The organism is Janthinobacterium sp. 35, assembly GCF_002754575.1.
Lineage (GTDB): Bacteria > Pseudomonadota > Gammaproteobacteria > Burkholderiales > Burkholderiaceae_D > Janthinobacterium > Janthinobacterium tructae.
The window spans coordinates 628,352-859,037 of record NZ_PEFN01000001.1; the positions used below are offsets into that span (position 1 = coordinate 628,352).

Consider the following 230,686-nt stretch of genomic DNA (forward strand, 5'->3'; position numbering starts at 1 on the left):
CCTTGACGTCACGCGATTCCTGCAGGATTTCACGCGACACGTTCAGCGGCAGGTCGGCCGAGTCGATCACCCCGCGCACGAAGCGCAGGTAGGTCGGCATCAGCTGCTCGGCATCGTCCATGATGAAGACGCGCTTGACGTACAGCTTAATGCCGCCGCGCTTGTTGCGGTCCCACATGTCGAACGGCGCCTTGGCCGGGATGTACAGCAGTTGCGTGTATTCGCTGCGCCCTTCCACGCGGTTGTGCGTGTGCGTCAGCGGCGACTGGAAGTCGTGCGAGACGTGCTTGTAGAATTCGTCGTACTGTTCCGGCGTGATGTCGGCCTTGTTGCGGGCCCACAGGGCGCTGGCCTGGTTGACGGTTTCGAATTCGTCTTTCAGGACGGTTTCTTTTTTCTCTTCGTCCCACTCTTCCTTCTGCATCACGATCGGCAGCGAGATATGGTCCGAGTACTTGCGGATGATGGACTTGATCTTCCAGCTCGACAGCAATTCGTCCTCGCCTTCGCGCAGGTGCAGGATGATGTCCGTGCCACGGCCCGTTTTTTCGATGGTTTCGATGCTGTAATCGCCTTCGCCGGCCGATTCCCAGCGCACGCCCTCGGACGCGTCCGCGCCGGCGCGGCGCGTTTCGACGGTGATCTTGTCGGCGACGATGAAGCCTGAATAGAAGCCCACGCCGAACTGGCCGATCAGGGCCGCGTCCTGCTGCTGGTCGCCCGACAGCTTGCCGAAGAATTCCTTGGTGCCCGACTTGGCGATGGTGCCCAGGTGCGAGATCGCCTCGTCACGGGTCATGCCGATGCCGTTGTCGGAAATGGTGATGGTGCGCGCATCCTTGTCGAAGCCGACCTTGATCTTCAATTCGTGATCGTTGCCGTACAGGGCGTCGTTATCGATCGCTTCGAAGCGCAATTTATCGGCCGCGTCGGACGCGTTCGAGATCAGTTCGCGCAGGAAGATTTCCTTGTTCGAGTACAGGGAATGGATCATCAGGTGCAGCATTTGCTTCACTTCGGTCTGAAAACCCAGGGTTTGCTTTTCGGAGACAGCCATTTTTACCTCATAGTCTTGTGGATGGGACGGATGCTACGGAGTTGGGGATTATATAAGCGATTTCAAGGCCCCCGTTTCACTCGGTGCCTTATCCCAGTGCGCGGCCCAAAAAATCCCAGACGCGCGGGTCCTGCACCGTGGCCAGATTCAGGCGCATGCGGGTCGACGGCAGCTGGCGCGGCGAAAACAGGCTGCCCGGCGCCAGCACCAGCCCCTCGGCCAGCGCCTTTTCGGCCAGCAGATTCGTGTCGCGGCCCGCATCGGCCCACACGAACATGCCGGCCGGCGCAGGATCGAAGCGCAAACCCGCCTGTTCGACCTTGCGGTACGTTCCCTCGCGCACCTTGTCGAGCCGCGCGCGCAGGCGCTCCGCATGCTTGCGGTACAGGCCCTGCGAAAGGATTTTATACACGACGCGCTCGCCGATGTCGCTGGTGGTCAAGGTGGCCAGCATCTTGCGGTCGGCCAGGCGCTGCGCCCGCTCCTTTGACGTGGCGATGAAGCCCACGCGCAGGTTCGCCGCCAGGCTCTTGGAAAAGCCGCCCAGATAGATCACGCGGCGCAGCTGGTCCAGCGCGGCCAGGCGCGTGGCCGGCTGCACCGCGCCCCCCGGGTGCATGTCGCAATAGATATCATCTTCGACGATGAGGAAATCGTGCTGTTCGGCCAGGCGCAGCACCTGGAATGCCTTGGCCGCCGACAGCGACGTCGAGCTGGGGTTGTGCAGCACCGAGTTGATCACATACAGCTTGGGACGGTGCAGCGCCGCCAGCTCGGCCAGCACGGCGATATCGGGGCCATCCCCCAGGCGCGGGATGCCGATGACATGCATGCCCATAGCGGCAAAGGCGCCAAACATCAGCCAATACGCGGGATCGTCGACAAAAATGGTCTCGCCAGGGCGGACAAACTCGCGCGCCACCAGGTCCAGCGCCTGCATCACGCCCACCGTGGTGACGATCTGCTCGGGCGGACAGGCGATTTCCAGCCCCGCCAGTTTCAGCTGCAACTGCTGGCGCAGCGGCAGAAATCCCTGCGGCGCGCCATAGCCCAGCAGCAAACTGCCGGGCTGGCGGCTGACGTCGCGCAGGGCGCGCGCCACCAGGTCGCCATCGAGCCACTCGGCGGGCAGCGTGCCGGAGCCGGGCGCGGGGATGACCGGCGTCTGGCGGAACATGTTACGGATCAGCCAAACCACGTCCATCGGCTGCGCCGCCGCATCCTGCGCACCAGCGGGCGGCGCCGGCGCGTTCAGCGGCGAGCGCTCGCGCACGAAAAAGCCCGCGCCGCGCCGCGATTCGAGGTAGCCGCGCGCCACCAGCTTGTCGTAGCTGGCCACCACCGTGGCGCACGACACTTCCAGGCTGGCGGCGCACTGGCGGATCGAAGGCATGCGCGCGCCGCCGCGTAGCAGCTTGTCGTCGATGCGCGCCGCCAGCGAGCGCACGATCTGGTCGATCAGCGTTTCGCCCGAGGCGCGCGACAGCAAGGGTAGGGACGGAGAGGCGAGTGTATTGCTCATATGACCATGACAGTATGTGAAATTATGCGTAGAAGTGTACTTGTACTGTATTGCTATTGAGCCCTAGGATAGCAGTACCGGGCGGATTCATCCACATCTGCCCGTCTTTCTTCCACACCACCCGTACCAGGACAGCCATGCCATCGCCCGCCACCACCTCCCCCAGCTCCCTCCCGCGCCTCGGCGCCGACCGCGCAGGCCTGTTGCTGGGCCTGATCGCCGTCGCCCTCTTCAGCCTGACCCTGCCCTTCACGCGCCTGGCGGTGGCCGAACTCGACCCCACCTTTGTCGCCCTGGGCCGCGCCCTGGTAGCCGCCTGCCTGGCCGGACTGTGGCTATGGCAGCAGCGCGCGCCGTTGCCGCGGCGCGAACAATGGCTGCCGCTGGCACTCGTCTCGCTGGGCTGCGTGCTGGGCTTCCCCTGGCTGACGTCGATCGCCATGCGCAGCCTGCCTGCCTCGCACGGCGCCGTGCTGGTGGGGATTTTGCCGCTGGCCACGGCCGTATTTGCCGTGCTGCGCGGCAAGGAACGTCCATCGGCGGGGTTCTGGCTGATAGCCCTGCTCGGCACGGCGCTGGTGGTGGCGTTCGCGCTGCGCCAGGGCGGCGGCAGCTTCCATCTGGCCGACTGGCTGATCTTTGCCGCCGTGCTGCTGGCGGCACTCGGCTATGCCGAAGGGGGACGCCTGGCGCAAGCCATGCCGGGCCAGCATGTGATTTCCTGGGCGCTGCTGCTGGCCGTGCCTTTTGTCTTGCCCGTGGTGCTGTGGAACGCCTGGCCGCAGCGCGCGCTGATGGCGCAGGCCAGCAGTGCGGCCTGGCTGGGCTTTGCCTATATTTCCGTGTTTTCCATGTTTATCGGCTTCTTTTTCTGGTACCGGGGCATGGCGCTGGGCGGCGTGGCGCGCGTGGGGCAGACGCAGTTGCTGCAGCCTTTCCTCACCTTGCTGGGCGCGGCCGTGCTGCTGCACGAACCCCTGACGGGCGAAAGCCTGCTGTTTGCCGGCGCCGTGATCGCCGTGGTGGCCATCGGACGCAAGCTGAAGTAAGGCTCCCTGACGCCCATTTGCAACGTCCTTGCGCGCGCGGATGGGCAGAGCGGCGTGCAGGCCGTACAATACCGCAGCACCATGGCGACGCCTATCCGGCGCCGCTTGCGCATGCACCGCCACAAGCGGGCCAACAAATCCAGCCGGCGCAGCTCGGCATCTTCTGTGAGACTCGTATGAAAATTGAAAATCCGAATCCGATCCAATGGCGCTTTGCCGAACGCGCGGAACAGCTGCAAAGCTCGTTCATCCGCGAAATCCTGAAGATCACGCAGCGTCCCGAGATCATCTCGTTTGCCGGCGGCCTGCCCTCGCCCGCCACCTTCCCCGTGGAAGAAATGAAAATCGCCTTCGACAAGGTCCTGTCGAACAATGGCAAGGTGGCCCTGCAATATGGCCCCACCGACGGCTACCTGCCGCTGCGCCAGTGGATCGCCGACTCGCTCTCGATCAATGGCAGCACCATCCTGCCCGAGCAAGTGCTGATGACGTCCGGCTCGCAGCAAGCGCTCGACTTGCTGGGCAAGGTCCTGATCGACGAAGGCAGCCGCGTACTGGTGGAGACCCCCAGCTACCTGGGCGCGCTGCAGGCGTTTTCCGTCTACCGTCCCGAATTCGTTTCCGTCGACACCGATGACGAAGGCCTGGTGCCGTCGTCGATCGACCCCGTCGCCGATGGCGCGCGCCTGTTGTACGCGCTGCCAAACTTCCAGAACCCGACGGGCCGCAGCCTGTCCGTGGCGCGCCGCGTGGAACTGGTGGAAACCTGCGCCCGCCACGGCCTGCCGCTGATCGAGGATGATCCGTACGGCGCCCTGAGCTACAGCGGCGAGCCGTATCCGAAGATGATCAACATGAATCCCGATGGCGTGATCTACATGGGTTCGTTCTCGAAAGTGCTCACGCCCGGCATCCGCCTCGGCTACGTGGTGGCGCCGACGCCACTGGTGCGCCGCCTGGAACTGGCCAAGCAGGCGGCCGACCTGCATACCTCGCAGCTGACGCAGATGGTGGTGCATGAAGTGATCAAGGATGGCTTCCTGGAGCGCCATATCCCCAGCATCCGCAGCCTGTACGGCAACCAGTGCCAGGCCATGCTGTCGGCGCTGGAAGTGCACTTCCCGGCCGGCGTCACGTGGACGAAGCCGGAAGGCGGCATGTTCATCTGGGTCACCCTGCCGAAGCACATCGATGCGATGAAACTGCTCGATGAAGCCATCGCCAACAAGGTGGCCTTCGTGCCGGGCGCGCCGTTCTACGCGAACACGCCGGACACGCACACGCTGCGCCTGTCGTTCGTGACGGTGCCGCCGGAACGCATCCGCGAGGGCATCGCCATCCTGGGCAAACTGATCGCCGCAAAAATGTAATGGCACTCTCCACGCCCCGCCTGCCGCGGGGCGTGTCACTGCTGCCCCAGCGCCAACGGGCACGCCTCTCTCCGCCCAAATGCCGCCTTCACGGCAGCAACTGCGTGTATTTATTCTTAAAAATACCATAAGAATAATATTCACCACCTGCCACAGCATCGATTTTTCCACCCAAGAAATTGGCAAGGCGGTATGATTTGACCGCTGTATCCAAATGAACCCGGTCAGCATCACGGAAAATGCAGCAAACGCTGGCAGCGCAGAGTACATCGAGAAGGCCGGAAGCAATGAGTTCAGGCAGTGTGGAGCATTCCCAGCGGCGCAACGCCGCCATTTTGATTGTCGACGATGCGCCGGCCAACCTTGAGCTGCTGCGCAAGCTGATGAGCGAACAGGGTTATCAAACCTATGTCGCCACGTCCGGCGAACGGGCGCTGGCGATCGCCCAGCGCGCCCGCCCCGACCTGATCCTGCTCGATGTGCTGATGCCGGACATGGACGGCATCGAAACGTGCCGCCGCCTCAAGCAGCACCCGCTGACGCATGGCATCCCCGTCATCTTCATGAGCGCCAGGACGGAAACGGAAGACGTGGTGGCCGGCTTCGACTGCGGCGCCGTCGATTACATCAACAAGCCGCTGCGCATGGCCGAAGTGTGCGCGCGCGTGCGCGCCCAGCTGCACATCCGCAGCAGCAATGAAACCCAGCAGGAGCAGGCCGAGCGCCTGCACACCATCGTCAACAACATGGCCGAGGGCTTGCTGATCATCGAAGCCGATGGCCGCATCCAGTACACCAACCCGGCCTGTGACCAGTACCTGGGCTACCGCGAAAACGAGCTGGCCGGACGCTCGATCGCTGAACTGCTCAGTCCCCTGGTGACGCAGGAATACCTCGATTACTTCAGCATGTACGCAGCCAATCCGGAGACGGCGCACAACCACGGCACGCGCGAAGTGGTGATCCGCCACCGCAATGGCGCGGCGCTGAGCATGGACCTGACGCTGACGCCCATGTATCTGCGCCAGCCCCTGTATATCGGCCTGCTGCACGACATCACGCACCACAAGCAGTCGGAAGACGCGCTGCAGCGCGCCGCCTATCTCGATCCGCTGACAAAGATCGCGAACCGCCGGCATTTCGACAGCTTCCTGGAAAAAGAGTGGCAGCGCGCCGTGCGCAGCGGCGGCGCCCTGTCGCTGGTGGTGCTCGACGTCGACCACTTCAAGCTGTACAACGACAGCCTGGGCCATCCGGCCGGCGACAGCTGCCTGCAGCAGGTGGCGCAAGCCATCGCCTCGCACGCCGCCCGCCCGGGCGACCTGGCGGCCCGCTACGGCGGCGAGGAATTCGTCATGCTGTGCGCCGACACGGATGCCGACGGCGCCCTGCATCTGGCCGAAACCATCCGCCTGCACATCGAAGCACTGCATCTGCCGCACCCGCGCTCCGCCACCTCGCCGTGGATCACGGTCAGCATCGGCGTGGCGACCATCATCCCGCACCAGCCGGACGACCGCGAAGCGCTGTTCGTCGCCGCCGACCGCGCCCTGTACGTGGCCAAAGAAGGGGGCCGCAACCAGGTTCGCGTCACGCACTCGAACAGCACGGCCTGGAAAACGGTCAAGGCATTAGTGTTACGTTAAGGTTTGAAATTCAGCGCAACACGCAGCAAACATAGAGTAGGCCCACGCCCCACGCAAAGGCACCCCGGGCCAAGCGGGCCTGAAAAATGTCGAGGGCAAGGCGCAGCGACGCAGACAGTACGCCAGTACGGCAAGGAAGCTGCAACGCCGCCATCGGCATTTTCTCAGGCCCGCGTCTCCGGCCCGCCATTCTCAACGCGAATCAAAATTTTCTCGACACGCTCAGCTTCGCAGCATGTAGTAAGGCTGGAAGTAGCCGTAGTTGTAGCTAGGATCCTTCAGCGCCGTCGACGACGGGTAGTACATCAGGGTATCGCGCACGTTCTTGTGCCACTGCAGGCCCGTTTGCAGCACGTGCGACACGGCGCCAGTCGCAAACACGCTCTCATTGCGCACCTCAAAAATGCGGTCCACGTACGACGCCCAGCTCTCGTTGCCCAGCGAACCCAGATAGGAACCCAGCGAAGCCGATGGCAGGCGCTTGTCATGCTGGTCCGTGTGCGAATAGCCGGCGCTGGCCGTCAGCTTGATCCATGGATTGTTCTGCGGCGCGTACTGCCACTTCACGGAATACGTGTCGTCGTCCTGGTCGCGGTACACGGCCTTGCGCTGCCACGCTTCTTCCAGCCCGTACTTCCTGATTTCCGCCTCGGTCGGCGTGGGCACGTCCTCGCCCATGGCGGCGAACGGACCCCAGCCCGTGCTGCCGCTCTTCATCGCCGTCAGGGTCAAGAGCTGCTCCGGCGTCAGGCGGATATTCAGCTTGGCCAGGCTCGATGGCGCGTCGATGGCAGAAAAACGGAATGGCTTGCCATCGGGTTTGCGCAAATCATCGGACTTGCGCTGCGTGGTAAAGGCCATCGCATCGAAGCGGCCATCTTGCGTGCGGCCGTAAACGGCCACGGTGGCGTCGTTTTCAGCATTGTTCGAATGGCGCGAATACTTCAGCATGGCGCCCACTTTCTCGCCGCCTTCCAGCAAGTCTTGCGCATCCTTGGTCTCGACCGTGATGACGCCGCCGAAACCGCCATTGCCATACAAGCTCGTATGCGCGCCCTTGTTCACCTCGATCTGCTTGATCAGTTCCGGCTCGATGAAGATGGAGCCCTGACGGTATTTTTCAAAGCCCTTGGGCACGCCATCGAGGATGACTTTCACATCCTGGACTTTATTGAAGCCCCAGATATTGAGGCTCTGGCCGCTGGGACGGGCCGTGCCGGCCAGGTCCACGCCTGGCAGGGTGCCGAGCAAGGAGGCGACATTGTCGGCCTGCTGGCGTTCGATGTCGGCGCTGTTGATGTACGAGCGCCCGGCCGTGCCGGCGCTGATGGCGTCGCCAAACACGCTGATGGCGGGCATCTGCACGGCATCAGCCTTGTCAGCCTTGTCAGCCATCGCTGCCGCCCACGCAGGGCGCTGCGCGCCGCAGTCACCGGGATAAATTGCCTTAGTGAAATGCGGAACACATCATATATCGAATGCGAATGATTCGCAATACGATTTAATGGCTAGTTATTCCGGATAGCCTGTGATGTCGGCGATCTCGCGGTACAAGGGCTGCAGCCGCGCATACATTTTCTGGTACACGCGCCGGTACAGCTGTTCGTAGATTTTGCGGTGCTCGGGATGCGGCTGGAATACCTTGCCCTTGCGCGTCATCGCCTGCACGGCGGCGGGAAAATCCGCATGCCAGCCCAGGCCCACGGCTGCGGCGATGGCCGCGCCCAGGCCCGAACTCTCATACACGTGGGCGCGCGCGGCGGGCAAGCCGAAGATGTCTGCCGTCAGCTGCATGGCCGCGTCGCTTTGCGAGCCGCCGCCCGCGACGCGCAGCTCCGTAATCGCCATGCCGCTGCGCCGCTCGATGCGCTCCTTGCCTTCGCGCAGTGCATACGCGAGGCCTTCGAGGATGGCGCGGTACATGTGCGCGCGCGTGTGCACGTCGCCAAAGCCGATCATGGCGCCTTTCGCTTCCGGGCCAGGCACCTTGATGCCGGGACTCCAGTACGGCTGCAGCATCAAGCCCATGGAGCCGGGCGGCACGGCGTCGACCAAACGGTCGAACAGCGCTTCGGCAGACAAGCCCGTGCCATCTTCGGCGGCAGCCGCCCGTTCGCGGTCGCCGAACTGCTCCTTGAACCAGTTGACCATCCAGTAGCCGCGGAAGATCTGCACCTCCGTGCTGTAGGCGCCCGGCATGGCGGCCGGATACGGCGGGATGAAGCGCGTCACTTCCACGTACTTGCGGTTGGTCGTGTTGATGGTGGCCGTGGTGCCGTAGCTCAGGCAAGCCACATGCGGTTCGACGCAGCCCGCGCCCAGCACTTCGCACGCCTTGTCGGCGGCGGCCGCCAGCAGCGGCGTGCCTTCCAGGATGCCCGTCGCTGCGGCGGCCGCCCTGGTGATGGCGCCCATGCGCGTGCCCGGCGTCACCAGCTCGGGCAGCATCGATGGTTTAACAGCAAGAGCCTGCCACTTCCAGTCGAAGCGCCCGGCCCAGGCGTGGCGCTTGTAGTCGAACGGGATATACGCCACTTGCGAGCCGGTCGAATCGATATACTTTCCACAGAGGCGGTGGTTCAGGAAACCCGACAGCAGCAGGAATTTATGCGTGCGGCGCCAGATGTCGGGCTGGTGCGCTCTGATCCAGTTGATTTCGGCCTCGCGGCGGAAGTAGGCGATCGTGCCATCGAGGCGCGTGGCGCGAAACAGCGCGCGCCACCATGGCGCCAACTGCGGAATATCGCGCGTGCTGCGCTGGTCCAGCCAGGTGATGGCGGGGCGCAGGGGGACACCATGTTCATCCACATTGACCACCGTGCCGCGCTGCGTGGTCACGGCCACGCCGGCCACCGAGGACTTGGCTATGTCCGTGCTGCGCCACAGCTGCTGGCAGGCTTCGCACACGGCTTGCCAGTAACCATCGGCGTCATGCTCGGCCCAGCCGGGGTGCTCGGAGTAATACGCTTCGAGGAACACTTGCGCCTTCGCCGCCAGGTTGCCGTCCCGGTCGAACAGCAGCGCGCGCACGCTTTGCGTGCCATTGTCGATGGAGAGGATATACGGGCCATTGCCCGCTACGCTGGCCATCGCTTATGCCACGCTGGCCAGCGCAGCGCGCAGCGCGGCCAGCAGCGCCTGCGGATCTTTTTCCGGCTGCGCGCTGAAGACGGGCGCTTCCCAGTCCTGCCCGCGCACGGCCACCACGCGCAAGCGGCCCTGTTCGTTCCAGGCCGGATACCAGCCCACGTCGACGATGTCGCCATTCGCGCACGTGATTTGCAGCAGGTCTTCGCCCAGATCGTCGACGAGAAGCTCTACGCTCTGGCGCAAGTCCAGCGGCGACAGGCTGTCATAGGTGATGCGGGCGTCGCCCAGCGCCAGAGGCTGGCCAAACAGGGTGGTGTCGATGATGCTCTCCTCTTTGATATTTTTATCGTTGTTTTTATCGTTGCTTCACTCGCCTTGCGGCACGCTGTAGTGGCTGCGCCACAGGGCCAGGTAGCGCGCCTGTTCCGCATCCCAGCGCGCATCGTCCCAGCCCAGTTCATGCTGGCAGATGGCGCGCAGGCGCGGCATGATAGCAAGCGCGCCGCCGGCCAGCTGCAAACCGAGGCGCGTGCGCCGCAGCAGCAGGTCGTCCAGGTGCTGCACGTCCTCGTTGCGCGCGCCCCAGCGCAGCTGGGCCCACAGGGTCTGCGTGCCGGGAACCGGCGCCAGTTCGCCCTCGTGCGCCGCATCGCACAGGGCCTGCGCGGCCGCGCCATGACGGCCCAGCAGGCGCGCGCGCTGCTCGCCATCGAGCAGCAAGGCCTTGCCCGACAGGGGCGGCGTTGCGTCAAAGATCGGCAAGGGGCGCAAATCCGCCTGCCAGCCCGGCAGCAGTGGCGCGGCGCGGCGCAATGCATCGAGGGCGATCACGCGGAACGTCGTCAGCTTGCCGCCCGCCACCGTTAGCAAGCCATGTTCCAGCCATAACGCATGTTCGCGCGCTTCCTTCGACGGGTCAAGCTGGCCGCTGTCGATGACGGGGCGCACGCCGGCAAATGTGGCCAGCACGTCGTCTTCGCCCAGCGCCAGCTGCGGGAACTGCCAGCGCAGCGCCGTCATCAGATAGGCGAGTTCGCCGCGCGTGATGGCCGGCTCCAGGTCCAGGCTGGCGCCGTGGTCGACATCGGTGGTGCCCACCAGGGTCACGCCCTCCCACGGATACGCAAACACGGGACGGCCATCGTGCGGGTGCATCAGGCTGACGGCTTGCGCCAGCGGCAGGCGCCAGGCCGGCAGCAGCAGATGGCTGCCACGCAGCGGCCGCAGTTTCGGCTGTTCTCCCACCTGGCCGCGCAAGCCATCGGCCCAGGCGCCCGTGGCGCTGATCACCAGGCGCGCGCGCACGGTGCATGCCATGCCATTGACCACATCGTTCAACGTGGCGCCGACGACCTTGCCATCTTCACGCAGCAGCGCTTCCACGCCCAGGTAATTGACGGCCACGCCGCCATGGCGGCGCGCTTCCTGCAGCACGCGCAGCACCAGGCGCGCGTCGTCCGTCTTGGCGTCCTGGTACAGCATGCCGCCCTGCAGGCCGTCGCGCCGGATGTGCGGCGCCAGCATGGCAAAGTCCGCCGCGTCGACATAGCGGCGCGCGCGCCGGCCCGCCATCACGTCATAGATGGCCAGACCCAGCATGAACTGGCGCCGCCCCGGTTTCCTGCCCGTGTAGTCGCCAAAGGCAAAGCCTTGCGGCTCGACCAGCCCCGCCGCATCCGTCAGCAAGGCTTGCCGCTCATGCACCGATTCGCGCGTCAGCGCGAACTGGGCCTGCTTGAGGTAGCGCAAGCCGCCGTGCACCAGCTTCGAGGAGCGGCTCGACGTGCCCCAGGCGAAATCGCGCTGTTCCACCAGCAGCGCCTTCAAGCCGCGCCGCGCCGCTTCCAGCAGGATGCCGGCGCCCGTGATGCCGCCGCCGACAATCAAGATGTCCCAGTCGCGCGCCAGCACGCCAGGCAACTGCGCCCGGTTCACAACGGGCCTTCGACGTCAGGCAGCAGTTTGCCGGGGTTCATCATGCCCTGCGGGTCGACCTGGCGGAACAGTGCGCGCATGGCGGCGATGCCCAGCTCTCCCTTTTCGGCGGCCAGCCACGGCGCATGATCCGTGCCCACGCCATGCTGGTGGCTGATGGTGCCACCGTTGGCCACGATGGCAGCGCAGGCCGCGTCTTTCAGGCTGCGCCAGCGCGCCATATTGTCTTCATACGTGGGCGCCAGCCGGTACACATACGTGGTGTAGACGCTGGCGCCCTGCGCATACACGTGCGACAGGTGCGTATACACGTGCACCCGCTCGCCGTGCGCGGCCAGCGCATTCGTGCCCGCCTGCTCCAGCGCCGCCATCATGGGCGTGACGCGGGGCCAGTCGACGGCCGTTTCCACCGTGTCGATGACATAGCCGTGCTCCCAGGCGCCATTGCGCAGGTAGACGTTGCGAAATCTCCCCTGCTTCCACTTGTCGCCCATGTGGCGTCCCACGTGCACGCCCTTGTGCCGCCGCGCCAGCGCCAGCGCGCCGCGCAGGGCCGCGCGCGCCGGTTTCGCTTCTCCGCTGACGCCCAGCATCAGCATGCACTTGCCTTGCGCGCAGCCGCGCAGGGACAGGTAGCGCTCCAGCAGTCCCACCAGTTTCTTGTGGCCGGCCAGGGTCAGCATGGTTTGCGTTTCGAGCGCGTTCGACAGGCGCAGCATGCACAGGGGCAGGCGCGACTGGGCCAGCGCCCGCACGGCCGCCTGTGCCTGGCCCCAATCGGCGAAAAACACGGCATGGAACGCTTCGTAGGGCGGCAACGGCGAGATGCGCACCGTGGCCTGCGTCAGGATGCCCAGCCGCCCCTCGGAACCGAGCACCATTTCGCGCAGGTCGATGCCGGCCGCCGAAGCGGGAAACGTGGGAATCGTCAGGGTGCCGGACGGCGTTTCCACCTCGCCGCCCGCGAACAGCTGCTCGATGCGGCCATAGCGCAGCGATTGCTGGCCCGACGAACGCGTGGCGATCCAGCCGCCCAGGGTGGAATATTCGAACGACTGCGGATAGTGGCCCAGGGTATAGCCATGCGCGCGCAGCTGCGCTTCCAGGTCGGGGCCGTAGACGCCCGCGCCAAACGTGGCCAGCTGCGCTTCGCGGTCCAGGTGGCCCAGCGCAGACAAACGCCGCAGGCTCAGCGCCAGCACGGGGCGCGCCCCCGCCGCCACCGTCAGGTGCCCGGCCACGCTGGTGCCGCCACCGTGCGGTATCACGGCCACGCAGGCCTGGCGCGCGTAGTCGAGCAGCTGGCGTACCTGCAGTGGGCTGTCGGGAAAGGCCACGCCATCGGGCACCGCGCCGATGCGGCCGTGGCGCAATTTGAACCAGTCGGGCAGGCTTTGACCGAGCGCATGGCGCACGCGCGTGGCAGGCACGGTATCGATCAGCGGATGCGGTGCCAGGCGCGACGCGGGCACCTGCGCGCAGGCCTCGTCCAATGTGGCATCGAGCATGCCGCTGCCCGGCCCCAGGCGTTCGCCCAGGAATGCCAGCGCCTCCTCGCTCAGCGCGTACGTGACGCTCTCGTCCCCCCAGCCATTCCAGCGTTGCATTGACATCCCCTGTATTTGGCCAGTTGCGCGCCACGGCGGCTTGCTATACTGTCCTTGCCTTCTCAACAGCATATGCCGCCGCAGGCCAAGGGTATTGGTTTTTCATGACAATCGCATTGTTCCATCATGACAAGTACTGACGGCCGTGTCGCCGGCGCCTATCTGCTGCCGCTGCTCGAAGCGGCCGGCGCGCACGGCATCGCGGCAGCCACCCTGGCGCAAGCGGCCGGCGTGCCGCCGCACAGCCTGGAAGCATCCGCGGCCAGCCTGGCCGCGCGCGACTACGTGCGCCTGCTCGATGCGGCAGCAAAGCTGGCGGGCGACGCGCATTTCGGCCTGCACGTGGGCCAGCGCGTGCGCATGGGCACGTACAGCGCCTACGGCTTGATTTTGCTCAGTTGCAAGAACGTGGGCCAGGCGCTGGAACAGACGGCCCGCTACGAGCGGCTGGCGCACGACCTGGGCCGCTCGACGCTGCAGCGCGACGGCGCCGTCGCGCATTACCGCTGGGCCAGCAATTACCCGGGCGCCAGCCGGCACCTGGTCGACAGCGTCTTTGCCGGTGTCAAGGTGTGCGGCGACTGGCTGGCCGGCATGCCGCTGCCGCCGGCCAGGCTGGCGTTTACCCATGATGGCGGCGGCGAGCTGCTGCGCCACGCCACGCACCGCGACGAATACGTGCGCGTGCTGGGCAGCCTGCCCGCATTCAACGCCCCCGCCAACACAGCCACCTTCGACGCGCAATTGCTGGACTGGCCCGTGCCAAACGCGGACGTCAGCCTGTACCCCGTGCTGTGCCAGCATGCGGAACAGTTGCTGGCGCAGCGCCAGGCCGAAACGGGAGGCGGCGCCGGCATCGAGGCGCAAGTGCACGCGGCCATCGTCGCGGGCTTGCGCCAGGGTTCGGCGCGGCTGGCCAGCGTTGCCGCCACCCTGGCCGTCACGCCGCGCACCTTGCAGCGCAAGCTGGCCGACGCGGGCACCAGCTTCCAGGCCCTGCTGGACCAGACCCGCTACGGCCTGGCGCGCGATTATTTGCGCGAGCCGAATTTGTCGCTGGTCGACATCGCCTTTCTGCTCGGTTACCAGGAACAAAGCGCGTTCAACCACGCGTTCCGCGTCTGGGCGGGCACCAATCCCGGCGCCTGGCGCCTGCAGCAATTACAGGAGAAGCAAGCCGGCTGACAGGCGTGCGCGGGTCATCCTTGACGCGTTTTCTGGCTATACTGGCATAGTCTGACTTCCCACGATCACTCCAACCCGCAATGCAAAGGATTAATATGCAGCTCAAAGACAAAGTCGCACTGATTACCGGCGCCGCCAGTGGTATCGGCAAGGAAATGGCCATTGAATACGCGAAACAAGGCGCCAAGGTGGTCATCGCCGACCTGGCCCTGGAAGCGGCCAGCAAGACGGCCGAGGAAATCAAGCAATCGGGCGGCCAGGCGTTTGCCGTCGCCATGGATGTCTCCAGCGAAGCGCAAGTCGACCAGGGCGTGGCCGATGCCGCAGCCCACTTCGGCGGCATCGATATCCTGATCAGCAACGCGGGCATCCAGATCATCAGTCCCGTCGTCGACTACCCGTTCGAGCAGTGGAAAAAGATGCTGGCCATCCACCTGGACGGCGCCTTCCTCACCACGCGCGCCTGCATGCGCGAAATGATCACGGCCGGCCGCGGCGGCGCCATCATCTACATGGGTTCCGTGCACTCGCACGAAGGCTCGCCGTTCAAGAGCGCCTACGTGGCCGCCAAGCACGGTTTGCTGGGCCTGGCCAAGGTGGTGGCCAAGGAAGGCGCCAAGGACGGCATCCGCGCCAACGTCATCTGCCCCGGCTTCGTGCGCACGCCGCTGGTCGACAAGCAAATCCCCGAACAGGCAGCCCAGCTGAACATCAGCGAAGAAGACGTGATCAAGAAAGTCATGCTGAAAGACACGATTGACGGCGAATTCACCACCACGCAAGACGTGGCGCAAACGGCCGTCTTCCTGGCGGCGTTCCCGTCGACGGCACTGAGCGGCCAATCGATCGTCGTCAGCCACGGCTGGCACATGCAGTAAACACGTAGCGTTCCCGGCAGGCGGCGCCGTCCGCCTGCATCACCGCAAGCGAAAGACTTCCCAATTGCAAGACAACACTTACCGTCACCCGCGCGCGGGCTGGCCGGGGCGCCTGTTTGCCGCGCTCGCCAATTGCACGCGGTTCGCCAATGTGCGCCAGGCCGTCATGTCGCGCCTGCCCTTCCTGACTCTGCACAGCGACGTGCGCGACGTCGTGTACGTGAGCTGGCTGGTCGACGCCGCTGCCGCGCAAAAATTAGTGCCCGCAGGTGTGGCCTTGTGGCAGCGCGACGGCAAGACGCCGTTTACCGTGCTGACCTACCGCCACGGGCATTTCGGCCCTGCCCTGCCCGGTCCCTTGCGCCGGCTGCTGCCCTCGCCCCTGCAAAGCAACTGGCGTTTATATCTGGACCACACGCCACCGGGCGCGCCCGCCGTACCCTGCGTGTATTTTTTGAAAAACATCATGGCCAGCTTGCCCCATGCGCTGGGCACGCGGCTGTTCAGCGATATCTTGCCGACGCACCTGGCCGCCGGCATGACGCTGGAAGTTGGCGCCACGCAGGCGCACTGCAGCATTGCATCCGGCACCGGCAGCGCCCCGGCGCTCGATGTGCAGGCGGCCATCACAGCGGAGCATGCTCTTGATGCCGACTGGCAAACGCTGTTCGGCAGCTGGCACGCTGCCGTCGCCTTCCTCGCTTGCCAGGATGCAGCCATCGCGCACGTGCCGCGCAACGGCAAGCTGGTCTTCGGTGAAATCGACTTGCCCGTTGATGTGGATCAAGTGCAAGCGCTGACGGCCTGGCGCGCCGACTGCGGCATGCTGAGGCAACTGCCGCCCGTGTCCAGGCCGTTTGCCTTTCTCGTACCGCAAGTGGACTTCAAGGCGCTGTCAGAGCGCCTGCTGTAGCGCGGCGCTCCGCTGCACGCGTGGGCGTGGCCGGGCCGCCACGCCGCCGTTCCAGCTTGAACAAGGCCATGGCTTGCTCCAGCTGCAAGGCCTGGTCTTGCAGCGACGCGGAGGCGGCCGCCGATTCCTCCACCAGCGCCGCGTTCTGTTGCGTCACTTCATCCATCTGCGTGACGGCCATGTTGACCTGGCCGATGCCATGGCTCTGTTCGCGCGAGGCCGAGGCGATCTCCGCCATGATGCCGTGCACACCCTGCACGGCGCCCAGCATTTCGGCGCTGCTGGCGCCTGCCTGTTGCGCCAGCTTGGCGCCCGCCTGCACCTGCGCCAGCGATGCCGTGATCAATTGCTTGATTTCCGTGGCGGCCGAGGCGCTGCGCTGGGCCAGGTTGCGCACCTCACCCGCCACGACGGCAAAGCCACGTCCCTGGTCGCCAGCGCGCGCCGCTTCCACTGCCGCGTTCAGGGCGAGGATATTGGTCTGGAAGGCAATGCCTTCGATGATGCCCGTAATGTCGCCGATCTTCTTTGACGAGGCGTTAATGTCCGCCATCATCGTCACCATCTGGCCGACGATCTCGCCGCCGCGCCCCGCCAGGCCATGCACCTTGCCCGCCATGTCGCTCGCTTGCACGGCGTTGCCGCTATTTTGCTGCACCGTGGCCGCCAGTTGCTCCATGCTCGATGCCGTCTGCTCCAGGGCCGATGCCTGCGCTTCCGTGCGGCCCGACAAATCCATATTGCCGGCGGCGATTTCCTGGCTGGCCATGCTGATGCGCAGGAAATTGCCGCGCACATCGCCAACGATGGAGTGCAAGTTCACGCGCAGCTGGCGCAAGGAACGCAGCAGCTGCCCCATCTCGTCGCGCCGCGTGGTATCGAGCTCGCCCGTCAGGTCGCCGCCCGCCATCACGTCGCAGGCCTGGCGCGCCCGCTGCAGCGGTTGCAGCACGGCGCGGTGCAAGCTGTGCCAGAAATACAGGGTCGCGCACAAGGCCAGCGCGGACAGGCCCGTCAGCCAGCCGCCCGCGCTGGCCGGCAGCACGCCCGCATTCCACGCCAGTTGCAGCAGCAATATCAGGCTCAGCAAGCCCAAATTCCAGCCGATGCGTTTGCCCAGCGGCAGGTCGCGCAAGCTCGCCAGCCTGGCCAGCCAGCCCGTGCGCACGGCCGCGCCCTGGCTGAGGGCGATGCCATCGGCCTGCCCCGCCTTGATGCGCGCGTACAGGGCCGACGCCTGCGCCACCTGCTGACGCGTCGGTTTGGTGCGCACGGACATGTAGCCGACAGCGACGCCGTCTTCCACCACCGGCGTCACGTTTGCCAGCACCCAATAGTAATCACCATCCTTGCAGCGGTTTTTCACCATGCCGCTCCACGAACGCCCGGAGCGGATGGTGGCCCAGAAATCGGCGAAGGCTTCGACCGGCATGTCCGGATGCCGGAGGATGTTTTGCGGCGCACCGATCAATTCTTCCGCACTGTAACCGCTGACGGCGATGAAATACGGGTTTGCATACGTGATATTGCCTTGCAAGTCGGTAGTCGAGACGATGGTCTCGGTATCGCTCAGATTGATCTCGGTATCGCTGACGGGAAGATTGATTCGCATGGTCACATCCTCAGTGGTAGCCCGTATGGTGGCGGGTGTGCGGACAAGGAACGGTCGCCAGACAGGAAAACGGACGCGGCACTGGCACCATTATTTTAATATTTTATTATTAATAAAATATACTTTATTCCCGCCGTGGCTAACGCTATGCCACGGCAGGTTCGCCGGCCCAGTAACGGTCGACGTCCAGCAAACCCCACTGAGCCGCGCTTTCCGTGGAAACAATGCGCTCTTGGCAACCCGGCGCCGCCAGGTCGATGAGGCAAGGGGCGATACAAGTGCCGGCGCGGATGGAAAAAAATGCGCGGACCGTGGGCGAGGTCAGCGTCTTGCCCGCCGCCTGCCCCACCACCACGGCCAGGCGCTCCGATTGCAGCCGCACCAGGGTGCCCAGCGGATAAATGCCCAGGCATTTGACGAAGGCGGCAAACAGTGTCGCGTCCAGATGCCCGCCGCGCCAGGCCGCCATGCGGCGCAGCGACTCGGCCGGGCACCAGCCCTGCTTGTATGGCCGGTTCGAGGTGATCGCGTCGTACACGTCGCAGATGGCGCCCATGCGCGCATACAGGCTGATTTCCTCGCCGCACAAGCCTTTGGGATAACCGCTGCCATCGAGTTTTTCATGGTGGTGCAGACACACGTCCAGCGCCACTGGATCGATCTCGTCCACCTCGAGCAGCATGCGATGGCCGGCCGCCGGATGGGCACGCACGGAGCAAAACTCCGCGTCGCTCAGGCTGCCAGGCTTGTTCAGGATGGCCGACGGCACGGCCATCTTGCCGATATCGTGCAGCAATCCCGCCAGGCCGGCCGAGCGCACTTGCTCCGGCGGCAGTTCCAGCTCCCTGGCCAGCGCCGTCATCAGCGCACACACGGCCACCGAGTGCATATACGTATAGTTGTCGGCCGTTTTCAGGCGTGCCAGGCCCAGCAGCACGCCGCCGCCGCGCAGCACCGAAGAGGCGATGTCGTCGACCAGCTCGTTGGCCTGCCCCACGGCCAAAGCCTTGCCCATGCGCGCTTCGTCAAACATCGTCTGCACGGCCTGGCGCGTGCGCTCGAGCAGGCGCCGGGCGTGCGCCATTTCCGCCTCGCGCGACAGGGCAGGCGCCACATGCGCAACGGCGACGGGGACGGCCGGCACGTCAGCTTCGGTGCCGGCTGCTGCGGCTGCAGGAACGGAAACGGGCGGTGCGGCAACGGCAACAGGTTCAGGCGGCGCCAGCCCGCGCGCCGTGTCGATCCACACTTCATTCAGGCGGGCCGCCCGGATACGCTCCAGGTCAGCCGGCGATTCGAGCAAAAAGGAACGCTTCCAGAACGGGTTCTCCAGCCAGGAGCGGCCGAGGCGTTCGACGTACATTCCCAGCATGAGTTCGCTACTCGATATTTTTTTCAGCACGACGGTTCTCCACCCATTCAGATCGCGGCATTTACTTGCCCATTATCAATATCATACGTCAAAAATAATGATTAAACCAAATAAATTAGTTTATATGGAAAAATCGCAACATATGAAGAAATAATCACCAATTCTATCACTTCCATTGGTAATAAATGATTAATCAATAAATATATCAATTAATCCATATTGGTTTTGTGGAATTGCAGGCATCCTGCCGAGGAGGGAGGCGCATGCCTGCCGGCGGCCTCATGGGCCACCACACGGGCATGCAGTGCAGGAAAGGATAGGAAAGCGGCGCCAGCGCCAGACGTCGCGAAAAGACGCTGGCGCCATGCAGGAAGAAGTATCAGGCGGATGTGCGAGCGGCAGGGCCGCCGGCGGCCGGAGGTCTAGCGCGGCACGTAGCGCCAGTTGCCGCTGTCCAGCATGAAGGTCAGTTCGGTCTTGATGCCTTCCGGACGGCTCGGCACGCTCAATTCCGTGTCACACACGAGGTAGCCCGTCTTGCGCTTGACGTCGCACGCGTTGACGGCCTTGACCTGCATGGTGCTCTGCGCTTCCTGCATCTGCACGTCCTTGGCCGCGTCCGGATCGCGCGCCACTTCGTCCTTGGCCCAGGCGCGTATCATCGCTTGCGCCTCGGCCGGCAACGGTCCCGCGAACTTGGCGTTTTTGCGTTCGACGCCGACCCAGGTGCCGCCCTCGTTCCGCAGCGGCAGTACGTTAAAAGCATCGCGCATGCCGGCGCTCATGCCCACCAGGCACACCACTTCGCCCGGCACTTCCTGCGACTCCTGGCAGCCGGCCAGGCTGGTCACCTTGATGACGAACGGCATGCGCGACTGCGTCTTCGCTTGTGTCCTGGCCACGCCCGCCTGCACGGCGGCATGGATTTGTTCGAGTGTCGGCATGCTGGCCGCATGGGCTGGCAAGGCGGCGAACAGGGCGGCGGCGGTCAGGGCGAGGGAAGTCAGGCGCATGGGTATCGAGAGTAGTGAGCTAAGGCCGGCAGTCTAGCACTTTGCATAAAAACAGCTGTTTCTCTAGAGACATTTATCCAGCGTCGGACACAAGAAAGGCGCCGCCCGCATCCGCCTGCCCGCGCAGGCGCAAGCCAATGGCGCGCAGCATCTCGACCAGCTCGCGCAAGCGCAAGCCCTCGTCCGTCAGCCGATATTCCACCTTGACGGGCACTTCCGCGTAAATCGTGCGCGTCAGCAAACCGGCCTCTTCCAGCGCGCGCAAGTCCAGGGTCAGCATGCGCTGCGAGATATTCGGCACGGCGCGGCGGATTTCGCTGAAACGCTTCGGCCCCGCCATCAGATAGCTGAGCAGCACGATGCGCCAGCGGCCGCCCAGCAGTCGCATGGCTTCTTCCACGGCGCAGCCGGAGACATTGTCTTTCATGGTTCGCTTCCCACCTGGTATAAAAAATGTACCTATACCACATTATTCTACCTTCTTCCAAATAGTAACCATTACCCTTAGACTGCCCTTCCCTCATCCAATTGGAGCTCCAGCATGGAAACCACCCTGATCTATAGCGTGCCGTTCGGCTGCTCGTTTGCCGCCATCGCCGCCCTCGAATGGAGCGGCTTGCCGTATCGCCTGGCTCGCGTGGAAGCACGCGACCCGGCCAGCAAGCAGCATCCCGCCTTTCTCGCCATCAATCCGCTGAGCCAGACGCCGGCCCTGCTCACGCACGCGGGCGCGCCGTTGCTGGAAAGCATGGCGATCCTGCTGCACCTGGCCGCCCGCGCACCAGGCAGCGGCCTGGGTTTTGCGCAAGGCACGCCAGACTACGACCGCCTGAACAGTGTGCTGTCCTTTCTGCACACGACGTTTCACGCCGCCTTCATGCCCGCCTTCCAGGCGTCGCGTGCAGCGCCGGACGATGCGCGCGCGGCTATCTGGCGCGAGATGGCCACCGAGAAGGTCAACAAAAGCCTGGCGCACCTGGAGCGCCTGCTCGCTGGCCGCGCCTGGCTCGCTTCGGAGACGGCACCGAGCATCGCCGACGCCTACCTGGCCGCCACGGCGCGCTGGGCCGAACCGCTGCAACTGGCCAGCCTGGCCGATTATCCGCACGTGGCGCGGGTGCTGGCCGCGCTGGAACAAGACTCCGGCATCCGCTTTGCCCACGCCATCGAAGACAGCTTGCCGGCCACCAGCCAGGGCGGCTTCCTGGGCCACGTGGCACTCGACCAACTGGCACTTCCGGCCGGCTAACCGGCGGTCAACTCCCGCAGCAAGCGCATCTTTATTGCTATGATGTCGGGCTGCCGGCGGTACAGCCGGCCACGTCAATACCATATCAATAACGTCGTCATCAGAATCGGGAGTTTGAATGAGTTTACGTCTGCTGCTCTTGGGAGCATTCAGTGCCGCCATGGCCACCACTGCCGCCGCCGTTGCTGCAGAACCGGCATTGGCCGCACCGCGCGGTTTCACCGTGGAAGACATGGTCGCCATGGAAAGAGTCGGCAGCCCCGTGCTGTCGCCGGACGCCACGCGCGTCGTCTACACGGTGCGCACGACCAACCTGGACAAAAACCGCGGCAACACGCAGCTGTGGATGATCGACCTGCGCGCACCAAACGCGGCGCCACGCCAGCTCACGCGTGGCGATGCCAGCGCCAGCGACCCGCAATGGTCGCCGAACGGCGACGCCATCTACTTCCTCTCCGCCCGCTCCGGCTCCTCGCAAGTGTGGCAGCTGCCCCTGAACGGCGGCGAAGCGGCCAAGGTCACCGACCTGGCGCTGGACGTGGACACTTATCGATTGTCGCCGCAGGGCGACCGCCTGGCCTTCAGCATGGGCGTCTTCCTCGATTGCGCGGACATCGCCTGCACGAAAAAACGCCTCGATGAAAAAGCCAAGAACAAGGCCAGCGGCATGGTCTACGAGCAGATGTTCGTGCGCCACTGGGATACCTGGGCCGATGGCCGCCGCAACGCGCTGTACTCGGCGCCGATCGACGCGACCGGCAAGGTCAGCGCCGCACCCGTCAGCCTGAGCGGCACCCTCGATGGCGACGCGCCATCGAAACCGTTCGGCGACAATGGCGAATACCACTTCAGCCCGGACGGCAAGACGGTGGCCTTCTCGGTGCGCGTGGCCGGACGCACGGAAGCGTGGTCGACCAACTTCGACGTCTACACGATCCCTGCCGCCGGCGGCCAGGCGCCGCGCAACCTAACTGCCGACAATCCGGCCTGGGACGCGAAAGCCACGTATTCGCCCGATGGCCGCACGCTGGCCTATGTCGCCATGACCAAGCCGGGCTTCGAAGCGGACCGTTTTCATCTGGTGCTGATGGATGTCGCCACAGGCAAGAAGCGCACCCTGGCTGACGACTGGGACCGTTCCGTGGCCGACTTCCGCTGGACGCCGGATGGCAAGGCCTTCCTGGTCGCCGCCGATGACGTGGGCCAGCACCGCTTGTTCCACATCGACGCGGCCAGCGGCAAGGTCGCGGCATTGACGGGCAAGGGCGCCGTGGGCGACTTCGACGTGCGCGGCAACACCATCGTGCTGGCGCAAGCCAGCCTGGCCTCGGGCGCGCAGCTGTACACGCGCAAACTCGACGCCAAGTCGGAAAGCGCACCGATGACCCAGCTGACGAAACAGAACGCGCAAGCGCTGGCCGACGTGCGTTTCGGCGAATATGAACAGTTCTCGTTCGCCGGCGCGAATGGCGAAACCGTCTACGGTCACGTGATGAAGCCATGGAACGCCAAGGCCGGTGAAAAGTATCCGGTCGCCTTTTTGGTCCACGGCGGCCCGCAAGGCAGCTTTGGCAACAGCTGGAGCTACCGCTGGAATCCGCAAGTGTATGCGGGCGCCGGCTACGCCACCGTCTTCATCGACTTCCACGGCTCCACCGGCTATGGCCAGAAGTTCACGGATTCCATCAGCGGCGACTGGGGCGGCAAGCCGCTGGTCGACTTGCAAAAGGGCCTGGAAGCGGCCACCAAGAAGTTCCCATGGCTGGACCGCGAGCGCAGCTGCGCGCTGGGCGCGTCGTACGGCGGCTACATGATGAACTGGATCGCCGGTAACTGGCCGGACGGCTTCAAGTGCCTGGTCAACCACGACGGCGTGTTCGACAACCGCGGCATGGCTTACGCGACGGAAGAACTGTGGTTCACCGAGTGGGAAAACGGCGGCCCGTACTACGACGCGCCGGCCAAGCACGAGCAGTTCAATCCCGTCAACTTCGTGAAGAACTGGAAGACGCCGATGCTGGTGGTACAGGGCGACCTGGATTTCCGCATCCCTACCGCGCAAGGCCTGGGCACCTTCACGGCGCTGCAGCGCCGTGGCATCCCGAGCAAGCTGCTGGTCTTCCCGGACGAGAACCACTGGGTACTGAAACCGGCCAATTCGCTGCTGTGGCATCACACGGTGCTGGACTGGTTGAATACCTATACCAAGAAGTAACGGGAGAGTGTCGGATTACGGCCTTCGGCCTAATCCGACCTACCCTCGATTTCCACAATAAAAAGCCGCGCGGTGCATCTCTGCACCGCGCGGCTTTTTGTTTTGTAGGTCGGATTAGCGGCGCGCAGCGCCGCGTAATCCGACACAGCAGCACATCAATACGTATTAAGCGCCTTGGCAAACTTCACGATCCACAAACGGCTTGGACGCTCGCGGTCGTCGCCGCGCGCCACGCGGATGGTGTTGGCGGCATTGCAGCCGGCCGCGCTGCTGGTGACGATTGTGCCGTTCGCATCGACCGTGCACTTGGTCACGTCGGCATCCGCCACTTCCACGCCATTCGCGTCGAAGATCTTGGTTTTCAGGCCGAAGTCATTGTCGTTGGCCAGCGCAATGGTGGAGTCGTCGATCAGGGTCAGGCCTTCGGCCTTTTCCGCCGCCCAGCCGATGGCGTTCAAGTCCAGCAGCACGGTTTTCTTCAGCGGCGTGACAGCCGCCCAGTCGGCGCCATTGACGGCCGCGCCGCCCATGCTGCTTTTTTCCAGGTCCGAGCTCGTCGCGTTGAAGGCGGCGGCCGCAATGTCCGTGGCGCCCTTCAGTTCGACCAGCATCAGTTTATTGAAGACCTTGCCCGACGGCGCCGCGCCCTGTTCGATGACGAGGAACTTGCCGCCGCCCAGCGCCACCATGTCACCCAGCTTGGCGTTGCCCGTGCGGCCATCCTGGTAGTCGGCCGCATTCAAGGGGTAGGCGAACATCTTGCCGCTGCTGCCCGTCGTCGGGTCGAATTCGATCCAGCGCGTGAAGCGGGCGAAGCGCTCGACCTGTTCATTCTTCTTCGTCACCGTATATGGTGCCGTGCCGTCGGACAGAGGGCTTTGCAGGAAGGCGTACAGCTTGTCATTGCTCGTGTCTAAGGTCATGCCTTCCATGCCGCGGTTCGCGCGGCGCTTGGCGAACAGCGCCGGCAAGCCCTTGCCCGGCTCGTACTTGGCCTGGATGATGCCTGTGGCCGCATCGATCTTGATGATGAAGGGGCCGTATTCGTCCGAGACCCACAGCGCATTGCGCTTCGCGTCGACGACGATGGCTTCCGAATCGAGGCCGCCCGCATTGAAGACTGCCTTGCCGGCAGCATCGAACTTCATCGCATCCATGACGGGAATCTCGGCCGAATTGCCCACCGCGCCCACGGGCACGGGCAAGCCCGAACTGTTGACGGCGGTCGACACCTTGATCGGCGTGCTCGAACCCAGCACGGCGCCATTCTTGCCCACCGTGATCACGCCGAACGAAGGCGTAAAGCTCGGCGACGGGAAGATCTTGCTGCCGATCGTGCCCTTGCCCGATGGGTTGGGCACCAGCGGGCCGTCGCCGTTCGGGCCACGGTCCGTCAAGCCATAGAATTCCAGGTCGCCGGCTGCATTCTTGCCCTTGTAGGCCAGGCCCGAGCCATACGATGGCAAAAAGCCGTTCGGGAATTCGCCCTTGATCTTGGCATTCGCGCCTTCGTACGGCACATAGTATTTGTCCGCCGCCTGGATCTGGTAGCGCGTCACGGTGACTTTCACTTCGCCCACCGGATTGGCTTGCGTCAGCGCTTCATTGACGGGCACGCCCGCTTTCGAAGCCAGCGTGTCTTCGAAATGCTCGCGCACGAGCGCGCGGCGCTCGGCATCGACCGTGCGGCTGGCGAATTTCCCGCCCACCGCCGCCAATTGCCCGGCCAGCGCCGTGTTGAAGACGGCCGGCACGGTGGCAAAGTCCAGCGTCTTGCCGGTCAGCGCGGCCTTCACTTCGGCCGTCAGCTTGATGCCGTTCGACGGATCGCTGTCGTCGTCAAGCAATTGCAGCGCCAGCAGGCGGTTGACGACCTTGTCGTCCGCCACATTCGTGCTGGCGGCCAGCGCCAGCGGCGTGACGACGGCGCCGCATGGCGCCGAACCCAGGGCCAGGCCACCCACGCTGAAGGCCACCGTGTCGCCCGGGTTGCAAATGAATTCGCCCTTGGCATTGGTGCTGGCCTTGGCCGCGCTGCCGGCCACGTAATCGAGACCTTCCACCGCGCCGTCGAGGAACACGCCCGTCTGTGCCACGGGCTTGGCCGGTTCCGCCGGCGTACTATCGCTGCCGCCGCAGGCGGACAGGCACAGGCTGGCGGCGATGGCCAGCAGGGTCAGTTTCGGGGTCGACGTTACGGCAGCGTTCATGCATTCCCCGGCTAAAGTGGGATTGAAGCCGTGGAGAGTAACTGGGCAAAGTGACAAGCCCGTGACAGCCCTCAAGCCCGTGGCGTATCCGCAACAGGCCCGCCGATGCCGCCAAAGCGGCCATCGGCCTGACGCCGGAATTCCTTCGGCGTCACGCCCTTCACCTGCAGGAAGCGGCGGTTGAAGTTGGCCACGTTCTGGAAACCCACGTCGTAGCAGACGTTCGACACGTATTGATCCGTGTCCATCAACAGCTGGCAAGCCTTGTTGATGCGCAAACGGCTGATGAAATCGGTAAAACTGTTGCCCGTCGCCTTGCGGAAGAAGCGCGAGAATTTACTCAGCGACATGCCCACCTGCTCGGCCAGCATTTCCGCCGAAATCGGCTCGCGGTAATTGTCCGTGATGTAATTGAGGACGGCATTCACCTTGGCCAGGGTGGCGTCATCATCGTACGAACGCAGCGAAGCGCTCGACAGCAAGCGATAGTTGGCCGTGCGCGCCAGCTTGCTCATCAGTTGCACGAATGCGGCGAAGCGCTCGGCGCCATGCGTGGCGCGGATGCGCGCCAGGTGCTGCTCGGCCTCGTGACCCATGTCGAAAAACTCCACGCCATAGCTGGAGCGCTCGAGCAGCGGCAGCAGCTCGCGCAGTTCGGGGATGACGCGCGCGGCGCCGGCCAGCGGCGCGTGGGCGAACTGCACGATCATGTCGCGCAAGGCCACGCCCCCTTCCGGCACGACGTTGGAAATCCAGTTGTGCGGCAGGCGCGGACCCGTCAGCACCAGGTGGCCGGGCGAGAATTCGCCGATATAGTCGCCCACGAACAAGCGCCCGCTGGTGGCGACGATCAGGTGCAGCTCGTATTCTTCGTGGCAGTGCCAGCGCACGCGCGAGCTGGGATAGCCGTGTTCCAGGTAATTGATGATGCCATCGTAGCTTTCGCGCTCCAGTTCGGGCGCCTTGCGCTCGCTGTCCTTCTGCCACAGGTATTCCATGCTTGTCTCTCCCAGGCGGTCCCCGCCCGTGCCATCGAATGTACCTTAAAAAACCTCAGGCGCCAAAACGGCCCTGCGCCTGCTGGCGAAACTCCTTCGGCGTCATGCCCTTCAATTCCAGGAAGCGCCGGTTGAAATTGGCCACATTATTGAATCCTGCTTCGTAGCAGATGTTGCTGACGTAGCGCTCCGTCTCCATCAGCAGCTGGCACGCCTTGTTGATGCGCAGGCGGTTGACGAAGTCCGTGAAGCTGTTGCCCGTGGCGCTGCGAAAGAAGCGCGAAAACGTCCGCTCGGGCATGTCCACCTGCTCGGCCAGCTGTTTCAGCGAGAACTGGCTGCTGTAATTGTGCACGATGAAGTTGATGGCCGAACTGATGCGCGCCAAAGCCACGTCGTCATCGCTCGACTGCATCGGCACCGTCGACAGCAATTGGTAATCGCTGGTCTGCGCCAGTTCGCCCAGCAGGGTCAGAAACTCGATGAAGCGCGGCAGGCCGCTGCTGTCGCGGATACGCTGGAAGCGCCGCAGCGACTGCTCGCTGACGCCGAAAAATTCCACGCCATGCAGGGCGCGCTGCAGCAGCGGGAACATCCCTTTCAGTTCCGGGATGGCGGCGGCCATCGACGCCAGCGGCGCATGCGAAAACTGAAGCACCATGTCGCGCAGGGCCACGCCTTCAGGCGGCGTGTCGAGCGAGACCCAGTTGTGCGGCACGCGCGGCCCCGTCAGCACCAAATGACCGGGCGCAAACTGGCCGATATAGTCGCCCACGAAAACCTTGCCGCTCGTCTCGACGATCAGGTGCAGCTCGTACTCGTCGTGGTAATGCCAGCGCACCAGCGCGTTCGGAAAGCCGTGCTCCAGGTAGCGGATGAAACCGAAACTGCCTTTCGGCTCGAAGCCGGGCGTGGCATCGCGCTGCTGTTCCAGCTCCATCTGCGGCAAGACAGCATCGGCTTTGCGTGGCATGGCGCGCCCTCCCCTCAAGCCACGCTCTGTTCCAGCGCCGCGCGCGCGCCCAGCCCATACAGGCTGGCCAGCGCTTCCCCCACCGCCAGCGTGAACGCCGGTGTGTCGCAGAGGTCGCCGAACAGCTCGCGCAGGGACAGCAACGGCGCGGCGTCCGAGCCGCCCTGCAGTGCCAGCGCGCGCAGGCGCGCCGCATACGGGTCGTTCAGGGGCATCTCGCGCCCCTGCTCGTCGTGGCCCTCCAGGTAGCGGAACCAGCACGCCACCGTGAAGGCCAACAGCTTGATGGCGCCGCCCCGGGCCAGCGCTTCGCGCACGGAGGGCAGCACGAATTTCGGGATGCGCGCCGAGCCTTCCGTGCCGATGCGCGCCAGCTGGTCGCGCACGGCCGGATTCGAAAAGCGCTCGATCAGGGTGGCCTTGTACCGTTCCAGATCGATGCCTTCCACGCTATCGAGCAGCGGCGTGACTTCGTCATCCATCATGCGCCGCACGAGCAGGCGGATGCCAGGGTCACCCATCGCTTCATGCGCAAACGTGTAACCGAGCTGCATGCCGATGTAGCACAGGGCCTGGTGGCTGGCATTCAAGAGGCGCAGCTTCATCTTTTCATACGGCAGCACGTCGTGCGTCATCTGCGCCCCCACCTTTTCCCAGGCCGGCCGGCCCTGCGGGAATTCGTCTTCGATGACCCACTGGCGGAATGGCTCGCACACGACGGGCCAGGCGTCGATGATGCCGAAGCTGTCGCGCACGAGCGCCCGGTGTTCATCGGTGGTGGCCGGCGTGATGCGGTCGACCATGCTGTTGGGGAAGCTGCCATGCGTGGCCAGCCAGCGCGCCAGTTCTGCGTCGCGCAGGGCGACAAAGGCCAGCAGCATCTTGCGCGTCACGTCGCCATTGTTTTGCAGGTTATCGCAGGACATGATGGTAAACGGCGCCAGTCCCCGCCGGTGGCGCAGGGCCAGCGCGGCGGCCAGGTAGCCGAACGAGCAGCGCGGCGCATCGGGATGCGCCAGTTCATGCACGATATCGGCATGATCCGCGTCAAATTCGCCCGTGCCCTGGTTGACGTAGTAGCCGCCCTCGGTGATGGTCAGCGCGACGATGCGCGTGCCGGGGTCGGCCAGCTTTTCCAGCACGGCTTGCGGCTCGTCGGGCGCATACAGATACTCGCCGACGCTGCCGATGATGCGCGCCGAGTCGCCGGCCGCGCTGCGCTCGACCACCGTGTACAGCCCATCCTGCGCCTGCATGGCGTCGCGCATGGCCGCGTCATGCGCCAGCAAGCCCACGCCGCAATAGCCCCATTGCGCGTGTTCCTGGCCGGGCAAGGCCAGCAAGTCGTCGAGGTACACGGCCTGGTGGGCGCGGAAGAAGCCACCCACGCCGATATGCACGATGCTGGCCACGAGCGTCTCGCGCGCATACGCGGGCACGGCCACGTTGGCGGGCAGCTGCGCCAGGTTCGCCTGGTTCAATGCGATGGCGTCCATTACAGCGCTCCTTTCGCCGCCGCGTAAGTCTTGCCGGCGCGGTCAAAATAGTGGACGAAGCCCGGTTCGAACGTCAGATGCGTCTGCTGGCCCGGCTGCAGGCTGCTGCGCTCCGCGCCGCGCGACACCACCTGCACATTGTTCGGCAGGCGCACATAGGTCAGGGTTTCCACGCCCAGGGACTCCACCAGGTCGACGGTGACGGGCACGCTGCCCGGCTGCGCCGCGCCCAGGTGCACGTGCTCGGGGCGGATGCCGACGAAGCCGTCCGCCTGCGCCGCGCTGCCCGCCTGCGCCAGCAACTGAGGCGCCGCGTCGGCCGGTACCACGTTCATGCTGGGCGTGCCGATGAATTGCGCGACAAAGCGGTTGGCGGGACGGTCATACAGTTCCAGGGGCGAGCCATGCTGCTCGATCTGGCCGTCGCGCAGTACCACCACCCTGTCGGCCAAAGTCATCGCCTCGACCTGGTCATGCGTAACATAGATGGTGGTGGCGCCCAGCTCGCGGTGCAGCTTGGCGATCTCGATGCGCGTCTGCACGCGCAGGGCCGCATCGAGGTTCGACAGCGGTTCATCGAACAAGAACACTTTCGGGTCGCGCACGATGGCGCGGCCGATGGCCACCCTCTGGCGCTGCCCGCCCGACAGCTCTTTTGGCGTGCGTTCCAGGTAACGCCCAAGGTCGAGGATGGCGGCCGCCTTGTCGACTTTCTCGCGGATGATGGCCGGATCGACGCCGGCCAGTTTCAAGGCGAACGACATGTTCTGGAACACCGTCATGTGCGGGTACAGCGCGTACGACTGGAACACCATCGCCAGGTCGCGCTTGGACGATGGCACGCTGGTGATGTCGCGCCCGTCGAGCGACAGCTTGCCGCCGTCGATCGGTTCCAGGCCCGCGATCAGGCGCAGCAAGGTGGATTTTCCGCAACCTGACGGCCCCACGAAGACGACGAACTCGCCCTGTTTGATGTCCAGGTCAATGCCCTTGATGGCGCGGTGCTCGCCAAAGAATTTTTCGATATTGCTCAGTTGAAGGTAAGCCATGATAAGTGTCTCTATTCTTTCGTTTATTTGACTGCGCCGAAGGTCATGCCTTGCACGAGTTGCTTCTGGCAGAACCAGCCCAGCGCCATGATGGGCGCGATGGCCATCAGCGAAGCGGCCGACAATTTGGCCCAGAACAAGCCTTCCGGGCTGGAATACGAGGCGATGAGCCAGGCCAGCGTGCCCGCGTTGGAAGCGCCCAGGTTCAGCGACCAGAACGATTCATTCCACGACCACACCATGCACACGAGGGCCGTGGAGGCGATGCCGCCCACGGACAGGGGCAGCACGACGTGGCGGAATTCATCCCACACGGTGGCGCCATCCATGCGCGACGCTTCCAGGATTTCGCGCGGCAACTCCTTCATGCTGGTGTACAGCAGCCAGATCATGATGGGCAAATTCATCAGCATGAACATGATGGTCAGGCCGATGCGCGTATCGAGCAGACCGAAGTACTGATAGCAGATATAAATCGGCATCAGGGCGCCCACGCCGGGCATGTAGCGCGAGCTGAGCATGAATTTCAGCAAACCGATGGTGCCGCCCGTGGGAAAGAAGGCCATCGAATACGCGGCCGGGATGGCGATCAACAGGCCGATGGCCGTCGAGACGACGCTGGTAAACAGCGAGTTCCACGCGTAGCCGAAGTAATTGTCGCGCGCCAGCACTTCGCGGAAGCTGTCGAGGGTCGGCGTGAAGAACAGCAAGGGCGGCGTGGAAATGGCTTGCCCTTCCGTCTTGAAAGCCATCAGGCCCAGCCAGAAGATGGGAAAGAACAGCAGCAGTGCGCACAGCCAGGCGGCGGCCGTGCGGCCATACAGATTGAATTTGCTATGCATCAAGGTCTCCTTATTTCGACAGATTCTTGCCGATGACGCGCATCAGGAAGAAGGCGGCGATGTTGGCGATGAGCACGGCGAACAGGGCGCCGGCCGAAGCCGCTCCCACGTCGTACGACAGCAGCGCCTGCTGATAAATCATGAAGGTGATGGTGGTCGTGTCGAAACCGGGACCGCCGCCCGTGGTGGTGAAGATTTCCGCAAAGATCGACAACAAAAAGATCATCTCGATCATCAGCACCACCGAAACGGCGCGGCCCAGGTGGGGAATGTAGAGATAGCGCAACTGCTGCAAATAGGTGGCGCCATCCATGCGCGCCGCTTCCAGCTGCTCCCGGTCCATCGATTGCAGGGCCGTCATGAAGATCAGGCAGGCGAATGGCAGCCATTGCCACGAGACCATCATGATGATGGAAAACAGCGGGTGCTCCGACAGCCAGTCGACGGGCGTGGCGCCAAAGAAGATGCTGATTTGCGCGAACAGGCCGTAGATGGGATTGAGCAGCATGTTCTTCCACATCAGGGCATTGACGGCCGGCATGACGAGAAACGGCGAGATCAGCAGCACGCGCACGATGGCGCGCCCGGGGAATGCTTCATTGATCAGCAAGCCCAGCGCCGTGCCCAGCACCACCGTGATCAGCATGACGGAAAACAGCAAAGTAAACGTGTTCTGCAAGGCCGGCAGGAACGAGGCATCGGTAAAGAAAAAGTGGAAATTGGCCAGGCCATGGAAAGGATGGCCGCTCGGATCGAGCATGGAGTAGCGCACGAACGCGTAAAACAGGGTAATCAGCAGCGGAACGACGGAAATGACGGAGACGGCGACCACGGCCGGCGTCAGCAAAGTCCGGGGGATAATGCGTTTCATAATGTTCTCTTGGGGCGTGAGGTATCTTTTAAACCCGCAAGGCTGAAGTACCGGGGTCGGACCCTGAGGGTCCGACCCCAGCTTTCGCCATTCGGGTTACAACAGCGTCACCTGTTTGCAAACTACAAACCGCGCAGTAGGTTTGTCAGGCTATCTTCCTACTTGTAGTACCCACCCTTGCGCATCTCCCGCTCCGCCGTCTGCTGCGACAATTCCAGCGCCTGCTCCACCGTCACCTTGCCCAGCAACGCCGCCGCCATCTGCTGGCCGGCCGCCACGCCGATCACCTGGAATTCGGGGATCGATGCGAATTGCACGCCCACGTACGGCGACGGCAGCATGGTGCTTTGCACGGCGCGCGTGGTGGCCAGGGCCTTGCCTTCGGCGGCGGCAAATTTCGCCACTTTCTGAAACTCGGGGCTCGCATAAGTCGACTTGCGCGTGCCCGTCGGCACGTTGGCCCAGCTGGTTTCCCTGGCCACCAGCTTCACGTAATCGGGCGAGGTGGCCCAGTTGATGAAGCGTTGCGCTTCATTCGGGTGCTTGGAACTGGCGGGAATGGCCAGCGACCAGATCCACAGCCAGTTGGCGCCCCGCTCCGTCACGCCGATGGGCGACTGGGCAAACGCCACCTTGTCGGCCACCTTGCTTTGCTTGGGGTCCGTGATGAAGGAAGCGGCGATCGTTGCGTCGATCCAGATGCCGCACTTGCCCTGGTTGAACAGCGCCAGGTTTTCATTGAAGCTGTTGGCAGCCGCGCCCGGCGGGCCGTATTTCTTCATCAGGTCGACATACATGGTGACCGCGTCCTTCCACGGCTTGCTGGTAAATTGCGGTTTCCATTGCATGTCGAACAACTGGCCGCCGTAGGAATTGGCCATGGTGGTGATCAGCGCCATATTGTCGCCCCAGCCCGGCTTGCCGCGCAGGCAGATGCCATACACGCCGTTGGCCGGATCGTGCAGCTTGGCGGCCACGTCGCGCAACTGATTCCAGGTGGGACGGTCTTCGATCGTCACGCCCGCTTTTTTGACCAGGTCGCTGCGGTACATGATCATCGAGCTTTCGCCATAGAACGGCGACGCGTACAGCTTGCCGTCGCCGGAGAGGCCTTCGCGTATGGCCGGCAGCAAGTCGTCGATATCGTACTTGGCGTCCGGCTTGATGGGGATCAGCCAGTTTTTCTTGCCCCAGATGGGCGTTTCATACAGGCCGATGGTCATCACGTCGAACTGGCCGCCCTTGGTGGCGATATCGGTGGTCATGCGCTGGCGCAAGACGCCCTCTTCCAGGGTCACCCATTTGAGCTTGATGTCGGGATTGGCTTGCTCGAAGAACTTGCTGAGCTTTTGCATTTCGATCATGTGGCCGTTGTTGACGGTGGCGATGACCAGGTCGGTGGCGGCAATCGCGGACGAAGCGAAGCAGAAGGCGCCGGCGCACAGCGCGGCAATGGCGGAACGTTTCATTGTGTGTCTCCAGTGTTTTTTGTCGTTGGCAATGCTCAGGTACTTAGCACCACGACCACAATGTAGCACCGGACTTTGATACTTTCTGATACTCCAAAACCGCAATTCGATACTCTTTTGCAGACCCGCTATGCACCAGAGTATCGATATTGAGTAAAAACAACACTTTGAAAGAAAGTATCGTCACTTGTACGTTTTGTATCGGTCTGGTTAAAAAAGCGCTGCTAGACTTGGTTTTCGGCATTAGACCGTATGCGCTGCCCGTCCTCCGGGCGCCAGCGCTACCACTTACATTTTTCTGGAGACCGCATGAATCGCACTGCATTGAAAACTTTACCTGCCCTGCTCCTGGCCATCGCCAGCGCTTCCGCCCTTGCCGACCCGATGTACCCAAGTGATGCCGAAGGCTTCCACGGCTACCTGCGCGCCGGCGCCGGCAGCAATACGTCGGGCGACGGCGGTTCGCAAGGCTGCTTCGGCCTGGGTGGCAATACCATGAAATACCGTCTGGGCAATGAGTGCGACGCCTACACGGAATTCGGCTACACCAAGTCCGTCGCCAAGTCCGGCGGCGTGAACTACCTGGCCACCATCTGGGTCAACGCCTACGCGCCAAACTCCGATTTCGGCGACAACAAACTGGGCATCGTCAAGGCCTACGTCGAAGCGCAGGGACTCGATTTCCTGAACGGCGGCACGGCCTGGGTCGGTAAACGCTTCTACTACCGTCCTGACATCCACATGCTGGATCTGCAGTACATCAACATGAACGGCACGGGCGCCGGCCTGGACCGCATTCCTGCTGGCCCCGGTAAATTCTCGTATGCCTTCTTCAAGGACAACGATATCAACGCCCGCGACAAGAACACAGGCGCCATCACAGGCACCCGTTCCGCCGTGCGCCAGAACTTCATCTACGGTGAAATTCCTGTCAACGCCAACGGTACGCTGGACCTGGCCGCGACCATCATCACGGCTGAAGGCAAGGACAACGACATCTACGGCCCGAAACATAACGGTTGGCAACTGTCGGCATTCCACCGTCAAGGTAAAGTGTTCGGCGGCGGCAACACCTTTGGCGTGCAATACGGCGTCGGTCCTGGCACCGGCAATGGCGCGCAATTCGGCGCTTCGGGCGACACCAGTTTCGGTTCGGACGTGAAACGCACGCGCATCTTCAATGACATGGCGATCCAGCCGATGGCCAATTTCGGCATGGAATTCGTCGCCCTGTGGCAAAAAGACGAGTCGAACGCCAAAGGTTCCTCGACCTGGACCTCGGTCGGCGTGCGTCCTGTGTATGCATTCACCGACAACTTCAAGCTGGTGGGCGAACTGGGCACGGATCGCGTGACGCAAGCGGGCGGCCTGCCGGCCAAGCGCCTGACCAAGCTGACCATCGCGCCGACGATCTCGGCCGGTCCTGGCTTGTGGTCGCGTCCTGAACTGCGCGCTTTTGTGACCTACGGCAAATGGAACGATGCGGCCACCGCGTCGGTCAATACGTCGAACAACGGCGGCCCGATCTACAACAACAATACCAGCGGCACGTCGTATGGTTTCCAGGTAGAGACGTGGTTCTAAGCTGAACCCAAAAGCACGCCGGGGTCGAACCCTGAGGGTCCGACCCCAGTACTTGCATTCGGGTCAAAAAAAGGGCGGAACCACGGTTCCGCCCTTCTCTGTTTACCCTACCGTATCACTGCTTACGGCAAGGCCACCGGCAATTCCGGATACTCTTGCGTCAACGCATATTTGGTGCCGCCCACGGTCACCGTGTAATTGGCCGGCCCCGAGATCGGCAAGCGGTAATTCAAGGTCAGCGCCACGGAGCCGCCCGGCGCCAGCGATTGCCAGGCGGGAATCGCAAAGCGGGCGCGGTTGTAGTTCTTCGTGAAGCCGCCGATATTGTTCGGTCCCGTGTAGCCGGCATTGATCACCGTCAAGCCGAAACCGGACTGGTCGCTCATGTCCGATGGCGCCGACACGGGATAATCGAACTCCACCACGGTGCCGCCCGGCAAGGTCGAGGTGGTGTTGTTCTTCACCGTCATCACGGGGTTGATGGGAAAGTTGTTGTCGCCCAGCTTCCAGTCGCCCAACGTGATGCTGACGTTGGCCGCCGTGGCCGGCATGGCGATTTCGGCGCGCTTGTTGCCGTACACGCCAGCCGTGCGGAAGGCCTGGTACAGCACGTCCGTCAGGGTGGTGCCCATGAAGTACTCACCCTTGCCGCCATTGCGCGTGGCATCCCAGGCATAGTCGCCCGCCATTTCCCAGATCATCACGCCACCGATATTGTTGTTGACGATGTACTGGGCCTTGGCCGCGATCGATTGCGTGGTTTCCGTGGAAAGGAACACTTTCTTGGTCGCATTCCACAGCCACGGCGCCACCATGGTGCTGCTGTAGTACGGCACATACGTGCCCACCAGCGCCTTGTCCGTGACTTTATAGGCGTCCAGGTAGCTTGGCACTATGCCGTTTTGCAAGTTCAGCGCATGCCAGATGGGGTTGCCGCCACCGGGCGTGGGTTTGCCTTGCGAGTCGAGGTCGTACCACACGTTGTCGATGCCGGTGGCGCCCATGCCGCAGGTTTTCACGCCCGCGCAGGTGACGGTGGAATTGGTCAGCGCCGTCGTGCCCCACAAACCGTTGGTGCCGCCCGTCACGTCCTTCCAGCCCCGCGTGTAGAACGGCACGCCGATATTGATGCGTCCCGCCTGCATGGCGCCCCGGTAGTAGCGGTAGGCCCAGTCCGTGTTCAGGTAGCCGATGTTCTGGTACTGGTAAGCATTGCCGGCACGCAATTCGCCATCGTTGCCATCGTCAAACAGCGCCGCGTTCGGTCCCACATACTGGTTCCACGCGCCGTGCAAGTCGTAACTCATCAGGCTGGCGTAATCGAGATATTTCAATCCCGACATGTTTTCTTCGCCACGCAAGACCCAGCCCGAGGCGGAGCCGGCGATGGTGAGCAGATAGTATTTATTGTCCTGCACGGCCGCTTCGTCGAGCTTCTGGCGCAGCACTCTCAGCAGCACGTTATAGCTCGTCATCAAGCCCGCCAGGCGCGGTTTCGAGACGGCGAAATCGTTCGGATTGCCCGCTTCATTGTTGGTGGTCGGGTGTTCGTAATCGACATCAACGCCATCGAAGAAGTTGTACTGGCGCACGAACGCCACCATGGAATCGGCCAGGGTGTTGATGCCGGCCGTGTTGATGCTGCCATCCGCATTCGTCGTCGCCGTGTAAAAGCCGCCGCTGCCGGCCCAGCCGCCCACGGAAATCATCAGTTTCACGCCTGGATACTTCTTCTTGTATTGCGACAGCAAGTTGAAGTGGCCCTGGTACGGCAACGACGGGTCCATGGCGGCGGCCGGCACATTCGGCCAGGTGAGGCCCGTATCGGGATTGGCCGCGCCGCTGCCGATGGCGATTTTCGAGGTGGCCGGATCGACGGAAGCGAATGCATAGTTCAAGTGGGTGATCTTGTCCCACGGCAAGTTATTCACCAGATACGTCGGGCTGCCATCGACGCCCGTGCGCCAGCTGGCGAAATAGCCGACGATGCGCCGGTTCAAGCCATTGGTCAGCACTTCGCGGCCATTCGCGTCGTACACCTTGCAATACGGCACATTCGGCACGGCCGAGATCAAGCCGTCGGGACGGCAAGCCGTGGGTGTCGGCGTTGGAGTCGGGGTCGGCGTTGGGGTCGGCGTTGGGGTCGGCGTTGGGGTCGGCGTCGGCGTATCCGTCACGGCCCATGGTCCCCACTGGTCGGTGGCGCTGGGGACATTGCCCTGCGTCCACCACTTGGCCTTGTAGCTGACGCCCTGGTACAGCACGCACTGGCCGCCCGTATAGATGGTGGCGGCATCCCAGACGACGCACGCTTCCACGGTGGCGAGCAAGGTGTTTGGCGTGGCCGTCGTGCCTTCCTGGCCGCCGCCGCAAGCGACGAGCACGCCGCTGAGCAGGGCCATCAATAATGCATTCGATTTCATGAGGTGTCTGTCTCCGTTATGGTTATACATCGAGCGCTTGTTGCAGGCCCCTGAAGGGGCTCTTGTCAACTGTGATCCCTGGCCGGCTATCCTGCGCTTGCTGTTACTGCAACTTCACATTCCAGTTGGCTTCCACGCATTTCACGTAGTTCCCGGCCAGCAAGGCGCTGTACGGGGTTTGATAGCTGACCAGCTGGCATTGGTTGTCGCCACCCGAGCTCCAGTTCTTTTCCCAATAGATGTTGTAGGAAGCGGAACTGGCCGGGGTGAAACGTTGCATGTTGGCGCAAGACAATTGTTCGCCGGAATAATCCCAGCCCATGTCGGCGGCAAATTGCTTGTAGTAATCGATGCGGTTTTGTGCGGCCTGCTTTTCCGTGCCCTGCCCGCACTCGGCATTGATGATCATGATGGTGGTGGCAAAGTTATTGCCCGCCCCGGCTGTCGTATCGGCCGCGTTCGGCACCCAGGTACCGTCCAGCACATGCAGCATCGACGGTTTCGGCGGTTGCGGATAGACAAAGAAGAACGTGGCCGAGGCCAGGTTCAGCCAGGTCGAGGCGACGAGGTCCGGGTTTTTCAGCAGCACCGTTTGATCGCCGTCATGCATGGCTTGCGAAAACGGACCGTAGTTGTAGTTGTACGACAACTGCTTGGCGCCGCGGCCAAAGTATTTCTTGAAGCTGCCGTCGGCATTGGTGCCGCAGGTCCAGACCTTGTTGAAGACGGGGTCGGCGCACTCGATGTTGTAGCCGCAGCCTGCGCCCGTCTCGTCGCAGCCCAGTTCGCGCAGATACTTCAAGCCCTGGCGCCATTGCGGCAAGGGGCTGCTGGCGTTATGGTCGCCCGTTTCCTGGCCGAAGTGGGCAAACATGGTGGCCAGGCTGTGGCGGCAGATGGCGTCCGCATTGCGCCCGTCGCCGTAGTCGTCGCACACGGCGGGGAACTTGGCCACGGCTTGCAGGAAGCGCTGATAGGTATAGCTGGCGTCGCGCGCGGCAAAATAGTAATCCCACTTCGCCGCCGGCAGCAGGCGTTCGACGCGCTTGACGTTGAGCGGATTGCCGGCCAGGCCAGGCTGCACGGCTTCGACGGCCGCATTGCCCAAAGTGCGGATCGAGGCCTTGACCTTGCGGAAGAAATCATTGTTCGTCAGCGCCGCCTCGTTGGCCTCGGCCTGGGCTTTGGTGGGCACGCCTGGCGTGGGTGTCGGTGTCGGGGTGGGCGTCGGTGTCGGTGTCGGCGTTGGAGTCGGGGTGGTGGTATCGAGGCTCCACGGCCCCCACTGGTCGTTGCCCGGCACCGTGCCCTGCACCCACCATTTGGCCCGGTACACCTTGCCGTCGTACACGGCGCACTGCCCTGCCGTGTAGACGGCGCTGGCGCTCCAGGCCGCGCAACTGTCGCTGGCGGTGGTCGCGGCCAGCAGGGTCGATGGGGGTTCGGTGGTGGAATTGCCGCCGCAAGCGAGCAGCGCGCTGCCCAGCAGGCCAGCCATGAATGGCGTAGCCAGCCGGCTTGATTGCCGTGTTTTCACATTGTCTCCTGAACGTTATACGAAAACTATCGAAGTAGCTTTTTATGTTGTACGTAAAGAAAGCACAGCGCAGCATCGGCTTTCTGCACAGAGAATGCGACGCCGAAAATTGGTAGTCAAGTGGTTTTATATAACGGTGTTTTTTACAATACCAGTGACTTCAGTCGGTACGGCTACAGCGCGCCAGGCAAAGAGTAAGGGAAGAGAAAAAAGGAGGATTTGCGCCAGCTGCCGGCAATACCGCGCCGGCAGCGGTGCGGCAAGTGGTATTAGCACTGCCGCAGGTGTTTTCAGGCCGATGGCGTTGCCGCGCGCTGGTGTTGCGGATAATACAGTTCATAAAACCAGCCGTACGCCTCCTCGATTTGCGCCTGGATGCGCGGCGGTATCGCATGCGGCCTGGGCGCGCTGATGGTCGCCTGCTGGCGGTGCGTGTATTTCATGCGGTAATGGCTGTCGCTTTCCTGTATCCCCACGGCCAGATGATGCGGATCGATCTGCCATGGCGCCAGGCCCAGCCACGCATACAGGTGCGACATGCATTCCACCGGCCGCGCCATCAAGTCTTCGAAACGCACGAAATACAGCTTTTTCTGCACCTCGAGCGGCAGGTCCAGCACGGCGTGCAGCGAGCTCAAGGGCGCGCCTATGGTGCGATCCTTGGCAAACAGCATGTCGGCACGGCCCAGACGGTCAAAATCGGCCAGGTGGTCGATAAAATCGAGCAGGATGGTGCGCTGGTGCTGCGCTTCGATGGAGCCGTAGACCTGGCCCAGTTCGCGCACGCAGACGATGACTTTCGCTTCCGGCGCCAGCTGCAGCAGCATCTCCACGCAATGCAGCCAGGCGCGGTTCTTGTCCACCACGCCCTGCTTGCCGCAATCCTGGTACCAGCCGCGCAGGAAGCCCTGCATGGCCGTTTTCAGATGGCCATAGCTGGCGTCGAAGGTGCTGTCGAGCTGCGACAGGAAAAAAGAATCGTCGCTGACCATGCGCCGCATGCCCAGCAAGGTATTGCACAGGGGGGAGCTATTGCCTTCGCAATGCAGGTCGGGATGCTGCGCCAGCAACTGGCACAGCAAGGTGGAGCCAGCGCGTGGCAAGCCGGCTACGCCGATGAAATGGGATGTCATGCGATGGTACTTTCTGTTCAACGCTGCTCTTCAGACGGAGGATGGTGCAGCCATTATAAGAGTGATGCGATGACGCGACCGCATAAAAAATGCCGCTTCGAAACACGAAGCGGCACTCCGACGCCACCATCGGGTGACGCAGCGGGCTTTACTGGCTTTCCTGGCGCGTGTTGCCGCCAGCTTCGGTCGGCAGGCGCAGGCCGCTGTCGACCACGCTCAAGCGCAGGCCTGGCAGGACATTGCTGACGACGTTGCTGGCCAGTTGCACCACCGGCGCGCCGCCTGCGTTACCCGTATCTCCCTCGCGCGGCGCCTCCTGCGTGGCGGCGGGCTTGCCTGGTGCTGATTCGCCACTGACGATCATGTCGGTCTGCACCATATTGCCCTGCGACGGCGCCACGGCAACGGCCGCGATCACGCTGGCGACCGCGCTTTGCAGCGCTTCCGTCGGCTTGACCTTCAGCACGCCTTCCACATAGTTCAAGGCGTAATTGTTCGACGCCTGGCCCGATGCCGAGACCAGATAATTGCCGGCCACGGATGCCGTCGTCGCCGGCGTGCTGAACGCCAGGTTGCCGCTCACTTCGGCGGCCACCGTGTCGCCACCGAGCAGGCCGCTGTAGCCGGCGCTGAAGTCGGGGTTGACGCGTCCCTGGTCTTTTTCAGTGTTATCGACTTTGACCGTCAGCGCTGCCTGCGAGATCGTGGCCGTGGTGCTGGCGCTGGTGTTGACCACGTAATTGCCCGCATCCGTGCCGCTCAGGCTTATGCCTGCCACCGTCACCGTCTTGCCCACGCCCGCATTCTTGTCGCTGAAACTGGCGCCATTGCTGGCAATACTCAGCTGATCATTGCCGATGCGGTTGTCGCGCAAGGAGACGGCGGCATTCGTGGTGGCGTCATACACTTTGTTGACGCCGCTGGCGCTGACCGTCAGGGTGGCTGGCGTGATATCGGCCGTGGTGCTGGCCTGGCTGCTGGCCAGCACATAGTTACCCGCATCGGCACCGGCCAGGCCCAGACCGCTGATGGCCACGGTCTTGCCCAGCGCCGCATTCTTGTCGCTGAATGTGCCAAGGACGGGGCCGCTGGCCAGGCTCAAGGCGTCGCCGGCCACCATGCCATTGAAACTGGCGCCCGCCAGGTTCAGGCTGGCCGCCGTGCCACCGTCATACACCTTGTTCGCTGCCACGATACCGGCAATGGCACTGATGGACGCCTTGCCGATATCGGCCCTCACCCCGCTGGCATTGCTGAAGGCATAGTTGCTGACCAGGCCAGTGCCGTCCGTGACCGTCGCGCCCGTGACATTGACCACCTTGTTGCTGCCCGCGTTCTTGTCGCTGAAGGCGCCTGTCTGGTTCGCCAGATTCAAGCTCAGCGTTTCCATGCCGACCAAGCCGCTCAGGACGCCGCCCGACAGCGCAGCCTGCTGCGTGCCGTCATAGTCCCGGCTCGCCGCCGTCACGCCCGTCACCGTCAACGCCTTCGGCGTGATAGTGGCCGTCACTCCGCTGGCATTGCTGAAGGCATAGTTGCTGGCCAGGCCAGTGCCGTCCGAAACCGTTGCGCCCGTGACATTGACCACTTTGTTGCTGCCCGCGTTCTTGTCGCTGAAGGCGCCTGTCTGGTTCGCCAGATTCAAGCTCAGCGTTTCCATGCCGACCAAACCGCTCAAGACGCCGCCCGACAGTGCAGCCTGCTGCGTGCCGTCATAGTCCCGGCTCGCCGCCGTCACGCCCGTCACCGTCAACGCTTTCGGCGTGATAGTGGCCGTCACGCCGCTGGCATTGCTGAAGGCATAGTTGCTGGCCAGGCCAGTGCCGTCCGTGACCGTTGCGCCCGTGACATTGACCACCTTGTTGCTGCCCGCGTTCTTGTCGCTGAAGGCGCCGGTCTGGTTCGCCAGATTCAAGCTCAGCGTTTCCATGCCGACCAAGCCGCTCAAGGCGCCGCCCGACAAGACCACATCGAGCGTGCCGTCATACACGCGGTTGCTCGCGCTCACGCCGCTGACGGTCAACGCCTTTTGCGCAATAGTGGCCGTCACGCCGGTGGCGTTGCTGACCGAATAATTGCTGGCCAGCCCAGTGCCATCGACCAGGGTCGCGCCCGTCACCGCGACGGCCTTGCCCGTGCCCGCGTTCTGGTCACTGAAACTGCCCACCTGCCCCGTCAATCCCAATGTTTCACCGCCCACCAGGCCATCCAAGGTACCGCCCGACAGGCTGGCCTTGGTATTGCCATCGTAGGTCTTGTCGCTGGCCAGCACGCCGCTCACCGTCAAGGCTTTTTGCGTGATGCCGGCCTTCACGGTGGTCGGGTTGCTGACCGTGTAATTGCTGGCCAGCCCCGTGCCGTCGGCCAGGCTGCTGCCGCTGACGACGATGGTTTTGTTGCTGCCTGCGTTTTTGTCGCTGAACACGCCCGTTGCGCCGGACAGCAGCAGCGTTTCACCGCTGACCAGACCCGACAGACTTCCGCCGGACAAGGTCGCGTCGAGCAGGCCGTCATAGACTTTGTTGCTGGCCGTCATACCCGTCACCGTCAGCGCCTTGGGCGTGATGTTTGCGCTCAGTCCGCTTGGGTTGCTGATCGTATAGTTGCTGGCGAGGCCGCCATTGCCGCCATTGACCAGGGTCGAGCCGCTGGCGATGACGGTTTTGCCGGTGCCGGCATTCTTGTCGGAAAAACTTGCTGAAAGTCCCGTCACGCCCAGCGTTTCCGAACCGACCAGGCCGCTGATCGAACCGCCCGACAAGGTCGCCTTGGTGTTGCCATCGTAGACTTTATTGACGGCCGACATGCCGGTGATCGTCAGCGCCTTCGGCGTGATATCGCCGCTGCCGCTGCCGGTGCTGAGCGTCAGATTGTAATTGCCCGCATCCGTGCCGGCCAGGGCGATGCCGCTCACGGCCACCGTCTTGCCGTTGCCGACGTTCTTGTCGGCAAACGTGGCCGTCGTCGCGCTGAACGACAGGCTATCGCCGCTGAACATGCCGTTGAACGTGGCGCCGCCCGCATTGATGCTGGCCTTGGTGTTCGCGTCATACACTTTGCTGTTTGCCGTGATGTTCGTCACGCTGCTGATGGTTGCCTTGCTGATATCGGCCGTCAGGGCGCCCGGATTGCTGACCGTATAGTTGCTGGCCAGCCCAGTGCCATCGGCCAGCGTGGCGCCGCTCACGGTCACGCTCTTGCCCGTGCCCACGTTCTTGTCGTCAAACACCCCCGACAAGCCGGACAGGCCCAAGGTTTCCCCGCCTACCAGGCCGCTCAAGGTACCGCCCGACAGGGTTGCATCGAGCGTGCCGTCATACACGCGGCTGCTCGCGCTCACGCCGCTGACGGTCAACGCCTTTTGCGCAATAGTGGCCGTCACGCCGGTGGCGTTGCTGACCGAATAATTGCTGGCCAGCCCAGTGCCATCGATCAGGGTCGCGCCCGTCACCGCGACGGCCTTGCCCGTGCCCGCGTTCTGGTCACTGAAACTGCCCACCTGCCCCGTCAATCCCAGTGTTTCACCGCCCACCAGGCCATCCAGGGTACCGCCCGACAGGCTGGCCTTGGTATTGCCGTCGTAGGTCTTGTCGCTGGCCAGCACGCCGCTCACCGTCAAGGCTTTTTGCGTGATGCCGGCCTTCACGGTGGTCGGATTGCTGACCGTGTAATTGCTGGCCAGCCCCGTGCCGTCGGCCAGGCTGCTGCCGCTGACGACGATGGTTTTGTTGCTGCCTGCGTTTTTGTCGCTGAACACGCCCGTTGCGCCGGACAGCAGCAGCGTTTCACCGCTGACCAGACCCGACAGACTTCCGCCGGACAAGGTCGCGTCGAGCAGGCCGTCATAGACTTTGTTGCTGGCCGTCATACCCGTCACCGTCAGCGCCTTGGGCGTGATGTTTGCGCTCAGTCCGCTTGGGTTGCTGATCGTATAGTTGCTGGCGAGGCCGCCATTGCCGCCATTGACCAGGGTCGAACCGCTGGCGATGACGGTTTTGCCGGTGCCGGCATTCTTGTCGGAAAAACTTGCTGAAAGTCCCGTCACGCCCAGCGTTTCCGAACCGACCAGGCCGCTGATCGAACCGCCCGACAAGGTCGCCTTGGTGTTGCCATCGTAGACTTTATTGACGGCCGACATGCCGGTGATCGTCAGCGCCTTCGGCGTGATATCGCCGCTGCCGCTGCCGGTGCTGAGCGTCAGATTGTAATTGCCCGCATCCGTGCCGGCCAGGGCGATGCCGCTCACGGCCACCGTCTTGCCGCTACCGACGTTCTTGTCGGCAAACGTGGCCGTCGTCGCGCTGAACGACAGGCTGTCGCCGCTGAACATGCCGTTGAACGTGGCGCCGCCCGCATTGATGCTGGCCTTGGTGTTCGCGTCATACACTTTGCTGTTTGCCGTGATGTTCGTCACGCTGCTGATGGTTGCCTTGCTGATATCGGCCGTCAGGGCGCCCGGATTGCTGACCGTATAGTTGCTGGCCAGCCCAGTGCCATCGACCAGCGTGGCGCCGCTCAAGCTCACGCTCTTGCCCGTGCCCACATTCTTGTCGGCGAACACGCCGCTCAAACTGGACAGGCCCAGGGTTTCCCCGCCTACCAGGCCACTCAGGGTACCGCCGGACAGGGCCGCATTGCGCGTGCCGTCATACACGCGGTTGCTGGTGGTGACACCCGTGATGGTCAGGGCCTTGGCCGTGATATCGGCCAGGGCGCTACCCGTCGTGCCGGCAAGGATATAGTTGCCTGCATCGGCGCCGCCCAGGAACAAACCGCTGATGCTGACTGTTTTTCCGCTGCCGGCATTCTTGTTGTCGAAAGTGCCCGTGCCGCTCAACGTCAGCGCATCACTGCCGATCTTGCCGGCTAATACAGCCGCGCTGGTGTCGAGCGCAGCGCCAGTCAAGCCGTCGTAGACCTTGCTGCCGGCCAGGATGCCGCTGATGCTGCTAATCGTCGCCGGCGTGATGTTGCCACTCACGCCAGTCAGCGGCGCCAAGATATAGTTGCCGGCTGCGCTGCCGCCGAGGGTGGCAGTCGCATTCACGGCGATGCCATTGCCGACATTCTTGCTGGCATAGGTCCCCAACAACGAGAGCAGGTTGACATTGCCAAGATCCCCAGCCAACAGGCCCGCCAACGTGCCGCCGCTGATGATGGCGGTGGTGTTGCCGTCATAGACCTTGTTGCCGGCGCCGGCGCCGTTCAGGCTGAGCTGGCGCTGCGTGATCACCAGGCCGCCATCGATATAGCTGATCGCATAGCCGGACTGCCCGCCCGTGGCATACAAGCCGCTGGCCGACACGCCATACGTGCCCGCATTCACGGCACCTGTGGCATTGCCTACATACACGAGCGTACCGAGCAGATCGGCGCCTGCCACCGTGTTCGAATATGTGACGCTATTGCTGCCGCCAGCGTAGGCCACTCCGTCATACACCTTGCTGTCGTAAGAAACGCGCACGGCGATCTGCTGCATGAACGAACGCAGGAAAGGCGCACTCTGGCCATCGTAGGCGACCCACATCTGGCCCAGATCCCAGCCTGCGCCCGTATAGTTCGACAGCGTCTTGAGCCCGCTCGTGGTCAGGTCCGTGCCGCCCGCGCTCGTTGCCTTGCCACTGGCAGTGCTATCCCAGTAACTGCCCGTGACGCTGCCTGTGCCCGTGCCGACCAGGCCGCCGCCGGCGCCGCTCACGCTGCCATTCGCATAGCTGGTGGCGACGGTGCCGCTGTTGCTGCCCACCAAGCCGCCCGCGCCGCTGCTGCCAGTCACCACGCCGCTGGCATAGCTATCCTTGATGGTGCCCGTGCCAGTGTTGCTGCCCACCAGGCCGCCGACATTGTTGGCGCCCGTGACGGCGCTGGTGGCAAAGCTGCCGCTGACGCTGCCGCCATTCGTGCCGACCAGGGCGCCCGTATTGTCGCCGCCGCTGATCGTGCCACCAGACAAGCCCACATTGGCGATCACGCCGCCGCTGCCGACGACGCCAAACAAGCCCACGCCCGCCACGCCCGACTTGATAATATTGAGGTTGGAAACAATATGCCCGGTGCCGTCGAGGCTACCCGTGAAGGCCGACCCGGCCGTGCCGACCGGGATGAAGCCCGTACTGCCCCACACGTCATTGCCGTTCGCGGCCGTGCTGGCTGCGCTGAAGCTGCTGCCCAGCGTGTAGCTGGCGGCCTTGCTCATCGCCATCAATTGCAACTGGTGCGTGGAATTGATGGTGTTCGACCATTCCGACGCCAGCATGGGGCGCGTGCCGGCGCTGGCGCCATTGATGGAACCGTCGCCGCTGACGATCACCCAGTTGTTGCCTGCCGCGCCGGCCGTGGTGGTGAAATTGAAACCTGCGAAATTACTACCTTGCAACATCTGCGCGCTGGTCAGGCCTTGGGCAACGGTAGTTGCACCATTGCCTACATGGCCAACGGCAGTTGCCGCCGGATTCAGCGTGCTGTTGAAGTAGGCATTGACAATGGAACCACCATTGTGATCGCCAACAATAGCGCCGTTATTAATGCCGGTCGTCGTGAGCTTGCCCGAATAATATGCATTGGTGAGGGCAACACCAATGTTGTAGCCCACCACGCCGCCCACGGTGGAGTTGCCCGTCACATTGCCGGTGGCATAGCTGTTGCTTATCGGACCGGCGGACACGCCAACCAGGCCGCCGAGATTATTCGTCCCGGTCACATTGCCGGTGGCATAGCTGTTCGTTACCGCGCCGCTTTCTATCCGGCCCAGCAAGCCACCCAGGCCGGAAAGTCCCGTGACATTGCCCGTCGCATAGCTGTTCGTGACCGTGCCTCCGGCCGTGTTAATGGCCGCCAGGCCGCCGCCATAGCTGCCGCCCGTGCCGCCGACGCTGACGGCGCCCGTGGCATAGCTGTCGCTGATCGTGCCGCGGTTGTAGACGGCCAGGCCGCCAGCGAAATAATTGGTGGATGTAGCAGCCACGGCGCTGGAACTGTTCTTGATGAAGCCGCCCGCCGCATTCTCGCCCACCAAGCCGCCTGCCGCGCCAAAAGCACCGGCAACGACCGTGCCTGCCGCGCGGCTGTTGCTGATCGTGCCCGCATTGGTGCCCACCAGCGCGCCCATGTTGATATAGCCAGAACCATGCACGGCGCCGCTGCTATAAACGTTATCGATCTTGCCATTATTAACGGCGGCCAGCGCACCGATGCCGGCGTAGCTACTACTGGCATAGGCAGCTACCGACCCTGCAACGCTGACGTTGCCCAAGCCCATGTTGCGCACCGCCCCGCCCGTGCCGATATTGCCGAACATACCGATGGCCATTTCCGGACGGTTGATCGTCAACCCGATGATTTCATGGCCCAGACCATCGAGCGTGCCCGTGAATGGTGTCGTATCATTGCCGATAGGCATAAATCCCTTGCCACTCTCCCAGCTGCCCGTGGCGCGCGCGTCGATATTGCTGCCCAGCACATAGTTGCCGGACAAATTGCCCTGCAGGCCCTGCACGTCGTTGCCGGTAGTGCTGTTGAAGGCGCCCAAACTGTTAATGACCTGATACACGGTCACGCCGCCATCGCTGCCCAGCTTGGTACTGAAATTATTGCCCGATGGCAAATCCACTTCCGCCTTGACGTTGTAGGTGGCCAGATTGCCGGCGGCGACGCCACTCTGGCCGTATTCCAGCGCCAGGCTTGCCGTGCCCGAGCCCCGCATGGCCTTGTTGATATTGACATTATTTTGCGCCGTCAGGGTCAGCTTGTTGGCCGACCAATTGACGTTATCGTTGACGTTGATGTTGCCTTGCGTACCGCCGGCACCCGAGACGCTCTGGATCTGCACGTTGCCGGACTTCAAGGAATTGCTGAGGAAGGTACCCGTCATGTCGCCGCCGGAGACGGCGATATTGAAGTCCGTGGGATCGATCAGCCAGGTGCCTGACAGGCCCTTGTTCGACGCCGTCGTCACCTTCAGCGCATCATCGATCTTGACGTGCGCGGCCGAGGTGTCGACAAAGCCGCCATTGCCGGTCAGGGGCGCGCTGGCGTCCAGCGTGCCGCCCGCGTTGACCGTGCCGCTCTGCATGTCGCCCAGCAACTTGATGGTGCCGCTGCGCGTATCGATGGTGTGCGCCTCGATCACGCCCGTGTTGTTGACGACGGTTTTCAGCAAGTCGCCGGCCGCCTGCGCGCTCAAGAGTACGCTGCCGCCGTCAGCCTTGATCAAGCCGCCATTGCTGACCAAAGCACCCACGGCGCCCGCGTTGACAGCGACATTGAGCAAGCCGTCGCCCGCCACGTCGAGGGTGATGGCGCGGCCCGCCGCCAGGGCCACCGAGCCCAGGCGTGCCTGGATCGTGCCCTCGTTCGACACGTTGGCGCCCAGCAAGGCCACATAGCCGCCCGGCGCGCTGATCGAACCCTGGTTCAGGACTTTACCTGTGCCATTGCCGCTAAATTGGTACTTGCCCGACATGAAATCGCTATTCGAAATGTCCAGGGTCGAGGCCACCAGGCCCGCCGTGTTGACCGAGGCTCCCTGGCCGAACAGCACGCCGTTCGGGTTGACGATAAAGACCTTGCCGTTGGCCGACAAGTTGCCGAGGATGGTCGTGCCATCGCTGCCCAGTACGCGGTTCAACGCCACCGCATTGCTGTTCGGCTGCACGAATTGCACGGACTCGCCCTTGCCGACATTGAAACTGGCCCAGTTGATGACGGCATTCTGGCTGCCCTGGTTGATCACCGTCGAACCTGGCGCACCGGTGATGCTAGCCTGGCCCGCCACCACCGTGCCGCCCGCCGGCCCCGCCAGCGCCAGACTGCCGTAGCCCAGCATCAGCGCCGCTGCCATGCTGGTCAAGGCGAAATGCGCCCCGCCGCCGCTGCATCCTGGCATCGAGCGCTTGCCGGCGGATTTGACGTTTTCGGAAACGGCGGCATAAGCGCCGGTGGCCTGGTTCCAGATGGAGCGGTAGATGCGGTTCATGGCGGTGTCCTGATTTTTTAGCTTGTATTAATTAGAAGTACTTGACGGCTTGCAGCCAGAAGCGGCCGGCGGAGTCCGGTGCCGAGGTCGCCTTGGCATTGCCCAGCTTGTGTGCGTAATACGCTTTCAGGACGAGCGCATTGGCGCCCGTCCACGTCACACCCACGCCGGCGCCGCTCAGGGTGCGGCGGTTCTCGCCGGCGCTCCAGGCGTCGCGGTTCAGCTTGACGCTGCCCGTGTCGGCAAACGCCAGCACCTGCAACTGACCGGGAAACGCAGTAAACGCCGTCACGTTCTGGCGCAGTTCCAGATTCAGCACGTAACCCTGGTCGCCATACGCCTCGCCGCCCGGATAGGCGCGCACGCCGCCCATGCCGCCGATGCCCATCTTTTCCGAGACATCGAGATTTTTCGACGCCGCCTGGCCGCTGAAGCTGCCGAACAAGCTGGTCTCGCCGCCCAGGCTTTGCAGGCGCGCCGCATTGAAAGCGAGCTTGTTGAAGTGGCCGTTGCTCTTCACCGTCAGCTGGTCGATCAGGCGCGCCACCGGCGTTTCGATGTCGATCTTGCCGGTGGTGTAGGTCAGCGAATAATTGCTGATGCCACCGCCACCCACGCCATCTTTGCTATCACCGTTGAGATTGAACAGCCAGACCCTGGCTTTCTTGTCGTTGACGCTGCCCGTCGATTCCGTGCGGTCCTGGAAGGTCTTGTCGTCGTAGCTGACTTGCGCATACAGGTTGCTGCTGCGTGAGCGGATCAGCGGATAACTGCCATACGCGCTGGCGATCTTCGCCGTGCCCTTGGCCTCGAGCACGGCAAATTCCTTGCCCAGCTTGTAATCCATATACGTGTAGGCGCCGCCCAGGCGCAGCAAACCGGCCTGCCCCTGATACGCCAGGCGGCCGTAGTTCAAGCCGTCAGCCGAGGTAAACGCGCGCACGCTGGCCACGTCGCCGATGCCGGCCAGTTCATTGATGTTCAAGGTCGCACCGATGCGGTTGCGGCCCGTGTAGCGGTTGCCCTGGTTATCGACGTCGATGCTGCCGTTGAAACGCGATCCCGGCTGCACCTCGACGATCAGGTCGGACGCGCCCAGGGACGCCCCCGGCGCCAGCGTCGAGCTGACTTGCACGCCCGGCAAGTCCGACAGCAGCAGCAAGCGCCGCTCCAGCGGCGGCGTGGAAATCACTTGCCCGTCGAGACCGGCCAATATCGTGCCGGCCAGGCCGTCCGACAGATTGCTCTGGTTGCGCAACTGCACTTGCCCATACTGGCCCGGCAGCACGCTGATTTGCACCACGCCATCCTCGATATCCTGCGCCGGCAGATACGCTTGCGCCAGGAAATAGCCACGCTTCTGGTAATAGCTGGCAATTTTTGACGCCATGGCGCGCAGCTCGCCCAGAGTCAGCTCGCTGCCCGGCACGAAACCCGTGCTGGCGATCAGTTCGCTCTCGGTAAAGACGGGCGGCGCCGTCACCTGCAGGCGCTGTACCGTGATGCGCGTGGTATCGCCCACCGTGGTGGCCGGCACATTGCCCTGTTGCACGCGGATAGCCGGCGGCGCTTTCGGCAACTGGGGCGCGACGGGAATCTGCTGCAGCTGGCTGCCTGCGCTGGGGGGATCGACAGCGTACGCGTTCTGGATCAACAGCAGCAAGGTCAGCGGAAGTAATTTGGTGTTCAAGGTCATCCTTTCTGGCGACACGCCCGCGCCAGGCACACCGCTTCCGGCTGCATCAACGGGGGAATACAAAAGCTGAAACGGGAGTATTTTTTGACATCAATGTTAAATTTGATGGCAACTGAAAAATTAAGTTCCGTTCAGCAACATTGATCCATTCTAGCCCCTTGCCAGACGAGAAAATACCTATCTGATGACCTCGTTCACCACATTGGTGCGACCTCAATGGCGACAGCCCTAAAATCAGGAAACTTCCATGAAAATGCGCGTTTCAACTGAAAAATTCGTTGTCTCACCGCAACGATATTGCAATACCATCCCTATCGACATGCTAGTCCTCGCACGCACCACATTTGGCAATTTGGCAAGGCATTAGCATTACTGCAATACAAAACAATGTTATTTTTTCCATACGAGGATACGACTTCCACGACACACTTTCTTTTGGCGCCTTGGTATGTCACACACTTGCGAAAATTGATTTCCAATACATGAATATTGATATATAAATTATTTTTGACGATGCGGTACGGGGATGGGCGGCTGCTTAAATTTACGCGAGGAACACCGGCGTAGCAGGCCTGCAACACCTCAGCCAGGGGTTGAGGTGTTGCAGGCCTGTGGAGAGAAAGAAGAGCGGAAGTGCGCTACTGCACTGCTCTGGCCAGGCGCTACCTGGACAGCACGTATTTCGCCAGGGTCGCCGCATCGGCGACACTGAGCTGGCTGAATGGCGGCATGGGCACGGGCCCCCATTTGCCGGAACCGCCGTTGCGGATGTTGGCCGCCACGGCCGCGACGCCGTCCTTGCCCTTGTATCTGGCTGCCACTTCCGCAAAGCCGGGGCCGACCACTTTCTGGTCGAGGGCGTGGCATGCCATGCAGCCATTCGCAGCCAGCAAGGTCTTGGCATCCTTGCCGCCGGCGGCCGGGACAGCCGCTGCGGCCGGCCTGGCCACGGCTGCGGCAGGCGCGGCGGCGCCCCGCTCCGCGCCATAGGTTTTCACCAGGTAATCGACCATGGCCGGCATGTCCGCATCGTCAAACTGGGCGCCGAACGGCTTTTTCATCTTCTTGACGGTCGCTTCCCAGTAGGCGCGCGGCGAGGCAGGCGGCTGGCTCGACGCATACTGGGCCGCGTGGCAAGTCATGCAGTTGCGCTGCACCAACTGGTAGCCGGGCAATTCGCTGGGTGCATAGGTTGCCGTTTCCGGCGGCAAGTGGATGTCCAGCGCGCACGCGCCGCCCGCCGCCGACAGTGCCAGCGCGGCAAGTAATATCTTCATATGGTTCTCCTCAGACTGCCTGAATGCGCGTGGTTTCCACCACATTGCGCATATAACCCATGGGATTCCACAGGGCTTTCATCGGCTGGCTCTGGCCGATGCGGTTGACGGCGCGCACCATCAGCACGTGCTTGCCCTTGCGCGGCGCCTTCAGGACCATCGTCCACGCGCGGAACGAGAAACGGCCCAGGTCCTGGCCCAGCTTCGCTTCCTGCCAGCTGTGGCCACCATCAAGCGACACCGCCACTTCGCTGATGCCCTGGCCGCCATCGAAAGCGATGCCGCGCAAGGCCAGGTCGCGCCCCGCCTTCACTTGCGCGCCATCTTGCACGCTGGTAATGAAGGAGCGCACGTTGAGGCGGCTGATCGGCGTCGTCTTGCCCACCGGCGTACCCGGTTCGATGAAGCCGGAACCGTTGTCGGGGATGCGGTAGCCCGTGCTCATCCAGAAGCCGTCGAACGGTTTGTCGAGCACGGTGATGTCGCTCAAGTGCTTGACCCAGTAAGTGCCATAGAATCCTGGCACGATCAGGCGCAGCGGGTAGCCGTTGAGGAAGGGGATGTCTTCGCCATTCATGGCCCAGGCCAGCAGCACGTCGCCGGCCATGATGTGCTCGACGGACAAGGCTTTCTGGAAATCGGGGCCGTCGCCCACGGGCGGCGTTTCCAGGCCATTGAAGGCCACTTGCACGGCGCTGGCAGCGATGCCGGCCTTTTCCAGCACGGTTTTCAGGGGGATGCCCGTCCAGCGGGCATTGCCCATGGCGCCATTGCCCAGCTGCCCGCCATTCGCGCGCGGCGCGAAGAAGCCGCGGCTGTTGCCCGAGCATTGCGTCACGGCCACCACATCGACGGGTTCGGCCAGTTTTTTCAGCTCGGCCAGCGACAGTTCCAGGGTTTCTTTGACAAGGCCCTTGATGCGCAGGCGGTAGCTGGCGCCATCGATGCTGGTCGGCAAGCCGCTCCAGTGATAGCGCACGAAAAACGCATCGTTGGGGGTAATCGCGCCTTCATTGAAGACGCTGAACGGCGTTTCCAGCTGGGGCGGACGGCTGGTCAGCAGGATCAGCGGGCGCTTTTGCGGGAAAGCCACCAGTTCGCGCTCGCCATTTTCAAACGGCAAAGTGACGGCAGCGGCCAAGGCTGCCCCAGGCCCCGCCACGGCGGCGGAGCCCAGGGTGGCCGTGGTGCGCAGGAAGCGGCGCCGGCTTGCAGGCAACAAAGTCGTGTCAGACATGTTTGAGCTCCACTTTGGTGTCGGCTGCTTCGCCGCCGTTGCGGTCATCGTTGACCAGCTTCTTGATGTAATACATGACGCTCATGATGACCACGCTCAACAGGCCGAACCAGAACGACACGCGCTGCTCCGTATCGGACGACACGCTCATGGCGCCCAGGATCACCAGCATGGCGATGATGGTGAAATACGTCAGGTAGGGGAACAGCCACATGCGCACTTTGATGCGTTCGGGACATTCGCGTTCCAGACGGCGGCGCAGGCGCAATTGCGATATCGCAATGAGCAGGTAGACAAACAGGATCAGGATGCCGTAGGAATTGACGATGAAGGGGAAGACCAGGTCAGCCGACACATACGATACGGCAATGGCGAAATAGGCGAACAGGGTGCTGAACAGGATGGCGCGAATCGGCACGCCATTCTTGCTCAGCTTGACCAGGCCGGTCGGCGCGTCGCCGCGGCGCGTCAGCGCGAAGATCATGCGCGAGGAGGCGTACAGGCTGGAATTGAGGGCCGACAGCACGGCCGTCAAAATGATGGCGTTCATGATGTGGGCCGCGTAGGGAATGTTCATGACCGTCAGGGCGCTGACGAACGGCGTGGCGATGGCCGGCGAATCCCAGGGCACGATGCAGACGACGACAAACATGGACCCCACATAAAACATCAGCACGCGCGTGATGACGGAATTGGTGGCGCGGGCAATGGCCTTGGCCGGGTCCGACGTTTCGGCGGCGGCGATGGTGACGATCTCGGCGCCCGAATAAAAGGCCGTGGCGGCGACGGCCCCGCTCAATACTGGCCCCCAGCCGTGCGGCATGAAGCCGCCATTGCTGGTCAAAAAGCCCAGGCTTGGGATGCTGTTGGGCAAACTACCCGTGATGAACAGGGCGCCGACGAACAGGAAGACGACGATGGCGACCACCTTGATCGAGGCGAACCAGAATTCGAATTCGCCAAACGCTTTCACCGAAAACAGATTGAGCACCGTCATGGAAACGAGCAAGACCAGGCTGATAGCCCACGACGGCATGTCGGGCAGCCAGAAGTTGACCAGCTTGGCGCCGGCGATGGCTTCCAGGGCGACCACGACGACCCAGAAATACCAGTACATCCAGCCGCTCATGAAGCCGAGGAATTTCGATACTTTCGGCTTGTCATCGAAGGCCAGGCGCGCGTATTCGTAAAAGGAGCCGACCACGGGCAGGGACGAGGCCAGCTCGCCCAGCATGCGCATGATCAGGACGACCAGGCCGCCCGTGAGCAGGAAGGAAAGGATGGCGGCCGGGCCGGCGGCCTTGGCGATGACGCCGCTGCCGACAAAGAGGCCGGCGCCGATCACGCCGCCGATGGCGATCATGCTCATGTGGCGTTGCTTGAGCGAGTGCTGCAAGCCGGTATTATTGTGGTTGTCGCTAATCATTTTTGTCTCCTAGTAATATCTGAAGCTCGGTGCGCCCTCGCCTGCTGCGGCTCTGTTTCTGCCGCGCGGCTTTGTTTTATTTGGGCAACACCGTCAAGCAGCATCGATACATCATCAAATCAGTCTGGTTGGCTGCATGCCATAAGTCAATCTGGAAATGCAGCGGCCCGGCGCGCCAGCCGTAGGGCAAGCGCGCTGGAGAATACGTACGGGGTATTGCTGAGTTATTGCAGCTTGAAAAAAAGGGAGCGGCGGCAACACTTGTGGCGTGCGCGCCACTCCCGGGAACGTCTTACACCTTGCCCTTCCATGGCACGAGGGTACGTTCGAGGTAGCGCATCATCAAATCAAACAGGAAAGCAAAGAAACCGATCACGATAATTCCCATGATCACCACGTCGCTGGCGAGGAACTCGGAAGCGCTCAGCACCATGTAGCCGAGGCCGCGCGTGGCTGCCACCATTTCGCCCGCCACCAAGGTGGTCCAGCCCACGCCGATGCCGATGCGCATGCCGGTGAGAATCTCCGGGATGGCGGCACGCAGAATCACATGCACGATGACCTGGAAACGCGTGGCGCCCATCGAGTAGGCCGCGTGGATTTGCTCCAGCGACACCGAGCTGACGCCGGCGCGCGCGGCGATCGCCATCGGCGCGAAGATGGCCAGGAAGATCAGGTAAACCTTCGAAAATTCGCCGATGCCGAACCAGATGATGACCAGTGGCAAGTAAGCGAGCGGCGGCAGCGGACGGTAGAACTCGATCAAGGGATCGAAGATGCCGCGTGCCACGCGATTGACGCCCATCATCACGCCGATGGGAATGGCCAGCAAGCAAGCCAGGCCGAAGGCACCGAAGACGCGCACCAGGCTGGCGACCGTGTGTTCCCACAGGGTAGCGCCGCCGAAGCCGGTGGTGGCCGCCATGATGAATTTCTCGTACACGGCTTGCGGCGAAGGTAAAAACAAGGGTTTCACCATGCCGCTGGCCGTCACGCCAAACCACAGCAACAGCACGGCGATGACGGTAACGCTGGCGATGCGGCTGGAATTGCCCTGCCCCGGCGCGCCGAACGCTTCGCCAGGCATGGCGCAGCGGGGAGCGAACAGACGGCCAAAGAAACCGGCGCGCTTGGCGGTGGTGGGAGGAAATCCCACGACGGATGGGCTATGCATGGGACACCTCCAGCTCTTTATTGACTGCGCGCTCGTCGCCATAAATGATGTTGAGCACTGTTTCGCGCATCTTGATGAAGTCCGGGCTCGATTTCACGGCGCGCGCATCGCGGCATTCGAGGAAGCGCTTGTTGAAATCGAGTTCGTAGGTATGCGTGATGCGGCCCGGACGGGGCGACATGACGATCAGCCGGTTCGCCAGGAACAGCGCCTCGTCGACGCTGTGGGTAATGAAGAAGAACATGGTGCTGGACTTGGCCCAGATATCGAGCAGCAATTCCTGGATGGTTTCGCGCGTCAGCGCGTCGAGCGCCGCCATCGGCTCATCCATCAGCAGCATGGCGGGATTGCTGGTCAGGGCGCGGGCGATGCCCACCCTTTGCTGCATGCCGCCCGACAATTGATAAATCATATTGTCGTGAAAGTCCTTCAAGCCGACCAGCGCCAGGTTTTTCGCCGCCTGTTCGCGCCGCACGGCTTTCGCCACACCTTGCAGTTTCAAGCCGAATTCCACGTTTTCCATCACGTTCAGCCATGGCAGCAAGGCATGTTTCTGGAACACCACGCCACGGTCGGCGCCCGGCCCTTCGACTTTATTATCCCCGAGCATGATTTCGCCCTTGGACGGGGCAATAAAACCCGCCATCAGGCTCAGCAAGGTTGTCTTGCCGCAACCGGAAGCACCGAGCGCGACGACGAAGTCGCCGCTATTGATGGTGAGATTGATATTATTTAAGGCATGTACGCGTTCACCGGCCGTCTTGCCCGGATAAATTACGCTGACATCCTTGACGTACAGGTTTTCCATCGTATCCCCGCATAGGTGTAGTAACTTCAGTTCAACGCATTGTGTTCGAGTCGGCGCGCCCGCAAGCGCGCCGACACGCCACCGTTTACTTCAGCAGGCCGGCGGCCTGTGCATACCTGGGTGTCACATACTTGGCGTAATCTGTTGCCAGGGTGTCGATCTTGCCTTCGCCCTTCAAAAATTGCGCCGTGGCCAGCAAGGCTTGCGCCACGCCGCCCTTCGCGCCGCCACCGAGCCAGGCCGGCGAGGCCTGCTCCTGCAACGATGGGTAGGCGTACAGGGCCACGGAAGCGGCCACGTCCTTGGCAGCCGCGCCCGAATGCTTGACGTTGGCTTTGACTTGCGGGGAATCGATGGTCCACGCTTTCGGATTGGCGCGGTAGTCGGCATCGGCCGCGGCCATCACCTTGACGAACTTGGCCATGAAGTCGGCGTTCGCTTCGCCCCAGGCGCGCTCGACGGCCATGCCGTCAAACGTGGCCTTGCCCTTCTTGCTCAGTTCGCCGGACGTGACGAGGACCTTGCCGTTTTGCTTGAGCTTGCTCAAGGCCGGGTCCCACACGAAGGCGGCATCGATGTCGCCACGCTCCCAGGCGGCGGCGATCTGGTTCGGCTGCATATTGAGCAGCTTGACTTCGGATGGCTTGATGCCCCACGTTTCCAGCGCGAACATGGTGTGGAAGTGCGTGGTGGAAACAAACGGCACGGCGATCTTCTTGCCGCGCAAGTCGGTGGGCTTGCTGATGCCGGCGCCATTGCGGGCCACCATCGCTTCGGCTTCGTTGATGTCGTCGATGATCCAGAACAGCTGCAGATCGACGCCGCGGCTGACGGCCGCCGTCAGGGGGCTCGAACCGATGACGCCGATCTGCACGTCGCCCGACGCCATGCCGGTGGCCACCTTGGCGCCCGAATCGAACTTGCGCCAGTTGATTTTATAGCCGGTGGTTTTTTCCACTTCGCCGCTGGCAATCGCCACCAGGAAGGGACCGTTGATTTCCTGGTAGGCAATCGTCACTTCCTTGCCTTGCGCAAAGACCGTACCGCTGGACGCAAGGACCACGCCCAGCACCAGGGTGCCGAGGACGGCGCGGCGCATCGTTGAAAAAACCGTTTTGCTCGGGGTTTTGCTCGTGTATGTGTTCATGTCTCACTCCAAGTTATTGTTATGTGTGAACGTGCGGGCAGCGCCGCTGGCCGGTCTATGCCAGCTCATGCGACGACTTGAACTGCAGTGCTGCTTTTAGAAAACTTCATCCTTCAAGTGATACCAGCGGTACAAGAAGCGCTGGCCCAGGCGGCGGAACGGGGCGAAGGCTTGCGACTCGACCAGTTCCATCATGTTGGGATACGGCAGTTTCGAATTGAAGATCGGCAAGCCCGTGTCGCTGGCCTTGCCCGCGATGCGCTCGGCCATGCGCCGGCCCGCCTGCGCCGAGTACATGACGCCGTTGCCGCCGTAACCGAGCGAATAGAAGATCGATTGCTTCGGATCCGGTTGCACGATGCGCGGCATCATGTCGTGGCTGACGTCGACCCAGCCCCACCACGAATAATCGATGCCGATCCCGGTCAACGCGGGGAACTTGCGGTGCAGATCGTTGATCAAAAACTGTTTGTATTTCTCGTCCGGCGCGTCGGCGCCAGTGATGGCGCTGCGGCTGCCGATCTGCACGCGGTTGTCCGGCATCAAGCGGTAGTAGTGACGCAGAATGCGCGTATCCGTGATCACCTGGTGGGTGCGGAAGTTGCACGCCGCGATTTCCGCCGGGGTCAGCGGACGCGTGACGAGCGAGTTCGACAAAATCGGCAGCAAGCGGTTCTTCACTTGCGGATGCAGATGCGGCGAGGTGTAGCCGCCCGTGGCCACGGCCACGGCACGGGCGCGCACCACGCCGCCTGGCGTTTGCAGATAATGCACGCCGTTGCGCGTTTCCCAGCCCATCACGGGACTGGATGGATGCACCTTGGCGCCCAGCGCGCGCGCCTTGCGCAGGTAGCCAAACGCCAGCTTGCCCGCGTGGATGCCGATGCCTTCCGGCTCGTGCAGCGCGCCGGCCGCTTCCTTGTCGTCGACGAATTCGCGCTTGACGGTGTCGGCGTCGAGGATGCGGGCGTCGTACTTGAAGACCTCACGCATGAGCTTTGCTTCCTTGATCAGGGCGGGCATGGCTTTCGCCTTGTGGGCGATGTACAGGTGGCCGCCCGGCTGTGGCTCGCAATCGATGTCGGCCGTGATCTTCTTGAACGTTTGCATCGCGTCGCACACTTCCGTGTGCAGTTTCAGGGCCGTGTCCAGGCCGTAGCGGTCTATCCACTGCGAGCGTTTCAGACGGCCCGTCGTGCATTGCGCCTGGCCGCCGTTGCGCGTGCTGCAGCCCCAGCTGACCCGGTTCGCTTCCAGCACGGTGGCCTTGATGCCGTGTTCCTGGGCCAGGAAGATGGCGCAGGAGAGACCGGTAAAACCCGAGCCGATGATGGCCACGTCGACGTCGATGTCATGCGTGATGGGGCCGTCGTCGGCCGGCGGCTCGCCGGCCGTGCCGATCCAGTAGGTGGGCGCGTAGGCATTGCCGTGGCCGGGACGCTGGGCCACCAGCGGATCGAAGGCGGGATCGTAAGGCGTGCGGGCGGCGGTGCTGTTGCCCAGTACGTCAGATGGAGTGTCGACAGGTTTGTTCATGATCATTCCCGGTGAACGTGCTGGCTCAGGCTTTGTTGCCGGTAGCGACCGGTGGGCGATCCTTGCGGAAGGCGTTCTTCACGGCGATCTTGCCATCGCGGAAAGTGAAGATGTCGACCATGCGCGCTTCGATGCGCGTGCCGTCCGCCTTGGTGCCGGCAAACGTCGATTCCGTCACGCCGCGCTCGCCGCTGACAAAGTGTTCGGGATTGAGCCAGGCGGCATCGGGGAAGGTTTGCCAGGCCAGCTCAAAGCCGGCGCGTACGGCGTCGCGGCCAATGAAACTCTTGCCCAGCAAGTCAGGGCCGGCCACGGCGTGAAATTCGCAGTCATCGGCCATGGCGGCCATCAGGGCCTCGATATCGTGGCGGTTCCAGGCATCGCCGAACGCTTGCAGGAAGTCGGTGGTGACAGCGGTGGTGACGGCGCCGGTGTGCGGTACAGGGTGGTTCATGGTGGTCTCCGTAAATCGTTTTTGATACGCTACGTTCCGTTTTTTGTCTTTTATTGAATTTAAGCCTTAAGCATGGCCTTGTCAAATCAAATAATCCAAAAAACGGGACGGTTTGTATTCTTTAATGAAATTATGATGTTTTGGTGACAATCTGTGAGAATTTGGTCACAGCGCTTTGTCGGATTACGCCGGGCTCGCGCCCGGCTAATCCGACCTACACAGTCACGTAGGTTGGGTAGGTTGGATTAGCCTGAAAGGCGTAATCCAACACTCCAGCAGCAAATCAGACGTAATCTTTATATTTATCCAGATGCCGCACAGGTTTGCTCAGCGCATCGCGGCGGAACGGGTCGCCCAGCTCGCGCGTGCACATGATTTCGATGATGGTGGTCTTGCCTTCATTCATCTGCATGGCTATGGCCTTCTTCAAGGCTGGCCCCACGTCTTCCAGCTTGTCGACCGTGATGCCTTCGGCGCCCATGGCGCGTGCAATCTCGGCGAAGCTCTGGTTGTCGAGTTCACCGGCGACGAAGCGGCGGTTGTAGAAATCGACCTGGTTTTTCTTTTCCGCGCCCCACTGGCGGTTGTGGAACACCACCGCCGTCACCGGAATGTTGTGGCGCACGCAAGTCATGGTTTCCATCAGGCTCATGCCCCAGGCGCCGTCACCCGCATACGACACGGCTGGACGGTGCGGTGCGGCCACTTTCGCGCCGATGATGGTCGGAAATGCATAGCCGCAGTTGCCAAAGCTCATCGCCGCAAAGAAGCTGCGCGGCTTGTCAAAGCGCAGATAGCTGTTCGCCACCGAGTTGATGTTGCCGATATCGGTCGACACCATCACGTCTTCCGGCATGGCTTTTTCCAGCTCGCGCAAGACCTGGCGCGGGTGCAAATAATTGCCCGGCTCTTTCTTTTGCTCTTCGATCATGTCCAGGCTGTACGCATCTTTCTCGTGCGTCCAGTTGTCCAGTTCGTTTTCCCACGCGGCTTTTTCTGCTTGCACGGTGGCAAAGCGCTCCTCGCGCGTCGCATCGCAATCGAGCGTCTTGCCATCCAGGCGCGAAAGAATCGCTTTGGCGGCCGCCTTGGCGTCGCCGCAGATGCCCACCGAAATCTTTTTCACCAGGCCCAGCATCTTGTTGTCCGCGTCGATCTGGATGATCTTGGCGTTTTTCGGCCAGTAATCCATGCCGTGCTGCGGCAAGGTGCCGAACGGTCCCAGACGCGAACCGAGGGCCACGACGACGTCGGCCTGGGCGATCAGTTTCATGGCCGCCTTCGAACCTTGATAGCCCAATGGTCCGCACCACAGCGGATGGCTGGCGGGGAACGAGTCATTGTGCAAATAGCTGTTGACGACTGGCGCGCCGAGGCGTTCGGCCAGGGCCTTGCACTCTTCGATCGCTTCGCCCATGACGACGCCGCCGCCCGAGATGATGACGGGGAACTTGGCTTTGGCCAGCAGTTCGGCCGCCTCATTGAGGCTGTGTTCGCCGCCGGCGCCACGGTCCAGGCGGTTCGGCTTGGGGATTTCCGCCTTGATTTCGCCATAGAAATAGTCGCGCGGGATGTTCAGCTGGGTCGGGCCCATTTCCGACATGGCACGGTCAAAGCAGCGGCCCGTAAATTCCGCCATGCGGGCCGGATTGGTCACATGACCCTGGTATTTCGTGAATTCCTCGAACATCGGCAACTGGTTCGCTTCCTGGAAGCCGCCCAGGCCCATGCTCATCGTGCCCGTTTCCGGCGTGATGATGACGACGGGGGTGTGCGCCCAGTAGGCGGCGGCAATCGCCGTGACGCAATTGCTGATGCCGGGGCCGTTCTGGCCGATGACCACGCCGTGGCGGCCCGAGACGCGGGCATAGCCGTCGGCCATGTGGCCGGCGCCCTGTTCATGCACAACAGGGATCAGGCGGATGCCGGCCGGGGCAAAGATGTCCATCGGATCCATGAAGGCCGAGCCCATGATGCCGAACATGTCGGTCACGCCATTGGCGGCCAGGGTTTCCACGAACGCTTCGGAAGGCGTCATCTTTTGCGGGCCAACAGGTATCGCGGCTGCGGCGGCTTTTTGCTCGGTCATGTCATTCATGGGTGTCTCCTGGTCTGTTGTAATGAACTGCAGTGTAGTGATCAACTTATTTATCAAAAATCGGTATATTTTGTTCCGAATTTTGATATACAATTCAATTTAAGCGTTCGGCAATCAAAAGTCAAACAGATTTTCAAGGAAACGGTACAATTTGAGTTCGAAAATGAAATAACACGACAGACACCACACCGAGGCCACCATGGACATGATTTCATCCCCAAAACTTGAGCCGGAAAAACTGGAAGGCGACACGCCCACGATGCGTTTGTTTGCCTTGCTGGAAGTGATTGCCGAGAAAGACCAGTTGCTGTCGCTACAAGCGCTGGTGGAAGAAACGGGCTTGCCGAAACCCACCCTGCACCGCATGTTGCAGCAACTGGAAAGCGTGGGCGTGCTGCAGCGCGAAAGCGATGGCCGCCACTACAGCACCGGCGTGCGCCTGCGCCGCCTGGCGTCGAACCTCTTGATTAACAACACGTTCCATGGCGCCCGCCGCATGGTCTTGCGCCAGCTGGTCGAGGAAGTGGGCGAAAGCTGCAACCTGACGGCCTTCAGCGGCAGCGAAGTGGTGTACCTGGACCGGGTAGAAACGGCGGCGCCGCTGCGCTTCTATCTGCACCCAGGTTCGCGCGTGCCGGCCCACTGCTCGTCGAGCGGCAAGCTGTTCCTGGCGCAAATGACGCCCGTGCAACGGCGCCGCCTGCTGGGCCACATGGAATTGACGCGCTTTACGGACAAGACGGAAACGGACCCCGTCAAGCTGGAACGCGAACTGGAACTGGTGCGCCGCAACGGCTACGCGCTGGACGACGAGGAATTCCTGCCCGGCCTGCTGTGCGTGGCCGTGCTGGTGCCGAACCCGAACGGCCGCTCGAACCTGGCCGTGGCGATCCAGGCGCCCATCATCCGTTTGACGCACGACAAGGCTTTACATTTTTTGCCAGCATTGCAACGCGCCGCGCAAGCCCTGGCCGCCATCGAATCGGAAACCATGCCGACGACGGGCGGGGACGACGACGCCGCATTACAAACCGGTCATTCATAACCGCCGCAGCGCCCATGCTGCGGTTTCACAGGAGAACAAGGTGCCAGATTCACGCCAACATCCCCACGCAGCAGCAGCAGCAGCAGCAGCGCAAACCATGCAGTCCGTGCGCAGCCTGTTCGCTATCGACAGCGACCTGCTCGTGCCCGTCTTCACGGAGCGCGACGCGCACGTGCCCGACATCGATCCCGCCTACCGCTTCAACCAGGATGTGACCCTGGCGATTTTGGCCGGCTTCACGCATAACCGCCGCGTGATGGTGCAAGGCTTGCACGGCACGGGCAAGTCCACGCATATCGAGCAAGTGGCGGCGCGCCTGAACTGGCCTTGCGTGCGCGTCAACCTGGACGGCCACATCAGCCGCCTGGACCTGGTCGGCAAGGACGCCATCGTGCTGCGCGAGCAGCAGCAAGTCACCGAATTCCAGGAAGGCATCGTGCCCTGGTCGCTGCAGCGGCCCGTGGCCCTGATCTTCGACGAGTACGACGCGGGCCGCCCCGACGTGATGTTCGTCATCCAGCGCATCCTCGAACGCGACGGCAAGTTCACTTTGCTCGACCAGAACCGGGTCATCACGCCGCACCCCCACTTCCGTTTGTTCGCCACCTCGAACACGGTGGGCCTGGGCAACCTGAACGGCATGTACCACGGCACGCAAGTGCTCAATCACGCGCAGATCGACCGCTGGAACATCGTTGCCACCTTGAACTATCTGCCGCAAGACGAGGAAACGGCAATCGTGCTGGCCAGAGTCCCGGCCATGAACGACGCAGCGGGCCGCCAGCTGGCTGCCGCCATGGTGGCCGTGGCCAGCCTCACGCGCCAAGGCTATGCGGCGGGCGACCTGGCCTGCCTGATGTCGCCGCGCACGGTGATTACCTGGGCGGAAAATTGCCAGATCTTCCGCGACCCGGCCCTGGCCTTCCGCCTGTCCTTCCTCAACAAATGCGACGAGGCCGAGCGGCCCATGGTGGCCGAGTATTACCAGCGCTGTTTTAACGAGGAATTGCTGGCGAGCCAGGCATGAGCGCCGAAGCAACTGTTCCTGCCGCCTACACGCGCGAGCAGCAGGAAACGGATGAACTGTGCGCGGGCGCCATCCGTGCGCTGAGCGGCGTTGCCGCCATCCGCTACCGGGGCCGGCGCCTGCACGACGGCCACCGCCCCCTGCCCATCCACGCCGCCCATCTGCAGCCCGATGCGGCGCTGCAGGATTTGCCCTCGCTGCGCGGCGCGGCCGACAGCGTGGCCCTGCGCCTGCTGCATACGGATGCGGCCCTGCACAAGTCGCTGTGCCCGCTTGACCCCGTGGCGCGCCTCGTCTTCGAGTTGCTGGAGCAGTTAAGAGTGGAAACGCTTGCGCCGGATCAACACGCTGGCGTCATCGCCAACCTGCGCCACCGTTTTACGGCGTGGTCGCACGCGTTTTACGATTCCGGCCTGGCCGAAGGCGCTTCGGGCTTGCTCTTGTATACAGTGTTCCAGATGTGCTGGTCGCGCCTGACGGCCAGGCCCGTGCTGGAAAAAACGGAAGATTTTATTGAAGCCACGCGCTGGTCGGTGTCCTCAACACTGAGCGGCGACCTGGCGGGCTTGCGCCGCCACCGCCTGGATCAAGCCGCCTTTGCGCGCCACGCGCTGGCCATCGCCCACGCCGTCGATGCCATGCTGAAAGAGGCGCAGGCGGCGCGCGATGGTAGCCAGGACGAGGCCGGGGACGCGAAAGCACAGGCAGCGTTCAAGCTGCTGCTCGATTTCGACAGCGACAACGACCACCTTCCCGATGCCGCCCCGCTGGGCGACAGCCGCGCCTTCAGCGATGGCGATGGCGCCTACAAGGCATACTCCACGGCCTACGACCGCGAGGAAAACGCGGGCGAACTGGTGCGCCGCGCCCTGTTGCTCGACTACCGCGAACGCATGGATGGTCGCATCGCCAGCCTGGGCATCAACACGGCGCGCCTGGCGCGGCGCTTGACGCAATTGCTGGCCGTGCCCCAACGCGACGGCTGGTCATTCGGCGAGGAAGAGGGATACATCGATGGCCGGCGCCTGGCGCAGCTGATCAGCTCGCCGTCCGAGCGCAGGCTATTTCGCAAGGAACAATTCCTGCCGCAGGCCGATTGTCTGGTCACCTTTCTCGTCGATTGCTCCGGCTCCATGAAGACGCATGCGGAGTCGGTCGCCGTGCTGCTCGACATTCTGCTGCGCGCGCTGGACCAGGCTGGCATCAAGACGGAGTTGCTGGGATTTACGACGGGTGCGTGGAATGGGGGCAGAGTCAGGCGAGACTGGATGCGCGCCCGCTCGCCGGCGAATCCGGGGCGTTTAAATGAACTCGTGCACATGGTGTTCAAGGATGGCGACACGCGCTGGCGCCGGGCGCGGCCCGATATCGCGGCCCTGCTGAAAGCGGACTTGTACCGCGAAGGCGTCGATGGCGAAGCGGTGGACTGGGCCTGCACGCGCATGCTGGCACGGCCGGAACGGCGGCGCATCCTGCTCGTCGTCTCCGACGGTTGCCCGATGGATACGGCCACGAATCTGGCCAATGACGAGTTTTACCTGGCCCAGCATTTGAAACAAGTGGTGGCGCGCCGCGAAGCGCAGGGCGCCGTGGAAATCTGCGGGCTGGGCCTGGGCCTGGACCTGGGCGCCTACTACAGCCGCAGCCTGGCCACCACCCTGCCCGCCTCGCTGAACAATGAGCTGTTCAGCGAGATCGCGCAATTGCTGGGCGGCATGAGGCGATAAAGCCTCAAGCCACCTCGTAGCGCACCGTGTGCGCCTCCATCGGCAGCGGGATTTCCCAGTTCCACAGCATTCCCTGCAGCTTCTTGTTGCTGAGCGAGGTGTCGCGCTGGCCGTTGCGCCGCAGTAATTCCTTGCGCGGCTGCTCCAGGTACACCAGCTCCACCTGCGCATGGTATTTATACAGCAGGTTGAGCGTCTTTTCGCGCATCAGCTTGGACAGATGCGTGGCGTTCCACACGAACGGCTCGCCCTTGCGCAACAGCTCGCGCGCCCGCTCTTCCGCATAGTCGCCCACCTGCCCCTCGTTCTTGCCATGCGTCAAGCCCAGGGCCGTGCGCGCATCGTCAAACGACACGACGGGCAGGCGCGGATGGTGCTTGTCCACCCACGTGTTTTTACCGGAGGCGGGCAAACCCGACATGACGATCACGTGCGAACCCGGCTCCTGGAACAGGGAATAATCGGGATGCGCCTCGGCGCCGCGAAAATATTTCACGCGCGTATGATCGTCGACGAAGGCCCTGCGCTGGCCGTAGCAGCCCTCCTCGCGCGCCAGTTCGCGGAACAGCTCGATGGCATCGAGAATGCGCTGCGGATCGGGACAGATGCGGCCGCGGATATCGGCTTCGGCCAGCATGGCCAGCAGGCGAATATCGACCTGCCACGACAGTTCGCGCACGGTGAACTCGGGCGTGACACCGCGCCGCGATGTTTCCAGCGCAAAAAACGGCACCTGGTGCACATTGATCAGGCGACAGATTTCCTCGCGCACGGCAAACGGCACGTCGCAATCCCACAGGGCAATGCGCGCATCGAGGGCGCCCTTGCGCGAGTGGCCGGGCTGGCCGATGGCACCCGTCACCGGGTCGATCACCGTGGTGCTGCACTTGGCCACGTCGTGCAGCAAGGCGGCCAGGAAGACGATTTCCTGTTGCGCGCGCGTGGCCTGCTGGTAGGCGGGCATGGCCAGCAGCGATTCCACCACCATCATCGTATGCGTCCACACATCGCCTTCCGCGTGGTACACGGGGTTTTGCGGCGTCGTCTTGGCCAGTTCCAGCTGCGGGAAGGCGGCCAGGCAGGCGCTGAAATCGGGCGACTGGCCCGCCGGCGGCACCAGTTGTTGCAGGGTTTTCCAGTGCATCATGTTGTACTCCTTGAGAATACCGCCAATTCGTCGAGCGAGCGGCAGGTATGTAAGCCCAGGCTTTCCCACGTGACCAGCGGCTGCGGCGCGTACAGGTCCACGCCGTCGGCCAGCTGGTTCGGGATCAGGGGCCGCGTGCTGTGGTGCGAGCCGCTGTCGAGGATGGTTTGCGTAAAATCATGGCGCACCAGCTTGTAGCGGGCCAGCACTTGCTCGTCGTCTTCCACCTTCAGGTACAGGCCTTCCGCGTGGTCGGACTTGTCCGTCTGCTTCCAGCACAGGTCCAGCGGCAGGCGTTCGCGCGCCACCACGTGTTCAAAAGCGTCGCGCCACAGCTGGGACTTGGCCAGCGAATGGCGCAGCAGCTGCCACAGCTGTTTCGGCGTCGTGGGCATCAGGCCCGCATACAGCACGGGCACGGAGAGCACGGGCGAGCCGGCCAGCATGGCGTGGCGGCGCGCCGTCGACAAAAACATCTGGCTGCGCCGGCAATACACGTCGAACTCGTTGAAGTAATGAGGCAGCCGGTCGTAAAACACGGAATGCTTGCTGTACGACCATTCGCCAAACAGCACATACTGATCTTCCAGCAGATGCAGCAAGGCGTGTTCATGCGCATGCGCCCACGGTTTCAACAGGTTGAACTGGCGTTCGCTGCCGCCGCCCGCCAGGTAATGGCCGCGCGACTGCAGCAGCACCTCGCCCGCATCGCTGAACGACACGGCGGAGTTGGCGCCATCGATTTTTTCCTCGATGACGACGTACTGGCCGGCCAGCTTTTTCAGGGGCATCTGATCCGAGCCGTCGTCGCCGTCCTGCAGGCGCGAGCCTTCCAGGTGCGGCGTGCGCGGGTATTTGAATAAAGGTAAAGATTGTAAAAACATAGCGTCCCACGCCGCGTTCACCGGGGCGTGTCCATACAGGGTCAGGGGTGCTGACGACGTGTTCGGGCGTGGACGATCAGGACGGTGGTCCTGGATACGTGTGCGGATAGAGCAGTGCCGCAGCAATCGGGGGCGTCAACGCGCCGAACGATGCTGCAAGAGCATTTCGTCAGCGTTAGCAGGTGATGGCGAAGAAGCGAGGCACTTTTGGCTCCAATAAGGAAGAGGTTCGAGAAAGAACGGGGAATATAACGGGTGTCAGATTATTTTGCAAGGCGCACGCGTCAACCGTGCGCCTTGCCATCCGACGAACTAAAAACTAAAAGCGGTATTCCACATTCAGCCAGACGCGCGGCTTGGGATCGTTGTTCGTTTCCGACAGTGAACGGCCGCCTATGCTGCGCCAGGCCAGGGCCACGTCCGCACTCCATGCCTGCCGCTGGTAGCGCAAGCCCAGGCCGCCGCCGCTCAGGCTGCGCCGGTTGTCACCGGCCGCCACCGGCTTGGCGTTGACCGTGATGCGGCCCGCATCCATGAAGGCATATGGCGTATAGGCGCCGGCGTCATAGCGCAGTTCCAGCTGTGCCAGCCCGCCCTCGTCGCCGGTGGCTTCACCCGATGGATACGCGCGCACGCCACTGGCGCCGCCCAGACTCAGCTTCTCGGACGAATCGAGGTTCTTGTTGGCTTGCTGCCAGCTCAGGTGAGCCATCAGGTTGAAACCGGCGGGCAAGGATTGCAGGCGCACCACGTCGAGGTTGACCTTGTGAAAACGACCGTTGCTCTTGTAATCATCAACGGCCGTCAAGCCCGCATCGAGTTTCAGCTTGCCTGGAGTCCAGCTCGCGCTGCCGTAGGTGATGCCATCGAAGGCGTCGCGGTAATCGAATTGCAGGGCCAGTGGCATGGACTGGCTGGACTTGCTTTCGTAGGTCCGGGTGCTATCGCGGTTATCGTGCAAATCCTTCGATTGATAGGTGGCAATCAAGGTCAGATTGGCCTTTTGCGAGCGCAGGATGGGATAGCTGAGGCCAGCGCTGGCAACCTTCGCCGTTCCGTTCGCATGCAGACTGGCGAATTCCTTCGCCAGCTCATAGCTGGTATGTGAGTAGCCGACATTGCCGCGCAAGCCGGACGTGCCCAGCGGCAGGCTGTAGCCAAGCGAGCCGAGCCACAATTTCTCCTCGCTCAGCAGCGCACGCACGGTGAGCTGGTCGCCCAGCAGGAAGGGACTATTGATGTCGACATTCGCACGCACGCGGTTTTTCCCCGTGTAGCGGCTGCCAGCATTGTCCAGGCCGATGTCGCCGCGCACGCGCTGGTCGCGGGCGATCTGGACGATCAAATCGCCCGTCCCCGCCTGGGTGCCAGGACGCATCGTGGCGCTGGTCTGGATGCCAGGCAAATCATCGAGCAACAGGGCGGCGCGTTCCAGCGGTGCACTGGCGATCACGCTGCCAGGAAGCAAGCCGTCGAGGAAGGCTGTCGCCTGCTGCGCCAGGACGCTATCGTCGCCCTGTGCCTGCACCACGCCATAACGTCCCTCGATCACCTCGATGCGCAAGTCACCGTTCGCCAGGTCTTGCGGCGGCAGGATGGCGCGGGCGAACGGGTAGCCGCCCGCCTGGTAAACGTCCGTGATGCGCTGGGCCAGGCCGCGCAAACCGGCCAGGTCGAACGTCTTGCCCGTGACGTCGCCCAGCGCCGCGCGCAGCGTTTCTTCGCTGAACACGGAATTGCCGCTCAGCTTGACCGTATTCAAGATGACGGCCGCCCCTCCCGGCGCAATGGGCGCGGAATCGAGCGGCGCCTGTATCTTCAAAGGCTGGCTTTCGCGCGGCGCGGCGATCGGCGGCTGAAGTTGCTGCAAGGTCTGGCCCGCGTCAGGCGGAACCTGCGCCTGTGCGGCGGGCGAAAAATGTAATAAGGCGACGCTCAGCGCCAGGGCAACAGTGTTGCGCCGAGGTAGTTGTTGTTTTTTCATCGATTTTTTTGTTTGTTGAATCAGTACAATCATTGCGCCACTCCTCCGTCTACCGGCGCGGCAGCCAGCACATTAATGCCGCCGTTGACGACAAAGATGCGCGTAAAGCCAGGCGTGCCGCTACCTCCCTGCGCTGGCGTGGCGTGCACCGCATCAGTTACCGGCACCAGCGCCAGTCCGCCGATCAGGTTGACGCCGTTATCAGGCATACTGCCGGCGCCTGGCACGGCATTTGCCGCGACACCCGGTATGGCCAGTGCCCCGGCGTTTGCCACCGTGCCCGCCGCCACATCATTGGTGCCAGTGGTGACTTGGCGCCGCGCCAGGCGAATCGCATTTTCCAGTGCTGGATCGGCGGCAATGCTCAAGGCGCCGTTGCGCGCCGTCACCACATAATTGCCGTTGGCCAGGGCCGAGGCGTCGATCGTGTAGCTGCCCACGTTTTCACCGGCCGCGCGGCGCAAGGCGCCGGACAGGCTGTCGCCAGCGACCAGGCTGCCCTGCGTCACCTGGTACGTCAGGCCAGGATCGACGTTGCCGTAGACCTTGCTCTTCGCATCGGCCGTTACCGTGATCGGGCGCGCAGCGATGCTCAAGGCGCCGTCGTGCGCCGTCACCACATAGTTGCCATTGGCCAGGGCCGAGGCGTCGATCCTGTAGCTGCCCACGTTTTCACCGGCCACACGGCGCAGCACACCGCCCAGGCTGTCGCCAGCGACCAGGCTGCCTTGCGTGACCTGATAGGTCAAGCTTGGGTCGACATTGCCGTACACCTTGCTTTTCGCATCAGCCGTTACCGTGATCGGGCGCGCGGCGATGCTCAAGGCGCCGTCGTGCGCCGTCACCACATAGTTGCCATTGGCCAGGGCCGAGGCGTCGATCCTGTAGCTGCCCACGTTTTCACCGGCCACACGGCGCAGCACACCGCCCAGGCTGTCGCCAGCGACCAGGCTGCCTTGCGTGACCTGATAGGTCAAGCTTGGGTCGACATTGCCGTACACCTTGCTTTTCGCATCAGCCGTTACCGTGATCGGGCGCGCGGCGATGCTCAAGGCGCCGTCGTGCGCCGTCACCACATAGTTGCCATTGGCCAGGGCCGAGGCGTCGATCGTGTAGCTGCCCACGTTTTCACCGGCAGCACGGCGCAGCACGCCACCCAGGCTGTCGCCAGCGACCAGGCTGCCCTGCGTCACCTGGTACGTCAGGCCAGGATCGACATTGCCGTAGACCTTGCTTTTCGCATCGGCCGTTACCGTGATCGGGCGCGCGGCGATGCTCAAGGCGCCGTCGTGCGCCGTCACCACATAATTGCCGTTGGCCAGGGCCGAGGCGTCGATCGTGTAGCTGCCCACATTTTCACCGGCCACACGGCGCAGCACACCGCCCAGGCTGTCGCCAGCGACCAGGCTGCCTTGCGTGACCTGATAGGTCAAGCTTGGGTCGACATTGCCGTACACCTTGCTCTTCGCATCGGCCGTCACCGTGATCGGGCGCGCAGCGATGCTCAAGGCGCCGTCGTGCGCCGTCACCACATAATTGCCGTTGGCCAGGGCCGAGGCGTCGATCGTGTAGCTGCCCACGTTCTCGCCAACTGCACGGCGCAGCACGCCACCCAGGCTGTCGCCCGCGACCAGGCTGCCCTGCGTGACCTGGTACGTCAGGCCAGGATCGACGTTGCCGTAGACCTTGCTTTTCGGATCGGCCGTCACCGTGATCGGGCGCGCGGCGATGCTCAAGGCGCCGTCGTGCGCCGTCACCACATAGTTGCCGTTGGCCAGGGCCGAGGCGTCGATCGTGTAGCTGCCCACGTTCTCGCCAGCAGCGCGGCGCAGCACGCCGGACAGGCTGTCGCCAGCGACCAGGCTGCCTTGCGTGACCTGATAGGTCAAGCTTGGGTCGACATTGCCGTACACCTTGCTTTTCGCATCAGCCGTTACCGTGATCGGGCGCGCGGCGATGCTCAAGGCGCCGTCGTGCGCCGTCACCACATAGTTGCCATTGGCCAGGGCCGAGGCGTCGATCGTGTAGCTGCCCACATTTTCACCGGCCGCGCGGCGCAGGATGCCGCCCAAGCTGTCGCCTGCCATCAGGCTGCCCTGCGTGACCTGGTACGTCAGGCCAGGATCCACGTTGCCGTAGACCTTGCTTTTCGCATCGGCCGTTACCGTGATCGGGCGCGCGGCGATGCTCAAGGCGCCGTCGTGCGCCGTCACCACATAATTGCCGTTGGCCAGGGCCGAGGCGTCGATCGTGTAGCTGCCCACGTTTTCACCGGCCACACGGCGCAGCACACCGCCCAGGCTGTCGCCAGCGACCAGGCTGCCTTGCGTGACCTGATAGGTCAAGCTTGGGTCGACATTGCCGTACACCTTGCTTTTCGCATCAGCCGTTACCGTGATCGGGCGCGCGGCGATGCTCAAGGCGCCGTCGTGCGCCGTCACCACATAGTTGCCATTGGCCAGGGCCGAGGCGTCGATCGTGTAGCTGCCCACGTTTTCACCGGCAGCGCGGCGCAGCACGCCGGACAGGCTGTCGCCTGCCACCAGAGTGCCCTGCGTGACCTGGTACGTCAGGCCAGGATCGACGTTGCCGTAGACCTTGCTCTTCGCATCGGCCGTCACCGTGATCGGGCGCGCGGCGATGCTCAAGGCGCCGTTATGCGCCGTCACCACATAGTTGCCGTTGGCCAGGGCCGAGGCGTCGATCGTGTAGCTGCCCACGTTCTCGCCAACTGCACGGCGCAGCACGCCACCCAGGCTGTCGCCTGCCATCAGGCTGCCCTGCGTGACCTGGTACGTCAGGCCAGGATCCACGTTGCCGTAGACCTTGCTTTTCGCATCGGCCGTTACCGTGATCGGGCGCGCATCGATGCTCAAGGCGCCGTTGTGCGCCGTCACCACATAGTTGCCATTGGCCAGGGCCGAGGCGTCGATCGTGTAGCTGCCCACGTTTTCACCGGCAGCACGGCGCAGCACGCCACCCAGGCTGTCGCCAGCGACCAGGCTGCCCTGCGTCACCTGGTACGTCAGGCCAGGATCGACGTTGCCGTAGACCTTGCTTTTCGCATCGGCCGTTACCGTGATGGCACGCGCGGCGATGCTCAAGGCGCCGTTGTGCGCCGTCACCACATAATTGCCGTTGGCCAGGGCCGAGGCGTCGATCGTGTAGCTGCCCACGTTTTCACCGGCAGCACGGCGCAGCACGCCACCCAGGCTGTCGCCAGCGACCAGGCTGCCCTGCGTCACCTGGTACGTCAGGCCAGGATCGACGTTGCCGTAGACCTTGCTTTTCGCATCAGCCGTTACCGTGATCGGGCGCGCGGCGATGCTCAAGGCGCCGTTGTGCGCCGTCACCACATAGTTGCCGTTGGCGAGAGCCGAGGCGTCGATCGTGTAGCTGCCCACGTTTTCACCGGCAGCACGGCGCAGCACGCCACCCAGGCTGTCGCCAGCGACCAGGCTGCCCTGCGTGACCTGGTACGTCAGGCCAGGATCGACGTTGCCGTAGACCTTGCTTTTCGCATCAGCCGTTACCGTGATCGGGCGCGCATCGATGTTCAAGGCACCGTCGTGCGCCGTCACCACATAGTTGCCATTGGCCAGGGCCGAGGCGTCGATCGTGTAGCTGCCCACGTTTTCACCGGCAGCACGGCGCAGCACGCCACCCAGGCTGTCGCCAGCGACCAGGCTGCCCTGCGTCACCTGGTACGTCAGGCCAGGATCGACATTGCCGTAGACCTTGCTCTTCGCATCGGCCGTTACCGTGATCGGGCGCGCATCGATGCTCAAGGCGCCGTTGTGCGCCGTCACCACATAGTTGCCATTGGCCAGGGCCGAGGCGTCGATCGTGTAGCTGCCCACGTTTTCACCGGCAGCACGGCGCAGCACGCCACCCAGGCTGTCGCCAGCGACCAGGCTGCCCTGCGTCACCTGGTACGTCAGGCCAGGATCGACATTGCCGTAGACCTTGCTTTTCGCATCGGCCGTTACCGTGATCGGGCGCGCGGCGATGCTCAAGGCGCCGTCGTGCGCCGTCACCACATAATTGCCGTTGACCAGAGCCGAGGCGTCGATCGTGTAGCTGCCCACGTTCTCGCCAGCAGCGCGGCGCAGCACGCCGGACAGGCTGTCGCCTGCCACCAGCGTGCCCTGCGTGACCTGGTACGTCAGGCCAGGATCGACGTTGCCGTAGACCTTGCTCTTCGCATCGGCCGTCACCGTGATCGGGCGCGCGGCGATGCTCAAGGCGCCGTTATGCGCCGTCACCACATAGTTGCCGTTGGCCAGGGCCGAGGCGTCGATCGTGTAGCTGCCCACATTTTCACCGGCCACACGGCGCAGTATGCCGTTCAGGCTGTCGCCAGCGACCAGGCTGCCCTGCGTGACCTGGTACGTCAGGCCAGGATCGACGTTGCCGTAGACCTTGCTTTTCGCATCAGCCGTTACCGTGATCGGGCGCGCGGCGATGCTCAAGGCGCCGTTGTGCGCCGTCACCACATAGTTGCCGTTGGCGAGAGCCGAGGCGTCGATCGTGTAGCTGCCCACGTTTTCACCGGCCACGCGGCGCAAGGCGCCGGACAGGCTGTCGCCTTCCACCAGCGCACCTTTCGTCACCTGGTAAGTCAGGTTCGGATCGACATTGCCGTACACCTTGCTCTTCGCGTCGGCGGCCACCATGATGGGACGAGGGTCGATGCTGGCGCTGACGCCGCTGGCGTTCAGCACATAATTGCTGTTGGACAGGCTCAAGGTGCTGGAATCGAAACTGCTGTAGCGGCCGGCATTGCGGCTGCCGACAGTGGCCGAACCGGCGACCGTGGGCGCGCTGTCGCCATTGACCAAGCCAGACAGGACGAAGCCCGAATTGAAGGTGCTGCTGCCATCGTAGGTTTTCGTCACGGCCACGTTCAGCGGGCGGGGCGTCACCGTCCAGTAGACAGGGCCGCCCGGCGTCAGGGTATAGCCCGTCTTGCCCAGCACCAAGCCAGTGTTGTAGCTGATCGTGTAGACGCCAGCCGAAGACGTAGCCGTCGGCGCGCCCAGCCAGGAAACCGTGCCGCTCGCGCCGGCATCGCTAATCAGCGTGCCGCCGCTCAGCGCATCGTACAGCGCATAGTTAAAGACGGGCAAGTCGCCATACACGCTGCTGCCTGGCGTCAAGCGGACATACACAGGTTTGGAAGCGTTGCCGGCGGCATTGTCGACGGAAACGATGGCGTCCTTCAATTGCGCCACAGGCGCCGCCGCATAGTAAACGGACAGACCGCCGGACTGGCCCGGCGCCAGGTCGGCTGCGCGCAGGAACATGGCGTAGCTGCCGTCCGTCGGGCCGGAAGCGACGGATGCGCCACGCGGGTTCTGGTTGACGGCATTGGAAAAGAAGCAGCAATTGCTGTGCACGGTATCCACGCCAGCCGTCGTGGAATAGAACAGCACGGCCGAGCCGCTGGTAATGCTATTGGTTTCCGTCACCATGATGGCATTCGACGCGGTATTGCTATCGGTCAACTGGGCAAACGCACCCGAAACGATGTTGCCCTTGATCTTGAAATTGCGATCCGAATTGCCGATAAAATCATCGCCCGTGCCCAGCCACATGCGGACATTCGTCAGCGGCGCATTGCTCAAATTGGTCAGCCGGCTGTCCATGTTGACGAAGGCATCACCCGCCTTCAAGATATAGGTGTGCGCGATGCTGGCTGACTGATTCAGGCTGCTGAAATTGAGCGTCCCCGTCGTCACGATCGTCCCCAGGCCTTCCCGGTAGCCGGCGATGTTCAGCGTACGGTTGCTCAGCGCCGAGGAATAACTGCCGCCCGTAGGCATGCCGGGGAAATCGTCGTCCATGCCAGGGAAGCCACCGTTAAAACGGTCGGTGGTCAGGACCTGTCCATTGTTGTTCCAGGCGCTGCCGCCATTGCCGCCAGCGGCCACGGCAAAGTCGAAGGGCCGGCCAAGGGTCAGCTGGAACCAGCCGTTGCGGCCCGGGCTAGTGTTATCGAAATAAAATGGCGTCTTTAGCAGGCCGTCGCTGGTAAAGGAGTCTTCCTGGCCAGAGCCAAAGCGTACCTTGCCGTTATCCAGCACCAGATTCTTCACTGCGCCAGCACTGCCCTTTTGCCAGGTAAAGGCACTGGCGGCAGGAATGTTGACGGCCACGCCGGCCGCCACCTGATAGCCGCTGCCCGCGCCATCGGCCGTCGCCTGGCCATACTGGTAAGCCAGCGACGCAGTGCCCGTGGCGTTCAGGTTCGCATTGATATTGATGTTGCGCTCGGCAGTCAGCGTGAGTTTGTTGGCCGACCAGTTGACGGCGTCATTCACATAGATATCGCCTCGGCCGCCCGTCGTGCCCATGCTGGTCGTCATGATGGAGAAATTATTGCTGGCCAGGGCATTGGACACATCGGCCCCCGTCATGTTGCCGCCACTGGCAGCGACCGTGAAGTCGTTCGGATCGATCAGCCAGGTGCCCGTCTTGCCGCGCGGTGCAGCTGTAGTGACACGCGCGGCGCCGATGTCCACCCGATTTGCGCTGGTTTCAATGAAGCCGCCGTCGCCGCCTTGCGGCGCACTGGCGTCGAGCACGCCTGCGACATGGAGGTTGCCCTTCTTCATATCGCCCAGCAACACGATCTGGCCTTTTTCACCGCTGGCCAGGGTATGCGCTTCGATCACGCCCGTATTATTGATGACACTCGCCGCCAGTTCGCCCGCCGCCTTGGCCGTCAGGTAGACCTGGCCGCCATCGGCCCGGATGGCGCCGCCGTTGTCGATCAGGGTATCGAGCGCGCCTTGCGTCACCTGCAGCTTGACGGGACCACCGAGGTCCAGCGTGACCGCGCTGCCAGCACCCATCAGCACGCTGCCGGCATGGGCAGCGATGCTGCCGCTGTTGCTGATCTTCGCGGACACCAGCGCGACATAGCCACCATCGGCAGCACGGATGGTGCCCTCATTGACGATGCGTCCGCCTCCCTTGCCGCTGAAGACATGCTTGTTGCCAGCCAGGCTGGCAGTGTCGATATCAAGGGTCGAGGCAACGAGAGCACCCACATTGACCTGGGCCGTACGGCCGAACAGGATGCCGTTCGGGTTGATCAGGTAGACCTGGCCGTTGGCATTCAGGCGCCCGAGTATCTGCGAACCATTGCTGTCGAGAATGCGGTTGACGGCGAGCGCGCTGGCCGACGGTTGCACGAAGTTGACGGTTTCCTTGCTGCCCACATTAAAGCTGGCCCAGTTCAGCGAAGCTTGCTGGCTCGTCTGCTGAATCGTCGTTGTCGCGCCGGACTGGGTGATGGTCGCAGAGCCGGCCACTACCTGGCCTCCCGTGGGCCCGGCACAGGCGGGGCCTCCCAGCGTCAACGCCGCCATGGCGGCCGCGACCGCGGCCAACTTGCGGCGCCCGCCCTTGCCGCGCCCGCGCGACGTCTCGGCAACGGCAACCCAGGCGTTCAGAACATGACTCCAGACGAGTCGATAAATGTGATTCAATGATCCGTGACGATGCATGCAGTCCATCCTTGTTGGTATTTTGTATACGGAGCACCCACGCACCACCTCACCCGCGCCCCTGGCGGCGGGTGAAGTGGCGGAAATGGCGATATCGGCCATGCATGCGCCATGCGCACAGACAGCCTCTCCCTCGCTTCCATCCCTATTGCTTTTCACCACATAAATGTGGCCAAAAGCTACAGAAATTTCTTTAGGGAAAATATAACAAAGATTCCAGATTTATAAGTGAGCAAACCTGAGCGATTCCCGACTGATTCACTCGGGAATCGAGATGTATCCAGGCGGGTATATGCACGGGTATATGCAGCGAAAAACTGACGATGCCATCCATGCCGGCACTGTTCCGTAGCACCGCCACGCTGCGCAGAAAACTGATCAGGACAGCCGCGTAAAAGATGCCGAAAATCAGCAGGAAGGCGCGTGCCGGACGGTGTCCGCGCAGTGTGAGCCATGTGGCCAGCACGATGAACAGGACGATCAGCGGCAGCGGTGACACCGACAACGCCACGGGTAAAGCGGGGAAACAGCGCGGGCAATTCCAGTCAGACCTTCACGCCGTGAAAACGATCGGGTATCCTTGCCCCATGTTGAACCTTATTCTGCTTGAAGATGAAGACGTCCTGCGGCAAGAACTGACCGAATTTCTTGGCGATTGCGGCTATCGCGTCAGTGCAGTCGCCAATCTGGCCGACTTTCAAGCCTGTTACGCTCCCACGCAGCACCATATTGCCGTCATCGACCTGGGCTTGCCCGATGGCGACGGCATGGAACTGGTGCGCGCGCTGCGGGCGCAGGGCCGGCAACTAGGCATTGTCGTCTTTACTGCGCGCAGCGCGATGCAACACAAGGTAAGCGGCTTGATCGACGGCGCCGATTACTATCTGCCGAAAAATACCGACCTCGATGAACTGGCTGCCACCCTGAGCAGCCTGCGCCGCCGCCTGGGCGAACCGGTGACCGCGCCCACATGGATACTCGAACTGGGGCCGCGCCGCCTGTTGCCGCCCGGTTGCTGCGCCATCGCGCTGTCGCAGCAAGACTTGATCGTGCTGCAAGTACTGATGGCAGAGCCCGAGCGCATCGTCAGCCGCCAGCAAATCGTCGAGTCGCTGGGCGAGGATTTCCTCGACTACGATCAGCGCCGCCTCGACACGCAGATCCGCCGCCTGCGCCGCAAGACCGAGCAAGCCACCGGGCTGTCCCTGCCCATCAATACGGCGCGCAACGCCGGCTACCGCTTCTTCGCCAACGCGGCAGTACGGCCCTGAGCCCGCGCTCGCTAAGTGAACAATTGCGGCACGGCCGCCGCCATCAGCGACAGGCCGATCAAGGTCAGCACGGCAAACGCGATACGGCGCATGCCGCGCTGGGCGATCGGTGGCGGATAGCGCTTGCCGGCCATGGTGGCCAGCACGCCGACGGGCAACGCCAGCATGCACAAAAGTAACACTTTCGCATCGAGCTGGCCCTGGCTGCCCGCCATCAGGGAGCGCCCGCCCGCGCTGATGGCGAACAGGAAGATCAGGCTGTAGCGGATGGTCTTTAAACTCATTTCCTGACGGTAAAACTGATACACGAGCGGCGGGCCGGCCAGCGAAAACAGGCCCGAGAACAGGCCGCCGCACACGCCGCTGATGAAGAAGCTGCGTTGATCCGCCGCGCCCGGTCCCGGCGGCGCCTGCAGCAAAATGCTGACGCCGCCATACACGATGGCCGCGCCCAATAACAGTTTCAGGACGGGCGCATACGCCTGGTCCAGGTATCCCAATAGCAAGACGCCGGCCGCCATGGCCGGCAGCAAGCCGATGCTGGCCGCGCGGATGGCGCGCCAGTCCAGGTGGTGCAAGGCGCCCGGCAAGGCTACCAGGCAATTGGCCAGCGACAACAAACTGACGAGAGCCGCCAGCGCGGGCACGGGCGCCAGGCCCAGTCCGCTGGCCACGCCCATGACGATCATGCCCAGGCCAAAGCCCGTGACGGTCTGGAAATACGTGCCTGCCGCCACCACGCCCAGCAGCGCCAGCACAGGCAGGCTGAACAACTCAGCGCCCACCCTGGGCCTGCACGGACGTGACCGCAATCACGTTATACACATCGTCGGCGCAGCAACCGCGCGACAAATCATTGGCCGGCTTGTTCAAGCCTTGCAGCAAGGGGCCGATGGCGACGGCGCCGCCCATGCGCTCGGCCAGCTTGTAGCCGATATTGCCCGCATCCAAGTTCGGGAACACCAGCACGTTCGCGCGGCCGTTGACGACGGAATCCTTGACTTTTCTCTGCGAAATCTCGGCCACGATGGCCGCATCGAGCTGCACGTCGCCATCGATGGCCAGCAGCGGACGCTGGGCCTTGACCCGGTCCGTGGCCGCATGCACCTTGTCGACGGCCGCGTGGTGGGCGCTGCCGCTGGTGGAAAACGACAGCATGGCCACGCGCGGTTCTTCCATCAGCAACGCTTGCGCGCTGTCGGCGGCGGCCATGGCGATGTCGGCCAGCTCTTCCGCCTTCGGGTCGACCACCAGGGCGCAGTCGGAAAAGATGAAACCGCCCTTCAGGCTGTGGAACGGTTCGCACAGCATCATCAGGAAAAAGCTCGACACGAGCTTGAAGGCGGGATCGACGCCGATGATCTGGATGGCGCTGCGCACCACGTCGGCCGTCGTGTGCACGGCCCCCGCGACGCAGCCGTCCGCGTCGCCCAGGCGCACCATCAGGTTGGCGTAGCACAGCGGGTCTTGCACGGCGATACGCGCCTGCTCCACCGTCATGCCCTTGGCTTGGCGCAGCACAAACAATTGCTGGGCATAGTGCTCCGACTCCTCGGAAGTGGCCGGGTCGACCAGGCGCACGGCATCGAGGTCCAGCGCATGTTCGCGCGCCAGGGCCAGGATGGCGGCCGGCTTGCCGACGAGGGTGATATGCGCCAGGCCTTCGCTTGCCGCCCGCGCGGCCGCCTGCAATACGCGCACATCGTCGCCCTCGCACAGGACGATGTTTTTCGGCACGGTGCGGGCTTGGGCTATGATGCGGTGCAGGGCTTTCATGGGTACTCCAATTCGGTAAAAAAAGTGCCGGAACCATGGAAGCACAAAGATGGCTCCGGCACATAAAACCCGGCGCGGTGCCGGGGTCATACAAGGATCGGTCAGGGTGGTGTCGGATTACGCCAGCACCACGCGTAGGTTGGGTAGGTTGGATTAGCCCGGCAGGGCGTAATCCAACACTCCAGCAGCAAATCAGACGTAGTCTTTATATTTATCCAAGTGACGCACCGGCTTGCTCAGCGCATCGCGGCGGAACGGGTCGCCCAGCTCGCGCGTGCACATGATTTCGATGATGGTCGTCTTGCCTTCATTCATCTGCATGTCGATGGCTTTCTTCAAGGCTGGGCCCACGTCTTCCAGCTTGTCGACCGTGATGCCTTCGGCGCCCATGGCGCGTGCAATCTCGGCGAAGCTCTGGTTGTCGAGTTCACCGGCGACGAAGCGGCGGTTGTAGAAATCGACCTGGTTTTTCTTTTCCGCGCCCCACTGGCGGTTGTGGAACACCACCGCCGTCACCGGAATGTTGTGGCGCACGCAAGTCATGGTTTCCATCAGGCTCATGCCCCAGGCGCCGTCACCCGCATACGATACGGCCGGACGGTGTGGTGCGGCCACCTTGGCGCCGATGATGGTCGGAAACGCGTAGCCGCAGTTGCCAAAACTCATCGCCGCAAAGAAGCTGCGCGGTTTTTCAAAGCGCAAATAGCTGTTGGCCACCGAGTTGATGTTGCCGATGTCGGTCGACACCATCACGTCTTCCGGCATGGCTTTTTCCAGCTCGCGCAAGACCTGGCGCGGGTGCAAGTAATTGCCCGGCTCTTTCTTTTGCTCTTCGATCATGTCCAGGCTGTAGGCATCTTTTTCGTGCGTCCAGTTGTCTAGTTCGTTTTCCCACGCGGCTTTTTCTGCTTGCACGGTGGCAAAGCGCGCCTCGCGCGTGGCGTCGCAATCGAGCGTCTTGCCATCCAGGCGCGAAAGAATCGCTTTGGCGGCCGCCTTGGCGTCGCCGCAGATGCCCACCGAAATCTTTTTGACCAGACCCAGCATCTTGTTGTCCGCGTCGATCTGGATGATCTTGGCGTTTTTCGGCCAGTAATCCATGCCGTGCTGCGGCAAGGTGCCGAACGGGCCCAGACGCGAGCCGAGGGCGACGACGACGTCAGCCTGGGCGATCAGTTTCATCGCCGCTTTCGAACCTTGATAGCCCAATGGTCCGCACCACAGCGGATGGCTGGCGGGGAACGAATCGTTGTGCAAATAGCTGTTCACCACTGGCGCGCCGAGGCGCTCGGCCAGGGCCTTGCATTCCTCGATCGCTTCGCCCATGACCACGCCACCGCCCGAGATGATGACGGGGAACTTGGCCTTGGCCAGCAGTTCGGCCGCCTCATTGAGGCTGTGTTCGCCGCCGGCGCCACGGTCCAGGCGGTTCGGCTTGGGGATCTCGGCCTTGATTTCGCCATAGAAATAGTCGCGCGGGATGTTCAGTTGCGTCGGGCCCATTTCCGACATGGCGCGGTCAAAGCAGCGGCCCGTAAATTCGGCCATGCGGGCAGGATTGGTCACATGACCCTGGTATTTCGTGAATTCCTCGAACATCGGCAACTGGTTCGCTTCCTGGAAGCCGCCCAGGCCCATGCTCATCGTGCCCGTTTCCGGCGTGATGATGACGACGGGGGTATGCGCCCAGTAGGCGGCGGCGATCGCCGTGACGCAATTGCTGATGCCGGGGCCGTTCTGGCCGATGACGACACCGTGGCGGCCCGATACGCGGGCATAGCCGTCGGCCATGTGGCCGGCGCCCTGTTCGTGCACGACGGGAATCAGGCGGATGCCGGCCGGGGCAAAGATGTCCATCGGGTCCATGAAGGCCGAGCCCATGATGCCGAACATGTCGGTCACGCCATTGGCGGCCAGGGTTTCCACAAACGCTTCGGAAGGCGTCATCTTTTGCGGGCCGGTGGGGGTGGCCGCTGCGGCGGCGGCTTTTTGGTCGGACAAATCGGTCATGGCTCAGTCTCCTTACAGTTTTATGAAAAATCGGTATATTTTGTTCCGATATTTGAAATACGTGTTCAATTTAACGCTTGCGAAATGCGCTGTCAATGAAAATTCATGAAAAATCGGACTGTTTCATTCCTGAATCCGGAATCCGTGCATGTACACCTCTGCTGAAACAACAATGGCGGACTATCCGCAGCAGACAGCCCGCCATCGGTTCGTCCCGCGCTGCGGCTTAGAACTTCAGGCGCATGCCGGCCGTGAAGGCGCTGGAGTCATGCCCAGGCAAGGGCACGCTGCCGCCGCTGGAAGCGTCGCCAACGAAGTTGCTGCCCGCGCCATCGTTGTTGATGCGCCCGTACGAGGTGTACAGATTGGTGCGCTTGGACAAGGCATACGTGTAGCCAATGGCCAGCTGGCGCCCGCCGCGGCGCGCATTCGTGCGGTCATCCTTCTTGATGTACGACGCCATCACGCTGCCCGCCGCGCTGACCGGCGCGGACACGCCCAGCATGACGTTGCGGAAATCCGTGCCAGCATCGTCCTTGTCCGTCTCATACGCGGCGTGCAGCTTGGCGGGGCCGAAGTCGTAGGTGCCGCCCAGCAAAGTCACCTTGGCTGTGTTCAGCTCGCTATCCTTGCGCTTGTCGTGCGCCAGGGTCAGCACGAGCGGGCCGTTGGCGTAGTCGATGGAAAAGTCGATGGTGCGGCCCAGGGTGTTGCTGTCCGGCTTTTCCCCGAGGCCAACCATGATGGCAGCCGACAAACCGTTCACCTTCGGCGTCTCGTACATGATGGAATTTTTCGTGCGCAGGCTGGCCACGCTCATCAGGTTGAGCGAGGCGCCCGTCAGGCCCGTCTCGAACGGGTCGATATTGTCCAGCGCGGTAAACAGCGGGTTGTGTTGCAAGCCCAGGTTGACGGCGCCGAAGTCGCCGGACACGCCCACATAGGCCTTGCGGCCAAACAGCGCGCCCTGGCGGTTGGCGCCCGTATCGAGGTCGAGGCCATTTTCCAGCAAGAAGTTGACCTTCAGATTGTTGCCCAGGTCTTCCGTGCCCTTGAAGCCGATGCGGCTGCCCGACTGCACGCCGGTGGCCAGCTTGGTGACGGAACCGTCCGCGCCGCCGTGTTCGGACGTCAGGCCCGCGTCGAGCAAGCCGTACACGGTGACGGACGATTGGGCGCTGGCGCTGCCGGCGAAGAAGGAAGCCAGGACGGCCGCCGCTACGAGTGTGTGTTTCATGTCATCTCCAGGTATTGTGGTTTTTATAAACGCTTGAAACGAGAATCAACTACGGTGCTACAAATCTGGCTCAGGCGATCAGCCCGGCCATCGGCGACGAGGGCGAGGCGCGGATAAGCGCTGCTCTCTGGGGCATGCGGCCGGCCAGATAGGCCTCGCGTCCGCCCTGCACTGCCAGTTTCATGGCGCGCGCCATGCGGATCGGCTCGCGCGCCGCCGCGATGGCGGTATTCATCAGGATGCCGTCACAGCCGAGTTCCATGGCGATGGCCGCGTCCGACGCCGTGCCCACGCCGGCATCGACCAGCACGGGGACCTTGGCTTGCTCGATGATCAGCGACAGATTCCACGGATTCAAAATGCCCATGCCCGAGCCGATCAGGGACGCCAGCGGCATGACGGCGATGCAGCCGAGGTCTTCCAGCATGCGCGCCTGGATGGGGTCGTCACTGCAATACACCATTACCTGGAAACCATCGCGCACCAGCTCCCCGGCCGCTTTTAACGTTTCCGGCATGTTCGGAAACAGCGTCTTTTCATCGCCGAGAACTTCCAGCTTGCACAGCGGGTGCCCGCCCAGCAGCTCGCGCGCCAGTTGCAGGGTGTAGATGGCGTCGCGCGCGTTGTAGCAGCCGCCCGTGTTGGGCAAAATCGTGTATTTCGACGGCGGAATGAAGTCGAGCAGGTTCGGCTCGCCCTTCTCCTGGCCGATGTTGACCCTGCGAATTGTGACGGTGACGATCTCGGCGCCGCTCTCTTCAATGGCGAGGCGCGTTTCCTCGAAATCCTTGTATTTCCCTGTACCCACCAGCAGGCGCGACTGGTAGGTGGTGCCGGCAAGGGTCAGGCCGGCCGGTGGTTGGCTGGGGGTGGCGTCGTCTCTCATCGTGATCTCCAAAGTTAAAGCTGGGGTCAGTCCTTCCGGGATTGGAATGTGCCCCATTGGGGCATATTCCCCCGGCGGGTCTGACCCCGGAACTCCTCTGCTGCAGACTGCGGCGCCAGGCGTTCGCCGCAAAACGCAAAATCGACGTCGGGCCGCCGTCCCGACACGAGGTCGGCAATCGCCCTGCCCGCGCCGCAGCCCATGGTCCAGCCCAGGGTGCCGTGGCCCGTGTTGAGGAACAACTGGCGGTAGCGCGTGGCGCCGATATACGGCACATTCGACGGCGTCAGGGGGCGCAAGCCGGCCCAGTAGACGGGATCGCTGTAATCGCAGGCGTGAGGGAACAGCGCCTGCACGCGGCGCGTGATGGCGGCGCAGCGCACGGGATTGAGTTCGCGCGTGTAGCCGTTCAGCTCGCACGTACCCGCCACGCGCAGGCGCTCGCCCAGGCGCGAAAAGACCAGTTTATGGCCATCGTCCGTCAGCGATACGCTCGGTGCGCTGACGGGGTCGATGATCGGATAGGTGGCGGAATAACCTTTGCCTGGATACAGCATCAACCGTATGCCCAGCGGCTGCAGCAGCGGTGCGGAAAAACTGCCCATGGCTACCACCACGGCATCCGCGTGCTCGATGCGGTGGCGGCCCTGCGCGTCGATGCATTCCACGCCCGTGATGCGCTCGCCGTCCGCCAGCAGCCGCGTCACCGTGGTGCCGTACTGGAAATCCACGCCGGTGACCGCCGCGCGCGCGGCCAGGGCCGTGGTAAACAGATGCACGTCGCCCGATTCATCGCTGGCCGTAAAGTCGCCCCCGACGATGCGGCTGCGCGCGTGGCGCAAGGCCGGTTCCAGCCGGATCACTTCATCGGCGCTGACGGTATTGCGCGGACAGCCCAGTTCGCGCAACAGCGCGGCGCCCGCTTGCGATTTGTCAAACTCCTGCTGGTCCGTATAGAAATGCAAAATCCCCCGTTGCAGGTGGTCGTAGGCTATGCCCGTCTCGCGCCGCAGCGCCTGCAAACTCTGGCGGCTGTACTCGGCCAGGGCGACGATCTGGCGCATATTGCGCGACACCCGCGACGGCAGGCATTCGCGCAGGTAGTGCAAGGCCCACTGCCATTGCAGCGGGTCCAGGCGGGGGCGGAACAGCAGCGGCGCGTCGTCCTTGCCCAACCACGTGAGCACCTTGCGCAGGGTGGCGGGATTGGCCCACGGTTCCGCATGCGAGACGGAAATCTGCCCGCCGTTGGCAAAACTGGTTTCCTGCGCGGCGCCCGCCTGGCGTTCCAGCACGCGCACATCGTGGCCCGCCTGGTGCAAATACCAGGCCGATGCCGTGCCGACCACGCCGGCGCCGAGGACAAGGATCTTCATGGCGGGCCCGGCTCGCTTAGCGCGTCAGCAGGACGGCGATGGCGACGAAGGCGGCGATCCACACCGTTTCCATCACCAGCATGATGACGGGACGCCAGCCCAGCGAGGCCAGCGACTGGAACGAGGTTTTCACGCCCAGCGCGGCAATCGCAATGACCAGACAGGCGCGCGAAGCATTGTTGATCCAGCCATTCACTTCCTGCGGGATCAGGCCCAGGCTGTTGGTAATCACCAGCCACACAAAACCGATCAGGAAAAACGGCACCAGTGGCGGCGCATCGACTTCGCTCTTGCCATCCTTGCGCTTGAACATGATCGACAGGCCCAGCACGACGGGCACGAGGCAAGCGACACGCGTCAGTTTGACGAAGGTGGCCACGTCGCCCGTATGGTTGCTCACCAGATAGCCGGCGCCCACCACTTGCGCCACGTCATGGATGGTGCCGCCGATGAAGACGCCCGCTTCCGTCGGGTCAAAGCCCAGCAGGTTGACCAGCAGCGGGTAGACGATCATGGCCAGGGTCGACAGCGACGTCACGCCCACCACCGTCAGCAGCGTGAACTTTTCGTTTTCCTTGGTTTGCGGCAGCACGGCCGAGATGGCCAGCGCGGCCGAGGCGCCGCAGATGGCGACCGAGCCGCCTGACAGAATGCCTTCCGTGATGGGGCGTTTCAGCCACTTGGCCAGCAGGTAGCCGAAGCCTAAAGTCGCCACCAGGCCGCCGACGACGATCAAGAGTGGCGTCACGCCGACCGAGGCGATCTGGTTGAAGGTGATGCGCGCGCCCAGCAGGGCCACGCCCGTGCGCAGCAGGATCTTGCTGCAAAATTCGATGCCGGGCTTGCAGGTGGGGTCGGAGGCGAGGAAGTGGAAAGCCAGGCCGAAAAACAAGGCATACAGCAGTTGCGGGCCGCCGTAATTGCTGGAAATAAAGGTGGCCGACAGGGCGATCACCAGCGCGATGGCCACGCCGGGCCAGCTGCGCAGCACGGCGCGGGGACGCCAGATGGCGACGGCGGAAGACAGGTAGGGAATGTTCTTGTCGACAACGCGTGTTATCGCTGAGGAGTTGGTTTTCATGCGGGTCCGCTCATAATGTTTTAAAAATTGGGACATTTCATCTCGTTTTTTAATAATACACGATGAGCTAGCGAAGTCCATGCTTTTCCATGAAAATCGAAACCGGATGTTCCGGAAACTGACGTTTTTTTATTTTCACCCGCCGTAAACGACAAGCGGCGCGGCCCTTTGCAGGGACGCGCCGCCGTTGCAGGTGCTTGAAAGATTACTTTTTGTTCAAACGGGTGATCAGGCTGGACGTGTCGTAACGGTTGCCGCCCGCCTGCTGCACTTCGGCATAGAACTGGTCCGTCAAGGTCGTCACGGGCAAGTCGCTGCCGTTGCGCTTGGCTTCGGCGAGGCAGATGCCCAAGTCCTTGCGCATCAGGTCGACGGCGAAACCGAAGTCGAACTTGCGTTCGATCATGGTCTTGCCGCGGTTTTCCAGCTGCCACGACTGCGCCGCGCCCTTGGAAATCACGTCGACCACCAGGGCCGCATCGAGGCCCGCGTTTTCCGCAAAGGCGATGCCTTCGCTCAAGGCTTGCACCAGGCCCGCGATGCAGATCTGGTTGACCATTTTGGTGAGCTGGCCGGAACCGGAAGCGCCCATGTAGGTGACGGCACGCGAGAACAGGGCGATGACGGGCTCTGCCCGCGCGTACGCCTCTGCATCACCGCCCACCATCACCGTCAGCTTGCCGTTTTCCGCGCCCGCCTGGCCGCCGGACACGGGCGCGTCGAGGAAGAACACGCCCTGCTCTTGCGCCGCCGCATGGATGGTGCGCGCCGCTTCGGCGGAAGCCGTCGTATGGTCGATCAGGATGCTGCCCGGCGCCATGGCGGCCAGCAAGCCGCCCTCTTCCAGGATCACCTGGTACAGGTCGTTATCGTTGCCGATGCAGGTAAACACGAACTCGGCGCCAGCGGCAGCGGCGGCCGGCGTGGCGGCGCTGCTACCCTTGTGCTGCTCCAGCCAGGCGGCCGCGCGGGCCGGATTGCGGTTGTACACGGTGACGTCATGCCCGCCCGCCGCCAGGTGACCTGCCATGGGGAAACCCATGACGCCCAAACCGATGAATGCCACTTTTGCCATATTGTCCGTCCTGTCGAGGTATGAATCCGATTATTGTTACATTACCTTGCGCAAGATCAAAGCACTTCGCGCAATGCGGCCATCAAGGCTGCACACTCGGCCGGGTTGCCGATGCTGATGCGCAGATACTGGCTGATGCGCGGTGCATTGAAATGGCGCACGATGACGCAGCGGGCGCGCAAGCCGGCCGCCAGTTGCGCCGCGTCATGCTGCGGGTGGCGGGCAAAGATGAAGTTGGCCACCGAAGGCAGCACCTCGAAGCCCAGCGCCACCAAGTCCGCCGCCAGCTGTTCGCGGCTAGCGATGACGGCCTGGCGCGTCTGCTGGAAATACGCTTCGTCGTGCAGCGAGGCGACGGCGCCTGCCAGCGCCAGCCGGTCCAGCGGATACGAGTTGAAACTGTTCTTGACTCTTTCCAGCGCCTCGATCAAGTCCGCATGCCCGAAGGCACAGCCCACGCGCAAGCCGGCCAAGGAGCGCGATTTCGAGAACGTCTGTACCACCAGCAAGTTCGGATAACGCTCGACCAGGGCCACGGCGCTTTCCCCGCCGAAATCCACATACGCTTCATCGACCACCACCACGGCGTCGGGATGGGCGCGCAACATCGCTTCCACGCCAGCCAGCGGCAAGTCCACGCCCGTGGGCGCGTTGGGATTGGGGAAGATGATGGCGCCGCACGGCCCCTGATAGTCTTCCGGGCGGATGCGCATGGCGTCGTCGAGCGCTACCGTGCGGTAATCGATGCCATACAGTTTGCAATACACGGGATAGAAGCTGTAGCTGATGTCGGGGAACAGCAGTGGCGCATCGTGCTTGAGCAAGGCCATGAAGGCCAGTGCCAGCACTTCGTCGGAACCATTGCCGACAAACACTTGCGCGCTGGTCAAGCCGTGGTAGTCGGCCAGGGTTTGCTTCAATTCGCTGGCGGACGGGTCCGGGTACAGGCGCAGGCTGTCGTTGGCTGCTTCGTGCAGCGCGGCCAGCACCTTCGGCGACGGGCCGTAGGGATTTTCGTTGGTGTTGAGTTTCACCAGGTCGGGCAGTTTCGGCTGCTCGCCCGGGATGTAGGGGGTCAGCTCGCTGACGATGTTGCTCCAGAATCGGCTCATTGCTTTGCTTTGGTATGGGGGCAGGATGGGGATACGGTAGATTACCATGGCAGAGGTAGATCAAGGTGGCGGGGGCGCTGGGAGTTACTGCCTGAATGGAGGAAAAATCGCCTTGCGCTGCGCGCTTTGGGCGGTTTTTCTACCTGCCTTGTTGCGCTGGTGGCTTGCATATGTGGTGGGCATAAAAAAAGCTCCCTTGCGGGAGCTTCTTCTATGTATTCTGGCGGAGAGGGTGGGATTCGAACCCACGGTACGATTTAACGTACGCTTGATTTCGAGTCAAGTACATTCGACCACTCTGCCACCTCTCCGTTTACTGCGGTCTATTCATTCAAACTGGCGTGCCGGTTTGAACGAGGCGCTATTTTAGCATGGGGATTGTTGGGTTGGGTAGGGGTTTATTGGCGATTTGCAACTTGGGGCTGGCAATTAAAACCAAAACCTATATGGACGATTCGGGGAGCCCCGCGCAAATATGCGCGGAGCTTCGAATCCCACGCGCAAGGCGCGCAGGCGCCTTGCTCCTCTTCGCCGGCACAAATAAAAAAAGCTCCCTTGCGGGAGCTTTTTCTATTTGTTCTGGCGGAGAGGGTGGGATTCGAACCCACGGTACGATTTAACGTACGCTTGATTTCGAGTCAAGTACATTCGACCACTCTGCCACCTCTCCATTTACTGCGGTCTTTCCTCGCATTGCTGCGAGAAGGCAAGATTATAGCAGCCCGCAACAAAAAGAAAAGGACTATTTTTAAGCCTTCAAATGCGTCAGGCCACCCATATACGGACGCAGCACGGCCGGGATCTCGACGCTGCCGTCTGCTTGCTGGTAGTTTTCCAGCACGGCGACCAGGGTGCGGCCCACTGCCAGGCCGGAGCCGTTCAGGGTGTGCACCAGTTCCGGCTTGCCGGCGGCGTTGCGGAAACGCGCCTGCATGCGGCGGGCCTGGAAGGCTTCGCAATTCGACAGGGACGAGATTTCGCGATAGGTGTTTTGCGCCGGCAACCACACTTCCAGGTCGAAGGTCTTGGTGGCGCCGAAACCCATGTCGCCCGTGCACAGCGACATCACGCGGTATGGCAGGCCCAGGCGTTGCAAGATCGCTTCCGCATGGCCGACCATGTCATCGAGCACCTGGTACGACGTGTCCGGATGCACCACTTGCACCATTTCCACCTTGTCGAACTGGTGCTGGCGGATCATGCCGCGCGTGTCGCGGCCGTAGCTGCCCGCTTCCGAGCGGAAGCATGGCGTGTGGGCCGTCATTTTCAGGGGCAATTGATCGAGCGCCAGGATTTCATCGCGCGCGATATTGGTCAGCGTCACTTCCGACGTCGGGATCAGGTAGAAGGTCTCGCCCTCGCCTTCCGCGCCGCCTTTTTTCACCGAGAACAGATCGGCTTCGAATTTCGGCAACTGGCCCGTGCCGCGCAGCGAGTCGGCGTTGACCATGTACGGCGTATAGCATTCCGTGTAGCCATGCTCGTCCACGTGCGTGTTGAGCATGAACTGCGCCAGCGCGCGGTGCAGACGGGCGATGCCGCCCTTCATGACGGAGAAGCGCGAACCGGTCAGTTTGGTGGCCACTTCGAAGTCGAGGCCCAGCGGGCCGCCCACGTCGACGTGATCCTTGACTTCAAAGTCAAAAGTGCGTGGCGTGCCGACCTTGCGCACTTCCACGTTGCCCGCTTCGTTTTCGCCCGCTGGCGTCGATTCGTGCGGCAAATTCGGCACGGCCATGATGAAGTCGCTCAGCTTGGCTTGCACCAGGGTCAGCGCTGCTTCATCAGCTTTCAGCTCATCGCCCAGGCCGGCCACTTGCGCCATCACGGCCGAGGTGTCTTCCCCCTTGCCTTTCAACATGCCGATTTGCTTGGACAGCGCATTGCGCTTGCCCTGCAGTTCCTCGGTGCGCGTCTGGATCGCCTTGCGTTCGGCTTCGAGGGCGGTAAAACCGGCCACGTCGAGCGGGAAGTTGCGCGTCGCCAGGCGTTCTGCGACGGTGGCGATGTCTTTACGGAGAAGTTGGATATCTATCATGGGTGGATGGCGGTGCCGATGTATCGAAAGCACTCATTGTACCAAGACCCTGTTCACTTCGATGAGTTTTGCGCACGGTCCACCATCGTCATGGCAGTGTGGCTGGGCACTCGCGCCCGCTTTACATTTTTCGCTCAGCTTATTGCTTAAATGAACGCGGCTTTTTCGGCAGCGGTCAGGCGGCGGGCGCTGACGGTGACGACAGGCATCGTGCTGTCGGCAGCCTGGGCGATCAAGGTGCTGCTGGCGCTCACTTCCACGGTGTTCGCGCCGGCAGTGGCGAAGCTGGCGCCGATGGCGATGATGGCGGCGGCGACAAAGGTGATTTCCATGTTTTTCAGTGCGTGCATGATGTTACTCCTGGTTGGTTTGCGTCGTTGACTGCTGCTGGTATGATGGTACTTTAGCCAACGGCGACAAACAACGCCACCGGCTTGCGACCAGCGGCGAAAAACAGGGAGCGAACGGTGAAAAACAGGCACTGAAACGCAAACAATAGTTACAAGGCCTCATGCACCAGGCGGCCCAGGCGGCCAATCGCCTGCTCGATGCGCGGCGTCCACGCATTGCCGCAATTGAGGCGCAGATAATTGCTGAACTTGCCCGAGGCCGAGAACAGCTGGCCCGGCATATACGCCACGCCGTCGGCAATGGCCTGGCCATGCAGGGCCAGCGCATCGACTTGCGGCGGCATCTGCACCCACAGCACGAAGCCGCCCTGCGGCTCGGACAGCATGCACTCGGCCGGAAAGCTGGCCGCCACGGCGTCGGACATGCGGGCGATGCGCTGCACCAGGGTGCGCCGCATCTTGCGCAGCTGCTGGTCGTAGCTGCTGCCTTCCAAAAAATCGGCCAGCACGGCCTGGAAGAAATGGCTGGTGGCGCCGCTCGACACGGTTTTCAGCAAGGCCACTTCCTGCGCGAAGCGCCCGGCCAGCACATAGCCGACGCGCGAGGCGGGCGTGATCGCCTTGGAAAACGAGGAGCACAGCAAGACGTTGCCGCTCGTATCATAGGCCTTCACGGGCCAGGGACGCTGCGGCGCAAAGCACAGGTCGCCATATACATCATCTTCCACCAGCGGAATATTGAATTCCGACAGCAGGCCCGCCAGCCGCTTCTTGTTTGCTTCCGGCATGACGCAGCCGAGCGGATTGTTAGCGTTCGGCACGAACAGACACGCTTGCACGAGGCCGGCGCGCAAGGCCAGCTCCAGCGCATCGAGCGACGGCCCCGTCTTCGGATCGGTGGGAATTTCCAGCGCCTTCATGCCCAGACTTTCTATCATCTGCAGCAGCACGAAATACGTGGCCGACTCGATGGCGATGGTGTCGCCCGGCCTGGCCACGGCGCGCAGGCACAGGCTGATCGCTTCCGTGCAGGAATTCGTCACGACGATCTCGTGCGGGTCCAGCTTGCCCCAGTCCAGCGCGCGGCGCGTCACCTGGCGCAAGAAATTGCCTTCGCTGACGTCGTAGCAGCTGACCTTGCTCAACAAAGCGGGCTCGCGCCGCGCGACAAAGCTGATGGTGCGCTGCATGCGCTTGATCGGCAATATTTCGTCCGGCGGCCAGGCCGTGCCCAGCTGCACGATATCGGATGTTTCGTTGTCCTTCAGCACGCGCATCAGCAGATTATTGATGCCGACAAAAGCCGGCTCCTTCAAATGCTGGGCGTCGGCACTGCACGGGCGGCGCGGCGCCCGGTGGCGCACGAAATAGCCGGACTGGGGCCGCGCGTCGACCTGCCCCCGGTCTTCCATCAGGCGCAAGGCTTGCATCACCGTGCTGACGGAAATGCGTTTTTGCTGTGCCAGGTGGCGGATCGATGGCAGGCGGTCGCCGGGCGCAAACACGCGCGCGTCGATCAGGGCGCCCAGCTCGTTGGCCAGGTGCTCATACAGATTCAAATGCGCGCTCATGTTCATCCCTTCAGTATGCGGCTGCCGCGCGCGGCACGCACAGATACAGTTGCCCGATTTTTTGACAAGCACAGTGTACGGCAAGGGGCACTGTGATCATCACAATTTCGTTTTCCTGCATCTGTCATGGTTTAAGGCAAGCGCCTAAGCTGTTCCTGTCAGCACAACAGGAGCGATGCCATGCATACCGACCACGAATTACGCAGCGAACGCCCCCTGCGCCTGGAAAAAGCGCACGCCAGGGTCATCGAATGCCTGTCCGGCACGGCCTGGATCACGGCCTACGCCCAGTTCGACGATTGCGTGCTGCGCAGCGGCGAACGCTACACGATACCGAATGATGGCCTGGTGCTGGTCGAAGCCGTGGGTAGCGGACGCATCCGCGTGCATGGCACAGCCGCACCCCGGCCCGCCCTGCTGCGCTGGCTGAACCTGGCACTGCCTCACACACTGAACACAGGGAATACATGACTAAAGAATCACTGCGTCAAGCACCTTTGCGCGTCCTCGTCACGGGCGCCGCCGGCATCATCGGCACCGCTTTCTGGAAGCGCCGGCACGGGGAATTTTCCCTGCGCCTGGCCGACCTACACACAGGCAAGCTAGCCGAAGCGCCCTGCCCGTCCATGCAGCTCGACGTGGGCGACTATGCCGCCTGCCTGGCCGCCTGCATGGATACCGATGTCGTGCTACACCTGGCCGGCATGCCGCACGCCAGCGCCGATTTCGATGCGCAATTGCTGCAGCCGAACATCATCGGCACGCACAACATCTTCCGTGCGGCACAGACGCAGGGCGTGAAAAGAGTGGTGTTTGCCAGCAGCGCGCAAGCCATCGAGGGCTATCCGCTCGATATGCAAGTGCATGAGCACATGCCGGCCCGGCCCGCCAACATGTATGGCGCCAGCAAGGCCTTCGGCGAAGGCGTGGCTTCCGCGTTCGCGCACCAGCATGGCATGACGGCGATCGCCGTGCGCATCGCCAACGTGGCCCACTTTGCGCCAGGTCAGCAGCACAGCGCGCGCGACATCGCCGCCTTCATCAGCGAGCGCGACGTGGTGCAGCTGCTGGCGCGCTGCGTGAGTGCACAAGTGCCGGCCGGCTACCACGTCGTGCATGGGGTGTCGGACAACCGCTACAAGCGGCTGGCCATCGAAGCGACGCGCCAGCTGGTCGGCTACGCGCCGCAGGATGACGGTTTCAGCTTGCTGGGCTTATAGCCTCAGCCCTTGCCTGCTGGTTTTCCTGCTTTCCTGTCCAGCTCGCGCAGCCAGGCCAGTTTATCGGCAATTTTACTTTCCAGGCCGCGCGGCACGGGCTGGTACCAGCCCGGCTCGGCCATGCCATCCGGGAAGTAGGTTTCGCCAGCCGCATACGCATCGGGTTCGTCGTGCGCGTAGCGGTAGGCGTGGCCGTAACCGAGTTCCTTCATCAATTTGGTCGGCGCATTGCGCAAGTGCACGGGCACTTCCTTCGACTTGTCTTTCTTGACGAAGGCCATGGCCGTATTGAACGCGTTGTAGCCGGCATTGCTTTTCGCGGCGATGGCCAGATAGATCACGGCCTGGCCCAGGGCCAGCTCGCCTTCGGGCGAACCGAGCCGCTCATAGGTTGCCGCCGCGTCGTTGGCCATGGTCAAGGCGCGCGGGTCGGCCAGGCCGATGTCTTCCCAGGCCATGCGCACGATGCGCCGCGACAGATAGCGCGGGTCGGCGCCGCCATCGATCATGCGGCAAAACCAGTACAGGGCCGCATCCGGGTTCGAGCCGCGCACGGATTTATGCAGGGCGGAAATCTGGTCATAGAAATTGTCGCCGCCCTTGTCGAAGCGGCGCGAATTGAGGGTCAGCGCATTGTCGACAAAGGCCGCGTCGATTGTCGTCGTGCCCGTCGAGCTGGCGGCCGTCTCGGCCTGTTCCAGCAAATTCAAAAAGCGGCGCGCATCGCCATCCGCGTAGCCGATCAGGGTGTCAGCGGCCGCCTCGTCAAATGTCAGGTGCGTCAGCGCCGTCGATTGCGCCTTGGCCAGCAGCAGCTTCATCTCGTCTTCGTCGAGCGATTTCAACACATACACTTGCGCGCGCGACAACAACGCCGAATTGACTTCGAAACTGGGGTTTTCCGTCGTCGCGCCAATGAACGTCACCAGGCCCGATTCGACGAAGGGCAGCAAGGCATCCTGCTGCGACTTGTTAAACCTGTGGATTTCGTCGACGAACAACAAGGTGTGCTTGCCGAACTGGTCCAGGCTGTGGCGCGCCTGGTCCATGGCTGCGCGAATATCTTTCACGCCGGCAAACACGGCCGACAGGGCGATGAATTCGCTGTCGAAAGCATTCGCCATCAGGCGCGCCAGGGTGGTCTTGCCCACGCCGGGCGGCCCCCACAAGATCATCGAGTGGGCCTTGCCCGCCTCGAACGCCAGGCGCAGCGGCTTGCCCACGCCCAGCAAATGCGTCTGGCCGATGACTTCGTTGAGGGTAGCAGGCCGCAAGGCTTCGGCCAGCGGCTGGCGCGGTGCGGTGGAAAAGAGATCCGCCATAATGAGTTACCTAATAAGAATGCAAAAGCCCCGCATCGCTGCGAGGCTGGCTCATACGCAACGCGCGACAGTCTTAATTGTTGATGACGTCCGCGCCCTTGGGCATGACAAATTTAAAGTGATTGGCAGATAGCGCTGGATTCTTCTGAAAATTCTTGAACGCCAGCACCGATGTCTGCCCGAACGAATCGCGCAATTCCATCGCTTCCGGCACGCCATTGCGCAGGCCGATGGTGATTTCATCGAACGTCGTGTCCTTGGCTTTCGGCGTGGCTTTCAGCCATTCCAGGCCATCGCGCGTGCCCGCTTCGGCCAACGTAAAGTTCTTTTCCAGGTCGTTGCTGCCGAACAAGATGGCCGCTGGCGAGGAACCGAGCGCGTCGCCCAGTTTCTTCACCGTCACCTGGCTCAAGTCCTTGTCGTAGATATACAGCTTGTCGCCATCCGCTTGCAGCAATTGCTCGTACGGCTTCAGATAGGTCCAGATGAACTTGCCTGGACGGGCGAATTCAAACGTGCCGCTGGCGGGGGTCGATACTTTCGCCTTGCCGCTGGCGTCCGCCTTCTTGACTTGCCGCTGCACGAACTCGCCCTTGGCCGACTTGGTGCCGGCGGCAAAGCTCTTGAACTGCTCCAGCGCGCTGGCCGAGGCGCTGGCGGCGAACAGCAGGCTGCAGGCGACGCTGGCCGCGCCGATGATCATTTTTGTTGCGAAAGTCGTGTTCTTCATTCTGTTTTACCCTTGTTCACTACTCGCCGCCGGCACCAGGATTTCCCGGTTGCCATTGGATTGCATGGTTGATACCACCCCGCTCTGCTCCATCTGCTCGAGCAGACGGGCGGCGCGGTTGTAGCCGATGCGCAAATGACGCTGCACCAGCGAAATCGAGGCGCGGCGGTTTTTCAGCACCACCGCCACCGCCTGGTCGTACAGGGCATCGGCCTCGCCGCCACCCTCGCCCGGCGCGCCGCCTTCGGCGCCATCGCCTTCCAGGGTGCCGCCTTCGAGGATGCCCTCGATGTAGTTCGGTTCGCCCTGCAGCTTCAAATAGCTGACAACGCGGTGGACTTCTTCATCGGACACAAACGCGCCGTGCACGCGCATCGGCAAGCCGGTGCCGGGCGGCATGTACAGCATGTCGCCCATGCCCAGCAAGGCTTCCGCGCCCATCTGGTCGAGAATCGTGCGCGAGTCGATCTTCGACGAGACCTGGAAGGCGATACGCGTGGGGATATTCGCCTTGATGAGGCCCGTAATCACGTCTACAGATGGGCGCTGCGTGGCCAGAATCAAGTGCAAACCGGCGGCGCGCGCCTTTTGCGCGATACGCGCGATCAATTCCTCGACTTTTTTACCCACCACCATCATCAAGTCGGCCAGCTCGTCGATGATGATGACGATGGTCGGCAGTTTATCCAGTGGTTCCGGCGAGTCCGGCGTAAGGCTGAACGGATTCGGGATGTGTTCTTCGCGCTTTTTCGCGTCGGCAATCTTCGCGTTGTAGCCGGCCAGGTTACGCACGCCCATCTTGCTCATCAGCTTGTAGCGGCGTTCCATCTCGTTCACGGCCCAGTTCAGCGCGTGGCCCGCCTGGCGCATGTCGGTCACGACGGGCGCCAGCAAGTGCGGGATGCCTTCGTAGACGGACATTTCCAGCATCTTCGGATCGATCAGGATCAGGCGCACGTCGAGCGGATCGGATTTGTACAGCAGCGACAAAATCGTCGCATTGATGCCCACGGATTTACCGGAACCGGTGGTACCGGCCACCAGCAAGTGGGGCATCTTGGCCAGATCGGCCACAACGGGCTTGCCGGCGATATCCTTGCCCAGCGCAATCGTCAGGCTGGACACGCCATCGTTGTAGACCTTGGAGCCGAGGATTTCCGTCAGGCGCACGATCTGGCGTTTGCTATTCGGCAATTCCAGCGCCATGTAATTCTTGCCAGGAATGGTTTCCACCACACGAATCGACGTCAGCGACAGCGAACGGGCCAGGTCGCGCGCCAGGCCCACGATCTGGCTGCCTTTGACGCCCGTGGCCGGCTCGATTTCATAGCGCGTCACCACGGGGCCGGGGTAAGCGACCACTACCTTGGCATCCACGCCAAAGTCCGACAATTTCTTTTCGATCAGGCGGCTCGTAAATTCCAGCGTTTCCACGGAGACCGTTTCCACCACGGGCGGCGCCTCATCGAGCAGGGACAGTGGCGGCAGCTTGCCGTCGCCGGGGGTGTCAAACAGATGCGCCTGGCGCTCCTTTTCCACGCGCTCCGATTTCACCACGGTCACCACCTGCGGCTCGATCTTCACGGGCGGCGCGGCCACATGCTTTTCCACATGCTTGGCGCGTTCGATGACCACCACTTCGTCGCGGCGCACGGCGGCCACTTCGCCCTGGCGGCGGTCTTCGCGATCCTGGTAGCGCAGCACGAACCAGTTGAAGGCGTCTTCGATGGCGCCGCCGATGCGTTCGGCCACTTGCAACCAGGAAACGTGGAAGAACAGGCTGAAACCCAGGCCGAACAGCAGCAACAGTAATAAAGTGGCGCCCGTGAAACCGAAGGCCACGTGGGCCGAGTGACCCACCAGCTGGCCCAGCACGCCGCCCGGCTCGCGCGGCAGCTGCACGTGCAGGCTTTTCGCCATGCGCAGGTATTCCAGGCCCATGCTGCCGATCAGCATGATGGAGAAGCCGACGATGCGGATCAGCATCTCGACATGGTGTTCGCGCTCCACCTCTTCCTCTTCCAGCAGGAAGCGCTTACTCAGGCGGCGATAGCCATTCCATACCGTGCGCAGCAGCCAGATGCACCACCACCAGGCGGAAAAGCCGAAGATATACAGCAACAAATCGGAAAAGGTTGCCCCGAGCTTGCCGCCCAGGTTGGCCACCTTGTCGACGGAGGTCGCGTGCGACCAGCCCGGGTCGAGCTTGTTGAAGCTGGCCAGTATCAGCACGAAATACAGGGCAAACGCGGCCAGCGCGAACCAGCGCGCCTCGGACAGCAGCCGCACCAGCCGGTTCGGCAGAGGCCGGCGTTCGACCGGTTTACGGGTGTAGCTATTTTGATTGGCCTGGGCTGGTTTAGTCATTCTGGGAAGCGCTGCAAGGTGATAAATGTTTCTGAAAGGGAATTTCCCATAATAAGGAAGTATTCTAAGCCATATATGCCCGGGACGGCCCCACGATTCGTCGCTACAGGCGGCTTGGTCTATAATCGTGGATTGCTTGCGCAAGCGCAATACGCCCTTGTTCTTCGCGCGTATGCCCCCAATTCGGACAGACCCCACTCATAGAGAAGCCTCCCATGACCACTACCAAACACGCCCGCGTTTTGATCCTCGGCTCCGGCCCAGCCGGCTACAGCGCCGCCGTCTACGCCGCCCGCGCCAACCTGAACCCGATGCTGGTCACCGGCGTGGAACAGGGCGGCCAGTTGATGACCACCACGGACGTGGAAAACTGGCCCGGCGACCCGATGGGCGTGCAAGGCCCGGACCTGATGCAGCGCTTGCTCCAGCATGCCGAGCGTTTCAATACGGAAATCGTGTTTGACCATATCCACACCACTTTCCTCAACGAAAAGCCGATCCGCCTGAAGGGTGACAGCCACGAATACACGTGCGACACCTTGATCATCGCCACGGGCGCATCCGCGCAATACCTGGGCCTGCCATCCGAAGCGGCATTCATGGGCAAGGGCGTGTCCGCCTGCGCCACCTGCGATGGCTTCTTCTACCGCAACCAGGAAGTAGCCGTTGTCGGCGGCGGCAATACGGCCGTCGAAGAAGCGCTGTACCTGTCGAACATCGCCAATAAAGTCACGCTGATCCACCGCCGCGACAAGTTCCGCGCCGAAGCCATTTTGATCGACCGCCTGAACGCCAAGGTTGCCGAAGGCAAGATCGTGTTGAAATATAACCACACCCTGGAAGAAGTGACGGGCAACGACAGCGGCGTGACGGGCTTGAACATCAAGTCGACCATCGACGGCAAGGTCGAAGCATTGAGCGTGCACGGTGTGTTCATCGCCATCGGCCACAAACCGAACACGGGCATCTTCGAAGGCCAGCTGGACATGCACAACGGCTACATCAAGACGAAAACCGGCCTGGAAGGCATGGCCACCGCCACCAGCGCGCCGGGCGTGTTCGCCGCCGGCGACGTGCAAGACCATATCTACCGCCAGGCGATCACCAGCGCTGGCACCGGTTGCATGGCAGCACTGGACGCCCAGCGCTACCTGGAAGGCCAGGAGTAAGCGTCGCATGGCGTCGATGAAAGACTTTGCCGACCTGAAAGCGGTCAGCAAGCAGCTCAAGGAGCAGGCCGATGCGCGCGCGCAAGCCGCGGCTGAGCGCGCCCAGCAGGTCAAGGTGCAGGCCGTGGAAAGCAATCTGTTCAAGGCCAGCATCGGCGGCGTCAAGCGCCTGCCCGAGTCGGACCGCTACGTGCCCAGCCTGCCCAAGGCGGGCGCCATGGCGGCCCAGCAGCCGGCACGCAAGCTGACGCCCGAAGAGGACCATGCAGCCGTGCTGCGCGAGTCGCTGTCGGACTTGTTCGAGGTCGACCATTACCTGGAAAACGATCCGGCCCTGAACTACGCCCGCCCCGGCGTGGGACCGGACGTGGTGAAAAAGATGCGCAAGGGCCACTGGCCCATCCAGGATGAGCTGGATTTGCACGGCTTGCGCCGCGACGAGGCGCGCGACGGCATCGGCGCCTTCTTGAACCAGGCAACGCGGCGCAAGCTGCGCTGCGTGCGCGTGATCCACGGCAAGGGTTTTGGCTCGAAAGGCCAGGAACCGGTCTTGAAATCGATGGTGCACAGCTGGCTCGTGCAAAAGGATGAAGTCATCGCCTTTTGCCAGGCGCGCCGCTCCGAAGGGGGCGATGGCGCCCTTGTCGTATTGCTTTCTTCCGCCCTGCAGCCCATCCGCTGAGCACCGCAGCAAGAAATTACAATTCAGTAACAAGTTAGCCCACGCGCACGGCCCCGTTTGTCACCATTCGGGGCCGTGTCATGTTAACCTGTGACAATTATTTCCTGCTTAGCGTCTCGTGCACGCGCTCCCCCCATGATGCCACCCCAACTACCGCCTGGCTCGCTGATCAAGATCATCGAGGTCATCGCCATCCTGGTGGGCGCATTTTCCGGCTTCATCGAAGCGCGCCGCAAGCGCATGGACCTGGTCGGCGTATTCGTCGTGGCCTTCATCACGGCGTTCGGCGGCGGCACCCTGCGCGACATCCTGCTCGACAAGCGGCCCCTGTTCTGGGTCTCGCACCAGGAATACGCGATTCTGATTTTCGTGCTGGCCCTGACGGCCGCGCCCTTGATCCAGCATTTGCGCCAGATCGTCTCGGAACGCCTGATCGTCATCGCCGACGCCATCGGCCTGGGCATGTTCGCCATCGCGGGCGTGGCCGAAGCGACGCGCGCCGGCATGCCGCTCTTCATCGCCTCGATGATGGGGGTGATTACGGGGATTTTTGGCGGCGTGATGCGCGACATCGTCTGCAATGAAGTGCCGATGGTATTTCGCGACGGCAAACCCTACGCCATCTGCGCCTTTTTCGGCTGCTGGGCATATTTATTGCAGATGCACTTCGGCGCCCAGCACGACTTCGCGCTGTGGACCAGCGCCAGCGGCATCACGATACTGCGCCTGATATGCTGGAAATTCGACATGCGCTTGGGGCGGTGAAGCGCGCTGCTGCGCAATCCGGCAGCTTTGATGGCTCAGCAGCGTCGGCTTACGCGCTGGCGCGCTAAGCCGACCTACGGCCAGACAAGCGATACATCGCGTAGGTCGGATTAGGTCTGAAGGACCGTAATCCGACAACATTGTTGACCCAGACTTACACCGCGTCCGGACCCGTTTCACCCGTGCGGATGCGGATGACTTGCTCCACGTCGCGCACGAAAATCTTGCCATCGCCAATCTTGCCCGTACGGGCCGCCTTGATGATGGCGTCGACCACCAGTTCCGACACGCTGTCGTCCACCACCACTTCGACTTTGACTTTCGGCAAGAAGTCGACCACGTACTCGGCGCCACGGTACAGCTCGGTATGGCCCTTCTGGCGGCCAAAGCCCTTCACTTCCGTCACGGTCAAGCCCGTCACGTTCACATCGGCCAGGGCCTCGCGTACTTCGTCGAGCTTGAATGGTTTGATGATGGCGGTAATCTGTTTCATGGCTACTCCTTAAAATTGTTGGATTGTGGACAGATGGCTGCTTATTCGTAGAATTTCGAGGTAATCGGGTAGCGCCAGTCGCGGCCGAAGCCACGGTGCGTGACGCGGATACCCACCGGCGACTGGCGCCGCTTGTATTCATTGATCTTGATCAGGCGCGTGACCCGGGCCACATCGGCCGGCGGGTAGCCAGCCTCGATAATCTCGGCGATCGGCCGGTTTTCTTCCATGTACAGCTGCATGATGCCGTCGAGTACGTCATACGGCGGCAAGGAATCCTGGTCCAGCTGGTCGGCGCGCAGCTCTGCCGACGGTCCGCGCGTCAGGATGCGCTCGGGAATCACGTCCGAGACACTGTTGCGGTACGCGCACAGGCGGTACACAAGCGTCTTGGCGATATCCTTGATGACGGCAAAGCCGCCCGCCATGTCGCCGTACAGGGTGCAATAGCCGACCGCCATCTCGCTCTTGTTACCCGTCGTCAGCACGATGCTGCCATGCTTGTTCGACAGGGCCATCAGCAAGGTGCCGCGGATGCGCGCCTGGATGTTTTCTTCCGTCGCGTCTTCCGCCAGCCCCGCGAACTCACCGGCCAGGGTGGCGCGGAAGGCGTCGAAGGTTTGCTTGATCGGAATTTCATCGTAGCGCACATTGAGGCGTTTTACCATGTCGCGCGAATCGATCCACGAGATATCGGCCGTAAATTGCGACGGCATCATCACGGCGCGCACCTTGTCGGCGCCCAGCGCGTCGACGGCGATGGCCAGGGTCAGCGCGGAATCGACGCCGCCCGACATGCCGATCAGCACGCCAGGGAAACCATTCTTGCCGATATAGTCGCGCACGCCCAGCACCAGCGCCTGGTACACCTGCGCTTCCGTCGTCAACGGCGTGGCCAGCGGCTGCGGCACGGGCGTGGCGCCGTCGAACTCGACCAGCTGCAAGTCTTCCTCGAAGTGGCGCAACTGGGCGCAAATCGTGCCGGCCGCGTCCATGACGAACGAGTCGCCGTCAAAAATCAGCTCATCCTGGCCACCGACCAGGTTAGCGTACACGAGGGCCATGCCTTGCGCGCTGACGTTCTTGCGCATGGTTTCATAGCGCAGATGCTGCTTGTTCATGTGATACGGCGAGCCGTTCGGCACCAGCAGCACTTGCGCGCCAGCCGCGCGGGCGCGCATCGGCGCGTGCTCGAACCACGTGTCTTCGCAGATATTGATGCCGAAACGCACACCCTTCACGCCAAATACGAAAGCCTGGTCCGCCGAGGTGAAATAACGCTTTTCATCGAAAACGGTGGTATTGGGCAAGTCGTGCTTGCGGTAGGTGCCCAGCACTTCGCCATTGACCAGCACGGAGGCGGCATTGTGGCGCACGCCCTTCTCGTCCTGCAGCGGCAAGCCCACCACCACGTGCAAATCGGTGAACTGCGCCAGGTCCGCGGCCAGCCCCGCAAACGCTTCCTGCGTTTTTGCGTAGAATGCATTGCGCAGTAATAAGTCCTCGGGTGGATAGCCGACCAGCGACAGTTCCGGGGTGAGCACGATATCGGCGCCCGCTTCAAAGGCGCGGCGGGAAAGGTCGAAGATCTTGGCACGGTTGCCGGCCAGATCGCCGACCGTACTATTCATTTGAGCAATTGCGACTTTGACTGTCATGATGATGATGGATATTTTCGTTCTATTAAACAAGACAGGGGCGCGCAGGCCGACGGCGGCGCCCCGAGAGTGATGAATGCACACTACAACAATGAATTATCGCACGGCTATCGTCTCTACCCTGGCTGAAATTGGCGAAGCGGCCTGGTCTGAACTGCTGGCCAGCCAGCAGGATGCCACTCCCTTCCTTTCCTATGCCTTCCTGCAAGCGCTGCACGAGTCCGGCTGCGCCAGCGCGGACACGGGCTGGCAGCCGAATTACCTGGTGCTGTGGCAAGGCGAGACCCTGGCCGCCGCCCTGCCCCTGTACCTCAAAATGCACTCGTATGGCGAATACGTGTTCGACTGGGCCTGGGCCGACGCGTATCAGCAGCATGGCCTGGAATATTACCCGAAACTGTTGTCGGCTATTCCCTTTACGCCCGTGAGCGGCACGCGCTTGCTGGCCCGCGATGGGGAAGCCCGCGCCGCCCTGCTGGCCTTCCTGCAGACGCAGCAGCAAGCCAGCAAGGTGTCGTCCTGCCACATCCTGTTCCCGCCGGAAAGCGAAGCGCGCCAACTGGAAGAAGCCGGCTACCTGATGCGTAGTGGCGTGCAGTTTCACTGGCTCAATCCCGGCTACACGGATTTCGAGCAATTCCTCGCCACCCTGGAACACAAGAAACGCAAGAATATCCGTGCCGAACGGCGCAAGGTGCGCGAAGCGGGCGTGACCCTGCGCCAGGTGCGCGGGGTGGATGCTGTTGATGCCGACTGGAAGCTGTTCCACCGCTGCTACAGCAATACCTATGCGGAACACCGCTCGTCGCCGTACTTAAGCCTGGAGTTCTTCCAGCGCATCGGTGCCAGCATGCCGCAGAACATTTTATTGGTGATCGCCGAACGCGAAGGCCGGGCCATTGCCGCCTCGCTGGTGATCCATACCAAGGACACCCTGTATGGCCGCTACTGGGGCGCGCTCGAGCACGTACCCTGTTTGCATTTCGAGACGGCCTACTACCAGCCGCTGGAATTTTGCATCGCCAACGGCATCGCCACCTTCGAAGGGGGCGCCCAGGGCGAGCACAAGATGGCGCGCGGCTTCCTGCCGCAAAAGACCTGGTCGGCCCACTGGCTGGCGCACCCGGCCTTTGCCGACGCCGTGCAGCGCTTCCTCGAACGCGAACGGGGCGGCATCGATGCCTACCTCGATGAATTGAACGAGCACAGCCCGTTTCGCAGCTAGAAAAGTAAAAACGCTCCCGGCCATCGCTGGCGGGGAGCGTTTTGAACGGTGAGCGGCAGTGAAGCGCCCCGTTATTTATGCTTTTGCAGAATCTGCCTTGTAGGCGGCGACGCCGTTCAGGATTTCTTCCTTGGCCACGTCAGGACCATACCAGCCGTCGATCTTGACCCATTTGCCTTTTTCCAGATCTTTGTAGTGCTCAAAGAAATGCTGGATCTGGCGCAAGCGCAGCTCATTCAGATCTTCCGGCTTTTGCCAGTGGCTGTAGATCGACAGGACCTTGTCGACTGGCACGGCCAGCACTTTTGCGTCTTCGCCCGACTCGTCGGTCATTTTCAGCACGCCGATAGGACGGCAGCGCACGACCACGCCCGGGATCAGCGGGAACGGGGTGATGACCAGCACGTCAACCGGGTCGCCATCCGGCGACAGGGTGTTCGGCACATAGCCGTAGTTGCACGGGTAATGCATGGCGGTACCCATGAAGCGATCGACGAAGATCGCGCCGCTTTCCTTGTCGACTTCGTACTTGATCGGATCGGCATTCATCGGGATTTCGATGACGACGTTGAAATCGTTCGGCAGGTCGCGGCCGGAAGAGACGTTATTCAAACTCATGGGGTTCCTCATTAGCGGATTGTGTTTTAACCGCGCAATTATAGCGAAGTACAGGCGGCTTGTGCGATGCAGCAGCGGCCTGCCGGCGTTTTGCGCAACAAGCCAACAACAGTGGCATGCACGCTCCGCTGGTCACCGCAGCCTGCCAGCGAAAGAATAAACAGGCTGCCGGAAACAATAAGTAGAAACACCTAAGTAATACTACGACCACTCCACAGATAATATCTTGAATACCTGTGAATTTTCATTTCAATATCACCCTGCGGCAGGCAGGGTTATTATAAGGCGAATTGTATTTATTGCAGCGATTTATAACAACAATCTCACCATCATTCATCCCGCGATGTCTTCGCATAATGACGCAGGCGCTTCACCATGCTACGCCGAACGCTTGCGCAGCCCCGCAATCCACTCTTCCAGCATAATATTTGCGCTTATTTGAAGCATGTATTTGATTCAAATAGCTCCCCAGCCAAAAAAGGGCGCGACCAGAAGACAATCAGCAATTCTGATAAACTGTCACATTCTGGTGATTCCAAACTTTGTATATTCTGCAATCGACGCTCTCCCTGAATTCAATATGGCGCATCAACGCGCCACCGATAAATCCTTGCAAAAAGGAATATGATGATTCCCTCTTTCCGGCCCGGTCCTTTATTAAAGGTCACCGGCGTTATTTTCGTTCTGTTCGGCCTCGCCCTGCTGGGCGGCGGCATCTGGCTGGCCACGCTCGGCGGCTCCTGGTACTACTTGCTGGCCGGCATCGGCATGCTGATCGCAGGCGTGCTCGTCTTCAAAGGCAAGCGCAGCGCGCAAGCGTTCATGGCGCTGCTGCTGATCGCCACCCTCATCTGGTCCGTGATTGAAGTGAAATTCGACTGGTGGCAATTGCTGCCGCGCCTGGACATCTGGTTTGTCGCCGCCGTCTGGCTGCTGCTGCCCTTCGTCAGCCGCCGCCTGGCCCCACCCGCCGCCGAGAAACGGCCGCAAGCGGGCAAGATGGCGCTCAGCGCTGCCGTGGCCCTGACCGTCATCGCTGGCGTCATCGCCCTGTTCCAGGATTACCATGACCTGCATGGCGAGGTGCCGGCCGAAAACATGGCCGCCACCGCCGCCGGAGATTTCGCTCCCGGCGTCGAGCACAACGACTGGTCCGCGTATGGCCGCTCCGGCTATGGCGACCGCTATGCGCCGGCCGCGCAAATCACGCCGGCCAATATTTCCGGCCTGAAAGAAGCCTGGACCTACCACACGGGCGACTTCAAGGGTCCGAACGACCCGGGCGAGATCGCCAATGAAGTCACGCCGCTGAAGGTCAATGACATGCTGTACCTGTGCACGCCGCACAATATCGTCATCGCCCTGAACCCGGACACGGGCAAGGAAATCTGGCGCCACGATCCGAAGATCAACCGCGATGCGGCCAGCTACCAGCACATGATCTGCCGCGGCGTGGCCTACTGGGACGTGAACGCGGGGCGTGCCAAAAATAATCCGGCCCCCGAAGCTGCCAGCATGGAATGTCCGCGCCGCATCCTGGCGCCGACCATGGATGGCACCATGATCGCCGTCAACGCCGATACGGGCGAGTCGTGCAAGAGCTTTGGCAACAACGGCGTCGTCAACCTGTATAAAAACATGGCCATGATCAAGCGCGGTTTCCTGATGCCCACGTCCCCGCCGGCCGTGGCGCAGAACGTGGCCGTGATCGCCGCCAGCGTGACGGACAACCATTCGACGGAAGAACCATCGGGCGTGATCCGCGGTTACGATCCCGTCACCGGCAAGCTGCTGTGGAACTGGGACCCGGCCACGCCGGAAGATACCAAGCCCTTCCCTGAAGGCAAGAACTACACCAACAACTCGCCCAACTCGTGGGGCGTGGCCAGCATCGATGAAAAGCTGGGCATGGTGTACATTCCGATGGGCAATGAAACCCCCGATACCTGGGGCGGCAACCGCAACAAGAATGGCGAGAAATTCAACAGCGCCATCGTCGCGCTGGACCTGGCGACCGGAAAAGTGCGCTGGGTGTACCAGACCGTGCACCACGATATCTGGGACATGGATATCGGCGGCCAACCTTCGCTGGTCGACATCGACACGCCGAAAGGCAAAGTTCCCTCGGTTGTTGCCACGACGAAACGCGGCGATATCTACGTGATCGACCGCCGCGATGGCAGCCTGGTCGTGCCGGCGCCGGAAAAACCTGTGCCGACGAGTAATCCTGCCGCTGGCGACACCTTGTCGCCCACGCAGCCGTTCTCCGCCCTGACCTTCTTGCCTGAGCGCAATATCAGCGAAGCGGACATGTGGGGCACCACGCCGTTCGACCAGCTCGCCTGCCGCATCATTTTCAAGGAACGCCGCTATGAAGGCCCGTTCACGCCGCAAACGGCTGGCAAGGGCGCCGTCATCTCGCCGGGCCCCTTGGGCATCTTCGAATGGGGCGGCGCGGCCATCGATCCCGTGCGCCAGTTGTTGATCGTCAACCCTGACTACATGGGCTTCCTGGAAAAACTCGTGCCACGCGCCGAAACGACGGCCAAGGGCGGCACGGGCGGCGAAATGGGCTTGCAGCCACAGACGGGCGTCCCGTTCGCCGTGGAAATCAAGGCCTTTTTGTCGCCACTGGGCTTCCCATGCCAGGCACCGCCGTGGGGCTATGTGGCCGCCGTCGACCTGCGCACCATGAAAAAAGTGTGGATGCACAAGAACGGCACCACGCGCGACAGCGGTCCCGTGCCGATTCCCTTGCCACTGGGCGTGCCCAGCTTGGGCGGCATGGTCACCACCGGTGGCGGCGTGACCTTCCTCAGCAGCACGCTCGACTACTATATCCGCGGCTACGATGTCAGCAACGGTAAAGTACTCTGGAAAGCGCGCTTGCCGGCAGGTGGCCAGGCTACGCCGATGAGCTATGTGTCGAACAAGTCGGGACGCCAGTTCGTCGTCGTCATGGCTGGCGGCCACGGCTCGCTGGGCACGAAGATGAGCGATACCCTGGTCGCGTATGCCTTGCCGGAAGGCACTGCAGTACCGAAGAAGTAAACGTCGAAGAAGTAAAGCTCGAAGAAGTAAAGTAGCAAGGTAACAGCGCAAAAAAAAGCCGTTCAGTCTGCACTGAACGGCTTTTTTACGTCTGATGAAATGGCTTACAGGATGGTCGCCAGCGCGCACTGCCGGTAATGCGCGGCGGCCTGTTCCGTCTGCTGCAAGGCATCGTGCATCTGCGCCAGCTTCAGGTGGGCGTCGCGCACCATTTGCGGCTCGTTTGCGTCCGACAAAGCCTGCTCCAGGTGACGCTGGGCCTTGCCCCACAGTTTTTGCTTGAGGCACAGGGTACCCAGGGTCAGCGCCAGTTCCGCATCCAGCGGACGCTGTTTCATCCATTGCTCGCAATGCTCGATCTGCAGCAGCAGGGCCGGCGTGCCGGCGGGCGCCGCCGCTTCGCGGTAGGCGCGCACGACGCGCTCATCCCAGTCGGCGGCCAGCGACTCTTCGCACACGAGGCGCGCCTCATCGTGCAGGCTGCGCGCATTCAGGGCCGTGGCGGCGCGGCAGGCGATATATGGCTTGACCCGATCGCTGCTGGGCACGGTGGACCAGACGCGCATCAACGATTCGGCGTCATGCGAGGGGTCGGACAGCAAATGGTCGTAGGCCAGCTCGCGCAGGCGCGACGACAGGGCCGGATGCAGGGCGCGGTGCTTGTCGAGCGAACGCACGAGGCGCAGCACTTCCGGCCAGTTCTTCGCCTGCTGCTCGGCCTTCAGCGACCATTGCAGCGCGTGGATATGGCGCGTGCCGCTGGCATTGAGTTCGCGCACGGCCGCCAGGGCCGCTTCCGGCTGGTGGTCGTCGACCAGCAATTCCGTCACCGTCATCAAACGGGCCGTCTTCAGGCTGGCATCGCCTTCGACACGGGCCAGCCAGCTGTCGCGGCGCTCGGACTGGCGCATGCGGTGCGCGGCGCGCGCGCCGATCAGCGCGGCCAGGCCGGCATTTTCTTCCAGCTCGGCGGCGCGCAGGGCGGCTTTTTCCGCATGGCCGAAACGGCCTTCGAACAGGGCTTTCAAGGCTTCGCGCAAGCCCTTGTTGCCATCGCGTTCACGCTTGCGCTGGCGATACGCCGCCACTTGCGCCGGCATGCGCACGGTGCCGCGCACGGCGCGTACCAGCAGGTACAGCAGCACGAACAGCACGACCTGCAGCAGCAGGAAGAAGTTCAGCGACAAATCGATGCGGTACGGCGGATAGAACAGTACCACGTTGCCGGGGTTGAAACGGGCCGTCACGGCGATACCGATCGCCGCGGCCATCAGGGCGAGTAACCAGAGAAATAGACGCATGGGCTCAGGACTTCGCTTTGTAGTTGCGCACAGCCGCCAGGCTGTCGGACAAGGTTGGCATTTCGATGGCCAGGTTGCTGCCCTGCACCTGGCGCAACAGGGCTTGCGCCGTCTGCGTGTTCTTGGCGCGGGTGTCGAAATACTTGGCCAGCGCATCCTGGGCGGCGATCAAGTCATTCCTGAATGCCGTTTCATTGCGCGACAACAAGGCCATGCGGGCATTCAGCAGGCGCAGCTTGACGTTTTCCCGCAAGAAATACGATTGCGTCGGCGACAGCATCAGCGCTTCCGGCGTATCGACCCGGCGGATGCGGATCAATTGACGCACGTCATTCCACATGTCGCCGCTCCAGGTATTGAAGCCGTCGCGCACTGTTTGCAGCAGCGGTTCCGGCGCCGGCGGTCCGACCAGCTTGCCGCTGGCATCGCGCACGGGCTTGGCCTTGGCCTTGCCCGGTTTTTCCGGCGCGGCCGGCAAGGCCGGCGTTTCGTCGGACAGCATCGGCAAGGCGTCGATCTGGGCGATCACGGCGTCGAGGCGCAGGGCCACGCCCGTCGAATCGACGCTGGGCAGGGCCTTGAGTTTTTCCATGTCGCGCCCGATGGCGCGGCGGATGGTGATGAATTGCGGCTTGTCGGAACGCGACAGGCTGCGGTCGGCGTTTTGCAGGGCGATCAGCGCGCCGGGCACGTTGCCGGCCAGTTGCAGCTGCTGGCTGGCCGTCGACAGCACTTGCTCGATTTCCGTCAGCGCCCACTCGTCGCGGTTCTTCGACAAGTCGTTATACAGTTGTTCCAGCGCCAGCTGCTGGCTTTGCGTTTCGCTCTGGCGGTTTTCCAGCGCGCCCACCTTGATTTGCAGCTCTTTCGTGCCTTCTTGCACGTTGCGCGCCAGCACGCCCGTTTCGGCGTTGCTGACATCGCCCTTTTGCAGGCGCTTGGCCACTTCTTCGCGCAGGTTGCGGATCTGCTTGCTGGTCGACCAGCTTTGCGCAGCCAGCAGCACGGCCAGCACGATGACGGCGATGCTCATGGGCTTTTGCAGCTGTTCGAGCAAGGTCGGCGCGCGGCCAGCAGGTTGGTCGGCCGCCTGCGGCGCCGTCTTCACGGCGCTGCCAGGCGTTGCATTCGGTTCGGAGAGTGTAGGCATTTCGTTCATGGTCGTGATTGTAACGCGGCGAGCACTCCTGCGTCGCCTGATCCTGTCAAGGTGACACGGGCAAAACCCAGGGCCGCCGCCGTTTGTGCAATGCGCGCGTGCGGCACGATCAAATGCTGCTGTTGCATTTTCACAACAGCCATCTTTTCATCGCCCATTTCGCCCAGCAGCGCCAGCAAACCGCGCAGCGCTTCCGAGCTGGTGATGATCCAGTCATTATTATGCTGCAACAGGTTTTCCAGGGTCGCGCGCAAGGCTGGCGTCAGCGTTGGCACCTTGCGGCGGTAAGCCGTGACGAACTCGACTTGGGCGCCGGCGGCGCGCAAGCCGTCAGCCAGATAGTCGCGTCCGCCGTCGCCGCGCACGATCAGCACGCGCTTGCCGCGCAGGGCCGGCAAGTCCAGCGCCAGCAACAGATGTTCGGAATCGCTGCGCGCCGTGTCAAACGGGCTGGTGATGCTGGCGTTGGCGTGCGTGACGCCATGCGCGGCCAAGGCCATCTTGCTGCCCTCGCCCACCACGGCCAGCGGCACGCCAGGCGGCCAGGCGGGCAGGTGCGCAAAGACGCAATCGATGGCGTTGGGCGAAACAAACGCCACCAGGTCGTATTGCGCCAGGCGCGCCAGCACGGCTTGCAGCTGCGCGCATTCGTCCTCGCCGTCCAGCGCGTGGATTTCCAGCAGCGGCAGCAGGGTCACGGGCCAGCCCAGCGCCGCAATTCTGGCGGCCAGCGGCCCCGCCTGCGCCGCAGGCCGCGTGATCACCACGCTGTCAGGCATGCGGCGCCAGGCCTTCATGGTTGTCGGGCGTGACCGCGCACGAGGCGAGGATGCCGGCGGCATCTTGCCCGCGCAGCAGTTCGGCTACTTGCTCGCCCAGCTGTTCCGGCGCGCTGGCCGGGCCACTGACGTCGGCGCTGGCCATGCGCGCGCCATCGGGCGTGGCGACCATGGCGCGCAAGCGCATCTGTTCGCCCTCGACGGTGGCAAACGCGGCCAGCGGAATCTGGCAGCTGCCGCCGAAAATCTTCGACACCTTGCGCTCGGCCGTGACGGCTTGCGCCGTGGCCGTGTGGTTCAGCGGCGCCAGCAGGCGCACCAGGTCGGCGCCGTCGACGCGGCCGCTGCGGATTTCGATCGCCATGGCGCCCTGGCCAGCGGCCGGCAGGCTGTCTTCCGGCGCCAGCACGGCGCGGATGCGCGATGCCAGGCCCAGGCGTTTCAGACCGGCGGCGGCGAGGATGATGGCGGCGTAATCGCCACGGTCCAGCTTGCCCAAACGCGTATCGAGGTTGCCGCGCAGTGGCAGGATCGTCAGGTGCGGGTAGCGGGCGGCGATCAGCGACTGGCGGCGCAAGCTGCTGGTGCCGACCACGGCGCCGTGCGGCAGCTCGGCCAGGCTGGCGTAATCGTTCGATACAAACGCATCGCGCGGGTCTTCGCGCTCGAGGATGGCGGCCAGGCTGTAGCCTTCTGGCAACTCCATCGGCACGTCTTTCAGCGAATGCACGGCCAGGTCGGCGCGGCCTTCTTCCATCGCCACTTCCAGCTCCTTGACGAACAGGCCCTTGCCGCCTACCTTGGACAGGGCGCGGTCCAGAATCTGGTCGCCGCGTGTGGTCATGCCGAGAATTTCAACGCTACACTGCGGATACAGGGCGGCCAGGCGCGCACGCACATGTTCAGCTTGCCACATGGCAAGGCGGCTCTCGCGCGTGGCGATCACCAGGCGGGCGGGAATGGTCAATTCGTTCGGGGTCAATTCGGATGCTTTCAAAACAAGTTCTTTCGCTGTGGCTGTCGTTGTCATTATCGTTGCCAATTCGCCCGTCCGATATCAATTTATATCGAAAAGGCACCCGGCGTCGCTATAATCGTTATCCCTTGGCCTAGAAGGCCAAGTCAGGCTAGCGTCCATGTTGAAGACCACAAATTTTATCATGCGCCCCCTCCCCTCTGCGGCCAAACGCCCGGTGCGATCCACATTCCCTTGCTTTTACACTTACTTTGGTTCTTTATTATGCTCAATGACGCAGTAGCACCAGAAATAGTTCCAGCGGCCGGCTCCGACAAGGACGCGCCACTGAAAGAAGATATCCGCCTGCTGGGCCGCCTGCTGGGCGACGTGCTGCGCGAACAGGAAGGCGACGCCGTCTTCAATGTGGTGGAAACCATACGCCAGACGTCCGTGCGCTTCCGCCGCGAAGCGGACGCCGGCGCCGCGCTGGAACTCGACGCCATGCTGAAAGAACTGAGCCGCGAACAGACGATTTCCGTGGTGCGCGCATTTTCCTATTTTTCACACCTGGCCAACATTGCGGAAGATCAACACCACATCCGCCGCCGCCGCGCCCACCTGCTGGCCGGCTCGCCAGCGCAAAAGGGCAGCATCAGCTTCGCGCTGAAAAAGCTGCGCGCCGCCGGCGTGCCGCGCAAGACGGTCGACACCTTCTTCCAGGAGGCGCTGATCGCCCCCGTGCTGACGGCCCACCCGACGGAAGTGCAGCGCAAGAGCATCCTCGACGCCGAGCACGACATCGCCCGCCTGCTGGCCGAGCGCGACCTGCCGCAGACGCCGAAAGAGCGGCACGCCAACCTGCAACTGCTGCGCTCGCGCGTCTCCACCCTGTGGCAGACGCGCATGCTGCGCTACTCGAAGCTGACGGTGGCCGACGAAATCGAAAACGCCCTGTCCTACTACCGCATCACCTTTTTGCGCGAACTGCCGGGCCTGTATGACGACATCGAGGACGACATCGCCGCCGAGTACCCGAACGGCGACGGCACCATCGAACCGATCAATGCCGCCTACGTGCAGATGGGCAGCTGGATCGGCGGCGACCGCGACGGCAACCCGAACGTGAATGCGGGCACCATGCAGCATGCGCTGGCGCGCCACGCCACCACCATCCTCGATTTTTACCTCGACGAAGCGCACGCGCTGGGCGCGGAATTGTCCGTCTCGACCCTGATGGTGGGCGTCAGCGCCGAACTGCAGGCACTGGCCGACCAGTCGCCGGACGCCTCGCCGCACCGCAGCGACGAACCGTACCGCCGCGCCCTGATCGGCATCTATGCGCGCCTGGCCGCCACCGCCCGCGCGCTGGGCGCCACCAACATCCTGCGCAAGGAAGTGGGGCCAGCGGCCGCCTATCCGGACGCGGGCGCCTTTGTCGCCGACCTGCGCACCATCGTCACCTCGCTCGAATCGCACCACGGCGCGGCCCTCGTGCGCCCGCGCCTGGCCACCCTGGCGCGCGCGGCCGACATCTTCGGCTTCCACCTGGCATCGCTGGACATGCGCCAGACGTCCGATGTGCACGAGCGCGTGCTGGCCGACCTGTTCGCGCAAAGCGGCGTGGCCGCCGATTACACGTCGCTGTCCGAGGAAGACAAGCAGGCACTGCTGCTGAGCGAACTGGCCCAGCCGCGTTTGCTGTACTCGCCCTACATCGCCTACGCCACGGAAACGGATTCCGAGCTGGCGATCCTGCGCGCGGCGCGCGACATCCGCCAGCGCTACGGCGCGCGGGCCATCCGCAACTACATCATTTCGCACACGGAAACCGTGTCCGACCTGCTGGAAGTGTTGCTGCTGCAAAAAGAAACGGGCTTGCTGCGCACCGATTGGCAAGCTGGCGAGAGCACGTGCGAGCTGATGGTCATTCCCCTGTTCGAAACGATCCCCGACCTGCAGCGCGCGGCCGGCATCATGAGCGAGGTCATGGCTTTGCCTTTGGTCAAGCAATTGATCGCCAAGCAGGGACAGTTGCAGGAAGTCATGCTCGGCTATTCCGATTCGAACAAGGATGGCGGCTTCCTCACATCGAACTGGGAACTGTACAAGGCGGAACTGGCATTGGTGAGCGACTTCCAGAAGGCCGGCGTCAAGCTGCGCCTGTTCCATGGCCGCGGCGGCACGGTAGGACGCGGCGGCGGACCCAGCTACGAAGCCATCCTGGCCCAGCCGCCGGGCACCGTCAACGGGCAGATCCGTCTGACGGAACAGGGCGAAATCATCGCCTCGAAGTTTTCCAACGCGGAAATCGGCCGGCGCAACCTGGAATTGCTGGTCGCCGCCACCCTCGAAGCGAGCCTGGCGCCGCAGGCGGCCAATCCCGCGCACGCAAGCGAACTGGCGCAGTTCGAAGCCGTGATGGCGCAGCTGTCGGACCTGGCCTATCACGCCTACCGCCACCTCGTGTATGAAACGCCGGGTTTTACGGAGTACTTCTTCTCGGCCACGCCGATTGCGGAAATCGCCGAGCTGAACCTCGGTTCGCGCCCCGCCTCGCGCAAGGCCAACCAGCGCATCGAAGACTTGCGCGCCATTCCCTGGGGCTTTTCCTGGGGCCAGTGCCGCTTGCTGCTGCCGGGCTGGTTCGGTTTCGGCAGCGCCATCGAGGCCTGGATCGACCAGGCTGACGGCGCGTCGAAAGATGAAAAAATCGCCACCCTGCGCGCCATGTACGCCGAATGGCCGTTCTTTGCCACCTTGCTGTCGAACATGGACATGGTGCTGGCCAAGACGGACCTGGCGATTGCCTCGCGCTATGCGGAACTGGTGGCAGACCAGGACTTGCGCGAACGCATCTACAAGCGCATCACGGACGAGCATGGCAACACCTTGCGCTGCCTGGAGCTCATCACCGGCAACACGGAGCGCCTGGCCGGCAATCCGCTGCTGGCCCGCTCGATCCAGAACCGCTTCGCCTATCTCGACCCGCTGAACCACTTGCAGGTGGAATTGATCAAGCGCAACCGCGCCCTGTCGGCGGAAAGCAAGATCGACGAAAGGGTGCACCGCGGCATCCAGCTGTCGATCAACGGCGTGGCGGCCGGTCTGCGCAACACGGGCTGATCGCGCCAGGCTGCCATCGGCAGACAAGGGCCGGCACCGCAAGGGCCGGCCCTTTTGCTTGCCCAATTGCAAAATATTCTCAATAAAACAACAATTGGTATTACACTAGCGGTTGACACCTTCCCAACTTAGGCCCCATGCACACCGCAGCGGCCAACCATGACGCCAGGGACGCGGATGAGCAAATGGTCGATTGAAACGCTGAGTGCTGCCTGCGCCGCCCTCATCCTGATCATGCTGGGCTGGCTGGCCGGTGCGGCCTGGCCGGCGCTCGACTTCTGGGAGCATGTCTGGCTGACCCTGCTGCTGGCGACCGCCGCCTGCACGGCCATGTGGCTGATGCGCAGGCTGCGCGCCCACCTCGCCAGCACGCGTTCGCAACTCGACGCCAGCCTCCTGCGCTACCAGAACCTGAGCGAAACGGCGCAGGACGGCATGTGGCAAACGGATGCGCAAGGCCGCATCCTGTACGTCAACCAGCGCCTGTGCGACATGCTGGGCCTCCCCGCCGAGCTGCTGCTGAACCACTCCATGGAGGAATTCCACGACGAGGCCACCTTGCTGCGCCTGTGTCCGCTACGCCAGACGGCGAGCGATAGCTGCATGGGCGAATTGCAATACCGGCATGGCGACGGTACACAGCGCTGGGCCATGCTCAGCGGACGCCGCCTGTACGACCAGCACGGCACTGTGACGGGCGCACTGGTGCTGGCCAGCGACATCACCGAACACAAGCGGGCCGAACACGCGTTGAGCCTGGCCCATGCGGAGCTGGAAAGCCGCGTGGCCCTGCGCACGGCCCAATTGCTCGATGTCAATCTCCAGCTCTCCGCGGAAATCGCCATGCGCGCACAAACGGAAGCGGCCCTGGCGCGCAGCGAAGAGCGGCTGCAGGACATCATTTCCATGATGCCCCTGTCGCTGTTCCTGAAAGATGCCGATTCGCGCATGCTGCTGATGAACCAGGCCTGCGAGCAGCAATGGGGCGTGCAATTCCAGGATATCGCCGAAGGACGCGACGTGCAGCACTTCCCTGCGGAGCAGACCCAGGGATTCCACACGGCGGACCAGGAAGCGTTTGCCAGCCGCCAGGTGGTGATCCGCGAAGAACTGGTATGGAATGCGCGGCTGCAGGAAAACCGCCTGCTGCAGACGCATAAAAAACCCATCTTCGATGCGCAAGGACGGCCGCAGATGATCATCGCCATGGGCATCGACATCACGGAAAGCAAGCGCAACGAGGAAAACCTGCAGCGTACCCTGGCCCAGCTGCGCGAACTGAGCGACCACCAGCAAACCATCAAGGAACAGGAAAGACGGCGCATCGCGCTCGACATTCATGACGACCTGGGCCAGAACCTGATGGTGCTGCGCATCGATGTGTCGCTGCTGCACGCGCGCACGGCCACCACCCACCCGCGCCTGCACCGCCACGCACAGCGCGTGCTCGACACCATCGACGCCACCATCCGCTCGGTACGCACCATCATCAATGACTTGCATCCCAGCACCCTGGAGCTGGGACTGGGCCCGGCGGCCGAGTGGCTGATCCGCCAGATGGAGAGCCGTGGCACCATCCGCTACCGGCTCACGCTCGACAGCGAGGCGCCCGACCTTGGCCTGGACCAGCGCCAGACGTCGGCCATCTTCCGCGTGCTGCAGGAATCGCTGTCGAACATCGTGCGCCACGCCCAGGCCAGCGAAGTGGAGGTGGCGCTGGAGCAAGATGCGGACGCCATCGTCCTGCGCATCAGCGACAACGGCATCGGCATGCAGCCGGGCGACCACGGCAAGCGGGCCGCCTTCGGCCTGAAAAGCATCCGCGAACGTGTCCATGCGCTGGGCGGCGAACTGCGCATCGACAGCCAGGCGGGCCGCGGCACGGCGCTGGCCATCCACCTGCCCCAGCAGACAGGCCAGCAGCATGTCGATCATGCCAAAACACAAAAATCAGCAAAAACAGTAGTAAATTAAGCATGCATTTTCAGCATAAAAAAGGATAGCAAGTTTTTTCTTTGAGGAAACTATCATGCCCCACGGTTCGCCTGCTTCCCGCCCCACTGCTCGGTCTGCTCCTGCTGGCCGCCATCCCCAGCGCCAGCGCCACCATGTATGCCGAACGCGGCTTCGGTGAGAGGGATGGCAATGGCAGCATCGCATCCGACCTGAACCCGGGCGGCATGCGCGACCTGGGTATCCTGGGCGGCGCCAGCAGCTATGCAAGCGGCCTGAACACACATGGCGCGGTGGTGGGCACGGCGCAGCGCGGCGACGGCTACCGCCGCGCCTTCGTCTACCGCCCCGGCACGGGCATGCAGGAAATCGGCACCCTGCCCGGCGGACGCATCAGTTCAGCCACTGCCATCAATGACGCCGGCCTGGTCGTGGGCGCGTCGGATACGGAGCAGCGCCGCTGGCACGCGTTTGCCTGGGACGGCAAGCGCATGCTCGATCTGGGCGCCATGATCGGCCAGGGCGACAGCTACGCCACGGCAGTCAACGCGGCCGGACATGTCGTCGGCAGCGTCAGCATCAAAGGCTTTGAACCGATGACCTTTGTCTACAAGGAAGGCGTGATGACGGTGCGCCGCCGCGACGACGGCCTGTACCTGACCAACAAGATCACCGATGCGGGCCTGGTGGTCGGCGCCATCTACACGGCGCACAAGTTCCAGGCCTTCGCCGTGCCGTCGCAAGCGGCGCCCGCACCGCAGCGCAGCAATCCATTGGACTGGCTGCTCATCACCATCCTCATCTCCGCCAGCGGCGTGGTGCTGTACAAATTGCAGCGCAACTATCGCCTGGGCCTGCTGGGCGCGCGCACGTGTTTCAGGTAGGAAGGCAAGCTACAGACGTAAAAAAAGAGGCTTGCGCCTCTTTTTTTGTGTGCTTGCCGTACGCTTAGTTTTGCGTCAGGAAAGTTTTCAACTTGTCCGAGCGCGAAGGCTGGCGCAGCTTGCTCATGGCTTTCGCTTCGATCTGGCGGATGCGCTCGCGCGTCACGTCGAACTGCTTGCCCACTTCTTCCAAGGTGTGGTCGTTCGACATTTCCACGCCGTAACGCATGCGCAGCACTTTCGCTTCGCGCGGCGTCAGGGAATCGAGCACTTCCTTGATCACGTTGCGCATCGACGCGTGCAGTGCGGCGTCCAGCGGTGCCAGGGTGGTGTTGTCTTCGATGAAGTCGCCCAGTTGCGAATCGCCATCTTCGCCCATCGGCGTTTCCATGGAAATCGGCTCTTTCGCGATCTTCATGATCTCGCGCACCTTGTTTTCCGGCATTTCCATCTTGACGGCCAGGGTCGCCAGATCCGGTTCGCTGCCCGTTTCCTGCATGATCTGGCGCGAGATGCGGTTCATCTTGTTGATCGTTTCGATCATGTGCACCGGCACGCGGATGGTGCGGGCCATGTCGGCGATCGAACGCGTGATGGCCTGGCGTATCCACCAGGTGGCGTAGGTCGAGAACTTGTAGCCGCGGCGGTATTCGAATTTATCGACCGCCTTCAGCAAGCCGATGTTGCCTTCCTGGATCAGGTCGAGGAATTGCAAGCCGCGGTTGATGTATTTCTTGGCGATCGAAATGACCAGACGCAAGTTGGCGACCGTCATTTCGCGTTTTGCGTGACGCGCACGCTTTTCGCCGGCAGCCATCTGCTTGTTGATCTTGCGCAAGTCAGCCAGCGGCAGGGCCACGCGCGCTTGCAGGTCGATCATCTTCTTTTGCAGTTCCTTAACGGCAGGCACGTTGCGGCTGAGGATGGCGCTGTACGGATATTTGCAATCGACTTCGCGGTCGACCCATTCCAGGTCGCATTCATTGCCCGGGAACACCTTGATGAAGTGGGCGCGCGGCATGCCGCATTTGTTCACGCACAGTTCCAGCACGGCGCGCTCGATGTGGCGCACCTCTTCCATCTGGCCGCGCAGGGTATCGCACAGCTTTTCGACGACCTTGGCCGTGAAGCGGATGCCCAGCAATTCCTGCGAAATGGCTTCCTGCGCCTTGACGTAGGCTTTCGAGTTGTAACCCTCGGGCGCCTTGCGCATCTTCTCGTACTGCGTCGAAATGACGTTGAATTTCTCCAACGCATTCTTTTTCAGCTGCGCCAGCTGCTCGCTGGAGAAACCGGCCGCGCCGCCATTGGCGTCGCCATCTTCTTCCTCGGCTTCTTCTTCCTCTTCCTCGTCGTCACCGCTGGCGGCAGCAGGCGCAGGGGCAGCTGCAGGCGCCGGGGCATTGCTTTCGTTCAAGTCGACAAAGCCGTCGACCACTTCATCGACCTTGATTTCGTCGCGCGCGATTTTTTGCGACAGCGCAACGATTTCGCCGATGGTGGTGGGGCAGGCGGAAATCGCCTGGATCATGTCTTTCAGGCCGCCTTCGATGCGCTTGGCGATCTCGATCTCGCCTTCGCGCGTCAGCAGCGCCACGGCGCCCATTTCACGCATGTACATGCGCACGGGGTCGGTGGTGCGGCCAAAGTCGGAGTCGACCGTCGACAAGGCGGTCGCGGCAGCCGCTTCCACTTCATCGTCGCTGGTGACGGTGGCGACGTTGTCGGTCAACAACAGGCTTTCCGCGTCAGGGGCGCGCTCATAGACGGCGATGCCCATGTCGTTGAAGGTGGCGATGATGCCTTCGATCGCTTCCGGATCGATGATGTTTTCCGGCAATTGGTCATTGATCTCGGCATAGGTGAGGAAACCGCGTTCCTTGCCCATGTTGATCAAGCCCGTGATCTGCTTGCGGCGGCGTTCCAGGTCCGCTGCCGAGGCTTCCGGATCGCCCAGTGCATCGGCCAGGCCGCCCTTGGCCTTGCGGTCGCGCGCTTTCGACACGGCCTTCAATTCGGCGCGCTCGACGGCGTTGAGTGCTGCCACTTCATCGTTTTCCGGCGTGAATTCGCTAGGCTTGCGGCCACGGCGGCCTGGCACCTTGACGGTCGGCAAGAAGTAATTCGAGGTATCGATGGCGGCCAGGGCATCGGCGTCCGTGGTCTTGCTGACCACTTGCGCGCCGGTGATGATGGTCACGGGCGCCACTTCAGGCTTGGCGCGCACGACTTTCGAACGGGCTGCCGTCACCACCTTGTTCGTGGCGGCGCTTTCGCTGATCTTGCGCGGCGCGGCCGGGGCCTTGGCGCCGGGGGCGATCTTCACGCTAGGCGTCTTGGCCGGTACGGCTTCGGCGGCCTCGGCCACGTCGGCAACAGCCTCGGCAGCCGGGGCGCTGACGGCCGCTTCCACAGCCGCATCGGCCGGTGGCACGGCGGCCAGGCGCGAGCGGCTTTTCTTCACCACGGTCACGACGGTGGGCGCCGTCGTGACGGTCGCTTCCGGATTCGCTTGCGCATTATCGATGAAGTAAGATAAAGTCGTTTTGGGTACGGCAAGTGGTGCCGCGGCTGGGCGTGGCGCCTTGGCGGACAACGTTAAAGTTTTTGGCGTATTCTTCATGAGATATCTCTTAATGCGAGACCAGATGGTGTCGGCGCGAAGTGAATGATTCCACCTAAGCCTGCGAAACCGGACTCGATGGAGCGTATTGTTGCGGCTGCCGTTAACGGCAGCGGCGCCTGCTTATCAGGGCGCTCAAAGCCCGCGCATCCCGTAACGAGGGCGGCGGGGCCGAAGCCGGATCAGATAAATAAGCGATGTACATTGCGGAATGAAAAAAAGCCCGTACCAGAACGGGCTTGAATCTATTGTTGTTCAGTGAAGACACAGCGGAGAGCAAGATTATGCACGAAGGCCAGTTATCTGGATAATTGATAAGCAAAATATCTGATATCAGAAATACCAATAATGATGGCCCTGCACCGCACTGCTCCTATCCCCTGCACACCTGAGCCAGACCGTCAAATACGGGGTCCAGTCATCAGCGCAAGCCGACATTATACACATTTCCCGCATTTCGCGCTGCGTGCACTGTAGTACCGCCCCGCTTATCTGTGCGCAAGTTGCCAAAAAAGACAATGCACTTGCCTGTGGCGCGTGCTATGCTCCCCTTTTATAGCCCAACCAATGATGTCGATGACCAGCTCCACGCCAGACCAGCAAGCCACCACTCCTGACACGCCAGTCGATGCAGCCCCTGCGGCAGCACCGGCCGCAGCGGCGACCACGCCGGCACCTGCCGGCCTGACCGCGCGCGCGCTGCTCAAGCAGTTCCAGGAGCAATTCCCGCCATTCCGCGATTGCCTGCCCTTGTCGATCGGTATCGACAAGCAGATCCTGGCGCGCCTGCCGGACCTGGACCGCAAGCTGATGCGCACGGCGCTGGGCATCCACACGGGTTCGCTGCGCTACCTGCGCATGATGGAAAAAGCCAAGATCCGCTACGACCTCGACGGCACTGCCGGCGCGGAAGTGACGCAAACCCACCGCGACCACGCCACGCAAGTATTGCAGCAGCGCTTCAAGAAAGAAGCCGAGCGCAAGAAAGCCGAACGCGACGCCGCCGCCGCCGAAGAAGCGAACCGTTTGCGCCTGGAAAAACTGAATCAGCTGACCGCGAAATTCTCGCGCAAAGGCTGATCCGGTTTCATGGACACAGCTGCCGCACCGCCACTGCCCCCGTATCAAGGCATTGCACTCGAGCACGTCAAGCTGGTACGCACCAGTGACGATGCAAAAGCAGCCATGGCCGCCCTGCTGGCGGCCGACGCCATCGGCTTCGATACGGAATCGAAGCCGACGTTTGTCAAGGGCGAGTCCTCCACGGGACCGCACCTGATCCAGCTGGCCACCGACGACATCGCCTACCTGTTCCAGGTGGGCAGCACGCCGGCGCCGGCCCTGGCCGAACTGAAAGCCATCCTCGAATCGAGCACCACCCTGAAGGTGGGCTTTGGCCTGTCCGACGACGTCAAGCGCCTGCGCAACAAACTGGGCATTGTTCCAGCTCAGGTGCTCGACCTGTCCGTCGCCCTGCGCGGCGGCCAGCGCAACGACCTGGGCGCGAAGACGGCAGTGGCCAAGTTCTTCGGCCTGCACCTGCAGAAATCGAAAAAAATCTCCACCACCAACTGGGCCACCTCGCGCCTGACGGAAAAGCAGATCCTGTACGCGGCCGACGATGCGCAAGTGGCCCTGCGCGTGTACCGCCGCTGGATCGCCGATGGCGGTAAAGTCACACCGCAAAAAGCCCCGCGCGCCAGCACGCCACCTGTCCCGCCGCCTATCGCCGCCTGAGCCGGCGCGCCATCCTGCAGCATGAGCAAGAACAAGTCCATCGGTACCAGCCAGGCAGCGATCGCCGCCGCCGAACAGGCGCTGGGGCGAACGCTGCCCGCGTCCTACGCACAATGGTTATTGGTCAACAATGGCCGCGCGCTGGGCGCCTTGAGCGTGTTTCCCGTCTACGATGAAGCGAATGCGCGCAAGACGTGGGAATCGATAACGCGCCACTACAACACGAGCTGGCAGGAATGGCTGGAGAATGTGGATGGCGGCAACGATGCGAGTACCCTGCTACCCTTTGCCCAGTTCGGCACGGGCGACTATTACTGCTTTGACTATGCGCAAACGGGGCCGAGCGGTGAACCGGTGGTTGTGCTGTGGTCGCACGAAACAGGCGCCACCAGCACGGTGGCGCCCGACTTTGCGGCATTCCTGATACTGCCCGGCCGTCCGGGATGAAACCCGGCGGCCGGCGCAAGCTTATTTGACGAGGCGCAAGGTCAAGGGATAACGGTAAGTGATGCCATTGCTGGCCTTGACGGCCGCGACGATCGAGCACACCAGGTTGGCCAGCGCCACCACCCAGAACAGGAACAGGCCAATCAGCACGAACGACAGGATGAAGCAGGCGAAATACCAGATGATCAGGGTGATCTGGAAATTCAGCGCTTCGCGGGCGTTCTCGGCCGAAAATTTATCCGCATCATCCTTCTTGATCAAATAAATGATCAGCGGCGCCACCCAGCTGGTGAACAAGCCGCCAACGTGGGACAAAATGGCCAGCGTCGTATCTTGCGTACGCCCCACTTCGGGCTGCGTGTTATCCATTATCATTCCCATCATTAGTTATAGATACACCAATATAACAGCAATATTTCTTTTTGGAATGAAACACTTGCTGCCGCAAGGGACTTTTTTTCACGCGCCGCTTGCCGCCGCCAGCGCCAGCCGCCCCAGCGTGGCGATGGCGTCTTCCAGCTGCGGACTCCACGGGTGGCCGTAATTGAGGCGGATGCAATGACGAAACGCGCGCGTGGCGGAAAAGATGGGGCCGGGCGCGATGCTGATGCCGGCCGCCAGCGCGCTGCGGTGCAAGGCCAGCGCATCGACGCCCACGGGCATCTCGACCCAGACGAAATAGCCGCCCTGCGGCCGCGTGACCCGTGTGCCGGGCGGAAAATGCACGGCGATGGCTTGCAGCATGGTGTTTTGCTGCGCCGCCAGGGTCAGCCGCAGCTGGCGCAAATGGCGGTCGTAGCCACCGTGCATCAGGTAATCGGCCAACGCCATCTGCAGCGGTATCGGCGCCGACAGGCTGGTGGTCAGTTTCAAACGCTCGACCTGGCGCGCGTAGCGGCCCGCCACTGCCCAGCCCAGGCGGAAACCGGGCGCCAGCGTCTTGGAAAACGAGCTGCAATGCATGACCAGACCCGCGCTGTCATGGCTTTTCGTCAGGCCGGGGCGCTGCTTGCCGAAATACAGCTCGCCATACACATCATCCTCGATCAGCGGCACGCCATGGCGCGCCAGCAGCTCCACCAGTGCGCGTTTCTTTTCAGGCGGCATCAGGCTGCCCAGGGGATTCTGGAAACTCGTCATCAGCCAGCACGCCTTGGGCTGATGGCGTTGCAGCAATTCTTCCAGCGCCGCCAGGTCGACGCCGTCGCGCGGACTGGTGGCGATCTCGACGGCCTTGAGTTCCAGCCGCTCCAGCGCCTGCAAACAGGCATAAAAACTGGGTGACTCGATCAGCACCGTGTCGCCGGGCCGCGTGACGGCTTGCAGGCACAGGTTCAGCGCTTCCAGCGCACCATTCGTGATGACGATGTCGTCGCTGGAAACGAGCACGCCGTCGAGCTGATAGCGCAGCGCGATCTGGCGGCGCAATTCCGCATTGCCCAGGGATAAATCCGTGACCGTGCTCCACGGGTCGAGGCGGCGCATGCTGGCCGACACGGCCCGCGCCAGCCGTTCCATCGGGAACAGATGCGGACTGGGAAACGCCGAGCCGAAGGGCACGATATCGCGCGCGCCGACGGCGCCCAGCACCTCGAAGACCAGGTCGCTGACATCGACGGTGGTGCTGGCGTCGAGCGGGCGCGAGCTGTCTGGCTCGGGCGCCAGCGCGGCGCGCTGCGGCGCCACGTAATAGCCGGAGCGGGGCCGCGAGACGATCATGCCGCGCGCTTCGAGCAAATAATACGCCTGGAACACCGTCGACGGGCTCACGCCCCTGCGCGCATGCTGCTGGCGCACGGAAGGCAACTTGTCACCAGGCAGCAACAGCTGCGTGCTGATCATGGCGGCGACTTCTTCCGCCAATTCTTCATAGCGTTTCAATCCTGCTCCTCAAACTGATCCGTATTTTTATTGCACAACTGATCCTGTCACAGTGACAGCGCCCGTTATATGCTAGGGTAACAACATCCGGGCAGCAACACCGGCACGCCACACCGACCGACGAGACAGGTTACTTTTCCATGCAACTCTCCATGCTACTGCATTCCCCCCTTGCGCTGGTGCTGGCCCTGGCTTGCGCCTTGCCTGGCATGGCGCTGGCCGCACCGGCCAGCGTGCCAGCCGGCCACGACAGCCTGGAACAGCGCATCAAGGCGTGCACGGCCTGCCATGCGCCCAAGGAACGCCACGACGCCTTCTTTCCCCGCATCGCCGGCAAGCCGGCCGGCTACCTGTACCACCAGCTGCTCAATTTCCGCGAGGGAAGGCGCCAGTATCCGATGATGAACTACATGGTCGAGCACTTGCCGGACGATTACCTGCGTGAAATCGCCGAGTATTTTGCGGCGCAGCACCCTGCCCCGCCGCCGGCCCAGCCCAGCAGCGCCGGTGCGACAGCCCTGGCGCGGGGCAAGCAGCTGGTGCTGCACGGCGACAGCGGGAAAAAGATTCCCGCCTGCATCGCCTGCCATGGCGAGAAACTGGCCGGCGTGGCGCCCGCCATCCCCGGCTTGCTGGGCTTGCCGCGCGACTACATCAACGCCCAGCTGGGCGCCTGGAAGAACGGCATCCGCCGCGCCCATGCGCCCGACTGCATGGCGCAAGTGGCGCAGCGCCTGTCGGACGCGGACGTGGGCGCCGTCTCGGCCTGGCTGGGCACGCAGGTGGCCAGCGCCGACGCGCGTCCCGCCAGCGGCATCACCCTGCCCTTGCCGCTGCACTGTGGCGGCGTGCCAGGCTCTACCGCGCAGGTGGCGCCATGAAGAAATGGATGATCGCGGCCGGCCTGGTGCTGATCGCCGGCGCCAGCGCCAAGTTCCTGCTGTACCCGGACGACGACATCGGCCCGCCCGCCGTTGCCAGCACCCTGAGCCAGCAACAGCTGGTCGCGCGCGGCGCCTACCTGGCCAAGGCGGGCGATTGCATGGCCTGCCACACGACGCGCGGCGGCGTGCCCTACGCGGGCGGACGGGCCTTGCAGACGCCGTTCGGCAAGGTGCTCTCGCCCAACCTCACGGCGGACAGGGAAACGGGCATCGGCAACTGGACGGCAGACGATTTCTGGCGCGCCATCCACAACGGCAAGTCGAAAGATGGCCGGCTGCTGTATCCGGCCTTTCCCTACACCAGCTACACCAAGGTGCAGCGCGAGGACAGCGACGCCCTGTACGCATATTTCCAGAGCGTGCCGCCGCACAGGCAGGCGAATGCGCCGCACGCGCTGCGCTTCCCCTACAACCAGCAACTCGCGCTGGCCGCCTGGCGCGCGCTGTATTTCAAGCCGGGCGTGTACCAGCCGCTCACCAGTCAAAGCATGGAGTGGAACCGCGGCGCCTACCTGGTGCAGGGCCTGGGCCACTGCAGCGCCTGCCATAGCAGCCGCACCACCCTGGGCGGCAGCGACGACGGCCTGTCGGGCGGCCTGATCCCCGTGCTGGGCTGGTATGCGCCCTCGCTGACGTCGGACGCGGAAGCGGGCCTCGGTGACTGGGACACGGCGCATATCGTGGAATTGCTGCAAACGGGCGTCTCGCCGCGCGCCACCGTCTTCGGCCCCATGGCGGAAGTCGTGCGGCAAAGCTTGCAGCACATGGGCAGCACCGACGTGCAGGCGATGGCCGTGTACCTGAAAAGCTTGCCCGGCCCCGCGCAAGCGGCGAAAAAGGCGCCGCGCGAGACTTCGGAGCAAGCTCGGCAGCAACTGGCGCTGGGCGCGAAACTGTATGAAGCGCAATGCGCGAGCTGCCACCAGGCCGACGGCAAGGGCGTGCCACCCGGCTACCCGCCGCTGGCCGGCAACCGCGCGCTGACGACGGACTCGGCCGTCAACGCCATCCGCCTCGTACTCAACGGCGGCTTTGCGCCCGGCACAAGCGGCAACCCGCGCCCCTACGGCATGCCGCCGTTCGGCCCCGTCATGGATGACGCCGAGGTGGCAGCCGTGGTCACGTATCTGCGCGCTTCGTGGGGCAATGATGCACCGGCGGTGTCGGCGCTGGAAGTGAACAAGTACCGCAGCGTGCCGCTGGAGTAGCCCTCAATCACCCCCCTAAGCCCGGCTACAGCCGGGGTCGGACCCTGAGGGTCTGAGGTGTCCCGGTTTTAATGGAGAGTCACTCCCTCGCGGTGCGGGGGATTTTTAATCGATGCGTAATGCACCTCAACCTCGATTGGGGTGCGGTATTTCAAGCTTTGATGCAAGCGCATCCGATTGTAATACACCTCGATGTAATCGACGATAGCAGCCTTGGCCTCTTCGCGTGTGGCATACGTCGTATTGTGCGTGATTTCGTTTTTCAGCTGCGAGAAGAAGCTCTCGGCCACGGCGTTATCGTGGCAGTTACCACGCCGGCTCATGCTGGGCCGCAACTGATGTTCCTGCAGCACGCTGCGATAGGCCGCCGATCCGTACACACTGCCCTGATCGGTATGACAGATCAGATTGGCAGGCGGCTTGCGCTGCGCAATGGCCATCCTCAAGGCCGCGATGGGTAGCATGGCAGGCTGCGACGTATCCATCGACCATCCCACCACCCGGCGTGCAAACAGGTCGAGCACGATGGCCAGATGCAGCCATCCTTCACGCGTACGTATCGACGTGATATCGCCCACCCAGGCCGTATTGGGCGCGGCAACATTGAACTTCCGTTGCAACAAATCAGGCGCTGGAGGCTCGGTGTGTTGATGTGTCTGCATGACACGAAAGCGCTGCCGGCGCATCGACGTAATGCCATCGAGCTTGCGCAGGCGTGCCACGCGGTGCTTGCCGCAGATGATTCCCTGCGCATGCAACAGCCGCCAGGTCTTGACCGCGCCCGGCGCACAGCGATGTTCTGCATGGAGGCGCTTGATGTCCTCGCGCAGCGCCAGATCGACAGTGTCATGCAAGCTGGGCAACCGTTTCGCGGCCGCATAATAACTGCTGGGACTGACCTGCAGTACCCGGCACATCGCGGCGAGCCGAAACTCGGCTTGGTGCGCGGTAATGAAAGCGTACTTGTGCTTTAACGCCGCGTTAAGTACGCATCGAGCTTTTTTAAGATGGCGTTCTCCTCCAGCGAAGCCTGCAGTGCACGCTTTAAACGGACATTCTCTTTGGCCAGATCCGTGGTCGAGACAGGCGTTACCACTTTCGGCGCCGGCAGTTCGCCAGCTTGCTTGAGCGCGGCAGCCCACTTGTACAGCTGATTGCGGCGGATGCCCAGTTCCAGCGCCAAGGCGGCCGGGCTGCAGCCAGGTTCCTGCATGCGCTCTACAGCAGTGAGTTTGAACTGCCTGGAGAAAACGGTGCGTTCCCGCCGCACTTGCGTAGCGGGAACAGCGTCTGATACGGCAAGCGATGGCTTCTTGGTCATGATGGATTCCTTTGGATGTCACTATTTTCTCAAATTAGTGACCCTCCATCAAATCCGGGCTAGCTCAGTCCGACCCCAGTGGTGCGCGGGTTACCCATAAAAAAACCGGCTCGCGCCGGTTTTTCAAGTCAAACAGCCGTTCTCAACGGAACTTGCTTTTATGTCCCGTCTTCAGATCCAGCGCATAACGCACGCCGTTGTCCGTCAGCATGACTTCATCGGGCGGCTCTTCGCCGGCCAGGGCGCCGTCGATCAGGGGCAAGCCTTCGCCCTTGCGCATCAGGTCGTCGCAGCGCTCGTACACGTTGACGCAGCCGGTGGACGCCATCAGCGATTGCACGATGGCCACTTTCCACGCGTCGACGCCACCGGCGTTGAATTCGCAGATCAGATAGCCTTGCACGCCGCCAAACAGCTGCACCACCAGACCGGGCAAGCCCTCGTCTTCACCCTTGATCAGGGTCAGCAGCTGGTTCTCGCCAGCCTTCTTGATGGCTGGCAGCTTTTTCTCGATGGCGGCCTTGACCCTGCGCTTGATCAGCGCGTGGTCGACCGGTTCGTCTTCCTTGAAGCTCCAGATGCGCGCGCGGATCTGCGACTTCGAATTGTAGGCGGCGCGGGCGATGAATTGCTTCGAAGAACTCTGCACGATGGCCGTCGAGCCGGGCTTCATTTTTTCCTGCGGCTTGCCTTCGACTTTTTCAATCGCGGACGCGTAAATCCACGATTGGCCCAGCAAGCTCTTTTCCTTGCCCTGTTTGATGGTGATGATCAGCATGTAATTCCAGTAGTGTGAGCGGCGCGTACCGCTCGTCGTATGTCCAATACCGGCATGATACCTCATGCCATCCTGTCGCATCTTCCTGCATTCCATGCCGCCGCTGGCGCAGTCTGTCGCAGGGCGCTGCGCAGGCGTGGCCCGCTGGCATACCATGCAGGCAGTCCAATTCAAAACAGGGAGCAAGAATGACACAGCCACTTTTCCATCCGCGCCATGCCAGCGTCGCTACCGCCCTGCTGCTGGCAGTCTGCGCCCTGGCCATACCGGCCGCGCCGGCGCTGGCGTCGCCGCTCGACTGGATCTCCGGCAACAGCATCCAGGGCAGCGGCAAGCTGCAAAAACAGACGCGCGAAGTGGGCAGCTTCCATGGCGTGGCGCTGAATGTGCCGGGCACGGTCGAGCTGCGTATTGGCAACACGGACAGCGTCACCATCGAGGCCGACGACAATATCCTGCCGCTGATCGACACGGCCGTGGAAAACGGTACTCTGCGCATCCGGCCTGCCAAGCGCAACGCCAACTTCCGCCAGAGCAGCCTGACCATCGTCATCCAGGCGCGCCAGGTGGAGCGCATCAGCGTGGGCGGCTCGGGCAGCATCACGGCAACGGGCTTGCGCGCCGAGAAACTGCGCTTCGACGTGGGCGGTTCCGGCTCCATCGATGCGCGCGACCTCGACAGCCGCGCGGTGGCTGTCGCCATCGGCGGCAGCGGCAACTTCAAGGCCAGCGGCAAGACGGAGCAGCTGACGGCGTCGATCGGCGGCTCGGGCAATATCCAGGCGAGCCGCCTGGCCGCGCGCGAGGTGCAGGTGAGCATCGGCGGCTCGGGCGAGGCGCAAGTATGGGCCAAGGATGACTTGAGCATCAGCATCGGCGGCTCGGGCGAAGTGAGCTACTACGGCGACCCGCGCATCAGCCGCAGCATGCAGCGCTCGAGCAGCATCAAGCGCCTGGGCGCTGCGCCGAATTAAGCGCCCGCAATGACAAAAGCCCGGAGCGATCCGGGCTTTTTGCGTTTCAAACCGTCAACATCAGCGCGCCGGCTTCACCGGTTCGCGCTCGATCAAGACCGTGTTGACGCTGTCGGTCAGCCAGATCTGGCCATCCTGGATCGTGCATTGCAGCTGCATGTTGCGCTGCGCCAGCTTGCTCATGTCTTGCGCCGCGTCGGATGGCAGGTTGATTACGGTCAAGTTCTTCGCCCGTTCCAGCTTGTTGGCGATCTGCTTCCACCAGATGTGGCTGGTTGCGCCATAGCTATAGACGATGACCTGTTCCGAACGCCCGCAGGCCTTCAGGATGCGCTTTTCGTCGGGCTGGCCCACTTCGATCCACAACTGGATGGCGCCTGTCAGGTCTTTCTGCCACAGGTCGGGCTCTTCCGTGTCGAACAAACCCTTGGTGAAGGTCAGCGCCTCGTCGGCGTGGATGGCGAACGCCAGCAGGCGCACCATCATGCGCTCATCCGTTTCGGACGGGTGGCGCGCCAGGGTCAGCGCGTGATCCTGGTAGTAATTGCGGTCCATGTCGGCGATCTGCAGATCGGCTTTGAAAATTGTTGCTTTAAGGGCCATCGTATTTCTGTCTCGGTAATGTGAATAGTGAAGTCGGTATCAGCGGAAAACCACGGTCTTGTCGCCATTTTTCAGGATGCGGTGCTCGACGAACCATTTCACGGCGCGCGCCAGCACCACGCACTCGACGTCGCGGCCGATGGCCGTCAGGGTCTCGGCATCCATCGCATGGTCGACGCGCTCGACATCCTGCTCGATGATCGGGCCTTCATCGAGGTCGCCCGTGACGAAATGGGCCGTCGCACCGATCAGCTTGACGCCGCGGTGGTGCGCCTGCGCATACGGCTTGGCGCCCTTGAAGCTGGGCAGGAAGGAATGGTGAATATTGATGGCGCGGCCATCGAGCGCCTGGCACAGGCCGGGCGAGAGGATTTGCATGTAGCGCGCCAGCACCACCAGGTCGATCTTGTGCGTGTCCATCAAGTCGATGATCTTCGCTTCCTGCGCCAGCTTGGCCGCTTCCGGCGCGCCGGCCGCCAACGGCAGGTGGTGGAAGGGAATATTGTAGCTGGCCGCCAGCTGGTAGAACTCCATGTGGTTCGAGACGATGGCGGGGATTTCCACGTTCAGCAAGCCGCTCTTGTAGCGGAACAGCAAATCGTTCAGGCAATGGCCGATCTTCGACACCATCAGCATGACGCGCGGCTTGACGCGCGCATCGTGCAATTGGCCATGGAATTGGCCATTGAGCTGCATGACCTGCGACAACTCGGCGAAGTCGCTGCGCAACTGGGCGTCGCTGACGGCGCCGTCTTCCAGCGCGAAATGCACGCGCATGAAGAACAGCTGGGATTCCTGGTCGCCGAACTGGGCGGAATCGAGGATGTTGCAGCCGTGTTCGGCCAGGAAGCCGGACACGCGGTGCACGATGCCGCGCTGGTCCAGGCAGGACAGGGTCAGGATGTATTCGGGATGCGTCATGGTCGCGGAATAAGGCAAAAAAGGTGGGCTATGCTCGGCTCAGCCACGCGCGCCGGCCATCGGCTGCGCTGCCGCGAGCCGGCTATTGTCGCACGGCCGGGCTTGTAAACCTGCATTTTCCACACAAGCAGCATGGCTGCCCGCAGCGGCAAGCTGATTGACGTTCCTTTGATCTGGCACAAAGTCATCGCTTTTTTCAGGCGACCAGGCACCATTCTCGCGCAAAACCGGCAGCTGGCGTGGAACCTGGCACGCCGTCCGGCGTCTATCTCTTTGCTTGTTTCAGCACACGTCGCATCCGGCACACCGGGTGTTTCTCGGACCAGATTTTCATTGAGGTAGAACATGTTCACCAACAGTATCCCCCCCAGTCTCAGCCCCGCCCTGAAGTCCCACCTGGAGGCCCAGTGCAATTTCGCCACAGAACTATCGCGCAAGCTGTTCGATACGGCGCAGCAACTGAGCGTGCTGCATCTGCGGCTGGCGCAAGACTTGCTGCAGGAATGGAGCAACGCCAGCCAGCAACTGCTGTCTGCGCGCGACACGGGCGAGTTCATGTCGCTGGCCGCCGCCCAGTTGCAGCCGGGCAGCGACAAGCTGCGCCAGTACCAGCAGCAACTCGGCAACCTGGTCGCCAACGCCAATGTCGAGATGAACCGCACGGCAGAGAACCACCTGCCCGAAGCGAGCCGCACGGCCGTGGCCTTCGCCGACGAAGTGGTGCGCAAGACGGCCGAAGAAACGGAAAAAGCCACGCAGCGCCAGCGTGACATGATCGAAAAAATGCATGCCTCGGGCCACCGCGATGGCGCGGGTCACGGCCGCGAGACCGGCAGGCAATCCGATCAGGCGCATTGAACAGTGACCCCACCCGACAGCAAGGAGAGCGACATGGCTAACAGTAATGAGCAGGGCAAAGGTGCTGGCAGCAGCCAGAAAGCCGGCGAACCGGGCAGCAGCAAAGGCACGAGCAAGCGCGGCTTTGCCGCCATGAACGAGGAGCAGCAACGCGAAATCGCCAGCAAGGGCGGTCAGGCAGCCCATCAAAAGGGCACGGCGCATGAATTCGACTCGGAAGAAGCACGCCGGGCCGGGCAGAAAGGCGGTGAAGCCGTCAGCCGCAACCGCGAACACATGGCGGAAATCGGCCGCAAGGGCGGCGAAAGCCGGCAATCGGCCCAGCGCGCCAATGAAAGCCGCGGCAGCACGGCGGCACGCGGCGGCAGCGCCGAGCAACAGTCGAAGGCTAGCCGGCAGGGCAACAAGGACGGAGACGACAAGGGCTGACCTGGCTGGCCTGGCACGCGGCTTGACGACGGCACGGGGCGGCCCTGGCAGCCCCGTGCCGGGGCAGGGGCAGCGCGGGGCGCGGCGGTATGGTACATTCTCGCCTTACTGACACATTCGCGCCCCGCCCCGCCCTTCCCCGCATGCAGCCATCCCTGAAATACCTGAGCGCCTATTCCGAACAAACGCAAGCGCAAGTGCAACAACTGATCGCGCAGGACAAGCTGGGCGAAGTGCTGTTAAAACGCTACCCGAATGCGCATGATGTGCGCAACGACAAGGCGTTGTACCAGTACGTGCAAGACTTGAAGAATGAATTCCTGCGCAATGCCGAGCCCATCAACAAAGTGGCGTTCGACAGCAAGATCCACGTGATCCAGCATGCGCTGGGCTTGCATACCTCGATCTCGCGCGTGCAGGGCGGCAAGCTCAAGGCCAAACATGAAATCCGCGTGGCCACCATGTTCAAGGAAGTGCCGCTGGAATTCCTGCGCATGATCGCCGTGCACGAACTGGCGCATGTAAAAGAAAAGCAACATGACAAGCCGTTCTACAAGTTGTGCACGTATATGGAACCGCAATACCACCAGTACGAATTCGACGTGCGCCTGTACCTGACCCAGCTCGACCTGTCGGGCCAGCGCCTCTGGTCGTGACGCGCGGCGCTCAAGCACTTTCCAGGGCCTAGGGCGCGCATTCCTTCAGGCGTTGCAGCAGCGCGGCGGGATCGGCGTCGGCATTGAGGAAGGCTGCGTGCTGTGGGCGGATGAAGCCCTGTTCCTTGCCGTTATCCACGAACGCCAGCAAGCCATCATAGAAACGGTCGACATTGAGCAAGCCAATGGGCTTGGCGTGCAAGCCCAGCTGGGCCCACGTGAGCATCTCGAACAGCTCTTCCAGGGTGCCATAGCCGCCGGGCATGGCGATGAAGGCGTCGGACAGGCTGGCCATCATTGCCTTGCGCTCGTGCATGTCCTTCACGATGAACTGGCGCGTCAAGCCCATGTGGCCCACTTCGCGTTCAACCAGCTGGGTGGGAATCACGCCCGTCACCTCGCCGCCCAGGCGCAGCACTTCATCGGCGATCACGCCCATCAGGCCGACCTTGCCGCCGCCATACACCAGTGAAATATTTTCCGCCACCAGCACGCGCGCCAGTTCGCGCGCCGCCACCGCATAGTCGGGCGAGACGCCCGCGTTGGCGCCACAGTACACACATAAAGCCTTGATCACAGTAGTCCCTAGTCTTTCAATTCATCGATCGCCGCCTCGACCTCGAGGCGTTCCTTGGCGTCCAGTGCCACGCACTCGGCCGCCTTTTCATACAGGGCCAGCGCTTCCGCCAGCTTTTTCTTTCCGTCAAGCATGTTCAAGGCGCGCGCATACTCGCTGTGCGCCAGCGCCGAATACGGCGTCAGGGCCAGCGCCGTCTTGAAGTGCTGATAGCCATCTTCCTTGTTGGCGCCATAGGTCAGGCTGCCGATCATGGCGCCGACCTTGTCGATAATTTCCGTATGATAAATCCCGAACGCAATATGCGCTTCCGCATGCATGGGCGCTACAGTCATCGTGCGGTCCAGGCTGTTGCGCACGCGCGCGCCCATGCCCTGCGCCAGGGCCTTGACGACGGAGGTGCCCAGCGCGTAGCGGCCCAGGCTATAGGCATGCCAGTAGTAGCCGGCCGGGTTGTCCGGCTGTTCGCTCTGCTGGCGCTCGCAGCGCTCCGCCACTTCTTCGTACATGTCGAGTTTCTGGCGGTCCTCCACTTCCAGGTGCGTGGCATAGATGCAGGTCGCCTTGTGCGCCACCGCATAGCCGGGCACGCCGACGGCCAGGCCCAGCTTCACGGCGCGTTCGAAGTCGCCCGCGTGGAAGGCCAGCCAGGCTTGCACCAGCGCCGGATGCGTGGGAAACGGTTCCACATCGCCCGCATGCAGGCGCGCCCAGGCCGCTTCCAGGGTTTGCGGCGTGTAGACATAGGCTGCGTCCGGATAGGGGAATTGTTTCCAAGCCATATATCTCTCCTGTAAATGACGACGTGACGCCAGCAACCGCGTCAGTCGTTCTTGAGTTTGGTCACATACTCTTCCGACAGTTTGCGAAACAGCAAATGCGTTTCATTGCGTAAATACGGGCCGATCAGGGACAACACCTGGTAGCAGCCGCGTGCCAGCGCATCGGACATCGATTGCTGCTCGCTGTACTTGCGCGGGTTGCGCACATATTCGTACGACAGCCAGTAGGTGGCGACGACCACCATATTCGTCGCCATGGCAGCGACTTCCATGTCCGACGCTTCCAAAGACTGTTCGCTGCGCAAATCTTCGCACAGCTGCGTGGCCACCTTGATCTTGTGCGCCAGGATCAGCTTGAAGTGCAGTTCCAGCTTGCGGTTGCGCGACAGCAAATCATTGAGGTCGCGATAGAAAAAACGGTAGCGCCAGATCAGTTCGAACATCAGGTGCAAATACAGCCAGACATCCTCGATATTCGAACGGCGCCCGTCAGGCACGGTCAGGATGCGTTCGATTTCCGCCTCGAACTGGACGAAGATCGAGTTGACGATGTCATCCTTGTTACGGAAGTGGTAATACAGGTTTCCCGGCGAAATATTCATCTCTTCCGCAATCACGGTCGTCGTGATATTCGGCTCACCAAACTCATTGAACAGGCGCAGCGACAACTCCAGGATGCGTTCGCGGGTACGGCGTGGTGCTTTTTGTAGCATGGCGGGCAATCTCTCTGTGTTCTGCCTCAAGCATACCACCTAAGATAGCCGCAATGAAACACTGCGCCCCACGGCGCAGGTGAAAAACGCAGGCAAAAAAAAGCCTGCGCGAGCAGGCTGGAGGAATGCTGCGCCAACTCAGGCCGGCGCTGCTTTTTTCTTCGCCGCCACTCTCGCGGCGGGTTTGCTCACCGCTTTGCTCACTGGATTGCTCACTGGCTTGCTCACCGGCCTGGCTGCGGCGCGCGGTGCGGCCCTGGTCGCCGGCTTGGCCGGGGCCTTGTCGACGGCCGACTTCGGTGCCGCCGTCGGCGCGGCTTTCGCTACGCTGCTCGGCGCCGCTTTCACGGCGGGCTTGGCCACCGCCTTCGGCTTGGGCGCCGGCGCGGCCTTGCCCGACAGCGCTGCCACCTGCAAGCTCAAGGCATCGATCTTGGCATGCAACGCGGCGATATCGTTTTGCATCGGCACGCCGATGGTGGCCAGGGCACGCGCCACGCGCTCTTCAAATACCTGTTCCAGCTTGTCCCAGGAGCCGCTGGCCTGCTTGCCCACGCCATCGGCCAGTTTGCTGACGCTGTCGCCGACATCGGCCACCTTGTCTTCGGCGCGCTTCTGGAATTCCGTGCCTTCCTTGACCAGCTTGGAAAACACGCGCCCGCCCTCTTCCTGCGCCTTGGCGAAGGCACCGAGGCCCGCTTGCCAGATCTGCTGCGCGGACGAGCGCACGGCGCTCGCCAATTCCTTGTCTTCCGTCAATTCCTTCAATTTCTTCACCATCGCCCGCTCCCGTCATATGAAAGGCCATGCCACTTCATGGATGCTTTTATTCTAGAGAGCAAAACTAGAGACGGGAGTCTAATTCGATACAAAGCTGCGTCTGAACGTGCGCCAGCACACGCAGTGGCAAGCGTCTAGGCGGCCGCTTTCACCGGGCCATGCAGCAGCTTGTGCAGGCGGAAGCCTTCGCGGATGTTCTCGCGCAGCACGGCGCCTTTCCAAGGCTTGGTATAGAAGCGGTCGACGGCGCCACGGTTGATGGCCGCCATGATGGGCGTCAGGTCGGCAAAAGCCGACAGCATGATGCGAAAAGTATCGGGGCACAGGTGCTTGACCCGCTCCATGAATTCGGTGCCGCTCATGAGCGGCATGCACTGGTCGCACAGGATCACCTGCACCTTGTGGCGCGCCAGGATGTCGAAGCCCTCGGCGGCCGTTTGCGCCGTCAGGATGCGGTAGCCATCCTGCGCCAGGAAGTCGCTGAGCACGTCGAGCATGAAGACATCGTCGTCGACGATCAGCAAGGTTTGCTGCTCTTCGCTGCCCGCGTCCTGCGGCGCCTGCAGCAGCTTGCCCGCCATCAGCATCTGCTCGAATTCTTCCTGTGGCACGGGGCGGCTGAAATAATAGCCCTGCATCTCGTCGCAGCCGTGGCGCCGCAAATAAGCCAGCTGCGCATCGTTTTCCACGCCTTCGGCGATCACTTCCAGCTTCATGCTGTGCGCCATGCTGATGATGGCCAGCACGATGGCCGCGTCGTCCGGATTGCTGGTCACTTCGCGCACGAAGGCGATGTCGATCTTCAGCTTGTCGATGGGGAAGCGCTTCAGGTAGGCCAGGCTGGAATAACCGGTGCCGAAATCGTCGATGGAAATCTGGATACCCAGCGCCTTCAGGTTGCGCAGCACGGCGATGGTTTCCTCGGCATTCGACATCAGCGAGCTTTCCGTCAGCTCCAGTTCCAGCAGGTCGGGCGCGATATCGTGCTTGCTGATCGCCTTGAGCACCTCTTCTTCCAGGCCGCCGACAAAAAACTGGATGCCCGAGACATTCACCGACAGGTGCACGGGGCCAATGCTGCTGGCGCCCCATTCGCTGATCTTCTTGCAGGCCTCGTCCAGCACCCAGTTACCGACGCGCACGATCAGCCCCGTTTCTTCCAGCAAGGGGATGAACAGGGCCGGCGAAACCATGCCGTGGCCGGGGCGGCGCCAGCGTATCAGCGCCTCGGCGCCGCTGATGCGCCCCGAGATGATATTCACCTTGGGCTGGAAGAACAGCACGAATTCCTCGTTGTCGATGGCACGCCGCAGGGCATTTTCCATGTCCAGCCGCGCCATCGATTGCGCGTTCATTTCCGCCGTGAAGAAGCGGAAGGCGTCGCGCCCGGCCTCCTTGGCGCGGTACATGGCCGTGTCGGCATACTGAATCAGGGTGTCCGCATCGACGCCGTCTTCGGGGAACACGGAAATGCCGATGCTGACCGTCACCGTTACTTCGTGGCCCTGCAAGTCGAAGGGCTTGCGCATCGCTTCGCGGATCTTCTCGACCACGCCCACGGCATGCTGGACGCCTTCCGGCAGCACCAGGATGGTGGCAAATTCATCGCCGCCAAAGCGGCCGATGGTATCGCGCACGCGCAGGCAATCGACCAGGCGGCTGGAAAACTGGCGCAGCAGGTCGTCGCCGATGGTGTGGCCCAGGGTGTCGTTGATATTTTTGAAGCGGTCGATATCCATGAACAGCACGGCCACGGCCCACTGGTGTTCGGCCGCCTGGGACAGCGAATGGGTCAGCGCGGCGTAAAACTGGCTGCGGTTCGGCAAGCCCGTCAAGGTATCGAAATGGGCCAGCTTCATCAGGCGCTGCTCGGCATCCTTGCGCTCGGTGATGTCGCGCGCCACGGCCACCAGAATCCAGCTCTGCCCCGAGCGCAGGGTACGCCGCTGCACTTCCACCGACAGCGGCGAGCCATCCTTGCGCTGCAGCTGCAATTCCGTCATCGGGCCGCCCTGGTCGCCGGCCAGCAGCTTGTTGTACAGCTCTTCCAGCTGGGTCTCGCCCTCGTTCGTGCGACCCGGCCCCACGCGCAGGAAATCCTCGCGCTCAAAGCCCAGCATGCGGCAGGCAGTCTGGTTGACGTCGACGAAGCACATGCCGGCGCGGTCGACGAGAAAAATCGCGTCGGCCGTGGCATCCATCGCCAGGCGGAAGCGGCGCAAGTCTTCATCGAGACGGATGCGCGCCGCCATGTCCAGGGTCAGCTGCTCGTGGTGGCGCTTGATCTCGTCGTACAGCAGCAGGTTGTCGTAGGCGACGGCGATCTGCGCCGCCACCGTGGCGGCGACCCGTTCGTCGACTTCGGAAAATTCATTCGCCCCAAGCTTGTCGACCAGGTACAGCCAGCCGTGGCTGCGCTCGCGCGAAGCGATGGCAACGCCCAGGAAGGAATGCACGGGCGGGTGCGTGTCGGGCAGGCCCAGCGCGCCGGGGTCGCCCTTCAAGCCATTGACACGGTAGGGCTGGCGCTGTTCCAGCAAGCGGTTCAGGATGCCCGTGCGCGGCGCGCTGGCAATGCGCTCGAGGTCTTTCTCGGTGCCGCACGAAGAAAAATAACTGAGTTTCTCGGCGCCCTCTTCCAGCACGCCGATGCAGGCATACCTGGAGACGCAGATATTCTGCGCCACCTTGCAGCCCGCCTCGATCAAGGCGCGCGGATCGCGTTCGGCGCCCAGTTCAATGCCCAGCTCGATCAGGGCCGTCAGGCGCAGGCTCACCGCCTGCAGGCTCGACAGAGAGCGCGACAGGCGCTCCGTCATGATGCCCAGGTCTTCGGGCATGGCGGCATGGCTTTCGCGCAGGCTGACCAGCTGCGAAATCTGCTGGCTGCTGGACTCGACTTCGTCGAGGTAGCCGCTGACCTGGTGATCGATGCCGGCCAGCTTGCCAGTGGCGGGACGCGCCGCAGCACCGCCCGGCACAATGGGCGCCTGGGCGGCCGCCGGCATCAGTCCCAGCGCCTCGTTGACCGTGCGCACGATGACTTCAGGATCGGACGGCTTGGGCAACACCCAGCGCACGCCGCACGCCTGCGCCAGCAAGATCGCTTCCTGCTCGCGGTAGGTGGCCGTATAAAAAATGATGGGCACGGCGGTCAGCGCGGGATCGGCATGCACGCGCGTGACGAATTCGTAGCCGTCCATGTTCGGCATGAGGATGTCGGAGATGATCAGGTCCGGCCGCTCGGTGCGCAATATTTCCAGCGCGTCGGCACCATTCGCCGCCTCCAGCAGGCGGTGGCCGCCGTAGCCCAGCAGTGCGGTCAGGAATTCGCGGTTCAGCACATGATCGTCGACGATCAAGATGGTCGCTATGTCGTTTTTAACTGGCGTCGACGGCGCCCCGGGTAAAAAAGATTCCAGCTCCGCCACGAACAGGTCCGGCTCGATCGGCTTGCCGATATAGCCATTGAAACCCGCTTCGAGCAGGCGTTCGCGGTCACCCACCATGGCCAGCGCCGTCACGGCCAGGGCCGGGATCTTGCGCAGCAGCGGGTCTTTCTTCAGCTCGGCCACCACGCCATAGCCATCGAGCTTGGGCAAATGCACGTCGCAGATGATCAAGTCCGGCAATTCGCTGCGCGCCATGCGCACGCCCTCTTCGCCGTCATAGGCGGCCAGCGGCGTGTACCCGAAGGCACGTAACAGGTACACCATCAATTCCATATTGGTGGCGTTATCTTCGATAATCAGGATACGTGCGGACAATTAGCACCCCCATGAAAACTGCATAGTCTCATTTTTTGCCTGCACCGATTTTTCCGCTTGCGCGGCAACATGCTGATCCTACAACATCCTGCCATGCATCCCCGCAAATATCTCGCATGCGGCTCGCTGTGGCGCGGCGCATACGGCCTCGACAATCATTGCTGGCCGTCACCTTCGTGGTGCTAGCTTAATACAGTACGCCTGTGGAAAACAGCATTTTCTGTGCCTGTCCCTGTTAAACCCGGGCAACAGCAGAGTCAAAAGAGACAGTCTTGCCATGCTGATAAAACACAACAGAATTCACGAAAAATGCGGGCTGGACGGGGCTTCGGCGACTTCGTACTTGATAGCGATTTCCGCAAACAGCTGGCGCAGCACGCGCGCATCGCTGGCCAGCGCCACATGGCCGATGCCGCCGAAGGCCAGATTGCGCGCGCCGGGCAAGTGTGCGGAAGTTTGCGGCACGACAATATTATCGTGATGCGAGTACATCGATGTGATCAGGGCGCGCGTTGCCGGTGCCTCGCTGGCGGCCAGCTGCGCCAGCCAGCCGCTCGGTGCGCCATCGATACGGCTCATCTGGCGCGCATTCGCGCCCGCCGCCAGGTTGGCCAGCGCCGTGCCGTGGTGCGGCGTGCCGATGGTGATGATGCGCGCCACGCGGGCCGCGCCGTAATGGCGCAGCCAGGCACGCGCCACCAGGCCACCCATGCTGTGGGCGACGAGCATCACGCGGTCGCTGCCCGTGCGAGTACACAGCTCGGTGATGGCTTGCTCGACCTGCGGCACGAACGCCTCGATGTCGCCGTTGATCGGTTCCAGGTCGATCGCCTTGTGCACGATGCCCGCCTGCGCCAGCTGCCGGCTCAGCTTTGTCCAATAGCCGCGGTTGCACACATAGCCGTGCACCAGCAGCACCGGCAAGCCCTGGCCAGCCGTGATGCAATCGGCCGCATGCAGACGCGGACGCAGCATGCCCCACGACGAGGTCCACAAGGTGGCGCACAGTTCGCCGAAAAACAGACGCGCGGCACCCATGGCGCCCAGCCGGTATTCAAGCGGTACCGGGCTGCCCAGGCGCCGGCTTTCCCAAAAATTGCGCGCCACGATCAGCGCGCGCACGGCCAGCAGCATGGCGACCGCCAGCAGCAGGGCCAGCACCGGCGAGACGACGCCCCACGCCTGCATCGCCAGGTACGCCACGCCCAGCACGGCCAGCACCTGCAGCAGCATCAGCCACTTGAGGATGCGCGCGATCATGCGGCGGCTGGGGCGGCGACAGGCATGGGCACGGGGGCCGGCTTGCCCGTCAGCTGCTGCGCCAGGCTGCTGGCCAGGCGCGCCGCCAGCGCATAGATGCTCAATTGCGGATTGGCGCCGATCGAGGTGGGGAACAGCGAACCGTCGTGCACGGACAGGTTGCGCACGCCGTGATAGCGGCCGTCGGCGCCCGTCACGCCCAGGCGCGCATCGTCCGACATGGCGCAGCCGCCCATCACGTGGGCCGACACCACGCGCGCCAGCAGCGCCTTCATCGGCAAATCGCCGATGGCCTGTTTCGCCTGCGCCCAGCTGGTGTAATGGTGGGCCAGCTCATGTACGGGGTAGACACTTTTCGCGCCGGCGGCGAACTGGATTTCCGCCATCGACAGCAACGCGCGCCGCGCGCCATCCCAGATAAAAGGCGTGAGCGGATAGTCGAGCACGGGCGCGCCGAAGCTGTCGATGGACACGCTGCCGCCCGCCGAGTCGTGGTGAAAGCCGTCGCGCAGCAGCGCCAGCAAACCGTGCGCATGGGGGAATTCGCGCATGGTGCGCGCATGTTCATCGCCGAAGCCGCCCATGGTGGTGGCCATCAGCAGCGGGTGCAAAGGCGGCGCTTCGAGCTTGTAGCCGATGGGGCCATCGATGGGTGCCAGGTGCAGGAAATGGTCGGAATAAATCGTCTGCGGCGCGCCCGCATAGGCATCGACGCGCTGGGGGAACAGGCCGGCCGAGATCAGCGTCGGATGCAAAAAGGTGCGCCGCCCCAGCAAGCCGTGTGGATCGGGCGCCTGCGAGCGCAGCAACAGCGCCGGCGAATTGATGGCGCCGCCTGCCAGCACAAAATGTTTGGCGCGCAGCGTGAGGCGCACGCCCGTCGGCACTTGCCCGGCGGCGTCCAGCGCCGTCACCTGCAAGCTGTCGATGCGCTCGCCCTGGAAGCTGAAACGCTCGGCGCGCGCATGCACGAGCAAGCCCGCGCCCAGCGCCAGCGCCGAGGGGATCGTCGTCACCAGCATCGACTGCTTGGCATTCGTCGGGCAACCCATGCCGCAGTAGCCGAGGTTCCAGCAGCCGTTCACATTGCGCCGGATGGCGGCCGTGGGGATGCCCAGCGCCGTGGCGCCACGGCGTAGCAGATCGTTGTTTTCGTTCGGCGGCACGGCCCAGTCGCTCACGTGCAGACGTTTTTCCATCATGGCGAACCACGGCGCCATGGCGTCCACCGAATAGCCGGACAAGCCAAAGTGCTGGCGCCAGTATTCCAGGGTGCCGGGCGGCGTGCGAAAGCTCGAGGTCCAGTTGACGGTGGTCGAACCGCCCACCGTGCGCCCCTGCAGGATGTTGATGGCCTTGTCGCGCGTCTTGCGCGCGGCCGATTCCTGGTACAGCGCGGGATAAGCGTCCGCTTCGCGCATCTTGAAGTCTTTCGAGGACTTCAAGCCGCCCTCCTCGACGATCAGCACTTTCAGGCCGGCCAGCGCGAGGATTTCCGCCGTCACACCGCCACCGGCGCCGCTGCCGATGACGACGACATCCGCTTCCATGGTGCGGTCGGTGCTCAGGGTGCTGGCGTCGGTGACGTTCCAGCCGGCGGCAATGCCGGCGGCGATGGGATCGGGTATGGGAGATGTGCTCATGGATGCCTTATGCGCTCAGTTCGGGCAGCGGTCCCGGGTAGCCGATGGCGGCCCAGTGGGCGGCATCGGCATACCAGGCGCCGAGGATCAGGTCGTGCAGGGCCAGGTAGGCCGTCTGCAGAGTGGCCAGGCGGTGCGTGCGCCACGACTGCAGGAAGGCGGCCACCTGGGCCGGGTCGGCCTCGGGCCAGCCATCTTTCACGCCGGCGACGAAACGCCGCGCGGGCGCCAGCGCCAGCAGGCCAAACAAATCCTGCACTTCCTGCTGCGCCGCCAGCGGCAAGCCATGAATGGCCGTGTCCACGCCGGCGATGGCGCCGTCGAGGGCCTTGCTGCGCGCATCGCCCCCGTGCGGCAAGGCCTCGCCCAGCATGGCCGGCACGATGGCCGCCAGCGCCGCACGCGCCGCACCATCGAGCACGAAGCGGCCAGGCGCCGCTGGCCCCCGCAGCGCGCGGTACGCGGCGCCGCCGGCGGCCAGCGCGCAGGCGCCCAGCACACCCAGTTTCAGAAACGATCTGCGTTGCAATCCCATGTGTCCCCTTGTTTTGTACGGCCTTTTGCAGGCCAGTGTACGCCAAAGGCAGGGGGCGTTTGAACGCAAAAACTAGAGCGGCGCGTCTAGTTTGCGCGACTGGAAGCACAGCAGCAGCATGGCCAGCAGCGCCGCCAGCGCGCCGCCGATGGCGATGCTGGGCAAGCCGAAGGTGACAATCAAGGTGGCGCCCAGCGCGCCGCCAAGGGCCGTGCCCGCATTGAAGGCCGCGATATTCAGGCCCGCCGCCACGGCGTCGCAGCCCGGGCAATGCCGCTGTGCCAGGAGCAAGAGGCGCATGGTCGACAGGGTGACGAGGGCAAAGAACAGCATGCCCAACGTGCCGCACAGGGCCAGCATGGCCAATGGCTGGGCGCGCAGCACATGGAACCCCAGCAGATTGCACGCCAGCGCGGCCAGGGCCAGCATGGCCGCACGGTCCGCGTGTGCGGCATCGGCGCACTGCCCACCCAGCAGGTTGCCGCCGATGGCGCACGCGCCAAAGCACAGCATGGCGGCACTGAGCCAGCCCGCATCGAGTCCGCCCAACTGCAGCAGGAAGGGCGAGATATACGTGAAAAAGCTGAAGGTAGCCACGCTGACCAGCGCCGCCACGCCGGCCGCCAGCAGCAGGGGCGGCTGCAGGATGGCGCGCAAGCTGGCCAGGGCCGACGCGGCAGCGCCCTGCTGGCGCGCGGCCGGCATAGCGCAGCGCAAGCCGGCGCCGCCGCACAGGGCCAGCACGCCGATGGCGGCAAACACCCAGCGCCACGACGCGACGGCGCCCAGCCACGTCCCCAGCGGCACGCCACCGGCCAGTGCCAGGGTCAGGCCCAGCCAGACGATGGATAGCGCCCTACCCGCGCGGGACGGGTCGACCAGACTGGTGGCCGCGTGCGAAGCCACCGCCATGAACACGCCATGCGCGAGACCGACGGCAAAGCGCACACAAAGCAGCGCGCCCAGTGCCGGCGCTTGCGCCATGGCCACGCTGCCAGCGGCCAGCACGAGCATGCTGGCCACCAGAATCTGGCGCGTGGGGCGGCGCGCCAGCATCGCCGTCAGGATCGGCGCACCGATGGCCGCCCCCAGCGCATACGCGGCGATGGCGCCGCCGGTCGCCGCCACGCCGGCGTGCAGGTCGCGCGCCATGGGCGACAGCAAGCCGGCGCCGATGAATTCGCACAGGCCGAAGGCAAAGCTGCACAGCGACAGCCAATAAATAGAGGGAGGCAGCGCACGGCTGCGCGATGAAACGATGGACATGGCAATTTCCGACAATCAAAAACGCCATGCTGGCCCCTGGGCCATCATCTGTAAAATATCTTATTTATCTTGAAATGAGACTTTGAATGTCTCAATGGCTGGAAAAGTGCCGCAGCTGCGCCAGCAGCCGCTCGCGCACGGGAGAGTCTCGTTGCGAATCCCACGCCATGTACAGGTCGAGTTGGCGCAGCGCTTCGGGCGCGCTGCTTGCCAACGGCAGCATGACGACACCCGCAGGCGCGCACACGGCCAGGCTGGCTGGCAGCAGGGCCACGCCGAAACCGGCCGCCACCAGGCCCAGCACCGTTTGCAAGCGGCGCGCCTGCTGCACCACGTGCGGCACGAAACCCGCATGCAGGCACAGGCTGGCCAGTTGATCGTGGAACCCCTGGCCCAGCGCGCGCGGCGAGGCGACGAAATCGTCACCGGCCAGGTCCGCCAGATCCACCCTTGCCTGGCCCGCGCAACGGTGGCCGGATGGCAGCGCGATCACGATGTCTTCACCCGACAAGCGCTCGAAGCGCAAGCCCGGCGTGCTGCGCCCCGGCGCGCGCAGCAGGGCGATATCCACCTCGCCCTGCTCCAGCCACTCGACCTGCTGCTGCGTCGACGCTTCGCGCAAGGTGAATTGCACGGCGGGCGAGGCGAGGCGGAAGGCGCGCAAGGCATGCACTACGTGGGCATACGGGGTGATGTGGATGAAACTCAGGCGCAAGTGCCCCTCGATGCCCTGCGCCACGCGGCGCGTGGCGGCCACGCCCTCTTCCAGGCTGGCCAGCACCTGGCGCGCCGTGGCCAGGAAAGCATCCCCCGCTGGCGTCAGGCTGACCTTGCGATTCGTGCGCTCGAATACGGGGTAACCCAGGGCTTCTTCCAGGCGCAGGATGGCCTGCGACAACGGCGGCTGCGCCATGTGCAGCCGTTCTGCCGCGCGGCGGAAGTGCAGTTCCTCGGCGACGGCGATGAACTGGCGCAGCAGCCGCGTCTCGATCATGGGCCTTTTTTGGCGACCGCCAGGATATGCCGGGCGATGCCGCGCAGGATATTGACTTCTTCCGTCTCCAGCCCTGTGCGCGAAAACAGGCGTTTCAGGCGCGGCATCAGTTTTTTCGGGTTGTCGGCATCGAGGAAGTCGATGGCCACCAGCGCCTGCTCAAGATGCGCATACATGCCGTCGACCTGCGCCAGGCTGGCCGCGTCGCCATGGAAACCGACGGGGCTGGCGAGCTGCCCATCGCCGAGGGCCGCCACGCGGCATTCATAGGCGACCACTTGCGCCGCCTGCGACAGGTTCAGCGACGAGTAAGCGGGATTGGCGGGGATGTTGATCAGCACATTGCACTGCTCGACGATCTCGTTGGGCAAGCCGAAGCGCTCGTTGCCGAAGATGACGGCAGCGTGCAAGTCTTCGCTGGCGGCCAGCTGGCTGGCGATGGCGCGCGGGGCCGTGACGGGCGGCGAGAATTCGCGCAAACGGGCCGACACGGCGGCCGCGTAATTGCAGCCTTCGAGCGCCTCGGCGATGGAGCCGACGATGCGCGCGCCGGACAAAATATCCTGCGCGCCGCTGGCGAAGGCCACCGCTTCCGCATCCGTCAAGGCGTCGGGAAAACGCGGGTTGACCAGCACCAGATCGGAAAAACCCATCGTTTTCATGGCGCGCGCGACGCCGCCAATGTTGCCAGGACGACTAGTTTCGACAAGAATAAATCGCATGCGTTTGAAAAGAGACGTGTTGATTTCGGGCAGATTCATTTAAAATAGCGCTATTGCGCGGTATCGATACAGGAAATTTCGGGAAACGGAGTCACAAAACGCTGACGCCAGGCCGGGATTTTAACCACTTCGGCACCGCTCCGCTCTTTAATTCATTCTTGCACTCTATCGTACCGGCGCCGCAAGGCGGCCATGGGCGGTCGCGTGCTTTTAACGGAAGCTCACATGCACCCAATGCTCAACACGGCGATCAAAGCCGCCCGCCGCGGCGCCGCCGTCATCAATCGCGCCTCTTTTGACCTCGACCGCGTCGTCGTCACGGAAAAACAACATAACGATTTCGTCACCGACGTCGACCAGGCGGCCGAACAAGCCATCATCGAGGTGCTGTCCAAAGCCTACCCGGACCACGCGTTCCTGGCTGAGGAATCGGGAGCTTCCGCCAACTCGCACGACGAGAATGAATATCAGTGGATCATCGACCCGATCGATGGCACCACCAACTTTATCCACGGCTTCCCGCAATACTGCATCTCGATCGCGCTCGCGCATCGCGGCGTCGTCACGCAAGCCGTCATCTACGATCCGGTCCGCAACGACCTGTTCACGGCCACCAAGGGCGCCGGCGCCTACCTGAACGAAAAACGCATCCGCGTCACCAAGCTGGACCGCATCTCGAACGCCCTGCTGGGCACGGGCTACGTGGCCGGCAGCGCCCGCGCACTGGACGAATACCTGAAGATGTACGCGATCATGGGTGAACGCAGCCAGGGCGTGCGTCGCGCCGGCTCGGCCGCGCTTGACCTGGCCTACGTCGCTTGCGGCCGCCTGGACGGCTTCTACGAAAAAGGCTTGAAGCCCTGGGATATCGCTGCCGGTGCCCTGATGATCACGGAATCGGGCGGCATCGTCGGTGAATTTTCCGGCGAATCGGACTACCTGTACAAGGGCGACGTCATCGCCGCCAGCCCGAAGATCTTTGGCCAGATGATCACGCTGCTGACGCCTTTCGCCTGATTGACAGACGCGCTCTGATGTAAAAAAAGCTGCCGGAGGAAACTCCGGCAGCTTTTTTATCGCCCAAATGTATAGTGATCAGTCGCTGACCGCATACGACGTCGACGTCAGGATGCCATTCGGCGTGCGTACCGTCACCGTCAACAAGCCGTTGCGCACGTTGTTCGGCTGGCACGCGGTGCCGATCTGGGTCACGTCGCTGATCATCTGCACGGGATAGATCCAGTTTGCGGAACTGGCGCTGTCCATGCTCGGCACGACAAAGCTGGTGCCGCTGACGATGCTGCCATTGCTCGCCGAGAAGGTGATCGTCGTGCCGGCCGGCAGAGGATTGCCAGGCAAGTCCATCGCCTGCCCCGTAACGGCGGCACGATTCATGGCAAACACGGTGTCATTGCTATCGCGGATGGCGAGCGGGAAGGTGCGTACCCGGTTATCGAACACGCTGCCATCGACGCACTTGTCCAGATCAATGGTGGCAGCGCCCAGCGGCGTGAAACGCGCCGTGCTGCCGGACAGCACCTGCACCAGTGCCTGGCGTATATGCACGGTGTTGGCAACCGTCGTATTGGCGCTGGAAGCAGCGCGTCGGATGCCATTGTATTGTCCATCACCGGCCTGGTCCCAGATGCCGTTGCCATTCGAATCAGTTGGTTTTTCGGGACTGACAAGCACGGCGTTGCCCGTGCTGTAGGCGTCATCCTTGAAATTGGCATTGCTGCCAACAATGGCGCGGTCATTGCGGAACGGTTCACCGAGGTCGACATAGCTTTCGCCGGTATCATACAAATTGTTGCTATTCGCATCGACAAAGCTCTCCTCGCCCAGGGCAACCGCCAGGATGGTCACGCGGCCGTCAAGCGGGCGGGTGCTGCCGGGGCAGAAACGCACGCTGCACGAACCCGGTATGCCCTTCTGCGTGATCACCGTACCGTCCGTCAAGGAAGTGTTGACCAGGCCCGTCAGGCAGGATGCATCGACGGTGCCGCCTTCGGCCGTGAAGCTGACGGCCGTGCCATCGGGCACGGGATTGTGGAAATGATCGCCCAGGCGCGCCGTGATGGTGGCGCCCGTCGGTGCGGTGCAGTCGGCAAAATCGCCGCCTTCCGTATTGAACATCGATGTGCTCAAGGTAAAGCTGTCCTGCTCGGGTATGCCGGTGGACACCACCAGTTGGTCCGACACCGTCGACAGGCTGGTGCCTTGCAGGCTGGCCGTGACGCGGATCGGCGTACTCATGGTGCCGGAAGCGACCGTGGTGCTGACGCTGCCATCGGCGCCGCTGGTCGATTGCGCCGGATTGAGGCTCAGGCCGCCTGCCGTGGTATTGAGCGAAAAATTGACCACTTTGCCGCTGACGGGATTGCCGTTCCTGTCGAGCACCTTGAAGGTGACGATGGACGACTCTTGCCGGCCCGCACCGCCCGTGCCTTTCAGGGCGATGTTTTGCGGCAGCGCCGAGACAAAGCCGATCTGGCCGGCACTGGCCGTCTGCACCGTCAGGGTGCCCGTCTGGCTCAAGGTGGTGGCATTGAAGACGGTGCTGGCCGTGATCACGTCGGGCGCGCCGCAGCCCTTGTCGATGTACGAGGTACTGGCCACGCCATTGACCGTATTCACGGGACTGCTGATGGCCGCCTTGCCGGCTGCGGCGCAAGGCGAGCTGAAGACGACAGACTGTACCGGCGCATACACGGCCGCGCCATTCATCACCGTCACGCTCAGGCCGGCCGTGCCGCCCGCCGACAGGGTCGCCGGCACGACGCCCACGCCGCCCAGGGTCAGGGTCGGGTAGACCACCGTGTAATTGATATTCGACGTCAACACGCTGCCGTTCACCGTGGCGCTGGCCGTCAGCGCAAAAGCGCCGCTCTGGCTACCGGCCGCGATGACGATGCTGGCCACGCCGTTCGCGTCCGTCAGGGCGCTGGCCGCACCCGGGGTGAAGCTGGCGCTCTTGTCGCTGCTGTTCAAGGTCAGCAAGACACCCGACAGCACCGCACCCTTGCCATCCTTGACGACGGCTTGCACGGTGGCGCTGTTGCCCGGGCTGACCGAAGTGGTCGCCTTGCCGGCCCCGTCTTTCAGGCTCAGCGCCAGGGTCGCCGGCACCGGTGTCACGGGAACCACCGGCGTGACGGGTGGCACCACGCAGCCGGGCAGGTTCGGATTGCGGCCCGGGTCCAAGGTGCTGCAATCGCTGCTGCCGGAACCGCCACCACCACAGCCGGCCAGCAACGTCACTGCCGTGCCGGCAGCCAGACACAGCGCCCAGCGCGCCGGCACACCGCTACTCATCAATCCAGACATTCACTTCTCCCTGTTATTTTGCTGCTGATCATGTGTTACTGCTATCTTGTTCAAGCCTGGTCGCGTCCCAGGATCAGGCGGATGCCGGCGCCGCGCCCCTGGCTGGCGACGGCCACCAGTTGCACGGCCTCCCCCCGCTGCGCCAGGGCTAGACGCAAGGCATAGGCCTGGCGTGCGTGGCCGGGCGCGTACAGGATCTGGCTGCGTTCCTGGCGAAAGCCGGGCTGGTTACGCAGCCGGCTGACCGCCATGCCCCGCGCCTGCACGCGCAAGCGCATCTGCGCCGCCATGCCGCGTATGCCATTGCCATTGATGATTTCGATCTCGGCCAGCGCCTCCGGCGCGACGGCCACGGCTGGCGCGGCTGGCGCGGCCGGCACCAACGCCAGCTGCGCCGCCTGCACCAGTTGCAAATTATTGCGCGCCAGTGCCGTGCCACCATCGCGCGCCATCGCCTGCTCGAGCATGCTGGACGCTTGCGCCAGCTCCCCTTGCAGGTAATACACATAGCCGAGATTATTCAGGGGCTGGGCAGCCTCGGGAAAGTCGCGCACCAGCACCAGCAGCGCCGTGGCGGCCTGTTCAAGCCGGCCCTGGCGCGCGTCGAGCACGGCCAGCGCATTGCGCGCCGCCAGTTGCTGCGGATCAAGGGCGATCGAGGCGGCAAAGGCTTCGGCGGCAAGCACCAGCTGGCCGCGTGCCTGGTAGAACTTGCCCAGTTCAAAATACGTGACGGCATTCTGGCCGGCGGAATGGCTGGTGCGCTGCACGCCCTGGATCTGCCACTGCGGCGGAGCATGGCTGGCTGTGCAGCCCGACAACAGCAGGAATGCAAGCATATACAAGCCTGACCTCCCGAACCTGCTCAATAGCGGCCTCATACCGCCCCCATCGCTGGCAGCAGGGCGCGGCGAATCTGCAGCAGGGCAGGCCCCATGAGCACCACCAGCAAGGACGGGAAAATGAAGAAAATCAGGGGAAACAGCAGCTTGAGCGCAATCTTCGCCGCCGTTTCCTCGGCGCGCTGGCGCCGTTTGGTGCGCAGCTCGTCCGACTGCACGCGCAAGGAGGCGGCGATGCTGGTACCGAAACGCTCCGCCTGTATCAGCAGGGTCACCAGCGCGTCGACGTCTTCCACGCCCGTGCGCAGGGCCAGGTTGCGCAAGGCCTTGTCCTTGGCGCTGCCGGCCCGCAGCTCCAGCGTCACCAGTTGCAACTCCTCGGCCAGGATCTCGCTTTTCATGCCAATTTCCTGCGCCACGCGTGCCAGCGCCGCATCCATCGCCAGGCCCGCTTCGACGCAGACGGTCATCAAGTCCAGCGCATCGGGAAAGGTTTCGAAGATTTCGCGCTGCCGCTCTTTCAGGCAATGCTTGAGCCATAAGTCGGGCAGGTAATAGCCGAGGGCCGCAGCCAGCACCAGCCACAGGAACAGCTTGTGCTCGCCATGGCGCAGCAGCAGATACGCCAGCAGGGGAAACAGCAGGGTCAGGCCCGTCTTGGCCGCATAAAACAGCGCCGGCGCGGAGCTCTTGCGCCAGCCCGCATTGATGAAGCGGATGCGGATGGGCGACTCTTCCCAGCCATCTTCAGGCAAGGATAGCTTGGCCAGCGGACGGGTCAGACTGATCAGGTGTCCCAGCCAGCGCTGGTTCATCCGGCCCGCCTTGCCGGTATCTATTTTCTGGACGTCCAGGGTATCGAGGCGCATTTGCACCGCGTTGCCCGCGAACAGACGCGCCAGCACCAGGACGATGCCGAACACGATCAGGAACAGCACCACCAACAGGCCAATCTGCAAGCCGCTCATCGTGCCACCTTCTGTATAGTCAATTGCATCATTTCATGGCCTCACACGCGAATCCGGACAATCTTGCGGATCACAAAGACGCCCACTACCAGCATGCCAAAGGCAAACCCGACCATCTTGCGGCCGCCGCTGTCCGTATACAACACGGCGAGGAACTCCGGGTTTGTCACCTGCATCATCAGCGCGGCGGCGAAGGGCAGCGAACCGAGTATCCAGGCCGACATGCGCCCTTCGGCCGACAGCACACGCACCTGGCCCATCAATTTAAGGCGGTCGCGGATGATGGCGCTGATACTGTTCAGCAACTCCGTCAGGTTGCCGCCCGTTTCACGCTGGATCAGCACGGCGATGACGAAATAGCGCAGGTCCGTGCTGGGCACGCGCGCCGCCAGGCCCGACAGGGCATCGGACATCGCCACGCCGAAATTGACTTCGTCAAACACGGCGCGGAATTCATCGGCCAGGGGCCCCGTCATCTCTTCGCCAACCATTTTCAGGGCCGTGGGAAAGGCGTGGCCGGCGCGCATGGCGCGGCTCATCATGTCCAGGGTCTCGGGCAACTGCTGCTCGATGCGCACCAGCCGGCTGGCCTTGGCACGGGCCACGAGCAAGAACGGCAGCGCCGCGCAGAAAAAAATCAGCAGCAGACGCAGATACCAGGGCAAGGGGCTGAGGCTGCCCAGCAGCAGCCCGAGTAGCAAGCCCAACAGGCAATAGCCGAGCAGCTTGCCCACATTCCAGTTTTTACCCGACTGCAGCAGCAAGCGGTCCAGCCATTGCACGCCAGGGAGTGCCTCCAGCAAGCCCTGTACGCCCGCATGCGCGCTGAGCTGCCGATCCTTGGTGATCGACACGGTTTTCTGCGCGTCGTCGCTGGCCGTATTCATCGCCCGCAAGCGGCGCGCCACGCGCCCGGCACCGGCGCCGCGCGACTGCAGGTTGAAGTAAACGGCGCCGACCAGCAGCATGACCGCCAGGAAGATCAACAGATACACCAGATACGAGAGATAGCCCATGCCGCGTCAGCGCCCGGTACCTGTCGGCTCGAAGACCGCGCTGGAAATGCCGATGCCAAAACTCTTCAGGCGTTCCAGGAAATGGGGACGGATGCCGCTGGCCGAGAAATACCCGACGACCGCCCCGCTCTCCCCCACCCCCGTCTGCTTGAAGCTGAAGATTTCCTGCATCGTGATGACATCGCCCTCCATGCCGGTGATTTCCTGGATCGACGTGACCTTGCGCTTGCCGTCGATCAGGCGCGACACTTGCACCACCACCGATATGGCCGAGCTGATCTGCTGGCGGATGGCCTTGCTGGGCAGGTTGGCGGCTGCCATGCTGATCATGTTTTCCAGTCGCGTAATGGCGTCGCGCGGGGTGTTGGCGTGGATGGTGGCCATCGAGCCTTCATGGCCCGTGTTCATCGCGCCCAGCATGTCGAGCGCTTCGGCGCCGCGCACCTCGCCCAGGATGATGCGGTCGGGACGCATCCGCAAGGCATTGCGCACCAGCGCGCGCTGCGACACCTCCCCCTTGCCTTCGATATTCGGCGGGCGCGTTTCCAGGCGCACCACGTGCGGCTGCTGCAATTGCAACTCGGCCGCGTCTTCCACCGTGACGATGCGTTCGGTATGGCCGATAAAGCCGGAAATCACGTTCAGCATGGTGGTCTTGCCGCTGCCCGTGCCGCCGGAAATGAGGATATTCATCTTCGCCTTGCCCAGGCCCTGCAGCACCTCGGCCATCTCGGCCGTCATGCTGGTGTAGGCGACCAGGTCGGCCAGGCGCAGGGGATCGACGGAAAAACGCCGGATCGACATCACGGGCCCGTCGATGGCCAGCGGCGGGATGATGGCGTTGACGCGCGAGCCATCGGGCAGGCGCGCATCGACCATGGGGCTCGATTCGTCGATGCGGCGGCCCACGCGCGAGACGATCTTGTCGATGATTTTCATCAGATGGGCATCGTCATTGAACACGACATCGGTCAATTCCAGCTTGCCGCGCCGCTCGACGTACACTTGCTTGTGACCATTGACGAGGATATCCGACACGGTCGGGTCCGACAACAAGGTTTCCAGGGGGCCAAAACCGAGCATCTCGTTGCGGATGTCGCGCGTCAGGTTCTTGCGCTCGACATCGTTGATGACCACGGCTTCTTCGTCGAGCAGGCGCTCGACCAGGCTGCGCAACTCGTCGCGGATCTGTTCCTGCGTCAGCCGCTGCATGCTTTCCAGGTCGACGCGCTCGATCAGCAGCGCGTGAATGCGCTGTTTCAGCTCGCGGTAACTGCGGTTGTCGATGGCCGGCGCGCGCTGCGGCGTCAGGGTAGCGATCTTGCCATTACCGAGACGCTCGCGGATCGACAGGCTGGGGGCGGGAGAAGTTGCCATGAGAATTCCTGTTCGTGTGGTGTTAGGCGCGCCGCAGCATGCGGCTCAGCCAGCCCTGCGGCACGGCTTCGGCGCTGACGCCCGTCAGGCTGGAGGCAAACTCCTGCAGCGAGCGCGTGATGGGGCTGTTCTTATCCAGCTGCAAGATCGGCATGCCCTGGTTGACCGATGCGGCGGCCGACGCATAATGATTCGGCACCGTGCGGTCGATCGTGGTGCCATACGCCGCCTCCAGGTCCTGCAGGCGGATTTCGCCACCCTTGTCGTGCCGGTTGACGATCAGGCGCACCTTGTCCTTGTCGTATTCGAGCGAACGGAACATGCCCAGCAGGCGCTTGCCATCGCGGATATACGGCAAGGTCGTTTGCAGGATGGGGAAAATCAGGTCCGCGTGGTCGAGCGCGCGCACGCTGACCGCATCGAGGTTGCGCCCCACGTCGAGCACCACGAAATCATACTGGCGCCGCGCCAGCTTGATGATGGCGTCGATATGTTCGGGCAGCACTTCGCTGGCATGGGCCGGGTCTTCCGGTGCCGCCAGGACGCTGAAATTGGGCAGCACATTGAGCATGCTCGAGGCGAGGAACGACGGGTCCAGGCGGTGGATGTCGCGCGTCACATCGGCCAGCGTGGCCAGCGGTTTGCTCTCGGAGACAAACAGCGAGGCATCGCCGAAGTGCAGGTTCAGGTCCAGCAGGGCAACACGCTTGTGGCCGCTGGCTGCCAGGGCATAGCCGAGGTTGGTGGCAATGAAGGTGGCGCCACTGCCGCCCTTGCAGGAAATGAAGGCCAGCACCTTGCCATTGCCATTGTCGCGCCGCTCGAGTTTTTCCTCGATGCGCTCGAGCGCCGGGTAGATGCTGGCGGCTGCGGCCGGCGACGGCAATACTTCGCGTACGCCGGCACGCATGGCTTGCAGCAGGAAGTCGGGCGACTGCTGTGGACACAGCAGAATAACGGCCAGGCGCGGAAACTGATTGCTCAGGCGCTCGATGGCGGCCAGGTCGGCGCCATCGTTGCCGGGCCGGTCGAACATCAGCACATCGGGCAGCTCTTGCGCCGAATACAGTTGCTCCAGCGGTCCGCTGCGCGCATCGACGTCGTCCGCCGGATTGCGGTTGCCGACCAGGCGGCCCAGCTCGGCCAATACTTTTTCATCCCGGGATATGATGGCGATTTTCACGATATACCTTGCCTGTTCTGTGGTAACGGCGACATGTTCATTGGCGTCCGAGGCTGATCGTCATGCCGCCCGATTGCGGCACCGGCGCGCTGAACGACTTCTGGTACGCGTTGTAGCCCGCCACCGCCGCCTTGCCATCGAGGCCAGTCACCGGGTCGCGGTTCAGTCCCGCCTGCGGGTTGATCACTTGCTGGGCGCGCAGCAAACCGACGCTGCGGCCAAAGTTGCGGTCGAAGTGCGGCGTGGTGGTGCAGCCGCTGGAGGCAAACGACGCCAGCAGCACGCACAGCAGGGAAAGGAATGGAGGACGCTGCATGCTCACTCTCCTATTGAATGTCGAAGCCGGTCGCCGCTGCGGCGCCCGGTTGTTTGTCGGCCGCTGGCGGCGCCTTGGGCTTGCCTTCCATCTTTCCTTGCAGGAAAAACTGCGCGCGGCTAGGCGCCACATAGGCATCCGTCGGCAGCACGTAGTCGCCGGCCAGCGGCTTGACCAGGTGCGGCGTGATGATGAACACCAGTTCGGTGCGGTCGGTCTGGAAATCGCTGCTGCGGAACAAGGCGCCCAGCACGGGAATCTCGCCCAGCATCGGCAGCGCCTTGATATTCGTGGTCACATTGTTCTTGATCAGGCCGCCGATGGCAAAGCTTTGGCCGTCGAACAATTGCACCGTCGTGGTGGCGCGCCGCGTGGTGAACGCCGGCAGGATGGCGCTGCCGGCGGTGCCGCCCGTGGTGATGCCGATGCCGTCCTTGTTCAGTTCCGACACTTCCGGCGCCACCTTCAGGTTGATGCGCCCGCCATCGAGCACGGTGGGCGTGAACTTGACGGCGATACCGAACTCCTTTTCTTCCAGGGTGATCTTGTTGGTGGCGCTGTCTTGCGAGACGGGAATGTAGATCTTGCCACCAGCCAGGAAGCTGGCCTCCTGGCCGCTGATGGCCATGATGTTCGGTTCGGCCAACACTTTCACGAGGCCGTCGCGCTTTTGCGCATCGAGCGTGAGGAAATTGCCGTTTTTACCATTGAAACCATCGATCATGCTGGGGTTGCCACTCAACAAGTTCGACAGGAAACTATAGGTCCAGTTGCCGCTGCTGGCGCGCGCGCCGATGCTGGCGCCCAGCTGGTCGACGAGGGTTTTCGAAACCTCGGCAATCTTCACTTCCAGCATCACCTGTTGCGGCGCGGCGATGGTCAGCATGTTGATCACGCTCACGCCGGCGGTGCCAGCACCGGCGGCACCGCCGGCAGCGGGCGCTGGCATCACACCCGCTGTGGCAATGGGCGCCGCCGCTTCGCTGGCGCCGCGCTGTGCGAACGCCGTGGCCATGGCCATGATCTGGCTGGCCTTGACGGCATCCGAGACCATGCCCGTCAGCACGATTGCGCCGCCGGCCGAGCTGGCCTTGAGATCTGTTTCTCGCGGGAACACAAGCGCCAGCTGCGCCTGCAAGCCGTCGGCATCGACACCGACTTCGATATCGACGATCACGGGACGGTGATCCTTGTCCCACAGAATCAGATTGGTACTGCCCGGTGCCAGGCCCCAGATATACAGCTCGCTGGAACTGCCCAGCAGCCTGGCACCCGCCACCTTCGGATCATTCACGGCGATCTGCGAGACGGCACGCGTCAGGCTGCGCAAGGTCGACTTGCCAACGGACAAGCGGATCGGAGGACCCAGCCGGGCGATATCGGCCCCCAGCGACAGCGGGGCCGCCTGGCTGACGGCCTCCACCTTGCGCAAGGCGGGTGCGGCGCTGGCGCCGGGCTGCCACAGCAAGCTCGCCGTCAAGCCACTCAGGGCCAGGGCCAAGGTCAAGCGGGGCCTGACGATACGGGTACGAAATGAGGTCATCAACTATCCCTGGTTCTGAAATTTTTAAAATTGCTGGACACGCGTGTCCATGCCCGTGATCACTTTGACGCTCTCGGCCGGTGGTGCGGGAGCACGCGGCGCCTGCCGCGCTGGCGCTGGCGCAGCCGCACGCGGCGCGGCGACCGGCTCCAGCGGCTTGAGTCCCAGCAGCGATTCCTTGGTGGCGCCGTCCGTGTTGACGGGCGCCGGATCGATCTGGTTGCGCAGCACCAGCGACAAGGTGCCCACGCTGCGCGCCAGGTCGAGCTTTTCCACCTGGTCCGGCGTCAATTCCAGGGTCACCGCATTGACCACCTTGGGCTTGTTGTCGTCGCGGCTCGATTCCTGCGCCACGGCCAGCACCAGGATGCGTTCAAGCACGATCTTGGAAATGGCCAGTTCCGCGCCACCGCTGGCCTTGGCGCGGTCATCCTGGGTATTGACGAGGATGTCGACAAAGTTGCCAGGCAAGGCAAAGCCCGCCACCCCGACCACATCGTTGACGCGCACGGTCATGGCGCGCTTGCCATCGGCCACGATGGACGACAGGCCGCCACTCGTGCCCGGCGGCGCGAGCTTGCTTTCCAGTACCGGTTCACCGAGGCTGATGGCCGTGCGCGTGATGCGCCCGTCGAGCGCCTTGCTGTCGGCAAAGGCGCCGGGCGGCTGCGCGCCGGCGGGCCAGTCCATGCTGCGCAACATGAGCGGAGTGATCTTCGTGCCCACGCCGATATCGACCAGGGCCACGACGATCTTCTGGTTCGACGGCGTACTCTGGCCGCCCATCCAGATCGCCGCCGTCAGCACGGCGGCACCGGCCAGCACCAGGGCCAGCAGCAACATGAGTAAAGCACGGGTATTTCGCATCGTTTTTCCTCTGACTTCAGCTTGATTTCGGTTCACGCCGCTCTTGCACGGCCATGTCATCAGCGCCATGGCGCTGATTCGCGCCGGCAAAATAATTATTCCAGGCCCAGTCCAGCACCTGCTCATTCAGTTGCACCGCCGTGCCCTCGTAGCGGGCCAGGTCGCGCACCTGGCGCAGCAGGTCGCGCGGATAGCAGGCCAGCAAGGGCGTCGCGCCGCGCGCATGGCGCTGCAGCAGGAAGGCAAAGGCGGCGGCGTCGAACTCCACACCATAGGCGGAGCAGGTCTGGCGAAACACGGTTTCGTAATGCGCTGCGCTGAGTGCCGGCACCTCGATCTTGTAGCCCAGGCGGCGCAGGAAGGCCGCATCCGACAAGCGCTCGGGCAGGAAATTCGAGGAAAACACCACCACCACGTCGAACGGCACCTGGAAGGTGTGGCCGTTGTGCAGCGACAGGTAATCGATGGCGCGGTCCATCGGCACGATCCAGCGGTTCATCAGCTCCAGCGGCGAACAGCGCTGGCGCCCCAGGTCGTCGATGATGAAAATGCCGTTGTTGGCCTTCAGGTGCGGCGGCGCGCGGTATAAACGCGTCACGCTGTCGAAGCGCAGGTCCAGCATTTCCAGGGTCAGCTCGCCGCCGGTGAGCACGGCCGGACGGCGCACGCCGCGCACCCAGCGCGCGTCGAGCTGCACGGCGCGCTCGATGCCGGCCGGCGCTTCCGGCTGCTGCGCCGCCGGCAAATGCAGCACCGGGTCATAAAAGGGCACGACTTCGCCATCGACCATGATGGCGTAAGGCAGGGCAATGGCCCCTTGCAGCAAGTCTTGCAAGCGTTCGGCCAGATACGTCTTGCCGCTGCCGGCGGCACCGTAAATGAAAATGGCGCGCCCGGAATTCATGGCCGCGCCCAGCTGGTCGAGCACGGCCTGGTTGACCACCACGCCGTCGAAGCTGGCCTGTACCTGCGGGCGCGTGACATGCATGTTGGCCACGCTTTGCGCCGCCACCTGCGCATTGTAGGCGGCCAGCGGCACGGGGCATGGGCCCGCATAGGCATTGCGCGCCAGGCACTCGAGGGCGCGCTGGCGGCCGCTGTCCGTCAACTGGTAGTGAATGTCGGCATCCGTGCCGCTAGCGCCGCGGCGCATGACTTCGCACATTTTTTCCTGCCGCATGAAGACCATGACGGGATCGATCACGCCCAGGCCCAGCTTGACGTAGCTGGCCAGCTCGGGCAGGTGCAGCTGTCCCCGCTGGAACAGCACCTTCACCAGCAATTCGACCAGGAAAAAGAAGGGCAAGCCCGTCTCTTCGACGGTGCGCGGAGCACGCATGGCCGCCGGCGCGGCAAGCAGATCAGCAGGCATGGGCACAGGTGCAGTAGACGCCATGGATCATGCGAACCTTCCCAGCTGACCACTGGCGGCCAGCAGCAGGTAGAGCGAGGTGCCGCTGGCGATGGCGATGGCATAGGGCAACTGGCCGCTGGGCTTGGCAAGCGCATCGATATCGGGCCGTTGCGTAGCGATGGCGCGCATCAGGCTATTCAGCACCAGGTGATAGCTGTTGCTCGCCACCTGGCGCAGCGTGCCGTGGAACGCCGCCACGGCCAGCGCCAGCACGCCGCCAGCGAGCAGGCTGGCCAGCAAGCAAAAGAAGACGGTCTGCGGGCCGACAAAAGCGCCCACCATCGCCATCAGTTTCACGTCGCCGGCGCCCAGTGCCTTGATCGCGTACATCGGCAGCAACATCGCCAGGCCCAAGGCAAAGCCGCCCAGGGCCGGCCAGAAGCCGAGCGCGCCGGGCGTGGCCGTCAACAGGCCTGCACCGGCCGGCAACACGGCGTTGAGCAACAGTCCTGCCAGCGCGCCTGAAAACACCAGGCGATTCGGAATACGGCGGCTGCGCACGTCGTGGTACACGGCCAGCAGCAGCAGAACGGCCAGCAGGACTGCCGGCGACCAGCTCAGGAAAAGATCGGTGTACATGGATTATCCAGCGCAGGAAGGACAAGGACTCGGTACAAACAGAAATGGCCCGGCGCCATGCAAGATGATCCGGGCCATCACAGTGACAAGTACACGCTTGGCGTGCGGCTTGCCCTGATGCATATGCTTAGGTTGCGGTAATCTTGGCGGCAATCTTGTCAAACACGGTCACGAGGTTGGTGCCGATCGAGGCCACGGCCACACCGATCACGGCAGCGATCAGCGCTGCGATCAGACCGTATTCAATTGCGGTCACGCCATCTTCTTCAGCGATAAAATTTTTGATGAAATTCATGATTAATCCATTCAGAGTAAGTGTTAACAACGTCATATGGGACTGCTGATGCAAGCAGTAAATTGCTCACTTATGAACCCTTGCAGATGGCCAGCAACGCAAGCAGGAACACCACGGCCATCAGCGACAGCAGCAAAGCATGTTCGAAAAATGAGTTACCACTTTGATCTTGCAAGAAATACGCAAGCTCACCCGTCCCACCATCGTTCAAGCACATTTCCAGCTCCTGTCACCGTTCGCATTTTCAATCTGGCTAACTCAGCGACGATCACCGATTGCTGATAAAGGTATTGTATGGAAATACACATTGATACCAATCAGACAAAAGTCATTTTGTTGCCGGTACAAAAGAGCCTATTTTCCTATACGGTAGCAGTACATTTGTACTGGCTTCAGCATTCCTGGGGCGCCGCCAGCCCGTTCTTCACCGCGTACACATACAGCTCCAGGCGGTTGGCAACGTCCAGCTTGCTGTAAATCGATGTCAAGTGATTGCGCAAGGTTTGCTCGGAAATGAAAGCGCGCTGCGCGATGGTCTTGTTGAGTGCCCCATTGCCTTCGACCATCATGGCGACAATCTTGCGTTCCTTGAGGGTCAGCAGGGCAATGCGCGCCATTTCGGGATCGGGCGGCGCCGGCATGGGCGCCGGCTTGATCAGCGCTCCCAGCAGACTGCCCAGCAAGGCCTGGTCCAGGCACAATTCGCCCCGATGTACCCTGGCAATGGTATCGATCACCTGCTCCGCCGCCGCCTCCTTGCCGATCACGCCGCGCGCGCCGCTGCGCACGGCGCGTCCCAGCACCTCCTGGTCGCGCGTGCCGCTGAACATCACCGCCCGCGTGACGCCATTGGCCAGCAGCGCGGGGACGAAGTCGACGGAACACACGCCGGCGAGGTCCACATCCAGCACGACAATATCGGGGCGCAAGCTCTCGGCCAGCTCCAGCGCGCCGCCTATCGTGCTGGTGCTGGCGACCACCTGCATTGCCGGTTGCGCCTCTTCCAGCAGTTTTTCCAGTCCCCACAACATGGTTTTATGATCATCAACCAGCATGACGCGGATGGGATGCAAACTTGACATACGATGGCCTTTAACGGGTCAGCCGTGACGCTCTTGCCGTCAGACTGGAATTTCAATATGCACGGCGGTGGCGCCATCAGCGCCTTGGCTGACCTGCACCCGACCGCCCAGCGCCATGGCGCGTTCAGCAATGGAGGCAGGCATGAACTCGGCGCGGGACGACGTTTCGCCCGCATTCTCTATCGATATCGACAAGGCATGCGCATCGCAAACGAGTGTCACACGGCCCTCGCGGGCGGTGGTGTGCTTGCGGATATTGCTCATGCCTTCATTGACGATCTGGAACACTTCGGCTGCCAGCCGGTCACTGAGATCAAACGCACTGTCCGAGACGATCTCGATCGTGATGCCAAAAAACTTCTTCAGCTGTTCCGCCTGGCGCCGCAACGCCACCAGCAAGGTCACCTGTTCCCGCTCCGCGCCGCCGCGCACCGTCTGCGCCATCCGGCGCAGGTCGCCAATCACCTGGCCGCTCATGTCGATCAGCTTGTCGAGATCGGCCAGCAAGGGGCTGTCGGCGGCCACCTTGGCGCGCAAGGCGCTCAAGCCATGGCGCAGGCCGATATACGGCTGGATGGTCGAATCGTGCAAGTCGCGCGCAATCTTTTGCCGCTCGCGGTACGCCGCGCCGGACGCCAGCTTGTCGAGAATGGCGATGTTTTCAATCAGGGGGAACACTTGCGCCACGATATGCAGCAGGAACCTGGCGTCGGCCCGGGTCAGCCGGTTCTTCGCGGAGATCACGTAGATGCGGCCCAGTCCCTTATGCAAAGGCAGGGGCACGCTGATGAAGGAGCGCGCATCGAGCAGTTCGGCCAGCGCCGTGCCCTGCGGCCCATGCGCATCGAGCCGCTGCCATTTCACACTGGCGCGTTCGACTCCCGTGAGCACGCTCGCCAGCCCCAGGCGCGCGCGCAAGGACGGCGCGTACAGCACGCTCTGGCTGGCATTGAACACCATCAGCGGCGCCACTGCCGCTTCGCTCAGCTGGCTGACACGCCCCGCGTGTCCGCCTTTCTCTTCGAGCGCCGTACGCAACTGCCACTGCGCCGCATCGCCCTCGCGCATGACCAGGATACAGCTGCTGGCGTCAAAAAAAACTCGCGCTTTCTGCAAGACCGAGGCCACCGTATGGTCGACGCCAAAGCGGGGATTCGATTGCTGGCTGACCTCGCGCAACAGCGCCAGGCGGCGCTTCTGCAACAGCCCCAGGCCGCCCCAGTACGCAATCATGTAGCCGAGTGCCATGACAAAGGTCGTACGCAGCAACAGGTGCGAAATGATCAGCTCAGGGGTCGATGCCACCGATGCCAGCACCAGCAGAACACAGGAGGCGAGCGTGATGCGCGCACCTTCATCGAGTCCGCGCTGAAACGCCGCCGCCAGGATGACGAAGAAAAAGAAAGGGAAAAAATAGCTTTCGGCACCGCCGGTGCCATACACGATCAGCCCGCACCACAGCACGTCCAGCCAGGATATCAGCTTGCCATGCACCACCGGATGCTTGAAATAAAGAAAAACAAACAGTACTGCGCTATGCAGCACATACGAACACAGGATCAACCAGGCCAGCTGATTCGGCACACCCAGCTTGCCGGGGTTGATGATCAGCGTTAATAGCGCCGTCACCGACAGCAGCAGGCGCATGCCAGAGATCATGACCAAATCTGCCTGATCGACCAATGGCAATGCCGTATCGGCATTCGGTTCCTCGTGCAGTTGTTGCTGTTGCAGCATGCTGATTTATTCACTTTTCAAAAACACCATCGGCTGGGTCGACAGGACAATGGTTGATTATTTTTTAATTTCTTAAGCCTCCGCATCTTACTCTCAGGAACCTTACTCAGGGGTATGGCGTATTCAATTAACTACATTTATTACAAGAAACTTGATTTATATGCACTTTAGTGCCAACCTTGCGCACTCGAAGCGAGCTACAATGAAGCCCGCCCCATGGGCGACAGGCCCACCATCACACCGATGCCGGCGCGCGCCTTGATACGGATACCAGACATGATGCTCAACCAGGCCAAATCCCTCCGCCCCCCGCAAGGCAGATTCAGGCAATGCGGCTCCGCCATCGTCGAGTTCGCCATCATCGCGCCGGCTTTCCTGCTGCTGATGATCGGCATGATTGAACTGAGCATGGCGTATTTCGCCAATCTCACCATGCAGCATGCGGTGCGCGAAGGCGCGCGCTATGCCGTGACGGGCAACAAGGATCTCGATCCCGCCAGCAGCAACCAGCAGCGCTACCAGGCCGTCATTCAAAAAATGAAGGATAGTTCGATGGGCATCTACGACAAGGTCAATCCCGTCATCACGGTGAACGGCACCAGCGGCACCAGTGCCGGCATGTTCGGCAACAGCGGCGATATCGTCGTCATCTCCGTCGCATACAACTGGAAATTCGCCACGCCGATGATGGCCGCTTTCTACAAGGACGGCAAATCGTCCAACGTCGTCGCCGCCACCATGCGCAATGAAAGCTTTGGCGGCTTATGATGCGCCACCGCTCGCGCCCTCTGCCACAGCGTGCCGCGCGCGGCATCGCCGCCGTGGAATTTGCCATCGTGCTGCCACTGCTGGCCGTGCTGCTGTTCATGGTGGTCGACCTGTCGCGCGCCATCCAGGCCAAGATCATCCTGCTCAACATCAGCCGCGAGGGCGCCAACCTGGCCTCGCGCTCGACCACCGACCTGAGCGGCTCGGGCCAGAGCATCATGGATGCGCTGGCCGCCAGCACGCCGCCGCTGGACATGAACAAGCGTGGCATGATCTATATCACCAAGATCATGGGCTACACGGCGAAGAGCGGCTTGCGCAATATCGTGCTGGAACAGTACCGCTGGGACGCCGGCGCAAAAGTGAGCGGCTACCTGCCCGCCAGCCAGGTGTGGCGCTGCGGCAGCTGGAGCAATGGCACGTGCACCAATATCGCCAAGGCCGACAGTGCCCCCGCAGTGTCACTGATGTCGGGCCAGCTGTCCGATGGCGAACTGATCTACGCCGTGGAGACTTTCTATAATTTCGACATGCTCTTCGGCACATTGAAAATTGGCAACAGCACGACGCCCATCCTGGGCCCCGACCTTAATTCGATGACGGTATTCTGATGCGCATTCCACACAAGCGGCAAAGCGGCCAAGTGCTGATCATGGTGGCGCTGTCGGCCGTCGTCCTGATCGCCTCGGCGGGCCTGGCCATCGATTCGGCGCTCGGCTACTTCGTCAAGGCCAAGCTCAATGCGGCCGTCGACTCGGCCAGCCTGGCGGCGGCGCGCGGCGTGACCCTGGGCGACACACAGGCAGCGCAGGCGGCCAACGCGCGCCAATCGGCCAAGGAATTTTTTAACATCAACTATCCCGACAAATTCCTGCTCTCCACGCCCGTACTCAATCCCGTCGGCGTGGTTTTCGACAGGGGCACCGTCACCATCGACGTCTCGGCTACTGCCTCGATGCCCGTCTCGCTGATGGGCATACTCGGCTTCAAGACCCTGAACGTGGCAGCTGCCGCGCAAACCATCCGCAAGGACCTGGACATGGTGCTGGTAATGGATACGTCGGGGTCGCTGTCCAGCAATGCGGCCGCCGTGCGGGCCGCCGGCAAGTCATTCCTGAATAAATTCAATTCCACCGTGGACCGGATCGGCTTGCTGCATTTTTCCAGCGGCACCGTCATCGACCTGCCGATCAAGAAGCTCGACCGGGGCTTCAACCGCACGCAAGCGAGCACTGCGATCGACAACTACGGTTTTAGCGGCAATACGAATTACTCGGAAGGCATGTGGCGGGCACGCGAACAGCTCAATGGCATCAGCCAGTCCGACCGCTCCAGCCTGCGCGTCATCGTCTTCTTTTCCGACGGTGCGCCCACTGCCTTGTCCTCGTATTTTTTCCCCGCCACCAGCGGCAACTGCACGGAGGCCGGGGCGCTGGCCGTCTCGGCCACGCGGCCCTCCAGCGGCAGGGCAACGAGCGGGCTGTATCGCATTGATGCTGCCTCGCAAAGTCTTCCCTCCAACTGGTGCGCGGCTAGCCTGATCAACAAGCTGCCTGCCTGGTATAACGCCCACCAAACCAAGGCCCAGGCCGATGCCGCGGCGCCAGGGGAATTTCCCATCTTGACCAATACGCCGCGCAAGGTGACTGCAGACATTTCCACACGCACGCTCCAATACGACAATGTGCACCGTGCAGCGCGCAACTTGCCCGAAGCGATGGCAAGCAAGTCGCGGCTGGAAAACACCTACATATTTACCCTGGGCATGGGCGCGGGACTGAAGGCCAAGGAAGGCCCGGACAACGAGGTGGGCGAAGACTTGCTGCGCTGCATGGCCAATACGGCCGATGCGCCAGTGCGCTGCCGCAAGCCGACCGAACCCGTGGGCCTGTACTGCTATGCGGCCACGGAAAGCGACCTGAGCCCCTGCTTTACGCGCCTCGCCTCGGCCATTTTGCGTATTTCCAAATAAAGCCTGGCCATCTGCTAGAAGGCAAAGCAGCTGCAGCCCAAGGTGCCCCAGAAGCCGGAAAAGTCGGAAATCGGCACGGCCGACTTGCGCGCCCGGTCGTGGGCATGCGCGTGCACGCCGCAGGCGCCCGCGCACTGGTGCGGCAGCAGGGCTTGCGCCGGCCTGGCCGCAGGACGGTAGTGGCCCGGCACCGTGCGCACGGGCGACCACTCGGGCAGCACGGGAATCAAAGGCGGCGCCAGGGTCGCAAATTCTGCCTGTCCGTAGACGATCTTGCCGCCCACCATGGTCAGCACGGAGTCGATGGACTTGATCGCCTCTTCCGGCACGGCGAAATAATCGGCCGACAGCACGGCAAGGTCGGCCAGCATGCCCGCGCGGATGCGCCCTTTCTTGCCTTGCTCGCTGGAAAACCAGGCGCTGCCCGCCGTCCACAGTTCCAGCGCCGTGTCGCGCGACAATCTGCCCGCCGCCTCCGTCAGGGCCAGGCCGCCCACGGTGCGTCCCGACACCAGCCAGTACAGCGCCGTCCACGGGTTGTAGCTGGCCACCCGCGTGGCATCCGTGCCGCCGCCGACCGGTACACCCGCGTCCAGCATGCGCTGCACGGGCGGCGTGGCCTTGGCTGCGTTGGCGCCATAGCGCTCGACGAAATATTCGCCCTGGAAAGCCATGCGGTGCTGGATGGCGATGCCGCCGCCCAGCGCCCTGACGCGGTCGATGTTTTTCGGGCTGATGGTTTCCGCGTGGTCGAACAGCCAGTGCAAGCCGCCGAACGGCGTGTCGCGGTTGACCTTTTCGAACACGTCAAGCATGCGGCTGATCGATTCGTCATAGGTGGCGTGCAGGCGGAACGGCCAGCGCTGCTCGACCAGGTGGCGCACGACCTTTTCCAGCTCGTCTTCCATGCCGGCCGCCAGCTCGGGACGCGGCTCGAGGAAATCCTCGAAGTCGGCAGCGGAAAACACCAGCATTTCGCCAGCGCCGTTATGGCGATAGTAATCCGTGCCGTCGCCCGGTTTGACCATGCCGGTCCACTTCTGGAAGTCCTGCAGTTCCGCGCCCTTGTTTTGCGTGAACAGGTTGTAGGCGATGCGGATGGTCAGCTGCTCTTTTTGCGCCAGCTCATCGACGACGGCGTAATCCTCGGGATAATTCTGGAAGCCGCCGCCCGCGTCGATGGCGCTGGTGATGCCGAGCCGGTTCAGTTCGCGCATGAACTGGCGCGTGGAATTGACTTGCCATTCCAGCGGCAGCTTCGGGCCTTTTGCCAGGGTCGCATATAAAATCATGGCGTTCGGCCGGGCGATCAGCAAGCCGGTCGGGTTGCCGGCAGCGTCGCGCACGATTTCGCCGCCGGGCGGGTTCGGCGTATTTTTATCGTAGCCGACGGCGCGCAGGGCGGCGCGGTTGAGCAGGGCGCGGTCGTACAGGTGCAGGATGAAGACGGGGGTATCGGGCGCGGCCGCGTTGATTTCGTCGAGCGTCGGCATGCGTTTTTCCGCGAACTGGAATTCGGTCCAGCCGCCCACCACGCGCACCCATTGCGGATTCGGCGTACGCAAGGCTTGTTCCTTGAGCAGGCGCAAGGCGTCGGCCAGCGAAGGCACGCCTTCCCATCGCAATTCCAGGTTGTAGTTCAAGCCGCCCCGGATCAGGTGCAGGTGCGAGTCGTTCAGGCCGGGAATCACCGTGCGGCCAGCCAGGTCGATCAGCTGCGTGGCCGGACCGCGATGGCGCATCACGTCTTCCACGTCGCCCACGGCGAGAAATTTGCCATCGGCGATGGCGACGGCGGACGCCAGCGGCTGCGTCCGGTCAACCGTGTGGAAACGGCCATTGAGTAAAATCGTGCTTGCGCTCATGCTGCTTCTCCTGAATCAGGTGTTGGACGATACATCGATGAAATCTCAATGGCCTTCGCTGGCGTTGAACATGGATTTGGCGTAGATCAGGCCCAGGCCGTAGCCGCCGCCGTGTGCCACGGCCGTCGCCACCGTCTCGTTGTAGGTCTCGCCACGGGCCCAGTCGCGCTGCAATTCCAGCAAGTATTGCACGGACGTCAGCGGCTGCGCGCCCGCCTGTATCATGCGCTGCATGGCCATCGCATGGGCTTCATCGGAGACGTCGCCGCTGGCGTCGGCGATCACGTAGACGTCAAAACCCTGCTCCAGCGCCGACAGCGCGGGGCCGACGATGCAGACGGAGGTCCACAGACCGGCCAGCACGATCTTGCCCTTGCCGTAGCCATTCACCTTGTCGGCGATGCGCGCATCTTCCCAGGTGTTCATCGTGGTGCGGTCGATCGGCGCCTGGTCCGGGAAGACGGTCTGGATTTCATCGAAGATCGGACCGGAGAACGATGTCGCCGCCACCGTCGTCAAAATCGTCGGCACCTTGAATTCAGCCGCCGCCTTGGCCACCAGGGCCGCATTGTTGCGCAACAGGGCCAGGTCGATGGAACGGGTGGCGAACGCCATCTGCGACTGGTGGTCGATCATGATCAGGGTATGGTCGTTCGGGGTCAGCAGTTTTTGGGCGGCTTGGGCGGTGGCGATAGGCATGATGTTTTCCTTGGTGAAAATAATTGAATATGAAAAAAGATGGTACTGTGTGGCGCTTCTGCTCCTGATATGCTGCGAAGCTGTGCGTGCCGGGCCAGTGCCATGCAGTATGCATGCACAAAAACGAAAACAAAAACGGAAAGAATACCAAGTTATAGTCAATTTTTTCGATGATATAGAATAGACCACCGCCATACGCACAAGGGGAAGAACATGGGATTTGAATTCAGGATCACGGCCAGCCTGGCGCAGGACCAACGCCAGCACATCGCGCAACTGCTGGCGGCGCTGCCGCAGGCGCCGCGCTCACCCGGCAGCGCCATGCCAGAGACCGATATCCGGCTGACGGATGCCGGCCTGTATATATGCCAGCACCTGCGCCCGGATCCGTGGCACGGCCTGGAGACCGTGCGCGCCTGGCTCGATGCCCATGGCGTGCGCTACGCCGTCGACGAGATCGACGACTAAGCGCCATGGCATGACCAGCAACAAGGGGAGGCGCGCCAGCCCTCCCTTTTCTTTACTTGCGACATTGCAAAGCTGAAACAAACTCGGCGCGTTTTTGCCATGCTGTTATACTTCGCGTGTGCGGCACATATGACCAGTCCCCTTGCCGCTGTCTTTCGACCCCTAATCTGATTGCCTGCGACTGGCGCCCCCCGATGGCGACAGGCCGATCTCACAATAAAGTTACCATGTCCTTTTCCTCCCTCGGATTGTCCGACGCTATCGTACGTGCCGTTACCGAACACGGCTACACCGTGCCGACCCCGATCCAGACGCAGGCGATTCCCGCCGTGCTGGCTGGCGGCGACTTGCTGGCCGGCGCACAAACCGGTACCGGCAAGACGGCCGGCTTCACCCTGCCCTTGCTGCACCGCCTGTCGACTGACGCGAATGGCGCAGCCATTACCAGCAACACGTCCACGCGCCCGATCCGCGCCCTGATCCTGGCACCGACGCGCGAACTCGCCGCGCAGGTCGAGGAAAGCGTGCGCACCTACGGCAAATACACCAAGCTGAACTCGACCGTGATCTTCGGCGGCGTCGGCATCAACCCGCAAATCAAGCAGCTCAAACACGGCGTCGACGTGCTCGTCGCCACGCCGGGCCGCCTGCTGGACCACATGGGCCAGGGCACGGTTGACCTGTCGAAAGTGGAAATCCTGATTCTGGACGAAGCCGACCGCATGCTCGACATGGGTTTCATCCGCGACATCAAGAAAGTGCTGGCCGTACTGCCGCCGAAACGCCAGAACCTGCTGTTCTCGGCCACGTTCTCGGAAGAGATCAAGGCCCTGGCCGACGGCTTGCTGAACAAGCCAGCCATGATCGAAGTAGCGCGCCGCAATTCGACCGTGGAAGTGATCCAGCAAAAGATCCATCCGGTCGACCGCGACAAGAAGCACCCGATGCTGTCCTACCTGATCAAGTCGAATAACTGGACGCAAGTACTGGTATTTACGCGCACCAAGCACGGCGCCAATAAACTGGTCGAGCAACTGGGCGCGGACGGCATCGGCGCCCTGGCCATCCACGGCAACAAGAGCCAGTCGGCGCGCACGCGCGCCCTGTCCGAGTTCAAGGATGGCACCCTGCAAGTGCTGGTCGCCACCGACATCGCCGCGCGCGGTATCGATATCGACCAGTTGCCGCACGTCGTCAACTACGACTTGCCGAACATCCCGGAAGACTATGTGCACCGTATCGGCCGTACGGGCCGTGCCGGCGCCAAGGGCGAAGCCGTGTCGCTGGTCTGCGTGGATGAGCACGAAATGTTGAAAGACATCGAAAAGCTGATCAAGCAAACCCTGCCGCGCGAAGTCATCGCAGGCTTCGAGCCAGACCTGAACGCCCGCGCCCAGCCTGTGCAATTGCGCAGCGGCACCGGCGGTCACCGCAACAACAGCCGCGCGCCAGCGGGCGCCGTGGTGCGCGTGAAAACCGGCGGTAGCGGCGCCAAGCCACGCAGCGCCGGCCCGGCGGGCGGCGGTGGCGGCGGCGGCGGCAACCGTTCCGGCAATGCGCCGCGTTCGGCAGCCAATCACCGTTCCGGCGGCCGCGGCCGTTAAAACGCGGCCTTAAAGCTACTGCGCGGGGCGCTATTGCGTTTGCGTTGCTCGCCGTACTTGAGTACGGCTGCGCTACTCGACGCAATATCACTCCCGCTCGCTATGCTTTCAGGCGGCGTTTGTCTTTCTTGAAGTGCGCTCCCCAACCTTGTTGGCGAGCGCATTTTTTATGCACGCCACCGATTGCCGATTTGGGCTAGGATAGTGTCCATCATCCTCACCTGCGTGCTGCCATGCCGAACTTCGCTGCCAATCTCAGCATGATGTTTACCGAAATGCCCTTCCTGGACCGCTTTGCCGCCGCCAGGGAAGCGGGCTTCGATGCCGTCGAATTCCTGTTTCCCTATGCCGTCGAGGCGCAACAGATCGCCATGCGGCTGGAACGCCACCATCTGCAGCTGGCCGTCTTCAATTTTCCACCCGGCGACTGGGACCACGGCGAACGGGGCATCGCCTGCGATCCGCGCCGTGGCGAAGAATTCCGCAGCAACGTGCAATTGGCGCTCAACTACGCGCTGGCGCTGGGCGCGAAACAGCTGCACTGCATGTCCGGCATCGTGCCACCCGGCATGAGCCTGGAACGGGCGCGGCAAAGCCTGATCGGCAACCTGCAATATGCAGCCGATGCCTGCCAGCCGCATGGCATCCACGTGCTGATCGAACCGATCAACCGCTACGACATGCCCGCCTACTTTCTGAACCATAGTCAGCAAGCGGCCGATATCATCGCCGACTGCCAGCGCAGCAATATCTTCCTGCAGTACGACATTTATCACATGCAGCGCATGGAGGGCGAACTGAGCAACACCATCCGCGCCCTGCTGCCCCTGATCCGCCACATCCAGATCGCCGACACGCCGGGCCGCCACGAACCGGGCACGGGCGAAATCAACTACCGCCATCTGTTCAAGCTGCTCGACCAGATCGGCTACGCAGGCTGGGTCGGCTGCGAATACCGTCCCGTCAGCGACACCGTGGCCGGACTGGGCTGGCGCGAGCAATTAACGGGCACAAGCGGCGCCTGATCGCAGCACACTTGCGCCCGCACAAGGCGCACAGCGCAGGCCGGCACGACAATACCTTTCCATACAGTATTTTCTGTCGAGAGGTGACGTGTCCGCCCTGCCCACCCGCCATGGCCGCGCCCTTGGCCTGCACAGGTACCTGAGCCTGAGCCTCTTCCTGGTTGCCGTGCTGTGCGGCTGCGCCACTTCACGCCCCGAGCTGGCGCAGGTTCGCGCCCTGGCCGCCGGCACCGATGCCTTGACCGCCTTCAGCGAACTGTCGCAGCGCCACGTCGACACTTACCGGCGCGCCCGTCCCTATCTGTCGCCGGCCGAAGACGCGCGCGAACGCCTGCTCGATGCCCAGCGCCGCGCCGCACAAGCCGATGTCGCGCGCCTGGCGCAAGCCGTGCGCCTGTACCTGCAGGCGCTGGGCCGGCTGGCGCAGGACGACGCGTATGACGTGCAGCCCGAACTGACCAGTGCCGGCGCCGCCATCCGCGCCTGGCCGGGCAGCGGCATCGATGACCGCCATGTCAGCGCCTACACCTTGCTGCTGCTGCAACTCGCGCGCCTGGCCGGCGCGGCCAGCCAGCAGGCACACCTGGCGCAAGTACTGCACGACGGCGATGCGCCGCTGCAAGCCCTGCTGGCCGCGCTCGACAGCTTGCTGGCGCTGTACGACAAGAGCGGCGACAACGAGCGCGACATGGTGCTCGGCTTGCTGGACGTGGAAATCGCGTATGCCGACACGCCGCAGCAGCGCCTGCTGGCCGTGCTGGCGAAAAACATGCAACAGAACAAAACCGAGGAATACCGGCTGTTCGGCTTGCGCCATACCCTGGCGCGCCGGCAACTGGCGGCACTGGGGCGCGAACACGCCCGGCTCGCCGCCGCCCTCACCACCACGGAGGCCAGATGGACGGATCGGTAAGCAGGAGCAACAACAGCGAACGCCGCGAAGCGGCCCTGAGCAGCGCCATGCGCGTCGAGCAACTGGCCGACAGCCTGTCGCAGGCGGCCGTCACCTTGCATGGCGCCGTCATGCGCGCCATCCGCAAGCGTGCCAGCCAGGGAGAAAACGGTATCAGCCACAGTCAGGCGCAAGCCGTCTTCGCCCTGGAAGTGGCCTTGCGCCAGCAAGCCAACCAGCTGTATGCCGATGCCGCCGGGCATACGGTGGCCGGTCTGGAAACGGCGCAACGCCAGCTCAGCGGCCTGCTCGACACGGTACGCCTGCGCATCGCCCGCAACGACGATGTGCGGCACTGGATCAGCCTGGCGACGAGCTTGTTGCATCTGGGCAGCGCCGTCCTCGCCCGCAATCCCGAGCGCATCCTCGGCACCCTGGGCAAGGTGCGTGAGCGGCTGCAAGAGATGGCGCCGGACTGATTGAATTTGACCGGCCAGCGCCTATACTGGGACGTCCCTGCCTGGCAATCGTGCCGGCGGAACCACCAGAGGAGGCCAATATGCGTATCGAACCGTATTTGCAATTCAATGGAAATTGCGCGCAAGCGCTGGAATACTACCGCCAGCACCTGCATGGCACAGACCTGTGCCTGATGCCGTTTCGCGGCTCGCCGGGCCAGGAGCAAGTCAAGGAAGACTGGTACGACAAGATCATGCACGGCTCCGTGCAGCTGGGGCCCACCATGCTGATGGGCTCGGACGGCGGCTGCACCGAGGATGGCGCCAAGGGCATGAGTGGCTGCTCGGTCTGCCTGACCCTCGACACGCCGGAGGAAGCGGAACGGGCCTTCGACGCGCTGGCGCGTGACGGCAACATCCAGATGCCGCTGGAAGAAACGTTCTGGGCCAAGCGCTTCGGCATGCTGAAAGACCAGTTCGGCGTCGCCTGGATGGTCAACTGCCTGAAAGAACCAGCATAGAACGGCCCGTGCCTGCCTGCGCCGCGTCAAACGCAGCGCGGGCAGTAGCGCAAGCAGAGTGGCCGATCTTGGACTACCATGATGGAAGTAACCTCTACCGGGTGATGGCCATGAATGGATTGCCGCAAGACCAGTTGCAACGCCTGCGCGGCGTGCTGGAGCAACGCAAACTGGCGTTGCTGGAACAGATCGAGAACGAGACGGCCGAAGCCGATGCACGCGCCTCGCTGCTCAATGAAATCGAAGCCTCGCCGGCTGACAACGCCAGCGTGCGCACCTTGAACGCCCTCGTCAGCGAAGCGGCCGAGCACAACCTGGCGCAGCTGACCATCATCCGGCACGCGCTGGCCAAGTGCGCCGATGGCAGCTACGGCCTGTGCGACAACTGCGGCGAAGCCATCGGCCTGTCGCGCCTGAACGCGCGCCCGGAAGCGCACCTGTGCATCGATTGCCAGACGCGGCTGGAAAAAGCCCGGCGCGGCGTAGCATGACGCGAGCATGACGGTTGCGCAACAACAAAGGGCAAGGCATCGCTGCCCTGCCCCCTGTTTTCCAGCGTGACTACCATTGCCTTCCGTCCTGCGCCAGCATCGTGCGTGCCGGCTGGGTGGACGGGTCTCCTCTACTGCCATTGCCCTGCTTCAAGTATCCAGCTGTACGCTGATTAACTCATGTGCTGTCCGCCATTGATGGCGATGTTCGCGCCCGTGACGAACGCCGCCTCGTCGGAGGCCAGGTAAGCCACCAGGGCCGCCACCTCGTCCGGCTCGCCCAGGCGGCCCAGGGGAATCTGCGGCAGGATCTTCGTTTCCAGGATATCGGCCGGCACGGCCGTCACCATCTGCGTGCGCAGGTAGCCGGGCGAGACCGTGTTGACGGTGATGCCGTGGCGCGCCACTTCCAGCGCCAGCGCCTTGCTGAAGCCATGCACGCCCGCCTTCGCGGCCGCATAGTTGCACTGGCCAAACGCGCCCTTCTGGCCATTGACGGACGAGATATTGATGATGCGGCCCCATTTTTTTTCCAGCATGGGTTCGAGCACCTGCTTGCTCATGTTGAACAGGCTGTCGAGATTGGTGCGCATGACCTCGGCCCAGTGCGGCAATTCCATCTTGCGCATGCTCTGGTCGCGCGTGATGCCGGCATTGTTGACCAGCACGTCGATGCGGCCGAACTGCGCCAGCACGCTGGACACGGCTTCGCTGCAGGCAGCGAAATCGCCCACGTCGATGGCCAGCGGGTGAAAATAATACTGCTGCGCCTGTTGCTCGTCGAGCCAGCTTGCCACGCGCGCATTGCCCGGCGTATGTGCCGCCACAACGGCAAAGCCCGCCGCATGCAGGCGGCGGCACAAGGCCGTGCCCAGGCCGCCCATGCCGCCCGTGACCAGTGCTACCTTTTGTTCCGTCATTGCTGTCTCTCCCCGCTTGTTATGGTTGTTCTGCGTGGGATCAAGTGTAGGAGCAGTTTTTATCTCCAGCTTTGCGCCAGATCAAGTGCTCAGCCTGATGCAGTCGTGCGCGGCCGGCACCCCGGACTGTGCCAGAATGGCCCCTACCGCACAGCGAGAGGACAGGCCATGACGTACAAGACCGTATTGCTCCACATCGACGACAGCGCCGGGCGCGCCGCCCGCATCGACGCGGCTGCCAGCATCGCCCAGGCGTGCGGCGGCCACCTGACGGGCGTGGCGCTGACGGGCGTGTCGCGCCTGCTGTACCAGAACCAGCCCGACCTCGACGCCGACCCGAACCTGAGCTTGCATTTGAACTTCTTGCGCGAACGGGCGACGCGCGCCCTCGACGGTTTCGAGCAACAGGTGCGCGCGGCCGGCGTCGCCTCGTTCGAACAGCGCGTGCTCGACGACGAGGCGGCGGGCGGCATCAGCCTGCTGGCCCGCTATGCGGACCTGGTCGTCATCAGCCAGTACAATGCCAAGGATAAATCGCCGTCCGTGATGCGCGACTTTCCCGCCTATGTGCTGCTGCATTCGGGCCGCCCCGTGCTGATCGTGCCGTACGCGCCGCCGCTGCCCCTGCTGGCGCCGCCGGCGGCCGCGCGCAATGTGCTCATTTCCTGGAACGCCAGCAAGGAAGCGAGCCGCGCCGTGAGCGCCGCCCTGCCCCTGCTGCAGCGCGCCGGGCAAGTCCACGTCGCCATCTTCGATGCCCAGGTGCATGCGGCCGAACACGGCGAACAGCCGGGCGCCGAGCTGACGCACTACCTGGCGCGCCACGGCGTGGAAGCGCGGCTGCATCTGCTCGATGGCGGTGGCGTGCGGCGCGGCGATATCGGCGAAGCGCTGCTGTCGCAGGCGGCCGACCTGTCGGCCGACTTGCTGGTGATGGGAGCGTATGGCCATTCGCGCCTGCGCGAAACCATCCTCGGCGGCGTCACGCGCACGATTTTGCAGAGCATGACGATCCCCGTGCTGATGGCGCACTAGACCTTTGGAAAGACGGCAGGGTTAGCCGCCCTGCCAGGGCTGGCTGCGGATCTTCGCCACCTGGCGCTGCGCCAGCCACTGCCAGAGCTGCAGCGCGTCGCCCTGCGGCAAGGCCGACATGTGGCGCGGACTGGCCAGGGCGATTTCGCAATCGCGGTCCGACCATTCCTCGAAAGTGACTTCGCCTCCGCTAGCGACCTCGACCTGATACATCAAGCCGTCGTCGTAGCCAAAGCGCAACACGACGGCGGCCGGGCCGCCGTCCGGCGTGGCGCCACGGTAGACCTCGGCCAGCGCATCGGCCAGCTGTGCCGGCGAGGGCGCGCAGATGTCGCGCCCATCGGCCCGTGTCAGAATGAACCATGCCTGTGTCATGACGCGCCCTCCTATCCATACTCGTTAGCATGCGAGGCAAGTACTACAGGCAGTCACCTTGGTCCAGTGTCACTACGGGCGCGCGGAAACTATCCCTGTCGGCATTGTTTACCAATAATTACCAATACTAACAAGTATCATACCTAAAATTGCATGCAGCGCGGCATTTATGCATCTTGCGCCACAAGGGCGCCGATTCACGCCACCAGCACGGGAATGCTGAGCGGGTCGAAATCGTGCCAGTCGCCATGGGCGATCGTGCCTTCCGCTTCCTCGATATGCTCGGCGCCCAGCCGGTGCAGCGCCTCGAGCGCCCGTTCGCGCTCGTCGAGGCCGCCCAGCGCGACGGCGATCAGCATGCCAGGGTGGCGCGGCTGGCGGCGGTTTTCGCCCTTGTTTTCGCCATGTTTTTCGGACTCGCCCGCCTCCTTCATTTTATTGAAACTGTAGAGCGAGCCCACGTGAGCGCCCACCAGCGCGCCGACGACGGGACCGAGCGGCCCCGTCGCCAGCGTGGCGGCGGCGCCGACGCCGGCACCCACGGCGGCCCCGACGGCTACGCCTTCCACCACGCCTTCCGGCGTTTCTTTGGCGCCGGGCGAGATGTCGCGGTCGCCGCCGAGCGCGTGCAAATCGTGCTGCCCCGGCTGGTTGACGAAGAAGGCGCTGATGCGGCTATCGGAAAAACCCGCCTGGTTCAGGGCGGCGCGCGCGGCGTCTATCTGTTCCTGCAACTGAAAATGACCTGCGATGATGCGTGACATGATACGGCCCTCCTGGTCGGCTGCGGGCGCACCGTGCGCCACCGTTCCAGCGTGCGCCTGACTGCCGCGAAATACCGTTCGCTTACGCACACAGCCGCTCACTCCTGTGCCCACTCATGCCGACACGCCGAACGGGCTGCGTATATCGGACAGAAATTGTTGTGCGCGCGCATGTTGTGGCCGCGCAAAGAAATCCTCGGGCGTGGCCCGCTCCAGCACGTGCCCGTGGTCCATGAACCAGACGCGGTCCGCCACCTCGCGCGCGAAACCCATCTCATGCGTCACGCACACCATGGTCATGCCGCCCTGCGCCAGGTCGCGCATCACTTGCAGCACCTCGCCCACCATTTCCGGGTCCAGCGCGCTGGTCGGCTCATCGAACAGCATCAGCGGCGGCTGCATGGCCAGCGCGCGGGCAATCGCCACGCGCTGCTGCTGGCCGCCCGACAAAGCCGCCGGCATGGCGCGCGCCTTGTGCGCCAGCCCCACCCGTTCCAGCAGGGCCTGCGCCCGCTCCTCGGCTGCGCGCCGGGTCAGGCCGCGCAAGCGCTGCGGCGCCAGCGCGCAATTGTCCAGCACCGATAAATGGGGAAACAGGTTGAATTGCTGGAAGACAAAACCGATGTGCGAGCGCAAGGCGTTGACGTCCAGCCCCGGCGCGTCAATATCCTGGCCGGCCACCGTGATGCGACCCGCAGCGATCGCCTCCAGGCGGTTGATGGTGCGGATCAGGGTCGACTTGCCGGAGCCGGACGGCCCGCACACGACCAGCACCTCGCCCTTGGCGACGTGTTCATTGATATCGCTCAAGGCGTGATAGTCGCCATAGTATTTGTTGACGTTGTCAAAGGTGATCATGCTGCCGCTTTCAAAAGACGCGCCTGGCGCCGCTCAAGCCAGAAGGCGGCGCGCGACAGGCTGAAACATAAGACAAAGTACGTCATGCCCAACAAAAAATACACTTGCACGGGCTTGGTCAGCACCAGGCCGTTGACTTGCGAGGCGATGAACGACACCTCCGCCAGGCCGATGATGTATCCCAGCGAGGTTTCCTTGATGGTCGAGACGAACTGGTTGACCAAGGATGGCAGCATGTGGCGCAGCGCCTGCGGCAGCACCACCGTGCGCATGCTGTCCAGATAGTTCAAGCCCAGCGACCGGGCCGCCTCCACCTGTCCCGTGGGCACGGCTTGCACACCGGCACGCACGATCTCGGCCAGATAAATGCCGTCGAAGATGACGAGGGCCGCCAGCATGGTGCCGAATTGCCCGCTTTCATGGCCCGTAATGCTGGGCAGGAAGAAATATGCCCAGAAGATGACGAGCAGCAAGGGGATGCCCCGCACCACGTGGATCAGCGCGGCGACGGGCCAGCGCAGCAGGCGCCAGGGGCTCAGGCGGGCCAGCCCCAGCAGCAAGCCGAGCGGCAAGCTGAGCACCAGCGCCAGGCTGGCCAGCAATACCGTCAGCGCCAGGCCACCCAGCGGCCCCTCGGGATAGCGTCCCACAAGAAAATACAACCAGTAATCGTGGATGAGTTCCAGCATCAGGACACCTTCCTTTGCAGCAAGGCCGCCAGGCCCGCGATCAGCAGCGAAACGGCCAGGTAGGCCGCGCTGGCGAAGACGAACGCCTCCACGCTGCGGAACGAGGCCGCTTCCACGCGTTGCGTCTGGTACATCAGCTCGGCCACGCCGATGACGGTGGCGATGCTGGTGTTTTGCCACAGGTTCAGGGTTTGCGATAGCAGCGGCGGCGCGGCCAGTCGCAGCGCCTGCGGCACGATGCACAGGCGCATGGTGGAGAGAAAGCTGAAGCCCAGCGCCCGGCCCGCTTCGAATTGCTGGGCGGGAATGGCACGGATGCCGCTGCGGATGTCTTCCGCCATGTAGGCGGCCGTGTATAAGGTCAGGGCCGCGATGGCGCTGGCCGCTTCGATATTGCCGGCATACAAGCGCTCCTTCCAAGAGTCGGGCAGCAGTTCGGGCGCGCCGAAATACCAGAACAGGAAGTGGGCCAGCAAGGGCACGTTACGGATCAGCTCGACGTACGCGGCGCCCAGGCCATTAAGCAGGCGCGACGGCGCGAGGCGCAGCATGGCCACGCCGCACGCCAGCGGCAGCGACAACAGCAAGGTAATGCCCATCAGTTGCAAGGACAGCAGCAAGCCGGAGACCAGCCAGTCGCGGTAGTCGCCGGACAGCAAAAAGTTCAGATCAAACATGCGGAAGCGTCAGGCGAGGTTCAGGCGTCGATCTTGTCCGATTCAATTTTAAATGTGCGTTTCTGGAACTTCACATTGCTCGTCGGGCCATACCATTTGAAAAACAGTTTTTCCGCCTCGCCCGATTTTTCCAGTCCCCGCAACACCTGGTCGACGGCTGTTTTCACGCCCGTCTCGCCCTTGCGGATGCCGAAGGCAAACACTTCCTGGCTGATGTTTTGCGGCAGCACAAGGTAATCTTTTTGCGCGGCGCCCAGCTTGGCGTAGTTGTTCAGCAGCGAGACTTCATCGTCGACATAGCCGACACCCTTGCCCTGCTGCAAACCCAGATACGCCTGGCCCGCCGTCTCGAACGTCACCACGTCCACGCCGGGCACGGCCTTGCGGATGTTCGGTTCCTGCGTGCCGCCCTTGACGGTCAGCACTTTCTTGCCGGCCAGGCCAGCGACCGTCGTGATATTGCTGCTTTTTTTGACCAGCACGCGCTGGCCCGTGTAAAACGTGGACAGGGAAAAATCGATCAGCGCTTCGCGCTCCTTGTTGTGCGTCAAGGACGCCGTCAGGATGTCGATGCGCGCCTGCTGCAATTCGGGAATGCGGGCAGCCACGGCCAGCTGTTTCACGACCGCTTTGACGCCGAGGCCCTGGGCGATGGCGCGGCACAGGTCCACTTCATAGCCGACCAGCTGGCGCGACCTGGCGTCGATAAAACTGTTCGGCTCGTCCGTGCCCAGGGTGCCGCAGACCAGCTCGCCTTTCGCCTTGATGGCGGCCAGCTGGTCCGCTTGCGCCACCTGAGTGAAGGCGATGGAGGTGAAAAGAAGCGCGGCGAAGTGAAGACGGGTCTGCATGGGATTCCTCTGGTGGCGTAATGAATGCCGCCATTAGACCGCAGCGCCCTTATTTCCAAAAAGGAATCTTTTCACCCTTGCTTATAAAGAATTCATCTAAGGCGAATGATCGCCGCTTTTGCCGCCACGGCGCCCGGATAGCGGGGATCGAGCTGCAGCGCCTGCCGATAGGCCGCGACAGCCTGCGGGTGCAAGCCTTGCTCCACATAAAACTCGGCCAGGCTGTCTTGCAGATTCGCATCGCGCGGATGCAGGCTGACGGCCGCCTGCAACACAGCCATGCCTTGGCCCACGGCGCCGCTGCCTTTCAGGCGATACGCTTCCAGGTTCAGCGCCGCCGGGCTGGCCGCGCCCAGCGGGTCGCGCTCCAGCGCCAGGCGCAGGGCGGCAACGGCGGGTTCGGTCTTGCCGGCGCGCAGCAAGGTCAATCCTTGCAGCGCATGCGCGCGGTCGCTGAGCGGATACAGCGCCACGGCCAGGCGGCTGGCCGCCAGCGCCGCCTCCACCTCGCCGCGCGCGGCCGACCCTTGCGCCAGCTCCAGCAGTTCCGGCACGAAATCGGGATAGGCGCGCTGGCCGCGGAAGGCCGCACGCAGCTGGCTATCGAGTGCGGGAATGGACGCGGGCGCGGCCGGCCAGGCGATGGCGGCCGTGCGATCCCAGCTGGCGGCCAGGACCACGACGGCTTGCTCGAAGGCGGGATCGAAGCGGGGCAAGGTGCCGTCCGCTGCGCCTTGCGACAACAGGACATAGTCGCGCGCAAACGCCAGCGCGCCGCCGCGTGAATAGGTGCCCAGGTCGATGCCCGACTGGCGCAGCGCCTCGGCCATGCTGGCACCGGCCGCCAGGAAGACGCGGCCGCCGGCGGGATGGCGGGCCGCCTCGATGAAGGCGCGCGCCGACTTGGCGTCCGGCGCCAGCGCCTGGCGGTTGATTTGCAGGAATGCCTCGCGCGTGGCGGTGGCGTCGGCATACGGCTCATGCGTGCGCTCGGCATGCGCCCTGCCCTCCTCGAACAGGCCTTGTGCCACCTGGTAAGCGCGCTGCGCGCCGGCCTCGGCGATATACGTATTGAGCTGCCACGGCTCGCCCGTGACGACCTCGAACAGGCGCTGCACGAAGGCCTCGGGATTGACGCGCTCGAGATTGGCGGCGACGGCAATGGTCAGCTTGCGCGAGGGAAAGCTGTACAGATAGGTGACGGTTTCCGGCTGCTGGCCGCTGTGCGCGATGGCGTAGCGCCCACCCGTCGGTAAGATTTCCCAGCCCATGCCGTAATTCGTCAAGCGGCCAGCGCGCGTGGCCATCGGCTGCACCATGGCGGCCACGCTGGCTGCCGACAGTATCTTGCCTGCATGGACGCCCCTGCCAAACGCCAGCATGTCGGGCACGCTGGCGCGCGTGCCTCCAGCCGAAAAGCGGCTGCTGATGTCGACGAATTCGGAATTCTTCCACTCCTTGCCGGCCAGCCGGTAGCCGCGCACGCGGTGGGCAATCACGGCGTCCGGATCATCCAGCACGGTAGCGTCCATGCCCAGCGGCCCCCATACGTGGCGCCGCATGTAGCCGCCATAGCTTTCGCCCGAGGCGCCCTCGATGACGGCGCCCAGCAAGTTGTAGCCATAGCTGGTGTAGCGGAAGCGCGTGCCCGGTTCGGCGATCAGGTCGAACTGCTCGAAGACGGCGATGGACTGGCGCGTATCCTTGTGCTCCTTGAAATGCTGCTCCACCTTGCTGTCGCGGTAGGCGTCGATGCCGCCCAGGTGGCCCAGCAACTGGCGCACCGTCACGGGGAACGCTTTGACGGGGAAGTACGGCACATAGGTTTGCACGGGTGCATCCAGGTCGACCTTGCCCTGTTCGACCAGCTGCAAAATGGCCACCGCCGTCATGGGCTTGGTGACGGACGCCAGCCGGTAGCTGGAGCGGGCCGTGGCCGGCACCCGGTTTTCCAGGTCGGCATAGCCGTAACCTTTTACCCATTCCACATCGCCCTGGCTGAAACCGACGGTGACGCCCGGGATGCGCTGCGTGGCCATGCGCTGGGCCGCCCAGCCGTCGAACTCCATCAGGCGCGCAGCCAGCGCAGCGGAGGGAGCAGATGAGGGAGCGGAGGCGGCCTGCGCCACGCCGCACAACAGTGCCAGCGCGCCGGCGAAACAAGTCTTGCTTTGCATAGTCATGATTCCATGGTGAGGGCCGTGTGCACAGCACGGCGCTGATGCATGGTAAGTGTCTTTTACACACTGTTGGCGGGCCGTGCACGAAATGCACGCAGCACGCACGAACGGCACCGAAGACGATGAAAATGTTGCAAAGGGTTGGCAAATGAGCAGCTACAATGCCCGCCATGCCCTCCTTCTTCCGCTACCTGCTGCGGTACTGCCTCGCTTGCTGCCTGGCCTTGCCCTCTTTCGCCTGCGCCATGCATCCGCTATCGCTGGACGACGGCTGGCGCACCTGCGGCAACACGCCGTCTGCGCCCGCCGCGCTGCAGCAGCTGGTGCGGCCAGGCCTGTTGCTATGCGTGGAACGCGAGGTCACCCTGGCCGCCACGCCGTCGTCGACGCAACTGCTGGTGCTGTCGGCCTTGGCCGCCAGCGAACTCTGGCTCGATGGCGACAGGATCGGCAGCAATGGCCAACCGGCCCGCCAGGCCAGCGGGGAACGCGCGGGCGACATCGATTTCGCCATCCACCTGACGCCCCAACAGTTGACCGTCGGCAAGCACCACCTGCGCCTGCTGCTGTCGACGCAGCAGGTGCCGGCGCACCTGGCGTCGCCCTTTTATGCGCTGTACCTGGTCGACCGGCAAGACTACCGCGCGGCGCTGGCCTGGTACCGGCTGCCGCCGCTGCTGCTGGCCGGAGCGCTGGGCGCCGTCGCCCTGCTCTTCCTCGTCTTGACGGCGCTGTACCAGCGGCAACGGCACTGGGCCATGTTTGCCACGCTGTGCCTGGTGGCGGCGCTGCTGCTGGTGGCGGAACTGTGGCGCAGCTTTGCCGGCTATGCCTATCCCTTGCACATGCCGCGCCTGTACGCCGTCTGCGCCCTGACCTGGCTGTTTTCCACCTTGCTGCCCCTGTATTTCTATACGGCTTACCGCCTGCCGCGCTGGCCGCTGGCGGCGGCAGTACTGCTGGCGTGCATCGCGCTGGCCGGCGCCTTGCCCACGCATTTCGACGCGCGCTGCTGGTGGATGTTTCTGACGGGCCTGGCAGCGAGCCTGGCGCTGAACCTGATCGCCGTGTGGCGCCGCCTGCCGGGCAGCCGCGGCGGCACCTTGATCGCGTTGGCCTCGTGCGCCCTGTTCCTGCTGACGGGCAGCCAGTTTGCCGAGGGCGGCTTCGCCCTCGTCGTGTGCTTCTTGCTGCTGCCCCTGTGTGCGCAATTGCTGGCGCAGCTGCTGCGCGAACGCGGCAAGGCGGCGCGCGCCCAGCAGCTGGAAAACCAGCTCTTGCGCAAAAGCATGCAACCGCATTTCCTGATGAATTCCCTGAGCCTGATCAGCGAACTCAATGCGCAATCGCCGCAGGCGGCCGAAACCTTCATCGAGGCGCTGGGCGCCGAGTTACGCATGCTCAACGAGTTTGCCCAGCAGCCCAGTATTGCCCTGACGCAGGAACTGGCCCTGTGCCAGAATTACCTGAGCATCATGGGCACGCGGCTGCAGCAACCGTGCGGCCTGCAGCTCGATGGCGAGGTGGCGGGCATTACCGTGCCGCCCGCCATGTTGCTGACGGCGCTGGAAAATGCGTTCAGCCACAACCGCTACCGCCACGGCGCGGCTTTTATCCTGCGCATCGCACAACATGCGCAAACGCAAGTGCTCACCCTGCTCCTGCCCGAAGGCGTAGCGCGCCCGCATGCGGGTAGCGGCGTGGGGGAACAGTACATCCGCGCCAGCCTGCACGCCGTGTTCGGCGATGCTGCCCACTATGCCAGCGAACAGCATCAGGCAGGCTGGCGCCTCACCTTTACCTTGCCGGTGGCGCCATGAATGTGTTGATACTGGAAGATGAACCGCTGATCGCGCAAGGCCTCGAGCGCGAAGTGCGTGCGCATTTCGGCGCGCGCCTCAGCAATCTCGTGCTGCATGACAATGTCCCGCAAGCGCTGGCCGCCCTGGCGCAGGAGCAAGTCGACTTGCTGCTGCTGGATTTGCATCTGCACGGCGCCGATGGCTACGACCTGCTGCGCCTGGCCCAAAAGGCCCCGTTCCAGACCATCATCGTCTCGGCCCACGCGGAACGCTCGATCACGGCCTTCGAGTTTGGCGTGCTCGACTTCGTTGCCAAGCCGTTCAGCCGCGAACGCCTGCACAAGGCGCTGCAACGCTATACGGGGCGGCACACGGAAGCTGCCTCGCTGGCCGTCAAGAAACGGGGCGCGCTGGAATGGATCGCCTTGGCCGATATCGACCATGTGCAAGCCGATGGCCACTACAGCAACATCGTGCTGCGCAGCGGCGAACAGTACTTTCACGACTTGCCTATCGACAAGCTCATGGCCCTGCTGCCGCCCCACTTCCTGCGCGTGCACCGCTCCTACATCGTCAACAGCCTCGGTTTCAAGCGGCTGCAGATCGCCGCAGGCGGCAAATACGCGCTCGACACGCAGACCAGCACGGGCATTCCCGTCGCGCGCAGCAGCTATCCCGCGCTGAAACAGCGGCTGCTGGGTTAACGTCCCCGCTTACCAGTGCTGGGCAAAGTTGGGAAATGGCGAGGCCATGTGCTCGGGCTCGACAGGCGGCGCCATCCAGTCGCGCGGGTCGACCTTGTAGTACTGCAAGAATTGCGCATACAGTTCTTCGTGGTGCTCGGCCATCTGGTAGGGCTTCTCAAAAAAGGTTTCCGTGGCCACGGCAAAGAATTCGGCGGGATTCGTGGCGCCGTAATGGTCCATCACGCTGTGCTGCTGGTAGATGGCGTCATGGCGCAGGTTGTCAAAGTCGCGCGACAGCACCGTGGCCCAGCTGCGGTAGCTCGACACGCTGGGCAGGTAAGGCGCGCCATTCGCGGCGCCCGATTCGCTGTCGAGCTGGTGGGCGAATTCATGCAGCACCACATTGTGGCCATCGGTCCAGTCGGCCGCACCGCGCTGCACATGGTCCCAGGCCAGCACCACGCGGCCATCGCCCCAGGATTCGCCCAATAAACCATTGGCCGATGGCGTGACCACACCGCCCGGCCCCACTTCATTGCGCGTGACGATGAATTCAGTGGGATACACGAGGATGGTGTCGAGCTCCGGATACACCTGGGTCTGGCGATTCAGCAGCAGCAAACAAGCCTGGCCGGCGATGGTGTAGCGCATCTCGTCCGTGATCTCCAGGCCGCCGCAACCGACGAATTTCTTCTGGTACAGGAATTGCACGACGAGCCGGCGCAACTGTTCCTGCAGCGGCGCCGGCATGCGCGGATACACGGGAATATTTTTTTCCAGCACGGCCAGGCCTTCAGGCGGCAAGGGCCTGGACAGGGCCCGCTTCAAGCGCCAGCGGGGAAACCACAGCGACAAGACGATGGCGGCCGTGACGAGGGCGATCCACAGCAGCGGATTCATGCGGCGGCCCGTTTCGGGCAAGGCAGTGGCGGACACGATAACAAGGCGGCGTAGGCAGACAAGGACAAGCTCCTTCGAATGAACCCGCAGCGGGACGAGCGGGCAGTCCAGCCCACATGGGGATGCTTGCAGTCTTTTCAATCAGACTACGTGAAACGGCCTGCCTGAACGCCAAAAGCCGGGTTGCAACCCGGCTTCTATTACGTCACAACGCCTGACAAAACCGTCGGGTGTTACTCGGCAGATTTTTGCTGTGGGGCACCAAACAATGCGGCGACGAGCGGATCGCGCGTCACGGGACCGCGGTTGACGCGGATGGCGTAATGTGTGTCATCGGCCAGGATGTGGAAATGGCGGCCGCTGCCTGCCATGCTTTGCTCGCGCAGGCCGGGACGATCCTTGCGCGGTGGCGCGCCTTCGCGTTTCGGCTGGACGATGGCGGCCAGGAAGGCGCGCACGCGCTCAGGATCTGGCGTCAGCTGGTACACTGCCTTGCCCAGGTAGGTGGCCGTGCCTTCGATGTAGCGGGCCAGTTCGATCACGCCCGCTTCGCGCAAGTCGCGGATGTATTTGCGGGCGCCCGATGGAGAAAACTTGAGGAACCAGGCGATTTCATCGGCCAGCATCTCGTGCAGCGACAATTCGCCGATCAGCTTTTGCATGTTTTCGATGCGGCGCAGGGTGGCCGACGTCGAACGCACGCGCTCGATCGGTGCCATGGAAATGGGATTCAGGCGCTCCGGGGGGATGGGTGCTGCGCGCTCTACCATTTGCGAGCCTTTTTCGGGGCTACGAAGTTCCTGGTGCGCTGCCTTTAATTCGCTCTTCACGTGAGACTGAGTCATTGCATGCATTTGAATACTCCTTTTAAACGATTGCCGGTAGCCCGGATTGTTAAGTTCTTGGCAATTTTTATACCAGAACACCACGAATCCTGAGCGTCTGGACACAGAATGCCATCCTGCTCTTCCTTGGTCTGTGCGTTAACGAACATTAGGAACAAGAAAGTGAAAAATATTTCCTCACTGAATTATTTCCACAAAGCATCTACATGCAGTGACATTTCTGCGCTCAAGGTGAAGTGGCGAACAGAAGCATCGGCATTCTTGCCATAAATTCAAGCTTCACGCGCGGCGCCCGCCGCCGCCTCGCGATACCTCGACTCTTGCAAAGGAATCATCATGAAAATACCTGCCCTGTTGGCCGCCGCCTTGCTCGTCTCCCTGTCCGCCTGTAAAAAACCGGCAGATGCGCCCCTGCCCGAAATGGCACCGAACCCCGCTTCCGCCCCGCAGGTGATGCCCGCCCCCGTCACGCCTGCCGTACCGGAAGCCGGTCCCGGCCACGTGACGCCGCCCGCGCCGCTGACCGACCCAGCCACCGCACCGGCACTGCCGCCCGCCACGGCGCCGAAATAACCCCGCCAACCGGCGATCGATCAGGCGCCCGCGTGGCGCCGCCCCTACTCCACGGGGGAGTTACGCGTTGCCAGCCTGTTTGCAACGCGTTTTTTTACGATTGGAGTCGGCCACGCCGTGAAGGTTCACCCGCATGCCGTCCCGCAAGCGCCGCGCCAGGAATGCGGCAATCCGCACAAGCTTTCCCCTCGCCGTGCGGAAAGACGGAATATCGATATTTTCCATTTTCAATAGAATCAAATTAAACCTTTATAAACAATCACTTGCAATAAACGCCAAAATGCGCTCCACTGGCACGGAAGATGCTTTTATATTTTCATAACCGCCATCAGAGCGGCAGCCTGACCCAATATAAAAACCATCTACCTTTTTGGAGACAACAGCATGGCAAGCACCTTCCGCATCTCGTCCTTCCTGAACACCAAGGCACTGGCCGTGGCCGTCGCACTGGCCGCGCAATTCCCGCTCGCCGTCCACGCGGCCGACCTGGTCCGCCTGGGCAACCTGAAATTCGCCCATTACGGCGCCGTTGCCTACATGAAGGAAATCGCGCCCAAATACGACCTGAAAATCGAGGAACGCATCTTCGCCAAGGGCCTCGACATCGTGCCAGCCATGATCGCCGGCGAAATCGACGTCTCCGCCAGCGCGCTGGAAGCGGCCATCACGGGCCGTGCCACGGGCTTGCCCGTGTACCTGGTGGGCGGCTTCGCCAAGGGCGGCGTGCAAATCGTCGGGCGTCCCGACCTGAACATCAAGGGTATTGCCGACCTGAAAGGCAAGAAAGTCGGCGTCACGCGCGGCGGCCCGCAGGAAATCCTGCTGTTTGCCGAACTCTCCAAGGCCAAGCTGACCTGGTCCGACAAGCCGGGCAAGGACGTGCAGATCCTGTACATGGGCTACCCGGACCTGAACCAGGCTCTCTTGACCAAGGACATCGACGTGATGAGCCAGTCCGAGCCCTACTCCACGCAGGCGATCCACAAGAAATACGGTTCGGCCATCCTCAAGCCGTATGACACGCCGCTGGGCGAGCCCGTGCGCGCCCTCGTCATGACGGAAAAGATGTACAAGGAAAAGCCGGCCGTGGCCCAGCGCTTCATGGATTGCTTCGTCGCCGCCACCCGGGCGTTTTTGGCCGACCCGAAACTGGCGGAGAAATACGTGCGCGAATCGATGTTCAAGAACCAGATCACGTCCGACGATTACCGCGATGCCATCGACAACGCCATCTTCACGGAAGACATCACACAGAGCCACGTGCAGCTGACCACCGACTACATGGTGAAATTCGGCGTGGGCCGCATGGCCAAGCCGCCTGCCGCCAAGGACTGGGTCAAGCTCGACCTGCTGGAAAAAGCCAAGAAAACCTACGCTCCACGCTAATCTGAAAGTGTCACGATGAATATTCAAATGATGAAACGCTTCGCGCACGGTGCCATCGTGCCCGTGGTCGTGCTGCTGTTCTGGCAAGCACTGTCCACGTTCGGCTGGATCAACCCGCAAATCCTGCCCTCGCCCGTGGCCGTGGTGGTGAAATGGTATGAATACCTGATCCCCATGCAAGCGTACACGCCCGAAGCGGGCAATTACCTGGTGTGGATGTTCTCCGGCGAATTGCCGCACGACGCCTGGGCCAGCCTGTCGCGCGTGCTGGGCGGCTTCGCCATCGGCGCCGGCCTGGCCTTGCCGCTGGGATTGCTGATGGGCACCAACAAGACCATCTATAAACTGTTCGACCCGCTGGTGCAGGTGCTGCGCCCGATTCCGCCGATCGCCTACATTCCGCTGGCGATTTTGTGGTTCGGCCTGGGCAACCCGCCCGCCTTCTTCCTGATCAGCATCGGCTCCTTCTTCCCTGTGCTGATGAATACCATCGCCGGTGTGCGCCAGGTCGACGGCATCTATATCCGCGCCGCGCGCAACCTGGGCGCCAGCCAGATGACGATGTTCCGCCGCGTCATCCTGCCGGCCGCCACGCCGTATATTCTGGCCGGCGCACGCATCGGCATGGGCACGGCCTTCATCGTCGTCATCGTGGCCGAAATGATCGCCGTCAACAGCGGCCTCGGTTTCCGCATCCTGGAAGCGCGCGAGTACTTCTGGTCTGACAAGATTATCGCCGGCATGTTTACCATCGGCCTGTTCGGCCTGGCCATCGATATGGCCATGAATGCACTGAATAATCATTTGCTGCAGTGGCACCGCGGCCTGGAACACTGAGAGGAACGGCCATGACCACGATCAATATCAATGCAGTCAATAAAATCTTCACCACGGGCGGCGCCGACGTCATCGCCCTGAAAGACATCAACCTGGAAATCGCCAGCGGCGAGTTCATCTGCCTGCTGGGGCCGTCCGGCTGCGGCAAGTCGACCCTGCTCAATGCCATCGCCGGCTTCTCGCAGCCGACGTCCGGCCAGATCCTGGCCGGCGGCAAGCTGATCACCGAACCCGGCCCCGACCGCGGCATGGTGTTCCAGGAATACGCGCTGTTCCCGTGGATGTCGATCGAGAGCAATATCGCTTTCGGCCTGGAAATCGCCGGCAAGACGCCGGCTGAAATCAAGGAACGCGTCGACATGCTTCTGAGCATGCTGGGCTTGACGGAATTCCGTGCCCGCTACCCGAAAGACTTGTCGGGCGGCATGCGCCAGCGCGTGGCGATTGCCCGCGTGCTGGCCCTCGATTCGCCCATCATGCTGATGGATGAACCGTTCGGCGCGCTCGATGCCTTGACGCGGCGCAACCTGCAAGATGAATTGCTAAAAATCTGGAAAGTCTTCGGCACCACCATCGTTTTTGTGACGCACTCGATCGAGGAATCGATCTACCTGGCCGACCGCACCATCGTCATGACCTACCGTCCCGGCACCATCAAGCGCGACGTGGCCATCGACCTGCCCCGCCCGCGCGACCCGAGCGACCCCGAGTTCAACCGCTTGAAACGCATGCTGGGCGAGATGGTGATGGAAGAGCAGCAGCGCCATCACAATGCGGAAACGATGGCCAGTACCGCCGATTGAGGGCGCTTGATTAAGCGACTGCAAACTTATTTGGGGTCTGACCCGCCGGGTCAGACCCCAAGGCTATTCGCCCCCCTGCTGGCCGTGGGTTCGCTGGCCGTGCTGACGTGGGCGTCGTATGCCTGGGTCAAGCAGCGCCAGCTCGATGAATTGCACCGCACGCTAGACTCGCGCGCGGAACTGTATGCGGCGTCCATCGGCGGCGCCCTGAATAAATACGAATTCCTGCCCCTGGCCGTGGCCCAGAGCGATGCCGTGGCGCAATTGCTGGAACAGCCCGGCGCCGACAGAGTCACGCAGATCAACGCCTACCTGGTCGACATGAACCGCCGTGCAGGCGCCTTTGCCGTCTACGTGCTCGACGACAAGGGCACGACCCTGGCATCGAGCAACTGGCAAGACCGCAGCTCCTACGTGGGCGTCAACTACGGCTTCCGCCCCTATTTCAAGAACGCGATTGCGGGCGGCATCGGCCGCTTCTACGGCATCGGCTTCTCCACCTTCGAGGCCGGCTATTTCATTTCCCAGCCCGTGCAGCGCGACGGATGCATCATCGGCATCGTCGCCGCCAAGGTCAACCTGGACTGGATCGAGCAATCGTGGCGCACGCCTGGTGCGGGCGAACAGATCTGGGTCAAGGATGCGAATGGCGTGATCATCCTGGCCACCACACCCGCCTTCAAGTTCAAGACCCTGGCACCCCTGTCGCCGGCCGCGAAGAACGATATCAGCGCGCAGCGCCAGTTCCTGCAGGAAAACCTGCCCATTTTGCCGCACAAGGTGCTGCGCCAGTTCGCCGACGGCGCCAGCGTCATGACCCTGGAGCGCCAGCAGTCGGGCGACATGCCGGCCCTGTCCGGCAGCGCCGACAAGGCGGACTATCTGGCCGTGAACCGCGCCTTGGGCCCGCTGCAATGGCAAATCACCGTGCTGGCCGAACTCGACCAGGTCAACGAGGCGGCGCGCAACGCGGCCATGGCCGCCGCGCTGGGCTGGGCCTTGCTGCTGCTGGCCCTGATGTATGCGCGCCAGCGCCGGCGCCGCATCGCCGACAAACTCAATGCGCAACAAACCCTGGCGCGCGCCTATGAACAGCTGGAAATCAAGGTCGAGCAGCGCACGGCCGACCTGGTGCACGCAAATGGCCGGCTGCAGGCGGAAGTGGCCGAGCGCGAGCGGGCCGAGCAAACCTTGCGCTATGCCCAGGCGGAACTGGTGCAAAGCGGCAAGCTGGCGGCCATCGGCCAGATGGCGGCCGGCGTCACGCACGAGCTGAACCAGCCGCTGGCCGCCCTGCAGACGTTTTCCGACAATGCCAAGGTATTCCTGGCACGCGGGCGCATCGACGATGCGCTCGACAACCTGTCGACCATTTCCGACCTCGTCAAGCGTCTCGGCTATGTCACCTCGCAACTGAAAGGCTTTGCGCGGCGCAGCGACGATGCGCGCAAACCCGTCAGCGTGCGCCAGGCGTTTGCGCAAACCATGCTGCAAATCCGCACGCGTAAGCATTCGCAACGCCTGACCCTGCATGAAAGCTGGCCCGAGGACGATATCATCGTGCTGTGCAACGCCATCGGCCTGGAACAGGTGTTTACCAATCTGATCACCAACGCCATGGATGCCGTGCCGGAAAGCGAGCCCGTGCAGATATGGTTCCAGGTGCGCCGCGAAGGTAGCCTTGCCATGCTGCATATCACCGATAATGGCCCCGGCATCCCGCTGGCCTCGCTCGACAAGATCTTCGATCCCTTCTATACCACCAAGGAACACGGGCTGGGCTTGGGATTGTCGATCAGCGCAGGCATACTGCGCGCGGCCGGCAGCGCACTGGCCGTGCGCAACCGCAGCGCGCAAGAAGGGGGCGGCGCACAATTTACCATCACCCTGAGCTGCGACCCGGGGGATAGAGACGAAGGAAACATCTGATGCACGAGAATAATTTTGAAGGCATGCAAGTGCTGCTGGTGGAAGACGATGCCGTCGTGCGCAAGGGCGCCCGGCAATCGCTGGAACTGGCAGGCCTGCAAGTGACGGCCGTCGCCACGGCCGAGGAAGCGCTGCCCTGGCTGGTGCCCGAATTTGCCGGCATTTTATTGAGCGATATCAAGCTGCCCGGCATGGATGGCTTGAAACTGCTCGATATCGCCGTGGCGCAGGATGCCAGCCTGCCCGTGATCCTCGTCACGGGCCACGGCGACGTGTCGATGGCCGTGGGCGCCATGCGCCGTGGCGCCTACGATTTCATCGAAAAACCGTTTTCCGCCGACCTGCTGGTGGAAGTGTGCCGCCGCGCGCTCGACAAGCGCCACCTGGTGCTGGAAAACATGAACTTGCGCCGCCAGCTCGAACAGCGGGTCGGCATCGAAGCGCGCATCGTGGGCCGCAGCGCAGCCATGGCCAAGGTGCGCCAGCTGGTGCTGAACCTGGCGCCGAAGTCGGCCGACATCATCATCCTCGGCGAAACGGGCACCGGCAAGGAACTGATCGCGCGCTGCCTGCACGACTTCAGCGAGCGGCGCGACCACCCTTTCGTGGCCATCAATTGCGGCGCCCTGCCCGAGTCGATTTTTGAATCGGAACTGTTCGGCCACGAGGAAGGCGCATTTACCGGTGCGCAGCGCCAGCGCATCGGCAAGATCGAATACGCGAATGGCGGCACCCTGTTTCTCGATGAAATCGAAAGCATGCCGCTGGCCTTGCAAGTGAAACTGCTGCGTGTGCTGCAGGAACGGCAAGTCGAGCGCCTCGGCTCGAACAAATTGATTTCCGTCAATTTCCGCGTGATCGCCGCCGCCAAGGAAGACTTGAGCGTGCTGGCCGAACAGGGCAAGTTCCGGCCCGACCTGTATTACCGCCTGAACGTGGCCAGCCTGACGCTGCCCGCCCTGCGCAACCGGCGCGAGGATATCCCGCTGCTGTTCGAATTTTTCGTGCTGCAGGCAGCCTTGCGCTACGGCCAGCCTGCCGCCCTCGTCAGCGGCGAGCTGATCGCGTCGTTGATGGCGCAGCGCTGGGCCGGCAATGTGCGCGAGCTGCACAATGTGGCCGACCGCTTCGTGCTGGGCTTGCTCGACGACACCCTGAGTCCGGCCGGCTGCCGCGAAGCCTCGCTGGCCGAGCAAGTCGACACCTTCGAAATCTCCATCATCGAAGAAGCCTTGCGCCGCCACAACGGCAACGTCATCGAGGCGGCGGCTGCCTTGAATATCCCGAAGAAAACCCTGTATGACAAGCTCAAGCGATTTGATATCTCGACGGAACAATTCCGTTGATCAGTAGCAAGTAGCCGACACAGCCATGAGGCGCCGTCCTACCCGTGCCGGCGGACTCCTGTGTGAGAATGCCAGCTCACATCAACACTTGCACAGGACACTGCCATGAAAACCGCCGCTCTCTTGCTGGCCGCCACCCTGATGACCGTCGGCGGCGCCTGGGTGCAAGCCCAGTCGACGACGAATGTCAACCAGACGGGCAACCACACCAACAATCCGAATGATCCGGGACAGAAATCAGACCAGTCCGACAAACTCGACAACAAGGGCAAGCTGGTGCACGACGCCAAGCCCGGCAAAACGCGCACGGACAAGCGCAGCCGCCGCGGCAAGCCCGTGGCCACGCCGGACACCCCGGCCGCCAGCGCAGCGGCCACCTCGCCACCAGCGACGCCGCGCTGAACTACAGCACGTGGCGATCGAACAGCCAGGTGCCATAGCGTTCGACAAAGACATAAGTGTTGAAATAGTGGGGCTGAGTATGACTGAGTCCCACGAACTCGACCGTCAAGCTGATGGTCTGTGCGTCATGCACGGTCCAGTTGTATAAGCGGCGCTCAAGAAGATAATTGTAGTCATCGATACGCGGCGGCTTGATCAAAGCCAGTTCGCCGTTGCGGGTCGTCACCATCCGTATCGCATGCGCAGGCTGGCGTACCGCCCCTGTTATCTGAAAAAAAACCACGACAGGATTGATGGCCGCCTTGACGACCACCAGGTCGTCGGCACGGGTGATGGCGGACAAGTCCACGCGCCGCTTGAATTTCCGGTTGGGCGCCTCATTCATGAAGCCCAGATCCAGCGCGCCTGGCACAGGCGCCGAAGCGGCGCGCATGTCATACGGCGCATCTTCCGCCTGCGCGGCTGGCAGCACGAGCGCGCCGCACAGCAGGGACAGCAATATCGATAATCGTAATGTCATGGGCTAACTCCTGCAACGATCCATGCCGCGAAACGCGCGGCCCGCTGATGCCGGTCGCAGGTGGCCCTGATGCCGCCCGCGTCTCAAGCATAAGGCAATCGTGCACTCATGAACAGTAGCCGCACGCTATCATCGCATCATTAAAAAATAACAAGGATGGCAATGAAAGCAGCATGGCAAACGATGCTTGCGGCAGGCGTACTGGCCGCCGCCGGTGCACAGGCGGCGCCCACGGTGGGCGAGTGCATGGAGCTGACGACGGGCATCAAGTTCAGCAAGAACAACGGCGACGCGCAAGTCAACGTCGAGGAAACCTTCGAGGGCAAGAAGCTCAAGGGCATCCAATTGATACTCGACGGCGGCGTCTTGCTGGCCACGTCCTACCAGGACATCCGCGACGGCCAGGTATTCCTGACCGGCATGGTCCATTACAACGAAGACGGCAGCGTGCGCAGCAAGAACGTCTACGCGCCGCAATCGGCCATCCCCGCCAACATGCGCCCCGGCCAGGAAGTGCGCGTGCAGTTCTCGGACACGCAGACGAGCACCCACTACCCGCTGGCCGGCCTGTCCGACAAGATCACCACCTCCACGCGCACGGACAAGCGCGATTTCTCCATCACCTTCCTCGGCTGGGAACGCCTGGAACTGGGCGGGCGCCGCTTCCCCGACGCCTGCAAGTTCGAACTGCGTGACGTCGGTGGCAAGAGCAAAGGCAAAAGCGGCGAATACGTGTGGTACGCGCAAGGTTACGGCGTGATCATGACGGACAAGCTGGACCGGGATGGCGAGGTGCAGCCAGCGTATCGCATTGCACTGACGAATATCCTCAGCGCGCAGTAACGCAGAAGGCCGCATTCTTTCCCGCAAAGTTTGCGCAAGCACAACTAATCCGCCATTGCGCCCCTCTACACTGTCCTGTCTGGTCAGCATGGAGCGGCGATGGCGTATCCCAAACTTCCCTACACCAGCGGCAAGAGCAGCGCCCTGCTCCATTGCGGCCGCATGCAGGATGCCATCGTGCGCATCCGCCCTGAACTGCCAGGCAACATCATCGTCATCCATGGAGTCAATGACGTGGGCACCAGTTTCGGCGCCGTGGAAAAGGGTTTATGCCAGGGACTCGACGCGCGCATGTACGGCGGCGGCCACGTGTTCACCCCAGCCGCGTACCGTATGCCGCAGGAATCCGACAAGCGTGAAGTGATCGCCGATCCGGACGCCGTGTATTTCAAGCGCCAGCCTGATGACACGACGTACAGCCCCGTGATCCCGTTTTACTGGGGCTTTCGCGAACGCAGCAACGCCAGCAAAGTGGTCAACGGCCAGAACACGGACCGCTACGGCAATCGCCTCGACAAGGACATGTCGAAGAACGGCGGCCCGTTCGGCAACGCCACCAACACCCTGCCGGACATGTGGAACAAGGGATTATTCTCTCCGTACGACGTGGGCGGCGACCCCGTGCGCCCGCTGATGACGGCGCCGGGCCGCATGTACATGGTGCTGGCCGCCAAGCGCCTGGCCGCGCTCATCGCCATGATCCGCGACTACGATAACAACGACGTGGTCTCCATCGTCGCGCACAGCCAGGGCTGTCTGATCTCGCTGCTGGCGCAGGCTTTCCTGCTCGACGAGGGCAAGCGGCCCGCCGACACCTTGATCCTCACGCATCCGCCCTACAGCCTGGTGGAAGACACATCCATGTTTTTCGGCGCAGCGGAAAAGAGCCGCATCTTCGGCGGCGGCCGGGATGCGGCAATGGAAAGCCAGTACGACGCCATCGACAACCGCCAGACCCTGCATGCGCGCCTGCAAACCTTGGCGCAGATCGTGCAAGGCGTGGTCGAAAAGAAACATGTCACGCCCGCCTTTACGCAAATCAAGGATCACGCCGTCTGCCACGGCATGGCGGGCGCGGCATGGCGCGCGGAAGCGGACCGCGACAACCGGGGCAAGGTCTACCTGTACTTCTGCCCCGAAGACATGACGGTAGCGCTGGACAATATGCTGGGCATCGGCTGGCAGGGGATACCCGACCACATCGATGGTCATGGCCTGTCCAAAACCAAGGGCAAGACGGACAAAAGCATCTGGGGTGACGGCCCCACCTATTGGGAAAAGGAATTCCAGCGCCGCCAGCCGCTGGCGGAACTGGGGGCGGGATTCTACCAGCGCGTATTCACCAACAAGCAGCGGCTCGATGCGGCTGGCAAGAACAAAGGGCCGGTGCTGGTGGGCCTGCCGCCGCACGACTTCGCCCTGCGCCTGGACGGCGAGGACGACCATACCCACGTGGCCGCAGCCAACCGTGGCCATCGCGGCAACCATGACGAGGCGCCGTGGCCGCCCGTCAAACCCAGCAAATGGAATATCTTTTCCACGGAAGTGGGACGGCGCGAAGGCTTGCGCACGATCAATGGCGAAGCGCTGCGCGTGCCCAGGGCGGCCGTGCTGGACGGCGGCGAGATCCGCCCTGGGCAATTCCCCAAGGATTCCGCCCAGGCCAAGCTGCCGCGCGACCAGCAAGGACCGTGCGAAGAAGTCGATCCGATCGATGCGGCCATTGCCATTACCAGTAAAAAAGGCGTGCGAAAACTCCCGAGGGAAGTCGTCGACGATCCTCGCCCCCTGCACGACCGGAAATCGGAGTACAACTATGGCCCCTTCAGTCCGTCCGCACTCAAACAGGTGGAGCAAGCGCTCAATCTGGGCAAAGAACCGGGAGACTGGCGCAAGCTGGAACGCGTGGCCCGCTACCCGCGCGGTGGTGACCTGCTGTACATCGATCCACTGGAAACCCCAAACCAGGCGCGCAAGCGCTGGCAGAACGAGGTCAGTCCCAAATCCTTCCACGGCGCCATCATCGGCAATGCGGAAAACCACCGCAATGTGACGGCGTATGACGTGGCCATCGGCAGCGGGAAGGCGAGCAGTGATCCGAAGTTTTACCAGTACTTGTGTGCGGTGGCGGATTGGCGGCTGCAACGAGATGCACTGATACCTCACCGGCCGTCTATTCGCAGATGGGAAGAGTTCCTGACGCAATTTGGTATCTATTGGGCATCTGAATCCACGCAACACAGACAAATTGTCGAAGGTAATGCCCAGTACTACAGTTCGGGAGTGCTACCGGCCTGGTTACCTGCCCTGCAAGCTGGCTTGCCCTCCACCGTCGTGTGTGAAACCGTAACGGGCAGACGCACCGAATCGGTCATCACGCCAGTCGTCCACAAAGCCAGCGATGACATCCCAAAATGAAAAACTTGCTTCCGCGCTTGACGTATCCGCTCGGTGCTGGCCTTGGTGCACTGGCACTGCTACTGCTTTGGGCTGCACTGAGCAATCACTCACCTTTCTTGCTGGAGGCAACGATGAGCAGCAAAATATGGAAGCACTTGCAATGGCTCTTGCTGATCCCACCCATCGTGGCGGCCGCATTGCTTGGCGCACGCTGGCTGCATTCGTCCAAGCCTGTGCCCATCGCAAAGCCGCAAGTGCAGCAGGCGGCGCCCAGCGAACAGGACAAGCGGGAATATGTGCTCGAGGTTATCGGCCTCGGCGTCACCCTGGACAAGTATCGTCAGGGCAAGCTGTGGGAAGCCCTGCAGAAGGGAAACGCCTATGCCAGCATCCGTGAACAGGACAAGGAAAAATATCCATGGGATGCCATGGAAAGATCCGGGATGTCGGGGGGGCGCAGTGGTGATGCGCTGGAAAATGGCGCAAAGTACATCCCCATGTATTTTGGTGTGCCCGTGTTTAACGCAGAACCACCGATCTTTAATTCACGCATGCTGGACCGCCCCGATGCGCCGGTAATAGGTTTGGCCGCTGGCGCCGCCCCCTCCGGTCTGCACTGGCATCTGTTCATTGCCGGCCCGCGCCGCTTCAGCGAGCATCCGGACCGTATCCTGGAAGACGTGTTTGCCTTTTTTGACGCCAACCCCGACGTACCGTACATCGTGCTCAATTCCGAAGACAGCACGCCCACGCGCGATCTGTACCGGCCCATTGATTCGCCATCACTGGTCAAGGACGGCCGCTACATCCCCGAAATGCCCGACGCCTCCGCTCTGTTCGTGCTGGCCCGGCGCGATCGCATCGACGCCGTGCGGAAGTTTGCCTATGACGATGCGCCGCCAGAAGACAGCGTCGATGACTTGAATACCTACGGTGTGGCGCGGCGCCTGTATCTGGCATATGACGAATTGATGCGGGCCGTGCCCCATCCAGACAAAAAAGAAGACCCGAGTGCATTCACCCAGCGTCAGCCCTCAATCGCCGAATGGCTCCCCGTCGCAGCGCAATTCGCCCAGCGCTCGGATATTCGCGGCACGGGCAGCTTCAGCATGGTCGACAGGCTCAAGCACAAGACTTATCAGCCACCGAAAGACTGGCAACCCACGCCCTGGTTTCCCCTGCCCTTCAACAAGGAGCAGCTGGCCCAACTGGACCGCCTGCCGACCTTCGGCTTCATCCACCGGCCCACGTTCGTCAGGATGGTCGACAAGGATGGCAAGCCCCTGACGCGGCGCGATCAGCGCGAACAAGCCTTGCAGGCGGGCTGGCAAGAAGCCTTGCGCAGCTTGCCGGAAGCCGAGCGGCCCGCCGCGCCGGCGCGCCTGGTCGCGGCGACGGGTGGCAATCAGGCGCAGCTGGTGGCGCTGCACAAGACCTTGCTGAAACATGCGGAAGATGGCGGCACGGAACTCGACAGCGGCAATACGACGCAGTGGATCGACACGGACCAGCGCCTGGGCAACACGGGTGCGGCCACCCTGTTCGTGCAAATGGCCATCGGCGTGATGGGCAGCTACCGCGATGGCGGCGTCAGCGCGGTGGTGAACCTGCGCAACCCGGACGAAGCGAGCATCGTGCTGGTCAGCCCGCCATCGGACGAAAAACGCCGTACGCAAAAACACCCGCACGGCGGCGATGTGCTGCGGCATTACGCGACGCCGGCCATCGACCCGGCGAATTATCCATCGAACTAATCTCAATGCGCGGCAAGCTGCGCCAAGGCGTTCCCCCGCACCTGGAACGCCACCTGCGCCACCGTCTTGCCGGCATCATCGACAAGCGCCAGCGCATGCTTGCCCGGCACGGGGCGCCAGCTGATGCTGTCAAGCGCCGCGCCCATATCCTTGCCGTCGAGCACCCAGCGCAAGTCACGGCTGCCCTGGGCCTGGAAGAACACGCGCTGCAGGGCGGGCGGGATGTCGGGGTCGATGGCGAGGATGCTATCTTCGGCCGGATACACGATGGCGGGCGGCTTCACGGTGTCGCCCAGCACGGCGATGACGGGGCTTTCCGTGCCTGCGATAAACCATTCGCGGCGCGGCGCTTCCAGCGCGGGTTGATACGCCACCATCTGTTGCAGCACGCCGGGCGGTATCTTCGGGGCATGGCTGGGCACGTTCTTGTGCAGGTAGTCCATCACATCGCGCCAGACGGGCGCGGCGCCCGTCACGCCCGACACGTCCCACATGGGCTTGCCGTCGAAGTTGCCCACCCACACGCCTACCGTGTAGCGCGCCGAGTAGCCCATGCACCAGTTGTCGCGCATGTCCTTGCTGGTGCCCGTCTTGACGGCGCTCCAGAAATTCGTCCCAAGCTCGTTGCGCAAGCCGAAGGTCATGCTGCGCGCGGCGCGGTCGGCCAGGATGTCGCCGACGATGAAGGCGGCGCCTGCGTCCATCACGCGGCGCCTGTCCTTGCCCGCCTGCCCCGGCTGCAGGCTGGCGGTGCTGTACAGCCCGCCATTGGCCAGCGCGCGGTAGGCGTTGGCCAGTTCCAGCAGGGTCACTTCGGATGAGCCCAGGGCCAGCGAGGGGCCGTAGTATTCGGCCGGTTCCGTCAGGCTGGACAGGCCCACGTCCTTCAGGCGGTTGTAGAAGCCGTCCTGCCCCGTCAGCAGCACCGTGCGCACGGCGGGAATGTTCAGGGAACTGGCCAGGCTGGTGCGGGCGCTGACGTAACCCTTGAAATTGCGGTCGTAATTTTGCGGCGCATACATGCCGGACGCCGTGGCGACGTCGAGCGGCGAGTCGTCCATGACGGAGGCGGCCGTCATCAGGCGGCGCTCGATGGCCAGTTCATACAAAAATGGTTTCAGGGTGGAACCGGCCTGGCGCAAGGCCGTCACGCCATCGACGTGGCTGCCGCCCGCGTTGCCGACATAGGCGAGAATGTCTCCGCTGCGGTTGTCGAGCACGACGATGGCGCCATCGTTGACATTGCGCTCGCGCAAGGATGCCAGTTGCTGGCGCAGATTTTCCTGCGCGAAACGCTGCAGCGGACCGTCGAGGGTGCTACGCACGGAGGCGCCCGATTGCTTGAGCAGCTGCTGCGCCACTTGCGGCGCCGGCGCGAGGTCGGCGTACAGGGCCGTGCGCTGCACGGCCGTCTGCACGCGCTGGCCGATCAGCTGGCAACTGCTGTCCATGCGCCACTCCTTCGCCAGCGCGCAGGCGCGGCGCGTGACGGTGGCCGGCGGCGCATTTGGCGCGCGCACCAGGCTGGCCAGAATGATGGCATCCGTCTGGTTCAGGCCCGACGGCGCCTTGCCGAACAGGCTGTACGACGCGGAGGCGATGCCTTGCAGCTCGCCGCGGAACGACACCAGATTCAAATACGCTTCAAAGATCTGCGCCTTGCTCCAGCTGTCTTCGATGGCCTGGGCGGCGCGCATCTGGTCCCATTTCTGGCGCAGGCTGCGTCCGCCCGCGGATGCCTGCAAGTCCGCATCGAGCTGGCCTGCCAGCTGCATGGTGATGGTCGAGGCGCCCCGGGGCTTTTTCGAAAACAGATTGTCCCAGGCGGCCGTGGCCAGCGCGGACACATCCACGCCGCCATGGCGCATGAAGCGCTGGTCTTCCGCCAGCAGCACGGCTTGCTGCACGGCCGGTGAGATATCGGCCAGCGGCACCCACGGCAAGCGCCGCACCTTCATGTCCACGCGTAACGATTGCAGCGGCGCGCCGCTGCGGTCCAGCAACTGCGCTTCCGAACTGCGGTAGGCGGCTTGCACCTGGGCCGGCGTCAATATCGCTTCAGCGAAAACCGGGCCGGCCAGCAGGCCGCCCATCAGTAAAACAAACCCTTTCACTGCCCCACCTTCACGTTCGCGTTCGGCGACTCGCCAAACATTTCGGGCGAATACATGGCTTCGATGCGCGTGGCCGGCAGGCTGAAATCCCCGGCATTGTTCAGGCGCACCGTATATTCCACGCTCCAGTTGCCCTTCGGCACGAAGGCGTAGTAGGCGCGGAAGGCGTCGAAGGCCCGCTCCTCGAACGTGGGCCAGACCCAGCCCGTGGATTTTTCACCGGCCGTCAGCAGCTGCGAATCGCGGCCCAAGCCATTGCCCAGCACGGTGGCGCTGGCGGGGATCGGATCGTCGACCACCACCCAGCTCATGTCTGCCTGCGCCGACAGATCCAGGCGCACGCGGTAGACATCGCCGCGCGACCAGTGGCCAGTGGTTTTCTGTTCCACTGGCGTCATGGTTTTCTTGATCGTGTAACCGCTGGAGACGGGCGCCTTGAGCGGGATGGCCGCCAGGCTTTGCACGGTGGCCCACGGTTTGCCGGTGCCGCTGTGCGCCAGGCCCAGGCTGTCCGTACCCTTCGGCCACGCTTGCAGCACGGGACCGACTTTCGCCGCACCATTCCACACGAGCGCTTGCGTATCGCCGCCCAGCTTGACGGCGCTGGCGCCCGTCACTGGCGTGGATTCGAACTTGGCCGAGAATTTACTGATGGCCAAGGTGCCCCAGGCGTTGGCCACCGTGGTATCCCAGCGGCCCTTCTTCTGGCGGCCCATGCTGCCGCGCACCAGGCGGCCAATGTCGTCTTTCCATGCCGGGTCGTCCATCACGGCCAGCAACAGGCGGTTGGCGTTGACGTCGCCGGACACCATCAGCCACCACCAGTTATCCTTGCGCTCGGTGGAAAAGCCCATGGTCGTGCCCTGGAAGTTCAAACGGCTGCGCAGGATCTGCTGCGCCTCGGCCAGCAGCGCATCGCGGCGCGCCAGGCTGGGCGTGCGTTGCAGCAACAAGCTCCAGTCGATGACGGCGGAAGTGGGCCACAGGTTCGGGCTGATGCTGATGCTCTCCAGCGCATCGGGCGGCACCTTGTTCGAACGCGACAGCGCTTCCAGCGCAGCGAGCTTGCGCACGGCCAGGTCGGTCGTGGCCAGCGCGGAATGGCGCACGATGCGCCCCTGCACGAAGGCCGTCAAGGCTGCTTCCATGCGGTTCTTCGTCTGTTCGGGAATCGCATAACCCGCTTCCCGGGTGGCCGACAACACATACGCCGTCAGGCTGTCGCTGCCCTGTTCCATGATGGGGAAGTATTTCAGCAAGCCGTCGCTGTCCAGGTAGGCGGGCAAGCTGGCGGCCAGCTTGTTCCACGCCTCCTGGTCTTGCAGGGCGATGGCCTTCGACGTATTTTGCTCGAAGCAGGTGTAGGGGTAGGCTGCCATGTACTCGCGCACGCCGGGCAGCTCGCCACCCAGTTTGGCGACAAAGCTGGTCTGGATGCCGCCCCGGCCCGGCAAGGCACCGGACGGCATCTGCACGGACATATTGACGGGCTTGTCGATCTGCAGCAAGGTGGCCTGATACGTGCGCACGGGCGTGGCCTGGCCCACTTTTTGCGTGATTTTGAGTTTATCGGTGTGGTTGCCCGCTTTCGCGACTATCTCCCACACGACATTCTGCGCGCCAAGCGGTACCTGGTAATCCCACCCCACCTCGCGCGCTTCGCCCGCCGCCAGGGTCAAGCTCTGGCGCGGCAGCGCTTTGCCAGCCGCCGTGGCGTTGAGTTCCACGCTCAAGGAGGCGGCCGAGGTGTTGCGCACAGTAAAGCCTGCGCGCAGCTGGTCGCCTTCGCGCACGAGGGTCGGCAAGCCCGACATCAGGATCAAGTCTTGCGAGCTGCGGATATCCGTGCTGCCCGTGCCAAACAATTCCTTGCCGGCACTGGCAATCGCCACGATGCGGAACGCCGTCAAGGAATCGTTGAGCGGTACTTGCACCGTCGCTTCGCCCTTGGCGTCGAGCTTGACGGTGCCCTTCCAGAACAGCAGGGTGTCGAACAGTTCGCGGCTGGCACCCTTGCCGCCGCCACCGCCGGCCGGGAAGGCTTTGCGGCCGAAGTGGCGCTTGCCGATCACCTGCATCTGCGCCGTCGCCGTTTCCACCTGCAGGCTGCGCTGCGCCATCATGGTGTCGAGCAATTTCCAGCTATCGTTGGGCATCAGTTCCAGCAAGCCCGTGTCGACGGCTGCCAGCGCCACTTCCGCGCCGGCCGGCAAGGCTTTGCCGTCGGCGCGACGCACGCGCACCGATACCTCCGCCTTGTCGCGCGTTTTATACACTTCCTTGTCGGACACCACCATGACGTTCAGTTCATGCGCCTGCCACCCCACGTTCAGCGGCGCGATGCCCATCTTGTAGGCGGGCTTGCCCAGGTCCACCAAAGCCGTCGGCTGCACGCCATCGACCCTGCCCCGCACGACAAACACGGAGACATACACATTCGGCGCGTAATTCGCTTTGACAGGGATATTCACCACCGGTTCCCGGCCATTGAGCTGGCGCACATAGGTGTCGAGGATGCCTTCGCGCTCGACCGTGATCAGGGCCGTGCCCGAGCGGAACGGCATGCGCACCTGCAAGCTCGCTTCCTGGCCCGGTTCGTAGCGTTTCTTTTCCGGCAGCACATCGATGCGGTCATTGTCGCTGGCGTTGAACCACCAGTCGCCGCTACCGGCCACCCAGGTTTCGCGGTTGGCGACGGCTGCGTTGCCGGATGCATCCTGCGTGCGGGCGCGCAAGACCAGATTGCCGCTAGCGGGCGCCTTCACGTCGCACATCAACAGGCCCTTGTTGTCCGTCTTGCCCGAGCACGCCGGTCCCAGCTTGACCACTTCGCTGCTGTTTTCATACGCATAGAAGCCGCCGATCAGCCGACGGCGGTGCGCATAGCTGTTGCGCTGGAAGAAATCGACGGCAACGGGGGCATTCGCCACGGGCTTGCCATTGGTACCGAGCACGGCCACCGTGAACTTGAAGGCATCCTTGCTCAGGGCCCAGGCGTCGGGCTTGATGCCGATCACATAGTTTGACGGCCACAGCGGTACGCGCGTGGCCACCGAGGCTGTCTCGCCATTCGCATCCTGGAACGCCATTTCCGCCACCAGGTCGCGCGGCGTGGACAGCTGCGGCAGCTGGTCGATGACGATGCGCGCGCCGCCCGCCTTGTCGAGGGTCAAGCTTTGCGTGCGCGCGGCAGCTGCGCCGGCGCCGGCTGGTCCGCCATGGCCTTCGTCCTGCCATTCGCCCTCATCGTCGTCGTAGCCCGTGCCCTGCTTCACAAGACCTTCCTTCACGTCGCCATTGCTGAAGCTATAGTCGGGATAGTCGGCAAACGTCACGCTCTTGTCTTGCAGCACCGTGCGCAGCTTGACGGGCGCATTCGTGGCGGCGCCGCCGGCCAGGTAGGTGATTTGCGCATCGAGGGCCAGCTGTTTCACCTGCACTGCGGGTGCTTTCGGGCCCTGCAGCACGGCTTTCATGGTCGGCACGCGGAACGCTTCCACGCGGAAACTGCCGGACGGGCGGCCCGCCATGGTGACGCTGTATTCGCCCTGCTTGGCGTCGGCGGGAATGACCCAGTCGTTTTCCGCCGTGCCGCTGGCCGACCAGCGCAGTGGTAATTGATAGTTCTGGTCGCTGCCCTGGTGCGTGATGACAACGGAGGTGGCGCTGCCGGGACCGTTGTTCTTGTCGACCAGGCTCATGCCTTCGGCCGTGTGCTTGCGGATGAAATGCTTCATGTGCACGGTTTCGCCCGCGCGCAGCAAGGTGCGGTCGAATACCGTGGCCAGCAAGGTGTTGTCGGCGCGCGTGTCGTCCGTGGGCAAATTGAAACGCCAGGCTTCGATGCCGCCCACCCAGTCCGACAGCGTGAACGTCATGTCGCCGCCGCTGCGCGCACTGATAAAGTAGCGGCCATTGTTCTTGCAACTGGAAGCGGCCAGCTCGCCGGGAATCTGCGCCACGCCGTCGCTGCCCGTGGCGCCTTGCCACAGCAGCTTGCCGCCGCAGTCGCGCACGGCCACTTGCGCTTTCGCAACTGGCGCGCCCTTGTCCAGGGTCGTCACCCACACGAGCGACGATTGCGCGCCATGCTTGAAGTGGGCCGCCAGATTCGTCACCAGCGCGGCCGTGCGGATGTAGGCCGTGGTGGGTTTGCCCAGCAACACCTTGCCAAGGATGGGGCTGGCCAACTCGACCACATAAAAGCCCGGTTTTTGCAACGGGATGCCGATCACTTCGAAGGTTTTCTTGCCATCGGGACGCGGCAGGCTGATGGGGCGCGTACCGGCGGCATCGCCCAGCACGGATTTGCTCATGTTGCCCGCATACTGGGCGTAAGGCTGCCAGTATTCGCCGCCGTCGCCATTGCCGGCCAGGCGCTGCATCCACTCGATGATGAACTTGTCGTCATTGTCGGGCACGCGCAAGGTGGCACCCGTGGCGGCGGCCGAGGCTTGCGCGACTTCTTTGCCCGACAGCACAGGCTCGATATTGCGCACCGTCACGGGCAGCAAGCCGTCGCCCTTCGCTTCGATGATGCCGAACGGCGCCGGGAACTTCAGCAGCGGCGGCTGTTCACCCGTGCGCACCGTCATGGGAAAGCGCGCGCGGTTGAGCAAGGCGCGGCCCGCGTCATCCGTCAGCTTCGGCGGCAGGCTCAAGACAAAACTCGATTGCACGGGAAAGGGGCCGTCGAAGGCGGCGCTGTACAGGAATTCCGCCTTTTCCTCGTCTTTTGAAATCGTCGGCGCATACGTCTTGCCGCCGCCCTTCAGGGTCATGGCGCGCACCTGCGCGGCGCTCACGGGCGCGGAAAACTGCACGCGCATGGGCAGGAACGGGATGCACTGCTCCTTCGGATTGCTGCGCTCGCAGCTGAACTTGGCCGTAAAATCGGGGCGCGTCTTGAACTGCAGAGTTTGCGCCTTCTCCGTGGCGATGCCGCTGGCGCTGGTGATACCCTCGCCCCACACCAGCGAGACCTTGGCGTTGGCGGGGAAGCTGCGCTTGCATTGCAGCACGGTGACGGGCAGCGGTGGCGCGCCCTTGCTGGCGAGGGGCATGCCCACTTTCCAGAGCGTACCCCGCTTCTTGAAGTAGACAGTCAGGTAGCGGTCGAGGAAGCTCTTACGCAGGGTCAATACCTGCTCCAGTTCCTTGCCTTTGAACAGACGTACGGGAATCTTTTCATTGATGCCATCGGCGCGGCAATACGCGTTCGCGGCCACGCTGGCCTCGTTCGGCGCGGCGTCCAGGCCCAGCACGAAGATCTGGTTTTCATCGATGTAGGGCTGGCCGTCATACGGTACGGCCTCGACGATGGCCGGGCCGCCCGTGGAAAAGCGGTACGACGCTGTCCCCTGCAAAGGCTTGCCTGCCAGGTCTTTCAGCCCCGGCTTCAAGGTAAAGCTGCAGGCCACGCCGGCCGGCAAGTCGCGCTCGAAATCGTAGTTCCAGTTGCGCTCGTCGGCCCAGCGCCCCGCGCCCGCCACGACGCCAGGCTCGGCCTTGCCGCAATCGATGGCGAACGGCGCGGGCAAGCCCATGTCGCCGAACGGCACCATCGGCGTGGCGAACTGGGCCCGCACCTGGCGCACGGCCTTGACCGTGCCGCTCGGTGAAAACAGGGACACGCCGCTATCGGCCCAGGCCGGCATAGCCAGGCCCAGCGACAGCGACAGCGAAAGACATAGCCGCCCCAGCTTGCCAGACAGCGGGGAAGAAACAGCACGGGACAGGTCAGGCACGGGTGACTCCTTGATGAAAGTGGCGGAGCTGGCTGCGGCGCGCAAAAGTTGCCTGGAGGAAGGCACGCAAGGCAAGCGAACGCGGCAGGAATACAACATCAATGTAATAGTAGTTATCAAGCTCATCATTGTTGCTAATATACAGTGGCATGCCCGTAACAAGTCGTACGATTGCCTCGCGTCGCGGCGCCCGGAACTGGCCGTGATTGCAAAATTTTGCCGAGGCGAATTAGTTTTTTTCAACAGCAAAGTAGTTGTCGTGAATCTGCAACACCATTGATATACCACAATGCTTTGTGCGCCAACGCACGGACGTTGCGAACCTGCCATCGTATTCTCTAGTCCAACAGCAGTGCATTTATCGCAAGAAAGCGCACCTGGAATGGTTGTCTATCTCTAGCAATAGCATGTCTGGCAGTTGTCGCATTGATGCAGCAGAGAACATCTCTTATCAACGTTGGGAGTTACTTGTGAATAATCTAAAAAAAATCGCCGTTGCCGCCGCAGTACTGTGCTCCGCCCTCGGCGCACAGGCCCAGGAAATCAATCCCTCCTGGTACATTCAACCCAGCCTCAACGCACTCAAGCCAGATTCCGACTTTGCCACGGATAAAACCGGCTATGGCGCAGGCTTGCGTTTCGGTAAACCTGTTTCCCAGGACTGGGATATCCAGCTGGGCACCACGTATGCCCGCTCCAAGGATGGCCAACAGCGCTATCAGCAAAATACGCTGGGCGTAGACGGTCTGTACATGTTCTCGCGCAAAGCCTTCCGCCCCTTCCTGCTGGTGGGTGCCGGCATGCAGCGCGACAAGGACACCAGCTTCGCCTTCGGTGAACGCTCGAAGAGTTCGCCATACGCCAGCGTGGGTCTGGGTTTCCAGTCCAGCATCAACGATCAATTGTCGTTCCAGGCTGACGTACGCAATGTGCACGGCTTCCTGCGCGGCAATACCTTCGACCCAAGCAGCAAGTCGAACAACTACTACGTCACCGTGGGCCTGAACTTCGCGTTCGACAAACCACCTGCACCGCCGCCACCACCGCCACCACCGCCGCCAGTGCGTGAAGAAGTCGTCGTGGTCGTGCCGCCACCTCCGCCACCACCGCCACCACGCTTTGAAAAAGTGACGATGGCGGCAACGGAACTGTTCGCGTTCGACAGCGCCAAGCTGGGCCCGACACAGACCAAGCTCGACGAAATCGCCCGCGTGCTGAACGCAGCGCCGGACGTCAACAACGTCGTCATCAGCGGTTATGCCGACCGCATCGGTTCGGCCAAGTACAACCTGAAACTGTCGCAACAGCGCGCTGATGCAGTCAAGGAATACCTGGTCGCCCACGGTGTCGCCGCCAACCGCCTGTCGGCCGAAGGCAAGGGTTCCACCAATCCTGTCGTCACCTGCGATAACAAGAAGCGTGCCGACCTGATCAAGTGCCTGGAACCAAACCGCCGCGTTGAAGTGGAACAAATCACCATCGAACGCCGCGTGCAGTAAGCTAACAGTGGTACGCCACTTGTGAATAAAAAAAGGGGCTCGCGCCCCTTTTTTGCATTGAAAGCCAGCATGAATTTTTCTACCCGTTATCCCAAACTGGCCGGCCTGGCGCCGTTCAGCAAGCAAATGCGCAGTGTCATCGTCTGTTCCGTCACCGAATGGCTGGAACATCGCGCCTCCAGCAAGGGCGCCGCCCTCGCCTACTACACCCTGTTTTCCATCGCCCCCATCCTCGTGCTGGTGATTGCCATCGCCGGCTTTTTCTATGGCCCGGCGGCCGCGCGCGGTGAACTGATGGGACAACTGCAGGGTTTGCTTGGCACGCAAGGCGCCGAAGCCATCCAGCTGGTGCTGGCCGGCGCGAAGAACCATGATCAGGGTCGCATCGCCACCCTCATCGCCAGCGCCCTGCTGCTGTTTGGCGCCACCAGCGTGTTTGCCGAACTGAAAGCCAGTCTCGATGAAATCTGGCAAGTACCACCGCTGAAGGAAGCGGGCGCCTGGGACATGCTGCGCACGCGTTTGCTGTCCTTCGGCCTGGTGCTGGTACTGGCCTTCCTGCTGATGGTGTCGCTGGTGGTCAACGCCGCCATGGCCATTCTCGCCAACTTCTGGGAAGGCGTGTGGAAAGACACGGCCGTGCTGTTTACCATTTTGTCGAACCTGATCGGCTTTGCCGTCATCGCCAGCCTGTTCGCCGTCATCTATAAAATGCTGCCGCGCGTGCACCTGTCCTGGCGCGACGTGCTGATCGGCGCCATCGGCACGGCCTTCATGTTTTCACTGGGAAAGTATGCGATTGGCGTATATATCGGCAATAGCGGCGTGGCCAGCAGCTATGGCGCGGCCGGTTCGCTGGTGGCCCTGCTGCTGTGGGTGTATTACTCGGCGCAAATCTTCTTCCTGGGCGCCGAATTCACGCGCCAGTTCGCCCTGCAACTGGGCAGCATGAAGGATATGCCGAAGAATGACGATGGTGATGTGCAAGTCAAGATATTGAAACGCCACCAGTCCTGAACAGACTGACGCATGTAAAAACGGCGCCTGCGGGCGCCGTTTGCATTTTAGAGAACTACTCGCCCAGCAGCTCGGCCACCACTTCCATGCCCTGCACGCGCTCGGCCACCACCTTCACCATGACGATGATGGGCACGCCCAGCAACAAGCCCCAGACGCCCCACAACCAACCCCAGAACAACAGGCTGATGAACACGGCCGTGGGATTCATGCGGGCGATGCGTCCCGTCATCCAGGTGGTGACAAAGGTGCCCACCAGGGTAGCGATGGCCATCGACGTGCCCGTCACCAGCAAGACCATTTGCAACGATTCGAACTGCAAAAAGGCGACCAGGCCCGTGGCGATGGTGATGAGCAGCGGGCCGAAATACGGCATGATGTGCAGCAAGCCGGCCACGATGGCCCACGCGCCCGCGTTTTCCAGGCCGATCACGCGCAAGGCGATCCACATCATGACGGCCAGCAAGCCATTCGTGACGAGCAGCATGAACATATAGTTCTGGATCGAGGTATTGATGTCTTCCAGGATGTGCACGGTGACCTTCTTGCGGCTCAGCGACGGTCCCGTCAGCTTGACGAGCTTGCGCTTGAAGGTATTGCCCGACAGCAGCAAAAAAAACACGAGGAAGATGACCATGGTCGCCTGGCTGAGAAAGCCCACCAGGCCCAGCGAGCCGGCCCAGACCCAGTCCATGATCTTGAAGTTGGGTGCCTCGGCGGCGGCGCGGCGGTTGTTGCGGCGGGCCTCGGCGCCGGCGGCCACTTGCTCGATTGCATTGGCCACGGCCTGCATCTTCTGGAAGGTGCTGTTCTTGCCGCCCGTGTTCTCGGCGATCAGCCGCGACAGTTTCTGTGTGGCGGCCGGCAACTCTTCCACGATGGATTCGAATTCGCCCTGCACGCGGTCGATCACGACGACGGAACCGAACAGTATCAGGGCCGTGACGATCGTGGTACCGATGGCGCGCGGCAGGCGCAGCTTTTCCAGCCAGGCAACGACCGGATTGAGGGTATAGGCAATGAAAATACCGAAGATGACGGGAATGAGGAATTTCTGCGCCCATTGCAACGCATAGATGAAGCTGACGGTGGCGATGATGCCCAGGGCAAGGCCGCGCGCATTGACATGCAGCGGCAGACGCAAGGATGCGTCCAGGTGCTCCCCGGGCATGCCGGGAGGTGGCCCGGCAGGCTCGGTGGAGGCAGCCGCCACCGGCTCGGGCGGGGTATCTGTAGGCTGGATATGCATGCGATTCCCGCGACGGTCGGTGGAGGGCCGCCGCGCCAGCCCTGGGGCTGGGCGCTGCGGCAGGTCAGGCCATTACTTGACGCGGATGTCGTTTTTCACCGACTTCACGCCCTTGACGCCACGCGTAATTTCGCCCGCTTTGGCGGCATCGGCTGGCTGGGCCACGAAGCCGCTCAGCTGAACCACGCCCTTGAAGGTTTCAACGTTGATTTCCGTCGATTTCAGGGTAGGCTCATTGAAGATGCTGGCTTTCACTTTGGTGGTGATGGCCGCGTCGTCGATGTACTCGCCCGTGCCTTCTTTGGTTGGGGTCGAAGCGCAACCTGCAACGGCGAACAGGGAAGCGATGAACAGGCCAGTAGCGATAGATTTAGTGAATTTCATGGTTTTTTCCTTAGGAGTGGTCAATCAATGTGCTCACAATGAGCTTCTTATACCAGTGTGGTGACTGTGCGCCGGATGGCGCTCAGTAGCCAAACTGGGTTTTTGCAGCCTTGATACAGTCATCCTTGGCTGCGCCGGCCAATGCATCGCATTTTTCTGTCGCGACCTTGTACTCGGCTTTTCTCTTTGCTTCACGCGCATCGCTGCGCGCTTCGATGACTTTCTTGTCTGCCTTGGCGTCAGCCAGGGCCGCCACCTTGGTGGACTTGGCCAGCTTGACGCAGACATCCTTGTCGTTGCCCGTCAGCGCATTGCAGCGGGCCAGGTCGACGTCGTAATTGGCATCGGCAATCTTGATGCGCGCCTTGGTGTAGGCACGCAGGGTATTCGTATATTGCGCCTGAGCAACTGCTTCATCGTAGGTGCGCACGGCCTTCGCTTCGGCGATGCAGACATCCTTCGGGTTGCCCGTGATTTTTTCGCACTCGGCATGCGCCAGCTTGTAATTCAGGCCCGCCTGTTCATTGGCTGCCTTGTAGGCTGCTTTCGCTTCCGGCGTGGCGGCCACTGCCTGGCCGCCCCAGGCGGCGCATGCCAGGCTGACGACGATGGCGGTGAAGAGCTTATTCTTGTTCATATTGTATTTCTCCCTGGTGGCACCAAGCATGTCTGCTTGGCATGACTACCGTTTTACGTGGATAGTCGCCGCTCTTCTGTACGCTGCCGTACACAAGTAATTTATTTTGCAAGCAGAAGGCAGACAGGGAGAAATAACAACGTTTTGCTGGATCGCTCGAGCCCACAATGCCAGTTCGACCGCAAATAAGTGCGTGCGGCAGCGTACAGACCGGGGACAGGGGCGTGACTAAGATGGCACTACACCTTCACCTCGTCAGGAGAATAAAATGAAAACCAACGCCACCTTGGCTGCACTGATGCTCGCCGCCACCGCCGTCCTCAGCGGTTGCGCCACCGGCCCTACCCAGTCACAACAATATTACCCGGCCAACCAGCCTGAGTCGGCCATGTACGGCACCGTCGACTCCATCCAGATCGTCCAAGGCGGCGGACAGACCAGCGGCGCCGGCGCCGTGGTCGGCGGCATCGCCGGCGCCCTGCTGGGCAATACCATCGGCTCGGGCGGCGGGCGCACGGCCGCCACCGTGGCCGGTGCCGTCGCTGGCGGCGTGGTCGGCAACCAGGTGGAAGGCCGCAGGCAGCAAGCGCAGGCTTACCAGATCAGCGTGCGCCTCGACAACGGAGAATACCGCACCGTAGTGCAGGACAACGCGAATGACTTGCGTCCGGGCAACCGCGTGCGCGTCGTTGACGGCCGCGTCTACCGCTATTAATTTTCGGCGGAGCTTGCCAGCAAGCGTCCGCCATCCCGCATGCGTCGTACGATAACAAGGAGTTGCCATGGGCACCATTATTCTGATCATCTTGATCCTCGCCCTGGTCGGCGTCCTGCCTACCTGGCCGCATAGCCGCAACTGGGGTTACGGCCCCAGCGGCATCGCTGGCCTGGTCGTCGTGATACTGATCCTGCTATTACTGACGGGCAGGTTGTAAAAAAAGGCGCTGCGGCGCCTTTTTCATTTCAAGGAGGAAATATCATGACTATCCACAACACACTCTTGGCCACCCTGTTCGCCTGCAGCCTGGCGCCACTGGCACTGGCCCAGACGGCCATGCCGCAGCCGGGCGACCCGCAACGCTGGTACCAGGAAGACAGCACGGCGCAAGCCCAGCTGCGCACCCTGCGCAAGGAAATCGCCGCCGCCCTGGCCGAGGCCAAGAAAGCCTGCCGTTCGGAACCCTCCGCCACGCGCGCCAGCTGTCTGAAGGATGCGCAAGAGACTTACCGGCAAGACATGGCGAACGCGGAAAAGCTGCGCGAGGCAGCCCATCCGCAGTGAGGATCAGGCGGCGTCGCGCTCGTAGGGTGGTAGCTCATGCACCACGAGCGGCGTGTCTTGCGTGACAAAAGCCAGCCAGCCGGCCGCCTTGATCGCGCGCAAGCCGTCTTGATAGCCCTGCTCCCAGCGCCACTCGATGGAGCCCCTGGAGAAATTGATATCCTTGGCCGCCATGTGCCAGTCGCGCCCCGCGTACGGCAGGCGCACGATGTGCATGGTGCTGTCGCAGCCCAGCGCTACCAGCTCTTCCGTCTGCTGGCGGTTGTGCTTTGTGTCGGGCAAACCGGCGTAGAGTTCGCGCAATTTGCGCTGCAAGGTGTGCGTATTGACATAATCGGCGATATGCCGCTTCGAGCGCGAGGCGAAGGTGACATCCTTTTGCCGCGTCTGCACTTCATCGAGGGTGGTCGGTTCCGGGCCTTCCGAACTCCATAAATCCACCATGAAGACCAGCGTGTCGACGTGGGGCGTGTCGTCGAGCACGGTTTCCAGCGGCGTGTTCGAGTACAGGCCGCCATCCCAGTACAGGTCGCCATCGACGCGCACACCGGCAAAGCCGGGCGGCAAGGCGCCGCTGGCGCGGATATGGTCCGCTGTCAACGGTTGCTGCTGGCTGTCGAAACTGGTGAGGCTGCCGCATTTGACGCGCAGCGCGTTGACCGTCAGGCGCATGCCGCCCGGCTGGTTCAGGTAATCGAAATCGACCAGTTCCTCAAGGGTGCTGGCCAGCTCGCTCGTGTCGTAATAGCTGGCATCTTCCGGCTTGACGGCAATGCCGGCGGGAAACAGGCTGAAGGCACGCGGCTTGAAGAAGCCGGGCACGCCGCGCAGCACCGTATCGAGCGTGGCCAGCCAGATGTTCGAGCGGCGCTGCTGGTCGGACACCAGGTTCATGTCGATGCTGTCGCGGTGCGCGACGCGCTGCCAGAATTCCTTCAGACGCACGAGCCGGTCCTCGTGCTTGTTGCCGGCCAGAATGGCGGCATTGATGGCGCCGATCGAGGTACCCACCACCCAGTCGGGCGCCAGGCCATGTTCGTGCAGCGCGTGGTAGACGCCAGCCTGGTAGGCGCCCAGTGCACCTCCACCCTGCAGTACCAGCACGATGCGCAGGCGCGAGGGATTTAACTGATTGATCGGTGTCGTCGAATTCGTCATCAAGATGGCCCTCTGTCCGCCGCGCGGAATGCGGCGTAAATCATTGTAAGGGATTGCGTCAGTGCGTGTCGGACCTTGGGTGCAGGCAAAAAAAACGCCGTCAATGACGGCGTTCCTGTGCAACATGGCTGGCGTTCAGCGCTTGCGGCGCAGCCAGCTGGCGGCAACGGCGGCCACGGCCAGGAGGACCAGGGCCGGCTTGACCAGCTTCTTGCGTCCGATGAACGATAGCGCCGTCAGCACGTAGGGCATGGCGCCTTGCAAACGCATGCCGCCCGGCGCCAGCAGGGACTCGACGCGGTGGCCGGCAAAGCCGACCGCCGTCTCCACCACGCCCTGCAACAGCGATTCGGGACGCAATGCATAACCCACGTTGGCGCGCGCATGCACGATGCCCACGCGATACATTTCGCCCTGGGCGATCAGCAGGCGCTTGCGGGCGGCTTGCGCCGCCAGTTTGTCGTTTTCCGACATGAATTCTCCTCGTGAGGCCGCTTACATCAGCATGTCGCGGTCGGCCTTCAATTCCGCCATGGTGGCCGGCATGGACAGCTTTCCTTGACGCAGCATGGCGCGCGCATACAAGACCAGCGCGATGGCCAGCAGTACGAACACGACCGTCATGATCGCCAGGATCTTCCAGCCCAGGCTATCCCAGGCCAGGAAAACGATCAGCACGCTGCCGTAAGCGATGGCAAACAAGCCCGCCACCGTCGCCAGCGCGAAAATGACCACCAGCTGCAGCATGTGATTGCGCACTTCCGACAGTTCGATGGTGGCCAGTTCCAGCCGCGACAACATCAGTCCGACAGCGTTTTTGGCCAGGCCGGCGACCGAGCCGATCAATCCCGGCCCCTGGTGAGACGAAGCAGACTTGTCCATATCGCTCCTGACAGTGGATTACTTGCGGCCCAGGATGAAGCCGACCAGCACGCCGACGCCAGCGGCGACGGCCACCGTGCGCCATGGGTTTTCCTTGACATAGCCGTCCGCCTGGGAGGCGAGCTGCTTGGTGGCAACGATGGCCGATGCTTGCGCTTCGTGCGCCTTGGCCAAGGCGGCGTCCAGGGTTTTCATGCCCTTGACGCGCACTTCATCGGCTTTTTCGCCGGTCAGGGCGGCAGCGGCGCTGAACAGGGCTTGCGCATCCTTGACCAGGGTTTTGACATCGTTGTTGACGGTGGTGATATTATTTTCCAACATGGTTTAGCTCCTTAGCTGTGGATGAATGTAGTTACTATACCTACTTTACTCAAAAACACTATTCCATTAGATCGCGCATATCATCGGCGTGCTCTTCCTCGACAGCCATGATTTTGATCAACAAATGGCGTGTGGTCGGGTCTTTGTCGCCAATTTTCACGATCATCTGGCGATACGACTCGATTGCCACCCGTTCCGCGATCAGATTGGCACGCACCATGCTTTGCACGTCTTCGGACTCATCATACTCGGCATGGCTACGTGCAAGCAATGTTGCAGGATTAAAATCTGGCTTGCCATTCAATTGCACGATGCGTTCGGCCAGCCAGTCAGCGTGTTCCTGCTCCTGCTGCGCGTGTTCCAGGAACTCGGCCTTGATGCTGCCGTTGCCGCGCCCGCTCACGGTGTAGTAATGGCGTTTATAGCGCGCAATACACACCAGTTCGGTGGCCAGCGCCCCATTCAACAGGGTGATCAACTCCTGGCGGTCGCCCTGGTAGCCGGCCGTCACGGCGCCGTCGTCCAGGTTTTTGGCGGCCGCGCGGATGGCGGCCGTATCGATGCCAGCTGGAATTTCCACAGATGTTTGGGTCATGATGTTTCCTTTCAAGTCTTGCATGGGTATCCACCGGCCAAGCTGCGGCCGGTGCTGCCTTTCTACTGCCGCGCCAAAGGGCGCAGCTTATCGGCGGGCGGGAATGGCCGTGTTATCTTCCGACAAGACGATTTCCACCCGGCGATTCAGCTGGCGATTCGCCGCGCTGTCATTGCCGGCGGCCGGATAGGCGGCGCCATAGCCTTTCGTGGCGATGCGGTCGCGGCTGATGCCTTGCTCCAGCAATGCATTGCGCACGGATTCGGCGCGGCGTTGCGACAGTTGCAGGTTATGCGCGGAGCCGCCCGTGCTATCCGTAAAGCCTTCGATCAGCACGGTGCGCTGCGGGTTGTTTTTCAGTACGTCGGCCAGCTTGCGCGCCGTATTCGTGCCATCGGCCGTCAGGTTTGCCTTGTCCGTGCCAAACAGCACGTCACCCAGGGTGATGACCATGCCGCGTTCGGTTTTCTTGGCGGCCAGGTCGGCCAGCTGCGCTTCGAGTCCGGCGGCGCGGGCTTGCGCATCGCGGGCCGATGCTTCAGCCGCTTGCGCCTGGGCCTTGGCCGCTTCCGCATCCGCTTGCGCCGACTGGGCGCGGGCCGTGGCCTGGTCAGCCTGCTGCGTGCGCGCATCGAGGCGCAACTGGTCGCGCTGCTTGCCGGCGTTGGCGACATCGGCTTCCGCAGCTTTCTGCTTGGCGACTTCTTGCGCCGTGGCTATCTTTTGCTTGGCCAGGTAGGCCAGCTTGTCGACCTTTTCGCTGTCATCCTGGCGCGTGGCGGCCGCGTTCGCCGCTTCCAGCGCAGCGCTGGCTTCGCGGAATTCGCGTGGCGCATAGGTCGACACCAGCGGGTTCGATTGCGCCGCCATGTAGTCGCCGCGCGTCTGGTCAAGCAGGCTGGTGGTGGTCGGTGCGGAGCTGCAGGCGGCAACTAAAGCGGCCATGGCCAGCAGGCCGGGAATGGTGGTGTAGGTAGCTTTTTTCATGATGGAATCCTGTTATCAGTTATTGTTGTTTATTGTTTTGGGGCTTGCTGATTGGCACGGTCGAGTTCTTCGCGCATGACGCGGATGTTCTCGTTGATCTCATCGGCGGCGCTGGTGGCCTTGGCCGAGTTGGCCTTGCTTTGCGCCAGCTTGGCATCGGCTTGCGCCTGGTCGGCCAGGTCGCGCGCCAGTTTGTAGTCGCGGTCTTTCAAGGCTTGGTTAGCCATGCGCATTTTTTCGCGGGCCGAACGCATTTCATCGGGTGCCAGTTCGGCGGCGCCGGCGCTGGCGGCGTTATCGACGGCGGCGCGCGATACGGCGACATCGGCCGTCGCAGGCGTTTTCAGGCTGGAGCAACCCGTCATCAGAACAACGGCGGTGAGGCAGGCGGCCAGAGCGGTCATGGGGGTTTTGATGGAATCTCGGTTTGTCATTTTTTTCTCCTGGAGAATGTTAAGCGGTAGGGTTCAACGTCGGTACATCTGAAATCAGGAACTGCGTTTGATGTATGACGTTATAGGCTCCGGCTCCCCATATATCCGTTCGGTGCCGCACATAGAGTAAGAAATCGACAATACTTGCATGGGCAACGTACGCCAGCGCACCTGCACGCCAGCAAAACCTGAAACGGGACCGGCTTTGTAGCGATTCCTGTAGCATCGTGTCTACTTGTCCAGAAAGAATCAGCTTATGCCCCTCTCCCGCCGCCAGAAAATCGCCCTCGCCAGTGCCACCGTACTCATCGCATTACCCGTCGCCGCCGCCGTCGCCCTGCTCAATATGGACTGGAACCGCGCCAAGCCCTGGCTCAATGCGCGCGCCAGCGAAGCGCTGGGCCGGCCCTTTGCCATTGCAGGCGACCTGTCGCTGACATGGCAGCAGCCACCGGCTGCGGGGCAACAAAACTGGCGCGCCTACCTGCCGTGGCCGCACTTGCAGGCCCAGGACGTGCGCCTGGGCAACCCGAGCGCCATGGCAGGAACGGATGAGCCTGCGCAGCTGGCCAGCGTGAGCCAGCTGGCGTTTTCACTCAATCCACTGGCCCTGCTGGAGAAGAAAATCGTCATCCCGCAATTGCGCTTCGACACACCGCAGGTGCGCTTGCTGCGCAAGCAGGACGGCAAGAACAACTGGACCTTCGACAAGCAGGAGCAGCCGTCGCCGTGGCAACTGGAACTGCAAAGCGTGGTCTTCAGCAAGGGCAGCGTGACCCTGGACGATGCCGTCACGCACACAGCGATGCGCGCCGACGTCGACACCATCGCGGACGATGCGCGCTACGGCATCGCCTGGAAGCTGTCGGGCAAATACCGCGGCGAAAGTATCCAGGGCGGCGGCAAGGCGGGCGGCGTGCTGTCGCTGCAGCAGCAAGGCACGCCCTTCCCCATCCAGGCCGACATGCGCGTCGGCGGCAGCAGCGTGGCCATCGAAGGCACGCTGACGCGCCCGGCGGACCTGGCCGCGCTCGACGTGCGCCTGAAAATATCCGGGCCCAGCATGGCGCGCCTGTATCCCTTGACGGGCGTGCTGCTGCCGGAAACACCGCATTTCAGCACGGAAGGCCATTTGACGGGCACCCTGGCGCCGCGTGGCGGCGAATGGGTGTACGACCAGTTCAGCGGCAAGGTGGGTTCCAGCGACATCAGTGGCAAGCTGGCGTTTTCCGCCAGCACGCCGCGCAAGCGCCTGACGGGCGCAGTCCACTCGCGCCTGCTGCAATTTTCCGACCTCGGTCCGCTGGTGGGCGCCGATTCCAGCGCCAGCAAGAAGGAACGGGGCGTGCCGTCGACGCAGCCGGCCGGCCGCGTGCTGCCGGTGGAAACCTTCAAGACGGAGCGCTGGACCAGCCTGGACGCCGACGTGCGCTACACGGCCGATAAAATCACGCGCGACGCCGAACTGTCGATCAGCAAGCTCGACACGCACGTGGTGCTGACGGATGGCGTGCTATCCCTGACGCCGCTCAACTTCAACGTGGCGGGCGGCACCCTGACGTCGCAGATCAGGCTCGACGGCAGCGGCAAGGTCATCGCCAACGGCATCGCGGCCGAACTCAAGGCCAGCGCGCGCCATCTGCACATCCAGCAACTGTTTCCCCGCCTGCCGGCCCTGCAGGCCAGCGTGGGCGAAATCAATGGCGACGCGTCGCTGTCGGCCACGGGCAATTCCGTCGCCAGCCTGCTGGGCAGTTCAAACGGCGAAGTGCGCGCACTGATCAACCGGGGCAGCATCAGCAAGCTGTTGCTGGAAGAAATGGGCTTGAATATCGGCAGCATCGTGCTGACCAAACTGGTAGGCGACAAGCAGGTCAAGCTGAACTGCATGGCCGCCGATTTCGTCGTCACCAAGGGCTTGATGCGCACGCGCCAGTTCCTCGTCGACACGGACGATGCCGTGCTGCATGTCGACGGCACGGTGAACCTGGCCAACGAGCAGCTGGACCTGACCTTGCAGCCGGACAGCAAGGGCTTGCGCATCTTTTCGCTGCGCTCGCCCTTGTATGTGCAGGGCACTTTCAGCAAGCCCGACGTGAGCGTCGACAAGGGCGTGCTGGCCCTGCGCGCCGGCGGTGCCCTGGCGCTGGCCGTGGTGGCGCCCGTGGCCGCCCTGCTGCCGCTGGTCAATACCGGCCCTGGCGAGGACAGCGAATGCGCAACCCTGCTGGCCCAGGCGCGCGTGAAACCGGTGGCGCCGAAACCGGGCAAGACACCGCGCAAAAGCCGCTGAACAAGATGGCAAGAGAGGGCGGCCGTGCATGATTACAATTGTTACACCCCTATGTGCGTTGCCGAACAGACCCTGCCTTGCCACAATCCTATTCTGTGATCGTGCCTGAAACACCAAGACGTGGCGATACGAAGTCCCACCGGCCCACACCATGCCGGCGCCACGAGGTCCGAATTCATAGGAGAACTATCATGCAAATCATTAAAAAAATCGCCGCTACCACTTCCGTTGCCGCTCTGCTGCTGAGCTTGACCGCTTGCGCCAACATGTCGGGCCAGGATAAAAACACGGCCATCGGCGCCGGTGTCGGCGCCGTTGCCGGTTCCGTGCTGACGGGCGGCAGCGCCGTCGGCGCAATCGGCGGCGCCGCCGTCGGCGGCGTGATCGGTAACCAGGTCAAGCCGAAGTAATTGGTACTCAAGAAAGCGGGGTGGGTGCCCAGGCGCCCGCCCCGCTTTTTTGCGTCCGCGGCACGAGGATGAGGAAGATCAGACGAAGACGTTGGCCATGCCGATGGCGCCGCTGTCCTTGACCAGCGCGTAGCAGCGGCAGGAGACGGCTTCCAGGCCGGCAGAATCGAGGATCTCGATATTGCCGCGGCTGTAGGTGATGAGTTTTTGCTGCTGCAGCGCGCTGGCCGCCTTGGTCACGCCGACCCGCCGCACGCCCAGGGTGTGGGCGAGAAATTCATGCGTCAGGTGAAATTTTTCCGACTGAAGGCGGTCGCGCGTGATCAGCAGCGAACGGGCCAGGCGTGCCTCAAGCACGTGAAAGCGGCTGCACACGGCAATCTGGATGGCTTGCGCCAGCAAGGTGTCCGTGTAGCGGTACAGCAAACGCTGCAGGGAATCGAGCTGGGCGAACTCGGCGCAGAACTCGGCCCGCCCGATGCGGCTGGCCGTACCGGAACGTTGCACCACGGCACGCACTTGCGCCAGGTCATGGCCCAGCGCGACGGAAGCGCCCAGCACGCCTTCGCGGCCGACGGAGCCCACTTCCAGGGTCATGCGGCCTTCCGCCACGGCCAGCAGCGAGATCAGGCAATCGCCGGGGAAATAGATGTGACTGATAGGCTGGCCCGGTTCGTACAGCACCTCGCCCACCTCGACCGTGACGCTCTCGAACAGCGCGGCCAGGTGCCGCAAGTCGTGCTCGGGCAGGCAGGCCAGCAAGCGGTTACCGGCATCCAGCGCGCCCGCAGGCGTGCCCATGCCGGATCGGCCTGCATCGCGGGACAGGGTCATGCTGGCGTTCGTTGGTGGCATTGCTTTTCCTTGGTGTCGTTACAACTCGACATAATTTTTACTTAGCCTACGGTGCACTACCGTGCCTGTATGTACGGTGACGCACGGAAGCGGGGCACGCGGCACAGCACACTGGCTGCATGCACGGATAACACGCACTACCCATTTCATTATTTCAAAAAAACCAAGGAGCTCTCCATGACTACCACCACCAAATCCCTCCATCCGCTGGTGCTTGCCGCCGCCGTCGCCGTCCTGCTGTTTTGCGGCGTGGGCACGGCGGCCCTGATGGGCTGGCTGCCCTCGTCCCAGCGCGATGCCCAGCCACTGGCGGCCAGCACCTCGGCCGAACAGCTGGCCAGCCTGCAGGCGAACCAGCCGCAAGCGAACTTGCAACCGTCCAGCGCGCAGCCGCTGGCCGCCCTGCCGCCGCAGCAACAGCAGCAGCAACCCGTGCGCCAGCCGCAACAGCAACCACAGCAGCAATACGCGGCAGCCGCCCCGGCGCCGCAGGTATGCAGCAATTGCGGCGTGATCGAAGCCATCCATGAAGTCAATACGCGCGCCGAAGGCAGCGGCGTCGGCGCGGCCGGCGGCGCTGTCGTCGGCGGCTTGCTGGGCAACCAGGTAGGCGGCGGCCACGGCAAGCAACTGGCCACCGTGCTGGGCGCCGTTGGCGGCGCCGTGGCCGGCAACCAGATCGAAGGCAGCGTGCGCGCCACGCGCAGCTACAACATCGTCGTGCGCCTCGATAACGGCAAGACGCGCACCGTGCACCAGAGCGCCGCGCCGAACTGGCGCCAGGGCGACCGCGTACGCGTCGTCAACGGCGGCTTGCGCGCCATGGGCTAAGCGGCCGCCAGCCGGCGTTTAAACCGAACACACACCCGGCCTGTCCGGGTGTTTTCTTTTTAGCCATGTTCGTTGGCGTACAGATGAGTTTTCCGTCCCGCGAGATGATGCACTCAGGAAAATTCAACGAATATCTTCAAGGAGCTGGGATGGAAAACGACAAGGCAGGCAGTAAGCGGATCTGGCTCGGCTTGATCGGAGCCGGCATCCTGGCCACCGCGCTGGGCTTCTGCGCGCTGGACCTGGCGCCATTGCAAGCGAGCGCGCCCGTGTTCGGCGTGATGCTGCTGCTGACCGGCGGCATGGTCAGCTGCCTGGCGGGGGCCGTCGGCATGGCCGGCATGCTGGCCTGGATACCGGGCATGGCAGATGACCATGCTGACCGGTCCCGATAGTTGATCCTTGTGTACGACAGCGTACAGAACTCAAGCGAAACAAAGTAGACACTAAGTCATGGCATCAGCGTTCAGCGACCCAATCGCCGCGCAATGACAAAAAACCGATGACGGCGCCACGCGCCAGCGCCTGCAAGGCTTGGGCCGCCGCCGTCATCCACACATTACTCTCGGAGGACACATCATGCTGTATACAATCGCCGTCGTACTCATTATTCTTTGGCTGCTGGGCCTGGTAACTTCCTATACCATTGGCGGCTTCATCCACATCCTGCTGGTGGTCGCCGTGATCATGGTGCTGCTGCGCCTGATCAGCGGGCGCGGCTTATAGCCCAGGCCGTTAGCCTGGCCTGAGAAGAGCGGCGCGCGTGCAAACGGGCGCCGCTCTTTTGCCGCTTTTAGCGACAGTGGGCACGCACTGGCAAGCAGTGGCATTTTGCAGTAACGTGTACGGGTAGTCCTGGGTATGTCCCAATAACAAAACAAGGAGAAAATCCATGAAAGAAACCTTCAAAAAAGGCCCTGGCGCCAAATCCCTGATCGGCATGCTGGTGATCGCATTGGCCGCCAGCGGCTGCGCGGACATGTCCTCGACGCAACGTGGCACGGCCACGGGCGCCGGCATCGGCGCGGGCCTGGGCGCCTTGATCGGCGGCACCACCGGTGGCGGCAGCGGCGGCCGTACGGCCGGCGGCGCCCTGCTCGGTGCGGCAGCGGGCGCCGTAGTCGGCAATATCTGGTCGAACCGCATGGAAAACCAGAAGCGCGCGATGGAACAAGCGACACAAGGTACCGGAGTGCAAGTGTCGCAGACGGCCGATAACCGCCTGAAAATGGAAATCCCCAGCGATATTTCCTTCGACACCAACCGCGCCGACATCAAGGGCAACTTCCGCCCGATTCTCGACCGCTTTGCTGCCACCCTGAATGAAAACCCGAACACCACGGTCAGCATCGTCGGCCATACGGACAGCACGGGCAGCGCTTCCATCAACGAACCGCTGTCGGTGGAACGCGCGGCCCACACGCGCGACTACCTGGCCATGCGTGGCGTGTCGCCAACGCGCGTCGTCACGGAAGGCCGCGGCGCCCGCGAGCCGATCGCCTCGAATGCCGATGCCTCGGGACGCGCACGCAATCGCCGCGTGGAAATCTACGTAGCCGAAATGGCGCCACGCTAAGTTGGCTTGATTCAATAAAAAAATCTATGGTCACCCTCCTTTTTGCAAGCTGATTTTGTATGATGTGAGTAGGCTTGCTTAAATCTATCCGGCGTCTGGTTGGAGATGGATCTCCGCGCCACGATGAGAGTCGCGCCTGTCGGTCCTGAAAACCCGCTCGGCTTTCACAGCCGATTTTTTAGCCAGAGTATCCGGCAGGCCGGTGTGCCGTTCACGTCATCCAATATCAGCAGTCGCAAAACCAGGTAGGTGTGCTGTCAAACGGTGAGTCTGGGAGGCCCTCATGTTGTCATGGGGGCCTCTTTTATTTCAAATTCGGTATGGTGGGCCGCGATGGCCCATGCCATGCGCGCCAGTTTGTTGGCCAGGGCGCACGCCACCACATTCGAGTGGCGACGCGTGAGCATAGAGCGGACCCATTGTGCCAGCTGTCCGCGTTGGCGCTCCAGTCGCTGCATGTAGGCCCGCGCGCACTGCACCAGCAGGCGCCGCAGATTCTTGTCGCCGCGCTTGCTGATGCCCAGCAACTTGTTTTTACCGCCGGTACTGTACTGGCGTGGCACCAGCCCGACGGCGGCGGCGAAGTCACGCCCGCAGCGGTAGTGCTTGCCGTCACCGACTTCGGCGGCCAGCACGCTGGCGGTGATCGGTCCGATACCCGGTACCGTCATGAGCCGCTGGCCCAGATCATCTTCAGTGACTTGCCGGGTCAGATCCTTCTCGATCTCGGCGATCTGCTGGTCGAGGTACTTGAAATGGGCATGCAGTCGCTCCAGCACTTGTACCAGCCGTGCTGGCAGGCGCTGTTCTGCCAGCACGGAAGGCAAGCGCTTGATCGCCGCGTGGCCGACGGGCAAGCTGATACCGAACTCCAGCAGAAAGCCGTGGATTTGGTTGCTCGCCTTGACACGCTCGCGTACCAGCGATTCGCGCACGCGGTGCAGCGCCGAAAGCGTCTGTTGGGCCTCGTTCTTGGGCGTGACAAAACGCATGGCAGGACGGCTGGCCGCCTCACAAATGGCTTCTGCATCGATGAAGTCGTTCTTATTGCTCTTGACGAAGGGGCGCACGAACTGCGGCGAGATCAGCTTGGCCTCATGGCCAAAGCTGGCCAGTTGCCGGGCGATGCAGTGCGCTCCGGCACAGGCCTCCATGACGATGGTACAGGGATGAAAAGTGGCGAGAAACGCGATCAGTTGTGGGCGGCTGAACTTCTTGCGCAGCAGTGTTTTACCTTGACGATCCTGTCCGTGGACATGAAAGCTGTGTTTGCCGAGATCGATGCCGATGAGCATGACGTTTTCCATGATGGCCTCCTTCAGAAATGAAAACACCCTATAAGTTTAGTAACTTATAGGGTGGAGGGTGACCATCTCATTACCCGCCGGCAAGGTCACTTGCCGGCGGGTTTTTTCCATTGAAAACAGCTTATTTCGACGTCGTTGCCTTGGCGCCGCTCTCACCCTCTTTCGCCACCTTGGCAAAATCGCCCGCCGTCACGACCGACACGGCCGATGGCTTCAGGTACTCGCGCAAGCCCTGGTTCACTTGCGCCAGGGTCAAGGCGGCCACTTTCGTTTCCAGATCCTTGTCGTAGGCCATGGTGCGGTCTTCGGCAAGGTAGCCGGCCAGTTCGCGCGCCAGACCGCTGTCCTGCGTGCGGCCCACTTCCTGGGATTGCAGCCAGCCTTTCTTCGCCTCGGCCAGTTCCGCTTCCGTGAAGCCGTCGGCCAGCACCTTGGCGATTTCCTCGCGCAGGGCCGCTTCCACCTTGACCGTGTTTTGCGGCGCGCTGATGGCGTACGCCATCCAGTAGCCGGCCGGCTCGCGCGACGGGATGCTCACCTGCGAACCGACGCCGTACGACAAGCCTTCCTTCTGGCGGATGCGGTCGGCCAGGCGGCTGCGCAAGGCGCCACCACCGAGCATGTGATTGGCCATCAGCAAGGACGGATAGCTGGCGGCATCATCCTTGAGAGGAATCGGCTGGATGGCGAACAGCACGCTATTCGCCTTGTCCGGCGTTTCCAGCGTGACTTTTTCGCCGCTGACGGGCTTGACGGCATCGGGAATGCGCACATACGGCTGCTGCGCCTTCCAGCTGCCGTACAGGCTGGCCACTTGCGCCTTCAGCGCGGCCGGGTCGAAATCACCCACGGCGGCAAAGGTGGCGTTCGACGCGCCATAGTAGGCGCCATGGAAGGCTTGCACATCGGTCACCTTGATGGCTTTCCATTCTGCCAGTTCGGCCGGAAGAGTGGCCACGTGGCGCACATGGCCTTCCGGCGTGGCGTCGAGCAGGCGACGGAAGGCGTTCACGGCCAGCGGCTGCGGTTCAGGCAATTCCTGCTCCGCGCGGCCGACTCTTTCGCGCTGCAATTCCAGGAATTCCGTTGCGTTCAGGGCCGGCTTTTGCAACACTTGCGCCAACAGATCCATGGCGGCCGGCAAATTCTCGCGTTTGCCCATCAGCATGGCGGTAACGCCCTCGGCGCCGCCCGTGATCGCCACTTGCGTGCCCAGCTGGTCAAACTTGTCCTTCACTTCCTGGCGCGACATTTTATCCGTGCCGCGCGACAACAGATTGGCCGTGTAGCTGCCCACTTGTCCCTTGCCGCGCAAGCTCTCTTCGCTGCCGATCTGCAGTTTCAGCACGACGCTGACGGTGCTGCCCTTGGTTTTCTTCGGTAGCAAGGCGCCCTTCAAGCCGTTCGGCAAGGTGAAGCGCTGGGTGCGCGCTTCGATATTCTCGGGGCTCGGATCGAACGCCTCGCCCTGCGCCACCACGGCGCGGCCCGTGTAGCCGGCCAGTTGCGGCGCCACGTCGGCGTAGGCCGGCACAACGGTGCGGTCCGGCGCATCGGTGGGGATGAAACGGCCCAGGGTGCGGTTCGAGCTCTTCAGGTATTTCTCGGCCGCCGCCTGCACCTGCGCCGTCGTCAGCTTGTCGAGCTGGTCGCGCTGCAGGAAGAACAAACGCCAGTCGCCGGCCGCCAAGGACTCCGTCAGGGCAATCGTCAGGCGCGCCGTGTTCGAGGTGGCCAGTTCGATCTGTTTGTTCAGCTGCTGCTTGACGCGCGCCACTTCCGCCTCAGTGACCGGCTGCGACTTCAAGTCTTCCAGCACTTTCAGCATGGCCGCTTGCGCCGCATCCAGGTTGCCATCGATGGGCACCAGAGCGCCGAACAGGTTGTAGCCCGGCTCCAGGTTGCTCACCGAGTTGTATTCGATCTTGCTGGCCAGCTTGGTTTCCACCAGCGCCTTGTGCAAACGGCCAGCCGGGGCGTCCGTCAGCACGTGGCCGAGCACCTCGATGGCGACGGCGTCCGGGTTGCCGGACGGCGCCACGTGGTAGCCGGCGCCGACGAATTGCGTGCCCCCGCTGCGGCGCACCGTCACGGCGCGCTCGCCATCTTGCACGGGCTCGGCCGTGTAGGTGGGTTCGATCACGCGCGTCGGTTTCGGGATCTTGCCGAACAGCGCATTGATCTGCTGCAAGACCTTGGCTTCATCGAAGCGGCCCGCCACCATCAGCACGGCGTTATCGGGCTGATAGTATTTATGATAAAACGCGCGCAAGCGGGGAATGTTGACTTGCTCGATATCGGAACGGGCGCCGATGGTCGACTTGCCATAGTTGTGCCAGTCGTAGGCGATGGCCTGGATGCGTTCGCTCGTCACGCCGATCGGATCGCTCTCGCCCATTTCGAACTCGTTGCGCACGACCGTCATTTCACCTTTTTGCGTCTTCGGGTTCCACAGGTCGTTCTGGTCGATGGCCGCGTTGACCATGCGGTCCGCTTCCATGGCCAGCATCTGGCGCAGGTTGTCGTCGTTGGCGGGGAAGGTGGCGTAGTAATTGGTGCGGTCGTACCAGGTCGTGCCGTTGAACTGCGCGCCCGTCGAGTTCAGGATCTCGACGGGGGTTTTCGTGCCCTTCTTGATGCCGAAGTTGGCGCTGGGCTTGAACAGCAAGTGTTCCAGCAAGTGGGCCATGCCCGTTTCGCCATAGTTTTCATGGCGCGAACCGACCAGGTAGACGATGTTGGTGGTCAGGGTCGGCTTGCTGGCATCGGGGAACAACAGCACGCGCAAGCCATTGGCCAGGCGGTATTCGGTGATGCCTTCGACGGACGTGACCTTGACGGCGGCGCCGCGGTTGGGTGCGGCCTTGCCGGCTTTCTGGGTCGGTGCGGCTTCCACCGGGGTGGCGGCCAGGATGAACGACGGCGACAGGATGCCGGCGGCAAGCAGGAGGGCGGTAATGGGTTTCAAGGCAAAGTCCTGGTAACACTACGTTATATAGAAGCGCAAGCGCCATACGATACAAACGCAACGATTGTCGCCGGGCCCGCGCTGCGTCTTCGCTGCCCGGTGCAATGATTGCTCTCACAATTTACGGCATACTTATCAGTTACGCAAGTCCCTGTCATCAGGCTGTTATGTGCCCGTGTTATACTCGCCGTTCCAGAACTATCTGCCTGTATATGAGACGAGCTCTCGTCCTGCTCTGCCTTTTTGTTTTCATCGCCTTGCCCCAGGCGTTCGCCAGCATGGCTTACGCCAGTCCTTCCCCATTCCAGCATGCAATCGCGGCCGGCGCTACCGCCACGCCCGCCTTCGGCATCGACTGTCCCGACGCCAGCCTCCACGCCGGCTTGTCCGGCGACAACTGCGACGCCGAAGAATGCGACAACGATCCCATCACGCTGTACCCGACCTCGCGCCAGGGCGCGCCGTTTTGCGCCATCATTTGGCAGGCGGGACCGGGCGCACTTGCCGAAGCGGACGCGCGGCAGGCCACCCGGCCGCCGCGCGTCCGCCACTGACACCGCAGCACGCAGCGCATTCAGACCCGGGGCAATCCGCCGCCGGGCACGCTTTATATTGATTGACTTTACAAGGTTACACACATGGAATGGTTATTTGACCCGACAATCTGGGTCGGCCTGCTGACGCTGGTCGTACTGGAAATCGTACTGGGTATCGACAACCTGATCTTCATCGCCATCCTGGCCGAGAAACTGCCGCCGCACCAGCGCGACAAGGCGCGCGTGCTGGGCCTCACCCTGGCCCTCGTCATGCGCCTGGGCCTGCTCTCGCTGATTTCCTGGCTGGTCACCCTGACCACGCCACTATTTTCCCTATCGACATTCTCGTTTTCGGGACGCGACCTGATCCTGCTCTTCGGCGGCCTGTTCCTGCTGTTCAAGGCGACCAGCGAGCTGCATGAGCGCCTCGAAGGCATCACGCATGCCCAGACGGGCCCGAAAGTCTACGCCGGCTTCGGCCTGGTGGTGGCGCAGATCGTCGTGCTCGACGCCGTCTTTTCGCTCGACGCCGTCATCACGGCCGTCGGCATGGTCGACAATCTGTACGTGATGATGGCGGCCGTCGTCATTTCCATCGTCGTCATGATGCTCGCCTCGAAGGTGCTGACGCGCTTCGTCAACGCCCACCCCACCGTCGTGGTGCTGTGCCTGAGCTTCTTGCTGATGATCGGCCTCTCCCTGGTCGCCGAGGGCCTGGGCTTCCACATTCCGAAGGGCTATCTGTACGCGGCCATCGGTTTCTCGATCGTCATCGAGTTCTTCAATCAGCTGGCGCGCCGCAACTTCCTCAAGCTGCAATCGAACGCGCCGCTGCGCGACCGCACGGCGCAAGCCGTCCTGAGCCTGCTGGGCGGACGCAAGGGCCGCGAAGCCGTCGAAGAGCATGAAGTCAAGGCAATGCCCGATGTCTCCGCCTTCGGCGTGGAAGAGCGCAACATGGTCAGCGGCGTGCTGACCCTGGCCGAACGCTCGATCCGCTCGGTGATGACGCCGCGCGGCGACGTCTCGTGGGTCAACCTGAACGACAGCAGCGAGAAGATGCTGCAACTGCTGCGCGAAACGCCGCACAGCATGATTCCTGTCTGCAATGATGACCTGGACAATGTGGTCGGCATCGCGCGCAGCAAGGACCTGATCGAAGACCTCGTCTCGCATGGCAAGATCGACCCGGCCAGCATGCGCGAAGCCGTCGTCGTGCCGGAAGCGGCCGGCGTGCTGAAAGCCATGGAAACCCTGAAGCGCTCGCGCGGCCAGCTGGTGCTGGTGGTCGACGAGTTCGGTACCGTGCAAGGCGTGCTCACGCCGATCGACATCCTCGAAGCCATCGCCGGCGAATTCCCCGACGAGGACGAGCTACCCGACGTGGAGGTGCTGGGCCCCGGCCACTGGCGCATCGATGGCGCCACCGACCTGCATTACCTGGAGCAAGTGTTCGAGACGGAGTCCCTGGTCAGCGAAGACGGCGACTACAATTCGCTGGCCGGCTTCCTGCTGGCGCATTTTGAAAACATGCCGGCCGTGGGCGAAGTGCTGGAACTCGATGATCTGCGTTATGAAATCGTCGAAGCGGACGAGCGCCGCATCGCCTGCGTGGACGTGCGCCGCATCGAGCCCGATCACAGTTTGTAACACAATGGCAAGCGTGCCCCGCTTGCCATGCCGTATGCTGGGGGCTGCCTTTTTTGGAGACGCCAACATGAAACACTCTTTGCTACGCCTGACCCTGCTGGCTTGCGCCGCCTTCGGCAGCCATGCCCAGGCCACCGCGCAGGCCGCCGCCATCAAGC

At 62.9% G+C, this 230,686-nt stretch carries 194 protein-coding genes and 2 tRNA genes (2 of these 196 cut by a window edge); 71 read left to right on the forward strand and 125 right to left on the reverse strand.

The window, feature by feature from the left end:
* Together htpG and CLU93_RS02860 are read right to left on the reverse strand one after the other, a co-directional pair.
* On the reverse strand, positions 1–1,057 hold the 5' portion of the coding sequence (gene htpG, locus CLU93_RS02855) for a molecular chaperone HtpG (RefSeq protein ID WP_099759910.1). Its footprint begins 863 nt before the window's first position; the window shows 1,057 of its 1,920 coding nt (coding positions 1–1,057); the start codon lies at positions 1,055–1,057; the stop codon falls past the left edge of the window.
* An 88-nt stretch (positions 1,058–1,145) separates the two neighbouring features.
* The gene (locus CLU93_RS02860; protein WP_257224851.1) at positions 1,146–2,579 is read right to left on the reverse strand and encodes an aminotransferase-like domain-containing protein; all 1,434 of its coding nucleotides are present in this window, start codon (positions 2,577–2,579) and stop codon (positions 1,146–1,148) included.
* A 137-nt stretch (positions 2,580–2,716) separates the two neighbouring features.
* On the opposite strand from CLU93_RS02860, the gene CLU93_RS02865 reads away from it, so the two are divergent.
* The 3 genes from CLU93_RS02865 to CLU93_RS02875 all read left to right on the forward strand — a co-directional run bounded on the left by CLU93_RS02865 (position 2,717) and on the right by CLU93_RS02875 (position 6,644).
* A complete protein-coding gene (locus CLU93_RS02865) occupies positions 2,717–3,628 on the forward strand; it encodes a DMT family transporter (protein WP_099759912.1) in 912 nt (303 codons plus the stop codon).
* Between the two features lie 176 nt (positions 3,629–3,804).
* Complete coding sequence (locus tag CLU93_RS02870; RefSeq protein ID WP_099759913.1) at positions 3,805–4,998, forward strand: aminotransferase-like domain-containing protein; 1,194 nt, start codon at positions 3,805–3,807, stop codon at positions 4,996–4,998.
* 287 nt (positions 4,999–5,285) lie between these two features.
* Positions 5,286–6,644 (forward strand): diguanylate cyclase domain-containing protein, encoded by a 1,359-nt coding sequence (locus tag CLU93_RS02875; protein WP_099759914.1) that lies wholly within the window; start codon positions 5,286–5,288, stop codon positions 6,642–6,644.
* Positions 6,645–6,866: 222 nt separating this feature from the next.
* Here the strand turns inward: CLU93_RS02875 and CLU93_RS02880 are convergent, their stop codons facing one another.
* The 5 genes from CLU93_RS02880 to CLU93_RS02900 form a co-directional block, all read right to left on the reverse strand.
* Positions 6,867–8,039 (reverse strand): TonB-dependent receptor plug domain-containing protein, encoded by a 1,173-nt coding sequence (locus tag CLU93_RS02880; RefSeq protein WP_099759915.1) that lies wholly within the window; start codon positions 8,037–8,039, stop codon positions 6,867–6,869.
* Between the two features lie 117 nt (positions 8,040–8,156).
* Positions 8,157–9,734, reverse strand: coding sequence for an FGGY-family carbohydrate kinase (locus CLU93_RS02885; protein ID WP_099759916.1), 1,578 nt, complete (start codon positions 9,732–9,734; stop codon positions 8,157–8,159).
* A gap of 3 nt (positions 9,735–9,737) precedes the next feature.
* Positions 9,738–9,977, reverse strand: a complete 240-nt coding sequence (locus tag CLU93_RS02890; RefSeq protein WP_099759917.1) for a hypothetical protein — start codon at positions 9,975–9,977, stop codon at positions 9,738–9,740.
* 123 nt (positions 9,978–10,100) lie between these two features.
* Positions 10,101–11,669: a glycerol-3-phosphate dehydrogenase/oxidase gene (locus tag CLU93_RS02895; protein WP_099759918.1), complete on the reverse strand. Its 1,569-nt coding sequence runs from the start codon at positions 11,667–11,669 to the stop codon at positions 10,101–10,103.
* A complete protein-coding gene (locus CLU93_RS02900; protein WP_099759919.1) occupies positions 11,666–13,276 on the reverse strand; it encodes an FAD-binding oxidoreductase in 1,611 nt (536 codons plus the stop codon). The genes CLU93_RS02895 and CLU93_RS02900 overlap by 4 nt, the downstream gene beginning before the upstream one ends.
* 126 nt (positions 13,277–13,402) lie before the next feature.
* Here CLU93_RS02900 and CLU93_RS02905 point away from each other — a divergent pair, with 126 nt between their 5' ends.
* The 3 genes from CLU93_RS02905 to CLU93_RS02915 all read left to right on the forward strand — a co-directional run bounded on the left by CLU93_RS02905 (position 13,403) and on the right by CLU93_RS02915 (position 16,252).
* Entirely contained in the window at positions 13,403–14,461 is a 1,059-nt protein-coding gene (locus CLU93_RS02905) for an AraC family transcriptional regulator (RefSeq protein WP_099759920.1), read from the forward strand.
* Positions 14,462–14,556: 95 nt separating this feature from the next.
* Positions 14,557–15,339, forward strand: coding sequence for a 3-hydroxybutyrate dehydrogenase (locus CLU93_RS02910; RefSeq protein ID WP_099759921.1), 783 nt, complete (start codon positions 14,557–14,559; stop codon positions 15,337–15,339).
* Positions 15,340–15,403: 64 nt separating this feature from the next.
* On the forward strand, positions 15,404–16,252 hold the full coding sequence (locus CLU93_RS02915) for a DUF2071 domain-containing protein (protein ID WP_099759922.1): 849 nt from the start codon (positions 15,404–15,406) through the stop codon (positions 16,250–16,252).
* On the opposite strand, the gene CLU93_RS02920 is transcribed toward CLU93_RS02915, so the two are convergent.
* The 4 genes from CLU93_RS02920 to CLU93_RS02935 form a co-directional block, all read right to left on the reverse strand.
* The gene (locus CLU93_RS02920) at positions 16,224–17,864 is read right to left on the reverse strand and encodes a methyl-accepting chemotaxis protein (RefSeq protein ID WP_099759923.1); all 1,641 of its coding nucleotides are present in this window, start codon (positions 17,862–17,864) and stop codon (positions 16,224–16,226) included. The genes CLU93_RS02915 and CLU93_RS02920 overlap by 29 nt on opposite strands.
* A gap of 145 nt (positions 17,865–18,009) precedes the next feature.
* Positions 18,010–19,266 carry an HD-GYP domain-containing protein gene (locus tag CLU93_RS02925; RefSeq protein WP_099759924.1) on the reverse strand — a complete coding sequence of 419 codons (1,257 nt, stop codon included), beginning with the start codon at positions 19,264–19,266 and terminating at the stop codon, positions 18,010–18,012.
* Positions 19,267–19,658: 392 nt separating this feature from the next.
* Positions 19,659–20,249, reverse strand: coding sequence for a hypothetical protein (locus CLU93_RS02930; RefSeq protein WP_099759925.1), 591 nt, complete (start codon positions 20,247–20,249; stop codon positions 19,659–19,661).
* Between the two features lie 73 nt (positions 20,250–20,322).
* The gene (locus CLU93_RS02935) at positions 20,323–20,676 is read right to left on the reverse strand and encodes a winged helix-turn-helix transcriptional regulator (RefSeq protein ID WP_099759926.1); all 354 of its coding nucleotides are present in this window, start codon (positions 20,674–20,676) and stop codon (positions 20,323–20,325) included.
* 114 nt (positions 20,677–20,790) lie between these two features.
* On the opposite strand from CLU93_RS02935, the gene CLU93_RS02940 reads away from it, so the two are divergent.
* Entirely contained in the window at positions 20,791–21,498 is a 708-nt protein-coding gene (locus tag CLU93_RS02940) for a glutathione S-transferase family protein (protein WP_099759927.1), read from the forward strand.
* A 118-nt stretch (positions 21,499–21,616) separates the two neighbouring features.
* Positions 21,617–23,713 carry a S9 family peptidase gene (locus CLU93_RS02945; RefSeq protein ID WP_099759928.1) on the forward strand — a complete coding sequence of 699 codons (2,097 nt, stop codon included), beginning with the start codon at positions 21,617–21,619 and terminating at the stop codon, positions 23,711–23,713.
* A 155-nt stretch (positions 23,714–23,868) separates the two neighbouring features.
* On the opposite strand, the gene CLU93_RS02950 is transcribed toward CLU93_RS02945, so the two are convergent.
* The 8 genes from CLU93_RS02950 to CLU93_RS02985 all read right to left on the reverse strand — a co-directional run bounded on the left by CLU93_RS02950 (position 23,869) and on the right by CLU93_RS02985 (position 33,621).
* The gene (locus CLU93_RS02950; protein ID WP_099759929.1) at positions 23,869–25,923 is read right to left on the reverse strand and encodes an esterase-like activity of phytase family protein; all 2,055 of its coding nucleotides are present in this window, start codon (positions 25,921–25,923) and stop codon (positions 23,869–23,871) included.
* Between the two features lie 71 nt (positions 25,924–25,994).
* A complete protein-coding gene (locus CLU93_RS02955; RefSeq protein ID WP_099759930.1) occupies positions 25,995–26,921 on the reverse strand; it encodes a helix-turn-helix domain-containing protein in 927 nt (308 codons plus the stop codon).
* A 55-nt stretch (positions 26,922–26,976) separates the two neighbouring features.
* Entirely contained in the window at positions 26,977–27,894 is a 918-nt protein-coding gene (locus CLU93_RS02960) for a helix-turn-helix domain-containing protein (RefSeq protein ID WP_099759931.1), read from the reverse strand.
* 14 nt (positions 27,895–27,908) lie between these two features.
* Complete coding sequence (locus CLU93_RS02965) at positions 27,909–29,390, reverse strand: mannitol dehydrogenase family protein (RefSeq protein WP_180287793.1); 1,482 nt, start codon at positions 29,388–29,390, stop codon at positions 27,909–27,911.
* Positions 29,390–30,439 (reverse strand): ABC transporter ATP-binding protein, encoded by a 1,050-nt coding sequence (locus tag CLU93_RS02970; protein WP_099759932.1) that lies wholly within the window; start codon positions 30,437–30,439, stop codon positions 29,390–29,392. Before CLU93_RS02970 ends, CLU93_RS02965 begins: the two co-directional genes overlap by 1 nt.
* Before the next feature lie 23 nt (positions 30,440–30,462).
* Positions 30,463–31,281 (reverse strand): carbohydrate ABC transporter permease, encoded by an 819-nt coding sequence (locus tag CLU93_RS02975; RefSeq protein ID WP_071078291.1) that lies wholly within the window; start codon positions 31,279–31,281, stop codon positions 30,463–30,465.
* Between the two features lie 10 nt (positions 31,282–31,291).
* Positions 31,292–32,152: a carbohydrate ABC transporter permease gene (locus tag CLU93_RS02980; protein ID WP_099759933.1), complete on the reverse strand. Its 861-nt coding sequence runs from the start codon at positions 32,150–32,152 to the stop codon at positions 31,292–31,294.
* Positions 32,153–32,310: 158 nt separating this feature from the next.
* Entirely contained in the window at positions 32,311–33,621 is a 1,311-nt protein-coding gene (locus tag CLU93_RS02985) for an ABC transporter substrate-binding protein (protein WP_099759934.1), read from the reverse strand.
* 309 nt (positions 33,622–33,930) lie between these two features.
* Here CLU93_RS02985 and CLU93_RS02990 point away from each other — a divergent pair, with 309 nt between their 5' ends.
* The gene (locus tag CLU93_RS02990; RefSeq protein WP_099759935.1) at positions 33,931–35,205 is read left to right on the forward strand and encodes a maltoporin; all 1,275 of its coding nucleotides are present in this window, start codon (positions 33,931–33,933) and stop codon (positions 35,203–35,205) included.
* Between the two features lie 122 nt (positions 35,206–35,327).
* On the opposite strand, the gene CLU93_RS02995 is transcribed toward CLU93_RS02990, so the two are convergent.
* From CLU93_RS02995 to xsc (CLU93_RS03060), 14 genes are all read right to left on the reverse strand, one after another.
* Positions 35,328–37,628, reverse strand: coding sequence for a chitinase C-terminal domain-containing protein (locus CLU93_RS02995; RefSeq protein WP_099759936.1), 2,301 nt, complete (start codon positions 37,626–37,628; stop codon positions 35,328–35,330).
* A 103-nt stretch (positions 37,629–37,731) separates the two neighbouring features.
* Positions 37,732–39,165 carry a glycoside hydrolase family 19 protein gene (locus CLU93_RS03000; protein WP_257224852.1) on the reverse strand — a complete coding sequence of 478 codons (1,434 nt, stop codon included), beginning with the start codon at positions 39,163–39,165 and terminating at the stop codon, positions 37,732–37,734.
* 290 nt (positions 39,166–39,455) lie between these two features.
* Positions 39,456–40,298 (reverse strand): sulfotransferase family protein, encoded by an 843-nt coding sequence (locus tag CLU93_RS03005; RefSeq protein WP_099759938.1) that lies wholly within the window; start codon positions 40,296–40,298, stop codon positions 39,456–39,458.
* Between the two features lie 148 nt (positions 40,299–40,446).
* A complete protein-coding gene (locus CLU93_RS03010) occupies positions 40,447–49,272 on the reverse strand; it encodes a YDG domain-containing protein (RefSeq protein WP_099759939.1) in 8,826 nt (2,941 codons plus the stop codon).
* A 31-nt stretch (positions 49,273–49,303) separates the two neighbouring features.
* Positions 49,304–50,962, reverse strand: coding sequence for a ShlB/FhaC/HecB family hemolysin secretion/activation protein (locus CLU93_RS03015; RefSeq protein WP_257224853.1), 1,659 nt, complete (start codon positions 50,960–50,962; stop codon positions 49,304–49,306).
* A 668-nt stretch (positions 50,963–51,630) separates the two neighbouring features.
* Positions 51,631–52,245, reverse strand: coding sequence for a SorB family sulfite dehydrogenase c-type cytochrome subunit (sorB, locus tag CLU93_RS03020; protein WP_257224854.1), 615 nt, complete (start codon positions 52,243–52,245; stop codon positions 51,631–51,633).
* A gap of 10 nt (positions 52,246–52,255) precedes the next feature.
* On the reverse strand, positions 52,256–53,482 hold the full coding sequence (gene sorA, locus CLU93_RS03025; protein WP_099759942.1) for a SorA family sulfite dehydrogenase catalytic subunit: 1,227 nt from the start codon (positions 53,480–53,482) through the stop codon (positions 52,256–52,258).
* Positions 53,475–54,908, reverse strand: coding sequence for an amino acid permease (locus CLU93_RS03030; protein WP_099759943.1), 1,434 nt, complete (start codon positions 54,906–54,908; stop codon positions 53,475–53,477). Before CLU93_RS03030 ends, sorA begins: the two co-directional genes overlap by 8 nt.
* A 292-nt stretch (positions 54,909–55,200) precedes the next feature.
* Complete coding sequence (locus tag CLU93_RS03035; RefSeq protein WP_243420403.1) at positions 55,201–55,995, reverse strand: ABC transporter permease subunit; 795 nt, start codon at positions 55,993–55,995, stop codon at positions 55,201–55,203.
* A gap of 79 nt (positions 55,996–56,074) precedes the next feature.
* The gene (locus CLU93_RS03040) at positions 56,075–56,890 is read right to left on the reverse strand and encodes a taurine ABC transporter ATP-binding protein (RefSeq protein WP_034788398.1); all 816 of its coding nucleotides are present in this window, start codon (positions 56,888–56,890) and stop codon (positions 56,075–56,077) included.
* Between the two features lie 85 nt (positions 56,891–56,975).
* Positions 56,976–58,037, reverse strand: coding sequence for a taurine ABC transporter substrate-binding protein (gene tauA, locus CLU93_RS03045; protein WP_218968322.1), 1,062 nt, complete (start codon positions 58,035–58,037; stop codon positions 56,976–56,978).
* A gap of 96 nt (positions 58,038–58,133) precedes the next feature.
* Positions 58,134–59,573, reverse strand: a complete 1,440-nt coding sequence (locus tag CLU93_RS03050) for an NAD(P)/FAD-dependent oxidoreductase (RefSeq protein ID WP_099764204.1) — start codon at positions 59,571–59,573, stop codon at positions 58,134–58,136.
* Positions 59,574–59,598: 25 nt separating this feature from the next.
* Positions 59,599–60,027, reverse strand: coding sequence for a nuclear transport factor 2 family protein (locus CLU93_RS03055; protein ID WP_099759946.1), 429 nt, complete (start codon positions 60,025–60,027; stop codon positions 59,599–59,601).
* A 283-nt stretch (positions 60,028–60,310) separates the two neighbouring features.
* Positions 60,311–62,116: a sulfoacetaldehyde acetyltransferase gene (xsc, locus tag CLU93_RS03060; protein WP_099764205.1), complete on the reverse strand. Its 1,806-nt coding sequence runs from the start codon at positions 62,114–62,116 to the stop codon at positions 60,311–60,313.
* Between the two features lie 214 nt (positions 62,117–62,330).
* Here xsc (CLU93_RS03060) and CLU93_RS03065 point away from each other — a divergent pair, with 214 nt between their 5' ends.
* From CLU93_RS03065 to CLU93_RS03075, 3 genes are all read left to right on the forward strand, one after another.
* Positions 62,331–63,170, forward strand: a complete 840-nt coding sequence (locus tag CLU93_RS03065; protein ID WP_373629721.1) for an IclR family transcriptional regulator — start codon at positions 62,331–62,333, stop codon at positions 63,168–63,170.
* A 97-nt stretch (positions 63,171–63,267) separates the two neighbouring features.
* Entirely contained in the window at positions 63,268–64,197 is a 930-nt protein-coding gene (locus CLU93_RS03070) for an AAA family ATPase (RefSeq protein WP_099759947.1), read from the forward strand.
* On the forward strand, positions 64,194–65,924 hold the full coding sequence (locus tag CLU93_RS03075; protein ID WP_099759948.1) for a cobaltochelatase CobT-related protein: 1,731 nt from the start codon (positions 64,194–64,196) through the stop codon (positions 65,922–65,924). Before CLU93_RS03070 ends, CLU93_RS03075 begins: the two co-directional genes overlap by 4 nt.
* Positions 65,925–65,928: 4 nt before the next feature.
* On the opposite strand, the gene CLU93_RS03080 is transcribed toward CLU93_RS03075, so the two are convergent.
* The 5 genes from CLU93_RS03080 to CLU93_RS03100 form a co-directional block, all read right to left on the reverse strand.
* Complete coding sequence (locus tag CLU93_RS03080) at positions 65,929–67,071, reverse strand: AAA family ATPase (RefSeq protein ID WP_373629723.1); 1,143 nt, start codon at positions 67,069–67,071, stop codon at positions 65,929–65,931.
* On the reverse strand, positions 67,068–67,955 hold the full coding sequence (locus CLU93_RS03085; protein WP_099759949.1) for an RNA ligase family protein: 888 nt from the start codon (positions 67,953–67,955) through the stop codon (positions 67,068–67,070). The genes CLU93_RS03080 and CLU93_RS03085 overlap by 4 nt, the downstream gene beginning before the upstream one ends.
* 319 nt (positions 67,956–68,274) lie before the next feature.
* Complete coding sequence (locus tag CLU93_RS03090) at positions 68,275–69,939, reverse strand: ShlB/FhaC/HecB family hemolysin secretion/activation protein (RefSeq protein ID WP_099764207.1); 1,665 nt, start codon at positions 69,937–69,939, stop codon at positions 68,275–68,277.
* Between the two features lie 29 nt (positions 69,940–69,968).
* Positions 69,969–77,453: an MBG domain-containing protein gene (locus CLU93_RS03095; RefSeq protein ID WP_180287794.1), complete on the reverse strand. Its 7,485-nt coding sequence runs from the start codon at positions 77,451–77,453 to the stop codon at positions 69,969–69,971.
* A 193-nt stretch (positions 77,454–77,646) separates the two neighbouring features.
* Positions 77,647–77,952, reverse strand: a complete 306-nt coding sequence (locus CLU93_RS03100) for a hypothetical protein (protein WP_143451689.1) — start codon at positions 77,950–77,952, stop codon at positions 77,647–77,649.
* Positions 77,953–78,040: 88 nt separating this feature from the next.
* Here CLU93_RS03100 and CLU93_RS03105 point away from each other — a divergent pair, with 88 nt between their 5' ends.
* Positions 78,041–78,724 carry a response regulator transcription factor gene (locus CLU93_RS03105; protein WP_099759952.1) on the forward strand — a complete coding sequence of 228 codons (684 nt, stop codon included), beginning with the start codon at positions 78,041–78,043 and terminating at the stop codon, positions 78,722–78,724.
* Positions 78,725–78,735: 11 nt separating this feature from the next.
* Here CLU93_RS03105 and CLU93_RS03110 read toward each other — a convergent pair whose 3' ends face one another.
* From CLU93_RS03110 to CLU93_RS03175, 14 genes are all read right to left on the reverse strand, one after another.
* Positions 78,736–79,497, reverse strand: a complete 762-nt coding sequence (locus CLU93_RS03110; RefSeq protein WP_257224857.1) for a sulfite exporter TauE/SafE family protein — start codon at positions 79,495–79,497, stop codon at positions 78,736–78,738.
* Between the two features lies 1 nt (position 79,498).
* Positions 79,499–80,500, reverse strand: a complete 1,002-nt coding sequence (pta, locus tag CLU93_RS03115; protein ID WP_099759954.1) for a phosphate acetyltransferase — start codon at positions 80,498–80,500, stop codon at positions 79,499–79,501.
* A gap of 192 nt (positions 80,501–80,692) precedes the next feature.
* Positions 80,693–82,510, reverse strand: coding sequence for a sulfoacetaldehyde acetyltransferase (xsc, locus tag CLU93_RS03120; RefSeq protein WP_099759955.1), 1,818 nt, complete (start codon positions 82,508–82,510; stop codon positions 80,693–80,695).
* Between the two features lie 226 nt (positions 82,511–82,736).
* Positions 82,737–83,747, reverse strand: coding sequence for a porin (locus CLU93_RS03125; protein ID WP_099759956.1), 1,011 nt, complete (start codon positions 83,745–83,747; stop codon positions 82,737–82,739).
* Between the two features lie 70 nt (positions 83,748–83,817).
* Positions 83,818–84,633, reverse strand: coding sequence for a thiazole synthase (locus tag CLU93_RS03130; RefSeq protein WP_099759957.1), 816 nt, complete (start codon positions 84,631–84,633; stop codon positions 83,818–83,820).
* 26 nt (positions 84,634–84,659) lie between these two features.
* Complete coding sequence (locus CLU93_RS03135) at positions 84,660–86,009, reverse strand: D-amino acid dehydrogenase (RefSeq protein WP_099759958.1); 1,350 nt, start codon at positions 86,007–86,009, stop codon at positions 84,660–84,662.
* 16 nt (positions 86,010–86,025) lie between these two features.
* Positions 86,026–87,090: a YeiH family protein gene (locus tag CLU93_RS03140; protein WP_099759959.1), complete on the reverse strand. Its 1,065-nt coding sequence runs from the start codon at positions 87,088–87,090 to the stop codon at positions 86,026–86,028.
* A gap of 205 nt (positions 87,091–87,295) precedes the next feature.
* Complete coding sequence (locus tag CLU93_RS03145; protein ID WP_099759960.1) at positions 87,296–88,165, reverse strand: NAD(P)-dependent oxidoreductase; 870 nt, start codon at positions 88,163–88,165, stop codon at positions 87,296–87,298.
* A gap of 56 nt (positions 88,166–88,221) precedes the next feature.
* Complete coding sequence (hisC, locus tag CLU93_RS03150) at positions 88,222–89,277, reverse strand: histidinol-phosphate transaminase (RefSeq protein WP_099759961.1); 1,056 nt, start codon at positions 89,275–89,277, stop codon at positions 88,222–88,224.
* 221 nt (positions 89,278–89,498) lie between these two features.
* A tRNA-Ser gene (locus CLU93_RS03155) sits at positions 89,499–89,588 on the reverse strand.
* Positions 89,589–89,857: 269 nt separating this feature from the next.
* Positions 89,858–89,947: transfer RNA gene (locus tag CLU93_RS03160), tRNA-Ser, on the reverse strand.
* Positions 89,948–90,025: 78 nt separating this feature from the next.
* Positions 90,026–91,315 carry a serine--tRNA ligase gene (gene serS / locus CLU93_RS03165; RefSeq protein ID WP_099759962.1) on the reverse strand — a complete coding sequence of 430 codons (1,290 nt, stop codon included), beginning with the start codon at positions 91,313–91,315 and terminating at the stop codon, positions 90,026–90,028.
* Between the two features lie 146 nt (positions 91,316–91,461).
* Entirely contained in the window at positions 91,462–91,665 is a 204-nt protein-coding gene (locus CLU93_RS03170; protein ID WP_099759963.1) for a hypothetical protein, read from the reverse strand.
* Positions 91,666–91,814: 149 nt separating this feature from the next.
* Positions 91,815–93,236, reverse strand: a complete 1,422-nt coding sequence (locus CLU93_RS03175; RefSeq protein ID WP_099759964.1) for an aminotransferase-like domain-containing protein — start codon at positions 93,234–93,236, stop codon at positions 91,815–91,817.
* Positions 93,237–93,416: 180 nt separating this feature from the next.
* Here CLU93_RS03175 and CLU93_RS03180 point away from each other — a divergent pair, with 180 nt between their 5' ends.
* Positions 93,417–93,707 (forward strand): DUF2917 domain-containing protein, encoded by a 291-nt coding sequence (locus CLU93_RS03180; protein WP_099759965.1) that lies wholly within the window; start codon positions 93,417–93,419, stop codon positions 93,705–93,707.
* Positions 93,704–94,456 carry an NAD-dependent epimerase/dehydratase family protein gene (locus tag CLU93_RS03185; protein WP_099759966.1) on the forward strand — a complete coding sequence of 251 codons (753 nt, stop codon included), beginning with the start codon at positions 93,704–93,706 and terminating at the stop codon, positions 94,454–94,456. The genes CLU93_RS03180 and CLU93_RS03185 overlap by 4 nt, the downstream gene beginning before the upstream one ends.
* Positions 94,457–94,458: 2 nt before the next feature.
* Here the strand turns inward: CLU93_RS03185 and CLU93_RS03190 are convergent, their stop codons facing one another.
* The 3 genes from CLU93_RS03190 to CLU93_RS03200 form a co-directional block, all read right to left on the reverse strand.
* A complete protein-coding gene (locus CLU93_RS03190; RefSeq protein WP_099759967.1) occupies positions 94,459–95,778 on the reverse strand; it encodes a replication-associated recombination protein A in 1,320 nt (439 codons plus the stop codon).
* 73 nt (positions 95,779–95,851) lie between these two features.
* Positions 95,852–96,508 (reverse strand): outer membrane lipoprotein chaperone LolA, encoded by a 657-nt coding sequence (gene lolA, locus CLU93_RS03195; protein WP_257224860.1) that lies wholly within the window; start codon positions 96,506–96,508, stop codon positions 95,852–95,854.
* 6 nt (positions 96,509–96,514) lie between these two features.
* Positions 96,515–98,875 (reverse strand): DNA translocase FtsK, encoded by a 2,361-nt coding sequence (locus tag CLU93_RS03200; protein WP_099759969.1) that lies wholly within the window; start codon positions 98,873–98,875, stop codon positions 96,515–96,517.
* Between the two features lie 215 nt (positions 98,876–99,090).
* On the opposite strand from CLU93_RS03200, the gene trxB reads away from it, so the two are divergent.
* The 3 genes from trxB to CLU93_RS03215 all read left to right on the forward strand — a co-directional run bounded on the left by trxB (position 99,091) and on the right by CLU93_RS03215 (position 101,491).
* Positions 99,091–100,044 (forward strand): thioredoxin-disulfide reductase, encoded by a 954-nt coding sequence (trxB, locus tag CLU93_RS03205; protein ID WP_099759970.1) that lies wholly within the window; start codon positions 99,091–99,093, stop codon positions 100,042–100,044.
* Between the two features lie 7 nt (positions 100,045–100,051).
* Positions 100,052–100,726 (forward strand): Smr/MutS family protein, encoded by a 675-nt coding sequence (locus tag CLU93_RS03210; protein ID WP_071078510.1) that lies wholly within the window; start codon positions 100,052–100,054, stop codon positions 100,724–100,726.
* Between the two features lie 135 nt (positions 100,727–100,861).
* Positions 100,862–101,491 (forward strand): trimeric intracellular cation channel family protein, encoded by a 630-nt coding sequence (locus CLU93_RS03215; protein ID WP_096234652.1) that lies wholly within the window; start codon positions 100,862–100,864, stop codon positions 101,489–101,491.
* 154 nt (positions 101,492–101,645) lie between these two features.
* On the opposite strand, the gene CLU93_RS03220 is transcribed toward CLU93_RS03215, so the two are convergent.
* Together CLU93_RS03220 and CLU93_RS03225 are read right to left on the reverse strand one after the other, a co-directional pair.
* A complete protein-coding gene (locus tag CLU93_RS03220) occupies positions 101,646–101,984 on the reverse strand; it encodes a P-II family nitrogen regulator (protein ID WP_034758685.1) in 339 nt (112 codons plus the stop codon).
* 41 nt (positions 101,985–102,025) lie between these two features.
* On the reverse strand, positions 102,026–103,642 hold the full coding sequence (locus tag CLU93_RS03225; RefSeq protein ID WP_099759971.1) for an NAD+ synthase: 1,617 nt from the start codon (positions 103,640–103,642) through the stop codon (positions 102,026–102,028).
* 91 nt (positions 103,643–103,733) lie between these two features.
* Here CLU93_RS03225 and CLU93_RS03230 point away from each other — a divergent pair, with 91 nt between their 5' ends.
* Positions 103,734–104,867, forward strand: a complete 1,134-nt coding sequence (locus CLU93_RS03230) for a GNAT family N-acetyltransferase (RefSeq protein ID WP_099759972.1) — start codon at positions 103,734–103,736, stop codon at positions 104,865–104,867.
* A 75-nt stretch (positions 104,868–104,942) separates the two neighbouring features.
* Here CLU93_RS03230 and ppa read toward each other — a convergent pair whose 3' ends face one another.
* Positions 104,943–105,485, reverse strand: coding sequence for an inorganic diphosphatase (gene ppa, locus CLU93_RS03235; protein WP_099759973.1), 543 nt, complete (start codon positions 105,483–105,485; stop codon positions 104,943–104,945).
* A gap of 624 nt (positions 105,486–106,109) precedes the next feature.
* Between ppa and CLU93_RS03240 the strand changes: the two genes are divergently transcribed.
* Entirely contained in the window at positions 106,110–108,536 is a 2,427-nt protein-coding gene (locus CLU93_RS03240) for a membrane-bound PQQ-dependent dehydrogenase, glucose/quinate/shikimate family (RefSeq protein ID WP_257224861.1), read from the forward strand.
* A 104-nt stretch (positions 108,537–108,640) separates the two neighbouring features.
* Here CLU93_RS03240 and CLU93_RS03245 read toward each other — a convergent pair whose 3' ends face one another.
* Genes CLU93_RS03245 through hemC form a run of 4 tightly spaced genes read right to left on the reverse strand, consistent with a single transcriptional unit; the run spans position 108,641 to position 112,772 of the window.
* Positions 108,641–109,837 (reverse strand): heme biosynthesis protein HemY, encoded by a 1,197-nt coding sequence (locus tag CLU93_RS03245; RefSeq protein ID WP_099759974.1) that lies wholly within the window; start codon positions 109,835–109,837, stop codon positions 108,641–108,643.
* A gap of 4 nt (positions 109,838–109,841) precedes the next feature.
* A complete protein-coding gene (locus CLU93_RS03250) occupies positions 109,842–110,996 on the reverse strand; it encodes a uroporphyrinogen-III C-methyltransferase (RefSeq protein WP_099759975.1) in 1,155 nt (384 codons plus the stop codon).
* Entirely contained in the window at positions 110,993–111,775 is a 783-nt protein-coding gene (locus tag CLU93_RS03255; RefSeq protein WP_099764209.1) for a uroporphyrinogen-III synthase, read from the reverse strand. The genes CLU93_RS03250 and CLU93_RS03255 overlap by 4 nt, the downstream gene beginning before the upstream one ends.
* Positions 111,768–112,772 carry a hydroxymethylbilane synthase gene (hemC, locus tag CLU93_RS03260; protein WP_099759976.1) on the reverse strand — a complete coding sequence of 335 codons (1,005 nt, stop codon included), beginning with the start codon at positions 112,770–112,772 and terminating at the stop codon, positions 111,768–111,770. The genes CLU93_RS03255 and hemC overlap by 8 nt, the downstream gene beginning before the upstream one ends.
* Before the next feature lie 243 nt (positions 112,773–113,015).
* Between hemC and ppc the strand changes: the two genes are divergently transcribed.
* The 3 genes from ppc to CLU93_RS03275 all read left to right on the forward strand — a co-directional run bounded on the left by ppc (position 113,016) and on the right by CLU93_RS03275 (position 118,693).
* Positions 113,016–115,856, forward strand: a complete 2,841-nt coding sequence (gene ppc, locus CLU93_RS03265) for a phosphoenolpyruvate carboxylase (RefSeq protein ID WP_099759977.1) — start codon at positions 113,016–113,018, stop codon at positions 115,854–115,856.
* Between the two features lie 177 nt (positions 115,857–116,033).
* The gene (locus CLU93_RS03270) at positions 116,034–117,830 is read left to right on the forward strand and encodes a PAS domain-containing sensor histidine kinase (protein WP_180287795.1); all 1,797 of its coding nucleotides are present in this window, start codon (positions 116,034–116,036) and stop codon (positions 117,828–117,830) included.
* A gap of 41 nt (positions 117,831–117,871) precedes the next feature.
* Positions 117,872–118,693, forward strand: a complete 822-nt coding sequence (locus tag CLU93_RS03275; protein WP_143451690.1) for a hypothetical protein — start codon at positions 117,872–117,874, stop codon at positions 118,691–118,693.
* Positions 118,694–118,757: 64 nt separating this feature from the next.
* Here the strand turns inward: CLU93_RS03275 and rpoD are convergent, their stop codons facing one another.
* Positions 118,758–121,316, reverse strand: coding sequence for an RNA polymerase sigma factor RpoD (rpoD, locus tag CLU93_RS03280; protein WP_099759980.1), 2,559 nt, complete (start codon positions 121,314–121,316; stop codon positions 118,758–118,760).
* A gap of 576 nt (positions 121,317–121,892) precedes the next feature.
* On the opposite strand from rpoD, the gene CLU93_RS03285 reads away from it, so the two are divergent.
* Genes CLU93_RS03285 through CLU93_RS03295 form a run of 3 tightly spaced genes read left to right on the forward strand, consistent with a single transcriptional unit; the run spans position 121,893 to position 123,500 of the window.
* On the forward strand, positions 121,893–122,396 hold the full coding sequence (locus tag CLU93_RS03285; RefSeq protein ID WP_165829359.1) for a ProQ/FINO family protein: 504 nt from the start codon (positions 121,893–121,895) through the stop codon (positions 122,394–122,396).
* Positions 122,397–122,405: 9 nt separating this feature from the next.
* Entirely contained in the window at positions 122,406–123,053 is a 648-nt protein-coding gene (locus CLU93_RS03290; protein ID WP_099759982.1) for a 3'-5' exonuclease, read from the forward strand.
* 21 nt (positions 123,054–123,074) lie between these two features.
* Positions 123,075–123,500 carry an SMI1/KNR4 family protein gene (locus tag CLU93_RS03295; RefSeq protein WP_099759983.1) on the forward strand — a complete coding sequence of 142 codons (426 nt, stop codon included), beginning with the start codon at positions 123,075–123,077 and terminating at the stop codon, positions 123,498–123,500.
* A 21-nt stretch (positions 123,501–123,521) separates the two neighbouring features.
* Here CLU93_RS03295 and CLU93_RS03300 read toward each other — a convergent pair whose 3' ends face one another.
* Both CLU93_RS03300 and CLU93_RS03305 read right to left on the reverse strand, forming a co-directional pair.
* Positions 123,522–123,869, reverse strand: a complete 348-nt coding sequence (locus tag CLU93_RS03300; protein ID WP_205704538.1) for a DUF4870 domain-containing protein — start codon at positions 123,867–123,869, stop codon at positions 123,522–123,524.
* Between the two features lie 90 nt (positions 123,870–123,959).
* Positions 123,960–125,381 (reverse strand): aminotransferase-like domain-containing protein, encoded by a 1,422-nt coding sequence (locus tag CLU93_RS03305; RefSeq protein ID WP_099759984.1) that lies wholly within the window; start codon positions 125,379–125,381, stop codon positions 123,960–123,962.
* 152 nt (positions 125,382–125,533) lie between these two features.
* On the opposite strand from CLU93_RS03305, the gene CLU93_RS03310 reads away from it, so the two are divergent.
* Complete coding sequence (locus tag CLU93_RS03310) at positions 125,534–126,262, forward strand: c-type cytochrome (protein ID WP_099759985.1); 729 nt, start codon at positions 125,534–125,536, stop codon at positions 126,260–126,262.
* Positions 126,259–127,533 carry a c-type cytochrome gene (locus CLU93_RS03315; protein WP_099759986.1) on the forward strand — a complete coding sequence of 425 codons (1,275 nt, stop codon included), beginning with the start codon at positions 126,259–126,261 and terminating at the stop codon, positions 127,531–127,533. Before CLU93_RS03310 ends, CLU93_RS03315 begins: the two co-directional genes overlap by 4 nt.
* 68 nt (positions 127,534–127,601) lie before the next feature.
* Here CLU93_RS03315 and CLU93_RS03320 read toward each other — a convergent pair whose 3' ends face one another.
* The 3 genes from CLU93_RS03320 to CLU93_RS03330 form a co-directional block, all read right to left on the reverse strand.
* Positions 127,602–128,486 (reverse strand): IS3 family transposase, encoded by an 885-nt coding sequence (locus CLU93_RS03320; RefSeq protein ID WP_243420400.1) that lies wholly within the window; start codon positions 128,484–128,486, stop codon positions 127,602–127,604.
* A 17-nt stretch (positions 128,487–128,503) separates the two neighbouring features.
* Positions 128,504–128,854, reverse strand: coding sequence for a transposase (locus CLU93_RS03325; RefSeq protein WP_099759988.1), 351 nt, complete (start codon positions 128,852–128,854; stop codon positions 128,504–128,506).
* Between the two features lie 142 nt (positions 128,855–128,996).
* Entirely contained in the window at positions 128,997–129,632 is a 636-nt protein-coding gene (locus tag CLU93_RS03330) for an SAM-dependent methyltransferase (protein ID WP_070224987.1), read from the reverse strand.
* A gap of 188 nt (positions 129,633–129,820) precedes the next feature.
* Here CLU93_RS03330 and CLU93_RS03335 point away from each other — a divergent pair, with 188 nt between their 5' ends.
* Complete coding sequence (locus tag CLU93_RS03335) at positions 129,821–130,606, forward strand: head GIN domain-containing protein (RefSeq protein ID WP_099759989.1); 786 nt, start codon at positions 129,821–129,823, stop codon at positions 130,604–130,606.
* A 60-nt stretch (positions 130,607–130,666) separates the two neighbouring features.
* Here CLU93_RS03335 and CLU93_RS03340 read toward each other — a convergent pair whose 3' ends face one another.
* Both CLU93_RS03340 and purU read right to left on the reverse strand, forming a co-directional pair.
* Positions 130,667–131,209 (reverse strand): YaeQ family protein, encoded by a 543-nt coding sequence (locus tag CLU93_RS03340; protein WP_099759990.1) that lies wholly within the window; start codon positions 131,207–131,209, stop codon positions 130,667–130,669.
* A 39-nt stretch (positions 131,210–131,248) separates the two neighbouring features.
* Positions 131,249–132,130 (reverse strand): formyltetrahydrofolate deformylase, encoded by an 882-nt coding sequence (purU, locus tag CLU93_RS03345; RefSeq protein ID WP_099759991.1) that lies wholly within the window; start codon positions 132,128–132,130, stop codon positions 131,249–131,251.
* A 345-nt stretch (positions 132,131–132,475) separates the two neighbouring features.
* Here purU and CLU93_RS03350 point away from each other — a divergent pair, with 345 nt between their 5' ends.
* The 3 genes from CLU93_RS03350 (at position 132,476) to CLU93_RS03360 (ending at position 134,073) form a co-directional block, all read left to right on the forward strand.
* On the forward strand, positions 132,476–132,988 hold the full coding sequence (locus tag CLU93_RS03350; protein ID WP_099759992.1) for a phasin family protein: 513 nt from the start codon (positions 132,476–132,478) through the stop codon (positions 132,986–132,988).
* 33 nt (positions 132,989–133,021) lie between these two features.
* The gene (locus CLU93_RS03355) at positions 133,022–133,417 is read left to right on the forward strand and encodes a KGG domain-containing protein (RefSeq protein WP_099759993.1); all 396 of its coding nucleotides are present in this window, start codon (positions 133,022–133,024) and stop codon (positions 133,415–133,417) included.
* A 143-nt stretch (positions 133,418–133,560) separates the two neighbouring features.
* On the forward strand, positions 133,561–134,073 hold the full coding sequence (locus CLU93_RS03360; protein WP_071078582.1) for a YgjP-like metallopeptidase domain-containing protein: 513 nt from the start codon (positions 133,561–133,563) through the stop codon (positions 134,071–134,073).
* Positions 134,074–134,101: 28 nt separating this feature from the next.
* On the opposite strand, the gene CLU93_RS03365 is transcribed toward CLU93_RS03360, so the two are convergent.
* The 11 genes from CLU93_RS03365 to CLU93_RS03415 form a co-directional block, all read right to left on the reverse strand.
* Positions 134,102–134,647 (reverse strand): TIGR00730 family Rossman fold protein, encoded by a 546-nt coding sequence (locus tag CLU93_RS03365; RefSeq protein WP_165829580.1) that lies wholly within the window; start codon positions 134,645–134,647, stop codon positions 134,102–134,104.
* 11 nt (positions 134,648–134,658) lie between these two features.
* Entirely contained in the window at positions 134,659–135,432 is a 774-nt protein-coding gene (locus CLU93_RS03370) for a hypothetical protein (RefSeq protein WP_099759995.1), read from the reverse strand.
* Between the two features lie 41 nt (positions 135,433–135,473).
* On the reverse strand, positions 135,474–136,145 hold the full coding sequence (locus CLU93_RS03375; RefSeq protein WP_034758777.1) for a TetR/AcrR family transcriptional regulator: 672 nt from the start codon (positions 136,143–136,145) through the stop codon (positions 135,474–135,476).
* Positions 136,146–136,283: 138 nt separating this feature from the next.
* Positions 136,284–136,925 (reverse strand): phasin family protein, encoded by a 642-nt coding sequence (locus tag CLU93_RS03380; RefSeq protein ID WP_099759996.1) that lies wholly within the window; start codon positions 136,923–136,925, stop codon positions 136,284–136,286.
* A gap of 134 nt (positions 136,926–137,059) precedes the next feature.
* Positions 137,060–140,692 carry an EAL domain-containing protein gene (locus tag CLU93_RS03385; protein WP_099759997.1) on the reverse strand — a complete coding sequence of 1,211 codons (3,633 nt, stop codon included), beginning with the start codon at positions 140,690–140,692 and terminating at the stop codon, positions 137,060–137,062.
* Between the two features lie 300 nt (positions 140,693–140,992).
* The gene (locus CLU93_RS03390; RefSeq protein WP_099759998.1) at positions 140,993–141,952 is read right to left on the reverse strand and encodes an esterase/lipase family protein; all 960 of its coding nucleotides are present in this window, start codon (positions 141,950–141,952) and stop codon (positions 140,993–140,995) included.
* Positions 141,949–143,595: a GMC family oxidoreductase gene (locus tag CLU93_RS03395; RefSeq protein WP_099759999.1), complete on the reverse strand. Its 1,647-nt coding sequence runs from the start codon at positions 143,593–143,595 to the stop codon at positions 141,949–141,951. Before CLU93_RS03395 ends, CLU93_RS03390 begins: the two co-directional genes overlap by 4 nt.
* A 7-nt stretch (positions 143,596–143,602) precedes the next feature.
* Positions 143,603–144,130 (reverse strand): hypothetical protein, encoded by a 528-nt coding sequence (locus tag CLU93_RS03400; RefSeq protein ID WP_099760000.1) that lies wholly within the window; start codon positions 144,128–144,130, stop codon positions 143,603–143,605.
* A gap of 72 nt (positions 144,131–144,202) precedes the next feature.
* On the reverse strand, positions 144,203–145,396 hold the full coding sequence (locus CLU93_RS03405; RefSeq protein ID WP_257224865.1) for an MFS transporter: 1,194 nt from the start codon (positions 145,394–145,396) through the stop codon (positions 144,203–144,205).
* A 91-nt stretch (positions 145,397–145,487) separates the two neighbouring features.
* Positions 145,488–146,390 carry a LysR substrate-binding domain-containing protein gene (locus CLU93_RS03410; RefSeq protein WP_099760001.1) on the reverse strand — a complete coding sequence of 301 codons (903 nt, stop codon included), beginning with the start codon at positions 146,388–146,390 and terminating at the stop codon, positions 145,488–145,490.
* On the reverse strand, positions 146,387–147,151 hold the full coding sequence (locus CLU93_RS03415) for an RNA methyltransferase (RefSeq protein ID WP_099760002.1): 765 nt from the start codon (positions 147,149–147,151) through the stop codon (positions 146,387–146,389). Before CLU93_RS03415 ends, CLU93_RS03410 begins: the two co-directional genes overlap by 4 nt.
* Before the next feature lie 195 nt (positions 147,152–147,346).
* On the opposite strand from CLU93_RS03415, the gene CLU93_RS03420 reads away from it, so the two are divergent.
* Positions 147,347–148,129: an inositol monophosphatase family protein gene (locus CLU93_RS03420; RefSeq protein ID WP_035826389.1), complete on the forward strand. Its 783-nt coding sequence runs from the start codon at positions 147,347–147,349 to the stop codon at positions 148,127–148,129.
* Between the two features lie 78 nt (positions 148,130–148,207).
* Here the strand turns inward: CLU93_RS03420 and CLU93_RS03425 are convergent, their stop codons facing one another.
* The 15 genes from CLU93_RS03425 to CLU93_RS03490 form a co-directional block, all read right to left on the reverse strand.
* Positions 148,208–150,439: an Ig-like domain-containing protein gene (locus CLU93_RS03425; protein WP_116743689.1), complete on the reverse strand. Its 2,232-nt coding sequence runs from the start codon at positions 150,437–150,439 to the stop codon at positions 148,208–148,210.
* Positions 150,440–150,489: 50 nt separating this feature from the next.
* Positions 150,490–151,278, reverse strand: coding sequence for a LytR C-terminal domain-containing protein (locus tag CLU93_RS03430; protein ID WP_116743688.1), 789 nt, complete (start codon positions 151,276–151,278; stop codon positions 150,490–150,492).
* A gap of 38 nt (positions 151,279–151,316) precedes the next feature.
* The gene (locus CLU93_RS03435) at positions 151,317–152,249 is read right to left on the reverse strand and encodes a type II secretion system F family protein (protein WP_099760005.1); all 933 of its coding nucleotides are present in this window, start codon (positions 152,247–152,249) and stop codon (positions 151,317–151,319) included.
* Between the two features lie 41 nt (positions 152,250–152,290).
* A complete protein-coding gene (locus tag CLU93_RS03440) occupies positions 152,291–153,265 on the reverse strand; it encodes a type II secretion system F family protein (protein ID WP_099760006.1) in 975 nt (324 codons plus the stop codon).
* A 6-nt stretch (positions 153,266–153,271) separates the two neighbouring features.
* Positions 153,272–154,618, reverse strand: coding sequence for a CpaF family protein (locus CLU93_RS03445; protein ID WP_099764211.1), 1,347 nt, complete (start codon positions 154,616–154,618; stop codon positions 153,272–153,274).
* Positions 154,619–154,664: 46 nt separating this feature from the next.
* A complete protein-coding gene (locus CLU93_RS03450) occupies positions 154,665–155,825 on the reverse strand; it encodes an AAA family ATPase (protein WP_099760007.1) in 1,161 nt (386 codons plus the stop codon).
* A gap of 37 nt (positions 155,826–155,862) precedes the next feature.
* The gene (locus CLU93_RS03455; RefSeq protein ID WP_099760008.1) at positions 155,863–156,141 is read right to left on the reverse strand and encodes a pilus assembly protein; all 279 of its coding nucleotides are present in this window, start codon (positions 156,139–156,141) and stop codon (positions 155,863–155,865) included.
* A 10-nt stretch (positions 156,142–156,151) separates the two neighbouring features.
* Positions 156,152–157,684, reverse strand: coding sequence for a type II and III secretion system protein family protein (locus tag CLU93_RS03460; RefSeq protein WP_099760009.1), 1,533 nt, complete (start codon positions 157,682–157,684; stop codon positions 156,152–156,154).
* A gap of 24 nt (positions 157,685–157,708) precedes the next feature.
* Positions 157,709–158,551 carry a Flp pilus assembly protein CpaB gene (gene cpaB, locus CLU93_RS03465; protein WP_099760010.1) on the reverse strand — a complete coding sequence of 281 codons (843 nt, stop codon included), beginning with the start codon at positions 158,549–158,551 and terminating at the stop codon, positions 157,709–157,711.
* Between the two features lie 16 nt (positions 158,552–158,567).
* Positions 158,568–159,923 (reverse strand): ATP-binding protein, encoded by a 1,356-nt coding sequence (locus tag CLU93_RS03470; RefSeq protein ID WP_207780989.1) that lies wholly within the window; start codon positions 159,921–159,923, stop codon positions 158,568–158,570.
* 27 nt (positions 159,924–159,950) lie between these two features.
* Positions 159,951–160,544: an A24 family peptidase gene (locus CLU93_RS03475; RefSeq protein ID WP_257224867.1), complete on the reverse strand. Its 594-nt coding sequence runs from the start codon at positions 160,542–160,544 to the stop codon at positions 159,951–159,953.
* A 127-nt stretch (positions 160,545–160,671) separates the two neighbouring features.
* Positions 160,672–160,839, reverse strand: coding sequence for a Flp family type IVb pilin (locus CLU93_RS03480; RefSeq protein ID WP_099760011.1), 168 nt, complete (start codon positions 160,837–160,839; stop codon positions 160,672–160,674).
* A 70-nt stretch (positions 160,840–160,909) separates the two neighbouring features.
* Entirely contained in the window at positions 160,910–161,056 is a 147-nt protein-coding gene (locus CLU93_RS28140; RefSeq protein WP_180287797.1) for a hypothetical protein, read from the reverse strand.
* A gap of 175 nt (positions 161,057–161,231) precedes the next feature.
* On the reverse strand, positions 161,232–161,921 hold the full coding sequence (locus tag CLU93_RS03485; RefSeq protein WP_257224868.1) for a response regulator: 690 nt from the start codon (positions 161,919–161,921) through the stop codon (positions 161,232–161,234).
* A 39-nt stretch (positions 161,922–161,960) separates the two neighbouring features.
* Positions 161,961–163,658, reverse strand: a complete 1,698-nt coding sequence (locus tag CLU93_RS03490; RefSeq protein WP_099760012.1) for a sensor histidine kinase — start codon at positions 163,656–163,658, stop codon at positions 161,961–161,963.
* 216 nt (positions 163,659–163,874) lie between these two features.
* Between CLU93_RS03490 and CLU93_RS03495 the strand changes: the two genes are divergently transcribed.
* The 3 genes from CLU93_RS03495 to CLU93_RS03505 are packed head-to-tail and all read left to right on the forward strand — an operon-like array spanning position 163,875 to position 166,398.
* Positions 163,875–164,426, forward strand: a complete 552-nt coding sequence (locus CLU93_RS03495; RefSeq protein ID WP_243420163.1) for a TadE family protein — start codon at positions 163,875–163,877, stop codon at positions 164,424–164,426.
* The gene (locus CLU93_RS03500; protein ID WP_243420162.1) at positions 164,423–165,037 is read left to right on the forward strand and encodes a TadE/TadG family type IV pilus assembly protein; all 615 of its coding nucleotides are present in this window, start codon (positions 164,423–164,425) and stop codon (positions 165,035–165,037) included. Before CLU93_RS03495 ends, CLU93_RS03500 begins: the two co-directional genes overlap by 4 nt.
* Positions 165,037–166,398, forward strand: coding sequence for a vWA domain-containing protein (locus tag CLU93_RS03505; protein ID WP_099760013.1), 1,362 nt, complete (start codon positions 165,037–165,039; stop codon positions 166,396–166,398). Before CLU93_RS03500 ends, CLU93_RS03505 begins: the two co-directional genes overlap by 1 nt.
* A 14-nt stretch (positions 166,399–166,412) precedes the next feature.
* On the opposite strand, the gene CLU93_RS03510 is transcribed toward CLU93_RS03505, so the two are convergent.
* A complete protein-coding gene (locus CLU93_RS03510; RefSeq protein WP_099760014.1) occupies positions 166,413–168,263 on the reverse strand; it encodes an amidohydrolase in 1,851 nt (616 codons plus the stop codon).
* A gap of 45 nt (positions 168,264–168,308) precedes the next feature.
* Positions 168,309–168,962 (reverse strand): hydrolase, encoded by a 654-nt coding sequence (locus tag CLU93_RS03515; RefSeq protein ID WP_099760015.1) that lies wholly within the window; start codon positions 168,960–168,962, stop codon positions 168,309–168,311.
* A 213-nt stretch (positions 168,963–169,175) separates the two neighbouring features.
* Here CLU93_RS03515 and CLU93_RS03520 point away from each other — a divergent pair, with 213 nt between their 5' ends.
* The 7 genes from CLU93_RS03520 (at position 169,176) to CLU93_RS03550 (ending at position 174,421) form a co-directional block, all read left to right on the forward strand.
* Positions 169,176–169,430, forward strand: coding sequence for a hypothetical protein (locus CLU93_RS03520; RefSeq protein WP_099760016.1), 255 nt, complete (start codon positions 169,176–169,178; stop codon positions 169,428–169,430).
* Positions 169,431–169,657: 227 nt separating this feature from the next.
* The gene (locus tag CLU93_RS03525; protein WP_099760017.1) at positions 169,658–171,034 is read left to right on the forward strand and encodes a DEAD/DEAH box helicase; all 1,377 of its coding nucleotides are present in this window, start codon (positions 169,658–169,660) and stop codon (positions 171,032–171,034) included.
* 233 nt (positions 171,035–171,267) lie between these two features.
* Positions 171,268–172,059, forward strand: a complete 792-nt coding sequence (gene otnI / locus CLU93_RS03530; protein WP_099760018.1) for a 2-oxo-tetronate isomerase — start codon at positions 171,268–171,270, stop codon at positions 172,057–172,059.
* 88 nt (positions 172,060–172,147) lie between these two features.
* Positions 172,148–172,972, forward strand: coding sequence for a hypothetical protein (locus tag CLU93_RS03535; protein ID WP_099760019.1), 825 nt, complete (start codon positions 172,148–172,150; stop codon positions 172,970–172,972).
* Positions 172,957–173,430 (forward strand): hypothetical protein, encoded by a 474-nt coding sequence (locus tag CLU93_RS03540; RefSeq protein ID WP_099760020.1) that lies wholly within the window; start codon positions 172,957–172,959, stop codon positions 173,428–173,430. Before CLU93_RS03535 ends, CLU93_RS03540 begins: the two co-directional genes overlap by 16 nt.
* Before the next feature lie 80 nt (positions 173,431–173,510).
* Positions 173,511–173,930 (forward strand): VOC family protein, encoded by a 420-nt coding sequence (locus CLU93_RS03545; protein ID WP_099760021.1) that lies wholly within the window; start codon positions 173,511–173,513, stop codon positions 173,928–173,930.
* A 110-nt stretch (positions 173,931–174,040) separates the two neighbouring features.
* The gene (locus CLU93_RS03550) at positions 174,041–174,421 is read left to right on the forward strand and encodes a TraR/DksA family transcriptional regulator (RefSeq protein ID WP_257224869.1); all 381 of its coding nucleotides are present in this window, start codon (positions 174,041–174,043) and stop codon (positions 174,419–174,421) included.
* Positions 174,422–174,594: 173 nt separating this feature from the next.
* On the opposite strand, the gene phbB is transcribed toward CLU93_RS03550, so the two are convergent.
* A complete protein-coding gene (gene phbB, locus CLU93_RS03555; protein ID WP_099760023.1) occupies positions 174,595–175,341 on the reverse strand; it encodes an acetoacetyl-CoA reductase in 747 nt (248 codons plus the stop codon).
* 168 nt (positions 175,342–175,509) lie between these two features.
* Between phbB and CLU93_RS03560 the strand changes: the two genes are divergently transcribed.
* Entirely contained in the window at positions 175,510–176,376 is an 867-nt protein-coding gene (locus CLU93_RS03560) for a universal stress protein (protein WP_099760024.1), read from the forward strand.
* Between the two features lie 21 nt (positions 176,377–176,397).
* Here the strand turns inward: CLU93_RS03560 and CLU93_RS03565 are convergent, their stop codons facing one another.
* From CLU93_RS03565 to CLU93_RS03595, 7 genes are all read right to left on the reverse strand, one after another.
* Complete coding sequence (locus CLU93_RS03565) at positions 176,398–176,751, reverse strand: hypothetical protein (RefSeq protein ID WP_099760025.1); 354 nt, start codon at positions 176,749–176,751, stop codon at positions 176,398–176,400.
* Between the two features lie 197 nt (positions 176,752–176,948).
* On the reverse strand, positions 176,949–177,515 hold the full coding sequence (locus CLU93_RS03570; RefSeq protein ID WP_099764216.1) for a glycine zipper domain-containing protein: 567 nt from the start codon (positions 177,513–177,515) through the stop codon (positions 176,949–176,951).
* A 114-nt stretch (positions 177,516–177,629) separates the two neighbouring features.
* The gene (locus tag CLU93_RS03575) at positions 177,630–178,373 is read right to left on the reverse strand and encodes an amino acid ABC transporter ATP-binding protein (protein WP_099760026.1); all 744 of its coding nucleotides are present in this window, start codon (positions 178,371–178,373) and stop codon (positions 177,630–177,632) included.
* Positions 178,370–179,062, reverse strand: a complete 693-nt coding sequence (locus CLU93_RS03580; protein WP_099760027.1) for an amino acid ABC transporter permease — start codon at positions 179,060–179,062, stop codon at positions 178,370–178,372. The genes CLU93_RS03575 and CLU93_RS03580 overlap by 4 nt, the downstream gene beginning before the upstream one ends.
* Positions 179,062–179,739, reverse strand: coding sequence for an amino acid ABC transporter permease (locus tag CLU93_RS03585; protein WP_099760028.1), 678 nt, complete (start codon positions 179,737–179,739; stop codon positions 179,062–179,064). Before CLU93_RS03585 ends, CLU93_RS03580 begins: the two co-directional genes overlap by 1 nt.
* Positions 179,740–179,759: 20 nt before the next feature.
* A complete protein-coding gene (locus tag CLU93_RS03590; protein ID WP_099760029.1) occupies positions 179,760–180,590 on the reverse strand; it encodes a transporter substrate-binding domain-containing protein in 831 nt (276 codons plus the stop codon).
* A gap of 92 nt (positions 180,591–180,682) precedes the next feature.
* The gene (locus CLU93_RS03595; RefSeq protein WP_180287798.1) at positions 180,683–182,767 is read right to left on the reverse strand and encodes a serine hydrolase domain-containing protein; all 2,085 of its coding nucleotides are present in this window, start codon (positions 182,765–182,767) and stop codon (positions 180,683–180,685) included.
* A 164-nt stretch (positions 182,768–182,931) separates the two neighbouring features.
* Here CLU93_RS03595 and CLU93_RS03600 point away from each other — a divergent pair, with 164 nt between their 5' ends.
* The gene (locus CLU93_RS03600) at positions 182,932–184,590 is read left to right on the forward strand and encodes a histidine kinase (RefSeq protein WP_099760031.1); all 1,659 of its coding nucleotides are present in this window, start codon (positions 182,932–182,934) and stop codon (positions 184,588–184,590) included.
* Positions 184,587–185,276: a LytR/AlgR family response regulator transcription factor gene (locus tag CLU93_RS03605; RefSeq protein ID WP_099760032.1), complete on the forward strand. Its 690-nt coding sequence runs from the start codon at positions 184,587–184,589 to the stop codon at positions 185,274–185,276. The genes CLU93_RS03600 and CLU93_RS03605 overlap by 4 nt, the downstream gene beginning before the upstream one ends.
* A 9-nt stretch (positions 185,277–185,285) precedes the next feature.
* Here CLU93_RS03605 and CLU93_RS03610 read toward each other — a convergent pair whose 3' ends face one another.
* A complete protein-coding gene (locus CLU93_RS03610; RefSeq protein WP_099764217.1) occupies positions 185,286–186,158 on the reverse strand; it encodes a zinc-dependent peptidase in 873 nt (290 codons plus the stop codon).
* Positions 186,159–186,391: 233 nt separating this feature from the next.
* Positions 186,392–186,928: a winged helix-turn-helix domain-containing protein gene (locus CLU93_RS03615; protein ID WP_099760033.1), complete on the reverse strand. Its 537-nt coding sequence runs from the start codon at positions 186,926–186,928 to the stop codon at positions 186,392–186,394.
* Between the two features lie 411 nt (positions 186,929–187,339).
* Here CLU93_RS03615 and CLU93_RS03620 point away from each other — a divergent pair, with 411 nt between their 5' ends.
* On the forward strand, positions 187,340–187,576 hold the full coding sequence (locus CLU93_RS03620) for a hypothetical protein (protein WP_099760034.1): 237 nt from the start codon (positions 187,340–187,342) through the stop codon (positions 187,574–187,576).
* A 60-nt stretch (positions 187,577–187,636) separates the two neighbouring features.
* On the opposite strand, the gene CLU93_RS28145 is transcribed toward CLU93_RS03620, so the two are convergent.
* A complete protein-coding gene (locus CLU93_RS28145; RefSeq protein WP_180287799.1) occupies positions 187,637–187,801 on the reverse strand; it encodes a hypothetical protein in 165 nt (54 codons plus the stop codon).
* Positions 187,802–187,960: 159 nt separating this feature from the next.
* Here CLU93_RS28145 and CLU93_RS03625 point away from each other — a divergent pair, with 159 nt between their 5' ends.
* The 6 genes from CLU93_RS03625 (at position 187,961) to CLU93_RS03650 (ending at position 194,279) form a co-directional block, all read left to right on the forward strand.
* On the forward strand, positions 187,961–188,962 hold the full coding sequence (locus CLU93_RS03625; protein ID WP_099760035.1) for an ABC transporter substrate-binding protein: 1,002 nt from the start codon (positions 187,961–187,963) through the stop codon (positions 188,960–188,962).
* Between the two features lie 27 nt (positions 188,963–188,989).
* Positions 188,990–189,799: an ABC transporter permease gene (locus CLU93_RS03630; protein WP_373629728.1), complete on the forward strand. Its 810-nt coding sequence runs from the start codon at positions 188,990–188,992 to the stop codon at positions 189,797–189,799.
* Positions 189,800–189,810: 11 nt separating this feature from the next.
* Positions 189,811–190,602: an ABC transporter ATP-binding protein gene (locus tag CLU93_RS03635; protein ID WP_035826298.1), complete on the forward strand. Its 792-nt coding sequence runs from the start codon at positions 189,811–189,813 to the stop codon at positions 190,600–190,602.
* Between the two features lie 30 nt (positions 190,603–190,632).
* Entirely contained in the window at positions 190,633–192,531 is a 1,899-nt protein-coding gene (locus tag CLU93_RS03640) for a sensor histidine kinase (protein ID WP_099760036.1), read from the forward strand.
* The gene (locus tag CLU93_RS03645) at positions 192,531–193,877 is read left to right on the forward strand and encodes a sigma-54-dependent transcriptional regulator (protein ID WP_096234587.1); all 1,347 of its coding nucleotides are present in this window, start codon (positions 192,531–192,533) and stop codon (positions 193,875–193,877) included. The genes CLU93_RS03640 and CLU93_RS03645 overlap by 1 nt, the downstream gene beginning before the upstream one ends.
* A gap of 105 nt (positions 193,878–193,982) precedes the next feature.
* A complete protein-coding gene (locus CLU93_RS03650) occupies positions 193,983–194,279 on the forward strand; it encodes a hypothetical protein (RefSeq protein WP_099760037.1) in 297 nt (98 codons plus the stop codon).
* A gap of 1 nt (position 194,280) precedes the next feature.
* Here the strand turns inward: CLU93_RS03650 and CLU93_RS03655 are convergent, their stop codons facing one another.
* Positions 194,281–194,799 (reverse strand): hypothetical protein, encoded by a 519-nt coding sequence (locus CLU93_RS03655; protein ID WP_133250729.1) that lies wholly within the window; start codon positions 194,797–194,799, stop codon positions 194,281–194,283.
* A gap of 162 nt (positions 194,800–194,961) precedes the next feature.
* Here CLU93_RS03655 and CLU93_RS03660 point away from each other — a divergent pair, with 162 nt between their 5' ends.
* The 3 genes from CLU93_RS03660 to CLU93_RS03670 all read left to right on the forward strand — a co-directional run bounded on the left by CLU93_RS03660 (position 194,962) and on the right by CLU93_RS03670 (position 199,796).
* Positions 194,962–195,642, forward strand: a complete 681-nt coding sequence (locus CLU93_RS03660) for a hypothetical protein (RefSeq protein WP_133250728.1) — start codon at positions 194,962–194,964, stop codon at positions 195,640–195,642.
* A gap of 99 nt (positions 195,643–195,741) precedes the next feature.
* On the forward strand, positions 195,742–198,060 hold the full coding sequence (locus CLU93_RS03665) for a T6SS effector phospholipase Tle3 domain-containing protein (RefSeq protein ID WP_099760040.1): 2,319 nt from the start codon (positions 195,742–195,744) through the stop codon (positions 198,058–198,060).
* Positions 198,061–198,173: 113 nt separating this feature from the next.
* The gene (locus CLU93_RS03670; RefSeq protein ID WP_180287800.1) at positions 198,174–199,796 is read left to right on the forward strand and encodes a type VI lipase adapter Tla3 domain-containing protein; all 1,623 of its coding nucleotides are present in this window, start codon (positions 198,174–198,176) and stop codon (positions 199,794–199,796) included.
* Between the two features lie 2 nt (positions 199,797–199,798).
* On the opposite strand, the gene pbpC is transcribed toward CLU93_RS03670, so the two are convergent.
* Positions 199,799–201,889: a penicillin-binding protein 1C gene (pbpC, locus tag CLU93_RS03675; RefSeq protein WP_099760042.1), complete on the reverse strand. Its 2,091-nt coding sequence runs from the start codon at positions 201,887–201,889 to the stop codon at positions 199,799–199,801.
* A 17-nt stretch (positions 201,890–201,906) separates the two neighbouring features.
* Positions 201,907–207,657 (reverse strand): alpha-2-macroglobulin family protein, encoded by a 5,751-nt coding sequence (locus tag CLU93_RS03680; protein WP_257224870.1) that lies wholly within the window; start codon positions 207,655–207,657, stop codon positions 201,907–201,909.
* Between the two features lie 10 nt (positions 207,658–207,667).
* On the opposite strand from CLU93_RS03680, the gene CLU93_RS03685 reads away from it, so the two are divergent.
* The 3 genes from CLU93_RS03685 to CLU93_RS03695 all read left to right on the forward strand — a co-directional run bounded on the left by CLU93_RS03685 (position 207,668) and on the right by CLU93_RS03695 (position 210,173).
* The gene (locus CLU93_RS03685; RefSeq protein ID WP_143451691.1) at positions 207,668–207,937 is read left to right on the forward strand and encodes a hypothetical protein; all 270 of its coding nucleotides are present in this window, start codon (positions 207,668–207,670) and stop codon (positions 207,935–207,937) included.
* A gap of 190 nt (positions 207,938–208,127) precedes the next feature.
* A complete protein-coding gene (locus tag CLU93_RS03690; RefSeq protein ID WP_099760044.1) occupies positions 208,128–209,156 on the forward strand; it encodes an OmpA family protein in 1,029 nt (342 codons plus the stop codon).
* A gap of 69 nt (positions 209,157–209,225) precedes the next feature.
* On the forward strand, positions 209,226–210,173 hold the full coding sequence (locus tag CLU93_RS03695) for a YihY/virulence factor BrkB family protein (protein WP_099760045.1): 948 nt from the start codon (positions 209,226–209,228) through the stop codon (positions 210,171–210,173).
* A gap of 55 nt (positions 210,174–210,228) precedes the next feature.
* On the opposite strand, the gene CLU93_RS03700 is transcribed toward CLU93_RS03695, so the two are convergent.
* From CLU93_RS03700 to CLU93_RS03710, 3 genes are all read right to left on the reverse strand, one after another.
* Positions 210,229–211,344, reverse strand: a complete 1,116-nt coding sequence (locus tag CLU93_RS03700; RefSeq protein WP_373629870.1) for an AI-2E family transporter — start codon at positions 211,342–211,344, stop codon at positions 210,229–210,231.
* Between the two features lie 150 nt (positions 211,345–211,494).
* Complete coding sequence (locus CLU93_RS03705; protein ID WP_096234579.1) at positions 211,495–211,806, reverse strand: BON domain-containing protein; 312 nt, start codon at positions 211,804–211,806, stop codon at positions 211,495–211,497.
* 82 nt (positions 211,807–211,888) lie between these two features.
* The gene (locus CLU93_RS03710; RefSeq protein ID WP_046682431.1) at positions 211,889–212,443 is read right to left on the reverse strand and encodes a hypothetical protein; all 555 of its coding nucleotides are present in this window, start codon (positions 212,441–212,443) and stop codon (positions 211,889–211,891) included.
* A gap of 268 nt (positions 212,444–212,711) precedes the next feature.
* On the opposite strand from CLU93_RS03710, the gene CLU93_RS03715 reads away from it, so the two are divergent.
* From CLU93_RS03715 to CLU93_RS03725, 3 genes are all read left to right on the forward strand, one after another.
* The gene (locus CLU93_RS03715; protein ID WP_099760047.1) at positions 212,712–213,158 is read left to right on the forward strand and encodes a glycine zipper 2TM domain-containing protein; all 447 of its coding nucleotides are present in this window, start codon (positions 212,712–212,714) and stop codon (positions 213,156–213,158) included.
* A 67-nt stretch (positions 213,159–213,225) separates the two neighbouring features.
* Positions 213,226–213,378: a DUF3309 family protein gene (locus tag CLU93_RS03720; RefSeq protein WP_010396415.1), complete on the forward strand. Its 153-nt coding sequence runs from the start codon at positions 213,226–213,228 to the stop codon at positions 213,376–213,378.
* A gap of 44 nt (positions 213,379–213,422) precedes the next feature.
* Complete coding sequence (locus CLU93_RS03725) at positions 213,423–213,725, forward strand: hypothetical protein (RefSeq protein WP_099760048.1); 303 nt, start codon at positions 213,423–213,425, stop codon at positions 213,723–213,725.
* A 3-nt stretch (positions 213,726–213,728) separates the two neighbouring features.
* On the opposite strand, the gene CLU93_RS03730 is transcribed toward CLU93_RS03725, so the two are convergent.
* The 7 genes from CLU93_RS03730 to CLU93_RS03760 all read right to left on the reverse strand — a co-directional run bounded on the left by CLU93_RS03730 (position 213,729) and on the right by CLU93_RS03760 (position 218,102).
* Positions 213,729–214,883, reverse strand: a complete 1,155-nt coding sequence (locus tag CLU93_RS03730; RefSeq protein WP_099764219.1) for a patatin-like phospholipase family protein — start codon at positions 214,881–214,883, stop codon at positions 213,729–213,731.
* A 135-nt stretch (positions 214,884–215,018) separates the two neighbouring features.
* Positions 215,019–215,357 (reverse strand): hypothetical protein, encoded by a 339-nt coding sequence (locus CLU93_RS03735; protein WP_099760049.1) that lies wholly within the window; start codon positions 215,355–215,357, stop codon positions 215,019–215,021.
* A 21-nt stretch (positions 215,358–215,378) separates the two neighbouring features.
* Complete coding sequence (locus CLU93_RS03740; protein ID WP_099760050.1) at positions 215,379–215,765, reverse strand: phage holin family protein; 387 nt, start codon at positions 215,763–215,765, stop codon at positions 215,379–215,381.
* A gap of 18 nt (positions 215,766–215,783) precedes the next feature.
* On the reverse strand, positions 215,784–216,086 hold the full coding sequence (locus tag CLU93_RS03745) for a DUF883 family protein (RefSeq protein ID WP_034786336.1): 303 nt from the start codon (positions 216,084–216,086) through the stop codon (positions 215,784–215,786).
* 58 nt (positions 216,087–216,144) lie between these two features.
* The gene (locus CLU93_RS03750; RefSeq protein ID WP_099760051.1) at positions 216,145–216,681 is read right to left on the reverse strand and encodes a ferritin-like domain-containing protein; all 537 of its coding nucleotides are present in this window, start codon (positions 216,679–216,681) and stop codon (positions 216,145–216,147) included.
* 87 nt (positions 216,682–216,768) lie between these two features.
* Positions 216,769–217,668 (reverse strand): OmpA family protein, encoded by a 900-nt coding sequence (locus CLU93_RS03755; RefSeq protein WP_099760052.1) that lies wholly within the window; start codon positions 217,666–217,668, stop codon positions 216,769–216,771.
* A 29-nt stretch (positions 217,669–217,697) separates the two neighbouring features.
* Positions 217,698–218,102 carry a DUF4398 domain-containing protein gene (locus CLU93_RS03760; protein WP_099760053.1) on the reverse strand — a complete coding sequence of 135 codons (405 nt, stop codon included), beginning with the start codon at positions 218,100–218,102 and terminating at the stop codon, positions 217,698–217,700.
* 256 nt (positions 218,103–218,358) lie between these two features.
* On the opposite strand from CLU93_RS03760, the gene CLU93_RS03765 reads away from it, so the two are divergent.
* Both CLU93_RS03765 and CLU93_RS03770 read left to right on the forward strand, forming a co-directional pair.
* Entirely contained in the window at positions 218,359–220,395 is a 2,037-nt protein-coding gene (locus CLU93_RS03765; protein WP_099760054.1) for an AsmA family protein, read from the forward strand.
* A gap of 191 nt (positions 220,396–220,586) precedes the next feature.
* A complete protein-coding gene (locus CLU93_RS03770) occupies positions 220,587–220,805 on the forward strand; it encodes a glycine zipper 2TM domain-containing protein (protein WP_096234572.1) in 219 nt (72 codons plus the stop codon).
* 78 nt (positions 220,806–220,883) lie between these two features.
* Here CLU93_RS03770 and CLU93_RS03775 read toward each other — a convergent pair whose 3' ends face one another.
* Positions 220,884–221,606, reverse strand: a complete 723-nt coding sequence (locus tag CLU93_RS03775) for a Crp/Fnr family transcriptional regulator (RefSeq protein WP_099764220.1) — start codon at positions 221,604–221,606, stop codon at positions 220,884–220,886.
* Between the two features lie 231 nt (positions 221,607–221,837).
* Between CLU93_RS03775 and CLU93_RS03780 the strand changes: the two genes are divergently transcribed.
* The 4 genes from CLU93_RS03780 (at position 221,838) to CLU93_RS03790 (ending at position 224,067) form a co-directional block, all read left to right on the forward strand.
* Positions 221,838–222,491 (forward strand): glycine zipper 2TM domain-containing protein, encoded by a 654-nt coding sequence (locus CLU93_RS03780; protein ID WP_099760055.1) that lies wholly within the window; start codon positions 221,838–221,840, stop codon positions 222,489–222,491.
* 149 nt (positions 222,492–222,640) lie between these two features.
* Entirely contained in the window at positions 222,641–222,886 is a 246-nt protein-coding gene (locus CLU93_RS03785; RefSeq protein ID WP_099760056.1) for a hypothetical protein, read from the forward strand.
* A gap of 184 nt (positions 222,887–223,070) precedes the next feature.
* Positions 223,071–223,217 (forward strand): lmo0937 family membrane protein, encoded by a 147-nt coding sequence (locus tag CLU93_RS27780; RefSeq protein WP_010396376.1) that lies wholly within the window; start codon positions 223,071–223,073, stop codon positions 223,215–223,217.
* A 214-nt stretch (positions 223,218–223,431) separates the two neighbouring features.
* Positions 223,432–224,067 carry an OmpA family protein gene (locus tag CLU93_RS03790; protein ID WP_099764221.1) on the forward strand — a complete coding sequence of 212 codons (636 nt, stop codon included), beginning with the start codon at positions 223,432–223,434 and terminating at the stop codon, positions 224,065–224,067.
* A 281-nt stretch (positions 224,068–224,348) separates the two neighbouring features.
* Here CLU93_RS03790 and CLU93_RS03795 read toward each other — a convergent pair whose 3' ends face one another.
* Together CLU93_RS03795 and CLU93_RS03800 are read right to left on the reverse strand one after the other, a co-directional pair.
* On the reverse strand, positions 224,349–225,374 hold the full coding sequence (locus CLU93_RS03795; protein WP_099760057.1) for an IS110 family transposase: 1,026 nt from the start codon (positions 225,372–225,374) through the stop codon (positions 224,349–224,351).
* Positions 225,375–225,495: 121 nt separating this feature from the next.
* On the reverse strand, positions 225,496–228,342 hold the full coding sequence (locus CLU93_RS03800; protein WP_099760058.1) for a M16 family metallopeptidase: 2,847 nt from the start codon (positions 228,340–228,342) through the stop codon (positions 225,496–225,498).
* A gap of 278 nt (positions 228,343–228,620) precedes the next feature.
* On the opposite strand from CLU93_RS03800, the gene CLU93_RS03805 reads away from it, so the two are divergent.
* The 3 genes from CLU93_RS03805 to CLU93_RS03815 form a co-directional block, all read left to right on the forward strand.
* Complete coding sequence (locus CLU93_RS03805) at positions 228,621–228,896, forward strand: hypothetical protein (protein WP_099760059.1); 276 nt, start codon at positions 228,621–228,623, stop codon at positions 228,894–228,896.
* A gap of 84 nt (positions 228,897–228,980) precedes the next feature.
* Complete coding sequence (locus CLU93_RS03810) at positions 228,981–230,528, forward strand: TerC family protein (RefSeq protein WP_099760060.1); 1,548 nt, start codon at positions 228,981–228,983, stop codon at positions 230,526–230,528.
* Between the two features lie 67 nt (positions 230,529–230,595).
* Positions 230,596–230,686: the beginning of a DUF3617 domain-containing protein gene (locus tag CLU93_RS03815; RefSeq protein ID WP_099764222.1), read on the forward strand. It continues 482 nt past the right edge of the window; the window shows 91 of its 573 coding nt (coding positions 1–91); the start codon lies at positions 230,596–230,598; its stop codon lies off the right edge, out of view.

Excerpts from the sequence above, each read along its gene's own strand:
- ppa (WP_099759973.1), bottom strand. The coding sequence starts at position 105,485 with ATGAGTTTGAATAACGTCTCTTCCGGCCGCGACCTGCCGAACGATTTC.
- CLU93_RS02945 (WP_099759928.1), top strand. The coding sequence starts at position 21,617 with ATGAGTTTACGTCTGCTGCTCTTGGGAGCATTCAGTGCCGCCATGGCC.
- CLU93_RS03670 (WP_180287800.1), top strand. The coding sequence starts at position 198,174 with ATGAGCAGCAAAATATGGAAGCACTTGCAATGGCTCTTGCTGATCCCA.
- hisC (WP_099759961.1), bottom strand. The coding sequence starts at position 89,277 with ATGAGCCGATTCTGGAGCAACATCGTCAGCGAGCTGACCCCCTACATC.
- CLU93_RS02975 (WP_071078291.1), bottom strand. The coding sequence starts at position 31,281 with ATGCATAGCAAATTCAATCTGTATGGCCGCACGGCCGCCGCCTGGCTG.
- pbpC (WP_099760042.1), bottom strand. The coding sequence starts at position 201,889 with ATGGGCGGCCTGCTGGCCGGCCCGGTTTTCGCTGAAGCGATATTGACG.
- CLU93_RS28145 (WP_180287799.1), bottom strand. The coding sequence starts at position 187,801 with ATGGAAAATATCGATATTCCGTCTTTCCGCACGGCGAGGGGAAAGCTT.
- purU (WP_099759991.1), bottom strand. The coding sequence starts at position 132,130 with ATGACGCATCCCGAATACATCCTGACCCTGTCCTGCCTGGACCAGCGC.
- xsc (WP_099759955.1), bottom strand. The coding sequence starts at position 82,510 with ATGACCGATTTGTCCGACCAAAAAGCCGCCGCCGCAGCGGCCACCCCC.
- CLU93_RS03715 (WP_099760047.1), top strand. The coding sequence starts at position 212,712 with ATGAAAACCAACGCCACCTTGGCTGCACTGATGCTCGCCGCCACCGCC.
- CLU93_RS03700 (WP_373629870.1), bottom strand. The coding sequence starts at position 211,344 with ATGCCCGGGGAGCACCTGGACGCATCCTTGCGTCTGCCGCTGCATGTC.
- CLU93_RS03425 (WP_116743689.1), bottom strand. The coding sequence starts at position 150,439 with ATGTCTGGATTGATGAGTAGCGGTGTGCCGGCGCGCTGGGCGCTGTGT.
- CLU93_RS03805 (WP_099760059.1), top strand. The coding sequence starts at position 228,621 with ATGGCTTACGCCAGTCCTTCCCCATTCCAGCATGCAATCGCGGCCGGC.
- CLU93_RS03090 (WP_099764207.1), bottom strand. The coding sequence starts at position 69,939 with ATGAAAAAACAACAACTACCTCGGCGCAACACTGTTGCCCTGGCGCTG.
- CLU93_RS03795 (WP_099760057.1), bottom strand. The coding sequence starts at position 225,374 with ATGGAAAACGTCATGCTCATCGGCATCGATCTCGGCAAACACAGCTTT.
- CLU93_RS03730 (WP_099764219.1), bottom strand. The coding sequence starts at position 214,883 with ATGACGAATTCGACGACACCGATCAATCAGTTAAATCCCTCGCGCCTG.
- CLU93_RS03040 (WP_034788398.1), bottom strand. The coding sequence starts at position 56,890 with ATGGAAAACCTGTACGTCAAGGATGTCAGCGTAATTTATCCGGGCAAG.
- CLU93_RS03355 (WP_099759993.1), top strand. The coding sequence starts at position 133,022 with ATGGCTAACAGTAATGAGCAGGGCAAAGGTGCTGGCAGCAGCCAGAAA.
- CLU93_RS28140 (WP_180287797.1), bottom strand. The coding sequence starts at position 161,056 with ATGTGCTTGAACGATGGTGGGACGGGTGAGCTTGCGTATTTCTTGCAA.
- CLU93_RS02960 (WP_099759931.1), bottom strand. The coding sequence starts at position 27,894 with ATGCCACGCAAAGCCGATGCTGTCTTGCCGCAGATGGAGCTGGAACAG.
- CLU93_RS03335 (WP_099759989.1), top strand. The coding sequence starts at position 129,821 with ATGACACAGCCACTTTTCCATCCGCGCCATGCCAGCGTCGCTACCGCC.
- CLU93_RS03430 (WP_116743688.1), bottom strand. The coding sequence starts at position 151,278 with ATGCTTGCATTCCTGCTGTTGTCGGGCTGCACAGCCAGCCATGCTCCG.
- CLU93_RS03200 (WP_099759969.1), bottom strand. The coding sequence starts at position 98,875 with ATGACTAAACCAGCCCAGGCCAATCAAAATAGCTACACCCGTAAACCG.
- lolA (WP_257224860.1), bottom strand. The coding sequence starts at position 96,508 with ATGAAGAACACGACTTTCGCAACAAAAATGATCATCGGCGCGGCCAGC.
- CLU93_RS03775 (WP_099764220.1), bottom strand. The coding sequence starts at position 221,606 with ATGGGCACGCCTGCGGGCGCGCTGGATGCCGGTAACCGCTTGCTGGCC.
- CLU93_RS03290 (WP_099759982.1), top strand. The coding sequence starts at position 122,406 with ATGGACACAGCTGCCGCACCGCCACTGCCCCCGTATCAAGGCATTGCA.
- CLU93_RS02950 (WP_099759929.1), bottom strand. The coding sequence starts at position 25,923 with ATGAACGCTGCCGTAACGTCGACCCCGAAACTGACCCTGCTGGCCATC.
- CLU93_RS03075 (WP_099759948.1), top strand. The coding sequence starts at position 64,194 with ATGAGCGCCGAAGCAACTGTTCCTGCCGCCTACACGCGCGAGCAGCAG.
- CLU93_RS03610 (WP_099764217.1), bottom strand. The coding sequence starts at position 186,158 with ATGAATCCGCTGCTGTGGATCGCCCTCGTCACGGCCGCCATCGTCTTG.
- CLU93_RS03745 (WP_034786336.1), bottom strand. The coding sequence starts at position 216,086 with ATGTTGGAAAATAATATCACCACCGTCAACAACGATGTCAAAACCCTG.
- otnI (WP_099760018.1), top strand. The coding sequence starts at position 171,268 with ATGCCGAACTTCGCTGCCAATCTCAGCATGATGTTTACCGAAATGCCC.
- tauA (WP_218968322.1), bottom strand. The coding sequence starts at position 58,037 with ATGAACACATACACGAGCAAAACCCCGAGCAAAACGGTTTTTTCAACG.
- CLU93_RS02980 (WP_099759933.1), bottom strand. The coding sequence starts at position 32,152 with ATGAAACGCATTATCCCCCGGACTTTGCTGACGCCGGCCGTGGTCGCC.
- CLU93_RS03145 (WP_099759960.1), bottom strand. The coding sequence starts at position 88,165 with ATGGCAAAAGTGGCATTCATCGGTTTGGGCGTCATGGGTTTCCCCATG.
- CLU93_RS03125 (WP_099759956.1), bottom strand. The coding sequence starts at position 83,747 with ATGAAACACACACTCGTAGCGGCGGCCGTCCTGGCTTCCTTCTTCGCC.
- CLU93_RS03310 (WP_099759985.1), top strand. The coding sequence starts at position 125,534 with ATGCTACTGCATTCCCCCCTTGCGCTGGTGCTGGCCCTGGCTTGCGCC.
- CLU93_RS03585 (WP_099760028.1), bottom strand. The coding sequence starts at position 179,739 with ATGTTTGATCTGAACTTTTTGCTGTCCGGCGACTACCGCGACTGGCTG.
- CLU93_RS03380 (WP_099759996.1), bottom strand. The coding sequence starts at position 136,925 with ATGGTGAAGAAATTGAAGGAATTGACGGAAGACAAGGAATTGGCGAGC.
- CLU93_RS03790 (WP_099764221.1), top strand. The coding sequence starts at position 223,432 with ATGCTGGTGATCGCATTGGCCGCCAGCGGCTGCGCGGACATGTCCTCG.
- CLU93_RS03570 (WP_099764216.1), bottom strand. The coding sequence starts at position 177,515 with ATGTCACGCATCATCGCAGGTCATTTTCAGTTGCAGGAACAGATAGAC.
- CLU93_RS02985 (WP_099759934.1), bottom strand. The coding sequence starts at position 33,621 with ATGAAACGTTCCGCCATTGCCGCGCTGTGCGCCGGCGCCTTCTGCTTC.
- CLU93_RS03190 (WP_099759967.1), bottom strand. The coding sequence starts at position 95,778 with ATGGCGGATCTCTTTTCCACCGCACCGCGCCAGCCGCTGGCCGAAGCC.
- CLU93_RS03095 (WP_180287794.1), bottom strand. The coding sequence starts at position 77,453 with ATGCATCGTCACGGATCATTGAATCACATTTATCGACTCGTCTGGAGT.
- CLU93_RS02920 (WP_099759923.1), bottom strand. The coding sequence starts at position 17,864 with ATGCGAATCAATCTTCCCGTCAGCGATACCGAGATCAATCTGAGCGAT.
- CLU93_RS03705 (WP_096234579.1), bottom strand. The coding sequence starts at position 211,806 with ATGAAATTCACTAAATCTATCGCTACTGGCCTGTTCATCGCTTCCCTG.
- CLU93_RS03720 (WP_010396415.1), top strand. The coding sequence starts at position 213,226 with ATGGGCACCATTATTCTGATCATCTTGATCCTCGCCCTGGTCGGCGTC.
- CLU93_RS02880 (WP_099759915.1), bottom strand. The coding sequence starts at position 8,039 with ATGGCTGACAAGGCTGACAAGGCTGATGCCGTGCAGATGCCCGCCATC.
- CLU93_RS02885 (WP_099759916.1), bottom strand. The coding sequence starts at position 9,734 with ATGGCCAGCGTAGCGGGCAATGGCCCGTATATCCTCTCCATCGACAAT.
- CLU93_RS03005 (WP_099759938.1), bottom strand. The coding sequence starts at position 40,298 with ATGACATCCCATTTCATCGGCGTAGCCGGCTTGCCACGCGCTGGCTCC.
- CLU93_RS03140 (WP_099759959.1), bottom strand. The coding sequence starts at position 87,090 with ATGAAAACCAACTCCTCAGCGATAACACGCGTTGTCGACAAGAACATT.
- rpoD (WP_099759980.1), bottom strand. The coding sequence starts at position 121,316 with ATGAAGAATACGCCAAAAACTTTAACGTTGTCCGCCAAGGCGCCACGC.
- CLU93_RS02860 (WP_257224851.1), bottom strand. The coding sequence starts at position 2,579 with ATGAGCAATACACTCGCCTCTCCGTCCCTACCCTTGCTGTCGCGCGCC.
- CLU93_RS03415 (WP_099760002.1), bottom strand. The coding sequence starts at position 147,151 with ATGAATCTGCCCGAAATCAACACGTCTCTTTTCAAACGCATGCGATTT.
- CLU93_RS03270 (WP_180287795.1), top strand. The coding sequence starts at position 116,034 with ATGAGCAAATGGTCGATTGAAACGCTGAGTGCTGCCTGCGCCGCCCTC.
- CLU93_RS03545 (WP_099760021.1), top strand. The coding sequence starts at position 173,511 with ATGCGTATCGAACCGTATTTGCAATTCAATGGAAATTGCGCGCAAGCG.
- CLU93_RS02870 (WP_099759913.1), top strand. The coding sequence starts at position 3,805 with ATGAAAATTGAAAATCCGAATCCGATCCAATGGCGCTTTGCCGAACGC.
- CLU93_RS03240 (WP_257224861.1), top strand. The coding sequence starts at position 106,110 with ATGATGATTCCCTCTTTCCGGCCCGGTCCTTTATTAAAGGTCACCGGC.
- CLU93_RS03360 (WP_071078582.1), top strand. The coding sequence starts at position 133,561 with ATGCAGCCATCCCTGAAATACCTGAGCGCCTATTCCGAACAAACGCAA.
- CLU93_RS02865 (WP_099759912.1), top strand. The coding sequence starts at position 2,717 with ATGCCATCGCCCGCCACCACCTCCCCCAGCTCCCTCCCGCGCCTCGGC.
- CLU93_RS02875 (WP_099759914.1), top strand. The coding sequence starts at position 5,286 with ATGAGTTCAGGCAGTGTGGAGCATTCCCAGCGGCGCAACGCCGCCATT.
- CLU93_RS03695 (WP_099760045.1), top strand. The coding sequence starts at position 209,226 with ATGAATTTTTCTACCCGTTATCCCAAACTGGCCGGCCTGGCGCCGTTC.
- CLU93_RS03395 (WP_099759999.1), bottom strand. The coding sequence starts at position 143,595 with ATGAGCACATCTCCCATACCCGATCCCATCGCCGCCGGCATTGCCGCC.
- CLU93_RS03520 (WP_099760016.1), top strand. The coding sequence starts at position 169,176 with ATGGGATTTGAATTCAGGATCACGGCCAGCCTGGCGCAGGACCAACGC.
- serS (WP_099759962.1), bottom strand. The coding sequence starts at position 91,315 with ATGATAGATATCCAACTTCTCCGTAAAGACATCGCCACCGTCGCAGAA.
- CLU93_RS03460 (WP_099760009.1), bottom strand. The coding sequence starts at position 157,684 with ATGACCTCATTTCGTACCCGTATCGTCAGGCCCCGCTTGACCTTGGCC.
- CLU93_RS02935 (WP_099759926.1), bottom strand. The coding sequence starts at position 20,676 with ATGAAAGACAATGTCTCCGGCTGCGCCGTGGAAGAAGCCATGCGACTG.
- CLU93_RS03760 (WP_099760053.1), bottom strand. The coding sequence starts at position 218,102 with ATGACAAACCGAGATTCCATCAAAACCCCCATGACCGCTCTGGCCGCC.
- CLU93_RS02930 (WP_099759925.1), bottom strand. The coding sequence starts at position 20,249 with ATGCGCCTGACTTCCCTCGCCCTGACCGCCGCCGCCCTGTTCGCCGCC.
- CLU93_RS03475 (WP_257224867.1), bottom strand. The coding sequence starts at position 160,544 with ATGTACACCGATCTTTTCCTGAGCTGGTCGCCGGCAGTCCTGCTGGCC.
- CLU93_RS03315 (WP_099759986.1), top strand. The coding sequence starts at position 126,259 with ATGAAGAAATGGATGATCGCGGCCGGCCTGGTGCTGATCGCCGGCGCC.
- CLU93_RS03785 (WP_099760056.1), top strand. The coding sequence starts at position 222,641 with ATGGAAAACGACAAGGCAGGCAGTAAGCGGATCTGGCTCGGCTTGATC.
- CLU93_RS03480 (WP_099760011.1), bottom strand. The coding sequence starts at position 160,839 with ATGAATTTCATCAAAAATTTTATCGCTGAAGAAGATGGCGTGACCGCA.
- CLU93_RS03180 (WP_099759965.1), top strand. The coding sequence starts at position 93,417 with ATGCATACCGACCACGAATTACGCAGCGAACGCCCCCTGCGCCTGGAA.
- CLU93_RS03390 (WP_099759998.1), bottom strand. The coding sequence starts at position 141,952 with ATGATCGCGCGCATCCTCAAGTGGCTGATGCTGCTGCAGGTGCTGGCC.
- sorA (WP_099759942.1), bottom strand. The coding sequence starts at position 53,482 with ATGTCTGACACGACTTTGTTGCCTGCAAGCCGGCGCCGCTTCCTGCGC.
- cpaB (WP_099760010.1), bottom strand. The coding sequence starts at position 158,551 with ATGCGAAATACCCGTGCTTTACTCATGTTGCTGCTGGCCCTGGTGCTG.
- CLU93_RS03135 (WP_099759958.1), bottom strand. The coding sequence starts at position 86,009 with ATGAAGATCCTTGTCCTCGGCGCCGGCGTGGTCGGCACGGCATCGGCC.
- CLU93_RS03105 (WP_099759952.1), top strand. The coding sequence starts at position 78,041 with ATGTTGAACCTTATTCTGCTTGAAGATGAAGACGTCCTGCGGCAAGAA.
- CLU93_RS03495 (WP_243420163.1), top strand. The coding sequence starts at position 163,875 with ATGGGCGACAGGCCCACCATCACACCGATGCCGGCGCGCGCCTTGATA.
- CLU93_RS03070 (WP_099759947.1), top strand. The coding sequence starts at position 63,268 with ATGCAGTCCGTGCGCAGCCTGTTCGCTATCGACAGCGACCTGCTCGTG.
- CLU93_RS03710 (WP_046682431.1), bottom strand. The coding sequence starts at position 212,443 with ATGAACAAGAATAAGCTCTTCACCGCCATCGTCGTCAGCCTGGCATGC.
- CLU93_RS03455 (WP_099760008.1), bottom strand. The coding sequence starts at position 156,141 with ATGCAGCGTCCTCCATTCCTTTCCCTGCTGTGCGTGCTGCTGGCGTCG.
- CLU93_RS03580 (WP_099760027.1), bottom strand. The coding sequence starts at position 179,062 with ATGCTGGAACTCATCCACGATTACTGGTTGTATTTTCTTGTGGGACGC.
- CLU93_RS03340 (WP_099759990.1), bottom strand. The coding sequence starts at position 131,209 with ATGGCCCTTAAAGCAACAATTTTCAAAGCCGATCTGCAGATCGCCGAC.
- trxB (WP_099759970.1), top strand. The coding sequence starts at position 99,091 with ATGACCACTACCAAACACGCCCGCGTTTTGATCCTCGGCTCCGGCCCA.
- CLU93_RS03810 (WP_099760060.1), top strand. The coding sequence starts at position 228,981 with ATGGAATGGTTATTTGACCCGACAATCTGGGTCGGCCTGCTGACGCTG.
- CLU93_RS03300 (WP_205704538.1), bottom strand. The coding sequence starts at position 123,869 with ATGGATAACACGCAGCCCGAAGTGGGGCGTACGCAAGATACGACGCTG.
- CLU93_RS03635 (WP_035826298.1), top strand. The coding sequence starts at position 189,811 with ATGACCACGATCAATATCAATGCAGTCAATAAAATCTTCACCACGGGC.
- CLU93_RS03350 (WP_099759992.1), top strand. The coding sequence starts at position 132,476 with ATGTTCACCAACAGTATCCCCCCCAGTCTCAGCCCCGCCCTGAAGTCC.
- CLU93_RS03770 (WP_096234572.1), top strand. The coding sequence starts at position 220,587 with ATGCAAATCATTAAAAAAATCGCCGCTACCACTTCCGTTGCCGCTCTG.
- CLU93_RS03405 (WP_257224865.1), bottom strand. The coding sequence starts at position 145,396 with ATGTCCATCGTTTCATCGCGCAGCCGTGCGCTGCCTCCCTCTATTTAT.
- CLU93_RS03500 (WP_243420162.1), top strand. The coding sequence starts at position 164,423 with ATGATGCGCCACCGCTCGCGCCCTCTGCCACAGCGTGCCGCGCGCGGC.
- CLU93_RS03605 (WP_099760032.1), top strand. The coding sequence starts at position 184,587 with ATGAATGTGTTGATACTGGAAGATGAACCGCTGATCGCGCAAGGCCTC.
- CLU93_RS03325 (WP_099759988.1), bottom strand. The coding sequence starts at position 128,854 with ATGACCAAGAAGCCATCGCTTGCCGTATCAGACGCTGTTCCCGCTACG.
- CLU93_RS03030 (WP_099759943.1), bottom strand. The coding sequence starts at position 54,908 with ATGATTAGCGACAACCACAATAATACCGGCTTGCAGCACTCGCTCAAG.
- pta (WP_099759954.1), bottom strand. The coding sequence starts at position 80,500 with ATGAAAGCCCTGCACCGCATCATAGCCCAAGCCCGCACCGTGCCGAAA.
- CLU93_RS03665 (WP_099760040.1), top strand. The coding sequence starts at position 195,742 with ATGGCGTATCCCAAACTTCCCTACACCAGCGGCAAGAGCAGCGCCCTG.
- CLU93_RS03050 (WP_099764204.1), bottom strand. The coding sequence starts at position 59,573 with ATGAACAAACCTGTCGACACTCCATCTGACGTACTGGGCAACAGCACC.
- CLU93_RS03765 (WP_099760054.1), top strand. The coding sequence starts at position 218,359 with ATGCCCCTCTCCCGCCGCCAGAAAATCGCCCTCGCCAGTGCCACCGTA.
- CLU93_RS03740 (WP_099760050.1), bottom strand. The coding sequence starts at position 215,765 with ATGGACAAGTCTGCTTCGTCTCACCAGGGGCCGGGATTGATCGGCTCG.
- CLU93_RS27780 (WP_010396376.1), top strand. The coding sequence starts at position 223,071 with ATGCTGTATACAATCGCCGTCGTACTCATTATTCTTTGGCTGCTGGGC.
- CLU93_RS03170 (WP_099759963.1), bottom strand. The coding sequence starts at position 91,665 with ATGCACGCACTGAAAAACATGGAAATCACCTTTGTCGCCGCCGCCATC.
- CLU93_RS03490 (WP_099760012.1), bottom strand. The coding sequence starts at position 163,658 with ATGCTGCAACAGCAACAACTGCACGAGGAACCGAATGCCGATACGGCA.
- CLU93_RS02965 (WP_180287793.1), bottom strand. The coding sequence starts at position 29,390 with ATGGACGCCATCGCATTGAACCAGGCGAACCTGGCGCAGCTGCCCGCC.
- CLU93_RS03625 (WP_099760035.1), top strand. The coding sequence starts at position 187,961 with ATGGCAAGCACCTTCCGCATCTCGTCCTTCCTGAACACCAAGGCACTG.
- CLU93_RS03400 (WP_099760000.1), bottom strand. The coding sequence starts at position 144,130 with ATGGGATTGCAACGCAGATCGTTTCTGAAACTGGGTGTGCTGGGCGCC.
- CLU93_RS03550 (WP_257224869.1), top strand. The coding sequence starts at position 174,041 with ATGAATGGATTGCCGCAAGACCAGTTGCAACGCCTGCGCGGCGTGCTG.
- CLU93_RS03225 (WP_099759971.1), bottom strand. The coding sequence starts at position 103,642 with ATGACAGTCAAAGTCGCAATTGCTCAAATGAATAGTACGGTCGGCGAT.
- CLU93_RS02955 (WP_099759930.1), bottom strand. The coding sequence starts at position 26,921 with ATGGAATACCTGTGGCAGAAGGACAGCGAGCGCAAGGCGCCCGAACTG.
- CLU93_RS03590 (WP_099760029.1), bottom strand. The coding sequence starts at position 180,590 with ATGCAGACCCGTCTTCACTTCGCCGCGCTTCTTTTCACCTCCATCGCC.
- CLU93_RS03485 (WP_257224868.1), bottom strand. The coding sequence starts at position 161,921 with ATGTCAAGTTTGCATCCCATCCGCGTCATGCTGGTTGATGATCATAAA.
- CLU93_RS03375 (WP_034758777.1), bottom strand. The coding sequence starts at position 136,145 with ATGCTACAAAAAGCACCACGCCGTACCCGCGAACGCATCCTGGAGTTG.
- phbB (WP_099760023.1), bottom strand. The coding sequence starts at position 175,341 with ATGACGGAACAAAAGGTAGCACTGGTCACGGGCGGCATGGGCGGCCTG.
- CLU93_RS03620 (WP_099760034.1), top strand. The coding sequence starts at position 187,340 with ATGAAAATACCTGCCCTGTTGGCCGCCGCCTTGCTCGTCTCCCTGTCC.
- CLU93_RS03650 (WP_099760037.1), top strand. The coding sequence starts at position 193,983 with ATGAAAACCGCCGCTCTCTTGCTGGCCGCCACCCTGATGACCGTCGGC.
- CLU93_RS03575 (WP_099760026.1), bottom strand. The coding sequence starts at position 178,373 with ATGATCACCTTTGACAACGTCAACAAATACTATGGCGACTATCACGCC.
- CLU93_RS03660 (WP_133250728.1), top strand. The coding sequence starts at position 194,962 with ATGAAAGCAGCATGGCAAACGATGCTTGCGGCAGGCGTACTGGCCGCC.
- CLU93_RS03035 (WP_243420403.1), bottom strand. The coding sequence starts at position 55,995 with ATGCCTGGCGAAGCGTTCGGCGCGCCGGGGCAGGGCAATTCCAGCCGC.
- CLU93_RS03295 (WP_099759983.1), top strand. The coding sequence starts at position 123,075 with ATGAGCAAGAACAAGTCCATCGGTACCAGCCAGGCAGCGATCGCCGCC.
- CLU93_RS02900 (WP_099759919.1), bottom strand. The coding sequence starts at position 13,276 with ATGCAACGCTGGAATGGCTGGGGGGACGAGAGCGTCACGTACGCGCTG.
- CLU93_RS03595 (WP_180287798.1), bottom strand. The coding sequence starts at position 182,767 with ATGCAAAGCAAGACTTGTTTCGCCGGCGCGCTGGCACTGTTGTGCGGC.
- CLU93_RS03220 (WP_034758685.1), bottom strand. The coding sequence starts at position 101,984 with ATGAAACAGATTACCGCCATCATCAAACCATTCAAGCTCGACGAAGTA.
- CLU93_RS02910 (WP_099759921.1), top strand. The coding sequence starts at position 14,557 with ATGCAGCTCAAAGACAAAGTCGCACTGATTACCGGCGCCGCCAGTGGT.
- CLU93_RS03525 (WP_099760017.1), top strand. The coding sequence starts at position 169,658 with ATGTCCTTTTCCTCCCTCGGATTGTCCGACGCTATCGTACGTGCCGTT.
- CLU93_RS03130 (WP_099759957.1), bottom strand. The coding sequence starts at position 84,633 with ATGAGAGACGACGCCACCCCCAGCCAACCACCGGCCGGCCTGACCCTT.
- CLU93_RS03255 (WP_099764209.1), bottom strand. The coding sequence starts at position 111,775 with ATGCCTGACAGCGTGGTGATCACGCGGCCTGCGGCGCAGGCGGGGCCG.
- CLU93_RS03645 (WP_096234587.1), top strand. The coding sequence starts at position 192,531 with ATGCACGAGAATAATTTTGAAGGCATGCAAGTGCTGCTGGTGGAAGAC.
- CLU93_RS03215 (WP_096234652.1), top strand. The coding sequence starts at position 100,862 with ATGATGCCACCCCAACTACCGCCTGGCTCGCTGATCAAGATCATCGAG.
- CLU93_RS03560 (WP_099760024.1), top strand. The coding sequence starts at position 175,510 with ATGACGTACAAGACCGTATTGCTCCACATCGACGACAGCGCCGGGCGC.
- CLU93_RS03330 (WP_070224987.1), bottom strand. The coding sequence starts at position 129,632 with ATGCTGATCATCACCATCAAACAGGGCAAGGAAAAGAGCTTGCTGGGC.
- CLU93_RS03230 (WP_099759972.1), top strand. The coding sequence starts at position 103,734 with ATGAATTATCGCACGGCTATCGTCTCTACCCTGGCTGAAATTGGCGAA.
- CLU93_RS03210 (WP_071078510.1), top strand. The coding sequence starts at position 100,052 with ATGGCGTCGATGAAAGACTTTGCCGACCTGAAAGCGGTCAGCAAGCAG.
- CLU93_RS02905 (WP_099759920.1), top strand. The coding sequence starts at position 13,403 with ATGACAAGTACTGACGGCCGTGTCGCCGGCGCCTATCTGCTGCCGCTG.
- CLU93_RS03085 (WP_099759949.1), bottom strand. The coding sequence starts at position 67,955 with ATGTTTTTACAATCTTTACCTTTATTCAAATACCCGCGCACGCCGCAC.
- CLU93_RS03420 (WP_035826389.1), top strand. The coding sequence starts at position 147,347 with ATGCTCAACACGGCGATCAAAGCCGCCCGCCGCGGCGCCGCCGTCATC.
- CLU93_RS03175 (WP_099759964.1), bottom strand. The coding sequence starts at position 93,236 with ATGAGCGCGCATTTGAATCTGTATGAGCACCTGGCCAACGAGCTGGGC.
- CLU93_RS03185 (WP_099759966.1), top strand. The coding sequence starts at position 93,704 with ATGACTAAAGAATCACTGCGTCAAGCACCTTTGCGCGTCCTCGTCACG.
- sorB (WP_257224854.1), bottom strand. The coding sequence starts at position 52,245 with ATGAAGATATTACTTGCCGCGCTGGCACTGTCGGCGGCGGGCGGCGCG.
- CLU93_RS03505 (WP_099760013.1), top strand. The coding sequence starts at position 165,037 with ATGCGCATTCCACACAAGCGGCAAAGCGGCCAAGTGCTGATCATGGTG.
- CLU93_RS03245 (WP_099759974.1), bottom strand. The coding sequence starts at position 109,837 with ATGCGTCTATTTCTCTGGTTACTCGCCCTGATGGCCGCGGCGATCGGT.
- CLU93_RS03010 (WP_099759939.1), bottom strand. The coding sequence starts at position 49,272 with ATGAACCGCATCTACCGCTCCATCTGGAACCAGGCCACCGGCGCTTAT.
- CLU93_RS03735 (WP_099760049.1), bottom strand. The coding sequence starts at position 215,357 with ATGTCGGAAAACGACAAACTGGCGGCGCAAGCCGCCCGCAAGCGCCTG.
- CLU93_RS03600 (WP_099760031.1), top strand. The coding sequence starts at position 182,932 with ATGCCCGCCATGCCCTCCTTCTTCCGCTACCTGCTGCGGTACTGCCTC.
- CLU93_RS02970 (WP_099759932.1), bottom strand. The coding sequence starts at position 30,439 with ATGGCTTACCTTCAACTGAGCAATATCGAAAAATTCTTTGGCGAGCAC.
- CLU93_RS02995 (WP_099759936.1), bottom strand. The coding sequence starts at position 37,628 with ATGAAATCGAATGCATTATTGATGGCCCTGCTCAGCGGCGTGCTCGTC.
- CLU93_RS02990 (WP_099759935.1), top strand. The coding sequence starts at position 33,931 with ATGAATCGCACTGCATTGAAAACTTTACCTGCCCTGCTCCTGGCCATC.
- CLU93_RS03725 (WP_099760048.1), top strand. The coding sequence starts at position 213,423 with ATGACTATCCACAACACACTCTTGGCCACCCTGTTCGCCTGCAGCCTG.
- CLU93_RS03370 (WP_099759995.1), bottom strand. The coding sequence starts at position 135,432 with ATGGCTTGGAAACAATTCCCCTATCCGGACGCAGCCTATGTCTACACG.
- CLU93_RS03285 (WP_165829359.1), top strand. The coding sequence starts at position 121,893 with ATGACCAGCTCCACGCCAGACCAGCAAGCCACCACTCCTGACACGCCA.
- CLU93_RS03565 (WP_099760025.1), bottom strand. The coding sequence starts at position 176,751 with ATGACACAGGCATGGTTCATTCTGACACGGGCCGATGGGCGCGACATC.
- CLU93_RS03780 (WP_099760055.1), top strand. The coding sequence starts at position 221,838 with ATGACTACCACCACCAAATCCCTCCATCCGCTGGTGCTTGCCGCCGCC.
- ppc (WP_099759977.1), top strand. The coding sequence starts at position 113,016 with ATGCTCAATGACGCAGTAGCACCAGAAATAGTTCCAGCGGCCGGCTCC.
- CLU93_RS03435 (WP_099760005.1), bottom strand. The coding sequence starts at position 152,249 with ATGAGCGGCTTGCAGATTGGCCTGTTGGTGGTGCTGTTCCTGATCGTG.
- xsc (WP_099764205.1), bottom strand. The coding sequence starts at position 62,116 with ATGACCGAGCAAAAAGCCGCCGCAGCCGCGATACCTGTTGGCCCGCAA.
- CLU93_RS03630 (WP_373629728.1), top strand. The coding sequence starts at position 188,990 with ATGATGAAACGCTTCGCGCACGGTGCCATCGTGCCCGTGGTCGTGCTG.
- CLU93_RS03515 (WP_099760015.1), bottom strand. The coding sequence starts at position 168,962 with ATGCCTATCGCCACCGCCCAAGCCGCCCAAAAACTGCTGACCCCGAAC.
- CLU93_RS02940 (WP_099759927.1), top strand. The coding sequence starts at position 20,791 with ATGGAAACCACCCTGATCTATAGCGTGCCGTTCGGCTGCTCGTTTGCC.
- CLU93_RS03755 (WP_099760052.1), bottom strand. The coding sequence starts at position 217,668 with ATGAAAAAAGCTACCTACACCACCATTCCCGGCCTGCTGGCCATGGCC.
- CLU93_RS03655 (WP_133250729.1), bottom strand. The coding sequence starts at position 194,799 with ATGACATTACGATTATCGATATTGCTGTCCCTGCTGTGCGGCGCGCTC.
- CLU93_RS03540 (WP_099760020.1), top strand. The coding sequence starts at position 172,957 with ATGGACGGATCGGTAAGCAGGAGCAACAACAGCGAACGCCGCGAAGCG.
- CLU93_RS03250 (WP_099759975.1), bottom strand. The coding sequence starts at position 110,996 with ATGAACGAAATGCCTACACTCTCCGAACCGAATGCAACGCCTGGCAGC.
- CLU93_RS03080 (WP_373629723.1), bottom strand. The coding sequence starts at position 67,071 with ATGATGCACTGGAAAACCCTGCAACAACTGGTGCCGCCGGCGGGCCAG.
- CLU93_RS03410 (WP_099760001.1), bottom strand. The coding sequence starts at position 146,390 with ATGATCGAGACGCGGCTGCTGCGCCAGTTCATCGCCGTCGCCGAGGAA.
- CLU93_RS03510 (WP_099760014.1), bottom strand. The coding sequence starts at position 168,263 with ATGAGCGCAAGCACGATTTTACTCAATGGCCGTTTCCACACGGTTGAC.
- CLU93_RS03055 (WP_099759946.1), bottom strand. The coding sequence starts at position 60,027 with ATGAACCACCCTGTACCGCACACCGGCGCCGTCACCACCGCTGTCACC.
- CLU93_RS03615 (WP_099760033.1), bottom strand. The coding sequence starts at position 186,928 with ATGGTAGAGCGCGCAGCACCCATCCCCCCGGAGCGCCTGAATCCCATT.
- CLU93_RS03750 (WP_099760051.1), bottom strand. The coding sequence starts at position 216,681 with ATGACCCAAACATCTGTGGAAATTCCAGCTGGCATCGATACGGCCGCC.
- CLU93_RS03065 (WP_373629721.1), top strand. The coding sequence starts at position 62,331 with ATGATTTCATCCCCAAAACTTGAGCCGGAAAAACTGGAAGGCGACACG.
- CLU93_RS03470 (WP_207780989.1), bottom strand. The coding sequence starts at position 159,923 with ATGCCTGCTGATCTGCTTGCCGCGCCGGCGGCCATGCGTGCTCCGCGC.
- CLU93_RS03440 (WP_099760006.1), bottom strand. The coding sequence starts at position 153,265 with ATGGGCTATCTCTCGTATCTGGTGTATCTGTTGATCTTCCTGGCGGTC.